Genomic DNA, 230,686 nt, shown 5'->3' with positions numbered 1-230,686 from the left:
CAACAAAGCATTTAAAAAAATTGCGATACCCGATTGGAAAAGGCATCAAGCTTACCCTGCTGTTCCGATCGCTTTTTCCTTGGTCTGCGTGGGAATCTATTCTGAAGAAAAAACTATTCAGCTGATCTAAATTACAATTATTATAATTTAGTATTGATTTTTATTTAGTATATGATATAATTAAGTTAACAGATCACAAGGAGGACGTTATCTTATGAAAACTGAAAACGCAAAAACAAATCAAACATTAGTTGAGAATTCAATGAACACACAATTATCAAACTGGTTTCTTTTATACTCTAAGCTCCACCGTTTCCATTGGTATGTGAAAGGACCTCATTTCTTTACATTGCATGAGAAATTTGAAGAACTTTATGACCATGCGGCTGAAACAGTCGATACCATCGCTGAGCGCCTGCTGGCGATCGGCGGGCAGCCTGTTGCCACAGTGAAAGAATACGCTGAGCATGCATCTATCACAGACGGCGGAAACGAAACATCAGCCTCAGAAATGGTACAAGCATTGGTTAACGACTACAAACAAATCAGCAGCGAATCTAAATTCGTGATCGGCCTGGCTGAAGAAAATCAAGACAATGCGACAGCGGACTTATTTGTCGGATTAATTGAAGAAGTTGAAAAACAAGTGTGGATGCTTTCCTCTTATTTAGGATAGCAAAAAAGCTGAACCTTAATTGGGTTCAGCTTTTTGTTTTCTTCTTAGCTTGAGCTGCTTTCTGTCTGCTTCGTCAGTGTCACGTTCAACGTTTTCGTTTTTCCATTTCGCAGCACTTGGATTGTTGTTTGATCTCCGACTTTTAAGTCTTTGTAAAGGATCTGGCGGATATCCGCGCTGCTTTCCACGTCTTTGCCGTTTAGTTTGACAATAACATCCTCAGATTTTATGCCTGCTTTTGCCGCAGGTGAATTCGCTTGAACTTCTTTTACATAAACACCTTTGCCTAATTGATCCCCAAACAAGCCGAGCGTATTTTCCTGATAGGTTTCAGGAACTTGCGCCATGTCAATCATTTGCACGCCCAAAAACGGACGATCCACTTTTCCATTTTTCAGTAGCTGGTCAACAATCGGCTCGACATCATTGCTTGGGATCGCAAATCCGAGTGATTCCACACCGCTTTCGCTCACCTTCAAGCTGTTGATGCCGATGACCTGGCCGCTTGCATTAATTAACGGACCACCGCTGTTCCCCGGATTGATCGCTGCATCAGTTTGCAGCACGTTCATTTCCACCGTGCCCTGTGTTGTATCCACATCAATTGTCCGGTTCAGCCCGCTAATGATGCCTTGTGTCACCGTACCGGAAAACTGCTGTCCGAGCGGGTTGCCTATAGCGATTACCTTTTCGCCCGTGCGCAGCTGTGAAGAATCACCAAAGCTCGCCACTTTTTTGACGTTCTTTCCGCTGATTTCCAAAACCGCCAAATCAGTAATGGCATCGCTGCCGACAAGCTTGGCAGTTTCCGTTTCTCCGTTGTATAGCGTAACAGTCAGCTTGTTCGCGCCTTCAACGACATGGTTGTTTGTAATGATATACGCTTTATTGCTGTCTTTTTTGAAAATAACACCTGACCCGGTTCCGCTTTCACTTTCTGAGCTGGAGCCGCCGCCCGTGCCGAATGTGTTATTTTGAGAGGTTTGGATATTTGAAATTCCGACAATCGTCGGCTCTAAATCCTCTACCATATCAGCGACGTTTGAAGCGTTCGTTATCGGTGTCGAAGTAAAATTATCAGACTGCACCTGTTTATTTGCAGAAGCGGTCTCGGTCGCCTGATTTTGGTCTGACGGCAGATAAGGCGCGATGCCAAGCATAAGGCCCCCGCCGATAATACCGCCTAAAATCGGGCTTAGCCATGCGGCTCTCCGCTTCTTTTCTTTTTTCACAGCCGTTTCTTGCTTTTCCATTTCTAACGCAGAAGCTGTTTCCTGCCGTCCCGCATCATACGACACAGGCGCGTCAAGCAATTCTTGTTCAGAATGTCCTATCAGCTTCTGGTTTTCTGTATTAGACTGTTCTGTATGTGAAGGTTCTGTTTGATGTTGATCGTTTTGGTCATCACGTCGATAATCCATGTTCTTGCACTCCTTTAACGGTTATTCATTTATCGTTACATATTCATCGCATGTACAAGTTCAATTGTCCCAATAATGAGGAGAAAAGCAAAGCACCAAAATAGAATATGTTTGATCATCCTACATCTTCCTCGCTCTTTTTCTCTTCCTTTCTTCCCTTAACCATATCATAAACAAACATTGTGGGATAAAAATGAAAAGAATATGTGAAATTATGAAAATTGCCAGCCGTATGTTAAAACTAGTTTATAATGACGTTGAAAGGATGTGAAGAGCCTTGTCATACACCATTTATCTAGTTGAAGATGAGGATAACCTGAATGAACTGCTGACGAAGTATTTAGAGAATGAGGGCTGGAACATTACATCTTTTACGAAAGGTGAAGACGCCAGAAAGAAAATGACACCGTCTCCCCACCTGTGGATTCTCGATATCATGCTGCCGGATACCGACGGCTATACATTAATTAAAGAAATCAAGGCGAAAGATCCTGACGTGCCGGTCATTTTTATTTCTGCCCGTGATGCAGATATTGACAGAGTGCTTGGCTTAGAGCTTGGCAGCAATGACTACATTTCAAAACCGTTTCTGCCGCGGGAGCTGATTATCCGTGTGCAAAAATTGCTGCAGCTCGTATATAAGGAAGCTCCTCCTGTACAAAAAAATGAAATTGCCGTCTCCTCGTATCGGGTCTCTGAAGACGCCCGCGAGGTCTATGATGAAAACGGAAATATCATCAATTTGACGTCGAAGGAATTTGATCTCCTGCTATTATTTATCCATCATAAAGGGCATCCATACTCTCGTGAGGATATCCTCTTAAAAGTATGGGGACATGACTACTTCGGAACAGACCGGGTCGTTGATGACCTCGTTCGGAGACTGCGCAGAAAGATGCCAGAATTGAAGGTGGAGACGATTTACGGTTTCGGCTACAGGATGATGTCATCATGAAAAACAAACCGCTCGCGTTTCAGATATGGGTTGTTATCTCCGGCATCCTGTTAGCGATATCGATTTTACTGCTTGTGTTATTTTCAAACACGCTGCGCGATTTTTTCACCAATGAAACGTATACGACGATTGAAAATGAGCAGCATGTTCTGACGGAGTACCGCCTGCCGGGTTCAATTGAAAGGCGCTATTACAGTGAGGAAGCGACGGCGCCGACAACCGTCCGCTCCGTACAGCACGTGCTCCTGCCTGAAAATGAAGATGCTTCTTCAGACAAGGATTTAAGCATTCTGTCGTCTTCGTTTATCCACAAGGTATACAAGCTGGCTGATAAGCAGGAGGAAAAAAAGAAACGGTACAGCGCCGACGTCAATGGAGAGAAAGTGTTTTTTGTCATTAAAAAGGGACTTTCCGTTAATGGCCAATCAGCGATGATGCTCTCTTACGCGCTTGATTCTTATCGGGACGATTTGGCCTACACCTTGTTCAAACAGCTTCTGTTTATTATAGCTGTCGTCATTTTATTAAGCTGGATTCCAGCCATTTGGCTTGCAAAGTATTTATCAAGGCCACTCGTATCATTTGAAAAACACGTCAAACGGATTTCAGAACAGGATTGGGATGACCCAGTAAAAGTAGATCGGAAAGATGAAATCGGCAAATTGGGCCATACCATCGAAGAGATGCGCCAAAAGCTTGTGCAAAAGGATGAAACAGAAAGAACTCTATTGCAAAATATCTCTCATGATTTAAAAACACCGGTCATGGTCATCAGAGGCTATACACAATCAATTAAAGACGGGATTTTCCCTAAAGGAGATCTTGAAAACACTGTAGATGTCATAGAATGCGAAGCGCTTAAGCTGGAGAAAAAAATAAAGGATTTATTATATTTAACGAAGCTGGATTATTTAGCGAAGCAAAAAGTGCAGCACGACATGTTCAGTATCGTGGAAGTGACAGAAGAAGTCATCGAACGATTGAAGTGGGCGCGGAAAGAACTATCGTGGGAAATTGATGTAGAAGAGGATATTTTGATGCCGGGTGATCCGGAGCAATGGAACAAACTCCTCGAAAACATTCTGGAAAATCAAATCCGCTATGCTGAGACAAAAATAGAAATCAGCATGAAACAAGATGATCGAAATATCGTGATCACCATTAAAAATGACGGTCCGCATATTGAAAATGAGATGCTCTCCAGCCTCTATGAGCCTTTTAATAAAGGGAAGAAAGGCGAATTCGGCATTGGTCTAAGCATCGTAAAACGAATTTTAACTCTTCATAAGGCGTCTATCTCAATTGAAAATGACAAAACGGGTGTAACATACCGCATAGCAGTGCCAAAATAGACTGTAGATGTTTTTGCAGTCTATTTTTTTATGTGAAAGAATAGCCGTTAAAATCTCTGTAATTTGTTTTGAGCGGCTGTTTGCATTGATGAACCCATTTTTTCTCTGACAAGGTCTGCTTCGGATATTTGACTTTCTCCACTTTGATACCTCTGTTTCGCAAGCGGCTGATCATTTCGTCCAATTCTCTCATTCTAGATTCACCCTTTCGCTTGAGCTTTGACCATTCGGTCATCTCAATTTATAATATAAATAATACATGATAAAAAAACAAGTTACAATAAGGTTAATTTTATAACAGAAGGTGTGACTATATGGTCATATCCTAGCAGGCCTCAGGGCTCCGAAAGGGTGGAACCATTGAAGGAAAAAGAAAAGCTGATTATTGAAACAGCCTTAAAACTGTTTGCACAAAAAGGATACAACTCAACATCAGTCCAAGAAATCGCAAAAGAATGCAAAATATCTAAAGGCGCTTTTTATATTTATTTTCCTTCGAAAGAAGCGCTTCTTCTGTCTATGCTGAACTACTATTATGATAAAACGTTTACCCGAATTTTAAATATTAAAACGAAGGACGAAAGCCCCAGAACGGCTTACCGCAAACAGCTGACCGTACTCTATGAAAACATCCTTGAACACAAGGATTTTATCAGCATGCAAATGAAGGAAGGTTCTCTGCCTTACACAGAGGAAGTGGAGCAGTGCGCAAAAAAAATCCGCCAGTCCTCACTTCAATTTCATATCGACAGTCTGCTGAACATCTACGGAAAAAAAGCGGAACCGTACACTGCAGAGCTTTGTTTTTTAATAGAGGGCATCAGCCAGATTTACCTGGAATGCATGATTTTGCTCGGGTATGCTGTAAAGCCGTCTCAATTAGCTGACATCATTATGAATCGAATTGATGATATGGTAAAAGGCATGTCTGAACGGCACGAAAAGCCTTTCATCACATTGGAAGAGGCGAGCTCTTTATTTGGGCCTCTTACGCACGGCCGGCCTGACCCGCTGACTGAATCGATTGTGAAAAGCCTACGTGACAAAATTAACAGCTTACACACAAACTCCTCTCTTGAATTATCGGAGAGCTTGGACATACTTGAAGCAGAAATGAAGAAAAAAACACCGAAGCTGGCAATTATAAAAGGGATGATTCATAATCTGACGGAGTCTGAAGCGCTCGCTAAAGATGCGGAGCAGCTTAAATATTTATTAAAACAGCAACATATTTAGAAGAACGGCTGCTTTTTAAGCAGCCGTTTTTTCTTTCTATTACGCCTTTGGTTTTACCATGTCTTCCGGCTTAACCATTTCGTTAAATTGCTCCTCTGTCAGCAATTCAAGCTTCAAAGCCGCTTCTTTAAGTGTCAATCCCTCTTTATGGGCAAGCTTGGCGATTTTCGCCGCGTTTTCATAACCGATATGCGGGTTCAGCGCCGTAACAAGCATTAATGAATTTGACAGGTTTTCCTGAATGGTTTCTTTATTAGGCTCAATACCGACAGCACATTTATCATGGAATGAATTCATGCCGTCACTGAGCAGCTGCACAGATTGCAGGTAGTTGTAAATAATAACAGGCTTAAACACGTTCAGTTCAAAGTTCCCCTGACTCGCCGCAAAGCCGATTGTCGCATCGTTCCCCATGATTTGCGCTGCGATCATTGTTAACGCTTCGCTTTGTGTCGGGTTGACTTTACCAGGCATAATGGAGCTGCCCGGCTCATTTTCAGGGATGACGATCTCCCCGATGCCGCAGCGAGGCCCGCTTGCCAGCCATCTGACATCGTTCGCGATTTTCATTAAGTCAGCCGCAAGCGCTTTTAATGCGCCATGCGCATAAGTGATTTCGTCATGGCTTGTCAGCGCGTGGAATTTATTCGGCGAGCTGCTGAACGTTTGGCCAGTCAGTTTGGTGATCTCTTCTGAGACAAGCTCTCCAAACTCTGGGTGGGCGTTGATACCCGTTCCGACAGCCGTTCCACCGATTGCAAGCGCACGCATTTTATCAGTCGCTTCCAAAATCATTTCCTTCGAACGGTCCAGCATGTAAACCCATCCGCTGATTTCCTGTCCGAGGGTCAGTGGCGTAGCATCCTGAAGATGCGTGCGTCCGATTTTGACAATATCATTGTATGCTTTCGCTTTCTCATCCAATGTATTGCGAAGCTGATCAAGCGCCGGCACAAGCTGCTCGTAAACAGCCAAAACAGCGGCAACATGCATCGCAGTCGGGAATGTGTCGTTTGAGCTTTGGCTGCGGTTCACATCATCATTTGGATGAATCGTTAGATCAGAGTTCTTCTCTTTTAATAAAGCAGTCGCACGGTTGGCTACCACTTCGTTCATGTTCATATTGCTTTGTGTGCCGCTTCCGGTCTGCCATACAACAAGCGGGAAGTTGTCATCGTACTTGCCTTTGAGCACATCATCACAAACTGCTGCAATCGCTTCTGCTTTTTCAGCATCCAGATTGCCAAGGCGTTTATTAGCAAGAGCTGTGCTTCGTTTTAATATTGCAAACGCCTTCACAACACGCATCGGCATTTTTTCAGAACCGATCTTAAAGTTCTCCTTGCTTCGCTGTGTTTGGGCGCCCCAAAATTTATCAGCAGGAACTTTTACTTCTCCCATGGTGTCTCGTTCAATTCTGTATTCCATTTATGTATCCCTCCATAACGGTTGCTTCAATAGATCATAATTCGCCAATGACACAAAAAATCCTTTTTATTTTTCGATCTTGGCAGATTTTAATTTTAATTCAAGATATACGCGGGAATCCTTTGAATATTTGTATTTTGGATTCGTCCTGCCGTACTCCTTTGATGTATAAGAGACATCATAATGCTGTTCAAATGATCTGATGAGCTGTTCGATTTCTTCTTGTTTACCAGCAAGCCTTACCTGTGCCACTTCGTCTCCTCCGCTTTCATAAAAAAACTTACTCCATGAAATACTCTAACACAGTATATCATTTTTTTAACAGGAAAAGATAACCTCTACTAAGGTTTTGGATAAGAGGTGACCTCATTGGAACAAACAGAGTTTAAAGAATATATACACGATAATTTAGCATTGTTGCTTCCAAAATTAAAAGAAAACGATGATCTTGTGAAAAATAAAAAAATGCTTGCGAACGGATTGGTTTTTTACTATCTCTATTTCAGTGAACTGACAGATGAGAATAAGGTGTCAGAAGCCATTAAAACTTTGATCAAAGATGAAGAGACCTTAACGCTTGACCAGGTCAAAAAACGCCTTGACCAGCTTGACGCAAGACCTATTGAAACCGCAAAAAAAACAATTGAATCGATTCTCAACGGCAATTGTGCCGTGTTTATCAACGGATTAGACAAAGCCTATATTCTGAGCACAGGAAAGAAAAAAACAAGAAGCCTGACAGAGCCGACAACTGAAAAAGTAGTTCGCGGCCCAAAAGTTGCGTTTGTAGAGGATATCGATACAAATCTCGCTCTGATCAGACAAAGAACCTCTCATCCGAAATTAATCACCAAAAAAATCATGATCGGCGAAAACAAGCTGAAGCCTGCAGCCATTATGTATATTGAAGGCAAAGCAAAAAAGTCCGTCATAAAAGAAGTAAAAGCGCGGCTTAAAAATATCCAGCTGGAAGATATCCAGGACAGCGGAACGCTCGAGGAGCTCATTGAAGATAATAAATATTCACCTTTTCCGCAGATTCAAAATACGGAAAGGCCTGACAAGGTATCTTCAGCCCTGTTTAACGGCCGTGTGGCAATTTTGGTCGACAGTTCACCATTTGTGCTGCTGGTGCCGGTTTCTCTCGGCATCCTGATGCAGTCCCCGGATGACTACTATGAACGCTGGATTTCAGCATCTCTTATCCGGTCGCTGCGTTTTGCTTCTATCTTTATCACCTTGTTTTTGTCATCAATTTATATTGCACTTGTTTCCTTCCATCAGGGGCTGCTGCCAACCGCACTCGCCGTTACAATTTCGGCAAACAGGGAAAACGTGCCGTTCCCTCCGATATTTGAAGCCTTGCTGATGGAAGTAACCATCGAGCTGCTAAGGGAAGCCGGACTGCGACTCCCCAATCCGCTCGGACAGACGATCGGCCTCGTCGGGGGCGTAGTTATCGGACAGGCGGCTGTAGAAGCGAATCTCGTCAGTTCGATTATGGTCATTGTCGTCAGTGTCATTGCCCTAGCATCCTTTACCGTTCCTCAGTACGGAATGGGGCTGTCTTTCCGGGTGCTGCGTTTTATTTCGATGTTTTCCGCCGCTATTTTAGGGCTGTACGGCATTATTTTATTTATGCTTGTCGTTTATACGCACTTAACGAGACAAACGAGCTTTGGGTCTCCGTATTTTTCGCCAAACGGATTCTTCAGCCTGAAAAATACGGATGACTCCATTATCCGTCTCCCAATTAAAAACAAACCAAAAGAGGCGAATAATCCAAATGAGCCAAAAACAGACTCCACTGAAACTTAATACCTTTCAAGGTATTTCGATTATTGCTAATACAATGCTTGGGGCCGGACTTTTAACCTTGCCTAGAGCGCTGACCACTAAGGCTAATACGCCTGATGGCTGGGTCACGCTGATATTAGAAGGTTTCATTTTTATTTTCTTCATTTATTTAAACACGCTTATTCAGAAAAAACATCAATACCCTTCACTCTTCGAGTATTTGCAGGAAGGGCTTGGGAAATGGATCGGCAACATCATCGGCCTTTTGATCTGCGGCTATTTCCTAGGCGTGGCCAGCTTCGAGACCCGGGCCATGGCTGAAATGGTGAAGTTTTTCCTGTTGGAGAGAACACCCATTCAAGTCATTATTTTGACGTTTATTTGCTGCGGCATTTATTTAATTGTTGGGGGCTTAAGTGATGTGTCGCGGCTGTTTCCCTTTTATTTAACGGTAACCATTATTATTTTGCTGGTTGTGTTTGGGATCAGTTTTAAAATTTTTGATATCAATAATTTGCGTCCTGTTTTAGGCGAAGGCCTTGGACCCATTGCAAACTCCCTTACCGTCGTTTCCATCTCTTTTTTAGGAATGGAAGTGATGCTGTTTCTTCCTGAACATATGAAGAAAAAGAAATACACGTTCAGATATGCTTCTATAGGATTTTTGATTCCGATTATCTTATATATCGTTACGTATGTTATCGTTGTCGGAGCTTTGACCGCTCCCGAGGTGAAAACGCTGATTTGGCCGACTATTTCTCTCTTTCAGTCCTTTGAGCTTAAAGGCATATTTATTGAACGGTTTGAATCGTTTTTACTGGTGGTCTGGATCATCCAGTTTTTCACAACTTTTGTCATTTACGGATACTTTGCCGCTAATGGGTTAAAGAAGACATTCGGATTATCGACGAAAACAAGCATGGTGATTATCGGCATAACGGTCTTTTATTTTTCTCTCTGGCCGGATGACGCCAATCAAGTCATGATGTACAGCGATTATCTTGGATATATTTTCATCTTCCTGTTTCTGCTTCCCTTCATTCTCTTTTTCATTGTAGCTCTCAAAAGGAGGATTACAGCAAAATGAAAACCCGGATTTTATGTATGTTTATATGCACCCTATTGCTGTCCGGATGCTGGGATAGCGAGAATATTGAGGAATTAAGCTTGGTGATCGGAGTAGGCCTAGACAAGCCCAACGATAAAAATTTAGAGCTGACACAGCAGATTCTCGTGCCGAAAAAAATCAGCGCCAAGGAGGGCTCTTCATCTGACCCGACACAGCTGTCTATCACAAAGGGTGAAACTGTCCATCAAATGATGAGAACCTCTGCATTAAAGCATAATCCTACGTTTTCACAGCATTTGCGACTTATTCTGCTTTCCAAGAGCGTGATTGCGGATGAGATTGGAATGGACGCGATCATTAACCAGTTTGTCAGAGACAACGGAACACGGAGGAGTTCCTACGTCTTTATCACCAACGGCCGAACTAAGGATATATTTAAAATGAATGATGAAGGCGAGCCCGCATCCAACGTGATATATGATCTGACAGAGAATAATAAGGTGACGATCAGAATGATGGAGCCAGTTACATTGGGGGAGATCTCAGAACACTTAACCTCTGACGATTCATTCCTCATCCCTCATGTCGGTAAGGAAAATGGCAAGCTCGCGATAAACGGAGCCTCTATCATCAAAAACAAATTATGGCACCGGGATCTCACCCCGATTGAGGTTCAAAATGTCAACTTATTTTCAGGCACTGTCGAAGGAGGCGTCATTGACTTGAAGCGCGATGGCCATCTCTTTTCTTATGAAGTATATTCGAGCAAGCGGAAAATCAAGACGGACTACAAGGATGGAAAGTTCAAATTCACTGTCACCCGAACTATTGAAGGTCGTCTATCTGAGGACTGGAATCCAAATGAAGATTCGTTTAAGGATTCATATATTAAAAGCATTGAAAAGACAGTCGAAAAACAAGTACACAAATCAGTAACGACATTTATTACAGAGAAGCTGCAGAAAGAGATCAAAGCGGATGTGACCGGATTGGGAAACCAAGTCAGAATTCATTATCCTCAAAAGTGGAAAAAGATCGCAAGAAAATGGGATGATGATTATTTCAGCAATGCGGAAATAGACTACCGGGTCAATGTGATTGTCAGAGACTTCGGAACGAAAGGCGCAAACAAATAGGAGCCGCCTATTTGACGAGATGATTTCGATGCGCGTACACCGCCGCCTGCGTCCGGTCACTGACATCCAGCTTTGATAAAATATTCGTAATATGCGTTTTGACGGTTTTAATTGTAATAAACAGCTCCTCGCCTATTTCTTTGTTTGTTTTTCCTTCTGCAATCAGGCAGAGTATTTCGAGTTCCCGTCTCGTAAGGGATTCATGCGGGAGCGCGTTTTCACCTGAGTGGCGCAGCCTGGACAATACTTTTCCCGCCACTTTTGATTCCAGCTTTGGCTCTCCCTTGCTTGCGGCGCGGATGGCATCGGCGATTTCTGCCGCTTTTGAGGTTTTCAACAGATAGCTGAGCGCGCCAGCTTCAATAACCGGGTACACTTTGTCATCATCAATGAAGCTAGTGAGCACAATAATTTTCGGGTCGGAAAGCTCCCGGCAAATTTGCTTTGTAGCTTCGATGCCATCCATGCCTTCCATGACTAGATCCATTAAAATGACATCAGGCAATAGTTCCGCAGCAAGCCGAACACCTTCACCGCCGTCCGATGCTTCGCCGATGACTTCAATATCTGGCTGCGCCTCCAAAAAAGCCGCGAGCCCCATTCTGACCATTTCATGATCATCAATCAATAATACTCGAATCACGTTCGTTCTCTCCTTTTTCTTCCGGGAAAATCGGGACCTTCACTTCGATTTGTGTGCCTTTTCCTTCTACTGAAATCACTTCGGCGACCCCGCCGATTTCACTCGCACGTTCTTTCATAGAATTCAAGCCGTATGAGGATGCTTTCACCTGGTCCATTTTAAAGCCTTTTCCATTATCAATCACCTTCAGACGGAGCTGACTGTTCTTTATACCGAGAATCACGGTTACTTTTGACGCTTTTGAATGTCTAAATACGTTTGAAAGGGCCTCCTGCACGATTCTGAACAAGTGGTCTTCAACACCCTTGGATATTTTTGTGTCCTGTATATCCCACTCAATATCAAGCGGCTGCTTTTTTCGGAACTCGTCCAAAAGCTCCGTAAGGCCCTCCTTCAGCCCTTTTCCTTCAAGGGTGACAGGCCGTAAATGGAGCAGCAGCGCCCTCATCTCATTTTGGGCTTCGCCTGCCATATGCTCGACCATCTTGATCCGCTTGACTGTTTTATCATCAGCATCCTTGACTTGTTCCAGCACTGCTGATGTCATCATCGATATGGCAAAGAGCTGCTGGCTGACAGCGTCATGAAGGTCTCTGGCCAATCGCTGGCGTTCTTCCGATATGACCGACTTCTTCATTTGCGCCTGCCATTCCGCACGTTCATTGGAAAGCTTCTGCAAGGATGCGACTTGAAGCTCCACGCGCTTCGCCATTTCGTTCAGCTGATCGGCAGCCAGGCCGATTTCATCATCTCCGAGCGGCGGTATCCGATAAGCGAAATTGCCGTTTTCAAAGGTTAAAATCGATTCAATTAATGTATCAACCCTTGTCTTCAATCGGTTGCCGTACATATACCCTGAGGCGAAACCGACCGTCACGCTGATCAGCAGCAAAATTAGGATAAACGGAATTCCGAACCAGCTTGATGACAGCAAAACACGCGGATCGAGCCGGTAGTAAAACATCATAAAGGTAATCAAGCAGGCAAAAAGCAGGAGGCTGATTCCCGTTGTCATGCGGATGGCGCGCCATTGAAGACTGGCAAGCAGTTTTTTTCTCATACGTACTTCACATCCACATCACCGATAAATAGGGAAACGGACACTTTGACCCGGCGCTTTGACTCGCTGAAATCAGTTGACGCGGCATATACCTTCGTGCTTAATCCGCTTTTCTTCGAGCCGATCAGATTGATGTCACCTATGAAAACAGCCGAGCTGACAGCCACTTCAAGGTCCGATGGTACATAAATATCAACGTTTCCAATGACTCCGCTAATGACGATCGTGCTTTCTCCTTCGGGAATCATCGCTTTAGATAAATCGATTTTGATATCACCGATAAAACCAGAGACATTTAAATCATTCAGGTCAAACGGCTGCTTCATCATTTGCAGCTCTCCGATAAAAAAGCTGCGCATGTCAGGCTGTTTCACATCTTTCGGCGGTTCATGATGTTCTTTTTTATTGAGGTTGACCCGTTTCTCATTCGGTTCGAATATCGGCTTCCCTTTGACAAGCCTGTAGCCGGCGTAAATCAGAAATGCGGCAAACGCATAGCCGAATAAATTAAAGGTGATGCTGAAGAGGTTTCTCAATAAAAGAAACGCGGCAAAGATATACATGACCGAGCCAAGCCAATCACGGGAATATTTTTTAAGGAAATAGCCGGCAATCAGAAAAAAGAGCGGCCAAAACAGCAGATCGCCTATTCCGATAATTTGCAAAAACATACTGATGCCGAATAAAGCAATGATAAATCCAAGAAGCTGTTTTTTTGTCATTCCTGGTGTCCGCCTCCTTTCTTCTGCCTGGTGCTACCGAATCGTTACATCCCCGCTGTCCGTTTTGATATCGATTGGATGCCGGCCGCTTCCTTGCGAGCCTGTGATGTGATGCTGTTCTTTATGTGCTGTATCAGCAAATGAATACGGCGAACTGACGTCACCGCTCGCTGATTTCGCTTTGACTGTAAAGCTGCCGTTTTTGGGAAGGCTTAGATTGGCATCACCGCTTGTCAGCTTGACAGATACGGGCCCGGTTACCTTTTTCAATACAGCATTAAAATCTCCCGAAGTCATTTTTACATCGAGAGAGCCTGATACATCAGCCAGATTTGCGTCTCCTGAAGCTAAGTCAATGCCGGCTGTTTTGTAATCGGTATTTGAAATGGTGACATCTCCGGATGACCCCTTTACTTTCAGTTCTTGAAGACGGACGTCTGTCACTCTCGCATTTCCGCTCGCAGATACTGCGTTCAGCCTGGAAAGCGCAAGATGGCCATTCCCGGCCACAGACACGTCCCCGCTTGAGGTTCGCACTGTCAGATCACCTTTGTAATCATACGGAAGCCGGACGATAAGAGTCGAACGGTTAAACCCATTCAAAAATTGAAATTCTTTTTCCTTTACGGTCAGCACCAGTTTTCTTTTGTTTTCAGTCACAAATAACTTTCCCGAGTCTCCTTCAATGCCTGCTGATATGTCATTTCGTTCTTCCGCTATGACCCGGACATCCTTGCTATCGGACTCTATGACCATGCTGTCAATGTCCCGCGGCAACGCGCTGGCTGAATCGGCTTCTGTGCCATTTATGAAACCCAAGCCTGCGGCAAACACGTCTTTTACGACGACGGCGAAAAAGACAAGAATACCGGCAGTGATCAACAGTTTGCCAAGCATTTTTTTCATTCGGTTTCATCCTTCTCATTCATTCTATTATAAAGGAAAAGCTTTCGAATTGATACGTGCGGAAGGGAAGGACTTGACCGCAAATCCTTCCCCGTTCCGCTTATTCATTTGCCGCTTGTGTCTTGTCTGATTTTTGCAGTGAGAGCGCCCGCATTTTTTCAATCTCCGCTTCCACGTCATCTGCGAATTCTTTGCGTGTGAGTTCGGTGCCGGCTTCCGCTGACTTTGAATAATTCGCGCGGATTTCCATTTCTTCAATACGATTTTCAATACGTAAAAATTCACGATACGCACTTTCACTGTCAATTTTGTCAAATGTCGTATTCATATGCTCTTTAGCTTTCGCCGCATTTGCCCGCGCAATCAGCGCCTGTTTTTTATCCTTTACGTCTTGAAGCTTTGTTTCAAGAGCCGCCAGCTGTTCTTTCAGGTCAGCCAGCTGACTGTTAGCCTGTTCAAAGGAAACTTTATGCTCTGCCGCCTTCCCTTCTAAATACTTCATTTCAGTCAGCGCTTTTTTCGCCAGTTCTTCTTCACCTGCGTCAAATGCGAGCTGTGCCTGTTTTTTCCGTTTGCCAGCCACTTCAGCGGCTTCTTCATATTTTTTCTTAAATTGATAGGCAATCGTGTGCTGTTTCACAATTGTTTGCTTTGCTTTTGCAATGTCACTTTCCATATCGCGTACATATTGATTCAGCATTACCTTTGGATTCTCCATTTTATCAAGTCCTTCATGAACTGACGCAACAAACATGTCTCTGATTCTTTTTAATACCATACCTAATTCCTCCTAATATATTGATATTATTTTTTCTTCAAAAATTCTTCCCATTCGTCATCAAAGTGAGATTGGTAGGAAGCTGAAGCCGGTTCAGGATCAAAAGATGATACACCGTTATCAGCTGATCCGTTTTTCATCAGCTTCCAGCCGTAATACACCATAGCGGCTGCCAATGCGATTCCGACGACAAACGGAAGTGAGCAGATGAGCATAATGGCTCCGATACCTCCCACGATGATTCCCGTGATGGTTTTTCCTGCGGCAAACCTTTTGACTCCTGCGAATGTCATTAAGCTCCCGATGGCGAGCGGGATGATAAAGCCGAAGCTTCCTCCTCCAAAAAAGACGGAGATCCCAAATACAATTAATAAGAATCCGCCTACTGTTTTTTTGTTTATCTTCATGCAGATCCTCCTTTCGTTTTCCTTGTCTTCATCTTATACAAGTTGGCATTTATGCAAAACGAATCAGAGATTGATTTTTATATAAGACCCGAGTCGTATCTCGCACCGGACCCATCGGCACAAAAAAACGCCATGCACGAGGCATGGCGTTTCAAAACCCTTTACAGATGAACACTTGCTTCTCTTTCCTTAATCAGGTCGGACCTTTCTGCTTTGGCCAGTTTTGTAAACAGCAAAATTCCGATACCCGCAATAATTTCGACAATCCCTCCGGCAGCGATCACTTTTCCTGAGCCGAAAGCATTTGCGGCATATCCGCAAATGACAGCTCCGGCAGGGATCGAAATATTTGAGATCATATGTATAACGGCGTAAACCTGCGGCTGATCCTCACTATCCACAGAGGTCTGGATAATCGTGTACTCAGGAACATTAACAGCACTGACTGCGGCGCCAAAGGTAAACGCGGCGAAAAACACGAGCGGCAAAAAGGTGTTCATCCCGGTAATAAAGAAAGCAAATCCTTCAATAATGCCGGCAGTGACGAAAAGCAGCCCATACCTGTTTACTTTGACTTTCGCCAGCACAAATCCTAATAAAAATGCGCCTGCGGCGGTGGTGGCCTTTAAAAGCGAGTAAACGATCGGCTGGCCGTTTAAATCTTCCGCAACGTATACGGCTGAGAGCGCTTCCCAAGGGGCAGCCGCGAAATTCATAAAAATACAGTAAATAGCGAGCGGATATAAAATCTGATGCTTTCTGACGAGCCTAAAACCGCGTTTCAGTCTTCCGATATACGTGCCTCTCTGTGTCACAACAGCAGCCTCTGATTGAGACTCAACCGCAGTGTACTTAATAAAAAGGACGAGAAAACCTGACACCAAATAGAGCACAAGTGCGATAAGCATCGTATAAGAAGGGCTGATAAATGTAAGAAAAGCGCCGCATAATGTGACAGCCCCGAGTCGGACAATTTGAGCGGAGGATTGCAGCACAGCGTTTGCTTTTTGAATGCCCTGTTCATTTACGATTTGAGGAATCAAAGCGATTGAGGCGGGATTGTAGGCAGCTCCAGTAGCAGAATGCACAATCATAAGCGTCATGACAAACCACAGCGGAGAGAAGCCCGCAAAATGGCATAGAGGGATAATCAAAACAATTGCTGCCCTTGTCAGATCTGAAAAGTACATCCAAAATTTCAGCGTGCTCTGTTTCATAAATGGCCCTGTCACAGGCGCCAGCACGGCTTCCGGCAAAAAAGTGACAGCAATCAATAAAGCAGTGCCGATCGCACCTTTGCCATCATAAATTAAAAACCATAATATTGAATTAAATGCGAACATATCGCCGGATATCTTGACTATTCTTGAGAAAAACAGATAATTGAAATTTCTCTTCCAGATGCTATCACTTTCAATTAAATTCACCATCCATCAGAGCCCCCCACTGCCTATTTTTTACATCTATTTATTACAATATCTCATTTTTCCATTTTTCAGTCAATAATTCATAAGGTTCATTTTTTGTCGCAAAATGGGAAATTGACAAGGTGAAAAACAAAAAAGCCGGCATGTATATGAACACGCCGGCTCTCACTTCTACTTTTCCGATTCACTGCTGTTTCGGTCCCGAAACACAATAGCACTCCTTTCATATTCTACATCGCCAATACCGCTTCTTGCATTCACAACCCGTGCAGCGGCAAATAAATAGTCGGACAGTCGATTGAGATAACGCAGCACTGTTTCATGAATCTCCTCCGATTTCATCAGTGTCACCACTCTTCGTTCTGCCCGCCTTGTAATGGTACGCGCTACATGAAGAAGCGAAGCACCCTTCGATCCGCCTGGAAGAATAAATTTCTTCAGTTCCGGCGCTTCTGCAGTATAGGCATCAATGCGCGTTTCTAAAAAGGAAACAGATTCTTCCGTTAGCTTATAGTCTTTTCTTTCTGTGACAATTGCCAGATCGCCTCCGCAGTCAAACAGCTCATGCTGGATGGTCAGCAGCTCTGCTGTCAGATCTTCAAAACCGGGCTGCCCGGAAAGCTCTGCCAAAGCAAGCCCGAGAAAGCTGTTAAGCTCGTCAATCGTGCCGTAGCTTTCGACGCGGGGACTGTCCTTGTCCGTTCTGCCCCCGATTAAGCCCGTTTGTCCCTTATCGCCTGTTTTTGTATATAGTTTCATACCTGAATCTCCTTTACAGACTTATTCAAACAGCTCAGCAGCCTCTTTTACACATTCAGCTGTTCCGTTCTTTATCAATTGATTCAGCCGCTGTTCTGTGTTTTCGGATTGCTGAGTTTGGGTCGCGGCCACGAGAATATCACCTGTATCTCGTCTGTCTCCCAGCACTTTCGTCCGTTCTGCTTCGGCAGCCATAAGAGCTTTGATGAAAAATTGATCTGACGCATAGCCATTAATCAAAATCCAAATGGAAAAGCCGGTCAGAACGCATATGAAAACAGATAACTCTTCATCTTCAAATGTTCGATAAACGAAACGGTCAAGCCTTTCTGAAGATGCGGTCGCACACGTTTCCTCCAGTTGAAAACCGTTCTCTGAAAGATAGGCTGCAAGTCCTTTTATCCGATCTGACTGATCTGGCAGCCGTTTATGGATCAGCGTTCTGCTCCACGAAAACCCTGCACCGATAGGCGTCGAGGACAATGTTCGAAGCGGGATTTCCGTTTGCAGAAGAATATCATCACGCCCCGCTTGGAGCAATGCTTCAAATGGGATAAACTGCCGCTTTTCGCTGTCTTTTTCAGGCTGAATCACAATCATCGGTTTAGGTGAGCTTTGATGAACCAAGGCGGTGACATCTGTATCGTACACCGCCTTTATGCGATGTTCTGTGACAGCATATTCCGGTTTTTGCTTAGGCCCTGCGGTGCCGTTTTTCATAAACATGAGCCCATCACAGTACAGGCTTGCGGTGTTCAAATCATGAAAAACGCTGACAGCTGCCAATCCGCTTTCACTCGTCAGGCGTTTAATCAGATCAAGCAGGTCTTTTTGATAAGCCAGATCGAGAAAATTGGTCGGCTCGTCCAAAAATAAAATACGCGGCTGCTGCGCCAAAGCTTGGGCCAAATACACCCGCTGCTGTTCCCCTCCGCTTAGTTCGCGGACCGGCTTTTGCGCAAAAGCGGCCACTCCTGTTTGCTCCATTGCTTTCTGTACAATGGCTTTATCCTTTTCAGTCTGCTGTCTGAACAGCCCCGTTTGGAACGGATATCTGCCAAAGGCCACAGTTTCTTCGACCGTAAAGGTGAAGGCTTGATCCGTTTTTTGCGGCAGGACAGCCATGATTTGCGCCAGTTCCTTCGGTTTATAGTCCGCCAGCGGTTTTCCGGCCAGATAAACGCTGCCTTCTTTGGCCGGCAGCGTGCCTGTCAGCAAGTGCAAAAGCGTGGTTTTCCCGCTTCCATTAGGGCCGAGAATTCCGAGGAATTCCCCCTTCTCCACTGTTAAGCTGACATTGTTGACCAGACAGCTGTCGCCGTATCCTCCCGACAATCCTTCTGCCTTCATCATAAGCTTTTCCTCCCGCGGTGCTGCCGAATTAAAATTAGAGCGAACACAGGCGCTCCAGCCAAGGACGTAATGATCCCGATCGGCAGTTCAATTGGCTCAATGATCGTTCTGGAAAGCAGATCGGCTAAAACGAGAAACCCTGCCCCGAGCAAGGCAGAAAGCGGCAGTAAATGCCGATGGTCTGTTCCCCACAAAAGCCTTGTGATATGCGGAATGACAAGGCCGACAAAGCCGATCGTGCCCGACACTGCCACAGCGCTTCCGGTCAAAAGAGAGCCGGCTATTAAAATCATCATCTTCCTTTTCTGAACGCTGACTCCGAGAAGCTTTGCTTTGTCTTCTCCATATGTCATCACGTTCAGCTCCCTTCCGTTTATAATCAATAAAATGGTTCCCAAAAGAAAAAACGGAAGAAACAAAATAACATAACTCCAGCCTCTCATTGAAACGCTGCCAAGCAGCCAATGCACAATCGGAAGCAGGTTGTCTCCTGTCAAGGCAATGATAAGAGAAATAAATGCGCCCAAAAAAGAGTTGATGATAACACCAGTCAAAATGAGGGTGGAAACAGACATCGAAGTGTGAACGAGGCGGCTGAAGGAAAGGACCGCCGCGATCGTGGCAAGCGCCGCGGCTACACTCATAACCGGGAGTGTAAACCCTCCGATGCCAGGAAGCTGCAGGCTAAAGAATAGGGTCACAACCGCGCCAACTGAAGCACCGGATGAAACACCGAGCGTATAAGGATCAGCAAGCGGATTTTGCAGCAGCCCCTGAAAAGCGGCCCCTGCGATAGAAAGAGCCGCCCCCACAAGGGCGGCCAGCACAACTCTCGGCAGTCTGATATTCATCATAATATTAGAGTACATTGGATCATCAGAACCGATAGAGCCGCCGAAACCTTGATGCCAAAAGACACGAAAGACAGCGGGAATAGGAATATGCAGGCTGCCGCAAGAAATTCCTAAGATGATGCTCACGGCTAAAAATGAGAAACCGATGATATATGCGGTAAAACGATTATTCCTTAAACGTATTTGGGTAAATGCTTTCCGCAAGTTCTTCGACCCCTTCGATCAGACGGGGACCCGAACGTGTCACAAGATCAGGGTCCACATCATATACACGATGATGTTTCACAGCATTGATTTCGCTCCAGCCATCGCGTTTTTCCACAGCTTTCGCTTTCACACCGTCCGTTGTAACAATTGCATCAGGATTGAGTTTTACGATCGCCTCGTCTGTCATTTGCACCCAGCCAGTCTGATCCGCCGCTGCGTTTTTAGCATGGATGACATTCAGCATTTCATTCATAAACGTATCTTTTCCGGTTGTATAAATGTCAGGATCGGGAGAAACCTCGATAAATACACTTTTTTCCTCGTCCTTTGAAATGGTTTTCGCTTTTTCTTGAATATCCTTTAGATCTGATTTCATGTTTTTCACGAGCTGATCGGCTTGTTTCTCCGCCCCGGCTGCTTCTCCGATCATTTCGATTGATTTGTACACCTCGGAGAATGATTGTGCATCATTGACAGTCAGCACGGTAATGCCCGCGTCCTTCAGCTGTTTGATGGCATCCGCTGATGCTGACATGGAAGACTCGTGAGCCAGAACGAGATCTGGCTTTAGAGAAATGACTTTTTCAACGTTTATATTCATATCTCCGACTTTTTCAACCTTTTTGACTTCCTTTGGATAGGTATCGTTTGTGGTGACACCGACCACTTTGTCACCGAGGCCGAGAGCATATGTAATTTCTGTGTTGCTCGGCATTAATGAAACAATCTTTTTCGGCTCTTTTTTGATGGTTACATCCTGGTTTGACGCATCATCAATGGTGACAGGGAACGCTTCTGTCTTTTGTTTTGCCTTGGAATCCTTCTGATCCGCAGAATTGCCGCAGCCTGCCAGCATAACAGCGGCCAGCAGGAGCGCAGTCCATATCCCGGCTCGTTTTTTCATACACTTTTCCTCCTAAAAGAACTAAAAAAAGCATCTCTACGACGGTAAAGATGCTGTAAACAACACAAAAAAGCCTATTGTTTACACATCATCTGTCCTCGCAGAATTCGTGCTGATCAAACAGGCAGGTATCCTGGCTCTTGGCGCTTTGGCCAATTACAGTGGCGGGACCGCACCGGCTTTTACCGGTTTCCCTATTAAGCCGGCTGTTGTCCACGGACCGGCACCTATTTGACATTCGTATCCTTTTTTCGGAGTAATTATACTATATGACTGACAGGCTTGTATATGTGTCCTGAATGACTTTTCCCGTATTGTGTATGGGAGCAAAATCCTCGTAAACACTAAATTTGATCTTGTATACTTAATACCATCATCAATCAAAAGGAATGATTCTTATGAATTTACAGCTAAAAGACAAACTCGTCTTAATCACCGGCTCAACGTCCGGCATCGGGAAAGCCGCCGCAAAAAGCTTTCTGCAAGAGGGTGCGGCAGTCATTGTCAACGGACGCAAACAGGAGACTGTCGATCGCACGGTTGAAGAGCTTTCTGGCTATGGAACAGTGCACGGTGTTGCTGCCGATTTGTCAAAGACAGATGAAGCAGCGGCTTTTATTGAAAAAGTAAATGAAATCGGTGATATCGATATCCTTGTCAACAACCTTGGTTTCTTCGAGGTAAAAGACTTTGCCGATGTGACAGATGAAGAGTGGAATCAATATTTCGAAGTGAACGTGATGAGCGCCGTTCGGACAAGCCGTCACTTCCTTCCAAAGATGCTTGCTAAAAACAGCGGCCGCATTTTAAATATTGCAAGTGAAGCAGGTATCAAACCGCTGCCAACGATGATTCCATACTCAATGACAAAAACGGCGCTGATCAGCCTGTCAAGGGGAATGGCTGAAATGACAAAAGGCACGAATGTGACGGTCAACTCAGTGCTTCCGGGGCCTACTTGGACAGAGGGCGTGGCATCCTATATGGAAGGCGCCGCACAAGCAGCCGGCCAGGATACAGATACATTTATCAAAGATTATTTCAAGGTCAATGAGCCAACTTCGCTTATTCAGCGATACGCGACAGCAGAAGAAGTCGCCAACACAATCGTATTCCTCGCGTCTGACGCCGCCTCCGCCATTAACGGCACGGCACAGCGTGTGGAAGGCGGCATTATCCGTTCTCTGTGACATGCAAAAACGCATCCGTCTATCGGATGCGTTTTTTTATACGTCTCCAGCAAATGGTACCGGCTGATATCCGCCTGTTTCCAGTTGTGCTGAAAACAACCCTCCAGCGTGAGGCTGCTCGTATCTTTCTTTTTCTGTCATTTGTTCCGTTGCCGTTGTAATGTAAAGGGTTTTTAAGTCTCTGCCGCCAAACGCGCAGCACGTGACATACTTAGCCGGCACGCTGATTGAATTGATTTCTTTTTTCTCAAACGGGTCAATGTGAACAACGCGGCTGCCGCCAAACAGCGCCACCCACAGCATGCCATTTTGGTCGATTGTCATGCCGTCCGGCAATCCGTCTGATTGATCAAAACGATAGACAGGTTCTGGATTTGAAACATCTCCGCTTTGAGGGTCATAGCTGTAGCGCACAATCTCCTGCGTCGGCGTGTCGATGTAATACATCAAATTCCGCTCGCGGTCCCAATCCAAACCGTTTGAGGTAGAGACTCGATCTTTGATTTTGACAAGACTGCCGTCTAGATTCAAACGGTACAGCGATGCCTGTTTTTGCTCGCCTTCCATGCTCGTCGTCCCCGCCCACAGCCTTCCGTACGGGTCACATTTAGCATCATTAAATCTCAGGCTCTCATGCATGTCCTTTGGCTGTTTAATTTTCTCCAGGCTGTCATCCCGAAGATGATACAGGTAAAACCCGTCCTTCATCGTCATAATCAGTTCATCCTTGGAATATTTCGCAAGCGCCGTCACAAAGGATTTGAATTTGATCGATCGGTTGATTTTTTCTTCAGGGTCAAAAATGTGGAGCTCGCTCCCCAGGATATCAACCCAATATAAGCGGCCGTTTTCTTCATCCCATAACGGGCCTTCTCCAATCACTGCCCTAGTGTCTGCTTCCAATACTGCATCCATGTGTTACACCTCTTTAGCTTCAGTCTATATATTGTTATTCCCGGCAAAGAGGTGTCCAAACCACATGATGTTTATTGTTTTTTAAAAAGGATGGTAATGACCGTCCCAATGTCCATTCTGCTGTTTACATGGATCGTTCCGTTATGCAGATGGACAAGCTCCTTGGCAATCGCGAGCCCGAGACCCGTTCCGGCAGTTGAATCTTTTGTGTTCGTCCCTCTGTAGTAACGGTTAAACAAATGGGTAATCGTTTCTTCATCCATTCCTTTCCCATTGTCCTTCACCTTTAAAGAAATATGATTTTTTGTTTGTTCCAGAATGACTTGAATCTCTGTTCCTTTGCCGTTGTGCTTCACGGCATTCCCAAGGAGATTTTCTAATATGCGCCTGAACCACGCTTCATCAAGTGCAAATTCAATATGCTCTTCTTTGGATACAAACGAGATATCATACCCCTCAGAAAACGGATTTTTCTTAAAATCCTCAATGACATTTTTAAAAAACGGGATAAGGCTGGTAAGCCTTCTCTCAATAGGAAGAGCATCATTTTTCAGCCGATATGTTAAATTTAAGTCTTCAATCAGCTTGGACATGTATTCAGATTTTTCTCTGACAACCTGCCCCATTTCTTTCACTTCTTCCGGCGACCAGTCATACTGCTTCGACTCGAGCATCATGCTGTAGCCGTAAATGCTGCTGAGCGGTGTTTTTAAGTCATGTGACAAACCGGCGATCCATTCTTCCCTTGTCGCCTGGATTTTTTCTCTGTTTCTTTTATCCCTTCTCAGCGTTTCGGTCAGCTGATCCATTGATTCAAATATCTCACCGAAGAAGCGGTACGGCTGTTTGATTTTCCCCTTTTTATTTTTGCTGACAGGATGGCCTTCCCGGTTTCTGGGTTCCTCAAGCTTCCCTTTTGACAGATTGACCAGCCATCGAATCGTGTGAAAAATCGGCAGCCCAAACCGGAACATATACCAAACGGTCATCCAAATGATATACATGAACAAAACGCCCATAACAAGAAACATCGCTTTTAATACAACCTTCAGGAATGATTTGTTAAACTCCTGATCGGTTACATAGACAGGGTTCGGCACCGTAGCGACCATCCATCTGTCTTTATTGAGAATCTTAACGGAAATTTCCCGCTTATAGTTCCAAGGTTTAGAGCTGTATTTCAGCAGCTCCAGCTGGTTCATCGTTTTTCTTTCGCTTTTTGTGCTGTTGATGCTGTCGAGAATGTTTCCATTGCTGTCTAACAGGTAAATAGCGCCTTTTTTCTGCTTAATATAGTCGATGGTGCCAGACTTATAGTGCGCTAGATCGTCTATCTTTTGTTCGCGTTTTTCTACGGAAGTCAGGAGCTGTTCACTCTTTGATTTCCAGCCGAACAATAGAAGATACGACTTATCTTCAATATTGATAGCCCAATAATTCAGTTTATAGTTATGAAGCTTTTTGATTTTATAAATAGACAATAGCTCTTTCTTGGTATAGGTGCCCGGCACGTCTTTTGGCACGCCGTAGGAATAATCAGTGTTTCCTTCCGAATCAATGATTTGCATCCAGCCATGCTGTTTATCGACAGATTTCTTCAGGAAATTATCCACTTCCCATGTCCCGTCTTCGTTTACATCGAGATATGCCTCAAGTGTGTCGGTCGTCGCCTTCGTCAGCCCTGAATTGGATTCCGCATCGCTAAAACGAGCGTCTAAATAGAAAAACGACGCAACAAGCATCACCGTAAGCAGCAGGATCACAATCAGCATCTGCCCGAAAAAGTGAAACAAAAACTTCCATCTTAACCTCATGACCGCTTGCCTTCAGGATTTGGGATAAAACGATAGCCGAGACCTCGAACGGTTACAATATACTCCGGATTGCTCGGATCGCGCTCAATCTTCTCCCTAAGCTTGCGAATATGAACCATGACGGTGTTGTTGTCACCATAGGAAGGGTAGCCCCATACTTTTTCATATATTTGATCCTTGGAGAGCACCACGTTGGGGTGTTCACAAAAATACTGCAAAAGCTGCAGAAGCTGGGCTGAACAAGCAACAGCTTCCCCGCCTACAATCAGCTCGGCATTTTGCGGAGAAAAAGTAAAATAATCATATGTGTATGTTTGATTTGAACTCGTTTCTTTCGATTGATATGTACGCTTGAGATGCGCTCTGATCCGCGCCGCTAATTCCAGCGGATTAAATGGTTTTGTGATATAGTCATCAGCTCCAACCGCAAAGCCCGATAATTTGTCCGCGTCGGATGATCTTGCCGTCAGGAAAAAAATCGGAGCTTCTGAATACTCTCTGATCAGCGTGCAGGCTTCAAAACCGGACATTCCGCCCATCATGACATCCAGCACAATTAAGTCAACCTTATTGGCCTTCACAACAGGAATCGCTTCTTCTGCGCTTGCCGCATCCAGTATATTTCGATAACCTTCTTTTTCGAGAACGCGTTTGATCATGTCCACAATCGCTTTCTCATCGTCTACGATTAAAATTGACGCATTTTCCACTTTTATGTTCCTTTCTGTCACTGTTTTTTTCATCTTATCATTATATCGTTTATTTATGGTACATTTTTGAATACATTGGAGCTTGGCAAATCAAAACAGCAAAAAAGGAGCAAACAAGCGCTCCCTTTTGATGTTTTTTTATATGAAAATATTATGAGTTCTCATCTACCATGTACAAAATAAACTCCCAAAATCCCGGGACATCCTGACACAAAAGCATATCAGCCTTTTCAAACATTTTGATCTTCAGCTCTTGTTCTAAATCTTCTCTTTCTTGATAGGACGTATTGCTGAGTTTTTTTCTGATCATTGGTGAAAAGCATGCAATCAGGTGCTCAATGTCAAAAGTCTCGTCATTTTGTTTCTTTTTTTGTTCAAACTGGCCGTTCACAGCTTACTTTTCCCCCTTTTTTTGCGCCGCTAGCTGCTTTCTGATATTCTCCAGTCCCTTTTTATGAATGTTGGAAATGTTTTGCCGGGACTCCCCTAATGAATCTGCAATCTCCTGCATCGTGGCACCGTGAAGATACACTTTCGTCAGCACGCTTTTTTGTTTGTCAGTCAGATTCTGAATCGCTTGGTAGAGCTGATAATCCTGAACATGCTGACTCAAATCATCCTGCCGGTCTAAAAACTCTTCAAATGCATCGCTTCCTGTTTCGGAAGGAAGTCGAACTCCTGCCTCCGGATGATCAACCGTCAGCGGATACCGTTTTTGATTTTTGCGAACCCGCTTATCAAAATCAATAGAAAAGATGCGAATCATTGAATTCATATACTTGACGATGCGGATTTCTTTATAAAACTGCTTAAATAGCTCGTCCAATGATTTTGCATCTTTTTCGTTAGGGCTTTCCATTACGTTTTTGAACAAACGGTAATGCTGAGGATTGCTCAAAAAATGCTTCACGATGGGATGCTTCATTATCTCCTTACATTTTGACCGTAAAAGACTTTGATAGTCCATCAAACCGCCTCCCTACTAAATTAAATGAAGGAAAGCAAAAAAAAGTAAACTACTACTTTCCGACTAGTGTCTTCCAAAATACTTTGCAGCAGTTTACGTTTTATCGGATTTCCTTCACTTACATACATGACTGCAGAAAAAGAAGGGAGGTATTTTCCTATGGATCAGGTTTTTATAGAGGAAGTCGTAAAACAAATCGGCAATTTGGGGTTTCCCGCGCTGATTGCAATGTACCTGCTGACTCGATTCGAAAAGAAGTTTGATCAACTCATAGAACTAATGACAGAACTGAAAGATCATGCAAAAAAATAATTTTTCAATCAAAGTTGACTTTTCACTGATTTTTTTCACTTAACAAAACAGAAGGGAAAACGAAAGGCCTTTCACCTTCTCTTTCTGCTATCACAATTAAATCTAAGGAGGAAACATTTCATGAAAAAACAAAATGACATTCCGCAGCCAATTAGAGGAGACAAAGGAGCAACGGTAAAAATCCCACGCAATATTGAAAGAGACCGGCAAAACCCTGATATGCTTGTTCCGCCTGAAACCGATCATGGCACCGTCAGCAATATGAAGTTTTCGTTCTCTGACACTCATAACCGATTAGAAAAAGGCGGATATGCCCGTGAAGTGACAGTACGTGAACTGCCGATTTCAGAAAACCTTGCATCTGTAAATATGCGGCTGAAGCCAGGCGCCATTCGCGAGCTGCACTGGCATAAAGAAGCAGAATGGGCTTATATGATTTACGGAAGCGCAAGAGTCACAATTGTTGATGAAAAAGGGCGCAGCTTTATTGATGATGTAGGTGAAGGTGACCTTTGGTACTTCCCGTCAGGCCTGCCGCACTCTATCCAAGCGCTGGATGAGGGGGCTGAGTTCCTGCTTGTGTTTGACGATGGATCATTCTCAGAAAACAGCACGTTCCAGCTGACAGATTGGCTTGCCCACACTCCAAAAGAAGTGATTGCTGCGAACTTCGGCGTGACAAAAGAAGAGATTGCTAATTTGCCAGGCAAAGAAAAATATATATTTGAAAACCAACTCCCTGGCAGCTTAAAAGATGACATTGTGGAAGGGCCGAACGGCGAAGTGCCTTATCCATTTACTTACCGCCTTCTTGAACAAGAGCCGATTGAATCTGAGGGAGGGAAAGTATACATTGCAGATTCGACAAACTTCAAAGTGTCTAAAACCATCGCATCAGCGCTCGTAACAGTAGAACCCGGCGCCATGAGAGAGCTGCACTGGCATCCGAATACACACGAATGGCAATACTACATCTCCGGTAAAGCAAGAATGACCGTCTTTGCATCTGACGGCCATGCCAGAACGTTTAACTACCAAGCCGGTGATGTCGGATATGTACCATTTGCAATGGGTCATTACGTTGAAAACATTGGTGATGAACCGCTTGTCTTTTTAGAAATCTTCAAAGACGACCATTATGCCGATATATCTTTAAACCAATGGCTTGCCATGCTTCCTGAAACATTTGTTCAAGCGCACCTTGACTTAGGCAAAGATTTTACTGATGTGCTTTCAAAAGAAAAGCACCCAGTTGTGAAAAAGAAATGCAATAAATAATAGACTTACAGCTTGCAGAGAGCACTCGTTCTCTGCAAGCCTTCATAAGGAGCTGAACCTGTGAAACATCAAACGTCTTCAAAACTTTTATTGCGGCTCTCCATCAAATACTTGCTGGCCGCAGCAGCAGTGGTGTTGACCTATTTTGCTGTCATCTATATATTATTTTCTTTAGCGGGAACGAGCTATCGCTCAGCAGCTCATGTCCTGCTTTTTGCTGTGTTATTTCTTATCCTTGGGCTATTTCTAGAACCATTTGAACGCCTGATGATACATAGTTTTACATTTTTCAAGACAGACAAACGCTTATTCATTCTCCTGGCAGGCATCGTCCAGCTTCTGTTTTTATGGATGACTGCTCATACAACAGACGAAATGATCAGCGACATCTGGCTGTCTACCACTGAAGAAATGATCATCGCAGCCGTATTTCTGATTTTAGACAAATGCAACTCAGCACTTCCCAGCTAAAAAAAGAACGCATTCCAATTGGATGCGTTCTTTTTATTCATAGCGCAGCGCGTCTACAGGCTGAAGCTTAGATGCCTTGATGGACGGAAGCAAACCGAAGATAATGCCGACTGCCATTGAAAAGATGAGTGCTCCGACAACAGCTGGAATGGAGACGATAAAAGGCATCGGAAAAATGACCGTCAGCAGCTTGGCGATGCCGAAGCCCGCCAGCACACCGAGTATTCCGCCAATGCTTGTCAGCACGACAGCCTCGGTTAAAAATTGAAATAAAATCACACGCCGCTTAGCACCGAGCGCTTTCTTAATTCCGATTTCTCTCGTGCGCTCCGTTACGGAAACGAGCATAATGTTCATGACGCCGATACCGCCCACCAAAAGTGAAATACTGGCGATTCCGCCAAGCAGCAATGCAAATGACTGATTAAAGGACTCTACTTCCTGCGCGATCTCCTGGAGATCCATTACACTGTACTCTGCTTTCTCCAACTCAGCTTCTGACAATCCCTGATTTAAAAGATCCGCAGCCATTACACCCGCTTCTTGGATATGCTCAGAAGAGTCAGCCTGCACAGCAATCTGCGTTGGCGCGTCAAACCCTTCAATAAGCGGCCACACTTTTTTCGGCACGTACAAAACCGGGTTCGCATAGTCGCCTTCAAACATGCTTTCCTGTTGATTTTTTTCTTTAAAAACACCGACGACCTTAAACGGCACACCATTCATTTCAATGCTTTTATGCAGAGCGTCTCCTTCTGGAAACAGTTCATCTCTGACAGCTTCATTGATCATCACCACTTGGTGAGTGGTGTTTAATTCGTTTTCCGCCAGCTTTCTCCCTTCGGTTATTCGGATTGGGAACATATCGAAGTAATCATCGTCCACTCCGTACACTTGGGGATACGAAACGTTTGTTAAATGAAAAACGCTTGCGCCTTCTGACATGTAATATAAGGATAATCCTTTAACAATAGGATCAGATTTGATCTCCTTTACTGTTTCTTCCGCTACAGGCGGCGCGGATGTATACGAAACCTGAGGGCCGCCGCCCTCCTCTTCACCGCCAGACGGCTGGTAGACAACGTTGATCGCGTTGTTTCCCATGCCGATCATACTTTGCTTTAATTGCTCACTTTGGCCCTTCAGCATTGAAACAATCGCGATGATTGCCGCTATGCCGATAATCACGCCGAGCATTGTCAGAATGGATCTTAATTTATGAGAGAAAATAGATTGAAAGGAGATTCGAATATGTTCAAGCATGGCTGATATCCCCTCTCTCATCTAATACCAACTCTCCGTCTCTGATAAAAACGGTTCTGTCAGCTTTTTTGGCGACGTCCGGGTCGTGGGTTATCATAATAATGGTCTTGCCTTCCCGATGAAGTTCGGAAAACAGTGACAAAATTTGTTCACTTGATTTGGTATCAAGCGCCCCGGTCGGTTCATCAGCTAAAATAAACCTCGGCTGATTGACGAGGGCCCTCGCTATCGCCACCCGCTGCTTTTGGCCGCCGGACAGCTTAGGTGGTTTGTAGGAGACCCTGTCTTTTAATCCGACCTTTTCCAGCGCTTCATATGCCCGTTGCCTTCTCTCTTTTTTCTTCACTTTATTGTAAATCATCGGCAGCTCGACATTTTGCAGCGCGGTGAGACGCGGCAGCAAATGAAAAGTTTGAAACACAAACCCGATTGATTCGTTGCGAATTTCGGCTAAAGCTCCGTCTTTCCCTTTCAATATATCGATCTGATCAAGCGTATAGGTTCCCGAGGTCGGCCTGTCCAAACAGCCGATAATATTCATTAACGTTGACTTTCCAGAACCCGAAGGCCCCATAATAGCCAAAAACTCCCCTGCCTGGACAGTCAGATTGATATGTTTCAAGATTGGAACTTCTTCTTTTCCCAGCTTGTACGATTTCGAAATATTATTCAGTGTCAGCATTGACTGTAACCTGCTTTCCTTCCTTGACCGCGGGATCAGGGTAGATCACATAATCTTCCGGCGTCAGGCCGCTCTTAATTTCCACCATGTCATTTTCATCTGTCTCTCCGATTTCAACAGGCTGCTTAACCGCTTTCTGCTTCTCATCAGCTTTCCACACATACGGTTCGCCGTCATCCTGAATGACCATGTCGGACGGCAGCTTGATCGTATCCGCATCAGCATCATCACTCACCACTTCGATGTTGACATGATAGCCGACTTCAAGACCTTTATGGCTGTCTAATAAAATGGTGAAAGGATAGTTAGAGGACTGTGGATTCATTTCTTCATCAGAAAAGCTTTCTGATTCTTCACCCTCGCCTGCTCCCGCTGGAAGCTTGCCAATCGAGGTGACCTTTCCTTTCCACTCGCCCTCACCGCCTGTTTTCAGCGTAACCCTGACTTTGCTGCCTTTTTTGATCGTGTCCATTAACAGCTCATTGATTTGGCTTTTGACTAGATATTTGCCTGTCGAAACAATCTGGATATACGGGCCTGTTGCCTGGTCGCCTGTTGCCCCGTCAGCGATATCCTGATTGACACTTTGGACGATTCCATCATGCTTGCTTGTAATGACATTGGAACCTTTGTTTTTCGTCAGGCCAGCCAGTTCTTTTTGATGCTGTTTCAGTTCGAGCTGGCTTGTTTTCAAATCGAAATTGGCTTGGTCAATTTCATCTTGAAGCTGGGCTTTCTCTTCTTTCCCTGCCGCTTTCAGCTTCTTTTCCGTTTCTGTTATTGATTTTTGCAAACGGTTGATTTGCAAAGTTGTCATTTCGATTTGCAAATTGGCCTGCTCAATTTCATCAGAGTGATCCTCACCCTCATACTCAAAAAGCTTATCGCCCTTTTTAACCTGATCGCCTTCTTTGACGTATGTTTTTTTAATACTGCCTTTTTCTGAATCTATGTATACTTTCTGCTGTTTTTCAGGTTCAACCTTTCCAGAAAACGTTTGGCCTGATTCTGAATCTCCTCCCATGTATACCGCTACCGATTCAGCATAGGGCTCCGATGATACGGCAATTTGGTTCATGTGAGTAAAAAAGTAAAAACCGCCGGCGCCGATCCCAGCCAGTACAAGCACACCAGCACATATCGCGCCGCCAATAAGCCATTTTTTCTTCTTGGACACAACGATCTCCTCTTTCTGTAAACATTGTAATATTTTCGAAACATTCTAACCAATATTATCTATTAATTCAAAAAGACTTGCAATCTTTTTATTGAAATGACGGAATCAAATAGAAAAATTGTATTTTCGCGGCGAATAAAAAAAATCCCGGCTTCGAACCGGGATTTTTTTTACACAGAAATAAGCTCTTTTTCATTTTTAATCAGATCATAGGTCAAGCATACAGGTTTATTTGTACGGGGATCAGTCACGATTTCAGCATCAATCTGAAATACTTGCTGCAAAATATCCGGTGTCATGACCTCAAGTGCAGTACCTTCCTTGATGACAGTGCCTTTTTTGAGCGCGATCATATAATGGGAAAAACGAGCTGCGTGGTTAAGGTCATGAATGACCATTAAAATTGTCCGCCCCTGCTCTTTGTTGAGTCTGTCAAGCAGCTGCAGAATTTCGAGCTGGTGCGCAAGATCAAGATACGTCGTAGGTTCATCCAGCAGCAGCAGCTCCGTCCCTTGCGCAAGCGCCATGGCAATCCACACGCGTTGACGCTGTCCGCCTGACAATGCCTCAATCGGCCGTTCAGCAAATTCAGCCATGCCTGTTTCTTCAAGCGCCCATTTGATAATTCGGCGGTCTTCGTCATTTAATCTGCCGAATCCTGATTGATGCGGAAACCTGCCGTACGACACCAATTCGTGCACCGTTAGGCCGCTCGGCGCTTCAGGTGTCTGTGGCAGAATCGCCATATCTTTCGCAATGTCTTTTGTAGACATTTTATGAATCGCTTTGCCGTTTAAATAGACGGCCCCTGCATGCGAACGCATAATTCTGGACATTGTTTTTAAAATCGTTGATTTCCCGCAGCCGTTCGGGCCAATTAAGGTGGTAATTTTCCCTTTAGGAATCGATATATTTAAATCCTTTACAATCACCCTGTCGCCATAACCGATTCCAAGCTGTTCCGTTGATAATGAATTCATATTCGGCCCCCTCCTCTAATTCGCTTTCATCAATAAATAAATAAAGTAAGGCGCACCTAGCACGGAAATGACAAGTCCGACCGGAATTTCTGATGGTGCCAATACATTTCTCGCCATCGTATCAGCGAGCAAAAACAGGAATGCGCCGATGAGGGCGGAGACCGGTATCAGCGTCTGGTGACGCGGACCGGTCAGCCTTCTAGCCACATGAGGCGCGATCAATCCGAGAAACGCGATGCCTCCCGCAGCTGCCACACATGAAGCGGCAAGAGTGACGGCTGCCAGAAGAAGAATCCGTCTCTCCCTTTCAACAGGAGTGCCCAGTCCGGTCGCTAGTTGGTCTCCTAGCTGCAATATGTTCAAATAGCGTGCCTTATATAAAGTAAATGGTAGCAAGATCACAATCCAAGGAAGGATCGCCCAAATCATATTCCAGTTCGCCCCCCATATTGAACCGGATATCCAAACCGCGGCTTGCATAAAATCATGAGGGTCCATCTTGAGCTGAAAAATCAGCAACAGGGCGTTGAATCCAGCATTTACCCCGATGCCGACTAAAATCAGCCGAATCGGTGTGACGCCCTTTTTCCATGCCAGAAGATAAATGAGAAACGCAGCGAGGATTGCTCCTGCCAAAGCACTGAACGGCAGCATAAATGTTCCGAAAAAGCTTAGATCTGAAGCTGATCCTTGAAAAAAGTATATAAAAAGCACAACGGCAAGTGAGCCGCCAGCGTTAATTCCGAGAATACCAGGCTCAGCAAGATCATTTTGAGACGCGCTTTGCAAAATGGCGCCAGCAACGGCGATCCCTGCTCCAACAAGCAAAGAAAGGATGATCCGGGGCAGCCTGAACTCAAATAAGACAAGTTCATCACGCGCTGTTCCTTGGCCGAAAAAGACCTGAAGCGTTTTAAGCGGTGCAATTTTGATAACACCCAAATTGAGACTGATAAAAAAGACCAGCACGATGAGCATAAGAGTCACAGCCATTACGGCGAGCGGTTTTCTTGTTGTTGTTTTCATTACAGCCCTCTCCTTTCACGACGTGCCAAATAAAAGAAAAAGGGAACGCCGATAAGAGAAGTCAGTGCGCCGACAGGCGTTTCAAAGGGCGCATTTACGAGTCTGGCCGCTATGTCAGCAAAAACAAGCAAAACAGCACCGAGCACCGCCGAGCAGGGAATGATCCACCGATAATCCACACCGACCAAAAAACGGGTAATATGCGGAATGATCAGCCCGATAAATGCAATGGTGCCGGCTATGGAAACCGCAGCTCCGGTCAAAATCACTACGATAAGCATGCCAACCAGTTTCACCGCTGATGTATATTGTCCTAGCCCTTTTGCCAGATCGTCACCGAGACTTAACACTGTCACAGACCGGGCGATGAAAAACGCGAGCGTTAAACCGACAGCCCCTGCAATAAGCAAAAGCTGGACCCCCGACCATTTCACACCCGCTACCCCGCCTGCGTACCAAAAGCTGATATCCTGAGCCACATCGAAGCGGATCGCAATGGCGGTTGAAATTCCGGTAAAGAAATAAGTAACTGCCGTACCCGCCAGAGCAAGCTTTACAGGCGTAAGCCCGCCCCTTGAAAACATGCCGATGCCCATTACCGTCGATGCCCCCAGTCCCGCTCCCGCAAAGGACCATAGGACAAGCCCCATAGCAGAAAGTCCGGGAAAAAAGGCAAACGCAATCGAAACCGCAAACGCAGAGCCTGATGTCACACCCATAATCGAAGGCTCTGCCAAAGGGTTTCTCGTCATCCCCTGCATGATCGCTCCCGACACTGCCAACAATGCGCCTACAAGTGCGGCAGCCGCCGTTCTCGGCAGCCGAAGATCATGTATAATTTGGTGAGTTGTCTTTGTCGGCTGATAATGAAAAATGGCGTCCCATACAGTGCGCAAATGAATATCCGCTGCACCGAGGGATATGGATAAAAGTGCGCCAAGACAAAGCAGGCATAGACCTGCAATAAGGACGATAACCGCGCCATATGTCCTTGACGTCCATTGGATTTCTTCTGATGCAGTCTGTATATTTTTATGTTGACTCAACTGCCGTACTTCCTTTCTGATACTGATAATGATTATCAATTGTTGTTTCAGTATATCACTTTTTTCAACAGATTTAATAGCGTGTTTTGAACAAAAATGAAAATGCATTTGCAAAAATATCGTGTCAACCGGCACTTGCAGTGGTATAATCACAGTTGATAATGATTCTCTTTTTCATCTATTTTTTTAGAAAGAAGGTATGAGATATGACCCATATATACAAGAAACTCGGAGCCGCGTTTTTTGCCCTGTTATTGATTGCAGCGCTGGCAGCCTGCGGGAGTAACTCAGAAAGCAAAGGCTCTGCCTCTGATTCAAAAGACGCAGAAACCTTTACATACAAGGCTGAAAACGGGAATGTAAAAATCCCCAAGCATCCTAAACGGGTGGTTGTCATGGCTGACGGCTACTACGGCTACTTCAAAACACTTGGCATCAACGTTGTCGGTGCACCTGAGAACGTATTTAAAAACCCTTACTACAAAGGAAAAACTGCCGGCGTCGAAAACATCGGAGACGGCACTTCGGTTGAAAAGGTCATTGATTTAAACCCTGACCTGATTATCGTCTGGACAACACAGGGTGCTGATATTAAAAAGCTTGAAAAAATCGCGCCGACTGTCGCAGTAAAATACGATAAGCTCGACAACATCGAACAGCTGAAAGAATTTGCAAAAATGACAGGAACTGAAGATAAAGCTGAAAAATGGCTGTCCGAGTGGGATAAAAAAGTTGCGGCAGCTAAAACAAAAATCAAAAAAGCGGTCGGTGACAAAACCATTTCCATTATGCAAACGAACGGAAAAGACATTTACGTATTCGGTAAAGACTTTGGAAGAGGCGGAAGCATTATTTACAAAGACCTCGGCCTGAAGGCGACAAAGCTGACAAAAGAAAAAGCCATTGACCAGGGACCTGGTTATACAAGTATTTCATTAGAAAAGCTCCCTGACTTCGCCGGAGATTATATTTTCGCGGGCCCATGGCAATCAGGCGGTGATGATGGCGGCGTATTTGACAGCTCCATTTGGAAGAACCTGAACGCCGTTAAAAATGGCCATGTCTATAAGATTGATCCGATTGGCTTCTATTTCACCGATCCGATTTCATTAGAAGGCCAACTGAAGTTTATTACGGAAAGCTTAACAAAATAAACAGAAGAGCCGGACAGGCGGCTCTTTTTTCATGCAATAAAGGGAGCGGCTCATGTTGAAACACATCGGATATTTTTTTACTCAATTCATATTAAGCTGTATCATCATCGCGATCAGTTTTTTTAACGGGCTTTATATCGGAAAACCTTTTTCAGATGTGTTTTTTGTTTTTATCTTAGTCCTTATTCTGTTTGGTTTGCTGGAGAGGCTGAAAAACCGTTTTTTGCAAATACGATTATCCGTAAAGGTTTTTCTTTCTATTTCAGCTTTCCTGTCAGCTGTTTTAACAATCGGATTGCTAACAGGAGAAATTGTATTTCAATAAAAAAAGACACCTGACAAAACAAATCAGGTGTCTTTTCATTATGCTTGTTTTTCTTTTTGAAACTTTTTACTCACAAATGGATAAACAATCAAGCCGACAAAGAATAAACCGATGCCGAGAATAAATGTCGTTAAATCTGCTGTGCCTGTTACAATAACAAACACGGAGTATGCACACGCCAGTATCGCGATCAATCCGTCTCTTACACGGGAGCCTTTCAGCTGGTCATACGTTTCACCTTTGATGACTAGCTTCAAGCTGTAAATTGCAGATACCAGATACGGTATTAAATATGCGAGTGTCGCCGCTGTCGTTAAAAATGTAAATGCGTCACTTATTGTCCGGGAAATAACGGAGAAAATGAAGACCTGTGACATGACGTTTGTAATAATGAGTGCAATGACCGGACTTCCCTTTTTATTCGTTTTTGCAAAAACTGCCGGGAAATCTCCTGCTTTAGCGGCTTGGTATGGCACCTCAGAGCCAAGCAAAATCCAGCCGAGCATCGTTCCGAATAAACAAAGAATAGCCAAAAGCGCCATAATCACGCTTCCCGCGTTTCCAACAATCGCATAGAGTACATCAACAAATGGTTTTTCAGAGCCGACAAGCTTATCATGCGGCAGAACACCCATCGTAATTAAAGTCACTATAATATAAATGCTCAAAGCAATCAGCAAGCCGGTAATCGTCGCACGTTTCACATCACGCTGAGAACGCGCACGGCCGGACAGGATCACCGCGGATTCAATTCCGACAAACGCCCACAGTGTAGAAATCGCGGCGTTATGAACCTGGCCGCCAATTCCAATGCTTGTGCCGTTTTCTCCTTGAACCGGGAAATAAAAATGACCGAATAATGTCGTTTGAAACACAAATAAACCGGCAACGATAAAGAAGACAAAACCTAATACTTTAGAAAGCGTTGTGACAAAGTTCAATTTACTTGCACCGTTAATGCTGGCAACAAGAATCGTGTGCGTTCCCCATAACAAGATCGTACATACGGCAAACGTCAGCAATTGGCCGAGCGTCACCTCTTGCCCGCCGATCGAAAACATCTCACGTTTGTCAACCAAGATCGGGAAGAACGAAGTCAAGTAACCAGCGAGACTTGTGATGATCGCCACGTTGCTGATCCAGCTCGCCACCCAGTAGCCCCACACCATTGTGAAACCGGCAGCGTTGCCTTTCTTCGGATCGGAAAACAGTGCTCTGGCATAACTTTGAGGACCCGCTGTCAGTTCAGGCTTGCGAATAGACAAGTGCCCGAACACAAGCGCAATCATCAGCACGCCGGCACCTGTCAAAAGCCAGGCGGACGTAGCGCCAAACGGACTTGCGATTGAAGCAAGCGAGCTCGGCAAGGAGAAAATTCCTGATCCAACCATATTTCCAACGACAAATGCCGTTAATAACCAAAAACCCCATTTTTTTGTCTGTTCCATTCCAGTACCTCCATGATTCTTTGTACGGACCAGACCCCGAGATCATATAAACGCAAAAAAAGCCTGAACAAAAGTCCATGCTTAAAGAAACACACACCCTTGATCTCCGGATAGCCCTCCGCGAAAAAGCACGCGGCAGTCCTGCACTTATTCAGATACAGTCCCAGCATAGAGAAGGATCGGCTTTCTCCACACTTCGGCGCTGATGCCTTTTACACATGTTTAACAGCTCCTGTCAGCCTAGCATGTGTGACTTATCATCCGCGCAACCTCTACCTCACTGAGAAAGAGTGAGGATTTAATTATTCAGTTACTCCCAGAAGGTTATCAAAGAAAGGATGATCTGTCAAAGGGAACAGATGGAAAATACGGATAGAGCCAAGCCCTATCCGCATGTGATTATCGATTATTTTTCTTTTTTTGCACAGCTTCTTGAAGCGGATCATCTTTTAGAGCTGAACCTGCATCTTCAAGAGCTCCTTGGATTACGCTTTTTTCTTTTTCGGAACGTTTTCCTTTATCTTTATTAAAGAAACCCATTCGTATCACCTCTTTTTAAAAATAGGTACATGTTTAAGATGCCTTTTTCCTGAAAAATTATGCGGGAAATTTTTTATCGTCCAAAGTCCTGTTGATCAAACATACATTCTCTTGATATATTTGTAATTCAGAGATTTTTTGCAAAAGATAAAGGAGAAGCGGCAAATGACAGGAAAAACACACATCATGGGAGGCATCGCTTCTTGTACGGCAGCAGCTTATTATTATGGATTTGATCCAGTGCTTATGGCTGCGTCAGGCGCGGTTGGGGCATTGATTCCCGATATCTGCCACACGCAAAGCAAAATCGGGAGAAAATTTCCTATTTTATCGAAAGTGGTCAGCTCCGTTTTTGGCCATCGTACCTTTACACACAGCCTGCTGTTTATGCTCATCATGTTTTTTATCACTTCTACATATATTCCAGATAAAAACATCTCAGCCGGCTTAATGATCGGAATGGCGAGCCACTTGATTCTTGACGCTTGGACAGTGAACGGAATCAAATTACTATTCCCTTCAACGATCCGCGTGCGGCTTCCATTATATATGAAGACAGGCAGTTTTTCTGAGCAGCTCGTGCTAGCCGGCCTGACCCTTGCTTCATGTTACTACTTTTATATGCTGTTTCATGGGCGCATGTTGTAAATGCGAGTGCCGAAACTTGTCTGAACCGGCGGTTTTTAGTAGGTTTTACTTAAGAAGCATTTCATGCAGATGATCAAGAAAACGTGAGGAGTCATATTGATGAAAGGAACCTTTTTTCACAATCAGCGGTTTTTATGTTTTTCGATCTTGTTTATGTGGATCAAAACGTATGTGATATATAAACTCGGCTTTGATTTGCAGATCGATACTCTGTTGGAAGAGCTGATTTTGCTGATCAATCCGCTCAGCTTTATCCTTCCTTTATTCGGGATCGGCCTGCTTCTGAAAGGAAACAAGCAGCGGGTCTTTTTGCTGATTGCCAATCTGGTTCTGACTGTCATCTTGATCTCCAATACGATTTTTTACGGCTTTTATATCGATTTTATTACCATTCCGGTTTTATTTCAGGCCAGCAACATGAGCGATATGGGCAGCAGTGTAAAAGAACTGTTCCATCCTCTGTTTATTGCCCTGTTTGCGGATTTGGTTTGTCTGCTGCTGCTCGCCAGAAAAACGAAACAGCCGCAGACAAAAGCCGCTCCCCGCACGATCAAACGGTACTATGCAGCTTCCTGCGGCATGATTTTATGCACGCTGGCACTTGCAGAAGTACAGCAGCCGAAGCTTTTGGCACATTCCTTTGACCGGGAAATGCTCGTCAAAAGCATCGGTCTGTTTCAGTTCCATATATACGATACGATTTCTCAGACTGTTAATATAAGCGCGAAGGCATTTGCCGATGAAGACAGCATATCTGCCATTAAAAATTACACAGAGGCTGATTATAGCAAGCCTGATCAAAGCAAATTCGGACTGGCAAAGGGCCGCAATGTCATCTTTGTAACACTTGAGTCGACCCAAAGCTTTGTTTTGAATGAAAAAGTCAATGGAAAAGAAATTACCCCATTTATGAATGATCTCGTTAAAAAAAGCTATTCCTTTGATCATTTCTATCAGCAAACAGAACAAGGGAAAACATCTGATTCAGAATTCATCGTTGCTAACTCAATGTATCCTTCCCTTAGCGGCGCCGTCTTTTTCACGAAAAGCGACCATCAATTTCATACGATGTACAAATCGCTGAAGCAGCATGATTATTATTCAGCCGCCTTTCATGCCAACCATAAAACATTTTGGAACAGAGATGTCATGTACGATACATTTGGGATTGACCGCTTTTTTGATGTTGATGACTTCCATGTCACTCCCGGAACATCGACAAGCTGGGGCTTAAAGGATAAGGAATTTTTAGAGCAGTCCGCCGAAAAGCTGAAAAGTCTGCCGCAGCCATTCTTCAGCAGTTTCATCACGTTAACGAATCATTTTCCGTTTGAGATTGATAAAAAGGATCAGCTGATTGATGAATACAATTCGAGCAGCGCCCTGCTAAACCGTTATGTGACAACGGTGCGCTATGAGGATGAGGCATTAAAGCATTTTATCAAAAAGCTGAAGGACGAAGGCTTATACGAAAATTCGATGATTGTATTTATGGGGGATCATTACGGCATTTCAGAAGCCCATAACGAGGCGTTGGCAGAGTTTTTAGGAAAAGACGAAATCACGCCGTATGACAATGTTCAGCTCCAGCGGGTGCCGTTTATCATACATATCCCGGGAATTACCGATCAACAGCCGGAAACCATCTCTGATGTTGGCGGACAAGTCGACGTCAGACCGACACTGATGCATTTACTCGGCGTTGACACAAAAGGCGATATTCAATTCGGCAATGATTTGCTGTCGGGCGATCGCACACCATTCGCTGTTCTGCGAAACGGAAGCTTTATTACGAACGATTTTATTTACACGAAAAACACGTGCTACAGCCAAAAAACAGGTGAAATACTGGAAGATCAGGATGCGTGCCTCCCTTATAAGGAGAAAGCAAACGAAGAGCTGTCTCTCTCTGATAAAATTTTAAATGGTGACCTGCTCAGGTTTTCCGAATGAAAAAATCCCTCTATATAAAGAGGGATTTTTTACGTTTCCAACATCACCTTGCCAGTCAGCTTCGTTTCATAGCCGTTTAAATGAGACAGATTCGCCTTGTAGTCCTCAGAATTCAAAATCTCCTTCACGGCCTTGAGCAGCTGCTCATTTTTTTTCAAAACGACGATATCATATTGTTCGTCGATGAGCGGGATAAAATCAACACTGCCCATATGTGCCGCGTGCTGCGCCCCGATTCCCGCGTCAGCCTGTCCGCTTGAAACTTGTGAAGCGGCAGCGTAATGATCGGTCACGATATCGCCGTATCCCTTTACATCAGCCGGCTTCACACCAAGCAAGCCAAGCTGTTCATCAAGGAGCACCCTTGCGCCAGAACCCTTTTCCCTGTTGATGATCCGGATATCAGTTCTTTTCAAGTCTTTCCAGCCTTGAATGTTTTTCGGATTCCCTTTTTGCACATACAGACCTGCTTTGCGGAGAACGACATTGATGAGACAAAACGGTTCACCTGACAAAATCCGTTTTACATAAGGGGCGTTATACTGGCCCGTTTCTGCATCGTACAAATGGAGGCTGACAATGTCACACTTGCCTTGATACATATCAATCAGGCTGTTTAAGCTTCCTTTGTATTTACGGAGCGGCGTCTCCTGAATGGCATTCTCCAAATGCTTGCTGAGAAGATCCATCGAAATGTCCTGTCCGCTGATCATGACATTCGGTCTGCCGTCCGGCTCAGCCTCCTGCACCTGTTTCGGCGCTTCTGTTGCAGCGATGGGCTGAGACATTCTCATATTCGTTTTATATTGCTTTAAATCTTCTTCATCCACACGCATCTGCCTTCCAACACGGTATGCAGGCAGCACGCCTTTTTTAATCAAATCATAAACGGTCAGCTTTGATACCTTCAGCAGACCTGCAACTTCTTCTATCGTATAGGAAGAGGTTTCATTCATCATCATCACTCTCCTATTTTATTATACCTTTTCGCCGAATGTAAAAAAACCCACATAAACCAAACATAATCAGTTATAATTAGATATAACTAATCATAAGGGGTGCAATCATGTTTAAGAAGTATTCTATTTTAATCGCAGCCTTAACCGCTTTTCTGCTTGCAGCAGGCTGTTCTTCAAATCAGTCTACAACAGGCAGCGGGAAAAAAGTAACATTAACCATCTCAGCTGCCGCAAGCGCGCAGGATGCACTTGAGGAAATTCAAAAAAATTATGAAAAAGAACATCAAAACATTACCATCCAAGATAACTATGGCTCATCCGGCGCCTTGCAAAAACAGATTTCACAAGGAGCAGGAGCAGATCTGTTCTTCTCAGCTGCTGAGGATAAATTTCAAAAGCTGGTGGATGATGGGGATATCGCCAAAAAAGACAGCACTGATTTAGTCGGCAATGAAATTGTGCTGGTCGTGCCGAAAAACGGTGATTCGCCTGTGACTCGCTTCAGCAATCTGGCTGATTCAGAAAAAATCGCCCTCGGAACGCCGGAATCCGTGCCGGCAGGAGCTTACGGGAAAGAATCACTGACAAAGCTGTCTCTATGGAGCAAAGTGAAGGATAAGATCGTTTACGGAAAAGACGTTCGCCAAGTTCTTTCTTATGTTGAAACAGGCAATGTAGACGCAGGCGTTGTTTATAAAACAGATGCCCTGGTCTCGAAAAAGGCCACCATTATTGACGAGGCAAAAGCAGATACACACAGCCCGATTGTCTATCCGTTAGGAATCGTAAAAGATACAAAACACCGTAAGGAAGCGAAGGAATTTTACGAATACCTGCAATCTGATGAAGCAATGAAAGTATTTGAGAAATATGGTTTTACTGCTGAGTAGCATAAACGCTTCAGAATTCTTAACACCTGTTATGCTTTCTTTTCAGGTGGCGGCAGTTGCCGGCATTGTTGTCATTATTCTTGGAACACTTGCTGGGGCTTGGATGTCACGGGCATCATTTTTTGGAAAAACGGCGCTCGAAACATGTTTTATGCTTCCGCTCGTTCTTCCGCCTACTGTTGTCGGTTTTATTTTGATCGTCATTTTCGGAAAGCATAGCTTCATCGGGCAAGCCATCGAGTGGATCTTCCGGCAGCCTGTCATTTTCACCTGGTGGGCTGCTGTGATCGCCTCGGCTGTTGTAGCCTTTCCGCTCATGTATCAATCAGCCAAAACCGGATTTGCTGACATTGACCCCGATATACAGGGTGCGGCAATGGTAGACGGCGCAAGCAGATGGAAGGTCTTTATCCATATCTCCGTCCCGCTTGCCTATCCTTCTTTGCTGACCGGGAGCATCCTGAGCCTAGCGCGGGCGCTCGGAGAATTTGGCGCAACACTCATGTTTGCCGGGAACATCCCCGGTGTTACGCAAACACTGCCGACGGCCATATATGTTGCATTGGATTCCGGAAACAATACCCTTGCCTGGGCGTGGGTCGTCTGTATTGTTGTCATTTCCTTTTTGATGCTGTTTTTCATTCAACAGAAAAAAACGCACTAAAAAACTCCCCGTAAAGGGGAGTTTTTTGATTAGAACAGAAGCTCATCAGGATTTGGGCCGACACGCTCATCTTTGTTTAATGCATCAATTTTATCCATGTCTTCTTGAGACAATTCGAAATCAAAAATATCAGCGTTTTCGATGATACGGTGTTCTTTAATGGATTTTGGAATGGTTACAACTTCATGCTGCAGATCCCAGCGCAAAATCACTTGAGCTACAGATTTATTATGTTTTTCTGCAATCTGTGTCAGTACTTCGTTATCCAAAAGCTGTCCCTGCATGAGCGGAGACCATGCTTCCAGCTGAATGCCGTGTTTTTTACAATAGTCTCTTAATTCTTTTTGCGTCAAACGAGGGTGAAATTCAACTTGGTTCACCATCGGTTTGATTTCAGCATCTTTTAACAGCTCTTCTAAATGATGAACTTGGAAGTTGCTGACGCCGATCGCGCGGATTTTGCCGTCTTTGTACAGCTTTTCAAGCGCGCGCCATGTATCTTTAAATTTATCTTTTCCAGGCCAATGGATCAAATATAAATCTAAGTAATCAAGCTGCAGTCTTTCCAGGCTTTTTTCAAAGGCAGCAAGCGTTGTTTCATAGCCTTGATCTTCATTCCACACTTTTGATGTGATGAAGAGCTCTTCTCTTGCCACACCGGATTCTTTAATCCCGATGCCAACACCTTCTTCATTTTTGTAGATCGCTGCTGTATCAATGCTGCGATAGCCGTTTTTAATTGCCGCTTTCACTGATTCAGTCGCTTCACTGCCATTTTCCACTTTAAAAACACCCAGACCGAACCAAGGCATTTCAACTCCGTTATGTAACTTTACCGTATCTTTTAAACTTGTTGGCACTTGAACATCCACCCTTTCACTGAAATGTAAGCGTCTATATTATCTCACATTCCTCTCAGCCGATACCAATAATACGCTTAAGGCCCTGTTTTTGCTTCTTTTTTCACAGCCAAGGTAAAACAGGGTACTATTTTTTTCCTATTTTAACAATATTGAGATTACAAATACATGGAGCCGGGTATGCGTTTAGTGTAACCAAATGAAAACAAAGGAGGAAACAACTTGAAACGTATTCGTATCCCAATGACACTTGCTCTTGGTGCCGCTTTGACAATTGCCCCTTTGTCCTTTGCTTCCGCTGAAGAAAATCCTGCTCCGAAGATCTCGCAGACAACAACCGCCGGAACAACTGCCGCTGATGTAGGTTTAAACGTCAACCTGGATGTACTTGGAATTGCCAACCAGATCGCTGATGCCATCAAATCCGCACAGAATCGGGATGGATTTGTGAAGAATCTCATGGAGTCTTCCTTCTACGCGTCCGGCCAAAAATATAACGTCATGGTATTTAATTTAAGCCAGGAATATGAAGATCATTTGAACGGTGTGCAATTTTATGGCTCAGCCGTTTATGACGGCATTACGTATGGCATTTGGGTATTTGAAGACGGAACGTTTACAAACAAAGGGGATGGCGGCTGGATTAACTGGGCCTTCAGAGGCTGGTTCGACCGGGATGGCAGCACTGTCGAATTTCATCGCCCTTAATATAGAAAAAAGCTGGCGCTCTCACGCACCAGCTTTTTTGCTGCATTTATTCGCCGCCTTCAAGCATGGCGGCTTCGACATCATTAATGTATTGGCGAAGCTCATGGGAGATGTCCCGGGAAATTTCTCTTTCCTCGAACAGCGTTTGAATTTCATTTCTGATCGCCTGCACAGCCTTCAGCTTCACTTCCAGTTTTTGATTTTCAAAATGTGCGCTTGATTTTAACTCATGATGGCTGTTCTCCAGCCTGAAAATTAACTGTTTATAGAATGTAATGACAGATAAAAACACTTCCTTATGTTCTTCTGTCTTATGTTTTTCCAAATATTCTATCGCTGCTTTTGCCGTTTTTATTCTTGTTGCCCGTATCAATCCCGCTTCATTTAATATCGACATCTCCGGCTTTTTATGTTCACCGAAGAAAATCCAATACATCAGCCGCTTGAGCCTTGTTTTTGATAAGCCGACCTTAAACGGGTTGGCATACAAAATTTCCAACTCGTTAAATCGTTCTTGCAGCACATTTGCTGTTTCTTCCGGGATGTCTCCCCGCTCCAGCATTTTCATCAGTGCCTCTTGCTCAGCTTTAACCCCTTGCGCACGGACTTTTCGCTCATGCTTTTTGATACGATTAGATGAGGTATACTGCTGAAAACGAAGGTTTTTCATTTTCTCATTGTATTCAGCTATCACCGCAAGAGAGGCCGTTTTGTTTGTATCGTTCATATCCTCTTTTATCGTTTGAAGAGCTGTTTTGATCAATTTGCGTCTCGCCGTCAGCAGCTTCTTATTTCGTTCCTCGTCCTCTTCTTCTTTTTCAGTCAGAACCGGCAGCACTACGGTGGCAATGACAAGCGTGCATAAAATGACGCCGGCTGCTAAAAAGAGAATCAGATTTCTTTCCGGAAACGGCGTGCCGTCCTCCAGGAAATACGGAATGGAGAAAGATCCCGCAAGCGTTACTGCTCCACGCACACCGGAAATCGAAATTAACAGTGTCGAACGAAGACCCGGTTTATAGATGTTTTGATCTTTATTAAAGAACCATTTGCCGTTCCAAAAGAACAGCACCCACAGGAATCTGAGGAGCATTAACGTAAATGTGATGACTAGGATATAGCCGATCACCTTCATGTTGCTGATGGCGGTATCGTTAAAGATAACAGAAATCACATCAGGGATTTGCGTGCCGAGAATAACAAAGACCAGGCCGTTCAAAATAAATAAAATAATGTTCCACGTACTTGAGGAGACGATTTGCAGCTTGATCATCGTTGATTCCAGACGATCCTGTTCAACCGCATGAGTGATCCCTCCCGCCACAACAGCTAAAATGCCGGAAACGCCGATTTCTTCAGCGGCCAAATAAATCACAAACGGTGTCAAAATTTGAATCAGCATATGCATCGTGACATCCTGCATGCCAAGGCGGCGGAGAAATAGGCGAAAACGAATAATCAAAAATGAAATGACTACCCCGCACAGCAAGCCCCCAAGAGAAATAAAGACAAAGCTGACAGCCGCTTGCGCTAGTGAAAATGCACCAGTCACTGCCGCTGCAATCGCAAACTTAAAGGCTACAAGACCCGATGCGTCATTCATCAGACCCTCACCTTCAAGCAGGCGAAGAATCCCTTTTGGCATTTTCACTCTTCCTGATAATGCGCTGACAGCGACGACATCAGTCGGTGAAAGAATGGCCGCAAGTCCAAAGGCCGCTGCCAGCGGAATATCAGGAATCATCCAGTGAATCGTATAGCCGCCTACAATCACAGTTGCGAACACAAGGCCGAGGGCAAGCAATAAAATGGGCGCTCTTAAATTCCAAAGCTCCGCCCGCGGCGTCCTCTTTCCATCATTAAATAGCAGAGGCGCGATAAACAGAACAAAAAACAATTCGGTGCTTAATTCAAAATGAAGTCCCTGTGGAAATGAGGCGGCAAGAATCCCAAGGGCCACTTGAATCAGCGGCACCGGAATAAACGGAATAAATCGGTTCACGATATTAGAAATCGCAATAATCGTTAATAAAACAAGCACAACTAAAAATATGTCCAAATGCATGACCTCCTTCGTTGTTGTCTTTCGTGCATGGTGAGTCTTGTCTAAAAGTCGCTGAGCCAGGCTGGCCTTGCATCCGATATGTGGTTTCGCAGGAGTTTCCTCCACACTTGTCTTCTTTTATAGTACCCTTTTTAGGGTATTTTTTCTCATGATATGCTCACAGTGAACTTTTTTGCATCAGAGCAAATCGCAAAAAAAGAGACAGGAAGCTATTCCCGTCTCTCGTCTTTCTTTCTCAATCATGAAAATTCGTACCATCAGTTGTTGCTTTAATAATGCCGGCGCGAATAACAAAGTCACCGAAATGCTCGCCTTCCTCACGCTCTTTCGCATAGCGGGCAAGAAGGACGCGAAGCTCGCTTAAAATGTCTGCTTCACCGATGTTTTCACGGTACATTTTGCTTAAACGGCTTCCGTCAAAGGCAGCGCCAAGATACATATTATATTTGCCCGGCGCCTTTCCGATAAATCCAATCTCACCGAGTGCGTGGCGTGCACAGCCGTTCGGGCATCCTGTCATGCGAATGGTGATTTCCTGATCACGAAGGCCGTTTTCGTCAATAATCTCTTCAACCTTATCTAAGAGGGTTGGCAAATATCGTTCTGCTTCCGCCATTGCCAATCCGCAGGTTGGAAGAGCGACGCAAGCCATCGAGCTGCGGCGGAGTGCTGAATGATGCTTGCCGTCAGTTAGCCCGTATTGCTCGATTAACGCACTGATTTCATCTTTTTTCTCACTTGAAACGTTTGCGATAATCAGGTTTTGATTAGCTGTCAGACGGAACTCGCCTGTATGAACTTTGGCGATTTCCCGTAAGCCTGTCATCAGCTTATAATCATCGTAATCCGTTATACGGCCGCCTTCGACAAACAGCGTGAAATGCCATTTATCCTCGATGCCTTCCACCCAGCCGTAGCGGTCGCCGTTATGATCGAAATGATATGGCTTCGCTGCTTCCAGGCTCCAGCCGAGACGGTTTTCCAATTCTTCTTTTACGGTATCTAAACCGAGGCGGTCAACCGTGTATTTGAACCGCGCATTTTTGCGGACAGAACGGTTTCCGTAATCGCGCTGAATCGTAATCGTTTTTTCAGCAACGTCATACATTTGATCGGGCCGGCAGAATCCGATGACCTTGGCTAATTGCGGATATGTGGCTGTGTCGCCATGCGTCATTCCCATACCGCCGCCAATCGCCACGTTAAAACCGATCAGCTTGCCATCTTCGACAATCGCAATGAATCCAAGATCTTGTGAAAAGACGTCAATATCATTAGACGGCGGAACGGCAATACCGATTTTAAACTTCCGCGGCAGATAGAGCGGTCCGTACATTGGCTCGACTTCTTCCTCCGGCGTGCCGGCCACTCTTTCCTCATCAAGCCAAATTTCATGATAGGCTCTCGTCCGCGGCAGCAGATCATCACTTAATTTCTTAGACCACTCGTATACCTCTGAATGGATTTCAGACTGATAAGGGTTTGATGCGCACATGACGTTACGGTTTACGTCTCCACAGGCTGCGATCGTATCCAAAAGCGCTGAGTGGATCGTCTGGATGGTTTTCTTCATGTTCCATTTCAAAATCCCGTGCATTTGGAACGTTTCACGTGTCGTCAGCTTTAATGTGCCGTTCCCGTATTTCTGAGAAAGGTCATCCATGACAAGCCATTGCTCAGGCGTTGAAACGCCCCCTGGCATACGCACACGCAGCATGAACTGATAGGCCGGTTCAAGCTTTTGCTTTTGGCGTTCATTGCGGAGATCGCGGTCATCCTGCAAATAACTGCCGTGGTGCTTCATCAGGCGGTTGTCATCATCCGGAATTCCTGCACTGATCCGATCAAGCATCACTTCTTTCAGTGTGCCGCGCAAATAGTCACTTTCTTTTTTTATGCGTTCAACATCACTTGGAGAGCCGTCCGGTGCTTTTAAGATTTTGGTCACCATGTTGAAAAACTCCTTTCAAGTCAAATCAGTATACATCACGCTGATAGCGTTTTTGCTGTTGCATATCGGCAAGATAAGCTTCCGCTTCTTCGCGGCTCATATTGCCTTCTTTTTCGATAATCTCAAGTAATGTGTTATGGACGTCATGCGCCATGTGCTTTTCATCTCCGCAAATGTAAACAGCCGCTCCTTCTTGAAGCCATTCGAACAACTCTGCGCTCTGTTCAAGCATGCGGTGCTGCACATATACTTTTTCTTCCGTATCACGCGAGAATGCCACATCCATTTTTGTCAGCACACCGTCTTTGAGCCAATTCTGCCACTCTGTCTGGTAAAGGAAATCCGTGACAAAGTGCTGATCGCCAAAGAACATCCATGCTTTTCCTTCCGCTCCCGTCTCCTCACGCTCCTGCATAAAGGAACGGAAAGGTGCGACGCCTGTCCCGGGGCCGACCATGATAATTGGTGTTTCAGGATCTTTCGGAAGCTTAAAGTTTTGGTTGTGCTGTACATAAACAGGCAGTGTGTCCCCCGGTTGCAGACGTTCCGCACATAAAATTGAGCAGACGCCTTTTCGTTCACGGCCGTGCGCATCGTAGCGGACTGCGCCGATTGTTAAATGCACTTCATCCGGATTTGCGGATAAACTGCTTGCAATCGAATAAAGGCGGGCAGGCATTTTTCTCAAAATCGAGACGAATTGCTGCGCAGATACACTGAATGGGCCATAATCACGGACGAGATCAAGCAAATCGCGTCCTTCAATATAAGCTTTTGCATTCTCCTCATTTCCCGGGGCTAAAAGCTCTCTAAGCTCCTCACTTCCCGTCAGCTGGGCTGCTTGTTCAAGAAGCGGTTTTGTGAGAACGGTAATCTCATAGTGAGAAATCAGCGCTTCCTTCAGCGGACGGACATCACCTTGCTTATTAAGCGTCACAATTTCTTCCGGGTCCCAATTCATTTCCTTAAGGAGCAGTTCGACAAGCTCTGGATCGTTTTCCGGATAGACGCCGAGGCTGTCACCAGGCTCGTAAGTCAGGCCAGATCCTTCAAGAGACAGCTCCACATGGCGTGTTTCTTTATTTGATCCTCTGCCGTTTAAATTTAAATTTTCTAACACTTCAGCCCGAAACGGGTTTGTTCTGGAATACGAAGACTGACCGGTTTGAGCCGCAGCCGCCGGCGCCGGTGCTGCGCTTCCGCCCCCAGCTTCATTTAATCCCTTCAATACACCCTCAAGCCATTCGGCTGCCGGTTCATCATAGTCAAGGTCGCAATCAACGCGCGGAGAAATCCGTTCTCCTCCGAGTTCTTCTAAGCGCTGATCAAATTCTTTCCCTGTCTGGCAGAAAAATTCGTACGAACTATCACCAAGCGCCAAAACGGAAAAACGCAGATCTTCAAGCTTAGGCGCCCGTCTTCCGTGCAGAAATTCGTGAAACGACAGCGCGTTATCAGGCGGATCGCCTTCACCGTGTGTACTGACGACGATTAAAAGATTGGTTACCTTCTTCAGCTGATTCGGCTTAAAATCGCTCATGGATGAGACGGTCACTTGAAAACCGCTCTGTTCAAGCTGCTTGCCGGCATTTTCTGCAAGCCCCTGTGCGTTCCCTGTTTGTGAACCATAAAGAACGGTCACTTCTTTTGAAACGGCCGGTGCCGGTGCTTCCGCAGACACAGCTGCCGCCGGCGCACCCGCAGTTTCTTGGGCGGAAACAGATTGCGCGGATAAATATCCGCTCAGCCAGATTTTCTGGGATTCGGTCAAGGTCGGCAGAAGGCGGTTAAGGAGCTCTGCCTGCTCCTGATTAAACGGACTGTTCATTACCTGAAGTTGCAACGTATCCACCTCACAAAGTTATAAACTGATCGAAAATTGCATCTAATTGAACTTTACCGGAATACTAGGCTTAAGTAAAATATATTTACATGATGATAACTATTAAGAATCCTAATGATAAAACGGCAATGCTTCATGTAAATGGAAAAAAGAGAAGGACTCCCTTCTCTTCATTCCGCAATCTGATATAAGCGGGGCGGCACAGCGGTTACAAACGGACTGGCTTCACCTGTATAAAATATCGTCAGCATGTGCATTGCACGGGTGCACGCAGTATATAAAAGCCTGCGGTCGTGCTCTGTATGATAGTGTTCTTCAGATGCATCATAGACAAGTACTGCGTCAAATTCAATTCCCTTCGCTAAATACACCGGAATCACGCAAACTCCCTTTTGGAATGGTTGATTTTCTTTATGAATCAGGCGAACATCTGCATATTCACTCATGTGGGCGTGCGCTTGTATGCATTGCTGCGCAGTCTTGCAAATGACGGCTATTGTTTCGTGCCCTTTTTTCTTTAGCAGTCCAATTTCTTGCGCGAGCTTTTGGCAAAGGCTCTCATGTCCTTCAGTTTTGACCACGAGTGGTATTTCCCCGTTTCTGTTAAACGGCTCAATATCCGCTCCATCTTGAAGCATCGCTTTTGTAAACTCGACAATCTGCCTTGTCGATCTGTACGTTCTCTTTAAACGAACATACTCAGCAGGCTCAGCTTCAAAGCACGCATCCATACGCTGATCCCTGTGTATGGCATGCGCGTAGATGGACTGATTGATATCACCAAGCACTGTCATGCTGGCAGCCGGAAAAATGCTTCTCATGTAAGCCATCTGCAGCGGTGAATAGTCTTGGGCTTCGTCAATAAATAGGTGTTTGATCTTCGTATTTTTCTTTCTGCCCTCAATCAGATCCTGCATATAAAGAAACGGTGCCGCGTCCTCATAGAGCAATTTATTTTCCGTAAATGCCGAACGGGTCTGCTCCCCTATCGCTGCCGTCTTCTCATGCTGGGATTTCCCTCCCCACCCGGAAAACAATTGCAGATACAGCTGATTCACATCAAGAAATGCGAGGAGTCTGACAGCTTGTTTGAGCGGTTTGAAAGCTTTTTTCACAATGATGGCGGCAAGCAGCTGCTGCTCTCTTTGATAATCGTTAAACGTACTCTCGCTGAACCGTTTCCTTTCCTGCAGTTTCTTGTACACATCCAAGTAGTCCTCTTTGTCGAGCAGCTCAGCTTCATGAACGACCCAATCCTTTCGCCGTTCCTTTTTCTCAAGCTTGTTAAGCTCACTCAGCAGCCACTTCGCGGTTTGTTCCATCCGGTTCGGAATCGAGTGATTTTGATCCAATGAGTAAAAATAGGATTGAATCTGTTCCTTTGTAATCAGCTTTTGGCCGCGGAAAACAATATTTTTAAAAATCATCCCTTCAGAGGACAGCCTTGTGACGTATTCATCAATGAATTGCTGAAAAGATAAACCCGCCTTCCATGTGATACCCGCAAGCCTTGTTGGAAAATCGCCTTCCTTTGTTTCAGTCAGGCAATATTCAAGCTGGTCAAAGGGGCTTTCACATTGAAACCTGCGGCCAAGCCGATGCTCGATATATTCCTGAAACGTCGCCTGCTCCATATTCTCTTCTCCTAACTCAGGCAAAACAGAGGAGACATAGCTATTAAATAAGAAGTTAGGAGAAAATAAAACGATTTGTCCGGCATCAATGACGCCGCGGTGCCTGTATAACAAAAAAGCGACACGCTGAAGCGCTGCCGAGGTTTTTCCGCTCCCAGCCGCTCCCTGCACGATCAGGAATTTGCTTTTTGCATTACGGATAATCTGATTTTGTTCTTTCTGAATCGTAGACACGATGTTTTTCATTTGGGTATCGGAATGATGGCTTAATACCTCTTGCAGCATTTCATCGCCAATCGTCATATCGGTATTAAACATCGCCTTGAGATCGCCGTTTTTGATCATAAACTGTCGTTTCAGCACCATTTCCCCTTCTATCGTTTCACCGTACACCTCGTACTCCGCTTTTCCTGGGGAATAATTATAGTACATACTTGATATCGGCGCCCTCCAGTCATAGATCAGAAAGTGTTCCTCCTTCTCATCCAAACAGGAAGCTAAACCGATATAAATTCGCTCTGCCTGCTCCTCGCCGTTTTCAATAAAATCAATCCGGCCGAAATAAGGCGATTTTTTTAATTGTTGAATTCGTTTGAACTGCTGGGCCATGCGCCGATGATTCCGTTCCCGATCAGACAGCAGCTCTGCCTGCTGCTTAATGCTTGCCATCGTTTCAACCGCTTCATGGGCATCATCAAAATTAACCTTCACATCCTCCCAAAAGCTTTTTCTTAATCCGATGATATCATGCTTCAACCCGCCCGCAGACGTTTCCAGAAACCGCTCTTTTTTTCCGAGTTCCTGCAGCACCTCATCTATTCTTGACTGCTCTTCCTTCCATTCCTTATCCTTCTGATTCATGAACGGCACCTCCAGAAAATAGTTGACAAACATAGATGAAATACTGTAAAATATAATTGGATACATATATCGAATGTATGACGAAACTAGTAAATACAATTTATCTTAGCACATTCACCCAATACCAATCAAGGTTTGGGTTATTTATATGCAGAAAAAACCGATTTCAACTCGAAATCGGTTTTTTCTCTTATGATTTCACATTGATCACTGTTGGAGGTGCTTTTCTTAGGTTGCGAATCTTCTCTTTCATCAGTATCGATTCCTTATTCCATTCAATCTTCGATATAATATTTCTTTTTCATTTTAAAAACACCGCAGAGCTTTACCGTGTTTGTCTGTTCATCTAACGTGAAGAATGACTAAACTGGCTGTTATTGTCATCTTCCATAAAGCAACTACATCCTTGCTATCGTATCTATAGTCGCAGTAAAATAGTCATTTTTCATCCAATTTCGACATATTTCAACAAATTGAAGTTTTTCATTTGGGAGAATAGGACGATGTTACATTATTTCTCTCGGTTTATGATATAAACATGAAGAAAGAACCAGAATTAGTTAGGAGGAAATACTCAGTGAAGAAAAAGCTATCTATGATGTTGCTGGCATTCGTCGTAGGCGTAACAAGTTTTACGGCAATTGACCTAGTAAACAACAAAGCAGAAGCTAAAGATTGGGTTAAAAAAGGTCAAATATGGAGTACTCATTACCATTCGGGCTCATTTAAAAACTATACTTACTCGCCAACATTTCAGATTTATTATCCAGGACGAGGAACTTGGGCCAACATGACAGCAAACGGATCAGGCAGCGGGAAAATTACAGCAACTCTGCAACAAAAGACAAATAAAGGCTGGAAAAATGTTAAAACTTTTTATGCAACGAAAAAAGGCTCTACAAATTTAAATTACAAACAAGCTTCTAAAAGCTACAAAACAAAATACAGATTCAAATTCACTAACACAGGAACTAAAAAAACCATCAGCTATACCTTTTGGGCTACCTATTAATTTTCAATAGCTCTGCGCGTCAGCATTCGAAAAGGACTTTTTATTTGATCCCGGCAGGCTACCATAAAAGAAACCTCTCCATGACGGAGAGGTTTCTTTTATTTTACTGACTATCTAAGCGAAAAGAACGGTTTGGCAGCTTCCAATTAAACATATAGGAACAAACCCGGCAAACAACGAGCACGAAAAACAGAACGTACAAGCCGAACGAGTTTCCCAGCCAGCCCAAGCCGACGATTAAACCGCCGAGAGCCGCCCAGACTGCATAAATTTCTGCCTTCAGCACAAGCGGTTTGCGCCCGGCAAGAAGGTCGCGGATGATTCCACCCCCGCTTCCCGTCAGCACCGCAGCCACAATCACGGCACTAAGCGGATGGCCCATTTTGACGGCATACAGTGCGCCTTGGATAGCAAAGGCTGCGAGGCCGATCGCATCTGACAAATTGCCCCACTTATTCCAATGCTTCAGCAGCAGCTTCGGAAACAGAAACACAATTGTAATAGATAAAAGCGCGATTTGAAAGTACGCTCCCTGCTCCCATAGCGCTGACACCGGAACACCAATCAGCAAATTGCGGATCGCTCCTCCTCCAAAAGCTGTAACGATCCCTAATATATAAACTCCTAAAATATCGTATTCCTCTTCCATCGCAACAATTGCGCCGCTGACTGCAAACGCAATGATGCCAATCACACTGAGCAGCTCCCAAGCCATTCTGATGACTCCCTTTATGTTTGTTAAATTTTCTGACGACCTCTAGATTTTATAATCGCTCAAGCGTAAAAGCAATAACATTTTTATGAGAAAAAAAGATAAATTTAGAGGGAATACGGCTATTGCTGATGGACATGAGTTTTGCGAAATTAAAAAGCGCCCCGGCATACGAGGCGCTTTTGGGTTATTCAGATTTTTCGCCCTTCAGCAGGCACATAAAAACGATAATCAGGATAAAAGCAATCAAGGCCAGGAATGGAATTGTAATAAAACCAAACCAGTTAATATATTGGCCCGAGCACGGCACGCCGCTTACACACGGCTTAATGCCGCTAAAGCCGGGCACTTTTTGCTCTAAGTAATGCATGATCGAAATAAATGCCCCGATCATCGCCATCGGAAGCACATATTTTTTCACGCGTGTGTCCCCTTGAAAGGTGGCAATGCCTAAAATCAGGACGAGCGGATACATGAGGATACGCTGGTACCAGCACAGTTCACATGGAATGAACTTTCTGATTTCACTAAAATACAGGCTGCCCAGCATAGCGACAAGAGCCACAACCCAGGAAGCATATAAAAATACGATTCTATTTTTCATATCGTTACTTCCCTTTCAGCTCTTTTTCTATCGTTTCTTTGATTTCATCATAATTCGCAAAATTTTTGATCACTTTATCATTGACGTAAATCGTCGGTGTTGCATTTATGTTCATTTTTTGATTAAGGTCAGAATCCTTTTCCACTTGAGAAGCGAATGTTTCCTTATCAAGATTTTTCTTGAGCGTCTCAGGTTTTATCTTTGTGGTGCTTTTTGCAAGATCACCGAGAACGCCTGGGGTTACCCATTCCTGTTCTGTATCCGGCTGTTTTTCGAACAGCTTTTCATGGAAATCCCAGAAAGAGTCAGGGTCTTCCTTCCATACTTCTTCTGATGCAAGAGCCGCTAATCTTGAACCTTTTCCATGGAACATGACGTTCACGAAAGAAAATTTCACATCGCCCTTATCAATAAAGTCTTTTTGTATTTTTGGAAAGATGTCACTGTTAAACACCTTGCAAGACGGACATTTGTAATCTCCGAATTCTACTACAGTTACCGGTGCATCGTCCTTGCCAAGCACAGGCTGGTCTTTAATAGACGGCTGTCCGGAAACCGCTTCATCGCCTTGTTCCGTTTTGTTATTAATGATGACAATGGCTGCTAGCAATACAACGACCACAACCGTAAGGATGACCGCGAATTTCGCAGAAGACTGCTGTTTCTTTTTCACTCCGACACCTCATCGTTTTAAAATTAAAAAAGAAGCGGATCGCAATTGACCCACTTCTTTATTTTAACAAGACAAGCGCTGATAAGAAAACCCCGAAAAAATGAATTCTCTCCGACAATTTATTTGTTTTTGAGACGCATGACGCGCATGGCGTTCGCCACAGCAAGCAGTGTAACGCCGACATCTGAGAAAACCGCTTCCCACATGGTCGCAATTCCAAATGCACCAAGAATGAGAAAGATCGCTTTCACACCTAAAGCAAAGCCGATGTTTTGCCACACGATTCGCCGTGTCCGTTTCGCAATCCGAATCGCTTCCGCTATTTTTGACGGCTGATCTGTCATCAGCACGATGTCTGCTGCTTCTACTGCGGCGTCTGAGCCAAGGCCTCCCATCGCGATCCCTATATCTGCGCGGGCAAGCACCGGCGTATCATTGATGCCGTCACCGACAAAAATGAGTTTTTCATTAGGTGAAAGCTTAGCTTCCAATGCTTCGACCTGCGCGACTTTATCTTGCGGCAGCAGCTCTGCATATACCTCACCAATCCCAAGCTGTTTTCCGACGGCTTCTCCCGTTTGTTTCGAATCACCCGTCAGCATAGCTGTCTGTTTGATCCCAAGCGACTTCAGATCAGCAACCGCTTGTGCTGCATCTTCCTTTACTTCATCCGCTATGATGATTGCTCCGGCATATCGTTGACCAACGGCAACATGTACGATTGTTCCGGCTTTTTCATCCGGGACATCCTCAATTTGTTCTCTTTCCATGAGCTTTTTATTCCCGGCAAGGATCTCAGTTCCATTTACCTTTGCAAAAATGCCGTGGCCGGATATTTCCTCATATGATTCTATGGCGTCAGGGGAAAGCATTTTTCCATAAGCTTTACGCACAGATTCGGCAATCGGATGCTGTGAATGAAGCTCAGCGTATGCCGCCGCTTCAAGTAAGCTGTCCTTTGTAAATCCTTCCGAAGGCTTAATTTCTGTCACTTCAAAGCTGCCTTTAGTTAATGTTCCCGTTTTATCAAACACCGCGTATTTGACTTGATTCAAGGCTTCTAAATAATTGCTTCCCTTTACAAGCACTCCAGCCTTCGAGGCCGCTCCGATTCCTCCGAAGAAACCGAGCGGAATAGAGACAACTAGCGCACAAGGACAAGAAATCACTAAAAAGATAAGCGCGCGGTATACCCAATCGGAAAGAGCGGCGCCAGAAACAACAAGCGGCGGAACAAAAGCCAGCAATACCGCGATAATGACAACAGCAGGTGTATAATACTTAGCAAACTTCGTGATAAAGTTTTCTGTCCGGGCTTTGCGGCTGCTCGCATTCTGAACCAGGTCTAATATTTTTGATACTGCTGAGTCCTGATAGCCCTTTGTGACTTCAATATGCAGAACGCCGTTTTGATTGATAAAGCCTGACATGACCTCTTGTCCTTCCGCAGCTTTTCTCGGAACGGACTCACCTGTCAACGCAGATGTATCAACCATCGCTGACCCTTGCACGACCTTACCGTCCAGGGGTATGCTTTCTCCCGGATTAACCACAATGATATCTCCTGTCTGAACATCCTCCGGAGAAACCTGTTCGATGCCGCTTATTGTTTTCACATTGGCGTAATCAGGCCGTATATCCATTAAGGCACTAATTGATTTTCTGGACCGGCTGACTGCGGCTCCTTGAAAAAGCTCACCGATTTGATAAAACAGCATAACGGCGACTCCCTCAGGGTATTGCTGAATCAGAAAAGCACCAATTGTGGCAAGGGCCATCAAGAAATGTTCGTCAAACACTTGGCCGCGGATGATGTTTTTGACTGCGCGGATGACAATGTCACCGCCAATGATCAAATAAGCAGCGAGAAATAGGCAAAATTCAATGGTGCCTGAATGAACCAAATATGCCGCTGCGCCGAGAATGACAGCCGCCGCCATTCTGATCAGCATATTGACCATTCGATTACGATAGCCGTCATCCGCTGATTTCTTTTTATGCTTTTGGCGAACCGTTACATGCGGATCGATTGATTTCACTTTTTTCTCTATTTTATTTGTGACCCATTGCTCTTCTTTCCCATCGGCCGAGACAGTTAAGGTGCTTGCCGCAAAATTTACCGCGCATCCGTCAATTCCTTTTATGCCTTTGACTCCATTTTCGATTTTTTGGGCACAATTGCTGCAATCCAAACCGTCCAGAACGTATTCCTGTTTCACTAGTCTCACCTTACCTTCCGATTTAGGGTTCCCTCTTCAAAGCGTATCAATGAGCATTGATTTGTTATACATATATGAGCATATACTCATATAATAGTTACACCTATTATATGTTGTTTTCCAAGAAAGTGTCAATGAAAAACAAAAACCGGCATATCGCCGGTTTTTCATTTTACTTTCTGCAGACGAAGAGCGTTCAGAACTACGGAAACGGAGCTGAATGCCATTGCTGCTCCCGCTATCCATGGTGCTAAAAATCCTAGCGCTGCGATTGGGATGCCGAGGCTGTTATAGCCGAGCGCCCAGAATAAGTTTTGTTTAATGTTTTTCATTGTCAATCTGCTCATGCGAATGGCGTCGGCAATGCTGTTTAGATCGCCGCGAATCAGCGTAATGTCAGCTGTTTCCATGGCAATATCCGTGCCTGTTCCAATCGCCATGCCTATATCGGCTGTGGCAAGCGCCGGCGCATCGTTAATTCCGTCGCCTACCATGGCTGTTTGGCGGCCTTCTTTTTGCAGGCGGGCAATTTCTGCCGCCTTTTGTTCAGGAAGGACTTCCGCAATGACACTCGTAATTCCCGCTTCCTTCGCGATGGCTTCTGCGGTTCTGCGATTGTCTCCTGTCATCATGATGACATCAAGCCCCAACTCTTTCAGACGAGCAACAGCCTTCTGCGACGTGTCTTTTATCGTATCTGCAACCGCTACTAGCCCCGCTGCCTCCCCATCAATGGATACAAGCATAGCTGTTTTCCCTTCGGCCTCAAGCTCTTCCATTTGGGCGAGAAGAGCACCATGCTCAACCTGTTCGCTCTCCATTAGCTTTCTTGTGCCGACGAGAATGCTTTTTCCTCCGGCTTCAGCCAAAATGCCTGCGCCGACTTTCGCTTCAAAACGGGTTAGCTTCGGTATCTCTAGCCCTTTTTCTTTCACGCCAGCCACAATTGCTTCGCCGAGCGGATGCTCCGATCCCGTTTCCGCTGCCGCTGCAAATTGAAGCAAATCCGTTTCTTCAAAACGTCCGAATGGAATGGCATCCGTCAGACGCGGCTTCCCGTTTGTCACGGTTCCGGTTTTATCAAGAACAATGGTATCGAGACGATGTGTTTTTTCTAAATGCTCGCCGCCTTTAAATAAAATGCCGAATTCAGCAGCGCGTCCAGATCCAGCCATTATGCTCGTCGGAGTGGCAAGACCGAGGGCGCAAGGACAAGCAATGACAAGAACCGCAATGAACTTGCTGATCGCTTCAGCAAAATCGCCAGGAGCCGCCCAAAGATACCAAATGAGAAAAGTGAGAACGGCAATCCCCAATACAATCGGCACAAAAATGCCTGAAATCTGGTCAGCGAGACGCTGGATCGGCGCTTTTGACCCTTGTGCTTCCTCAACAATTTTGATGATATGGGAAAGGGCAGTGTCCTTTCCGACGTTGACAGCTTTAATTTTCAGGAAGCCGTTTGCGTTAACGGTTGAACCTGTCACACTGTCGCCAGGATTTTTATCAACAGGAAGACTTTCTCCTGTAATCATCGATTCGTCAACCGCCGAGCGGCCTTCAATCACTTCTCCGTCGACAGGAATTCGTTCACCAGGTTTGACGTAAACAATGTCATTAACAAGCACTTCGTCGATCGGGACGATTTGCTCCTTTCCGTCTCTTACGACAGTCGCTGTTTTCGCTTGAAGCTTCATCAGCTTTTTAATCGCATCCGAGGAACGGCCCTTTGCTTTTGTTTCAAACAACTTTCCTAATAAAATCAGCGTCAGCAAAATCGCGCTTGTTTCATAGTAAAGGCCGTCTGTATGTCCGTGGGAACCAAGGCTTTGAAAAGTAAGATATAGACTATAGGCGTAAGCAGCAGTCGTTCCGAGCGCGACCAATACATCCATATTGGCGCTTTTATTTCTGAGCGCCTTATACGCACCCGCATAAAACGGCCAGCCGATCAGAAACTGGACTGGTGTCGCCAGCGCAAACTGCATCCACGGATTGAGGAATATATCCGGCACCCAAATGAATGATGTAAATGTAAAATGGCTCACCATCGCCCAAAGCAATGGGAACGACAGAACCGCTGAAAAGATCAGTCTCGCCATTTGCTTCCGTTCTTCTTTCTTTTTAGCAGCAGCTGCTTCACCATCCTGATCATCCTTCAGCTTTAGCTTATATCCAAGCTTATCTACCGCTGCTTTCAGATCGCTGACAGACGCTTCTTTTGGATTGTATTCGACTGTAACTGTTTCTAAAGCGAAGTTTACAGGGGCGTTTGCGACGCCTTCTATTTTGTTAAGCCGCTTTTCAATCCGATTGGCGCAGGCCGCACAGGTCATGCCTTCAATATCGAATTCAGCTTTTTCTGTAACGACATGATAGCCCAGCTTCTCTATTTTTTCCTGAATTGCTGCAGCCCCTGTTTCAGCAGGATCGTAGATTACATTTGAAGTTTCCGTTGCCAGATTGACATTGGCATCTGCGACACCGGGCATCCGCTTCAGGCCTTTTTCAATTCTGGAAGCACATGCCGCACAGGTCATACCAGAGACCTGCATTGCGACTTCCTTTTGTTCACTCAATATACTCACTCCTTTATATACACCCGGGGGGTATATAAAAATGAAAGAAATATCGCACCTCCATAAAGGCGCGATATCTTGAATCAATCGGCTACATCATAGCCCTGATCTTCTATCGCATCCGCAATGTCTTTGACGGATACTTTGTCAGCATCAAACGAAACATCGACTTTACCCGCTTCCAGATTGACATGAACAGCACTGACGCCGTCCAGTTCTCCTACGCTCGTTTCTACTGCTTTCACACAGTGCTGACAAGACATTCCTTCGACTTGCAATGTTTTTTGTTCCATATGAATTCCTCCTGTTTATTCTTTCTGTTTTCATCCTACCATACCCCCGTAGGGTATTTCAATAAAAAAACGCTTTATGATTTTGTGAACTTTTTAAATACATCCAACAGCTCAGAAATGGCTTGTTCCCCGTCTCCGCTTTTGATGGCATCCGCTACACAATGATGGGCATGATCCTCAAGCAAATGAAGCGCCACATTTTTCATTGCCGCTTGAACAGCTGAAATCTGCACAAGAATATCTACACAATATCTATCGTTTTCCACCATGTTTTGAATGCCTCTGACCTGACCCTCAATCCGCTTAAGCCGGTTTGTAATCTGATCTTTTTCTTTCGAGCTTTTATGGTTTAATGTTTTATGTTCGTTATGCTTTTCCATGCGTACACCTCTGTTTAATGATATTAATTCCCATTATACTGATTGTCCAAACGGTTGTCTAAGCATGCCGACGCAAAAATTGAATCAGTTAGGTTTTACCATTTCATCAGGAGGGTATATACTTCTGTTGATAACGCTTTTAAAGGGGAGAAGAAAAGTGGATACGATCAAGGTTGGAATATTAGGATACGGATTGTCCGGTTCTGTTTTTCACGGGCCGCTGCTGGCTGTTCTAAATGAGTATCACATCAGCAAAATCATGACATCACGGACGGAAGAAGTGAAACGGGATTTTCCTGATGCTGAAGTTGTGCATGAGCTTGAGGAAATCACAAATGACCCCTCCATTGAGCTCGTCATTGTCACCACACCGAGCGGCCTTCATTACGAGCATGCTATGGCGTGCATACAAGCGGGAAAACACGTCGTGTTGGAAAAACCGATGACAGCGACGGCCGAAGAAGGGGAGAAATTAAAGAAAGCCGCTGATGAAAAAGGCGTATTGTTAAGCGTATATCATAATCGGCGCTGGGATAACGACTTTTTAACGATTAAAAAGCTGATCTCTAAGGGATCTCTTGAAGATATCAATACATATCAAGTCTCCTATGACCGGTACAGACCTGAGATTCAGGCGCGGTGGCGGGAAAAAGAAGGCGTTGCCACTGGTACGCTGTATGATCTCGGCTCCCACATTATAGACCAAACCCTGCATTTGTTTGGGATGCCAAAAGCCGTGACTGCAAACGTAATGGCTCAGCGGGAAAATGCCGAAACGGTTGACTATTTTCATTTAATCCTGGATTACGGCAAGCTTCAAGCCATTCTATACGGAGGATCAATTGTTCCTGCAAACGGTCCCCGTTATCAAATCCATGGTAAGGATTCCAGCTTTATCAAATACGGAATTGACGGGCAGGAAGACGCACTCAGAGCGGGAAGAAAACCAGAGGGTGACAGCTGGGGTGCGGACGATCCGGAGTTTTACGGACAGCTTACAACCGTTCATGGCTCCGACAAAAAAACAGAAACCGTTCCATCAGTAAATGGCTCCTATCTCACTTATTACCGAAAAATAGCGGAAAGCATACGAGAAGGTGCTGCGCTGCCAGTCACTGCTGAGGAAGGTATTGATGTCATCCGCATCATTGAAGCCGCGATGAAAAGCAGTAAAGAGAAACGAACCATTATGCTGGAGCAATAAACAAAAGCCTCCCCAAAAAATAAGGGGAGGCTATTTCATTAGAATGTTTTTCCTGCTTCTTTCGCACGCGCGATCGCGTCTTCTTTGATTTGCTGTGCTTTATTTGGCTCCGCATTATGTCCCTCTACAAAAATGCCATCGAAGGATGGTACGCCGAAGAAGTTCATCATGATGCCGATGTAGCGGTGTCCCATTTCCATCTCAGCCGCAGGGCCTTCTGAGTAATAGCCGCCGCGCGCTTGGATATGGATTGCTTTTTTATCAGTCAACAAGCCGACAGGACCTTGTTCTGTGTATTTGAATGACTTTCCTGCAACGGCAACAGAATCAAGATACGCTTTCATCACTGGCGGGAATGAGAAGTTCCATAAAGGTGTCACAAATACGTACTTATCAGCTGATGCAAATTGATCGCTAAGCTCTCCCAAACGGCCTACTTTCGCTTTTTCGTTTTCAGAAAGCTCTTCAAAGCCTGTACCTGACTGAAGCTTTCCCCATCCGCTGAATACATCTGCGTCAATGTGCGGGATGTTTTCTTTGTACAAATCGATATGTACAACTTCATCATTTGGATTCGCTTCTTTGTAAGATTCGATAAATGCTTTACCTGTTGCCATACTGTACGAAGTTGCTTCGTCATGCGGATGAGCAGTGATATATAATACTTTTGCCATTTTTACCAGTCCTTTCGTTTTTAAAAATCACACATCAATTATTATCATACAGATGCATAATGATTATTCTGTCTCTCTTAGACTTTATTATAGAGACAAAGAAATTTACTTTCAAGTAAAATATCTCGAATTAAGGATTTATTTTCCTTTCCCAAACAGCTTACTTTTCAAAAGCTGTTCTCAAGCCGGAATACAGCGCGGATAATTCTTTACTGATCCGAGGATAATGAGGGACATGCGGCACTTGAATATCCGCCGGCATTCTTTTCACCTTAAAGGATTGCTCAGCCTGTTCAAAAAACGTCCGCAGCTGGTTGATTTCTTCATCAGAAAACGGAGAAGGCGGACGGCGGTGAGCTTGGGCTGAGAGCAAATAATAGCCTAAGTGCTGAGCACCAGAAATAGCAGGCCAGAGTGCATCCGCATTCGCATGAGGAAACTCCCCAAGCGCCTTGTCATACGCATCCCGAAGCCTGACGAGGCTCACCCTTAATTTATGTTCGTCAGCTTTCTGCCCGGTTAACAGTTTCTCCATAAACTGCCCTTCCAGCCGGATGACGTTCCTCACCAGTTCAGGCAGACGCTTCGTTGAAAACCGCCGCCACAAAAGCATTGTTCCCAATAGCCCGATCACGCTGCCGACAGCTACGTCCGTCAGCCTCGCTATCATAAAATAACCGGTGTCCGCGCCGCCATGCATACTTTCTGTGATAACAAGCGCATTTGCGGTTAAAAAGGGAACAGCCAGCGCATAATTGCGGACAATCAGCATCTCAAGAAGACATTGCAGCGCTGCAATACAAAACGCAATATAAACACCGCCCGGCTTAAAAAACAAGATTGCGCCTGCCAGCATAACACCGATCACCGTTCCGGCCGAACGCTGAATAGCCCTGTGAAGCGTAAAAACAACAGTAGTGCCAAGCATGACCGCTGCTGCCGAAAGCGGAATCCAATAGGAGCGTGCAAAGCTGAATACGAGGGCAAACATATCGGCGGCAAACAGAACAATTCCGTACTTTAACGCTCTAATCAAAACCGGAGACTTCCAGTCAAAGGCATTTCTCAAAAAGTAAAAAGAGGATGGCAGGCGGCTCGGTTCCCCATCAAGCTGCTTTTCAAAACGTCCTGAAGCGATATGCAAAACCTCGTTGATTTCTTCAAACAGCTTTCGCTTTGGCTCAGATTCATTTTCATTAATCTGAAACGTATTGAAAACCCGTGCATGTGCAAGCATATCTCCAGTTTGACGAAGTGCCTTTTCAATCTGCGCGGTCTCTCCATCCGGCGTTTCAGCTGAAAAATGAATAATGGCAAGGAATATGTCGTCAGCTTTTTCAAGCAGGCGGAAAAACCGTTCATCATGCTGTGATTTTTTCCGTCCGTTCCCTTTCCCCAGAACGGTTTGGCGGGCTGTTCTGAGCATGAGCACCGTCTGATGCTGCGCATGATGAAAACCTGGCGTTCCGACGGCTGAAAGACATGCAGCCAGCTGATCATATGTTTTTTGCAGCACCGCTCCCTCCGGTCCATGCTTGTTCCATAACCAGCCAATTAGCGCGATGCCCATGGCGAAAATGCCGCCGAGAAACGTCAGTCCCGCTCTGAACAACGCTTGTGAAGGATCGGCCGGAAGACCGGAACTGACTAAAAAGGCAAGGACAAAAAACATCGGCGCAGGGCCTTGAATGCCGAGCGCGCTAAAAATAAACATCGCCGCTGCACCGACCAGCCCCAAAACAGCCGCCATCATCCAAAGCGTCCCGGACAAAAGCGTCCCTAAACAAAATGAGAGGGCGATCCCAATAGAAACCAAGAGCAGCTTCAAGGCGCGCTTTTTGTACGATTCACCGCCCGCATATAAATAAACAAAGCCTCCGATACTTGCAGTTAGTCCGTAATCCGTGTGACCCGCTAATGCGCCGACCAGCACAGGAAACCCTGAAGCGAAACCTGATCCGATAGCCTTTTTCCAAGGAAATGGATTCGCATGAATGCGAAAGGCATCCTTCACGATAGGCATGATTCTTTGATTGTTCTCAGCAGTTTTGTTCATTTGACAAAATCCTTTTCAATGAATGTGTAGAACTTTTCCCGTTTCTTCGCTTTAGTATGCCCAAAAACGCGGTTAGCTTCTCAATTGGTGCGCCCGATAAAAAAACAGAGACTTATACCGTCTCTGCTTCATTACATCAGTTTATTATCATAAAAGCGGCACCTGTCAGGACTGTTTTGTCCTTCTGCCTTCCTTCAAGAGCAGGTGAATAAAAAATAAAGGATAAATCAATAGATACCCATTAAACAGCCACCACACAAGATCAAAGTCACTGCTGAATGTCCAGAATGATAGCGCCTGCAGACCTGAACAACAGGTCAGCACAAGAGAAATCAGCGCCATCAGCTTCCAGTCAGCACGATTCACCCGCTGTAGGTACAAGCTGTACAACCCTGTGACAGAAATCAGGATATCCAGCGGAAAAAAAGACCAGTTCCAAGCGATCATAAACGGATGGTCATGATGTTTAAAGGCCCAGTTTTCCGGTATGAGCGAAAATCCGGCTGACAACCAGTACAAGATAAAACCGATATCAGTCACGAGAAAAAACAGGTTCATATATCTCATTTGTACTGCCCGCTTTTATGTACCGGCTCAGACACCCCAGCCTGCTCGATCAGGTTTAAAGACACAACACCGGCAATAATCAATCCAATTGAAATGACTTTCATGACACTAACATGTTCTTGAAAAAACAAAAAACCAACGACTGTAATCAGGACGATTCCCATCCCTGACCATACAGCATAAGCAACAGATACGTCTATTGATTTTAGCGTAAGCGTCAGAAAGAAAAGACTCCCTCCATAAAAGAAAATCAACAGCACACTGGGAATAAGTTTTGTAAAACCGGACGATAGCTTCATGCTGACCGTTCCCGCAACCTCAAACAAAATCGCCAAGCATAGAAACACCCAATTCACGTTGCATCAGCCTCCTCATCAGCTGTTATACCGTTAAACAAAACATCTACAATTGATTCAAGAACCTCTCCTGTCGTGAACTGATGTTTCAGCGGATATTCAGGGGCATACACTTGGTTGATGCTCCCTATATACATGTGAACAAACAGGTCCGGATTGATGTTTCTGATTCTCTTTTGCTGTTTGCACTCGTTTAATAATTCTAGGACAATTGCCCATTCTTCCTTAATAAAGGTATCTAATGTAAGCCACGCATCGTAATGGTATTTCTTGAGTTCATTTAATAATCCCATGTTCAGCAGTTCCATCCCCTGCGGAAGGCTGATCAGCATTTTTTTCACCTTTTCAAGCACATTTAAACGTTCATTTTCATAGATGTCTCTTTCCATTTGCTTCATTTCAGCTATAAATTGTTCGACAACCGCCTCAACAAGCTGATCTTTAGATGAATAATATGCATAGAGCGTCCGCTTGCTTGTTCCCAGCGCTGCCGCCAAATCATTCATCGTAAATGAAAATCCTTTCTGTTTAATTAGCCGGATGGTTTCCGCCAGAATTCTTTTATCCATATCAATCCCCCGCTTTCGGTACTACAAAAACTGTTTCAGTACCAAAATTATACGACAGCAATTTATGGAAATCAACAATATATAAAAAAACCTCTCCAATTGGGAGAGGTTTAAAAGACACTGCGGACCAAACCGCCGTCCGCCCGAAGTGCCGCGCCATTGATCGCAGAGGAAAGCGGGCTGCTTAAAAATGTAACGAAGTGGGCGATTTCTTCCGGACGGATCAGTCTTTGAATAATAGATGTCGGCCGGTTTTCTTTCATAAAACGTGCCTCAGCTTCTTGAACAGTCAGGTTTTCACCAGGATACAGCGAGTTCAGCATGGTTTCCACACCCTCTGTTAAGGTAGAGCCCGGCATGACGGTGTTGACTGTGACATTCGTGCCGGTTGCCAGCTCCGCCAAACTGCGGGAAATGGACAGCTGCATTGTTTTCGTCGCACTGTAATGGGCCATCTCCTGTGACGGCATAATCGCCGCTTCACTGGCAATGAAAATCACACGTCCTTCTTTTTTCTCGATCATGTTATGCAAATACTTACGTGTCAGCCTTACACCGCTCATAATATTCACTTCAAAAAAACGAAACCATTCATCATCCGGAATATCAAAATACTCCGCCGGTTCGAAAATCCCTAAATTGTTGATCAAAATATCAACGTGCGGATATGCCTGAAACAGCTCATTGCAGCCTTCTTCTGTTCCCAAATCAAATGCAGCCGGATACAGGACCGCTTCAGCATGTTGTGTTTTCAATTCATCTATCGCCTGATTCACTTTCTCTTCCCGGCGTCCGTTAATAATCACTGCCGCCCCTTCTTCAGCTAACGAAGAGGCAATAGCTTTTCCGATCCCCGATGTCGAGCCGGTAACCAGTGCGGTTTTTCCTTGTAAATTCAGCTTCATTCTTCATCCCTCCGTTTTTGATTCCTCTTATTTATTAACAGGAATCTGATTGGTGAAACATCTGCTCTGCAAACAGTATGAAACAGCTGGGATTGAAATGGAAGTACGCACTTTTTGGTGCCTGTGATTTGGAGAAAAAATAAAGCAGAACCTCTTGAGAGGTTCTGCTTTATTGTCAGTATGTATGGAGACGGTGGGAGTCGAACCCACGTCCAGAAACATCGATTACTTAAGCGTCTACGAGCGTAGCCTGCATATTTATGATTTCACTCATCTTCTTGCCTGCGGGCGGGCCTTCCGAGAGCTAGTCTGTTCATCTCTTCTTACGTTCTCAGACGGGAACGCAAGCGTAGCCTACTTGGATGTGCTCTTCACAGACACATAGGCAATGTCAGGAAGAGCTCGCTGCGCTTATTAGGCAGCTAATGCTACGTTTTGGTTAAAACTGTTAGTTTTGCCAGTTATATTTAAGTGCGTGTTTACGAGATCGCCTCTCGGCTCGCAGCTCAAGCTCGATCCATCCCTGTCGAATCCGTAACGTCCCCTTGGTATAAGGGAAATACGGGAGAAAATATCAAGCTCTCACTCAAACTGGCTATAGTCTTATTATAACATGATCACGGCTCTTTTCAATTGTCAAATCCTTCAAATGAATATCGTTGTGATCTGATCGTGAACACAGTATAGCACAGGCCTGATTTTCGAATCAAGCACTATGCCTTTAGAAGCCTTTTTGACTGTCTCTGAATGCTCTTTCGATTTCCCGCTTCGCGTCCTTGCGCTTCAGGTCTTCCCGTTTGTCATAGTTCTTCTTTCCTTTTCCAAGGCCGAGAAGCACTTTGGCAAAGCCATTTTTCAAATACAGCTTTAGCGGAACGAGAGAATAGCCTTTTTCCTTTGTTAACCCGATCAGCTTGTTAATCTCCTTACGGTGCATTAACAGCTTTCTCGTACGGAGCGGATCGTGGTTATAGCGGTTTCCCTGCTCATATGGGCTGACGTGCATATTGTGGAGAAACACTTCTCCCCGTTCGATTTTGGCGAAGGAATCCTTAAGGTTTACGCGGCCGGCGCGAATCGATTTGATTTCGGTTCCTTGCAGAACGATGCCTGTTTCATAGGTTTCTTCTATAAAATAATCATGGTTGGCTTTCTTATTTTGAGATAATACTTTTCCTGACCCTTTTGGCATGCCAGAACCTCCTCTCTCTAAGGAAAAACTGTCCACCTTTTGCGATACGCTCTATTTTACCAAATGTCACGTACCGCTACAATGAAAAGCTGTTTCCGAAAGAAAGCAAATAGAGCGCTGCGGCCCTATTTGCTGGTTGAGCTGTTATTTCTTCTTTTTCCGTTTCTGTTTCGGCGCATTTTGGAAGCCGCGTTTTTTCTTTTTCTTCTTCGGCTTAGTGAACCATTCTCCTTTTTCCTCAGACGGCGCTGGAGAAACAGGTGTATTGGTGCTTTGAACGCGTTTTCTGGCAGGTTTTCCGCGTTTTCTGCTCCGGCTGCTGTCCAATTCTCTCGGACGGCGTGGAGAGCCCTTCATGCCGACGATTTCAAAGTCGATATTGCGCTCATCTTTATTGACATCGACAACCTTGACTGTGATTTCATCCCCGATGCGGAAGACGTTTCCTGTCCGCTCGCCGATCATTGCAAAATGCTGTTCGTCAAAACGGTAGTAGTCATCTGTCATAAAGCTAACGTGTACGAGTCCTTCGATTGTATTCGGCAGCTCGACGAACATGCCGAAGTTTGTCACAGAGCTGATCATGCCGTCAAACTCTTCACCGATTTTATCAAGCATGTATTCCGCTTTTTTCAGATCATCCGTCTCACGCTCGGCGTCAACTGCACGGCGCTCCATTGATGATGTATGTTCAGCGATATCCGGCAGGCGTTCAGCCCACTTTTCCTGTGTCGCTTCATCGACTTTGCCGTTGATCAAATACGTACGGATTAGACGGTGAACGATTAAGTCAGGGTAACGGCGGATCGGCGATGTGAAATGCGTATAGAATTCCGTTGACAGACCGAAGTGCCCCAAGCTTTGCGGGTCGTATTTCGCCTGTTTCATCGAACGGAGCATAACAGTAGATATAACCGTTTCCTCAGGCCTGTCACGCACAGCGTCCAGAATGCTTTGCAGGGCACGCGGGTGAATATTTCCCGCCGTTCCTTTCACCACATAGCCAAATGTCGTCACAAACTCTAAAAACTTTTGCAGCTTTTCAGCATTCGGCTCTTCGTGAATCCGGTATATAAACGGGACGTTCATCCAATGGAAATGCTCCGCTACTGTTTCATTTGCCACAAGCATAAATTCTTCAATGAGCTTCTCGGCGACAGAGCGTTCTCTGATCACAACGTCTTTAACCGCTCCTTCGTCATCGACAAGCACCTTTGCTTCTTTGAAATCAAAGTCAACGGCGCCGCGGTCCATCCGCTTATCGCGAAGAATTTGAGCTAGGCGCTCCATATCTTTGAACATCGGAACAAGAGGCTCGTATTTTTGTTTCAGCTCTTCATCATCGTCAACAAGAATTTTATTCACATCTGAATATGTCATTCTTTCCGTTGTTTTGATGACACTTTGGAAGATCTCGTGCTCTGTCACCTGTCCCTGACTGTTAATGGTCATTTCACAAGAAAGCGTCAGGCGGTCAACCTTTGGATTTAAGGAGCAGATGCCGTTTGACAATCTGTGCGGAATCATTGGGATGACACGGTCAACCAGATACACACTTGTCCCTCTTTCAAGCGCTTCTTTGTCAATCGGTGAGTTTTCGGTTACATAATGGCTGACATCAGCAATATGAACGCCAAGCTTGTAGCTTCCATCGTCCAGCTTCGTCACGGTAACTGCATCATCCAAATCCTTCGCGTCCGCCCCATCAATGGTGACAATCACCTGGTCACGGAGATCACGGCGGTCTTTCAGATCTTTTTCATCAATTGTGTCAGGCGTACTTGATGCCTGCTCCATCGCGTCGGCTGGAAATTCTCCCGGCAGGCCGTGCTTATGAATGACCGATAAAATATCAATGCCCGGATCATTTTTGTGGCCGAGAATGGTTTCAATCTCACCCTCAGCGTTCATGCGGCCTTCAGGATAGCTCGTCAGCTTGACAACAACCTTATGCCCTTCCGCAGCTCCATTTTTCCCGTTTTTCGGAATGAAGATGTCACTCGTGATTTTTTTGTCGTCCGGAATGACAAAGCCGAAGTTTCTCGTTTCTGTATACGTGCCGACAACCCGCTGAATCGCTCTTTCTAAAATCCGTATAACGGTTCCTTCCTGCCTAGAGCCGCTTGACTGTGAATTCAGGCGAACCATGACGATATCGCCGTTCATTGCCGTATTCAGCTCATTAGGCGGAATAAACACATCGCTTAACGACGTATCCTCAGGCAGCAAAAAGGCGAATCCTTTCGCATGCGCTGAAATCTTTCCTTTTATTAAATTCATCTTCTCCGGAATGCCGTAGCGGTCGCTTCTCGTCCGTACGATAAGCCCTTTTTCTTCCAAGGCGACTAACGCTTTGACGAGCTCTTTAAACTCCTCGGCTTCCGTAATTTTTAACATCTCCTCTAGTTCCTGAACAGTCAAAGGCTTATATGCCTCTTCCTTCATAAACGAGAGAAGCTTTTCCATAAATGCTTCTTTTTCCATTATCCGACCTCCTGTTGATTACCAATCGAGCTTCTCTAAAAATTCATACACATCCTGATGGACGAGGTCACGTTCTTTGTCGAGTGTAATGACATGGCCTGATTCCTCGTACCATTTCAGCTGTTTATCATCAGTTTCCACTTCGTTGTAAATAATATTGGCGCTTTCGGTATTAATCATGTGGTCATGACGGGCCTGCACCACAAATGTCGGTGAATAAATCATATCGACATTGTTCCGCACATCAGCAATTAAGTCTTGCAGCGCCTTGAGGGTATTCATCGGCGTTTTTTCAAATTCTTTCATTTCCTCTTCAATTTGCTCAGGGCTTTTCCCCTCAAACTTTTTATAATTGCGAGCGTATGAAAGAACGCCTTGATACATGACCTCTTCACTCTTAATATGCATCGGTGCGCACATTGGGACAATTCCCTTTATGGGTACAGTGTAACCCAATTTCAGCGAAAAAACCCCGCCAAGCGACAGTCCGCAGGCAGCAATGCTCTCATAGCCTTCAGATTTTAAGTATTCATAGCCATCCATTACGTTTTTCCACCAGTCTTCAGGCCCCGTATGTACAAGTTCTTCAGGCGGGACGCCATGTCCTTCATATTGAGGCGCGTGGCACGTATAACCCCGTTCATTCAAATATCGTCCCAGCATCCTTACATCCGCTGTATTTCCTGTAAAGCCGTGCAGCAAAAGCACCGCTTTGTCTCCGCCTTTAAATGTAAATGGTTTTGGTGTCACAACTTTCATGCTCATGTCTCCCTTTCTATCTGCACGATCATTATAGTTTTCCACAGTTTAATCAGAAAAAAACGTTATGAATATCAGCCAGAAACGTGAAAAAGGCCTGACTTCACATCAGACCTTATACAAACATTGCCCTATAGGATATAAGCAAGCGCAATCGTTAACACGAAAAACAAGACTGCCAGCACTACCGTAATGCGGTGCAAAATTAAATCAAGACCTCTTGCTTTTTGTTTCCCGAAGAGCTGCTCCGCTCCGCCTGAAATCGCACCAGATAATCCGGCGCTTTTACTGGATTGAAGCAAAACGACAATAATAAGTGCAATGCTGACGATAACCAATAAAGTAATCAAAACTGCGTGCATCCCTTACACCTCCAGACTCACTGGCTACATTACTTCTATTTTACATGAAAAGGGTTGGCATGTCACGCTGTATCAGACGCCAAAAGGCCGGATAAGACGTTTTGTCTTGGTTACCCTATTCATATGAAAAGGTCAAAGGAGAAAAGCGATGCCGCTTATCAGCATAGACAGCAGGAAACATCTTTTTTATGAAGAATATGGACAGGGAATTCCTATCATTTTTATCCACCCGCCGGGCATGGGACGCAAGGTTTTTTATTATCAACGCCTTCTTTCAGAGCATTTCAAGGTGATTTTTCCTGATTTAAGCGGGCACGGTGACAGTGAACACCCGGGTGAACCCGCTTCTATTTCCTATTATGCGAACGAGATCGTACAATTCATGGACGCTTTATACATTGATAAAGCTGTGTTATTCGGGTATTCCGCCGGGGGCTTAATCGCACAGCACATCGGCTTCATCCGCCCGGACAAAGTGTCACACCTGATTCTGTCAGGCGCCTACCCCGCTGTTCATAATGTAATCGGCCAGAAGCTGCACAAACTGGGAATGTATCTGCTTGAAAAAAACCCCGGTTTGCTCATGAGAATCCTCGCTGGGAGCCACACAGAAGACAGACAGCTTCGCAGCATATTAACAGGCCATATGAAAAAAGCAGACCAGGCTCATTGGCATCAGTATTATCAGGATTCGCTAGGCTACAACTGCATTGAACAGCTGCCTCGGCTAAACATGCCAATGCTTTTTATGTATGGCGGCCTGCGGGACTGGACCTTTACAAACGCAGGCTATTACCGAAGGGCTTGCAGCCATGCCGAATTTTTCAGATTGGAATATCAGGGACATCAGTTGCCGACAAAACAATGGAAAACATGCAATGAACTGGTGACAGGGTTTGTGCTGACACATCATTCAAGATAGAAAACGCTTGGATCTTCTTGCGTTTTTTCTCTTTCATTGACTTTTGTCAACAAAATCATAGTAAAAAAGATCCTCAAATTTCAAATTAAAGTAGTGAAGCATTTTACCGATCACAAGCTGCCCCGGCCTCCTTTCACCATTCAGCACACGGCTCAGTGTGGCGGGTGAGACTCCGATTTCCAGCGCAAGCTGATTAAGGGAATAATCGTTATTAACCATATACTGCAAGACATAATCACGTCTAATCTGTATCTTTTCTACTGGCACTTTCCTCACCTTCCATTCCTGAAAAAACTTTTTTCTATAGTTTTACATTACGGCTTATGTTAACTTTTGTCAATACATTTCCAGTCTACCTATTCCCTTTAGTCAATAAACATACTAAAATATGAGTAACAGTGAGGGACGGGGTGAGACATATGGAAAGCTTTGGCGAACAATTGCGGGCATTGCGCGAGGAGAGAAAGTTAACGGTCAACCAGCTGGCGACTTATTCAGGCGTAAGCGCGGCCGGCATCTCCAGAATCGAAAACGGAAAACGGGGCGTTCCCAAACCCGCCACCATCAAAAAACTGGCGGAGGCCTTAAAAATTCCTTATGAGGGGCTTATGTACAAGGCTGGTTACATCGAAGAAGTTCATGAAGCCAAGGCTCCTTATGAAACGAAGTGCAAGCTGCTCGAAAAAGCGGAGGCCTATGACCTGAAAAACCTTGCGCTTCTTGAGAACGAAAAATGGCAATATCTCAATAAAGAAGATTTGCTCATGCTCGATCATTATTTTTCGTTTATTTCAGACGAAGCCAAAAAACGGTCTGCTGATGACTGACTATTGATAGAAATGAGAGGCGATAGACCATGTCACCGTTCGGACAGCAATTACGGGAGCTGCGCCGCGCCCGCAAACTGACAGTGAATCAGCTTGCGGTGTACTCAGGCATCAGCTCGGCCACCATTTCAAAAATTGAAAACGGCAAACGCGGGACGCCAAAACCCGCCACGATCAAAAAACTGGCGTCCGTCCTGAAGGTGCCGTACGAAGACCTAATGGCCGCCGCAGGCCATATTCAGGCTTTTCCTAAAGAAATCCGCGAAGCATCTGAAAGCTATCAGTCCGTTTATGACATTTACCAGACGGCTGTCACGCGCGGAGCGGAGCACCTCCCGATTTTCAATAGCCGAAAATGGGAACATCTTTCAAAGCAGGATATTGAAAATCTCAGCAAATACTTCGATTTTTTATCTTCGGAAGCAAAAAAACGCGCTTCTTCTTCATAATCCCCTGTTCCTCTTTCTGCATTTCATCAATCACGCTTGCATACCTTCCCTCGTTATTTGCGTTATAATAGTGACAGACGAGGTGAAAAGTATGAACCAATCAGAAATGTGTCCTAGATTTGAAAAAGCAGTCGACATCTTAAGTAAACGCTGGGTCGCTTTAATCGTATTTCAGCTCTTAAACGGGTCGCAGCGATTTAGCGAAATTGAAGCAGCACTTCCAAATCTAAGCGGCAGAGTTCTGTCAGAACGGCTGAAAGAACTTGAGCTTGAAGGAGTAGTAAAGCGGGATGTCATCCCTGAAACTCCGGTTCGCATCGAATATTCATTGACCGATAAAGGAAAGGCGCTAGCCCCCATTTTAGGTGAGATTTCTAAATGGGCGACTGAATGGATTGACCCTTCCTTTCTTGACTAATTGCTAAAACGGTTCTGATCTCTAAGACGAGAAAAAGAACCGTTTTTTATTTTTTTATTTTCCAGGTGAAAAAAAGATATCTCAGCCGATATATAGTACATCCACACATTACGTTTTTAAAGGAGACCACTATATGCGACTGACGATTTCCCGCAAATTCAGCCTGGTATTTTTGACACTGATCTTGATCAATTTACTTGTAGGCGGAATAGGCGTTCTTAATATGCAGCATATCATTCAAAAAACAGATGAAATCAACACGAAATGGATTGACGGCATCAAAGACATTACCTCGATTAATTATGTAACTGAGCACCTGTCTTCTAAAGAAAAGGACTTTCTGATTTATACAGACAAAAGTAAAATGGATACACTTGATCAAGAAATGAATCAAATCATGGAAGACATTAACCAAAAGCTTGATAGCTATAAAAAAACGATCTCCACTGATAAAGAGCAGAAACTGTTCGAGCAGCTTCAAACTGAAGTGAACACCTATATCGATATTCATGCGCAAATAATCGAGAGCGGCCGCACAAATGACATGGACAAAGCAAGAGGTTTATTGGTCCAAACTGAGGCCAGCTTTGAGGATATGAAAAAAACAATCACTCAGCTTGTTGACTACAATAAAGAAGGCAGCAACACAGCAGTAAAAGAAACGAAGGCCGTCTATCAAAAAGGGCTCATTTATACTGCTCTGCTTGTGGCGGCTTCGATCATCATCAGCATTTTCATCTGGCTTTATATCGCGCGAAACATTGTAAAGCCTATCATTCGCATGAAGGAGTCTGCCAATCATATTGCCGAGGGAGATTTGTCGAAAGACATGGAGGCGCTGAACTCAAAAGACGAGCTGGGCGACCTGAATGAAGCGCTGCAAAAAATGGTAGGGAATCTGAGAGATATTGTCGGATATTCTAAAGACATATCAAGCCGGGTTCTTTCTTCTTCACAGGTGCTTGCTACCGCAACGAATGAAACAAGATCCGGCAGCAAACATATTACTGAAACGATGAACGAAATGGCTGAGGGCTCTGAACAGCAGGCCCAAGACGCTGTAACAATTGCCGAATCGATGAATGAGTTTACCGAAAGCATTGATAAAGCCTATAATCACGGCATTACAATCAGCGATACGTCTCAAAACGTTCTCGAACTCGCGGTAAACGGAAACGAAAATATGGATACGTCATTACAGCAAATGAAAACCATCCACCATATCGTTCAAGAAGCCGTGCATAAAGTGAGATCACTTGAACAGCATTCTCAGGATATCAACAAGCTCGTTCAGGTCATCAACGGGATTGCCGAGCAAACGAATTTGCTGTCCCTTAACGCCGCGATTGAAGCTGCCCGCGCAGGAGAAAGCGGCAAAGGCTTCGCCGTTGTGGCTGATGAAGTCAGAAAGCTGGCTGATGGCGTTTCTGATTCCGTGCAGGACATTACCCGGATTGTAAATGGGACACAGCAGGAAATTCACTCCGTTATTAAGTACTTGGAAAGCAGCTTTACAGAAGTCGAAAAAGGAACGGAAAACCTGACAGACACCGGACAGGCTATGCAGCATATCAAACAATCTGTCACTCATGTTGCAGACAGCATTAAGGAAGTTACGGATGGCCTGAAGCAGTTAACAAACCAATCGATTACCATCAATCAATCGATTGAAAATATCGCTTCTGTATCCGAAGAGTCGGCCGCCGGCATTGAAGAAACATTTTCAATTACCGAGCAATCCGCCCATTCGATGGATCAAGTGCTTCAAAATGCTGAGGAGTTGGAGCGGCTGTCGAAGGAGCTTAATGCAAAGATGGATCAGTTTACAATTTAAATAGAAAAAAGAGGCTGGACTCAGCCTCTTTTTCTATTCTATGCAGCTGATTGAACGTGTTTGGCTCTTGTTCTTTTTTTCTTCACCGGACTTAATGCCCTCTCCAGCCAGGCCATGAGCAAATCGGCTGCCACCGCCATCACCGCAGTCGGTATCGCCCCGGCTAGAATAATCGCAGTTCCGTTTGTCGCGTTTGATCCGCGGACAATCATGTCTCCAAGGCCTCCTGCGCCGACAAATGTGCCGATTGCTGTAATCCCAATGGCAATGACGAGAGCCGTGCGAAGGCCCGCCATGATGACAGAAAGCGCGAGCGGGAGCTCAACCATTCTGAGCACTTGGAATTTCGTCATGCCCATTGCTTTTCCCGATTCTAGGTAGGCATGCTCAATGCTGACAATCCCTGTGTACGTGTTTCGGATAATCGGAAGCAGGGAATACAGAAATAATGATACAATTACGGTATTTGCGCCGAGCCCCATAACAAGCATCAAGACGGCCAGCATAGCGAGCGCGGGGATTGTTTGAATAACGTTTGTTACGGCGAACACCCAGGCTGACAAACGGCGAAAATGCGCGATGAGGATTCCCGCCGGAACCCCGACGGCAGCGGCAAACAAAACACCGTAAGCCGACATAAGAAAGTGGCGGCCGAATTCATCCATGACATAACTGCCATTCTGCGCGTAATACGTCATTAACTGTTCAAGCACGTTCATTGACCTCATCCCCCTTTCACGATTCAAAGTAGTGATGCTTTTCTAAATATTCCTTGGCAACGACAGACGGTTCCTTTAGATTGCCGTCGACTTCATAGTTAAGCGCCTGCATCGTGGCTGTGTCGATTTTTCCGATCATTTTCTTGATGATGCCTTCAAGCTCAGGATGTTCTTTGAGAACCTTTTCCGGAACAACCGGAGAGCAGTCGTATGGCGGGAAAAATTGTTTATCGTCCTTCAGCATTTTGAGACCATAGGACTTGATTCTTCCATCGGTTGAATACGCAAGCACAATGTCCATTTTTCCGCTTTTCACCGCGTCGTACACAAGGCCGATCTGCATCGGATACGTGCCGCCGAATGTCATGCCGTAGGTTTTCGTAAAATCCTGATAGCCGTTTCCTTTGAGCTTCATCCAATAGTTATCGACGCCAAGCTTTAATTGCGGCGCCTGTTTTTTTACGTCTGATACGGTTTCTAAATGATATTGATCTGCCAGCTTTTTGCTGACCGTAAAGACGTACGTATTATCAAACCCGTAGGAGTCATACCATTTTAAATCGTATCTTTTTTTAAACTCCCGCTGAGTAAGCGCCAGCGCTTTGTCCGGGTCTTTTTCCGGTTGCATTCTCAACGTTCCTGTCAGCGCGTCTCCCGTATATCTTGTGGCTGCAATGTCGATTTCCCCGTTCATTAAAGCCTGCTGCTGCACCGCGTTGGAGCCAAGATTTTTAATTGTTGTTGTTTTGAGATCAGTATGGTGTTCGATCAACTGGCCAAGCATGCTGGCGATGATTTCTGATTCGCTCATGCTTTGCGCGCCGATTTTAATAGTCTGGTCTGGAGCGGCGCTGAGACCAGGAAGCGAACAGCCGCTCAACGTCAATGTTGCCGCAAGTGCTAAACCGATCATTAATGTAAGATATTTTCTTTTCATAAGCCGCCTCCTTATGACACTTCCTTCAACCTTTGCATGCCGGCAGGTGTCAGTTTTCGTTCAGCCACTGCCAGCACATAATCAATCACAATCGCCAATATTGTGACGGGAACCGCGCCCCCGATGATATATTCCGGCTGATATAAATTTAGTCCGATAAAAATGTAATCACCCAATCCGCCGCCTCCGATAAAAGAAGCAAGCGTGGCCCAGCCGATTAAGTAAATCGTCGATGTTCTAATTCCCGCCATGATCACTGGCGCGGCAAGCGGCAGCTCCACCAAGCGGACTTGTTCAGCCGGTGTCATTCCGATGCCTTTGCCAGACTCGAGCAAATTTTTGTTGACGCCGCGAATGCCGGTATACGTGTTGCGCAGTATCGGCAATACGGAATAGAAAAACAAAGCCACAATGGCTGGAACCTTCCCTACACCAAGGAGCGGGATAAAAAAGGCAAGGATAGCCAGACTCGGCAGCGTCTGAATGATATTCACAATGCCGATAATGGTGCCGGCTCCTTTTTTCATTCTGGTCAGCACAATGCCTAGGGGGACGGCAACCAGCACGCCTAAGATAACAGCAATGAGCGATATCGTAATATGCTCGTATGTTTTATAAAGAAGCTCGCCCCCGTTGGTTTGCAAAAATTGAACAATATGATGCATGACTTATCCCCTCCCTATGACAATACCGCGAGCTGCTTTTCTTCTCCCCAGAGGGAGTCATACACGATATCGACCAGACTTGCTCTCGTCACTATTCCGATTAAACGTCGGTTTTCATCCACAACAGGGACATATTTGACACCCCGTTTTAAAATTTTGCGGACCGTGTCGCGCAGCAATGTGCCTCCCAATACTGTGTATAGATCTTCATGTAAAACCTCTCCTACGAGATTGGCCTTTTTCCGGCATTGATCAATGATTTCAACATCGACATAACCTTGCAGAACGTGGTCGTCATCGACGACAAGCAATGAATCTACCCGTTCCTGCCTCATCAGCTGAATTGCATCAGAAAGCGTTTTGTCCGCGGTGATCGTTACAGGCTGAGTATTCATAATCTGGTCAACCCGTTCAACATCCGGGCTGGATGACTGAATCAGCCGCTCCTTGCCGATAAATTCCTCAACAAATTCGTCTGCCGGATTTCTCAAAATGTCATCGGGCGTTCCAATTTGAACGATTTCTCCCGCTTTTAAAATCACAATCCGGTCTGCCAGCTTAATCGCTTCATCCATATCGTGGGTAACAAATACGATGGTTTTATGTAAGGTTTTTTGCAGTTTTTTAAATTCTTCCTGAAGGGAATCCCTCGTAATCGGGTCGAGTGCCCCGAACGGTTCATCCATTAAGATAAGCGGCGGCTCCGCGGCAAGTGCCCGTAATACACCAATTCGCTGCTGCTGCCCCCCGCTTAATTCATGAGGGTAACGGTCTAAATATTCTGGCCCCATATCGACCAATTTTAAAAGCTCACGCGCCCGCTCTTTCCGTTGCTGTTCCGGCCATTTCAGCAGTTTTGGGACGAGTGAGATATTCTGCTGAATGGTCATATGGGGAAACAAGCCGATTTGCTGAATCACATAGCCAATTTTGCGCCTGAGCTCTACAGGATCCTGTTCCATAATGTTTTCGCCGTCAATGAAAATCTTCCCGGCGGAAGGCTCAATTAATCGGTTAATCATTTTCATCGTTGTCGTTTTTCCGCAGCCGCTCGGCCCGATAAAACAGATAAATTCGCCTTTTGCAATCTTAAGATTCACGTTGTTCACGGCTTTTTTGCCGCCCTTATATGTTTTCGAGACATTTTCTAATGTCAGCAAACATCGCACCTCCAAAATTAAGTTTATTCAATTTGTTCAGTTTAAATTTAATTTTTCAGACAATTGAATGCTTCCCATTATAGATTAAAGTTTATAAAATAAAAAGTTTACAATTTGTTCATATTATTTATAAAGTATGTGTAAACGCTGATTTACCCGCATTGACGTGTGTTGATCTCCTTATTGCTCCAATTTCCTGCCAAATTCTCTTTTGACAGCATTTTCGCCGTATCAAAAATGTGGTATATTGACATCGGAATTGTTAGCTGAAAGGATGAAACCGTTGGAGAAAGATCCGTTAACGATCATTGAACAAGCCGAGGACCATTTTATAGAAAGAATTGCGGAAAACATGCATGCATTTGGAATGCCCTCTACCGTCGGACGTGTGCTGGGCATTATTTATATGAATCGAAAACCGATGACGCTTACCGAATTATCTGAGGCCACCGGTATGAGCAAAACACGCATGAGCCAGGTAGTGCGGGAAATGCTTGATGCCAATATTGCCGAGAAGGTGTTCGAAAAGGGCGTCCGAAAAGATTTATATGAGGTTGAACAGGATTACTATCAAACGTTTATCACGCTGTTTTCAGCCACTTGGAGCAAAGTCGTCAGCAAAAACAAAATGATGCATAAAAAACTCAATCGGGAGCTGCTTAGCGTGTTGGATGAAGAGCTTACTCCTGAAGCGGAAGAAAAAGTGAATGAGCTGCTGAAGGAATTAAAGGAATGGCTCGATTATTATAATTGGCTCAGCCGTTTGATTGAGTTTTTTGAGAGCGAAGACATTTTTAAATATGTGCCGAAGCCGTAAAAAACGCCCTGTTATTACAAGGCGTTTTTTCTTATGCAGCACTGGCCAGGTTTTTCTTCTTTTTCTTTTTAATCGGGCTTAACGCTCGTTCAAGCCAGCCCATGACCAAATCGGCAATCACCGCCATCAAAGCTGTGGGGATTGCTCCAGCTAATATAATCGCGGTTCCGTTTGTGGCGTTTGATCCCCTGACGATGATGTCTCCGAGACCTCCTGCTCCGACAAATGTACCGATGGCCGTAATGCCGATGGCAATGACAAGCGCAGTGCGCAGACCGGCCATTATGACCGAAAGCGCAAGCGGAAGCTCGACCATCCGCAGCACTTGAAATTTTGTCATCCCCATTGCTTTTCCGGATTCAAGATAAGCATGTTCAATGCTGATAATCCCTGTATACGTATTTCTGATAATCGGCAGGAGAGAATACAGAAATAATGACAATATCACCGTATTAGCGCCAAGCCCCATGACAAGCATCAGCACGGCGAGCATGGCGAGAGCCGGGATCGTCTGAATGACGTTCGTGACCGCAAAAACCCATCCGCTTAATCTTCTGTATCTGGCTATCAGGATGCCGAGCGGAATTCCAACAATGGCAGCAAATAAAACGCCGTACACCGACATCAGAAAATGGCGGTAAAACTCCTGCAGCACGTAACCGCCGTTTTGCGAATAGTAAGTGCCAAGCTGCTGTAGTACTTCCATATGATCCGCCTCTTTTCTTAGTCAAAATAATGATGTTTCTCTAAAAATTCCTTTGCTACGACAGACGGCTCCTTCAGCTTGCCATCCACCTCATAGTTCAGCTCCTGCATCGTTTCCGTATCGATTTGCCCAATCAGCTTATTGATCACACCCTCAAGCTCGGGATGCGTCTTAAGCACCTTTTCCGGAATCACCGGTGAACAGTCATACGGCGGGAAGAAACGCTTATCATCTTTTAAAATTTTCAAGTCATAGGCTTTAATCCGTCCATCCGTTGAATAAGCCAGAACGGCGTCCATTTTCCCGTTTTTGACTGCGTCATAGACTAGCCCGATCTGCATTGGATACGTTGTGCCGAACTCAAAACCATATGTGCTGACAAAGCCTTTATACCCGTCGCCTTTTCGTTTCAGCCAAGCATTGTCGACGCCTAATTTATATTGGGAGGCATTTTTCTTCAGGTCAGACACGGTGTTAATATGCTCCTTCTCCGCAAACTTTTTTGTTACGGTGAAGGCATATGTGTTATCAAAGCCGTAGGAATCAAACCATTTATAAGAAAAGCGCTTTTGAAACTCGTTCTGCACAATGTTCAGCGCTTTTTTCGGATCTTTCTCCGCTTCCTTGCCGAGGGTGCTTGTTAAATCAGTTCCGGAATAGCGCGTGGCAGAAATATCAATGTCACCGCCCAGCATCGCTTGGTGCTGCACATAGTTTGACCCGAGGTTTTTCACTAAAGCGGTATTCAAATCTGTATCATGTTCAATAAGCTGCGCGATCATATTCGCTACAATTTCTGATTCAGTCATGCTTTGCGCCCCGATTTTGATCGTGTCGTCTGAAGCGCCGCCGAGTCCCGGCAGAGAACAGCCGCTTAGCAGTATGACAAAGCCGAGAGCGCACACGCCAAGCCATTTGATTTTTTTCGTTTTCAACAGAGCCAACTCCTTACGAAACTTCCTTCATCCCTTGCAAGCCTTTCGGCGTCACCTTTCGTTCTGTCACAGCCAGCACATAATCAATGATAATGGCCAGAATTGTGACAGGCACGGCACCGCCAATGATATATTCAGGCTGATACAGGTTCAGGCCGATAAAAATATAGTCCCCGAGGCCGCCTCCCCCGATAAACGACGCAAGTGTCGCCCAGCCGATTAGGTAGATCGTTGATGTGCGGATCCCTGCCATGATGATGGGAATCGCCAGCGGGATTTCGACGAGCCGAATCTGCTCCCAGCCGGTCATGCCAATCCCTTTTCCCGATTCCAGCAGGTTTTTATTTACACCTTTAATGCCGGTATACGTATTGCGCAGGATCGGCAGCACCGAATAGAAAAATAAAGCGACAATCGCCGGTACCTTTCCTACGCCGAGAAGCGGAATAAAAAAGGCTAAAATCGCAAGACTCGGCAGGGTTTGCACAATGTTTACGAAACCGATAACCGCACCTGCGCCTTTTTTCATTCTGGTAAGAGCAACACCGAGCGGCACTGCAACGATAATGCCCAATACAACGGCTATGAGTGAAATATATAAATGCTCTCCTGTTTTATACAGCAGCTCTCCGCCGTTCGTTTGCAAAAAAGTCATCATTTGATTCATCTTAAAAGAGCTCCTCCCCTGGTCAGATCGTCATGAGCTGGTTTTCCTCGTCGCCCCAAATGGAATCGTACACGATATCAACAAGGCTCGCTCTTGTCACAATCCCTGCTAAATGGTTTTGTTCATCGACGACCGGAACATACTTGATCCCCTGCTTCAAAATTTTTCGGACTGTATCGCGAAGTAGCGCCCCTTTTTGAACGGTATATATATCTGAGCGGTATACATCGCCAACGATGCTCGCTTTTTTGCGGTTTTGATCAATCATTTCCACATCAACATAGCCCTTCAGCACGTTTTGCCGGTCCACAACTAGCAGCGAGTCAACACGTTTTTCTCTCATCAGCTGAATCGCCTGAGAAAGCGTTTTGTCCGCAGATACCGTCACCGGCGTTCTGTTCATCATTTGCTCTACCCGCTCAATATCCGGTCTTGACTGAATCAGGCGTTCTTTCCCGATAAATTCTTCAACAAATTCATTTGCCGGGTTCCGGAGAATCTCATCAGGTGTGCCGACTTGAACGATTTCTCCCGCTTTTAAAATCACGATTCTGTCAGCAAGCTTAATCGCTTCGTCCATATCGTGGGTGACAAACACAATCGTTTTGTTTAGTGTTCTCTGCAGTTTTTTAAATTCTTCCTGAAGGGAATCACGCGTAATCGGATCAAGCGCTCCGAACGGTTCATCCATTAAAATGAGAGGGGGTTCCGCGGCAAGCGCGCGCAGCACGCCGATTCTTTGCTGCTGTCCGCCGCTGAGCTCATGGGGATAGCGGTCTAAATATTCCGGACCCATATCCACAAGCTTTAACAGCTCTCGCGCCCGTTCCTTCCGTTTTTCCTCAGGCCATTTCAGCAGCTTTGGTACGAGTGAGATGTTCTGCTGGATGGTCATATGGGGGAACAAACCAATCTGCTGAATCACATAGCCGATTTTTCTCCTCAGCTCAACAGGGTCCTGTTCCATAATATTTTCTCCGTCGATAAAGATCCTTCCAGACGATGGTTCTATCAGCCTGTTGATCATCTTCATCGTTGTCGTTTTTCCGCAGCCGCTCGGGCCGATAAAACAGATAAACTCACCTTTGGCAATATCTAAATCAATGCTGTTCACAGCTTTTTTGCCGCCTTTATATACTTTTGACACTTGTTCCAATTTCAGCAATCCGTGCACCTCCGCAGGTTTCCATTAAATTTTCTGAAAAGTATAATCCTTATTATAATTTGAACTTTGTAAAATAAAAAGTTTACAATGTGTTGAAATTATATGTTATTTATAGATTATTTATTGTTATGACCGAGACGGAAAGGGTGTTCTTACAATTACGCCGGATACCTCCCACTTCCTCTGCATTCAGCTATTTTCAACATCAGGAAGAAATATGATATATTGACACCATCAATTGCCATTTGAAGGGATGATCAGCTGTGAAAAAAACCGCTCTCGACATCATTGAACATGCTGAAGAGCATCTCATTGAGAAGATTGCCGAAAATATGCATACGTTTGGAATGCCTTCAACTGTCGGACGTGTGCTCGGAATTATTTATATGAATCGAAAACCGATGACCTTAAGCGAGCTCTCTGAGGCAACGGGCATGAGCAAAACACGGATGAGCCAGGTTGTTCGTGAAATGATCGATGCCAATATCGCCGAAAAGGTGTTTGAAAAAGGCGTACGAAAAGACCTTTATGACGTCGAGCAGGATTATTATCAAACCTTCATTTCTTTATTCGCGGCGAATTGGACAAAGGTCGTGAGCAAAAACAAAGTGCTTTATAAAAAATTAAACCGGGAGCTGACTGATCTTTTACAAAGGGACGGGCTTACCCCGGAAGCGGAAGAGAAGGTCAATCAGCTGCTGAATGAATTAAAAGAATGGCTTCATTACTATGACTGGCTGAGCAGGTTGATTGAATTTTTTGAGAGTGAGGAAATCTTTCAGTATGTGCCGAAAACAAAAGAAAGCAGCTCTCTAAAATAAGGGAGCTGCTTTTTTGCATCATGAAGTTAAGACCGGAAACATGCCTTTCAGCCCGGCACCAATCATCCCGACCGCAACCACGGCTAAGATTAATCCCATCAGTCTGGTAATCACATTCATCTCGGTTTTTCCGAGTTTGCTGCTAATGAAAGCAGAATAGTGGAAAAAGAGAAAGGTCAGGGCAATCACTGCGGCTATGCCAATCATGACAGCGACATAATGACCAATGCCACTATGACCGGCGGAAAGGCTCATCACTGTTGCAATCGTTCCGGGCCCCGCAATGATCGGAATGGATAAAGGCGTGACTGATATATCGGCTTTTTCCTTGCTTTCCTTATGTTCATCATGATGAAGAGACTGCACGTGTGATTCTTTCGCATTCAATAGATTATAGGCAATGCCGAAAATGAATATGCCGCCCGCCACTCGGAGCGCATGAATGTTGATATCAAACAGTTTAAAGATAAGATGGCCGAAAACTAAAAAAGCCGCCAAAATAAAAAAGGATAAAAGAGCCGCCTTCCGGGCAATCGCTTTTCTTTCCGCTGATGTATAGCCTTCTGTCAGCGTCAGAAATATCGGTACGTTTCCGATCGGATTTGATACTGCGAATAAAGAAATGAAGACGTGAACGATGAATGAGAACATCATATACCTCCTTGTTGGTATTGTCTGCACAGAAAATAGAATTATTCTTCCCCCTTTTACCCGGAGGTGATTTCCCGGTAAACCTTTATAGCCTGTCAGAAACGCTACCCTTATTCGCAATATAAAATCTCTGACGTTTTTCTTGAAACTGCTGAAAAGTCGATTTGGATGTAGAAATTAAGTTTAAGCTGGGCGGTGAACAATTCGATATTGATGTCCACAAAGACCAGATTAAAAAATGAAAAGACCTTTATAAAGCTCTTCTCCGCATCGCTGAAACAACCTATGAAAATGACATTTTAATCAATCAAGCGGAGCAAAGCTTAGATAAAGCAGTGACGATTCTTCACCATACCCGCCCTGAGCACGTCAATTGAAACGCAATATAAAGACTGACCGAATTCGGGTTCACTTGGCTGACATCCGTTCGCTCGCAGTATCATATCAAGAATTTTGGAGATGTATTTGAGAAATATATGAATAACTAGCATAAAAAAAGACACAGCTGCTATAAGGCTCATGTCTTTTTTTGTATGAATATTGATTACTTTACAACTTTTTTCTTTTATAATAAAACTATTAGTCTATTTTCCCTATATTACAGGTAAAGGAGTTATTTTATGTATTGTCCTCAATGCGGCCATCAAACTGATGGCGGAAAGTTTTGTGAGAAATGCGGTTCGCCGCTCCCTGGTCAATCAGGCCAACAGCAGACAGCTCAGACTGGAGCCGCTGCAAAACAAGCAGCAAAACAGTTCGGTTCATTTGTCCTGGCCGTCCTGAAACGCCCTTATCAGGAATGTAAAGCAACAGGCGGAGAGCAGTTGATCAGCGCAATCATTACGATGGTTCTTTTCAGTTTGCTGACCCCTTTGATGTTTTATATTCTTTTTTCAGACGGTCCCGGAAGCGTAAGCTTTACAGCAATCTTCTTAGAGCCAACCATTTATTTTATTTTATTTCTATTTGGCCTGCATGCATGCATCTTTTTCGCCCTGAAAATCGCGGGGAACCAAGTGTCTTTTAAAGATTCATTCTCAAGATTCGGAGCGTTTCTCATTCCGTTTACGGCTATTTTGATTCTTGCCCTTTTCTTCTTTTTATTACATACAGACATTTGCTTTACTATATTAGCCGTTGGTTTAATCGGTGCATTCTTCGCCATTCCTCCTGCGATGCTGAGCAGTTACCAGCATTCATATAAAGGGAAGGTTGATGTCATTTACTCAACGATTGTGATTTATCTGATCATCTGCGTCACATTTCAGCTTATTATCGAACACTATGTCAAAGAGATTTTCCGTTATATGCTCTTTTAAAAAGAACCCCATCACCTGCTGGCGATGGGGTTCTTTTATTGAATAGACGTTAAGTAAATTCTCTTATTCTTCACTACGCCGGTATAGGTCCAATTATATGTTCTGAGCTTCGGACTGCCGCCTGATTTTGTGATATAGAATTCCTCATACGTCTTAATCGTGATAGCTGAACCATTTTGGCTCCAGCTTTTCACCTCATAGTTATTAAAGTCTTCTGTTGTCCCCTCTTTATTTAATTTCGCCACAAGATGCTGCTGGTCGGAATAAAGGGAGCTGCCTTTCTCAAGGCTGTCTTCCATTAGTGAGAAATTATTTTGATTGACGGCATCTGCCTGACTTTGCAGATAACTGCCCATAAATAATGTCACTTGTTCATCTGTAACATCGCCGCTTGCAGAGTTTCCACTGTCTTTGTTTTTCGAACCAGCCCAAGCCGATGTGTATGTCTCTGGTTTATCATTTTTGATTTTCTTTATATTTGTGCCTGCAGATTCGAATGTTGATTCTGCATCTTCAAAAATCCACTTTTTCTGTTTTTTATCATATGAAAGAAGATATTCATAACTCGGACTGTCATCAGTCATTTCAGATTTTGAATAGTCGCTATACGAAGAAGACTGGTGGAGTTCTTTTCCTGTTACCGATACCTGCCACGTCCCGTCGTTTTTCTGAGAGAGGGCAAATGTATCCAAGTCAAAATCAGTTTCCAAGTATCTATCTTTTAAGTATGAGTCCGTACTTTTCATAGAATCGACGGTATCCTTCGTCTCAGCCTTCCATTTGGCACTTGCCTCTGTCATCTGGGCTGTATTTCCATCGGATAGCGCTTTGGAGTATTGTTTTGTTGTTTTGACAATTGTGTTCATAATCTGTTCCTGTGTATCTTGATCAGGAATTAACGTTAACTCCATTTCTTTATGTTCGATAGGAACGCCGGCTGTTTTTGTTTTTCCCCACGGAAATTCCGCCTCGACTGAAGCTGTCATTGATCCATCTGTCAGCAGCGGACCGTATGTTACGGATTTGAATGGATCTTTATGAATCGACTTGCCGTTAATCAGCAAATCTCCCTTCCCGCTCTTGATGTCATCCGCTAAGCTGAATGTCACATCGTCTGCTTCCAATGAGAGGTCTACACGAAAGCTGTTATCGCCAACCGCCTGAATGTCTTCTTTTTTCACAAGATCGACGACATCGTTTTTCAGTTTGGCTGAGACTGTATATTCACCGGGAATGTACGGACCAAGGGTTTGTGCTTGATCGGCTTTCTTTACAGATCCAGCTTCCTCTTTATTGATATATAAATCGGTATTTTTATAATTGCTGGCCACTTCAAAATAAACAGGTGCTATCTTTAAGTCATAATGATCAAATACCAGCAGGCTTTTCCCGTCTTTTTCCGCATATACAATGTCCTTCTGGGCTGCTTCATCACGCAGCGATGCAAAAAGTTCATCCTTTTTGTCTGGATGGTCCTTCAAATATGTAAGAAACGGTTTTACATTGTTTTTAGTGAGCTTCAGCTTGTCATTTACCGGTGTGAGAAGAGACGCGATTTGGTCCTTGTCCTCATCATTTACGGCCTGCTCAAACTTGTCAATTAACCTATCCTTTGAAGTAAAGTACGCTCCGGTTTTATATGCGGCGAATAATATAACGCACGCTGCGGCAATGCTGCTCCATAAAATGATGGTTTTCTTAGGGATCGGTTTTCGCGGAGCCTGCCTCGTTTCGGCAGTGCTTGCTGTTTCTGGATCGGCCTGTTTACTGCTCCCTCCGATCGGGGTGCCGCATTCTTTACAAAACTTGGCCCCTTCATTATTCTTAGTACCGCAATTCTTGCAAAAAAACATGACTTCCCTCCTATTCTACTGAATTGATAACATTTACTACTTTTCATATTTTATAATAAAACAGAATGAAATTGGGAACGAATGAAAAAATTAAATGTCTATCAGACTAAAAAAGGTGGTAAGAATATGCAAAAGCTCAGGATCGAATTAAGAGAAGATACAAATGACGAATTATATGATCTATTGCTGCTCGCCGATCCGTCCAAAGGCATTGTAGATGAATACCTTGAGAGGGGAGAATGTTACACGGCTTGGGCCGATGATGAGCTTGCAGGTGTTTATGTGTTGCTAAAAACAAGGCCGCAAACGGTTGAAATTGTAAATATTGCCGTAAAAGAATCTCTTCAGAAGAAGGGCTTTGGCAAACAGCTTGTACTTGACGCCATCGAAAAGGCGAAGGATCTGGGGGCGGACACAATTGAAATCGGCACGGGGAATTCAAGCATTCATCAGCTTTCTCTCTATCAAAAATGCGGATTCCGCCTTCAGGCAATCGACCATGATTTCTTTATCAGACACTATGATGAAGAGATTTTTGAAAACGGGATTCAATGCCGCGATATGGTGAGGCTTTATTTGGATCTTTCATAAAAGAGCTGATGGCTTTTTTCCCGGTATCCCGCTGCATTCCATGTCTCACTGATATGATAAAAAAGCCAGCATGAGAGTCAGACCGACAGACAGATATAATCAGCATCCATAAACACTAGAAGGCCTGTGTAAACAGCTGCTGAAAGAGGTTCTACAATCAGAAAAAATAAGTGAGAAAATTCTTCCGAAGTATTCAGTCGGGACAGTCTTTAAAAAATACAATCTGTTTGTACATCAATATAGGAAATAGACAGGAGGAGAATAAAAGCTGGAGCTAGGAAAGTTTGCATAAAAAAACCGCCGAGACTTAACTCGGCGGTCTTTTTATTACTTGTTTAAGTTGTAGAAAGAGTTGATACCGTGGTATTGAGCAGTTTCAGCCAACTGATCTTCGATGCGAAGAAGCTGGTTGTATTTCGCAACACGGTCCGTACGAGACGGAGCACCTGTTTTGATTTGTCCTGCGTTTGTTGCCACAGCGATGTCAGCGATTGTGCTGTCTTCAGTTTCACCAGAACGGTGAGAGATAACAGCAGTGTAGCCTGCGCGTTTCGCCATTTCGATCGCATCGAATGTTTCAGTCAATGTACCGATTTGGTTTACTTTGATCAGGATAGAGTTGCCTACGCCGTTTTTAATACCTTCAGCAAGTTTTTTCGTGTTTGTAACGAAGAGGTCGTCACCGACAAGCTGAACTTTTTTGCCAAGACGCTCAGTAAGAAGCTTGTGGCCTTCCCAGTCGTTTTCGTCAAGTCCGTCTTCGATAGAGATGATTGGGTATTTAGAAACCATTTCTTCGTACCAGTCAACCATTTCAGCAGATGTTTTCACAACGCCTTCGCCAGACAGATGGTATTTGCCGTCTTCTTTGTTGTAGAACTCAGAAGATGCAGCATCCATAGCAAGTTTCACTTCTTCGCCAGGTTTGAAGCCGGCTTTTTCGATTGCTTCAACGATTGTTTGAAGCGCTTCTTCGTTAGAACCAAGGTTTGGAGCGAATCCGCCTTCATCACCTACAGCTGTGTTCATTCCTTTAGCAGAAAGAACTGATTTCAGGCTGTGGAAGATTTGAGCGCCCATGCGAAGTGCTTCACGGAAGTTAGGAGCACCTACAGGCATGATCATGAATTCTTGAATATCCACGTTGTTATCAGCATGCTCTCCGCCGTTTACGATGTTCATCATCGGTACAGGAAGAGTTTTTGAGTTGAATCCTCCAAGGTATTGGTAAAGAGGAATTTGTAAGAAATCAGCAGCAGCACGCGCACAAGCCATAGATACGCCAAGGATTGCGTTCGCACCAAGTTTGCCTTTGTTTTCAGTGCCGTCAAGCTCGATTAAAAGCTGATCGATTGCGTTTTGTTCAGTTACATCAAAGCCAAGAAGCTCTGGAGCAATGATTTCGTTTACGTTGTTAACAGCTGTTAACACGCCTTTTCCAAGGTAACGGTCTTTGTCGCCGTCACGAAGCTCAACCGCTTCGTATTCACCTGTAGAAGCTCCGCTTGGCACTAATGCGCGGCCGAAAGCTCCTGTTTCTGTATATACTTCAACTTCAACTGTTGGGTTGCCGCGGGAGTCTAATACTTCGCGTGCATAAACATCAACAATGTATGGCATGAGTTTTGTCTCTCCTTTTGATTTTCAAATTATTTTTGAATTAAAGATGTACCTGTCATTTCTTTCGGTTTTTCAACACCGAGAAGGTCTAATAACGTTGGTGCAAGGTCTCCTAGGATTCCGCCTTCACGCAGCGTAACGCCTTCTTTCGTTACAATCACAGGGACTGGATTTGTTGTATGCGCAGTGTGCGGTTCGCCTGATTCTGTAATCAGAATGTCAGCATTACCGTGATCAGCGGTAATGATGGCGTGTCCGCCTTTAGCGAGAATCGCGTCAACGACTTCGCCTAAGCATTCGTCCACTGCTTCAATTGCTTTAATTGTTGGTTCAACCATTCCGGAGTGGCCGACCATATCAGGGTTTGCGAAGTTCAGAATGATCGCGTCATGCTTGTCAGCTTCAATTTCTTTGACAAGCGCGTCTTTCACTTCATACGCACTCATTTCAGGCTTCAAGTCATACGTTGCAACTTTAGGCGAGTTAATGAGAATACGCTCTTCACCCGGGAATTCAGCTTCACGGCCGCCGCTCATAAAGAACGTGACGTGCGGATACTTTTCAGTCTCTGCAATTCGAAGCTGTTTTAATCCGTGCTGAGATAATACTTCTCCGACTGTGTTATCAAGATTTATCGGTTTAAACGCTACATAGCCGTCAACTGTTTCACTAAAGTGAGTCAGGCAGACGAAATACAGGTTCTTTGGATAATTCTCGCCGCGGTCGAATTCACGGAAGTCTTTGTTTGTGAACGTGTTGGAAATCTGGATGGCGCGGTCCGGTCTGAAATTATAGAAAATCACAGAATCGCCGTCTTCGATTTTCGCAACAGGCTCACCGTTTTCTTTTGTGATGACAGATGGAATAACGAATTCATCGTGGATTCCATTCGCATATGAATCATCAACAACATCCAGTGCGCTGCGGTATGTCGGGCCTTCGCCGTATGCCATTGCACGATACGCTTTTTCTACACGGTCCCAGCGTTTGTCGCGGTCCATTGAGTAGTAGCGTCCGGAAATGCTGGCGATTTCTCCGACACCGATTTCCTCGATTTGTTCGTTCAGCTGGTTGATGTACGTTTTCGCTGTCTGCGGACCTACATCACGGCCGTCAAGGAAGCCATGGATATAAACCTTTGTCAGCCCTTCTTTTTTCGCAAGCTTTAACAGTGCGAATAAATGGTTGATATGGCTGTGCACGCCTCCGTCAGATAAAAGACCGAACAGGTGCAGGGCTTTGTTGTTTTCTTTCGCGTTGCTGATCGCGTCAAGGAATGTTTGATTGCGTTCGAACTCTCCTTCACGAATGGCAACATTTACGCGTGTTAAGCTTTGGTACACAATACGTCCCGCACCGATATTTAAGTGACCTACTTCGGAGTTCCCCATTTGCCCTTCAGGAAGACCTACAGCCTCGCCTGAAGCAGTCAATGTTTGATGAGGATACTGGTTCCAATAGCGGTCAAAATTCGGTTTTTTCGCTAAAGCGACAGCGTTCCCTACTGTTTCGTTACGTAATCCGAACCCATCAAGAATGATGAGTGCAGCTGGTTTTTTACTCATATTGACCTTCCTCCAATAATTGAACGAATGACTGTGGCTCAAGGCTCGCGCCGCCGACCAAAGCACCGTCAATATCGGACTCTGCCATATATTCTTTAATGTTTGCAGGCTTTACGCTTCCGCCATATTGGATGCGAAGCTTGTCTGCAGCTTCTTGGCTGAAGCTTTCAGCGACGGTTTTACGGATATGCGCACACACGTCATTCGCATCTTTCGCTGTAGAAGATTTGCCTGTTCCGATTGCCCAGATTGGCTCATACGCAATAACAGAAGCAGCAACTTGTTCTTCAGAAAGACCAGCAAGGCCTTTTTTCACTTGGTCAGCAACAAGATCATTTGTTTTGCCGGCTTCACGCTCTTCAAGCGTTTCACCTACACAGATGATCGGCACAATACCGTGTTTGAAAGCTGCGTGTGCTTTTTTGTTAACTGTTTCATCAGTTTCAGCGAACATTTCACGGCGCTCAGAGTGGCCGATGACGCAGTAGTCAACGCCAAGGTCTTTCAGAGCAACCGGGCTGATTTCGCCTGTGAACGCGCCGCTTTCTTCGAAGTGCATGTTTTGAGCGCCGACTTTTAGGTCAGTGCCTTTAACAGCAGAAGCAAGCTTTTCTAAGAAAAGTGCTGGCGCGCAAACAACAGCTTCAGCTTTGTCTGCTGCTGGAATGGAAGATTTCACTTCTTCAACGAAGCTGACAGCTTCGCCGAGTGTTTTGTTCATTTTCCAGTTACCGGCGATAATTGGTTTTCTCATCTGTTCCACTTCCTTATAGCAGTTTTGAGATTATTTATCGTTCAGTGCAGCTACCCCTGGAAGCTCTTTGCCTTCCATAAACTCAAGGGATGCGCCGCCGCCTGTTGAGATGTGGCTCATTTTGTCAGCAAGGCCGAATTTTTCAACCGCTGCCGCAGAGTCTCCTCCGCCGATGACAGAGTATGTATCTTTCGCCTCTGCCAATGCTTCCGCAACCGCTTTTGTTCCTTGAGCGAACAAGTCGATTTCGAATACGCCCATCGGTCCGTTCCACACGACAAGTTTGCTGTTTTTGATGACGTCAGCATACGTTTCGCGTGTTTTCGTACCAATGTCGATTGCTTCTAAATCACTAGGGATTTCAGAGATCGGCACAATTTTCACGTTTGCATCGTTAGAGAAATCATCTGCAACGAGTACATCTTCAGGCATGTAGAAGTTAACGCCTTTTTCTTTAGCGCGGTCCATAAATGATTTCGCAAGCTCGATTTTATCTTCTTCAAGAAGAGATTTACCGACTTCATAGCCAAGCGCTTTTACGAAAGTATAAGCAAGACCTCCGCCGATGATCAGGTTGTCTACTTTATCAAGAAGACTTTCGATAACACCGATTTTGTCTTTTACTTTCGCTCCGCCGATGATCGCCGTGAACGGGCGGTCAGGGTTAGAAACCGCTTTTCCGAGTACATCAAGCTCTTTTTCCATTAAGAAACCTGCAACTGCTGGCAGATGCTCGGCAATTCCAGCTGTAGATGCGTGAGCACGGTGAGCAGCACCGAATGCGTCATTTACATATACATCTGCAAGCTCAGCAAATGCTTTTGCAAGCTCAGGATCATTTTTCTCTTCACCAGGGTAGAAACGTACGTTTTCCAATACAAGAACGTCTCCGTCCTTCATCTCGGAAATTTGTGCTTTTACAGCATCGCCGTAAGCTTCATCCGCTTTTTTCACTTCTTTGCCAAGCAGTTCGCCGAGACGTGCAGCGACAGGAGTCAAACGAAGCTCCTCAACCACTTCGCCTTTCGGGCGGCCTAAGTGGCTCGCAAGAAGGACTTTTGCGCCTTGTTCTGCAAGGTGTTTGATTGTTGGAAGCGCAGCACGGATACGTGTATCGTCTGTTACTTCCCCGTCTTTCATTGGAACGTTAAAGTCAACGCGGCAGAATACAACTTTGCCTTTTACGTCGATGTCTTTGAGAGTTTTCTTATTCATGCCTAGGAGATCCTCCTTCAAAATGGTTTGCATACAGCACGAAAAACGTGAAACCGTCTGGTCAAGCGATAACGCCGCTAGGGCAGATCGCAGTCTTTTTTCGGCACAGGGCAGTTCGTCTAAAAGCCAGGGCAGCGGCCTTAGGCGAAAGCGCCGGCAAAGCTGCTAAAAACGCGGTCGTTTCTCTTTCACAGAGCGTTTTCTGAAAGCCGGTCTTCATGGAAAAAGGGAAAGGGAGTCCGTCCCCTTCCCTTGTCCGCTTTCATTATAGCGCTTCTATTCAAAAGAACCAAGTCAGGTCCTTTTTCAGCTATAAATTAAAGACCTTTTTTTGCGATGTAAGCTGCAAGGTCAACAACGCGGTTAGAGTAGCCGCTTTCGTTATCGTACCAAGAGATTACTTTTACCATGCTGCCTTCCATAACCATTGTAGAAAGAGCATCGATTGTAGAAGAGTTTTTGTTTCCGTTGTAGTCGCCAGAAACTAATGGCTCTTCGCTGTAGCCAAGGATTCCTTTAAGGTCGCCTTCAGCTGCTTCTTTAAGAGCTGCATTTACTTCTTCAGCTGTTACTTCTTGGTTCAGTTCAGCAACCAAGTCAACTAGAGAAACGTTTGGAGTTGGAACACGCATTGCTCCACCGTTCAGTTTGCCTTTTAGTTCAGGAAGAACTAGAGAAACTGCTTTAGCAGCACCAGTTGATGTTGGGATGATGTTTTCAGCTGCTGCACGCGCACGACGGTAGTCTTTGTGCGGAAGATCAAGGATTTGCTGATCGTTTGTGTAAGAGTGAACAGTTGTCATCATACCGCGTTTGATGCCGAATTTATCGTTAAGTACTTTTGCAAACGGCGCAAGGCAGTTTGTTGTGCAAGATGCGTTAGAGATAACATCGTGGTTAGCCGCATCGTATTTATCTTCGTTAACACCCATAACGATTGTGATATCTTCTTCGTTAGCAGGAGCAGAGATGATTACTTTTTTCGCGCCAGCTTCTAAGTGTTTCGCAGCGTCTGCGCGTTTTGTGAAGAAACCAGTAGATTCAACTACGATTTCAACGCCTTGTTTGCCCCAGCTAAGTTTAGCAGGATCGCGTTCTGCAGAAACTTCAATTGTTTTGCCGTTAACAACAAGGTTGTTACCGTCAACTGAAACTTCAGCGTCTAATTTTCCGTGTACAGAATCATATTGTAAAAGGTGAGCCAGCATGTTAGCATCTGTTAAATCGTTAACCGCTACTACCTCAACTTCAGGATTGTTTAATGCTGCGCGGAATACGTTACGTCCAATACGACCAAAACCGTTAATACCGACTTTTACTGCCATGATTGTTTCCTCCTTTAAATAAGTGAGAGATATTTATATTGAGGGATTATTCATCCCTTAATAACTTCTTTGCGGCTCCTTCGTCTGTGACGAGAACCGTGTTGCGCGGCTTTTTAAAGTAAGCCTCGATCGCCTCGGCTTTTGATGATCCGCCCGCTACTGCAATAATATCGGGAATGGCGTCTATGTCATCCAGCTGCATTCCGACAGAATGCACTTTGTGGACCACTTCGCCGTCCGCGTTAAAATAGTAGCCAAACGCTTCTGTCACCGCGTCGTTATCATCTATTTTCTTCAAGTCTTCTAAAGGTGTGTTTCTGCGCTGAGCCATAGTTTTAGCTTCGCCGATTCCGTGAACCAGCATACTCGCTGATTTAATGGTGTTCAGCACCTCTTTGACAGAAGGCTCTTCAATAATAGATGAATAGGCGCCTTGTGACAGCTGTCCCGGAACAAACAAAAGCCGGTAAGTGCCTGAAGCCTTCTCCGCCATATGCGCGCATATGGTGTTCGCCTGGTTTTTCACGTCTTCGCCTAAACCGCCTCTTGCAGGCACAAACAAAAGCTCGCGGTTTTTAGAATCCGGCGTCATCATTTCGGCGACAGCTTCAATTGTCGTACCGCCAGTTACAGCGACGATATTTTTGCCTGAAAATCTTTTTTTCATACATGCGACAGCCGCTCTCCCCATTTCTTTTTTGACCCATGGAGAGTGATCGCTGTCTCCGGATACGATAATGACATCCTTTAGATTTAAACGTTCTTTTAATGTCTTTTCCAAAAGCGTCAAACCTAAAACATCTTTCATTGTATCTTCCAGAACAGAAAGCAGTTCATAGCCCTCTTCTGTCAATGTCATGCCGTTTGTCTTAATATCGACCAGGTTCTGTTCCTTTAAAAACTGAACCTCGCCCCTCAGCACACGCTCGCTGATTTCGAGACTGGCAGACAGGCTTCTTCGCCCGATGGGTTCTGTCAGCCTGATATACTGCAAGATTTCAAACCTCTTTTGCATAACGAGCAGAAGATCAGGCAATAATTTTTTTTGAGCTTGTATTAACTGGTTCATGACTCAAACGTTCCTTCCTTTTTTGCTGGACATTATATGTCCCGCTATGACAAAAAACGTCCCATCATAGCCAAAAAAAATCATTTCTGCTTTCTTTAATTATTTTAACAGGGTGGAATTGTTTATTCAACTGTTAAGAGCCAATTCATCGACAATATTCGCAGAGTTTTCATGCCGCGGCGTTTTAACTAGCACTATTTTTTCCTATATATCTTTATCTTATACAGAAATCGCCAAATGGTGCATCCTAATATAAACAGCCCTTCCCATAGAAAGGGCTGTTCTTTTAAAGCGTTTTCATTTTATCCAGAGCTTTTCAATTTCTTCAAGCGATTTGTTCTTCGTTTCCGGGCAGATTGTTACGACAAACAGGAAGCAAAGGATGTTAATCACCGCGAATATCCAGAATGTATAGGCGAGCCCGAACGAATCAATCATCATTGGCACAAACTGTCCGATCGCCCAGTTTGCTCCCCATAAAAAGATGGTCGCAATGCCCGCAGCCCGCGCACGCAGATGGTTCGGGAAGATTTCAGAAATCATAATCCATGTGATCGGTCCGACCGAGACACAGAAAGCAGCGACAAAACCTAATATAAGGATGATCATCATGATCCCGCTTGTTAACTCAAAATAAAACGACGTCCCGATTAAAATCATAAAAATAGCCATAAAAGCAGAACCGATGGACATCAGTTTTTTCCGTCCGACTTTATCAATCAGCAACACTGCAATAACGGTAAAGATGACTTCTACAACCCCGACGATACAAGTCGTCACAAATCCGGCGTTTTGCCCGAATCCCATCATTTTAAAGATTTCCGGCCCGTAGTAAGTAATGGCGTTCATGCCGATGACTTGGTTAAACAGCGCCAGCAGGATTCCAATGATAAGCGCCTTTCTGAGGCCCGGCTTAAACAGCTGGGAGAGCGACCCCATTTGTTCTATTTTTAAAGAGTTCTCAATGTTCTTTAATTCTTCTTTTGCAACAGTTTCTCCATTAATACGTGTCAGAATCTTTAAAGCTTCGTTTGTTTTGCCCGCTTTCGCCAGCCATCTCGGGCTTTCCGGGACGACGAGCAGGACAAGGAAGAAGATGACGGACGGCACCATTCCATAAGCAAGCATCCATCTCCAGCCGGTGTGCACGCCCCATTCGTATGTTCCGGACCGCTGCACAGCCAAATTAATAAAGTATGTTGCGGAAATACCCAGGATCGTAAAGAGCTGATATAAGGATGATAAACTTCCGCGTATGGCGGGCGGCGCCGCTTCTGTAATGTACGTAACAGAGAGCGATGAGCCCATCCCGATTCCCAGGCCCCCGATAATCCTTGCAATGATCAAAGTGGACACGTCTTGAGAAAGCGCTGAAACGATTGCTGATATCGCAAATAACAAAGCGGCTGTCATTAAAATTTTTCTCCGGCCGAATCTGTCACTTAAAAATCCGGATATCCCGACGCCCACAACTCCTCCAATCATAATGCTTGAAATGACAAGTCCCTCCATAAACGGACTCAGGCTGTATAAATCTTTCAGAAAACCGATGGCGCCAGAAATCACTGCCGTGTCATAGCCATACAATAAGCCGCCAAGCCCCGCCGCGCATGAGATTAAAATAACAAATCCCATTGAATGGCTTCTTGTTACAGGAACATTTGGTTCTAATTGAGTTGGAGTATTCTTCATTTCCCTGCCCTCCCGAAATGTTGAGTAAAGCGTTTTCATTTCAACCTTCAATTGTACGTACTTATATTAAAATTTAACGAAAATTACATTTAATTAGTACGTACAAATATAGAATAATCTTGTTTGCATTTTCTGTCAATGTTTTCTTACAAAGAACGCTGTGATATACTGAAATTTGTCCGTATACATTTTGGAGGAATGGATATGTTACCAAAATACGCGCAAGTAAAAGAAGAAATTAGTTCATGGATTAATCAAGGCAAAATACTGCCCGATCAAAAAATCCCTACCGAAAACGAATTAATGCAGCAATTCGGCGTCAGCCGGCATACCATTCGCAAAGCGATCGGAGACCTCGTATCACAAGGTCTGCTGTACAGCGTGCAAGGCGGAGGCACCTTCGTCGCTTCACGCTCTGCGAAGTCAGCGCTGCATTCCAATAAAACGATCGGTGTTTTGACAACCTACATATCAGACTATATTTTCCCGAGCATTATTAGAGGAATCGAGTCCTATTTAAGCGAGCAGGGATATTCTATGCTTTTGACAAGCACAAACAACAACCCGGACAATGAAAGAAGAGGCTTAGAAAACCTGCTGTCCCAGCATATTGACGGACTCATCGTAGAACCGACAAAAAGCGCTCTGCAAACCCCAAACATCGGCTACTATCTGAACTTGGAGAAAAACGGCATTCCCTTTGCGATGATTAACGCGTCATATGCCGAGCTTGCCGCACCGAGTTTTACCTTGGATGATGTGAAAGGCGGCATGATGGCGGCGGAGCATTTGCTTTCTCTCGGCCACACGCACATGATGGGTATTTTCAAAGCTGATGACACACAAGGCGTGAAACGGATGAACGGATTTATACAGGCGCACCGGGAGCGTGATTTGTTTCCCTCTCCAGATATGATTGTGACATTTACAACGGAAGAAAAAGAATCAAAACTTCTGGAGAAAGTGAAGGCCACACTGGAGAAAAACAGCAAGCACATGCCGACAGCCATTCTTTGTTATAACGATGAAATTGCGCTGAAGGTGATCGATATGCTGCGGGAGATGGATCTAAAAGTGCCGGAGGATATGTCTATCGTCGGGTATGATGATTCGCATTTTGCCCAAATCTCCGAAGTGAAACTAACCTCTGTCAAGCACCCGAAATCCGTGCTCGGTAAAGCGGCGGCGAAATATGTGATTGACTCCCTTGAGCATAAAAAGCCAAAGCAAGAGGATGTTATATTTGAGCCTGAGCTGATCATTCGCCAGTCCGCACGAAAACTGAATGAATAAAAAAGCAATGTATGGGTCTCCCCGCTACATTGCTTTTTTTATAGCTGTTATCTGTTTTTCCAAACGTCAGCAATGATTTCAAACGAACGCATTCTGTCTGCGTGTTCATAGGTTTCTGAGTTAACCATAATTTCGTCAGCCTGTGTCGTTTTGACGAAGTCTTCAAGCTTCGCCTTCACTTCTTCCGGCCCTCCGACAATCGTGGAGCTTAGCTGCTCATTGACCATCGCTTTTTCATACGGGCTCCAGATTTGGTCCATATCCTCAACAGGCGGCTTCAGCTGGTTCGGCGTACCGCGGACAAGATCAAGAAATCTTTGATAATGTGAAGTCGCAAGGTGCTGCGCTTTCTCGTTTGTATCTGCCGCGATAATGGTGACACCGACCATTGCATACGGTTCGTCGAGCACGTCTGACGGCGTGAAGGAATTGCGGTACAGCTCCAAGGCAGGAACCGTATTCGCCGGCGAGAAATGAGCGGCGAAGGCAAACGGAAGACCTAGTTCACCTGCAAGGCGGGCGCTGAAGCCGCTTGAGCCCAGCAGCCAAATCGGCACATCTATGCCCTCTCCGGGAATGGCGCGGACTTGATTGCGTACATTTCCTGACGGTTTAAAGTAATTGCGAAGTTCCTCTAGTTGTTCTGGGAAATCCTCTCCGCTGTTGATGTTTCTGCGGAGCGCTCTTGCTGTCAATTGGTCCGTTCCCGGCGCACGTCCGAGCCCCAGGTCAATCCGCCCGGGATACAATGTTTCGAGTGTGCCGAATTGTTCAGCAATGATTAATGAAGAGTGGTTCGGGAGCATAATGCCGCCGGAACCGACGCGGATTTTCTTAGTGCCTCCGGCAATATGGCCAATCAAAACTGCGGTGGCAGAGCTTGCCACACCTTCTATATTATGATGCTCAGCAAGCCAGTAACGGTGATAGCCCCATTCCTCCGCACGGCGCGCCAAGTCCATGCTGTTTCGGAATGATTCCGCGATCGTTCCTCCCTGAACAACCGGAGATAAATTCAAGACAGAAAGCAAGGTATCTTTGCGTTGGTTGTTAGACATATTGTTCTCCTTTGCAAATGTGTTATCAGGAAACAGCCCAAAGCTGTCAGGTCATGATCGAATGTACTTCTATCACACCATAACACAACTGCATTCAGGAATAAAAGAATTTAATTCGATGAAATTCGAACAATATAAAACGAACGGTTTGGTACGTTATTCTGCTCTAAACAGCTCCTTAGCCATCTCAATAAAGAGCTTAGCTGCCAGAGAAGCCTCCTTCAGCGACGGAACAGCAAGCTGCACATCACGGTATACCTGCGGGTCCAACTCTCTGGTCACCACATGCTCCGGCAGCGGCATGTGCGACATGGACATTTCTGATAAAATCGCGAGACCCAGTCCTTCTTTGACCATACTGATCGAGGTGTTCATGTTATAGACTGTGAAAGCGGCGTTCAGCGTAGCGCCCGCTTGCCTGAACATATCGTGAAAAGGTGATTCATAGCCGCCGTCGCAGACGATCATCGGTTCATGATCGAGGTCTTTCAGCGTAATGGCGGAACGGCTGCAAAGCGGGTGATCATCCCTGAGCACGACAGCCATTTTGTCTTTTTTCAAATGAATATACTCCATCTCCTCTGTTGGATACAGAAGAATGCCGACATCTATCATCCGCGTGTGAAGCCACTCCTTGACTTCATTTACAGTTCCCTCGTGCAGCACAAGCTCCAGTTTCGGATATTTTTGTTTAAATTCACTGATCAGCTTTGGCATAAAATAAGCCGAGGCAGTTGAGAATGTGCCAATATGGATCGTACCCAGTTCAAGCCCTTTTTCCGCGGCTGCGACCTGCTCAACTTTTTCAATGCCTTTTAAGACTTCCCTGATGTGTACTAAGATCTGTTTTCCCGTATCAGTCAGCATCAGGCCATTGCGGCGGTCACGAATAATCAGCTTTACATCAAGCTCAGCCTCGATTGCAGAAATCGCATGGCTGACAGCCGGCTGTGTCATGTTCAGCGCCTGACCCGCTTTTGTAAAGCTTCCCGTTTCAGCTATTTTGACGAAAACCTTTAATTGTGTAATAGTCATAACAATTTACTTATGCTCCTCATAAAAAAGATTCATTTTATTTATCTTATGTTCTACCGTATCATATGATGGAAAAGTTCTACAAGGAGTGAATGAACAATGAAGCAGCTCTCAAAAACGCGGACAGCTCTCCTGCTCGCATTTCTCGTCATCATGTGGGGCGTCAATTGGCCGCTGTCCAAAGCCGCGCTCGCCTATTCGCCGCCCTTATTATTCGCGGGCATCCGAACGCTGATCGGCGGGCTTTTATTAGTCATTGTCGCACTGCCGCGTTTTCATAAATTACGTTTAAAAGAAACGTGGCCGATTTATCTTGTTTCTGCACTTTTAAATATTACGTTATTCTACGGCCTGCAAACGATCGGGCTGAATTATCTTCCGGCCGGCCTGTTTTCTGCAATCGTCTTCTTTCAGCCTGTTCTGATGGGCGTATTTTCTTGGCTGTGGCTCGGCGAATCCATGTTTGTATTGAAAGTGATCGGGCTCATCCTCGGTTTTGCGGGAGTAGCCGTCATTAGTGCCGCGGGCTTTGGCGGGCATATTTCTGTCATTGGGGTTCTGCTGGCGCTTGGCTCCGCAATCAGCTGGGCGCTCGGAACAGTATATATGAAAAAAACAGGCAGCCGCGTCGATTCCATCTGGATGGTCGCCTTGCAGCTGACGATCGGCAGCGTGTTTCTGCTTATATCCGGTCTTTGGACAGAAAGCTTTTCCGCGATCCAATGGACAGCTCCGTTTATCACGAGCCTGCTGTTCATCTCTGTATTCGTTATCGCACTCGGTTGGCTTATCTTTTTTACGCTTGTCGGTTCAGGAGAAGCAAGCAAGGTCGCATCTTATACGTTTTTGATTCCGCTCATATCGATCGTGGCCAGCTCCATTTTCCTGCATGAACCGCTCACCCTTAGCCTCTTGGCAGGGCTGCTGCTGATTGTCACAAGCATCTGTCTCGTGAATACAAAATCAAAAGCGCAGAAAGCAGCGGCGATTGGCATAAATGAGAAAGCTGCACAATAATAAGAAACCCTCTTGCCGGATGCGGCGAGAGGGTTTCTTATTTACTGATGCTTGCGTCCTTTGACCAAATATGCAACGGTAATCAAAAGGTAGATCGCCGCAGTAATGCCGGTAATGACCATTGACGTTGTCATGACGACCCCGATCAGAATGGCGAGTAATGCCACAATCGCAAACCATGTCGTGTACGGGAACCATTTTACATAATAAGCCGGTTTTTCCGTTTGCTGTTTTCTCGATTTCAAATGAGCGAATCCGATGATCAGCCAAATGAATAAAACGGTATATCCTAATGATCCCATTAAATAATTAAATGTTTGGCTTCCCGCGAACAGAGAAATCAACACGCCAATATAGAGAGAAGAAGTGCACATCAGAATTGCAAACATCGGTACGTTTTTTGATGAAAGCTTGGAGAAGACCTTCGGAAGCCTTCCGTCACTTGCCTGTGTATACAAAATGCGTGATGATCCGTATAAACCTGAATTCATAGAAGAAATGATCGCCAGCAGGATAACTGCGTTCATGATATGATCAGCGCCCGGAATGCCTACCATTTTAAAGACCATCACGAAAGGACTTTCCGGAACGGAATTGACTTGGTTCCACGGAATCAGGCTGACGATGATGAAAAACGGCAGCAGGTAAAACGCGACAATCCGTGTCAGTGTGCTGTGGACAGCTTTCGGGACAACCTTTTCTGGATTTTTTGTTTCAGCAAGTGTCACTCCGATAATTTCTGTACCGCCGTAAGAGTAGATGACGACAAGCATCGCCGTAATCAGCCCTGTGCCGCCGTGCGGGAAAAATCCGCCGTGGTCTGTCAGGTTTGAAAATCCGGCAGCTGTATGATCACCGAATGATACGAATAAAAGCAATAACCCTAAAATAATAAAGATGATAATAACGGTAATCTTGATCATGGCCAGCCAATATTCAGTTTCGGCGAAAATTTTAACAGAAAGCAAGTTTACGATCGTGACGATAAGAGAAATCCCCAATGCCAGCACCCAAATCGGGCAGCCCGGGAGCCAGTATTGAATGAATATCGCAGCTACAACAGCTTCAGCCGCAATGTTGAGCACCCACATTTTCCAGTAGATCCAGTCCAAGAAATAAGCGGCGTAATTCCCCAATACCTGCTGGACAAGATCACGGAAGGTTCTGGCGTTGCGGTTTCGAACAGCCATTTCCGCGAGCCCCTGCATAATAAACAGCAAAATAATTCCGCCGAGCAGGTATGCGATAATGACAGATGGCCCTGCCACATCGATCGCTGAGCTGCTCCCTTTAAATAAACCCGCGCCGATTGCTCCGCCCAGCGCCATCATCATAATATGGCGGGACGTCATCGTGCGTTTTAACGTTTGATTGTCGTTTTTCATCCTCTTCTACCTCTCCTTCTCGTTTTCAAAAACAAAAAAGCCCGCCGCCCCCTATCTAATCTAATAGATAAAGAGACGACGAGCCTTCGGCTGACCGCGGTACCACTCTTGTTGATTCTTCATGAAGAATCCTGCTTTTGACCTGTAACGAAGGTTAGCCGTTAAAACATAGGGAATATTCGATCTATTCCGTTCCGTCTTACCACTCCCGGGCGAGTTCAAAGAAGAATCAGGCTGCGTTGCACCACCCCGCAGCTCTCTGTTCTGATTACTTTCTTTTACTGCTCCCAATCTATGCGTTTTAGTTTTCTGAAAAACTCAAATTTTATGATCTGAATATATTAACATAATATACGTGCTTCTCTTTTCCCTGTCAATAACTTCAGAGAAAAAAGAAACTGTTATTTTGTCCCTTTTTGAATGGCTTTCCAAAAGGATTCTGACTCGTTTCCTAATGCGTAGACTGAAACACCTGCTATTTTAAATTGCTTTGCCAAATGGCTTTTCGTTTGAACGGTTTTTTCGTTTTCATACCACACGACATGTTTATGCTTCTTTTTATCAACATAAGAAAACGTCATCGAACCTGTTTTTTTGTTGAATGCCGGCTTTGCTTTTTGCTTTTGGATGAGGGATTTGAGTTCATTCCATTCCCTCACAGAGCTTCCGCTTCCGTCTTTTACATCCCAGTCATAGCCGTACGCGGGGATGCCCATGATGACTTTATTGGCTTTGATCTTTTTGACTGAAAACTGCAGAGAGCTTTTGATCCAGTTTGTGCTTGCCACTGATCCTGGCTCCCCCCAAATGCCGTGTTCGTCGTAGGTCATGACTTGTACGAAGTCGGCATATTTGCCGATTTTCGCATAATCATACGGCCAGCTCCAGTCATCATTTTTATCATCAGCGCTTTTGGCCGGAACGGATACCATTGTTTGAATATGTTTCTTTTTCAAAGCCTGTGAGACATCTTGAATAAAACGCGAGTATTTAGATCGGTCTTCTGGATTCACTGCTTCAAAATCGATATTGATACCGTAGTATGAGTGCTTTTTCGCCAAAGATATGAGCTGATCAGTGAACCGTTTTTTCGCTGTTTTATTACTCATGACCCGACTTGCCAAATCTCCGTCAAAGTCATAAATGGCATCATTATAGTTTGAAATGACAGCCCATGTCTTGATTTTTTTCTTTTTCGCATATGTCAGCTGCTTGCTTGGGGCATCGCCAATGATTTGTCCGTTTTTTTCAAACGCAAATGTATCGGTTGCGATGGCATTCATGTATGTATGATGTTTCGCAAGAGAATTGTATGAAGCCGTATCCCCAGTCGTGTAGCCTAATGTCATGCCGGCTGCCTTCGCTTCTCCTTTTGTATACATAAACAGAACAATCGCAATCGCCAGTGAAACCGCTATAATCAGCCATTTTTTCATCGCATTTCCTCCTGTATCAAGTCATACTCTTCTCATCGGCCAAAAAATTGGAAGTTGAAGTTTTTTTTCAAGCAAAAAGCCCGGCATATGCCTGCCGGGCTTCCTGAGTTTAGCGGTCAGAGACGAGAATATAGGCTGCCTTTACTGGTCCGTGCACTCCCACAACTAAATCCATTTCAATGTCGGCTGAGTTGCTCGGTCCGGTAATATAGTTGATACATGAAGGAACAGTGACACCGTCCGCAATGTTTTGGCGGATAATATCACTGGCTTGTGTCATTCTTGGCACAATGCTTGATTTCGGCACGATCGCAATATAAGTCGTTGGCAGAAGGCTGACAGATCGGCCGATGTCTTTTGAAGAGAAGAGGACAACCGTCCCCGACTCAGCCAATGTAATTTCGCTGAATGTAATCCCTACATTGGCTTGCTCCGCTTTTTTGATATTTTCCTCGCCTTTGTCAGCATCCCACTCCCAGACTGGCGTTCCCTCGCTCGGCCAATCCTTGGTGAGCAGGCTTTTCAGTCCGTATGCTTCAAAGCGGGGGTCCTTCGGAATGATGACAGGGCCTCCGGAGAAGCGGCTGACTTGCTCGCGCAGGGCATCGTAAAGGCCGGTTGAATCCGTTTCAATCAGCTCTGTATGGATTTTGACACAATGGTTTTTGAGCACTGTGACTAAGTCATCCGCTGAATATCCTTCAAGTGTTTTATATTGCGGCTGATGCGCCCACTCAGGAACTGCCACGCCCCCTGTTCTTCTTTCACGGCCAAGGCTGGATGCGATTCGGTTTAAAAAGCTCTCTTGATTCTGAATGGTTCCCTTCGTCATCACTGCTCCTCCTTCGTGCGTTCACTTGTTTCTCTGTCTGCAAACCAGTCTCTGAATCTCGATTTATGCGGTGCCGGGAAGTCGCGGATCTGTGTCCAGCTTTTGAGCGGGCCGGGTCCCTTGGAAATTTTTTCGTCCTCTGTAAAAGGTGTCATGGCGGCCGGCGCCCATTTTGAGCCCATTTTGTATAGTGACAAGGAGGATGCGCCAAGTCCGAACGCTTTCATCGCAAGCTTTTCACTGATCGGCGCTCTGCCTTCTTTTTCGACGATGTTTTGGCGATGCTTGAGAAGAAGCTCGTGCAGCGGAATTTTGACCGGGCAGGCTTCTGTACAAGCAGCGCACAGTGAAGAAGCGTACGGCAGCTCCTTATAATCGTCATAACCGCCGAGCAATGGCGATAAAACCGCTCCGATCGGCCCCGAGTAGATTGAGCCGTATGAGTGTCCGCCGACATGGCGGTACACAGGGCAGACATTGATACAGGCGGCACAGCGGATACATTGCAGCACAGACTGGAATTCTGTTCCTAGGATGTTGGATCGTCCATTGTCAACGATGACAAGATGGAATTCTTCCGGACCATCCACTTCACCTTCTAGCTTCGGACCCGTCAAAGCTGTAATATAACTTGTCAGCCGCTGTCCGACAGCACTTCTTGTCAGCATGCTGACAAGCACTTCAAATTCAGAAAATGACGGGACAATCCGTTCCATTCCCATGACGGTAATTTGTGTTTTCGGCAAGGTGCTCACAAGCCGTCCATTTCCTTCATTGGTCACAAGGCTGACGGAACCCGTGTCCGCAATGGCGAAGTTACAGCCGGTAATGCCGATATCCGCTTCCAGAAACTTTTTCCGGAGAATGGCACGCGCATGCATGACAAGCTCTTCCGGTTTTTCTGTATGTTGATAGTCCAGCCTTTCTTTAAACACATCGCGTATCTGCTCTTTATTTTTATGAAGGGCGGGCGCGACGATATGTGACGGCGGATCGTGATCATCAATCTGCAAAATATACTCGCCGAGGTCGGTTTCGACGACTTCACAGCCTTCCTTCTCCAGCACCTCATTCAGATTGATTTCCTCTGTAACCATTGATTTTGATTTTACGATTTTCTTCCCGTTCTTCTTTTGAATGACGTCGCGAATATAAGAAGACGCCTCTTCCGCTGTTTCCGCGAAATAGACATGTCCGCCTCTTTTCGCCACATTTTCGGCAAGCTGTCCGAGATAGAAATCAAGGTTTTCAAGGACATGCTGCCTGATTTCCTCTGATAAAGAGCGCCATTCCTCCCAGTTTCCCAGTTCTTCTGCCGCCTCTAGGCGCCGCGTCCGCAGACGCTCCTGTGCACCTGAAACAGCGCCTCTCATAAATTCATTATCAATCCCCTGTGATACCCGCTCTTTAAAAGCGTCAGTACCGATTTTCATCGCCATGATCCTTTCCCCCTCTGAATCCAGTTTTATCTGCTGTTGAGCACTTCGGCGATGTGCATCACTTTGACATTCTTATCTTTTCGGTCAAGCCGTCCCCCGATATTCATCAAACAGCCGCAGTCAGCGCCGATCAGCACCTCTGCTCCCGTTTCCTCCACACATTCGACTTTTTCATCGACCATCTGCTCTGAAATCTGCGCCATTTTGACGGAGAACGTTCCACCGAATCCGCAGCAGTTATGTTTGCCCGGAAGCTCTGTAAACTGCAGTCCCTTTACATGGCTCAACAGCTTCATCGGCTCCTCCCGAACCCCGAGCAGCCTTGTCATATGGCACGACGTATGTAAAGTCGCTTTTGTATGAAGGGTCGCGCCGACATCCTCTACCCCAAGGACGTTCACGATAAAATCTGTCAATTCATACGTTTTATCCGCCAGCTTTTGCGCTTTATCGGCCCATTTCGGATCATCTGCAAACAAGTGCGGGTATTCCCGAAACATCGTTGTGCAGGAACCGGAAGGACTGACAACATATTCGGAATCCTGAAACGTTTCGATCATCCGTTTCATTGCTTTTTTGGCGTCATGTACATAGCCGCTGTTGTAAGCAGGCTGCCCGCAGCAAATCTGCCCCTCCGGAAAATCAACCTCGCACCCAAGCCGCTCCAGCAGCTCAACCGTTGCTTTTCCGACATTTGTTTGAAACATATCAACAAGACAAGTGACAAAAAGTGAGACTTTCATGATGAACCCCTCTCTCATCCCCAATATATGATCAGGTCATCTGATGACCTGAGTTAAAATAACTATATGAATATCGTACACTATTCTGATAATGGAAGGGAAGGGTTTTCTAAACATCTAGGCAATAAAAAACGCCTGTTCCACTGGACAGACGTTCATAGCACTACACACTTTTTAATGGCCATACAGGCACTTTCTGTATTTTTTAAATGTTTTTACAAATGAATAAAAGAAGCTAAGAGCGCTAAGGAGAACAATCCAGCCCGCTCCCCCTCTCATCAGTGCAATAGGTGTTTCAAATAAAAAGGCTCTGATAAAAGCTGCTCCCGTCTTATCCCACAGGCCCGGCGTATAATACAAACTCTGGGGACTGATAAATAAATCAGCAGTCAAACCATTGGTAGTAAAGAGGATCAGGATGAAGGATAAGAATATAAAAGAAAGTGCAAAGTACAATTGCAATAGGCGTTTATATCTTCCCGCTCTAGATTCTGTATCAGAAAAAATATCGTCTGATGCACTGGCTTTCTCTTTTCTAAAATAATGCAGCCCTTGTGAACTGAAAAGATGCTTCCATCCGCTGTCTTCAAAGAGAGTTCGATAATCAGTAAAATCTCCCGGATGTTTAAAGGTGCGATAGTCTATTTTGACGGTAGAATTGTCAGACGATGTTTCATCTGAAAAACAATAGGATAAAAAAACTTTCCCTTTTAATTCGCACCCCTTATCTGCCATCTTATTCAGCCATTGTTCCTCACGGTCTATGTCCATAAAATATCTGTATTTCTTCATATGGTCTCCCCCTTTTTATTTACTTCCTGCCTCGTTATGTCAACCAGCCGCTCCATCCTCTCCATATCCTTCCACAACACATTTCTTCCGAGTTCAGTGATGATATATGTTTTTCTGCGGCGATCTTCACTTGGATAAGGCTCTATCAATTGATGCTTCAATAAGTTTTCGATTGCGCCATAAAGAGTTCCAGGCGCCATTTTAACTCTTCCGCCGCTAAGATCTTCAATATTTTTCATAATGATGTAGCCGTGAGCAGGATGTAACAAAGACAAAAGAACATAGTAAACAGTCTCAGTCAGCGGCAAATGCTTATTTTCATTCATATAACAGCCTCCAATATTCAGTATAACTGTATAATCCCATCATATACAGTTATACTGAATATTACAACCATAAATGACCAGATAAACACAAAAAAACCTGGCTATAAATAACCAGGTTTCCATTAAATCCAGCCCTTTTCCTCAGCAATGCTGGCGGCTTCTGTCCGATTTTTCGCATGAAGCTTTTGGATGATTTCTGAGATATAGTTTCGGACTGTGCCTTGAGATAAATAGAGCTCCAGCGTAATGTCTTTTGTTGTCTTGCCTAAAGCCGCAAGCCTCAGAATTTCTTGCTCTCTAACGGTTAGGGGATTTTCGTCTCGCATCATATTAAACGTCAGCTCGGGGCTGAAGACACGTTTTCCCTCTACACATTTTCGAATGGCATCGGCCAGATCGTCAATTTCTCCGTCTTTCAGCAGATAGCCATGTGCACCGGCTTTTACCGCACGTTCAAAATATCCGGGGCGGGCAAAGGTAGTTAAAATAATGACCTTGCTGACGCAGCCTTTTTTCATTAATTCCTCTGCCACATCCAGTCCGCTTCGAACCGGCATTTCAATGTCCATGATGCATACATCCGGCTCCAACTTCAAAATAGCATGTAGCGCCTCTTCCCCGTTTAATGCTTGTCCGATGACTGTCATATCCTCTTCTAAATCAAGCAAAGATCCCAAAGCGCCTAAAAGCATTCGCTGGTCCTCAGCAATAAACAGACGAATCATTCTTTTCGTCCTCCAATCATTCTGCTTTTTTAATCAGCGGAATCGTCAGAGTCACAACCGTTCCGTTATGATCTGAAACTGTTAATCCCCCTTCAATGAGCATGAGCCGTTCTTCCATTCCCCGCAGGCCATTCCCAAAGGTTTTCTCCTTCGCTGCTCCCTTTCCGTCATCCCGTATCACGATCCTCATTTTGCCAGCAAACTGAGAAATGGTGATGGCGCAGTGAGTTGCTTTGCTGTGCTTGATGATGTTAGTCACGGCTTCCCGCATACACATACTGATAATATTTTGAGTGACGGGAGATATCTCTGAAAAGTCGTCGGCTCCTTCGTATTGAAAGGTAATGTTCCCCGCCCTTAAAATGTGCTGAATGTTTACGAGCTCCTCTGTTATCGTGACCGTCCTCATATCAGAAACCAGCTCTCGGACTTGCTTGAGTGCGGCTCGCGAGCTGGTTTCCATTTCTTTTGCCTCATGCTTGGTCCGTTCTGGATCAGATGCAGCCAACCGCTGAATGAGCTGGCTTTTTAATGTAAGCAGCGACAAGGTATGGCCAAGAGTATCGTGAAGATCACGGGCGATTCGAACACGCTCCTCTCTTTTAGAGAGTTCTTTTATCTGTTCGTTGGCTTGTGCCAGCTTAGCTTCAAGCTCAATTCTCCGAAACATAGAACGAATGCCGAATGGAGAAATGAGCATGATGACGAGAAACGGGAGAACAGAAAAAAGCTCCCGGAGCGTGACTGAATTCACGATAAATTGGTATAGGCATGGAAAAAGCAGGATAAAGATTAAAGCGCAGAACGCACGGTTAAAATTCGTTTTCTCTTTGTAATAACCAACAAAGTTTGCCGGGAAAAAACCTAAGTATATATAGGTGATATTGTAAAACACACTATATATCAAAATAACCGCCATTTGCATGATAAGCCAATACGTAAACGAAACTCTGCCCACGCAGCAGAATAACTGGCGATATGCCGCGATAAATAGAAGCAGGATGCCATATCCAATGACCTGTTTGACCCCTGATTCTTTTAATAAAGAGAGGAACGGCATAATGGTGTACACCAGAAAGATATAAGGGAAAAATCCGAATTGCTTCGGGAAAATTGATATTGCCTTTTTCATGTATTACACCGCTTCTTGTTTTCTTCTAATATATTTAGATAGTAGCATGAAGAACATCATATAAGCGATTAATATCAGGATATTTTTCCAATCCGGACTCCCGCCCCGCACTAGTTCCCACGCGCCGCTCCCGAAATGATAAGACGGAAGCCACTGGCCAATGTTCTGCATCATGTCAGGCATGACCTCAAACGGCATCCACATCCCCCCGCCTAAAGCCAGCAGCATATAAAGCACATTACTGATTCCGGCCGCTGTTTCTACTTTTCTCATGAGGCCGATTAGTGTGCCTAATGCTAAAAAAGGCAATGCGCCAAACAAAATCCACAGTCCGCTCATCATCCATTCAAACGGTGACAAGGCAATGTCATTGATCATTGCGCCGAACAGAAAAATGACGGTAATCGATAAAACGTGAATGACACTTTGTCCGATCATCTGAGCTAATAAATAGATATGATCTGGAAGAGGTGTAAGGCGGATAAAGGCAGTCCAGCCTTGTGACCGTTCTTGAACCATACGGATGCCCAGTGTCATGATAGAGGAACCCATCACGCTGAAGACTGTCATTGACATTAAGTAATGGGCGTCCCATGCACGTTGGTCGGGAACGTTGGTATTCACTACATTGGTAAAGAGATAATAAAAGACAATTGGCATGATCAGCGACCAAAGCACAAAATACTTGTTCCTAAGCACCCTTTTCATTTCAGCTATGCTTTGCTTCTGCAGCATGTTCACTCATATCGCCTCCCTGTTTCCGTCAGCCAGCCGGCGAAATGCCTCATCGAGCGTTCCGTGTTCAATTCGAATATCCCGTGCTGGGATGTTTTCTTGAAAGATCAACGCCAACACTTTGTCTGTATTTGATGTTTGGATGATGATTCTTTGATGCCTGCGGAACACTCGCTCTACTTCCGGGTGCCGAGACAGCTTTTCCAACGATTCATCTGAATGGAGCGCAAAGGAAACAGACTGTTTTTGAATTCTTGAGCGGATTTGCATCGGCGAGTCATCTGCCACAAGCCGTCCATCAGCAAAAAATAAGATTCGCTGTGCGGCATCGTCTGCTTCCTGTAAATAATGCGTTGAAAAAATAATCGTTTTTCCTTGGTCCGACAGTCCGTGAATGGTCTGCCAGAATCGATGTCTTGATGCAGTGTCCATGCCGACTGTCGGTTCATCAAATATAAGCAGCTCCGGATTCCCGGCAAGAGCCAAAGCAAAGCTTAAACGGCGTTTTTGTCCGCCGGATAATTTTTCTGCTTTTGTTTTCAAGTCTTCTTTTGTGAGTGCTGTTAACGAAACGAGTTCGTTCAAGGACAATGGATTCGGATAATAGCTTCGAAAGAGTTCGAGAATTTCATTCACCTTGAGGCCCGGCATGACACTTACTTCCTGAAGCATCACGCCTATTTGTTCGCGAACCTGTTGATCATCGGGAACCCGGTTAAATAGTTTGATTTCTCCCTTAGTCGGTTTCAGCAATCCTAATATCATAGAGATGACAGTCGTCTTCCCTGCTCCATTCGGTCCGAGAATGGCTGCGATTTCTCCTTTTTTCATGCTGAAGCTGATGTTGTTTACAGCTGTTTTTTGCTGGAACTGTTTTGTCACGTTGCTTACTGATACTGCCTCATTCATCACATGAGCACCTCCTGATGGCTTACATTGATTGTAAAATGCCGGAGCAGCTGTTGTTAGTATGGGGTGTCATGATGATGGAGTGACAAATGTCATTTTCTTTCTCACCGTTAGTATCTAGGCAATCCTCCTGCATCTTCCAATTCATCCACCTTTTCTATCACCCATGTCCTCTTTCTTTTAAACTGCTATGACTTTCATAGAAAGATACACTTTTCAAAGCATGCGAGTGTTATGATAGACACATTGAACTTTATATTACTTTCCGGCTGAAAGGAGCCAATCATGAACGAAGCGATTTTGTCTAGAAATCATGTGAAGGTGAAAGGCAGCGGCAAAGCATCTATCATGTTCGCACCCGGTTTTGGATGCGATCAAAGCGTGTGGAATGCCGTGGCACCGGCCTTTGAAGAAGAGCACCGGGTCATTTTATTTGATTACGTCGGTTCGGGACATTCAGATTTGCGCGCATATGGCCTGAATCGCTACCAGACACTTGACGGCTATGCCCAAGATGTCCTTGATGTTTGTGACGCTTTAGATCTGGAGGAAACCGTGTTTGTGGGGCACTCCGTCGGAGCCGTGATTGGGATGCTTGCATCCATCCGCCGCCCGGAGCTTTTTTCCCAACTGGTGATGATAGGGCCTTCTCCTTGCTATTTGAATGATCCGCCTGAGTATTATGGAGGATTTGAAGAGGAGCAGCTCCTTGGTTTGCTGGAGATGATGGAGAAAAATTATATCGGCTGGGCAACTGTATTTGCGGCAACCGTTCTGAATCAGCCAGATCGGCCTGAAATTAAGGAAGAGCTTGAAAGCCGTTTTTGTTCTACTGACCCTGTCATTGCCCGCCAATTCGCAAAAGCGGCGTTTTTTTCTGATCACCGGGAAGATCTTTCGAAGGTAACGGTTCCCTCTCTTATTCTCCAATGTGCAGATGATATCATCGCACCTGCAACAGTAGGTGATTATATGCATCAGCATCTGCCTTATAGCAGTCTGAAACAAATGGTGGCCCGCGGACATTGCCCTCATATGAGCCATCCAGATGAGACGATACAGCTGATCGGCGATTATTTAAAGGCACACGTGTGATAGCGGAACGAAAGGGATAGGGGTGACCCTCTTAATGGACAAACAATTGAATGATGCACCATGCGGTTTCCTCACTTTGTCAGAAGAGGGGTCGATCTTAGCTGCCAACCGGACCCTTATCAATATTCTGGATTATGAACCGGAGCAGGTTATCGGCCAGCATATGAATACGATGTTGACCGTTCCCGCACAGCTTTTCTGCCAGCTTTATTTTTTTCCGCTTTTGAAATTGGAGCATCACATCGAAGAAATATACATTTCCCTGAAAGCAAGAGATGGAGAAGAAATTCCCGTCCTTATCAATGCTATTGCGAGACACAGTAGCGGGGCTTCTGTCTTTGATTGTGTTCTTATTCCAATGCGAAAGCGAAATGAATATGAAAATGAGCTGCTGATAGCCAGAAATGAAGCTCAAGAAGCATTGCTTGCCAAACAGAAAGCCAATGCGGAGTTAGAGATTGCCTTGGAAACGCTGAAAGCAAAACAAGAAGAACTTCTTGAGATCAATAAACAAAATCAACAATTTAAATTAAACACCAAAAGAGAGCTTGAACTCGCCAGAAAGATCCAGAAAAACTCGTTGACTGAACCGATTTTAAACGATCAGGTTCAGATTGGATCTTATTACAATGCATCGAGTGATTTGTCAGGGGATCTTTACGGATTCTATCAAATCGATGAACACCGTTACGGCATTATTATCCTTGATGTGATGGGGCACGGGATTTCATCGGCATTGATTACGATGTCACTTCATCCTTTGTTTCAGCGCCAGATCACGCAAGGTCTCAGTCCCGTTAACGTCATGAAAGAATTAGACCGGCACCTTCACAGCTTGTTTCAAAATGATGAGGAAGCAAGACATTATTGCACTGCTATTTATCTTGAGATTGATATAGCACGGCAAAGCATTGATTATGTCAACGCAGGGCATCCGCCGGCACTATGGCAGGACGACAGCGGAACTCAACATCTGCTTCACGCGACCTCGCCTCCGATCGGGATGTTTGAAGACTTAGTGTTTCAGTCAAGCAGCCTTTCATATACGGATGGCGGAAGACTGCTTCTATATACGGATGGCGTGATGGATCCTACGGCTTCATGCTATTTATTTGATTTACTAAAAGAACATCCTGATTCGCCGATCACTGACCTGAAGGAGAAAATCCTTACGTCACTCCAGCATCAAAAGGAAGCTCATCATAAGAGTGATGATGAATGTTTTATATTAGTTGATGTAAAATAAAATGATCCATGAGACATAACAATGATTTGTTACATCTCATGGATTTTTCTTTTTCAGCGTTTCTTTGGAATATGGCCTGATTCCGCATATTGAAACACCTGCAAGGAAGGCAGCGGATGACCATTAAAATCAAACAAAGCTTGATTATCTACAGCACTTCCCCCATACCACTTCCCGGCATCTTCAGGGTCATATTCAGCAGCATAGCTGGAGGCCCACCCTGACCCGTATGTTTCCCATAACACTTTGTTTTTCTCTATCTGCGTCTTCGGCCCGACTGGAATCCACGCCGGCTCCCAATAGAAAACGCCAAGTCCTGCTTTGCCCGTATTCGCTACTGCCGCCATTACATCTCTTACTGCAGTTGTCTGCCCTTGAACAGAAATGGGATATGGCAGCGTCTGTCCGCTTTTTGGCGCTGTATTTCCATGCCCATCGCCATCCTCAGCGGTATAGGTGTACGACGTCTCCGCCACCATGACTTTTTTGCCGTACGTATCGGCAACAGCCTTCAGCACGGAGGTCAAATTTTGTAATGTGCCATGCCAGAAAGGATAATAGGAGCTCGCGAACACATCATAATCTACTTTGTTTTTGCTGAGTGTTTCTGCAATAAATGAATACCTTCCAGCCGTTTCAGGATTGGTAAAATGCAGGGCGACCAAAATGCCTGAATTTGTCTCCCTGACCGCTCGGCTTCCTTCTTTAAATAATTGGCACATCTTCGTCCAATCGGTTTCGCCGGCAAATCCTCCTGTTGTTTCATTTCCGACCTGAACCATGCCGATGTCAACGCCTTCCTTGATCATCTTTTGCAGACTTTGTTTCGTATACTCATAGAGCTTGGCTTTTTTTGCTTCAAAGCTGAGATTCGCCCAAGCTTTAGGCACCTTTTGTTTCGCGGGATCTGCCCAAAAATCAGAATAATGAAAGTCGGCAAGCACCTTCATTCCGTTCGCTGTCGCTCTTTTTCCGATTTCGATGGCTTTTTGAATATCATTGTTTCCTCCGCCATACCCGTTGCCATTTGAATCATACGGGTTATTCCAAATGCGGACGCGAACATAGTTGACCCCAGCCTGTTTTAAAGTTGTAAAGATGTCCTGTCGTTTTCCGCTTGTATTGTAAAAGTTGACACCGCTGTTTTCCAAAGCAATAACGCTGGACACATCTGCCCCTTTAATAAAGTCTTTGTTCATTCCCTCTACTTTTTTAACAAAAAGATCCTCTGCCCGAAGCTCTGGCACATGCTTCTCCTTCTCAACGGCAGCGGCAGATCCCGGTGAACTGAATGCACTCCACACGATGGCAGCCGCTAAGCACATTTTCACTCCATTCCTCATGATTCCACCCCTCACGATTTAGTAAGCGATTTCTTAATACAGAAAAAAGAATCCGCCCATATCGAGCGGAGCATCAGGCTAATGAGTGTTTACTACGATTCTTACTTCATACTTTTCCATCGTCAGGTCGCCTGACAATATCTCTCCTGTCATCATGTCCTTCACACTCTGATCAAACGTGACCAGCTGTTTTTCTTCCGTAAAATTCATGACAAAAATATAATCATTGTCCTGATCCTGCCTCGCTTGTACGGAGACGCCTTTTCCGTGCCGAACCGGAAAAACAGGTGAAAGAGAAAGGTCTGTGATCAGACCCTCATAGAAATCACGGTGAAATTGATCCTCCAAACGCGCGCCGATAAAATACGCCTTGCCCTGCTGATATTGATGGCTTGTGACAGCTGGCGTACGGGCGTAAAAATCCTCTTGATACACCGCTTCTGTTGAAGCAGTTTTTACATCAATCACGGTTGCATAATCCTTCATTTCGTATGTTTTGCCGCGGTAGCTGACAGCATTTCGATCCTTCGGATACAGCGTGTCCGTTTCAAGAGGCTCAATTCCGAAAATTGCTTGAAGATCCGGATGCCATCCGCCTGTGTATGTTAAGTCATGCTCATTCACAATTCCGCTGATATACGTCATGACTAAGATGCCGCCATCAGCTGTAAACGCTTTTAAACGGGAAATGGTGTCCTCGCTGATTAAATAAAGCATCGGGACGATGAGCAGTTTATATGGTGAAAAGTCTTGTTCTTTCGTGATGACATCGACAGGGATATCGTGTTCCCAGAATGTGCGGTAATGCTGCTGAAGCGTTTGCGGATAACGTTTTGTCGCCTTCGCAAACCCCTGAGCATCCTCGAGCGCCCAATGATTTTCCCAGTCATATAAAATAGCGGTTTGTGCCGGCCTCTTCGTTCCGACAACCTCGGACAGCCGTTCCAATGTCTCACCGACCTTGGCCACTTCTTGAAAGACGCGGTTCTTCGGGCTGTTGTCATGATCCACAACCGCCCCATGCAATTTTTCTGATGACCCGCGTGATTTGCGGTATTGGAAATAGAGAACGCTGTCCGAGCCGTGGGCTATCATTTGCATAGATGACAGCAGATTCATGCCCGGGCGCTTCGCCTTATTGACGTTATGCCAATTGACCGCGCTTGGCGTACACTCCATTAATAAGAAAGGCTGCTGCTTCAAGCTTCGGTACAGGTCATTGATAAAGCCGACCTTCATCGCCAAATCAGCTGTGCTTTCCCAGTCATTGTGCCAGACAGGATAAGCGTCCCAGCTGATGGCATCGACATGTTTCGCAAATTTGCTGTAGTCGAGGCCCTGATATGGAATTAAATCCGGTGTGTCAGCCATAAAGTTCGTTGTGATAGGGACAGCAGGTGTCAGTTCTTTCAGCGGAACGATTTCATTTTCATAAAACGAAATCGTTTGATCGGTGACGAACCGGCGCCAGTCTAAGTTCAAGCCGTGCAAGCCGTTTTCACCGATCGGCGAAGGGCTTTCAATTTGTGACCAGTCATTGAATGTATGGCTCCAAAAAGGAGTCCACCACGCACGATTCAATGTTTTGAGGCTGTTGTCGTATTTTGATTTCAGCCACTCCCTGAAAGCATGCTGGCATAGATCACAGTGGCAATCTCCCCCGTATTCGTTTGAAATATGCCACATTAACAGCGCCGGGTGATTGCCGTATCGTTCTGCTAATAAGCGGTTGATGTGCCGAGTTTTTTCTCGATAGACTTTAGATGTGAGACAGTGGTTGTGCCTTCCGCCGTGCAGCTGTTTGACGCGGGAGGCATTGACGCGCAAAACTTCCGGATAGGCTTGCGACAGCCAAGCCGGACGGGCTCCGCTCGGCGTTGCTAATATGACCCGGCCGCCTATACTGTGAATCCGCTCAAAAATATCATCCAGCCAGTCAAATTGATATACGCCCTCCTCCGGCTCAAGTGCGCTCCATGCAAAAATGCCGACAGAAAACGTATTCGTATGAGAAAGCTTCATCAGTTTGATATCGTCAGCTAAAATATCGGGCCGATCCAGCCACTGATCGGGGTTGTAGTCTCCCCCATGAAGCATAAAATTCGCTTCGGTTACGAACGTTTTTTCAAGCTTTGACATCACATTCTCCTCCTTATTCTCTTAGCCCTTCGTTCCGCCTGCGGTTAATCCGGACACAAAATTCTTTTGCAGTATGATAAAGATGACGGCAACCGGAATGCTGATAAGCAAGGCCCCGGCCGCAAATGTCGTATAGCTGGCCCCCATAACATCATTCACTAAATTGAATAGGCCGACGGGCAATGTATATGATTCAGGCGTTCTCAATATCGTTGATGACAGCACAAAATCTCCGAGCGGTCCTGTAAAGCTGTTCATGGCCACCACTGCCGCCATCGGTTTTGATAATGGCAGAATGATTTGGAAGAAGATTCGGGTGCTGCTGGCCCCGTCAATCTTGGCGCTTTCGTCTAAGTCCATCGGAATGGAATCCATGTACCCTTTCATCAAATACGTATTCATCGGGATCAGGCCGCCGATATAAAGCAAGATTAACAGCCAGTGGCTATTGATCATGCCCAAGATTTGCGCCAATACAAACAAAGCGATTAAAGCCGAAAACTGAGGAATCATTTGCAGCAATAAAAAGAGGGTTAGAGCGTATTTCCTCCCTTTGAACCGAAAGCGCGAAAACGCATAGGCCGTAAACGTCACACAGAGCAAAGACCCTGCCATTGTAAACAGGCTGATCTTCATTGAGTTGACATACCACTGCACATATTGAAGGCTTTCCTTGCCCGCAAATAATTCCTTGTAATGATCGAATGTCGGATGCTTCGGAATGATGGATGTACTGATTAAGCTGTTGCCGGGGTTAAAGCTTGCGCCTGCCGTCCAAAGGAGAGGATAAACAATGATGACCGCCATAAAGGCTAACAACAAGTAAGAGAAAAGGAGACGGAAATATTTTCTGACCTTCATATCTGCCAGCATGCCTCATGCCTCCTCTTTAAAAGACTTTGTCTGTCTGAACTGCCACAATGCGATGGAGATGACAAACACAGATAATAAAATCGTTAAAGCCGCAGCAAGTGAATATTGGCTTGACTGCATTGTCAACTTATAAATCCATGAAACGAGGATGTCTGTCCCGCCGGCTGTCGATCCGGTTACAGCCGGACCTCCGCCATTAAATAGATAGATAATATTAAAGTTATTAAAATTAAACGTAAACTGAGTAATGATAATCGGCGCCATGGCGATGAACACCATTGGAAGCGTAATGTATCTCAGCTTTGAAAAGACAGAAGCGCCATCAATCGTAGCTGCTTCATACAGATCGTCCGGGATGGATTGCAATACGCCTGTTGAGACGAGAAAGATGTACGGAAATCCGAGCCAGCCCTGCATGAGAATCAACGCAAGCCTCGACCAATTAGCATCTGTCATCCACGGAAGCGGATCTATCCCGAAGAAAGCCAAGATGTCGTGATTCATCGCACCAAAGCTATCATTAAACAGCCCCGCAAAAATTAAAATCGTCACAAAACCGGGAACGGCCCATGGCAAAATCAGTATCGTCCGGAAAAAGCGTTTAAAACGAAGGTCTTTCTGGTTGACAATGATCGCGAGAAAAATCCCCAAGCTGACTTGCAGTGTGGATGCAGCAAGTGTCCAAACCACCGTCCAAGCCAGTACATCAAAAAAGGTCGACCTCCAAATATCAACTGTGAAAATATTTGCGAATGTTTGAAAACCGACCCAATCAATTAATTTTGCAGGAGGAGAATGATACAAATCATAGTTTGTGAACGCTAATGCAAAGCTGAATAAAATGGGGAAGATCACGGCGAAAATTAGAATAAACAAAGATGGGCCGCTGACGACATAAGGATAGCCCTCAGAAATGATATGCCGGTATTGTTCTTTTAAGGAACTTAATGGCTTGTTTTCATCACGCTGTTTTCCGCTTTGAAACGCATCGCGAAGATTCACATAATACACCGCAAGGCCAAAGCAGGTCACGATGACAGCGATAATTCCTTCCGCCAGCAAGAAAACGGAATTATCCCGCGGCACTTCTGTTCCCAGTGTAAAGATTCCCCAAAATCCCATATTGAGCAGATCTCCAAAGACCGCAAAAAACGATGCGCCTAAGAAAAGAAAGACAAAGCCTTTTATCCATTGCTTGTTATAAAATTGCCCGAGCCCCGGGATGATAGACAGCAACAAAGCGATTTGACGATGCTGCACCGTTTTCACCTCTCTTACAATACAAATCTAGCTTTCTCTTTATGTTCCGCTGTGCTTTGCCTTAATTTGTCCTTTGGCCGTTTCAGCTGCTTGATCCAATGCTTGTTTCGGACCCGCCTTCCCTGTTGCAACTGTCTGTAATGCAGAATCAGCCGGCGTCCATATTTCATTCATTTCCGGAATATTTGGTGTTGGCTCTGAGAAACGGGATTGTTCAGTAACAGCCCGTGCCGCCTCACTTTTCATAATAGCCGGGTCATTGGCTAGAGATTTTACAGCAGGAACTTCTTTCGTCTCTTCATATCGTGTTTTAGAATTTTTTTCATTTGCCAGGAATACGGCTAATTCTTGCGCCAGCTCCGCATTCTTTGAAAATGCGCTGACGTTGTAGCTTTTGACGCCGATAAAGGAACTCATGTTTTTCCCATTTTCCAGCTTCGGCAGTTTCGTAATGCCATAATTGATCCCTGCTTTCGAAAAGGCTTCTACATTCCATGGACCAGAAATAATTGCGGCGGCTTTTCCTTCTGTGAACAGTGATTCCAACACGTTAATCCCTTGTTCTCCAATAATGCCTGCCGGGAATAAGCCCTCTTTGTAAAACTTCTGCATCAGCGCCGCACCTTTGACAGCGCCTTCATTATTGATTCCAATGTCTGACGGGTTATAGCTGCCGTCTTTGTCCTTTCCAAAAATGTATCCGCCGTATCCGCTCATTACACTTTCCGCATAATAAATTTGATCGAATAAGGCTAAAAAGCCAAATTTGCTGCCATCAGCAGTCTTTTTGGAATAGTCGTACCACTCTTCCAGCGTTTTGGGCAATTCCTTTTCTGAGATGAGATCTTTGTTGTAAAACAGCACAGTCGTTTCAACTGCTTTTGGCAGTCCATAAAGCTTTTGATCGACCATTTGAGACTGAATGGAAGCGTCAGTATAAAGTGATTGAACGTCTTTTTTGACATGTAATTCCTTGAGTAATCCTTCCGTGACAGCCGTTCCGATTTGGTCACCTGGCATTGTTAACACGTCAGGGCCTGTGCCGGCCGGTCCGTCCATTCGCAAATCTTCAATCTGCTTGGCATACGGTTTTTCAACGACTTTGACCTTCACATCATGCTCTTTTTCAAATGCAGCGACGGCGTCTTTAATGCCGTTGCTCTTTTCTTTATCCTCCCATACAACAAGCTCTGACCCTTTTGAACTCGATTTGGCGCTGCTGCTTTCCTTTGGGCCGCAAGCCGCCAAGGATAAACTGACAGCTGCGCAGAGCATGAGTACGGAACACCTTTTTGCCTTTTTCATTGATTGTCACCCTTTCGGTAGAAATGAAAGCGCTTTTAAAATAATATAGCACGCTTGAGAAAATGTGTAAACAAACTATTTACTACTTTAGGTAAATTATTTTACCTAATTAAAAAAACGGCTTAGTGTCCTAAGCCGTTTTTAATTCATACTCTTTCTGACGATTAATTCCGCGCCCACATATAAAGTTTTTACCGTCTTTCTCTTGTCCTGCACTTGTTCAAGCAGCAATTGAACAGCGTTTTTACATAATTCATGTATATCAATATGAAACGTCGTCAGAGGAGGTGAGACATACTTCGCGAAGCTGATGTTGTTGATACTCACAATACTTACCCTGTTCGGTATGGCAATTCCTTTTTCGTTCAGGGCTTGCAGACAGCCCACTGCAATCGGGTCCGCTGCGATCATAAAAGCAGTCGGAAGCTGGTCGCCTAATGTCTCGATCGCCGCTGACATCAGGCGGTAGCCGTTTTCTACAGAGAATCCGCGATGACAGAAAATATACCGCTCGTCCAGCATGCCTTTTTCCCTCATATAGGATCTGAAGGTTTCTTCACGGATGTCCATTTCATCCTGGTTGGTGTTCGGATTTTTGTATGTGCCGCCGATAAAGCCGATGCTTTTATGTCCCTTCTCAGCCAGGATGTTTACCGTCTTCCTTGTCATTTGTGCTAAGTCAGGCCTTACCGAGTCAAAATAATCGGGATCAGGAGTTGAATCGATAAAGACGCCGTTTTCAGTGAGATTTCTAAGGAAAGCCAGCTCTTCATCTGAAAATGTGCCGACGGCAATAAACCCTTCCGTATGTTCAGGAATGCACTCAATTCCATCTGATATTTTATAAGTGGTCATATCGATATTGAATGCTTTCGCCAGTTTCTCTATTTCCAATCTCATCGTTTTAAAGTAGACATCTTCCAATTCTTCTTTATCTGTCAGCCAATATAAAAACGCAATATGTTTCACCAGCGGCCTTACTGTTTTTTTGCGGTAATTGAGTTTCTCCGCCGCTTCATAGATTTTCTCCCGTGTCTCATCAGGAACAGAAAGGCTTTCATCGTTATTTAAAACGCGGGAAACGGTTGAGATTGAAAATCCCGCTTCCTGCGCGATATCTTTAATTGTCGCCATTGCATCTGCCTCCATTATGCAGCTCGCATTCATTTTAGTAAAATATTTTACTTTCTTTTTCAAAAATGTCAAGCGTACAAAGCCCCTGGCTGCCTCATGTAAAAAGACTGAACCATTTGCGGCTCAGTCTCAGTTGTTCGTTTCATCCGGAACCAGCAGAATTGCCCGGGAAATGAGTTGGTTATTGCACATTTTCCTCGAAATATCCCGAAAGCACATCTTCCACATTCGTCAAGTGCGCCAGCATGGCGGCTTCCGCCTGTGCACCGTCCCCGGCAGCCACGGCATTGTAAATCCGTTCGTGCTCCTCATACAGCCGCTGAACTGAGGTCTTCTTGGAAAACAGCCAGATTTTCCGCGTTTCTCTCATTGTTTCCAGCAGCAATGATGATACGTGATTCATCAAGTGTTTAAGAAGTTCATTTTGAGAAGCGTCCGCAAGCGCCAGATGAAATGCAAAATCTGCTTTCTCTCCCAGCTCCCCGTCCGCTTCAATGCTGCCCATTTCCTTTAGTGCATCCTGAATTCTTTCGAGATCTGCTTCTGTCCTTTTTTCAGCCGCTAGTGAAGCCACGCCGATTTCAAGCAGTTTTCTGACCTCAAGCAGCTGCTTGACGTCCTCTTTTTTCATAAGAAGGGCGGCTGAGAGCGGCTGAGAAATTTGATTGAGCTCAAATTCCTTCAGGTACGTGCCTTCCCCCTGTTTCATTTCGACAAGCCCCATCGCTTTTAGCGCAGAAAGTGCTTCTCGAACCGCTGAACGGCTGACTTGAAAGTTCTCAGCAAGCGCCTGAACAGAGTCCAGTTTATCTCCAGGCTTCAATTCGCCGTTTTTGATCATATCTAATAGTGCATCCGCTACTTCTTCATATATTTTTTTTGTTTTAATTTGTTTGTATTTCATGCAATTCACCCCGTAACTTGTAGGTCTGGCTGTTTACGATCTATTATACTCTGTTTTATGGGCCGCCAAAAGATTTTGACTATTTTGTCAAAAAGTCTTGTACTTTGATTTTTTTCAAAATATAATGCTAGGTAACTGGTCTTATTACCCAGTCATCAGATGATCATATCATCTATAGAAACCGCTTACATACAACGCCAGTTTATGTTTCAAGGAGGGGTTTGGGATGCAATGGACACAGGCATATACGCCTATAGGGGGAAATTTGCTTTTATCAGCGCTTGCCGCACTTGTACCGATTATTTTCTTTTTTTGGGCACTCGCGATTAAACGGATGAAGGGGTATACAGCGGGCTTGGCCACATTGGGGATCGCCCTTGTCATTGCTGTATTGGTTTATCGGATGCCTGCGGAAAAAGCGCTGATGTCGGCGACACAAGGAGCCGTTTACGGAATATTGCCGATTGGCTGGATCATTGTGACGTCTGTTTTTTTGTATAAAATTACTGTGAAAACGGGGCAGTTTGATATCATCCGCAGTTCGGTTCTCTCGATTACTGATGACCGGCGGCTTCAAGCCCTCTTGATCGCTTTTTCATTCGGGGCTTTTTTAGAAGGGGCAGCAGGCTTCGGAGCGCCTGTCGCCATTTCTGCCGCGCTTTTGGTCGGTCTCGGCTTTAATCCTCTTTATGCGGCGGGGATCTGTTTGATCGCCAATACGGCGCCTGTCGCCTTTGGCGCAATTGGAATTCCAATTACAGCCGTAGAAGGGCCGACAGGGATTCCGGCGATGGAGATTTCACAAATGGTCGGGCGGCAGCTGCCGTTTTTATCCGTATTTATTCCACTTTATTTAATCATCATTATGAGCGGGTTCAGGAAAGCCTTGGAGGTCTGGCCGGCGATTCTCGTATCCGGTGTTTCCTTTGCTGTTGTTCAATATCTCAGTTCCAATTTTTTAGGGCCTGAGCTGCCTGATGTTTTGTCAGCGCTTGTTTCAATGGCTGCGCTTGCTGTGTTTTTGAAATGGTGGAAGCCGAAAACAACATTCCGGTTTGCCGGTGAACAGGAATCGGCCGCCGCGATTGAAACGGCGCGAACGAATCCGACAGCGCCTGCGTACAGCGGCGGACAGATTTTCAAGGCTTGGTCGCCATTTCTGCTGCTGACGGTGATGATTTCCGTATGGGGCATTCCATCTGTCAAATCCGCGCTGACAGGGCATTATGAAGGCTCTGCTGTGTTCTTGACATGGCTGAATGCTGTTGGGGAAAAACTGACTTTTGCCCCTGGTGTGCCTTTTTTGAACAATCAGATTGCCAATGCTGGCGGTACGCCGATTGAAGCGGTTTACAAGCTTGACGTGCTCGGTTCAGCCGGCACCGCCATCTTGATTGCCGCTGTGCTGTCAAAATTCATCACGGCGATTTCGTGGAAAGACTGGGGAGCCGTTTTTAAAGAAACGATCCAAGAGTTGAAGCTTCCGATTTTGACCATCGCATCTGTGGTTGGTTTTGCCTATGTCACAAACTCCTCAGGAATGAGCACGACACTCGGGATGACACTCGCGCTGACGGGTTCGATGTTTACCTTCTTTTCGCCTGTTCTCGGCTGGCTCGGCGTCTTTATTACCGGCTCGGATACTTCTGCCAACCTGCTGTTCGGCAACCTGCAGAAAGTCACCGCGTTATCGGTCGGTATGGACCCTGTTCTGTCTGTCGCCGCCAACTCTTCAGGCGGTGTCACAGGAAAAATGATTTCGCCGCAGTCGATTGCGGTGGCATGCGCCGCGGTAGGACTCGCCGGAAAGGAGTCAGATCTTTTCCGTTTTACCATTAAACACAGTCTGTTTTTGCTGCTGCTCGTTTGTATCATCACCTTTTTACAGCATCATGTGTTCAGCTGGATGATTCCTTAAAAAAAACCTCCCAACACGGGAGGTTTTTATTTATACCGTTTTCTCGCTGCCGAAGACGGAATGTTCATCTGATCGCGGTATTTAGCCACGGTGCGTCTCGAGATTTGGATGCCGTGCTGTTCATATAGCAATTCGGCAAGCTTTTGATCTGAGAGCGGTTTTGTTTTGTCCTCTTGATTGATCAGGTCTTCAAGATGCATTTTGACTGCATAATTCGACGCATCTCCATCTCCTGAAGCCTCGGCTTTTGCTGAGAAAAAGAGTTTCATCTCAAACAGCCCGTAAGGCGTTTGGATCGTTTTTCCTTTAATGGCCCGGCTCACAGTTGATTCATGAAGGCTTAAGCAGTCTGCTATCTCCCTGAGAGTCAGCGGTTTCATTGCGCTCCGCCCTTTCAGAAAGAAATCCTTTTGGCGTGTGATCAGCTCATTGATTATCCTCGTGATGGTCTGTTTTCGCTGTCGTAGCGCGCGGCTCAGCCAGCGCCATTCCTGATATTTCGCGGATAAATAAGAGACAGTATCCTGACAGGAGCCGGATGATAAAAGCGTACTGTACTGCGGATGCAGATCGATTTCGGGAAACGAGCGGGTATTCAGCTCCGCTGCGATGTGCCCGTTTTTTACGGTGATAAAAATGTCAGGCTCGATATACACATCTTGCTCTGGACGGGCAAACAGAAGACCCGGTCTTGGATGAAGAGCCGCTATATCATCTGAAATATCCTGAATGGTATCAAGCGGAATTCCAGTTTTCGCTGAAAGCGCTTTCCATTTTTTTTGAGCAAAAGCATCAAAATGAGCAGAAACAAGCATTTCCGCTTGTTCATTTCTGTTCGGCAGCCGCTGTAATTGAAGAAGGATGCATTCCTGCAAAGATCTCGCGCCGATTCCAGCCGGCTCTAGTGACTGGAGTTTCGCCAAAACAGCCTCTGTTTCCTTGACCGATACAGATAAGCGCTGTGCCGCCTCCTCCACATCTTCTTCCAAATATCCGTTTGAATCAAGCGAATAAATCAGATAATTAAAAATCTTTTTTTCAGTGTTTGACAGATTCATATCGAGTGACTGCTGTTTTAACGCATCCTGCAATGTTTTTTGCGGATCACTTAATTGAAGGCCCGCTTCCTGTGCATTCATCCTGTTTTTATTTGTTTTATGGTAAGATAGTGGCGGTGTGTCTGTTTCCTTTCGTTCAATAAGAGGGTTTTCCAGTGAGAGCTCATCAATGTACTCGGCGAGTTCTGCCGAATGATAGCCAAGCAGCGTGATGGCCTGCCTGAGCTCCTGTGTCAGTTGAGGCTTTAATACTTGTACTTGCTGAAGTTTCATATCCATCTTGCTCACTCCCCTTTCTTCATTGTACATGATTGAGATCATACCGTATACATTTATGAAAAAGGAGCTGCCAAAGAAATGTCTGAACTTTTTTCCGTCCCTTATTTTATTGAGAATTTAAAACAGCATATTGAAATGAATCAGTCTGAGGATAAAATCCACGCGATGAACAGCTACTACCGTTCCGTCGTCTCAACGCTCGTGCAAGACCAGCTGACGAAAAACGCAGTCGTCCTGAAACGGATTCAGCATTTAGATGAAGCATACAACAAAGTCAAACGTGGAGAATCAAAATAAACCTTCCGCTCACACGTGAGCAGGAAGGTTTTCCTTCTTTGAGGCGTCCTGGATGAGCCGGGTGCTTGGCACTCCTTCCATCCAGGTATGGAAGTAATTGGCGTTTTTCCCATAGGAATTATCAATGACCGTGTTTTCTTTTTGAAGAAGAGAAGACAAGATGTGGCCGTGCAGCCTTGATGTTTCCACCGATTCGTAACGGCTGAAAAACCGAATGGCTTTTTTGACGATATAATCCGAGTATTTTCCCCATATATACGCAATAGGCAAAGGGTTGCCCGCTTTTTTGTTCAGGACGTTGAGCGTTTGCAGAAAAGCGATCGTCCGGCGGTCTGAAGCTGACAGGACCGTGCGCCAGTCGTAGCTCTCCGCTTTAGCGTGTTCCTGAAGCTCCTGGTTTGCTTCATGATCTGTTCGGATAAATCTCAGCTTTTGATTAGACGGCTGCTGCGTGGGAATGACGGGAAACAGCTGATGAGCCATATCAGGCAGAAGCTGAATGTGATTTCTTGAAAAATAAGCCTGTGCCGTAGCATAGGAGGCTTTTTCCCTTGTCATGATGTGGAGATTCGCATGCTTAGAAAATATCTCCGCCGTCCGCTTGAGGTTGTCTTTGTTTTGAAAATAAATCGATTGCGGCAGGATCACAATTTTGTGGTTCGGATAGGTTTGGACGATTTTTTCTCTAAAGCCTTGATAATACGGATACAAATCCCCGAAGTTGCCGCCTCCCTGGCAGACGATGATGAGATTTGGATCCAGCTTTCGGCCGACGGGAAAATTGTCGGGATTCCAGCGTTTTCTGACCCGGATTCCGTGTTCTTTAAAGAAAGCTTCTGTTCCCTTCATAATAAATAAATCCCCTACATTTCCGTATAGAGGATAGTCGGCGTATATGATTTCGGATTGTTTCGGAATGACGTCGAGCAGCCCAGACAGTTTCTGTTTCAGGCTGATCATCGAATGCTTGCTGTCCATTTCTTCACCTCGGCATTTTGGAATAAGTGCAGTAGCACGTCAATGACCCGATCTTGCTCATCTTCTGTCATATTTGACCCGGATGGGAGACAGATCCCTTGCTTGAAAAGCTCTTCGCATACGCTTCCTGTATCTTCATGGGAATGAAATAAAGCCGGATCGAACAGCGGCTGGGTATGAAGCGGCTTCCACAGCGGACGGGCTTCAATGTTTTCTTCAGCAAGACGTTGAACTACGTCATAGGGGCTGAGCCCGTTATCAAGTGTGAGCGTGGTGAGCCAGCGATTGGATACGCCTGCTGCGCACTCCGGCATAAAGCGGACGCCGTCTATGTGACCGAGCGCATTTTTGTATCTAGTGAAAATGGTCCTTCTTTTCTCTACGCGCTCATCCAGCACCTCAAGCTGAGCAATGCCGACACCGGCTAAAATATTGCTCAGCCTGTAATTATGCCCCATTTCACTGTGCTGATAATGAACAGCCGAATCTCGAGCCTGCGAAGCGAGAAATCTTGCTTTTTCCATTGCGGCTTCATCATTTGAAACGAGCATCCCTCCGCCTGATGTGGTGATGATTTTGTTCCCGTTAAATGAATAAATGCCGAAGCGCCCGAATGTCCCGCTATGCTTCCCTTTGTAGACTGTTCCGAGAGATTCGGCTGCGTCCTCAATGACAGGAACTCCGTATGCATCACACAGGCTTACGATGTCATCCATTTTCGCGCTCTGTCCATAAAGATTGACGGAAATCACCGCTTTTGGCAGAGTTCCGTTTCTTTTCGCTTCCTGCAATGCTCTTTCAAGGGCTTTCGGCGACATATTCCATGTGTCAGGCTCAGAATCAATAAAGACGGGCACCGCTTTTTCATATAAAATCGGATTGGCGGTTGCTACAAATGTGAAGGACTGGCAAAACACGCTGTCTCCTTCTTTTACCTCAAGCAAACGCAACGCCAGATGAATCGCAGCCGTTCCAGAGCTGACCGCAGCTGCTGCTTTTACACCGACGCGTTCTGCCAGCTGTTCTTCAAATAAATTCACGAGCGGCCCAAGCGGCGCGATCCAGTTTGAGCGAAAGGCTTCCGAAATATAGTGCTGCTCCCTGCCGCTCATGTGAGGGGGAGATAAGTAGATTTTTTTATGCATAGAATCATCCTTTGTTTGATGTTTGAATGGAAGAAATGATGCGTGCCGGTGCACCGGCCGCCGTTACCCTGTCCGGTATGGAACGGATTACCGCAGAGCCGGCGCCGACAATGCTCCAAGCCCCGATTGTAAGCTGCGGTATGACGGACGCACCGGTTCCAACGTGAGCGCCTTCCTGAACGGAAACCGCTCCTGACAGTGTGACACGCGGGGACAGATGAACGTAATCGCTGATTTGATTGTCGTGCTCTGCCACTGCGCCCGTATTGATGATGCAGTGGGCGCCGATTCGCGCATCCGCCTGAATGATTGCGCCCGCCATGATCACTGTCCCTTCCCCGATAGCAGCCGATTTGCTAACGATGGCTGACGGGTGAATCAATGTAATAAAATCATCTTTCTTCAGTCCCAGTCGCTCAGTCAGCTGTTTTCTGACACTGTTATTTCCAACAGCAATCAAAAACAGCACATCGGGAATGAGCCTGCGCAATTCACTAATGGCTTCCGGCGGGCCTGTGTACCATTCTTTTCCGCCTTCGAACATTTTGAATTTATCATCCAGCACCGCGGCTAAACGCGTATCTGTGCGGGCGTTAATCAGCTCTCTGATCACCTTTCCGTGTCCGCCGTCACCCACAATGGCCACGTTTTTCATGAGGACACATCTCCGCTTCCGGTAAACCGTTCCGCGGTCACATGGTTGGTTTGCTGAATCCCTTCTGAAACAAGAACCTTTCGCACCGTCAAACATAGAATTTTCAAATCGAGAAAAAATGATCGGTTGTCAACGTACCAAACATCTAATTCAAATTTCTTTTCCCAGGAAATCGCGTTTCTGCCATTGATTTGCGCCCAGCCTGTGATACCCGGCTTCACCTCGTGGCGCCGGGCCTGTTTTTCTGTATAAAGGGGCAGATAGTCCATCAAAAGCGGCCGCGGCCCGACAAGGCTGAGATCGCCCTTCAGAACATTCAGAAGCTGCGGAAGCTCATCAATGCTTAGCTTTCTGATCAGCCTGCCTGTTTTCGTCAGCCTAACTTCATCGGGCAACAGATTTCCTTCACTGTCCCGTTCATCCGTCATTGTCCGGAACTTATACAGGGTGAACGGTTTGCCGTGCAGGCCCGGTCTTACTTGCTTAAAGAAGACAGGTGATCCTATTTTCAGCCTGACAACGGCGATGGTGAACAAAATGATCACACTCGTACAGCACAACAAAAAAATGGCGGCCGTCAGATCAAAAAGTCGTTTCAGGATCAAAGATTCACAGCTCCTTTCGTTTTTCGAAACCGTTTTAGTACCAGCTGTCTTTCCTCTTTTGTACAAACGAGCATAAAAGCGAACACAGCGTAGCAAAAGCTGACTGTCACTCCCGTCGCTATCAGTGACGTCCAGCCGTCAATCTTCACAACAAACTGCATGGCCTTACAGACCGTCCAGGCAAACACAGCGGCTGAAAGAGGCCCGATGATGCCTTTAAAGAACACGTGCTTTTTGCAGCCTGTAATGCGGGATACAAAAAGCGGCGTAAAGATGGCATTTTTTAAAATAAGAGAAATGGCCCCTGCCAACGTTATGCCGTACAGACCGAGATGAGCCGGCCCGCTCAGCGTGACCGCCAGCACCACATTCACCGCACCTAACAGCAGGGTAACAATCGCCGGTGTTTTTTGTTGATTAAAAGCGGTCCATATATAAAACAGCGGCATAAAGGCGAGGCTGACAACCAAGTATCCGGCATGAATAAATAAAAGCGGTGCTATCGTTGAAAAGGACGGTCCGAGCCAGATTGTCAAAAAAGGTCCCGCCAATCCGCCCAATAAGGCAGCAGGAAGTGCAAGCAAAAGACCATTGAGCCTTACTGCCTTATTGGCGTAATTCATCAACCCTTCCATATCGCCTTTTGAATAATATGAAGTCATGATAGGCGCAAACAGGGATGCGACCGTTCCGGCCAAGCTGCGCAAAAGCAGCGGAAACTGGATAATCGCCGCGTATTTCCCGGATGCGGACGCTCCAAGCATCAAATTGGCGGTTAACAGATCAATCTGCAAAAAAAGCAGGACGCCGATTTGATTGACGGAGCTCCATGCGCCCGCTTGAAACAGCTCCTTGCTTGTGCGGAATGAAAGATCTTTCATACGGAACGAAAACCATGGAATCAGCTTTTTGAAGAAATAGAAAGACAGCACAGACGCGATGACAGCACCAGCTAAAGCGGCAAGCTGGATCTGCCAGATTTTTGGCGCAAAGCATGCAAACAGGAGCAGCACAGACAGCACGCGTACAAGCATTTGCACCGCCTGAATGGAACTTGTGATGTAAAGGCGGTTGGCATAAAATGGTGCAGCCCCGAAACCAGCCGTCAGAAACGTTAAGATAAACAGCAGACTGCCGATCAAAATCGACACACGCACATCAGCCAAAAGCGCTTGCGGCACATTCATGACGCGGTCAACAAAAAAAGCCGAGCCCGCAAGCGGCAGCAAGAGAAGCAATGAAATCAAAACAGAGGCCGCTAAATAATTGCTGATATACGCATTTGCTTTCTCCCGCTCTCCCCTGTGGGCAGCAACAGAAAAGAAGCGAACGACAACCGAGCTGAGAGCCACGGTGATAATCGAAAAGTAATTAATCACATTTTGTGTCAAGTGAACAAAGCCGAACGCTTCCACACCGAGCGTTTTGACAATAAAAGGCGTCATCCAAACCGACAGGAAAACAGACAAGAGAAAAGCCGTAAGATTCGCGCTGAAGTTTATCGTGAATTTCATGCCTGCTTCGCACTGCCTTTCATCGTCCTCCGCTGCTCGAAAAACAGCTTGATGAGAAAAGTGAGCCGCCATTTACACAGTGCCAATATCAAACGCTCTCCTCTTAATAAGTTCTCATGCTGAAACGGTGTATGTCTGACAGCCTGCTGCACCATGTCATAAGATAAAATCTGTCTGATCTTCTTTTTGATGTCTTTCGGCGAATTCGGAGAAGCACAGGCATTTGCAAAAAGCATCGGAAGCTGGTGCCTGCAAATGTACACATTCAGATCTTCTTGGCATGCGCCTGCTAAGCCATAGTGATTGTAGAATGCGATTTTAGCTTGATATTGTTTTTGAAGATGTTCATCCATCGCCGGCTTATAAGGAATTTCTGTCAGGCTGTTCGGGTTTTCACGATAAATGTACAATCCTTCATCAATCATTTTCACCCGCTCCGCTTCGCGAAAAGCGAACAAATTGAAGGGAGAGTCTTCAGCAAAACGGATGTCTTCCTCAAACATCAGATTCGCCCTATCAAAAAGCTCACGGCGGTAAAGATAACGCCATACATACCAGATAAATCTCGTTTCGTGAGCATATTTAAGCCATTCAGTCATTTCCGATTTTGTCAGCACGCGGTTTGCCTCAAGCTGCGGCGCCACATATGTCCGCCTGTCCGGTGACTGCTTGTAAAAACCGCATCCGGCGATGTCGAGCTGATTTTGCTCCGCTTCTTCAGCCAGTCTCTGGAACATGGCGGAAGATACATAATCGTCTCCGTCTACAAAACCGATGTAAGTGCCCCGCGCGGCCTTTATTCCCGTATTTCGCGCTGAACTAAGCCCGCCGTTAGATTGATGAATGACCCGGATTCTCGCATCCCGTTTTGCATAGTCCTCTGCAATTTCGCCTGACCGATCCGGTGTTCCGTCATTCACAAGGATGATTTCAATATCAGAAAGCGTTTGGCAACGCAAAGAATCCATGCACTCCCCTATAAATGGTTCAACATTATACATCGGGACAATAATGCTGACGAGCGGGGTCATTGTGCTTCACCGCTGATTTTGTCACGCAGACCTTTAAAATACACATCTCTCGGAAAGCCGCCATGGGGTGTTTCTTTTGTTAAAAGCTCATTGACTGCGGCTGTTACACGCTCCGGCTCCGGAAGTTCAATCAGCTTCATGAATGGGATGTCTTTGAGCCATTGATAGCCTTCCATCACCTTATGGTCGAAGGAGCGAATAACAACACACGGCGTTCCTGTCAGCGCGCAAAAAATCATGCCATGAAGCCTGTCTGTGACGACGGCTTCTGCGCTTTGCAGCTTAGACCACAGTGCTTCAAGCTCTTGTTCCCGTGTATCGCGGCTGACCCGGCGCCCGATCGTTGTCGTAAAGGATTTGATCTCGCCGAATTCCTCATATAGCGCAGCTTTGAGCCGGTTTCTCTGCTCCTTCTGAAGCACGCTTTCCTGGTCCTCGCGCAAACACATATAAACCCCTTCGCGCTCTGCGGGGGTCTTGCTTCTGTCTAAATACAGCACCATGTCAGGCTGCTTCAAAATTGTTTTTTCTTGAAAATGCTGTTTCATAAATTGATACGTTGTTTCATCCCGTGCCATCAGCAACAGGCCCGGGTGCGAATTATAAATTTTCTGTGCCCGCTTCAGCTCTTTGCGCCCTTTTTTCGTGTCGGAAAAATGAGCCGTTGCCGGAAGCTGGACAACCCGATAGTCATGAAATGTTTTAATGATGAAGCGGCGCGTCCACTCCTCATAACGGTATAAATCCCCCATGTTTCCGCCGCCGATGATAAAGACCATATCCTCCGGATGGCGCGAGCGGATCAGGTTTTTTGCTGATTTGTAAATGTCCTTCATATCGACCTCGATGATGTCAAAGTCCTGGTATTCTTGCTCAAGAAATGTCTTGCTGGCATAAGCAATTGCGTGATCTCCCAAATTGTCATGTGACGGCAGCAGGGTCAGTATGATTTTTTTCTGATGTGCTGCGGCCTTTACCGGCTGTGCTGCGGCCTTTACCGGCTGGTCTGCCGCTCCCAGCCAATATTGGGACGGGTATTTGACCTTAAGCAGCAGCCATTCTGCAAAATTAATTTTCAACGATTGTAACGACATGTCCTCACCCTCTGTTTCTCATTTTGTACTCGATCACCCGCTGATACACAGCCGATGCCATCGCGACGAACGGAATCATTCTGTATTTCGCCATCAGAAGCAGGCATGACCGTTTTGCGTCAAAAGGCGCTGTCCCCGTTTTTGAAAGACTTTCTTGAAACACCGGGTCCGCGCATATCACGCCAACATTTCTAAGCTTTTCAAACAGCCTGCGGCTGCCGCTCGTTTTCCATTCATTCAGCATACAGATGCTGCTGTGAAGAACGATAAAGGTATCAAGCTCCTTGCGGTACTCCTCCAGTTTGTTGTTCTCCTGTAAAAACGCCGCATTCGCCTCATACAGCGCAAGCCCTGATTCAAACAGTTTTTTCTGATAGCTCTGCACAATGGAGGAAAGGTGAATTCGGTAATGATAGAGCGGCGCTTTTACGTAGGATACCGAGCGGGCGAAAAAATGAGCCCTGAAGCTGAAAAACTGATCCTCGACATGCTCCAGCTCGCCTCGGAGCGGAAACGACAGCCGATGGGCTTCAATCATGCTTCTTCTGTACAGTTTGTTCCATGAAAACCCTCTGACCTTCCCTTCGAATAACGCCTTGATATAATGCTCCTTCGGCTGATCCTGATAGGTTTGGGCAATGTCTGAGTCCATGGTTTTGCCAGTATCCTCAAACTCCGCGGCGTAATTGCAAATGACCAGATCAGTTTCATCGCCTGCTGCGCGGAGCATCTGCTCGCAATAATCAGGCTCGATCCAATCGTCTGAATCGATAAACGCGATAAATTCGCCGCGTGCAGCTTCAATGCCTTTATTCCGAACCGCACCGAGCCCCTGGTTTTCCTGATGAATCACCTTAAACCTGTTGTCCATTTTGGCGTATTCTTCCGCGATATCCGGGCTGGCGTCAGCTGAACCATCATTGACGATGATGATTTCAATATTGTCCACTGTCTGGTTCCGCAGTGATTCGAGACACGTTCTGATATATGTTTCTGTGTTATAAACAGCGACTAACAGACTAACCGCAGGTGTTTCCATAATGACCGGCTCCTCGTGCATAAATTACCGGGAAAAAATCGTTCTGTAAGGCAGAACCGATGAATCGACCGGCATAAGCAAATAACTGTAAAGAAAATAACAAACAACGATAGCAATATAGATAAGAGCGTTCGATTTTTCATCAAATATCCTGACGAAATAAGGGACTAGGATCATTTGATACAGGCCGAAATAAATATTGAATCTGGCAAAAATCACGTCCTTTGTGGCCAAAAGGCCGAACAAAAAACCTAGCAGGCACAAATTGACGACAATATCAATTTGCGGCCACAGACTCCGCAGTCGTTCTTTATAGCAAAATGCAAGGAACAGCGGCAGAACCAAAACAGCGATTTTGATCACATTCATTCCATTTGTGTTTGTCATAAGCCATTTTTCATAATGGCTGTATGAGCTGTTTTCAAGTACAACGACAAACACAGAAATAAATTTTTGATATAAAAAGGTCATGCCGAGAAATAAAGCGGATAGGCCGAATATCGCCGGAGACCAGGCTTTTCTTCTGACAATAAAGTACACTGGAATCATAATCAGCGCGGACGAATGAAAGAGCGAGCTGACCAGCACAATCAGGAAATATCGCTTCCAGTTCCCGCTGATGATATAACGGAGCGCCCAAAACAAAACAGCTGCCACCATGTATTGCCTGATGCCGTTAAAAGACGCGTAATAATGAAAGGTTCCCAAAAATAAAAAGACACTCAGCTCAAACGGCCTGCCATAGTCGGCGAGTGTCTTCATAATAAAGCTATAGGTCACGACCGCAACCGTAAAATACATGATTTGCGGATCTTCTGTGATAAAATTCATCAGCCAAAGGAGTGCGGTAAACCCCGGATCTGTCGCTGTTTTCGCTGTGCCGAAACCGAATATCTGCCACACATTTTGATAATCGCCCGCCAATTCGTACAGCAGCGTGTACGTCTGAAAATCCGTGCCAACTCGATAGCGGAGGCCTGACACGAGCACAAGTGAAGCGAGCGGAATCCAGATCACAAGCTTATTCGGCCGATACCCCGTGGCAAGCGAATCGTCACGGCCGCCGCACATTTTAGCGAACCAAGACCAAACAAATACAATCCCCATATTGACGGCATATACAATCATCGGTTATTGTCCTTTTCCGTGCGGATGTTGTATACATTCAGCAGCGCTCCTACATTTTGCTGTGCATCGTAGCCAAGTTGGGCGAGTGTTTCCTTGATGAGCTCGCGCTTCGGCCTGCCTGCGGCGGCCGCTCTTGCAATGGTTTCAGCCCAAACGCTGATCGGCTCAGAGAGACTTAATCTTGTGACAAGCCCGAGCCCGGCGTCGACTTTTTCTGTAATGCTGTCTGAAATGATGCATGGAAGCCCCGACGCCTGTGCTTCCACAAGCACAACCGGCAAGCCTTCGTACAGAGAAGGCATAACAAATACATCGAATGTACGCATCAATTCATGAATGCGGTCTTCAGTGCCTAAAAAGAGAACCTCTGACAACAGATCCTGCCGCCGCGCCTCCTGCTCTATCTCCCCTCGCAACGGCCCGTCTCCTGCGAGAACAAGCTGAAAGCGAACGCCTCTTTCTTTGAGATGTGCGGCAAGCTTCAGGAGAAACGCATGGTTTTTCACTTCATGAAACCGGGCCACATGGCCAATGATGAGCCGGTCAGCTGCAATACCGCGGGCTGTTTTTTCTTCATCAGCCGCCTGCCCATTTGGGGCGAACAGCTCAAGATCAATCCCGTTCGGAAGGAGGTGAACACGCTCCCGCTCCATGTTGGACTGTCCAAATAAAAACCTGCCCGCATCCTCTCCGCAGGCACACAGCGCTGTCGCATTCGCCAAGATGAGCCGCCTGAACACCATCAGCTGCAAGCGATCCTTCCAATTGAAGCCGGTCTTCCAAGACGTATTGTGGGAATGGCAGACCCTAATCGGCACTCCGGCGAGCCTTGCCGCAAGAGCGATAAAACCCGTTTGGAAATCTGTATGCGCATGAACGGCGCTGAACGGCCCGTTTTCTTTTATCGCGTTACTCACATTCCTCACAAATGTAAGGGGATTGCTTTGCCCAATGCTCGGGACATAAAAAAGCCGCCCGCCTAAGGATAAAATCTCTTCATCGTAAGCGCACGGATCATTTCGATACGTTAAAAAATCAAATTGTACTTTGCTTCTGTCCATTTTCCGATATAAATTCATCACCATGGTTTCCGCGCCGCCCCTGTTCATGCCGCTGAGAACATGGAGCACGCGTTTTTGGCCGCTATTCATGCTTGACAAGCCCTTCCTTTTGGTTCATTACCCTTTTTTTGTGGTAGCGATTCATCACGGCTGGAGGCATAAACGCGCGGATTAACGGTTTTGCGATATATATGTAATTAGATACAGGAAGCTTCAAGCGTCTGCACGCCTCATAGACAAGAATGGCATTGTCAATCGAATACGTAAATGACCGCCGTTTGAATGCATCGCTGTCTTCCCTCACTTTATACAAGGCTTCCTGAAGATTATAGCCCCTGAAGCCCTCTTCAAAAAAACGAAGCCACAAATCGATATCCTCCATTCGTCTCGTCCTGCGCACCGATCGGTAGCCTTTCAGCGTGCGGTAGGCACTCGCTCTCATCATAATCGTGCCGTGGCAAAATGGGGTCCCTTTTGCCATGACGCCCGGCTCCGGAACAGAAGGCAGGATGCGGGTGCCTCTTACGCCAAATTCATCAAACACAAGCATGCCGGTGCCAACCACCTGATAGTGGCGGTGTTTTTCTAAAAACGCGACCTGCTTTTCAAGACGGCGCGGAAACGAAAGGTCATCTCCGTCCTGACGTGCGATATAATCGCCTGTCGCATGCGAAAGACAATGATTTAATGATGCGGCAAGCCGCTTGTTTGTTTTGTTTCGAATCAGTTTGATGCGGTCGCTGTAATGCGCGGCATACTGCTTCGCGATGCGGAGCGTGCCGTCTGTTGACGCATCATCGCACAAAATCAGCTCCCAATTTTTATAGGATTGGCTGAGTATGGATTCTATGCTTTCTGCCAACGTGCGCTCGCAATTATAAATGCCCATAATGACAGAAACTTTCGGTCCTGAGTTCATATGCTTTTCTCCTTTGTATCCATATCCATGTACGCGGAATAAATATCTGCCATTTCTTCCACCGTTCGCGCCTCCGAAAAGCGCAAGGCTGTTTTTCGGCCTTCCTGTCCCAGCTTTCGGCAGAGTTCCGGCTTATGGTAAAGCTGTTCAATCCGGCGGGCAAAAGCAGCACTGTCACCGATTTTGACCAGAAAACCGTTTTCTCCGTCGCGGATGATTTCCCGATGCCCGCGGTTATCTGTGGCGATCGCCGGTTTTTCCGCCGCCATTCCCTCAAGCACATTCATGCCGAGGCCCTCTCTCATGCTGGATGCGACAGATACATCTGCAAGCTGAATCAGCTCATGTATGTCGCGGCAAAAGCCGTAAAAACGGACATTGGCGGAAGCGCCAAGCTTTTCAGCTAACGTTCGATACGTTTGTTCCATTGCCCCTTCCCCGGCAAACACAAGGCGGAGCGAAGGAATGTTTTCTTTCAGCAAGGCTGCGGCTTCAATTAACAGCTTCTGATTTTTGTTCACATTAAGCTCAGCCGGATAAACCAATATAAAATCATCTTCACGGAATCCGTGTTTTTCTCTGAGTCTTTGCTGCTCTTTCGGGCTAACAGGCCGGAAACGCTCGGTATTGACGCCAATGCCGTGTATTTTCTGCGTCCTTCCGCCCGGCCTTTGAAGTCCTTTCGCCCGTGTGTAATCCTCTTCATTGATCGTGATCAGGCAGTCCGTATATGCTGAAAGCCACTTTTCGACCGGATAGTATAGAAGCCAATTTTTCATCGGTGCCCCTTTGCAGAAGTGAAAGCCGTGTGCTGTGTACAGCACCTTCGTTCCGCACCGCCGCGCCTGCCGCGCCGCCAGCCTGGCGAGAACGCCGCCTACCGGTGTATGGCAATGAACCATGTCGTATTCATGGGTGTCGATCACTTTCTTCAGCTGCCTATAAACGGACAGATTCTGAGGGTGAAATGGTGACCTGCGAATCGGGATGGAGAATTTCTCATCCACATACGGCAGCTTGGTTTGTCCGCTCGCGGCGACATGAACCTCCCAGCCCATTCGCTTGAACCATTTAAAATAAGGGAGGTGAAAGGCCTTAAAATGATAATCAACAGTCGCGCAAAACAATATCTTTTTCGTCATTTTCACTCCCCCTAATGAACACTGGCAGCCGTCATGTTGTCTGATGTATTGATTGCCGCAAACAGCCTCGCTCTCAGGTCGGCTTCCGACAGTTCAGTGAAATCCTCGATAAAGCGCATCAGCACCGGCCAATCGCCGTCTACCGCTTTGCCGATATGAATTTTTGGAAAGACTTGTTCAGCGTGGACTTCATTTTTGTTCAGTAATTCTTCATACATTTTTTCGCCGGGACGAATGCCTGTGAATTCGATTGGAATCTGCTCGGTCGTGTAGCCTGACAAATGAATGAGGTTTTTGGCCAGATCCACAATCTTTACGGGCTCTCCCATATCGAGAACGAAAATCTGGCGCCCTTTCGCCAATGCCCCAGCCTGAATCACAAGCCTTGATGCCTCGGGAATCGTCATGAAATAGCGGGTCATTGCCGGATGTGTTACTGTCACAGGGCCGCCTTTTTCAATTTGTTTTTTGAAAATCGGAATGACGCTGCCGCGGCTCCCGAGTACATTGCCGAAGCGGACAGCGACAAATTTGGTACTGCTGACTTTTCCAAGATTCATAATAATCATTTCCGCGAACCGTTTTGTCGCCCCCATTACATTGGCTGGGTTCACCGCTTTGTCTGATGAAATCAGCACAAATGTCTCAGTTCCCGACATATCGGCTGCTTCCGCGACATTTTTTGTTCCGATGATATTGTTTTTGACCGCCTCTTCAGGATTGTGTTCCATTAAAGGGACATGCTTATGGGCAGCTGCATGGTAGACAACATGCGGCTCGTACTTTTTCATTAAGGTAAACATTTTATCGCGGTCCTGCACATCAGCGATTTCCGTATGGAGCACAATGTGTTTGCCGAATCGTCCATTCAGCTCTGTATAAATCGAATGAATGCTGTTTTCCCCATGGCCGAGCAGAATGATTTCCTTAGGCAAAAACGCGCTGATCTGCCGGCAGATTTCCGAGCCGATTGATCCGCCCGCTCCCGTGACGAGAACTGTTTTTCCTTTGATGCGGTTTGAAATTTCGCTAGTGTCGAGAGTCACCGGCTTTCTGCCAAGCAAATCCTCAGCTTTTACATCTCTGATTTGTCCGGCAGTTCGTGTGCCGAGCAGCATTTCATCAAAATGAGGCATAATTTTAATGCTAACTCCGGTTCGCACACATTCTTTATATAACACCTGAAGCTCATGGGTGCGGAGTGAAGGAATGGCAATAATAATATAGTTAATTTTGAGCTTTTGCACCGCAGGCATGATACTTTCTTTTCCGCCGATTACGGGCAGCCCCATGATTTCTAATTTATGTTTCGTTTGGTCGTCATCAATAAAAGCGACAGGTATGATATCAGGTTCATCTTTGGAAAGCAGCTGCCTGACCATCAGAGTCCCGCCTGAGCCCGCCCCGATAATCAGCGCGCGGGATGAGGCGCAGCGTTTTTTTCTAATGCTTTCGTTTAATACTCTGGATAAAATACGCGTCCCTCCAATGGACAAAAGCTGAAGCACCCAGCACGCGGTTAACAGACGGAAGAACATCGTATGATACACAGCATACTGAATGACGCCGGTCACAGCGGCGGAAAGCGTAATGCCCTTAAGCAGGACAAGCAGCTCGCCGATCCCGGTGTATGTCCACACCTGTTTATACTGATTGAACAGGAAAGCACACACATGATAGCTGAGGAGCAAGCTGACAGCGGTAAGCAGTAATGCTCCGGAGTCATAAAATTGATAGGAATCTTTTAAAAATTGATATCCTGCAATAACTGAATTTAAAACGAGGTAAGTATCCAGCGCAATAATCATTGACAGTCTTCTCCGGTAACTCAACCTATTCCCCCCTAATTCTTTTATCGGTTTAGCTGCGGCGGTTTTCGTCTCTCCAAAACATCGGCAGCAGCTAAACCGATAACACGTCCTATGTATATATCAGATAAGTGGGCATTTAACCCATCCTCACGCCCCGCCAGCGACGACCAGCATCTAAGGCAGCAACTTCAGCTGCCCACAGCAGAGCCGAGTGCCTCCATTGATACAGGTCAGGAGACATCACCTTTCCAAAAACTAGTAGGAATAGTGTTCCGATTTTTTCATTTTCTTTTTGTTTAAAAGAGCGCCTAACAGCTTCGCATTGGATTGTTCCAGTGCATCTTTTGCTTTCAAGACGGTATCGGTTTTTGTTTTTCCGCTTAAAACGACGAGCACGCTGCCGTCTGTCTGATTTGCTAGAATCTGAGCATCGGCAACAGCCAAAAGCGGAGGGGAATCAAAGATGACGAGGCTGAATTGTTCATAGATGTCAGATATTAAATCTCCCATTGCTTTTGAAGACAGCAGTTCAGCCGGATTTGGCGGGGTCGGGCCGCTTGTCAGGATGTATAAGTTATCGATCGGCGTCTTTTGCACCGTCTCACTGAGTGAAGCATTACCGACCAGCACATTTGTCAGCCCGGTTACATTCTCAACCTGAAACGTCTGATTGATGGTCGGCTTTCTTAAATCGGCATCCACCAGCAGTACTTTCTTTTCCTGCTGCTGCGCAAAGACAGCCGCAAGATTCGCTGCACTGAACGATTTACCTTCACCAGGCACAGAGGAGGTGACGAGGATGGATCGCAAGTTGGTCTGGACAGATGAGAACTCAATGTTTGTCCGGATGGTGCGATATTGTTCCGCAACAACTGATTTATTGTGTAAAACAGATATTTGAGCCAAACCTCGCCTTGCTTTCTTTTTTCTAAAGATCACTCGCTTCACTCCCCGAAATGTTTTATCCCGCGATTCCGCCCTTTTTGAACATCAGGAACGGAGCCTAAGCATGGCAATCCGGTTCTCTCGCTGAGCTGCCGTGCGCTTTTGCACGTATCATCGAGAAAATGCAGAAAAAATGCCAGTGTAATGCCGCCCATGACAGCAGCGCCAAGAGCCATGACCATATTTCGCAGCCGGGCCGGCTTGATCATCGGGCTTTCCGAAGCCTTCGCCTCTGATAATATATGTACGCCTTGTACATTCATTCTTTCATCTACTGCTCTTTCAAACTTGTTCACTAATGTGTTCGCAATCTCAGCCGCTTTCGCCGGATCGTGATCCTGGACGGCAACGGTGATAATTTCTGATTCATTTTCACTGCTGGTGATTACTTTTCCTTTCAGCGAGGAAGCCGATTCAGATAGGTGCAATTCCGCCTTGACCTCTTCCATCAAGGCAGTGCTTTTCATAATCGATTGGAACGTGCTGCTATACTGAAGATTTCGCTGGATGTCACTGAGATTCGAGTTTTCTTCACCGTCTGATTCATGAATCAGCACCTGTGTCGACGCCTGATAGGTCGGTGAAATAACCTTAAATTGCACAAAACCCGTAATCAGGGTAACGCCGATTGTGATGAGCAGAATCAGCACGAATCTGTGTCTGACAATCGCATATAATTCTTTAAAACTCATATTCTCATTCATGTATTCATAGCCTTCAGCCTTCCCGCGGCTGGCTTCCCGCGCCCCTTTCTGTTAATGATTGGATTATAAAAGAAAATAGTATTATTTAAAAATTGCAAAATAAGCCAATAAGTTCTCTTTAGAGAACAAAATCATGATTTTCCTCTAATTTACTGCACTTCCCTTATTATTTTAAATTTTATAAAGAACGAATAATTCCTTATAATGAACGAAATAACGACAGGAATAGAGGAGAATTTCACATTATGATTGGAAGAATTATCCGTTTATACCGTAAAAGAAAAGGCTATTCTATTAATCAGCTGGCGGTTGAGTCAGGCGTATCCAAATCCTATTTAAGCAAGATTGAAAGAGGCGTTCACACGAATCCATCCGTTCAATTTTTAAAAAAAGTTTCGGCGACACTTGATGTGGAATTAACAGAATTATTTGACGCAGAAACAATGATGTATGAAAAAATCAGCGGCGGTGAAGAGGAGTGGCGCGTACATTTAGTGCAAGCCGTACAAGCCGGAATGGAAAAGGAAGAATTGTTCACTTTTACGAACAGACTCAAGAAAGAACAGCCTGAAACGGCTTCTTACCGCAACCGTAAACTGACGGAATCCAATATAGAAGAATGGAAAGCGCTGATGGCGGAAGCAAGAGAAATCGGCTTGACTGTCCATGAAGTCAAATCCTTTTTAAAAACGATGGGAAGATGATGATCGGCTAGAGGGCTAACGTTCGCACCTTCAGGGTAAATCTGTTTATAATGGGTGAAAAAGGGAGATGACACAATGACTCATCAAACAGTAACGACTCAATACGGCAAAGTAAAAGGCACAACGGAAAACGGCGTACATATATGGAAAGGCATCCCCTTTGCCAAACCGCCTATCGGACAATTGCGTTTTCAAGCACCTGAGCCGCCTGAAGTGTGGGAAGATGTGCTTGATGCTACAGCCTATGGCCCTGTTTGCCCGCAGCCGACTGATTTGCTTTCACTATCGTATGCTGAACTGCCGCGCCAGTCCGAGGATTGCTTGTATCTCAATGTATTTGCGCCTGACACCCCAAGTCAAAACCTGCCTGTCATGGTGTGGATTCACGGCGGCGCTTTTTATCTGGGAGCGGGCAGTGATCCGTTGTATGACGGATCAAAACTTGTGGCGCAGGGAGAAGTCATTGTCGTTACACTGAACTATCGGCTGGGGCCGTTTGGCTTTTTGCACTTGTCTTCATTTGATGAGGCGTATTCCGATAACCTTGGGCTTTTAGACCAAGCCGCCGCTCTGAAATGGGTGCGGGAGAATATCTCAGCGTTTGGCGGTGATCCCGATAACGTAACAGTATTTGGAGAATCCGCCGGCGGCATGAGCATTGCCGCGCTGCTCGCAATGCCTGCGGCAAAAGGCCTGTTCCAGAAAGCCATCATGGAAAGCGGCGCTTCTCGAACGATGACGAAAGAACAAGCGGCGAGCACCGCGGCAGCCTTGTTACAGATCCTGGGGATTAACGAGAGCCAACTGGATCAATTGCATACGGTTTCTGCAGAAGATTTGCTAAAAGCGGCGGATCAGCTTCGGATCGCAGAAAAAGAGAATATCTTTCATCTGTTTTTCCAGCCCGCCCTTGATCCGAAAACGCTGCCTGCTGAACCAGAAAAAGCAATAGCAGAAGGGGCTGCTGCCGGCATTCCACTATTAATCGGAACAACCCGTGATGAAGGATATTTATTTTTCACCCCTGATTCAGACGTTCATTCTCAGGAAACGCTTGATGCTGCACTCGAGTATTTATTAGGGCAGCCGCTGGCCAAGAAAGCCGCCGATCTGTATCCGCGTTCTCTGGAAAGCCAGATTCACATGATGACTGATTTGTTATTTTGGCGCCCGGCCGTTGCCTATGCATCCGCACAGTCCCACTACGCCCCGGTTTGGATGTACAGGTTCGATTGGCACTCGGAGCAGCCGCCGTACAATAAAGCGTTTCACGCATTAGAGCTTCCTTTTGTCTTTGGAAATCTGGATGGGTTGAAGCGGATGGCAAACGCGGAGGTTACGGATGAGGTGAAACAGCTTTCTCACACGATACAATCAGCATGGATCACGTTCGCTAAAACAGGAAACCCAAGCACCGAAGCTGTGAATTGGCCGGCGTATCACGAGGAAACGAGAGAGACGCTGATTTTTGATTCGGAGATTGTGATCGAAAACGATCCGGATTCTGAAAAAAGGCAGAAATTATTCCCTTCAAAAGGAGAATAAACATGAGGAAAACAGGATATATTGGTGCTGCCATTGTTGTGGCAGCTTGTATCATTATTTTGTCGGCCGTGTTATGTTTACGGGACACAGCCTATTACCAGCCTATGCGCTGGACTGGCATCACACTGTTTTTCACGGGAATTATGATGGTTCCCACATACTCAGCAAAAAGAAAACCCGGAAAAGAGAAGTAAATCTCTTTTCCGGGTTTTGATGTTTCTTATAATTTTCCCGCGCGAATATCGTCTGTCATTCCTTCATAAGGAGCCTTCGAAATCACTTCTTCATTGTCGACTCCCTCATTTTTCAGAAATGTAATTTCCGCAAATTCAGGTACAACGTATTTTGGATACGTTTCATATTTTTCGCGTGATTCTTTCATCAAGTCAATGTGGTCATTTTGGTAGCACACTGTAATTTCAGGATGTTCATGCACCCATTTCGGGAAGAAAATAATGCCGTGCATGCGTTTTTCATTTGGCATAAAGTTTAATGAAACATCCGTGCCAGTCGGCTCTGTCCAAGACACTTTATATACGCCTTCTGTCAGTTTGACAATATTCACTTCCTGATCCCGAACCCAGCGTCCGGCAACCATTCCGCTATGAATTCTATAATCAATTGTATGGTCGTTTTTAATATAAATCTCGTATTCCCAACCGTTTTCATACGTATAAATCATGTGGCTTCCGATAAAGTTGTCCATCTTTCACACTCTCCTTAGTCTTTTACTGTACTTCATAAATGTCTAGTCGAACGTAATCAGGGGTTCTTTCTGCGGAACCGATAAACAAGCGGTCATGCAGCCATTGATAGGCTTCACTGCCTGTTTCAAACGTCGGTACCGTACGAAAATAAACATGCTCCGGATCAATGATTTCCCCGGCTGCCGCTTGTTTTCGAAACGGCTCGCTGACTTGCCGTATTCCATTGTTTTCAATGTAAATCAGTTCATGATCTGCTGTTTCGATTACATACCTGGCAGATAAATCGGTTCTGCCGTCAGCACGAATCATTTGCGAATCGGCGCCGCCCGGCAAAATACGTCCCTTTACTTCCCCGGTTATTGTTCCCGAACGAATCGAAATAAATCGTCTCAGCCCCAGGCCTGTCTCACCAATTGTGATAGGCGGATCAACCTTGATTTCTAAAGAGGCGAATGGTTTTAAAACCGGCTTCTTCAAGAGCACCACCTCACCTTCAGAAAAAAATCATGTAACTATTTACATGTTTAATTTAACACCATTGCAGTTAACTGTCAAACAATAGGAACAAAAAAAACAAGGACTGTTTGAAGACAGTCCTTGTCTGAAGCTAGCTTTGATACGCAAGATATGTGCTGACAGTGCTTTTTGCAAGACAGGCAGAGGAATCTATCATCGGAATCTCACTTTGAAAATGATCTAACACCGCATTTAAATCCGTGCAGGCTGAAATGATGATGTCTGCATGCTGACTGATTTCTTCATATAGCGTCTGCCACAATGCTTGTGTATGCTGCATATGATTTGGCTGTTTGATTGCGGCAATAAGCCGGTTCACAGCGTGCTGCCAATGGTCCTTGTGAACAACTTCTTGTCCATTTGCCTTCAGCCCATTTTGGTAGATGGCGGATTGGATGGTTGGCTCTGTTCCTAACACCACCGCTTTTTTTGCAGGATGCGGAATCTCTTTTAACGTTTCCTCAACGATATGCAACAAAGGAACCGACAATGCCTGCTGAATCTCTTCATAGTAGACATGCGCCGTATTACAAGGAAGCGCAATGAAATCAACGCCTGTTTTCTCGAGCTTTACCGCTCCGTCGATAATCGCTTTTTTCATCTCATCATGGTCAATCGGACGATCTGCATAGAAGGGCGTCGGGCATGAATAGATCATCATGTGCGGATAGTCAATGTCGTTTGAAGCCCCATACAGCTTCTGACAGTAATCAATCACCTTATCGATAAACGGCGAGGTCGATTTCGGCCCCATTCCGGCTAATATTCCGATCATCAAATTCATTCCTTTCTAATTCGTACGGACCGCTTCTTCCTCTGAGCCATCCTCATAGAGGATAAAGCTTTTCGCAGCATCCTCGCCTAACATAAACTCGACTTCAACAGACAATGCTCGCAGAAAGAAACGGGTTTCCGAGGAAGGAAATAACTCCAGTCTCAGCTGTCCGGTGATCTCCAAATAAAGCCGTTCATTCTCGGCTGTCACCCGTGCAGCCGTCCCATCCTGAAGCAAGTAGCTGCCAACATAGCGGCTGTATATCGCCGTATCAATTGCTTTTTTCTTTTTATCAGCAGGACGTTCCGGGACCTCATATGGCTGGCCAAATAGAATATGTTCCGCCGCCTTCAGAATCGCTTGTTCATATTCAGTATCCTCTTCCTTATTACTCAAATAGATCAGCGTTTTACGATGATCGATATATCGGATCATCATCGTCGAATAGCCGGGCCATCCTCCGCTGTGGCTGACAATCCGCCCTTTTTCAGGGCTGTTTTGCAGTACCCAGCCAAACCCATAATCAATTGTTTTTCCACTGTTGAGGCGCACTGGAGAAAACGCGGATTCCTTAGAAGCCTTGCTGATGAATTCGTCCTGGTATAAAGCCTGATCAAAACGAAATAAATCGCTTGTGACAGAGTTCACCGTCCCATCCCCTTGTATGCCATCAAGGTACACAACATAGTTCGTTTCCTCCAGGTCGTCTGGAAGGACGTATGTTTCGGAGTGTACATCATACACATATCCATATGCATAATGATCAATTCGCTCAGGCAAAAGCCTCCTGTTATACACTCTTGTTTCATTCATGCCGATCGGTGAAAAAATACTTGTTTTCATAAAATCCGCATAACTCATGCCAGATGCTTTTTCAATGATAACCGCCAGCAGAACATACCCTGTATTGCTGTACAGCCAGCCTTCATTTGGCTCAAAATAACCGGGCAGCCCCTCATTCATCAGCATATCGACAATATCCTGGTTCACCGCAATCTTGTTTTGATCCCAATTGGCAAAAAACCAACCTATATAATCAGGAAGCCCTGACGTATGGTTCAATAAATGCCGAATCGTTACGCCCTGATACGGAAAGCCAGGCAGCCAGCGCCCCACTTGGTCTTCATAGCTGAGAATCCCCTTCTCCTCCAGCAAGATGATTCCCAAAGCTGTAAAAGGCTTCGACAGAGACGCTAACTCAAACAAAGAGTTGGTTTGCAACGGGCGTTTTTCAGTCATTTCTGCATAACCAAAAGAGTGATGATATAAAATATCACCCTCTTCCGCAGCCAGAACCGTCCCGTTAAACTGTTGTTTTTCGCCTAATGTCTCAAATAACGTCTGAAGATCTGAAGATGCTTTCTTTTATTCTGCTTCATTCCTCCACCTCCCATAGCTTTGTACGTTACCAGGCTATGAACGTTTCAAATATTTTGAAATATCCCTCAGTTAGAGATCCTTTTTAACCGATCACATATACACGCTGTATACTTTTATTGAGTGGAATGAAATCTTGTGCAATTTTCTGAAAGATTATGAAAAGAGCAACTTTATGCCTATGCGACAGAGGCAATAAAAAATGCAGAGAACGAAAAGAAATTGATAGATATTTTAGTTCCTTAGACCTGTAATCTTATAATCCGTTTATGTTTTTCTATCAAACAAAAGAGGAAAATAGACCAGTTGCAATCCAAACGAGAGTCTAATAGAATGAGGTCGAAAAGTAAATCACGCAGGTTTGTTACTGATAAAGCAGGCAAGACCTAAAATGTGTAAAGGGCAAAGTGTATACTTTGGCGTCACCCCTTACATATTTTAGGTCTTTTTTATTGTGCGTAACTGACTTGCCAACTTCAAACAGGAGGGCTGGAAGAAGCAGACCGCTAACACAGTACATACAAAAAGGAGACATGAACGATGAACATCAAAAAGTTTGCAAAACAAGCAACAGTACTAACCTTTACTACTGCACTGCTGGCAGGAGGCGCGACTCAAGCGTTTGCGAAAGAAACAACTCAAAAACCATATAAAGAAACTTACGGCATTTCCCATATTACACGCCATGATATGCTGCAAATCCCTGAACAGCAAAAAAATGAAAAATATCAAGTGCCTGAATTCGATTCGTCCACAATTAAAAACATCTCTTCTGCAAAAGGCCTTGACGTTTGGGACAGCTGGCCATTGCAAAACGCTGACGGCACAGTCGCAAACTATCACGGCTACCACATCGTCTTTGCATTAGCCGGAGATCCTAAAAATGCGGATGACACATCTATCTACATGTTCTATCAAAAAGTCGGCGAAACTTCTATTGACAGCTGGAAAAACGCTGGCCGCGTCTTCAAAGACAGCGACAAATTCGATGCAAATGATTCAATCCTGAAAGAACAAACACAAGAATGGTCTGGCTCAGCGACATTCACATCTGACGGTCACATCCGTTTGTTCTACACTGACTTTTCCGGTACACATTACGGCAAACAAACACTGACAACTGCACAAGTTAACGTATCAACATCAGACAACTCTTTGAACATCAACGGTGTAGAGGATCATAAATCAATCTTTGACGGCGATGGCAAAACGTATCAAAATGTACAGCAGTTCATCGATGAAGGCAACTACAGCTCAGGCGATAACCATACGCTGAGAGATCCTCACTACGTAGAAGATAAAGGCCACAAATACTTAGTATTTGAAGCAAACACTGGAACTGAAGATGGCTACCAAGGCGAAGAATCTTTATTTAACAAAGCATACTATGGCAAAAGCACATCGTTCTTCCGTCAAGAAAGTCAAAAACTTCTGCAAAGTGATAAAAAGCGCACTGCTGAATTAGCTAACGGCGCACTCGGCATGATTGAGCTAAACGATGACTACACACTGAAAAAAGTGATGAAACCGCTGATTGCATCTAACACAGTAACAGATGAAATTGAACGTGCAAACGTCTTTAAAATGAACGGCAAATGGTATCTGTTCACTGACTCCCGCGGATCAAAAATGACAATTGACGGCATCACGTCTAACGATATTTACATGCTTGGCTATGTTTCTAATTCTTTAACTGGCCCATACAAGCCGCTGAACAAAACTGGCCTTGTGTTAAAAATGGATCTTGATCCTAACGATGTAACCTTTACTTACTCACACTTCGCTGTACCTCAAGCGAAAGGAAACAATGTCGTGATTACAAGCTACATGACAAACAGAGGATTCTACGCAGACAAACAATCAACGTTTGCGCCAAGCTTCCTGCTGAACATCAAAGGCAAGAAAACATCTGTTGTGAAAAACAGCATCCTTGAACAAGGACAATTAACAGTTAACTAATAAAAACGCAAAAGAAAATGCCGATATCCTATTGGCATTTTCTTTTATTTCTTATCAACATCATAAAGGTGAATCCCATATGAACTATAAAAAAGCAGGCAAATGGCTAACCGTATTCCTGAGCTTTTTAGGAATATTGCTGTTTATCGACTTATTTCCAAAAGAAGGACATGACCAAAAAACAAAATCAACACAGAAGCCGGACTACCGGGCGGCATATCATTTTACGACGCCGGATAAATGGAAAAATGACCCTCAAAAACCGATCTATTATGATGGCAAGTATCATTATTTCTATCTATATAACCGGGATTACCCAAAAGGCAACGGCACAGAATGGCGCCATGCCGTCTCAGAGGATTTGGTGCACTGGACAGATGAAGGCGTGGCGATTCCGAAATATACAAACCCGGACGGTGATATTTGGACCGGTTCCGTCGTGGTGGATAAAGAGAACACAGCCGGCTTCGGGAAAAATGCGCTTGTCGCGATTGTGACACAGCCCTCAGCCAAAGATAAAAAACAAGAGCAATATTTGTGGTACAGCACAGACAAAGGAAAATCATTCAAATTCTACAGTGGCAACCCCGTTATGCCTAATCCGGGCACAGACGATTTTAGAGATCCGAAAGTGATATGGGATGACCAGGATAACAAATGGGTCATGGTCATGGCTGAAGGATCAAAAATCGGCTTTTATGAATCCGATAATCTTAAGGACTGGCATTACACAAGCGGATTCTTCCCAGAGCAGGCGGGAATGGTCGAATGTCCTGACCTCTACATGATGCGGGCAAGCGACGGAACGAATAAATGGGTTCTCGGTGCGAGCGCGAACGGTAAACCGTGGGGCAAACCAAATACGTACGCCTACTGGACCGGAAGCTTCGACGGAAAAGAATTCACAGCGGATCAGACTGAAGCCCAATGGCTTGACTATGGTTTTGACTGGTACGGCGGTGTGACGTTCGAAGACAGCAAAAGCACAGATCCGTTAGAAAAGCGGTATGCGCTTGCCTGGATGAACAATTGGGATTATGCCAACAACACCCCGACAATGAAGAATGGCTTTAACGGCACAGATTCTGTCATACGCGAACTCCGGCTGCAGGAGCAGGACGGAACATACAGCCTCGTCTCACAGCCGATTGAAGCTTTGGAGCAGCTGACTGTTTCAACTGACAAAATAGAGGATCAGGATGTGAACGGATCAAAAACACTGTCGATAACAGGTGATACGTACCAGCTTGATACGGATCTTTCTTGGTCAGAGCTAAAGAATGCAGGCGTCAGGCTCAGAGAATCAGAAGACCAAAAACGCCATATTGATGTCGGCATTTTCGCTGAAGGCGGCTATGCATATGTCAATAGAGCAGCCACAAATCAGCCTGACAAAAGCAATACCTATGTCGAAAGCAAAGCTCCTTATGATGGAAGCAAACGTAAGGTGCACTTGAAAATACTTGTTGATAAAACAACGATAGAAGTATTTGTTGGCGACGGGAAAACCGTTTTTTCAAATGAAGTCTTCCCAAAGCCTGAAGATAAAGGCATTACCCTTTTTTCTGATGGCGGCACAGCCTCCTTCAAAAATATAACAGTGAAACACTTTGATTCGATTCATAAATAAAAACAGGTGCAGCGCAGGCTGCGCCTGTTTTTTTATTAAGGGCGGTATTCTCTGTAACATATTGGGCATTGTAAGGAATATAAGGCTGGTTTCGAAGGAGGAAGCGAATGTCTAAACAAGGAAATTTTCAGAAATCAATGTCTCTGTTTGATCTGATTTTAATTGGGATGGGAGCCATCTTTGGATCAGCGTGGCTGTTCGCTGTCAGTAATGTCGCTTCAAAAGCTGGGCCCTCCGGCGCTTTTTCCTGGATCCTCGGAGGAGCCATTATTTTGTTAATCGGGCTCGTATATGCAGAGCTCGGAGCCGCTCTGCCCCGTACCGGAGGCATCATTCGATACCCCGTTTATTCACATGGCCACCTTGTCGGCTATTTAATTTCGTTTGTCACGATTGTCGCTTACACAAGCTTGATTTCCATTGAAGTGACCGCTGTGCGCCAGTATGTGGCTTATTGGTTTCCCGGCCTGACCATTAAAGGATCTGATTCACCGACTATTTCCGGCTGGATCTTGCAGTTTGCCTTATTATGCTTGTTTTTCCTGCTGAACTATTGGAGCGTCAAAACCTTCGCTAAGGCGAATTTCATCATATCGATTTTTAAATATATTGTGCCGATTACCATCATTATCGTGCTGATCTTTCATTTTCAGCCGGAGAACTTATCCGTTGAAGGATTTGCACCGTTTGGATTTACAGGTATTCAGGCCGCCATCTCGACAGGCGGTGTGATGTTTGCGTATCTCGGCCTGCATCCGATTGTATCTGTCGCAGGTGAAGTGCAAAATCCAAAGCGTAATATCCCGATCGCTTTAATCATTTGCATCATCGTTTCAACCATCATTTACACTGTCTTGCAGGTCACCTTTATTGGTGCAATTCCGACAGAAACGCTGAAGCATGGCTGGCCGGCAATAGGCCGGGAGTTCTCATTGCCGTTTAAGGATATTGCGGTCATGCTCGGGTTAGGCTGGCTTGCAACGCTTGTCATTTTAGACGCCATTCTGTCTCCCGGGGGAAACGGGAATATTTTTATGAATACGACATCTCGGCTCGTTTACGCCTGGGCGCGCAACGGGACATTATTTGGCATATTCTCAAAAGTCAATAAAGAAACGGGGACACCGCGCGCTTCACTTTGGCTTTCGTTTGCCCTGTCCATTTTCTGGACACTTCCCTTTCCTTCGTGGAACGCGCTCGTCAATGTCTGTTCAGTCGCGCTCATTCTTTCATATGCGATTGCACCTATTTCTTCTGCTGCGCTGAGGGTTAACGCGAAGGACCTAGACAGGCCGTTTTATTTAAAAGGAATGAGCATTATCGGTCCGCTTTCCTTTATATTTACAGCGTTTATCGTGTACTGGTCAGGATGGAGAACAGTCTCCTGGCTGCTCGGTTCACAGCTCGTGATGTTTTTGATCTATCTCTGTTTCAGCAAATATACGCCTAAAGAAGATGTCAGCCTCGCTCAGCAGCTGAAATCAGCCTGGTGGCTTATCGGGTTTTATATTATGATGCTGATCTTTTCCTACATCGGTTCTTTCGGACATGGCTTAGGGATCATCAGCAATCCCATCGACCTCATTTTAGTCGCGATCGGCTCACTGGCGATTTATTACTGGGCCAAGTATACGGGGCTCCCAAAAGCCGCCATTGATTATGATAAATAAAGAAGCAAGAGGTTTTCTTGCTTCTTTATTCTTTACAAACATACATACACGCGATAAAATGAATGAGAGTCAGTCATTTCTAGGAGGTGTTCCTCTTGCCAAAACAAACATCGGGCAAATATGAAAAAATTCTGCAAGCAGCCATAGAAGTCATTTCTGAAAAAGGCCTGGATAAGGCTTCTATTTCTGATATTGTCAAAAAGGCCGGCACTGCACAAGGAACATTCTATTTATATTTCTCATCTAAAAATGCCCTCATACCGGCTATCGCAGAAAATCTTCTCACCCATACACTTGATCAAATCAAAGGCAGGCTGCATGGGGACGAGGATTTTTGGACCGTTTTAGATATATTAATTGATGAGACATTTCTCATTACGGAACGCCATAAGGATATTATTGTCCTCTGTTATTCCGGGCTTGCGATCGACCACTCCATGGAAAAATGGGAAACGATCTATCAGCCTTATTATTCCTGGCTTGAAAAAATCATCAATAAGGCCATTGCAAACCATGAGATAACGGAAGGAATCAATTCAAAATGGACGGCCAGAACGATTATCAACTTGGTCGAGAACACTGCGGAACGATTCTATATCGGATTTGAACAAGATGAAAATGTTGAAGTGTATAAAAAAGAAATCTTTACTTTCTTAAAACGAAGTTTAGGTACTGCTTAAAAAATGACTGGGTAACACCGCTCATTTTTTAACGCCCTAAAAATGACTGACGTTCATTCATAAATTAGAGAGGTGTTTCATTTGAATTGGGTTCTTGTTTTGATTGCAGGACTTTTAGAAGTTGTTTGGGCCTCTTCCCTCAAACATGCCGATTCGCTTTTGGATTGGGTCATCATTTTTATCTTGATCGCGATCAGCTTTCTCCTGTTGATCCGCTCTTATCGAAAAATCCCCATGGCCGCCGCGTACACTGTGTTTGTCGGAATCGGAACCGTCGGAACATATATGACCGGAATTGTTCTGGGCGAATCCTTCTCAGCAGCCCAGATGTTCTTTTTAGCTTTGTTGCTGGCTGGCATTTTAGGAATGAAATTATTTACGAAAGAAAACAAATCTCAGCCGGGAGGTGAACAATAATGGCATGGTTTTTATTAGTGATTGCCGGCATAGAAGAAATTATAGCTGCCGTTGCCATGAAATATATTGATGGGACAAGAAAAAAATGGCCGATCATTGTGATGACGCTTGGATTCGGCTTATCCTTTTACTGCCTGTCCCAAGCGATGATCGTCCTGCCTGCCGGAGTCGCTTATGCCGTCTGGACCGGCATTGGCAGCATTGGCGTTTCGGCGGTCGGGCTCATTTGGTTTAAGGAGCGGTTTCAGCTCTCACAGGTGATTTCTCTTTGCCTTATCCTAGCCGGCGTTATCGGCTTGCGTCTTACGTCTTCTTCATAAAATAAAGGCATATACAGCTGTATATGCCTTTGCCATTAAGCGTCGTGATGTTTTTGAAGATGAAGCGGCGGCGGGATGAGCCAGCCTTTGTTTTTTAGCAGCCTTAAATATTTTGCGCCGGTTGCCGCTTTTGATATATGAAATTGCCCGAACATCATGGCAATATCCTCACGAATCGATTGCCCCATCATTTTGCTGCATGTCACAAGACCTGCAGCATTTTCCGCTGCCGCGGAGGCCGCCACATCCGGATCGAGAAACCGTGCACCAGGCGGAATATCGTTAAGATCTGCTGTCGGCGGTTCAGGAGAAGCCGGCGGCAGCGCCACCCCGTTTTCTTTCAGGATCGTGCTGACCTGTTTGATTTCATCTTGGCATTTCTCAATAGACTCACGAAGCAGCTTCTTCAGGTCGTCATCACCGACATGATTCAATAGCATCTGGTAATTGCCGACCATTTTATTGCCCGCCATCACATAACTCCACAAGCCGAATACCTCACCATAATGCATCGGTTCATCCTGCGGGTTTCCGCTTAAAATACCCATGTTCATCCTCCTCGCAAATTCAATATCGCACATCTCATAAACTGCCCGGGAGGAGGAAAATTTATGTTGCAGCAAGAAAGATTTATGAAACAAAAAAGACAAGAGCGGCAAAATGCCAAACCCTTGTCTTTCCTGTTGTTCTATTGGACGCGCTCGGAGGGATTCGAACCCCCGACAGACGTGGTACCGGAAACCACCGCTCTATCCAACTGAGCTACGAGCGCATATGGACTGCGTTATGGAACGTCAGCACAACTAATTATACGATAATTTCATTCAAATAACAACCCTCTATTTCGAGAGGCCGCTTTTTAATAGACACAGCATCTTAATTTGCAATTTGACATAAGATGGTTTGAACCCCTGTATTTTTGGGGAAAATGGGAAAAAGAGACGACTTTGCATATCAGGCCAGCTTTTTGTTTGACCTTTATTGACCAAAAATGTATCATGTAACTACATACTTACCTAAAAGGTGAAGGAGGAGCATTATGAATTTAATACCTACAGTCATTGAACAAACGAACCGCGGGGAAAGAGCGTATGACATTTATTCTCGTCTATTAAAGGATCGTATCATCATGCTTGGCTCTGCGATTGATGACAACGTTGCGAACTCCATCGTGTCACAGCTTTTATTCTTAGCAGCAGAAGACCCTGAAAAAGAAATTTCTCTTTACATCAACAGCCCGGGCGGCTCTATTACAGCCGGTATGGCGATCTATGATACCATGCAGTTTATTAAACCGAAAGTATCTACAATTTGTATCGGTATGGCTGCGTCAATGGGCGCGTTCCTGCTTGCAGCCGGTGAAAAAGGCAAACGCTATGCGCTTCCAAACAGTGAAGTCATGATTCACCAGCCTCTTGGCGGTGCGCAAGGTCAAGCGACAGAAATTGAAATTGCCGCGAAACGCATTCTCTTGCTTCGCGACAAATTAAACAAAGTCCTTGCTGAACGTACTGGCCAGCCGCTTGAAGTAATCGAACGCGACACAGACCGTGATAACTTCAAGTCTGCTGAAGAAGCGCTTGAATACGGCCTGATTGACAAAATTTTGACTCACACAGAAGACAAATAGTCACAACAAAACCTGCAGGAGCTGCGTCTCTTGCAGGTTTTTTATTTAAACACTTTTGATTCTATACTGCTCCCATTCCCCGTGTAACAGCTCAAGTGTCAGATCACTCGTCTGCCTCACAACCAGGTCAGCACCAATCATCGACTGTTCTTGACCGACTCCAACCGCAAACATCCCTGCGGATTTGATTGCGGAAATGCCTGCTTCTGCGTCTTCTATTGCCGCGCAATCAGCCGGGGAAACATCGAGCAGCGCTGCAGCTGTTAAAAAGATTTCAGGATCGGGCTTCCCCTTCGCAAGAGCTGCCGGGTCAACAATGGCATGAAAATCATCACTAATCGCCAAACGTTTTAAGATCGCGCGGGCATTGCGGCTAGAGGATGCTAACCCGATTTTTAAATTTTCGTTTTTTAATTCACAAAGAAAACTGCCGATTCCCGGCAAAAGATCTTCCGGCGTCAATTTGCTGATCAATGTTTGATAATATTGATTCTTTTGATGCATGAGTTCTTGTTTCTCAGCATTTGTATACTTTTTTTCCGCTCCGCCAAAAATAAGTATCCTTTCTAGTGACGCTTCTCGGCTGATTCCTTTTAGCCTTTCATTCATGTCTCTGTCAAAGGGGATATTGATTTGTTCTGCAATGTGCTTCCACGCAAGAAAATGATATTCAGCTGTATCGGTTATCACTCCGTCTAAGTCAAAAATGACCGCTTTCATATGCTAATGCCCATCACAGCTTCATAAGGTTTGAGGCTAATACTCTTCAAGTCAGCCGGCTCCTGCGGATAGTTCGAAATCAGCACTTTCCAACGCTCATGAATCAGTTCCGGAGGCGCTTCGAACAGCGCCTTTTCTTCCGACAAATTCACAACGACGAGAAGCTTTTCCCCTTGATATTCTCGGAGGTACGAAAAAACTTGCGGATCATTTTCCTGCAGCAGCTGATAATCGCCATATATGATGATCTTATATTGCTTTCGTAATTGAATGAGCTTCTGATAGTAATAGAAAATGGAATCTTGATCTTCCAAGGACTCTTTCACATTGATAGCTTGATAGCGGGAATTTACCGGTATCCACGGGTCTCCGGCTGTGAATCCCGCATGTTTTCCAGCATCCCACTGCATCGGTGTTCTCGCATGATCCCGTCCTTTTGTCATCACGGCTTTGAGAAACTCTTTTTCTGACATCGTTTTGTTTTCAACGACTAGCTCACGATATGCATTTTTTATTTCAAGATCGTCATACATCTCCAGCGGCATATCGCTGTTAACCATACCGATTTCTTCTCCTTGGTAAATAAACGGTGTTCCTTTCATACCGTGGAGTACCGTTGCAAATGCCTTCGCACATTCCTTACGCAGCTTCCCGTCATTGCCCCAGCGGGAAATAACCCTCGGCTGGTCATGGTTTTCAAAATACAGGGTATTCCAGCCGACATTCATTAACCCGGTCTGCCACCTTGTCATCGTCTTTTTTAAAGCAACCAAATCGAACGGTTTGATCTGCCATTTCCCATTTGGCGAGTTTTGTTCTGTATCAATATCCATATGTTCAAATGTAAAAATCATATTCAGCTCTTGCCTGCTTGCGTCTGTGTACTTTTTCGCCTCTTCAATATCAGAGCCGTTTGCCTCTCCGACCGTCATGCAGTCGTAATGAGAAAGCACTTCCCTGTTCATTTCTTGAATAAACTCATGAAGACGGGGGCCGTTAGAATGATAACGGCCGACGATATAGCTGCGGGTGTGATCCGTTTCGTAGTCCGGAAAATCGGTGTGTTTGGAAATGGAGCCGATCACATCCATTCGCCAGCCGTCAACGCCTTTATCCATCCAGAATCTCATTACATCATAAACTTCCCGGCGAACGGCATCATTTTCCCAATTTAAATCAGGCTGTTTTTTCGAAAAGTAGTGCAAATAATACTGTCCTGTCCCTTCATCGTATGTCCACGCCGAGCCTGAAAAGATCGATCCCCAATTATTCGGCTCTGAGCCGTCCGGTTTAGGGTCTTTCCAAAAATAATAATCCCGGTAAGGATTGTCCTTCGATTTACGGCTTTCAGCAAACCAGGCATGTTCATCCGACGTGTGGTTCACAACCAAATCCATGACGATTTTCATTCCGCGTTTATGCACTTCATCTATCAGCTGAAACATATCTTCATTTGTCCCAAACTTTTCGTACATGTTTTTGTAGTCACTGATATCGTAGCCGTTGTCATCCTGCGGGGAATCAAACACCGGAGAGAGCCAGATGACATCCGCCCCGAGATTTTTGATGTAATCCAGCTTTTGAATCACACCTTGCAAATCTCCGAATCCATCTCCATTGGCATCATAAAAACTGCGCGGGTAAATTTGATAAACGACAGCTTCTTTCCACCATTCACTCATTAGGGATTCTCCTTTCACATCGTCCCTTTAGGACAACCGGTTCCTCATAAACTTTCATATGCAGCGGCTCGCCTTTTACAAGCTCAAACACGGCGCTCCTTTCGTCAACCGTCACATTGAGTAATCGGTTTCGATAATTGATGTTGAATGAATAGCCGTCCCATTCCTTCGGCAAAAACGGATGAAATGACAGCGTCTCATTCGCGGTGCGCATGCCCGCAAAACCGTGAACAATTGCCAGCCAGCTTCCCGTCATTGAAGTAATATGCAAGCCTTCTTCCGTATCATGATTGTAATTATCAAGATCAAGCCTTGCTGTGCGCTTATATAATTCAAGCGCTTTTTGTTCCAGCCTGAGTTCGGCTGCGAGAATCGCATGGACAGATGGCGATAGGCTTGATTCATGAACAGTCATCGGTTCATAAAATTCAAAGTGTCGCCGTTTTTCTTCCATTGTAAAACGGTCATTAAAAAAATACATGCCTTGGAGAACATCTGCCTGCTTAATAAAATTGGAGCGGAGAATTTTGTCCCATGACCAATTCTGATAAAGAGGCCGATCAGCTGGATCTAATTCATCAACTGTTTGCAGGTCTTTGTCCAAGAATGTGTCATGCTGAACGAAAATCTGCAGTTCTTCACTATACGGATAGTACATGTGCTGGATGATTTCTCTCCAGACGCTTAATTCTTCTTCCTGTACATCAAGAAGGCGGCGTTTCTCCGCTGAGATACTTTCAAGGTTTTCTAATGTATACTCCAACGTCCAAGCCGCAATGACATTTGTATACCAATTGTTGTTGACGTTGTTTTCATATTCATTCGGCCCTGTGACGCCATGGATCATATACTTGTTTTTTCGTTTCGAGAAGTGAACGCGGTCGGCCCAAAATCTGCTGACTGCCACAAGAACGTCTATCCCATATTCCTCCATATAGCCGCGGTCGCCTGTATAATTGATATAATTGTAGATTGCATAGCAGATCGCGCCATTGCGGTGAATTTCTTCAAAGGTGATCTCCCATTCGTTGTGGCATTCATCCCCTGTGAACGTCACCATCGGATAAAGGGCCCCCTTCATCCCCAATTTTTCGGCGTTTCGTTTAGCAGGCTCCAACTGATGATAGCGGTACAAAAGCAGGTTTTTCGTCACCTCTGGCTCGGCTGTCGCCAAATACATCGGAACAGCGTAAGCCTCTGTATCCCAATATGCGGCACCTCCATATTTCTCGCCAGTAAATCCTTTTGGCCCGATATTCAAACGGGCATCGCCCCCGTAGTATGTCGAGAATAACTGAAAGATATTGTAGCGGATTCCTTGCTGAAGCTCCTCATCCCCTTTAATCTCAATGTCCGCTTTTGACCATCTTTCCTTCCATTGATCAGTGTGCCTCCGTTTTGCTTCTTCGTAACCGTTCTCAACAGCATTCGCCAAAAGCTCCTTAGCTTTCGTTAACAATTCTTCTTCCCGAAAATCACGGGAAGTCGTGACGATAATAAACTTTTTCAAAGATGCCTTCGTTTGGTAGCTGTAGCGATTCTCAACATACATCCCGGCTGTTTGAGAGCTTTCACTGACAAAGCGATCTGTCACGTTTGCCATTGCGGCTAAAACAGTAAAACGCGGTGTTCTAAATGGATTTTCGATCGTTTTTGCCGCTAAATAGCCGCTGTGGGAATCAGCCCCTTTCACTTCTTCCTGCCAAAACTGTTCTTGGTAGTTAGAATCTTCATTTGCCACATTTCCATCCAGGTATGGAACAAGCGTAATGACAGCATCTCCCGTCAGGCACTCCGCTTCATAATGAATTGCGCAAAGTTCTTTTACAGCAAGGCTAAGAAATCGCTCCGAGCTGATTCTGACGGTTTTATCCTGAATGCGGACAACAGCGCTTCGCCGCAGAATCCCCTCTTTCATATTGAGTTCCACCTCAAATGATTCGATTGGATTTTGATAGAGATCAATTTTTTCACCGTCAACATATAAGCCTATGCCCATAAAGTTCATCGCATTGATTACTTTACCGAAATATTCCGGATACCCGTTTTTCCACCAGCCTACTCGCGTTTTGTCAGGGAACCACACGCCTGCAATATATGTGCCTTGGTGACTGTCGCCTGAATAGCCTTCTTCAAAATTCCCTCTGACCCCCATATAGCCGTTGGCAAGAGACGTCAGGCTTTCCAGCAGCCGCATGTGCTCCTTTTGAAATGTATTTGTTTTGATTTTCCATTCATCAATCTCAAATAACCGCTGATTTATCATCATTTCCTCCCGAATGTAAGTTTCCATTATCACGGCGGGTTTTTGTCAAATATCTAAATGCCAAAGTGATCATCAAAGTGACGCCGCACGAATGGATCATCAATACAGTAATTAAGTCAAAATGAACCAGACCGATAGCAGCTGCCGCAAATGCCGGCAGTGCTGAAGCGCAAATCGCTATAGATGCCGCTTCCTTGAATGACGCAATAGAGACCATGTTTGATCTTTTTGTGATCCAAAGGCCTCCGGCAAGAACAACCGTTACAAACAGCTGGATCATCAAAATCACCGCATATGCCAGGAGCATAATCATCGGCTTATACTGCGCCAACCACAATGTATCGATCAAAACCTCTACATCATGGGCGTTTGGATTCTCGAGCTTAACGTCCATTTTTGCATAGCCAACAGAAAACCCTGCTCCGTTTTGATCGGTCATTACCAGTCGATCAGGCTGAAATACGATGGCATTGTCAAATCCCTTCACTTTCAATCGCCCATTTTCACCGTTTGTCTCATATTCATGCTTCATATCGACCGCCATCACATTCTGCCCATCTTCAATCCTCTCAGAGCTCTTCCCGCCTGTTAGTTTTCCATTTCTGATTTGAACACCTTGTAATTGATCAGCAAATGTATCATTCACCTTTTGAATCGCTGACGGCACGAAAGATGCAACGCTGAAACGATCCATTTTCAGAAACGAAACTGTCAACGGTGCCATCAAGGAGACCGTTACAAACATAAAGAGAAAAGAGAGCTGCAGCCAGCTGAAGGTATTCCCCCAGCGGCAAACACCTGATGGAGATGCAACCGCCTTCAGGCAGCGAATGATAAAGCTTTTATTCTCCAGATTCTTCATTGAATTACCCCTTTGTTCCGCCGGCTGTCAAACCGGACACAAAGTTCTTTTGGAGAAAAAAGAATAGAACGCATATCGGCAGTGCGGCAAGGATGGCACCAGCCGCAAATAGAGCGACTTTTTGCTGCTGCGGATTTGAAATAAAGGACTGCAGCCCTACAGCAATGGTCAGCCTTTCCGGTGAGCGAAGCAAAAACTTTGCCAGCAAATAATCGCCAAACGGTGCCATAAACGCCCAAAGCGCTTGCACCGCGAGCATTGGCTTAACAAGCGGCAGAACGATTGAAGCGAAAATCCTCAGATGGCCCGCTCCGTCAATTCGCGCGGCTTCATCAATTTCTCTTGGCACAGTATCAAAATAACCTTTCATCAGCCACGTGTTCATCGGTATTCCGCCGCCGATATAGATGGCTGTCAAAAACCAGTATTGATCGAGTGCGCCTATCAGCATCGCCAAGACATAAAAAGCAGTCAGCGCTGCCATCGTTGGCACCATTTGAATGATTAAAAAGAATATCAGGCTCTTTTTTCTGCCTGCAAACCGATAGCGGCTGTACGAGTACCCGGCAAGCGTCACGATTGTAACCTGCAAAACCATAACCGATAGCGCGATGACAAGTGTATTGCTGTACCAATTTAGATAAAGCGTTTCGTCAAATAGCCGCTTAAAATGATCCAATGTCCAAGCCCCCGAAAAATCGAGCTGAAAAGCCGCCGAATTCCCCACACGGAAGGCTGATGATGCCGTAATCAGCAACGGATATATAATGACAATACTTAAAAGCGTTAAAAACAAATACGTACAGATTCTACTAAGGAATCTGGCAGTTCTCGCGTTCACCTACATAACCTCCTCATTGCCAAAAGCATTCGATTTTTTGAAAGCAATCAGTGAAATTCCAATGACAATGAAAGAAATTAACAGTGTCACAGCCGCCGCAACAGAATATTGGGGTGATGTGCCTGTTGTCAGTTTATAAATCCACGAAATTAAGATATCGGTCGACCCGGCCCCGGCTCCCGCACTGCCTGGTCCTCCCTCATTAAATAAGTAGATGATCGAGAAATTATTGAAATTAAACGTATACTGAGTAATCATCACGGGTGCTGTCGCAAATAAAATCATCGGAAATGTAATATGCCGAAAACGCTGAATAAAAGTGGCCCCGTCAATCTTTGCCGCTTCATATAATTCACCTGGAATCGCCTGAAGCACTCCCGTTACCATGACATAAATATATGGAAAGCCGAGCCACGTCTGAATCATAATGAGGGCTGTCTTTGTCCAGAAAGGATCGGTCTTCCACGCGATCGCAGGCAGCTCAACAAACGGCAGATGATTGAATAGTGGAATCACCTGTGCATTCACCGCTCCTATGCTGTCGTTAAACATGTTGGAAAAACTCATGATTGTAATAAACGCCGGAACAGCCCATGGAAATAAGAAAATCATTCGAAATATCCGCTTGCCTTTGATAAAATCCTGATTGACGAAAAGGGCGGTCACAATACCTAAAATGATTTGCAGCGTTGTTGCGCAAATGGTCCAGATGACCGTCCAGCCAAGTACATTTACAAATGTTTCACGATAGGAGCCGAGGAAAAAAATATTCAAGAAATTCTTGAAACCGACCCAGTCAATCAGATGATTAGGCGGTATATGATAAAAATCATAGTTTGTACATGCAACAAACAGAGTCACCAAAACCGGAAAGATAATCACAAATACCATCATGATATATGCCGGCAGTGTAAAGAGATATGGAAACCCTTTATCACCCGCATAACTGAGCATATCCTTGGCCGATGTATTGATCTCCAAACCCGCCGCTTTCATTGCGGCGGTCTTACGCGAATCATGAATATTAAAGATATAGAACATGAGGAAAATCACCGTCACGATCAATTGCAGCGTGCCTTCAATCAGCATAAACAGCGAGTGGTCTTCACCGGCAACACTTCCCAATGTCATCAATCCGGTTAGCGCCTGAATACCGAAAACGCATAATTCAAAAGCAAACAAGCCTGTGATGGCAAGAAATAAGAGCCCCTTTGACAACTGCTGATTCGCAATCTGCCCAAGTCCTGGAATGATCGATAAAAGCCCTGCCTTTCGTTTTTGCTTTGCAAGTGTATGATGTTTATTCATTTTTCCGCCCTCTATTCTTCCGGACGCTATCCCGCCGTTTTATTTCACATACTTTTCTTTAATATTTTCCTTTATGGTGTTTACAGCATCATCCGCTGCTGTTTGTGTGGATTTTTTTCCTGAAGCTGCATCAAAAATCAAACTTTCCGCTCCTGTCCATACCTCAGCCATTTCCGGAATATTTGGAGTCGGCGTTGCTGTTTCATATTGTTTAATCACAGCTGACGTCAGTTCATTCTTTTGCTCATCGGCTTTCTTCCTTGCAGCAGTGTTGGCTGGAACTTCGTTTGTATCCTCATAAAAAGCGTAAGCATTGGCATCATTTGCAGCATACTCAATCCATTTTTCAGCCAGCTCGGGTTCTTTTGTATATTTCGAGGCAACCCAGCCCTTCCCGCCGGCAAAAGGGGCGTATTCTTCTCCATTTGGCAATGTCGGAATGGGAGCTGCTCCGTAGTTCAATTTAGCTTCTTTATAGTTGGCAGCTGACCACGGTCCGCCAATGATCGCAGCCGCTTTGCCTTCTAAAAACATCTGCTGAATAAAGTCGTCTGCGCTTGAATTGTCTTGCATTCCTTTCGGCCAATAGGTTTTAAACCATTTCTCTGCATATTTCGCCGCTTCCACAGCCCCTTTGTTGTTCAGGCCGATGTCCCCGGAATCTGTGCCGTTTTTTCCAAATACATATCCGCCGTATCCAGCCAATAAGCCGTACGACATATAAAAGTCAGTCCATTTTGCTAAAAATCCGGTTGATTTTCCTTTTTCCGAAGCAAACGCGAATCGAGGATCCTCCATTAACTTTTCAAGGTCTTTAAATGTTTTGGGTACTGTTTTTAAAAGATCTTTGTTGTAATACAAAATAAGTGTCTCAATGACTAGCGGCATTCCGTACACTTTGCCGTCAACTGTCACCTGCTGCATTTCTTTCTTTCCAAAGCTCTTTGTATGAGAGGGCTTAATGTCGAGCAAATGCCCCTGCTGTCCCAAACCGCCGATCCGGTCATATGCAGCAAGCATAACATCAGGCGCGTTACCGGCCGGGCCATCAAGAGGAAGCGCTTCCAACTGTTCGAACATTTGCTTTTCAACAATTTTTACTGTGACATCATTCTCTTTTTCAAACTTTGCTTTGATGCTTTCAATGTATTCTTTATACGTTTCCTCGACAGACACAGTCAGCACCTTTTTGCCATCAGCGCTCGCTGGATTTTTTGAACTTGAGCAGGCGGCAAGGCTGATTGCCAGAAATGATGCCGCCAATATGGCCAACCCCTTTTTAAAAAGAACCATCTCTTTTCCCCCTTCTATTTACGAAACTATAACAATTGTATTGTCCTGCAGAAAGCGGTTACAACAACTTTCGATTTGTTACCGATAACAGAATGTTATACTGGGGCGACAGCACTCAAAATCAAAAATTCCCCCGGCTGAACGGCAATGACATCGTGATGATGAAGCGGCTGCTCTGTCCATGCATCGCAGATTTTCTTATTCCTTTCAATATTCAATTCTCGTAAACTGACGTGTTGAACCGCATTCCCCTGATTAAAGAAATAAATCAGTATTTTTTCATCGAGAGTCCGCGAAAAGCTGATAAAATCATTTTTGTCATCCAGCAGATTCCACTCAAGATGTCCTTCAGTCAACAAAGTGTTTTCCTGCTTGCGTAAAGCAATTAACCGTTTCATAAATCGCAGCATGTCCTGGTTTTGCTTTTCCGTTTCCCAAACCATACATTTCCGGCATAATGGATCATTTTCGCCGTCCAGCCCGATTTCCGTTCCGTAATAGATGCATGGTGAGCCTGTCTGGGCAAACATAAAGGCCAGCAACGCGCGTGCTTTCTTCTCATCATTGCGGCATCTGGTCAAAAGACGCTTTGTATCATGGCTATCCAGTAAATTAAACATCACCTCATTGGCCTGCTTCATCCCATTCATCAAATGTGCATTGACACGGTGGGCCATACGTGAGGCTGGGATCGTCTGGTCAGCAAAGTATTCAATCATAGGCTCTGTAAAAGGGTAGTTCATCACCGCATGAAATTCATCCCCTCTAAGCCAGGGTTCAGCAGAATGCCAGATCTCACCTAAAATATAAACATCAGGCTTTTCTGCTGATACAGCCTTCCTGAATGTCTTCCAAAAAACATGATCCACTTCATTTGCGACATCCAAACGCCAGCCGTCAATGTCAAATTCCCGAATCCAGTACAAAGCAATATCAAGTAAATATTTCTGCACCTCGGGATTGGCCGTGTTTAGCTTCGGCATATCAGCTGTAAAAGCAAACCTGTCATAATTGTCTTCTCTGACAGGAAAAGAGTGAATATGGAACCAGTCTTTATAGCGGGATTGAGCTCCGTTTTTGACGACATCCTGCCATTGCGGAGACGCGCTTCCTATATGGTTAAAAACCGCATCTAGCATAATTCTCATCCCCCGCTGATGAAGCTGGCTGACCAATGTACGAAAAAGCTCGGGATCCCCAAAATGAGTATCAATAGAAAAGTAATCCAGCGTGTCGTATTTATGATTAGAAGGCGCGGAAAAGATCGGCGTCAGATAAATGCCGTTCACCCCTAAATCCTCTAAATAATCAAGCTTGTCAACAATCCCTTGCAAATCCCCTCCAAAAAAATCATTGACGTCCGGGTCCTTGCTCCCCCACGGCAATGCATTCTTCGGTGACAAGTCCTCTCTTCCATTTGCAAAACGCTCCGGAAAAATTTGATACCAAACCGTTGACTTGACCCATTCAGGCGCTTGAAATGTATCAGCCTCATGAACAAATGGAAATTTAAAATAATAATGGATCGTCTCCAATGTTTTTTCGTTATAAGGGCATACACCCGAGCTTCCGAAAAAGATATCTTCATGATCATCTGTTACAACAAACGCATATTGTAAACGCCTAAATGGCGGCACCACTTCAGCAAACCAATAGTCATGCACGTCTGTTGCGGCAATTTTCTTCATCGGCTGCTCGTTTGCCGACCAGCTGCCGTCGTTGTACTCATAGGGATCACCCCAAATGACTCGAATGTGATCTGCGTCATCTTTTTTCGTCCGAATCTTGATATGCACTGTCCGCCCATCATAAGAATAAGCATCAGTACTGAATGGCTGATGGTGAATCGCTGCATATTCCATCATGTTTCCCCCTTTGATTTCCGTGTTATTGAAGCCGGCTCATAGTTTGAAAGTATCATGACGGAATAGCAGGAACAATCCTTTTCCCCCTGTTACCGATAACAGAATAAGGCGCTTACAGCGTTGATTCTCGTACAATTAACTCTGGTTCAAAAAATAGGCTTCCTTGAGCAGCACCGTCTTCATTCATTTTTTTCAGCAACATTTTCGCACAGGCTTCTCCCATTTCAACAACAGGCTGTCTGACCGTAGTCAACCGCGGTGAGGAGATGCGATCAAGAAACACACCGTCATTCCCGGTAACCGCCACATCTTCTGGAATTCGCTTTCCAAGCGATTGTGCCGCACGAATGACGCCGAGCGCGATTCGATCAGATGCGCAGACAAATGCCGCCTGATTGTCCATGGATGTCAGCAGTTCTCTTGCAAGGCCTTCACTTTTCGTAGAACTGTTGTCGACCCGAAACATATTCGTCTTTTTAAAGCTTTTATTCATCGCCCGTATATACCCCTGTTCTCTTGCACGTTCGAAAGGCTCATCTAAATCAATGCCAAAAAAGACCACCTCCCGCTCACCCAGCCCCATCACATGTCGGGTTGCCATAAAAGTGCCTTTCTCGTTATTCACATCGATAAAGTCATAGCCCATTTCATTTTGCCCGAATATGACGAGCGGCTTCTCAAACGCTTTTATTACACCTTCAAAATCAGTCCTTCTCAAGCCGGTGGCAATAATGCCGTCACATTGGCCAATATTGAGAGAATTTCTTGTCACAAGCTGGAGAGCATAGTGATTGCGATCCAGCTCCCTGCTGATTCCGGTCAGCAGGTTCATGTAATATGGTTCTGTCGTATCCATTTCCTCAAGAATCAATAGTTTTACAACCTGTGTTCTGTTTTGCACGAGCGCTCTTGCCGCATAATTAGGGATGTAATTCAGCTCTTTCATCGCAGAATGAACAAGCTTTTTCAATTCATCTGTCACCGTCTCAGGGTGATTGATCACTCGTGATACCGTCATTTTCGAAACATTAGCTTTTTTTGCCACATCTGACAACGTTGCCATTTTCATCCCCTCCTTAACTGTGCTTATTATCCAAACTAGTGAAAAAGTCCTCTATTACTGCTAAATATACAATACAGGCAAAAGAGAAATAAAAAAGAGATTTCCTTCTGGAAACCTCACATTGTTAAAAAACTCGATTTTTAATACATTCTCTGCCCGGCAATTAGACCAAATACGCTATTCACAAGAAAGGATCTTTTTAAATTTCCGTCCACTTTTTCTCTAAAATCGGATAAGAATAATTCTGCATTTGCTCAATTAACTCATCCGGCCGTGATGAGCTGTGAATCAGTTTTAGGTGCGATTCGTTAGAAAACCCTTCTTGTATACTGTATTTCACCATTTTCATCATCGGTTCAAAATATCCGTTTACATTGTACAGTCCGATTGGTTTTTGGTGGATGCCGATCTGTGCCCAGCAAAGCACTTCAAATAATTCTTCATATGTACCGAACCCTCCCGGCATCGAGATAAAGCCGTCCGCCAGCTCGCTCATTTTAGCCTTTCGTTCATGCATCCCGTTTACTTCAATCAGCTCAGTCAGGTTTTGATGAACAACTTCTCCGCTGAACAAACCGCTCGGCATGACCCCGATTGCAGTTCCGCCGTTTTCCATAATCGCGTCAGCAATCGTGCCCATCAAGCCTACGCGGGAGCCCCCATAGACAAGCCCGATTCCCTGCTCAGCCATGTACGTGCCAAGCTCTGCCGCTTTTCTTTTATACGCTTCATTTCCCCCTGGGTTTGACCCTGCAAATACACAAATGGTTTTCATCTTGTCATCTCCGCATCTATATATCGTGTTAAATATCCCGAAAGACACTATATATTGTCCCATCTTCATGTGATAATATCAATATGAAATACATAAAGAATGCAGGAGTGATGATGTTGCAGCTGGCTGATGCAGAAAAATGGATGAAAGAGTTTTACGAAAAAAGAGGCTGGACAGAATACGGGCCGTTTATTCGGGTCGGCTTTTTAATGGAGGAAGCCGGAGAACTGGCCCAGGCTGTGAGGGCGTATGAAATTGGCAGAGACCGGCCGGATGAGAAAGAATCGTCACGCGCTGAGAAAAAACAAGAATTGATCGAAGAAATGGGAGATGTCATCGGAAATATCGCCATTCTTGCTGATATGTATGGTGTCTCTTTAGAAGACGTCATGAAGGCCCACCAAGAAAAACTGACAAAACGATTTGAGCATGCATAAAAAAAGCGGCCGCAATGGCCGCTTTTTTTAACCTGTGATTTCATCATGGTGATCAAAGAAATGCTGTTTTCCTATTTTGTGAAAAAGGCCTGTTTTATGCAGCAGCTCCTTCGGCTGCGATTGTAATCCTACAATCATCAGCTTTCCATTGTGGCGCTTAATTCGATTCATAATGTTCCCTAGCACCGCTTCAGCTGACGTATCCATATAGTGCACCTTATTCATGAGCAGGATGAGGGTTTTCGGTTTTTTCTGTACATGCTCCAGCAATGACGATTCAAGGGAATCAATTGATCCGAAAAACAGCGGCCCTTCTATTGCATACATACTGACAGATGGATCTTCTCTCTTCGCCAGAACAGGATGCGATTCCTGATTGTGGATGCGGGTCGCTTCGCTCATTCTTCTGATAAAGAACACGAATGCAAGCAGCAATCCGGTTGCCACACCGATGATTAAGTCAAACAGAACCGTGAGGGCGAAGGTCGCCGCCAAAATAAAGGAATCAGCGTTTTTCAGTCTCAGCATATTTGCGACTTCCTTGCGCTCACTCATATTCCACGCGACCACCATGAGAATCGGTGCCATACTGGCAAGCGGCACATGGGAGGCATAAGGCGCGAATACAAGCAGGACAAGGAGAACGACTACACCGTGAACGACGCCGGAAACAGGGGAAACCGCTCCGTTTTTTATATTGGTCGCCGTTCTTGCAATCGCTCCTGTAGCCGGGATTCCGCCAAACAAGGGCGCTGCCATATTCGCAATCCCCTGGCCGACAAGCTCTTTGTTGCTGTCATGCTTTGAGCCCTTCATGTTATCAGCGACCATTGCCGACAAAATCGACTCAAGTCCTCCAAGAAGCGCGATGACAAGCGCTGCCGGAAACAGCATGACCATTTTATCCAGAGTAAGCTCAGGAAACTGAAATTCAGGCAAATGGCGGGGGATTTCTCCATAAGTTGACCCAATCGTTGCCATGCGGTCAGGGAAAAAGACAACCGCGACCACTGTGGAAATAAGAAGCGCCAACAAAGCGCCCGGCACTTTAGGCATCACCTTGGCGGATACAAGCAAAATGACGAGCCCGATCACAGCTGTCAAAATGGCATACACGTTAAAGGTGCCGAGCTGCTGCACAATTTCAAACATGTTGTGATGAAAGTTCTCATGTTTTTCAACATTTCTCAATCCGAGAAAATTAGCGATTTGTTCCGTAAAGATCAGCACGGCAATTCCGGCTGTAAAACCGACGATAACGGGTTTCGGCACGAATTTCATTATTTTTCCGAGCTTAAACAGCCCGAACAGCACCAGCATCACTCCTGCCATAAACCCGGCAATCAGCAGATTTTCCAAGCCATACTGCATGATAATGCCGAATAAAATCGGGACAAAGGCGCCCGTCGGACCGCCAATTTGATATTTAGATCCTCCAAACAAAGAAATACAAATCCCAGCTATAACAACAGTGTACAGCCCATATTCAGGCTCGACTCCCGAGGCAATGGCAAACGCCATCCCTAATGGAATTGCCACGACACCTACTACAATACCTGCAATTAAATCTTTCTGAAATTTCTGCAAATTGTATCCCTTGAATCTCCCTGAGAATCGCATATTTTGCTATAACCTCCCTTATAAATGTGTGTTTATGAGCTCAGTTTCATAACCGTTAATGACCACATCTAGTTTTCCTGTTTCAGGATGAATGACAAGCCCGTGTACCGGCACCTTTTTCGGCAGCAACGGATGGTTCTTGATCAGATTCACACTGTGGGAAACGCTTTCTTCCACGCTGTGAAAACCGGTCAGCCACGTTTTCAAATCAAGTCCGGCGCTCGTCAGCAAATTCAGGCAGCTATCCTCTACTCCGCGTTCCTTTGCTTTCTCAAGAATTGAGGAAGCATTCAGTCCTGACATTCCGCATTCATGATGGCCGATAATGCATACCTCTTCAGCCTGCAATTCATAAATCGCGACCAGTATGCTTCTCATCACGCTTCCAAATGGGTGAGAAACGATGGCTCCCGCGTTTTTTACAATTTTAGCATCACCGTTTTTAAGCCCCATTGCTTGCGGAAGAAGTTCTGTAAGCCTTGTATCCATACAGGTGACAATGACGAGCTTTTTTGAAGGAAACTTTGTCGTTTTGTACGGTTCATACTTCTTCTCTCTGACAAACCGCTGATTGTGTTCCAAAATTGATGTTAAAGAAACCATTTGATTCATCTCCCATCCATATGATTTTGCAAGCCTTCTTCCCCAGCTTACAGTAAGGAATTATAGCATAGGAATTCACTGCGAAAAGGCTTTCAAAAAAAGACACTATAATTGGACTGTAGAATCAAAACATAAACATTTATATCTTTCAAAGATAATAAAATTTATATTTATTGAATCCTATAATCTGGCTCCAACTCGATATTGATGATTTGTCTGACAAAAAATATAGGTGAATTCTGATAATTAAAAAACTTTTTTAAGCGGATTTAGCTGTCCGATCTCCATTTTAAGTTCAAAAGAACCAGAAATTAAAATGGACGCAGCCATATTTTTAACATCTATTTATTTCCGATATAATAAAATGGACGACAGCCATAAAGGGGGAGCCTTGTTGAAACCATTTGTATTTATCACAAAACCGATTCCTGAAGAGATTGAAGCATTCATCGGTGAACATTGCCGTTATGAGGTATGGCAGGAGGATACGCTTCCGAGTGATGTGCTATTTGAGAAATTAAAAGATGCGGAAGGGCTTTTAACGTCAGGAACGTCCGGACCGTCAATCAATCGTGAATTGCTGGAACACGCGCCAAAGCTCAAGGTGGTCAGCAACCAATCAGTAGGCTACGATAACTTCGATATAGAAGCAATGAAAGAAAGAGGAGTCGTCGGCACTCATACACCTTATACACTGGATGACACAGTAGCAGATCTGGCCTTTTCTTTGATTCTGTCTTCTGCCAGACGTGTTGCCGAACTGGACCGTTTTGTCAGAGCGGGAAAATGGGGAACCGTTGAAGAGGAAGCGCTTTTCGGCATTGACGTTCACCATCAAACGTTAGGCATTATCGGCATGGGCAGAATTGGCGAACAAGCAGCGAGACGCGCCAAATTTGGTTTTGATATGGAAGTGCTTTATCATAACCGCCATCGCAAACAAGAAACGGAAGACAGCATCGGCGTTAAGTACGCTGAGCTTGATACATTGCTGGAGCAATCTGATTTTATTCTGCTCATTACGCCGCTAACAGATGAAACGTACCATATGATAGGCGAACGTGAATTTAAGATGATGAAGGATTCAGCAATTTTCGTCAATATTTCCCGGGGAAAGACAGTTGATGAAAAAGCGCTGATTCGCGCCCTTCAGGAAGGCTGGATCAGAGGAGCCGGCTTAGACGTATACGAAAAAGAGCCTGTTACCCAAGATAACCCGCTCTTACAGTTGGATAATGTCACGTTGCTTCCTCACATTGGTTCAGCAACAGCTAAAGTGCGCTTCAACATGTGCAAACAGGCTGCCGAAAATATGATCGCAGCCATTCAAGGACAAACACCGAAAAATCTCACAAGAGAATTTCAATAAATCAAAAATCCGGTCTGATACAGACCGGATTTCATATTACATTCGCTGAAGAACAGCACGCTTATAAATATGGCGGGTAACGATATAATAAACAGCCTGGAACACAAAATAAATGAAGATGACAATTACAGCCTCAAAAAATAAGTTGGAATTCAGCATATTGCTTAACGCTGCATACGCAAAGCCGGCGTGAATTGTGCCCGCAATAAATGGGATGAAGAACAAAAATCCAATTTGTTTTCCAAGGATCGAGTGAATCTCTCTGTCTGTAATTCCCATTCTCTTTAATGCTAAAACTTGCACTCTTGTATCTTCTATTTCTGTAAACATCCGCAAATACAGCATGCTTCCTTGCACGATAAAAAACAGCACGCTGACAAACAGACCAATAAACAGCATTAATGCAACTCCCTGCTTCACGATTTGATAGCTTGGAGCACGCGTTTGAAAATCAGATATATGTTCTTTCGGCACCATGTTTTCAAGCTTTTCAGAGACATCCACCGTCTCCTGCCAATGCTCAAGCTCATAACCTACCACTCTCATCTGTTCCTTCAGCGGCACATTCTGTGACAGACTGTCAAAGCTCTTTTCGCTGACGACCAATAAACGGCTGACTCCATCGACTGACATCAATATCCCTTTGTTTTGCTGCTTTTTCATTGTGTAGGAAAGTGTTTTTCCTGACTTCATATGAAATGCCGCTGTTTCCCCTTCTCCAAATGTGTCTTTCACCATCATTTGAAAAGGAACATTAATAAATGCTTCATTTTCTTGTAAATGAATAACTGGAAGCCCTTTTTCCTTTGCGACTAGATTATAGATATTTGCTGGAATCAGCAAGGCTTCCGTTTCTGTTTTCTTGTTTCCATACGGCAAATCGGATTGGAAAGTGACCGGAATCCCTGTTGTATCCACCTTATACTTGATAACAGCATGAGCTTTTTTCAATGTATGCTCAGCCGTCTCAGGCTTCATGACCTGAAATCGAGACGCGTCTTTTTCTACCCAGGAAACAGACTGAGGAATGCTTTGCTCCTCCTGCGTTTGTAAATCGGAATAAAACATATAGATGACACCTGTAGCTGTGAGTATGACCGCCGTAATGACAGAGGTTAAAAACAGCATGCGTGCATGATCCTTCAGCCTGAATATCATGTTGGAACGCACAATAATATTCGTGCCTTTATAGAAGCTGTTTTTCTTTCTGTACAGCATGCGGAAGAACGCCACACTGCTTTGGGTAAAAAAGAAATACGTCCCGATTAATACTAAGATCAAAATTGGAAAGACACGAAACATCATGTCGATCGCATTGGCTGTTGCAGATAAGTAATAACCGCTGCCAAGACAAAGCAAAGACAGCACAGTGAGCCATTTCGAATAGACCGGCAGGCTTTTCGGCTTTTGGGCCGATTTAATCAGTTCAATGATTTCCAGCTTCCGAATCCGCCCCAGTGACAAAATGAGCAGCGTCTGAAACAGGATGAGAAAGCCGACAGCTGTCATCACAAACGCTTTCGGTACAATGGCAAACGAAATCGGCACCTTCACGCTGAGCATCCATGTCATGATCATAAAAAACAGTTTTGAAAATAAAAGACCTGCTCCAATGCCGGCCGCAATCGCTGCAAGAGAAATGAGTGATTGCTCATAATAAATCATCTTGCGAAGCTGCTGCTTTGATGTGCCAAACAGCGTCAGCAGGCCAAACTCTTTCTTTCTTGCCTGCAAAAAAGCCGAATTGGAATATGTGATGAAAAATATACAAAACACAATGATGACGACAAGAGCTGCACTCAAGCATGTTTTGACAAGGCTTCCGCCATATATATTGTCTTCATTGACATCAGGATGAAAAATAAAAGATGTGAAGACAAAAAACACTGAAACGGCAAACACACAGCTTAAAAAGTAGGCGACATATCGTTGCAGATTCCCAAGAATGTTTTTACGGGCGATGGTTCTCAAATTCATGAAAATCGCCTCCCAACACACTCAAGGTATCCAATATACTTTGATAAAACACCTGCCTGTTTGTTCCTCTGTGAATCTCTGAAAAGAAACGTCCGTCTTTAATAAACACAATCCGTTTACAGAAGCTTGCCGCTGTGGCATCATGCGTAACCAATAAAATCGTCGCTTCCTTTTCTTCATTCAGCTGAGCCAGCGTGTTCATCACTTGCTTTGCCGATTTTGAGTCGAGGTTTCCTGTCGGTTCATCTGCAAGAATGAGGGCCGGATTGTGAATAATCGCTCTGGCACAGGCTGCCCGCTGCTGCTGCCCGCCCGACACTTCGTATGTCCGGTGGTCAAGAATATGCTTAATTTGCAGCGTATCCGCCAGTTCATCCAAACGGGCTTCCATTTCTTTCAGCTTTACCTTATCCAATGCGAGCGGCAAGAGAATATTTTCACGTATCGTCAGTGTATCAAGCAGATTAAAGTCCTGAAAGACAAAGCCGAGTTCTCTTCTGCGAAACATAGCCAGGTCCTGGTCCTTTAACGTTTTCGGCTGAATGCCGTTGATCATCATCTCGCCCTGCGTCGGCTTATCAATGGTAGCCAGCAAATTTAAAAGCGTGGTTTTTCCGCTTCCCGACGGCCCCATAATCCCGACAAATTCTCCTTTTGCCACACTGAGATCAAAGCCGCTGAGCGCTTGATATGAGATTGTCCCTTTATTTGAATAGTACGTTTTCGATAGGTTCGTTGTTTGCAACACGTTCATGTTCTGCTCCTCCTTTTTCTTTATTATAAAAAGGAAGTCAGCATCCTCCCATCGAACTTTCTTGCAATTCCGCTCCCCAACCTTACAATGCTGTCACATTCACGAGGGTGTCACTTGAAAACACGATGGTCATCACAGTGCCAGCCCCTTCTTTTGATTCCGCATACAGCTTATGGCCGAGACGGCTGCACACCTGTTTTGCTAAATAAAGGCCCATTCCAGTTGCCTCTTTCATGGTTCGTCCGTTTTCTCCGGTAAAAAACGCGTCAAAAATCCGCGGCAGATCCTGCGGCGGTATGCCGATTCCTTCGTCGGCAACCGACAATCGTGTCTCATGTCCCTGTGTTTCAATCCGGATTGTAATAGGGTCTCCAACACCTTGCTTTGAATATTTTAAAGCGTTGAAAAGGATTTGCTCGACAACAAAGGAAAGCCACTTTTGATCACTGGAAATCTGAACGGCATTTGGCGGCACATGTAATGTTGGAAAAAGGCGCCGTTTAATAAACTGACGTTTTTCCTGATTGATCAGTGAACGAACCATTTCTGCCAAATCAAAGGTTTGCGGTTTTACATCAAAGGAAAATTCCTCCAGCCGAGCCGTTTGCAGCATCATATCAAGACCGTGGCGAAATCTCTCATTCTCATCCTCCAGCTCCTCTAAAAACGTCGGAAAAGAGGGTGCGGTTCCGCTTTTTCCTTCCTGAATCATTAAGGAAATGACGGATACCGGTGTTTTCATATGGTGGACCCATTGATTGGTGAAGGTATAATGCTGCTTTTGCTGATTGATATATTGTGAGAGCCTGCTTTCGTATTGCTGCCCGAGTGCGTTGATCATTTTCGTCCAAAGCGCTTGCTCTCCTGTTCTTGGCTTTCGGGCTTTCAAAGACTGTCCGATGTCATTTGCAGCAGACGCTTGCTCTGCAAGCTTTTTGACATAAGTGAGAAAGGAATATTGCCGAACGTAATCAGCTGCAAAACCGGCAGCTAGAAGAACACCAGGCAAAATCCATATATACACCATATTTTCTTTAGATGGTTCTGCGCCGCTCTCTATGATGCTTAAATACGCAATCAGCATGCTGGCCCCTATCCCTAATAATGAAAATAGTATAATGGCGAAACGGTCGATGAGATACGTCTTTAACACTCCGCTTCATCCTTCCGATTGACTTGAAATTGATAGCCTTGTCCTCTGATTGTTGAAATACAATCTTTCAGTCCGGCATTCTCCAGTTTTCTCCGCAGCCGGTTGACATTGACCGTTAACGTGTTGTCATCGACAAAATCAACGTCATCCCATAACGCCTCCAATAGCACATCACGGGAGACAATTTTTTTATGCTCCCTCACAAAAATCGAGAGAAGCTGGAATTCTTTTTGGGAAAACAAAATCCGGACACTGTTCCACTCCGCTTCATTCTGATCAGGATAAATCGTCAGCCCGCCAAGTTCCACTATTCTTGATTCCTGCGGCAAAGAGGGCGAATATTCACCATATGTGCGGCGCAGGACGCTTTTGATTTTGGCCATCACTACCTCTAAATGGAACGGCTTTGTGATATAATCATCGCCGCCATTTTCAATCGCCATTACCTGATTCAGCTCATCGGTCCGTGCTGATATAAAGATAATCGGCGCATTAGAAATCGTACGTATTTGCCTGCACCAATAAAACCCGTCAAAAAAAGGCAGGTTGATGTCAAGCAGGACAAGATCAGGCTTCATTTCTGCAAATTCCAATTTTATATCATTCAGCTGTTCAGCAATTTTTACTTCATATCCGTATTTTTGAAGATGACCGCCCAGCAAAGAAGCAATCCGCTCATCATCTTCCACAAGCAAAATCCGATACACGTTGATCCCCCTTATATGTACATCACAATGATTTTTCTAGAAGATTCCAAAATTATTATAGCATGTGCAGAATAGTAAATCGGTCTTTTTCTTTTCGATATGATAGAATGGTATAGGTAAAATTTTCATAATAGGCAGGTGTCGTGATGAAGAAAATCATGCTGTTTCTGGCCATTACGTCAATTCTTTCAGCATGTCAGCCCAACTATACCGGGAAATACATAGAAATTGGGGATACACTAACTGACTATACCAAAGAGTGCTTTAAAGAGAATGAAATTCCTTATAAATACGAAAAGGGAAAACTGTATATCCCTGAAGACGCATTTGATACAGCAATCTACACTTGCTCATAAGAAAAAGCTTGCAGATAACCTGCAAGCTTTTTACGTTACAAAAAATGAGTATTTAATTTCTCTTCAAATTCTGTAGGGCCGATATCCCTTTTTTGAATGTCACCGCCGTTTTCATGAATCGTGAAATGGCGGTCTGACATGACCATCCTTCCGCTCGGTGTCAGCTTTGAGGCAAGCGGTGATTTGTTAAAAGGAGATTTTTCATGAGAGTGAATCATGTCCTTCATGTTATCTAAATCACAGAGATCGCTCTCTTCAAGGGTAAAGGCGTACCCAATTTGCCAGCCTTCTCCTTTGTCCATCAGCAGCACATGGCTGCCCATTTCTGTCTCTTCTTTTTTGATTCGGAATGACCCGACTGGTGACTGTACCGTTTCTCCGGAAATCGGTATCGGCTGAAGCGCCAGGTTGATGCCGAAACCAATATCAACGAGGTAATCGCCGTTTTCCGCAGACAGCAATACAGCAGCATGCGTCCCTTCTAGCGCCCATCCCTCTTGATTGCCTGCATAAACCGTTCCTCGAATGAGCTTCACATGAAAACCGGCCTCACGCAAGACAAAATAAAGGAAGCCATTTAAATCGTAGCATAGGCCGCCGTGCTGTTCTTTGACCAGACGCCGCCATAGATCTTCTTTTGTTACCCTATAATTCTCTTTTGCAAGTACGGCACGGTTTTCAAATGGAAAACGGTATGCCATTGCTTTGAGAAAAAGGGGAAGATCGCCGAAGCTGACATGGTCTTTCTCCCAGCCGATTTTCTGAAAGCAGTCTTTTAGAAAGTCACTCATTTTTATCACCTAAACTTCTTCTTGAACGTAAGCAGCCAGCTTCTCCAGCGCCTCTTGTTCATCTTCTCCCTGGGCAATCAAGGTAACCTCAGTGCCTGTGCTTACCGCCAGGCTCATCAGCCCCATGATGCTTTTGGCGTTTACCTTTTTCCCATCCTTCTCAAGAAACACATCTGACGTAAACCGGTTTGCTTCTTGTACAAACAAAGCAGCAGGACGTGCTTGCAGTCCTGTCTTTAATCGAACTTCCACTTTCTGTTGAACCATAAGATCTCCCCTTTTCTTTACGGTTATTTTAAAGTGACGGTTTGCCCTGTCCGCAGCTGTTCTGCGATTTCGTCAAGTTTTCTCAGCCTGTGATTGATCCCTGACTTGCTGATTTTCCCGCTTGCTACCATTTCCCCCAGCTCTTTCAGCGTCACTTCCTGATAGTCAATCCGCAGCTGCGCGATTTCCCGAAGTTTTTCAGGAAGCGCCTCCAGGCCGATTCTTTCATCGATGTATTTAATATTTTCCACCTGTCTCAGCGAAGCGCCGATCGTTTTGTTTAAGTTGGCTGTTTCACAATTGACGAGGCGGTTGACCGAATTTCTCATGTCCCGAACGATTCTGACATCCTCAAATCGCAGAAGCGAGTTGTGAGCGCCGATTACGTTCAGAAACTCTGTAATCTTTTCAGCCTCTTTTAAATAGGTGATGTAGCCTTTTTTCCGTTCAAGCGTTTTGCTGTTTAACTGAAACTCATTTAACAGGTCACATAATGAATCGTTATGCTCCTTATAAAGAGAGAAGATTTCTAAATGATACGAGGAGGTTTCCGGATTATTGACCGAACCTCCTGCCAAAAATGCTCCTCTCATATAAGAACGCTTGCAGCATCTCTTTTTGACCAGCTCTTTCGAAATACTTCGTTCAAACACAAAATTCTCCCCGAGTATTTTTAAATCCTCTAAGATCGCTTTTGCATTTTCTGAAAAACGCACAATATAGACGTTGTTCTTTTTCAGCCGCATTTTCTTTCTGACCAGCAGCTCGACCGACACGTCATATTGTTTTTTCAGCAATGTATAGATGCGGCGGGCAATCGCCGCGTTTTCGGTTTGAACATCGAGTACGAGATGGCGGTTTGTAAATGATAAAGCTCCATTCATCCGGATGAGTGCAGACAGCTCGGCGTTAATGCAGCAGTCTTTCACTTCCAGATTGGTTAATTCTTTTTTTGTTTCTGATGCAAATGACATATAGCCACCTCATTTCAAGGCTTCATTCTTTCAGTAAATCAACAAGAAGAGAGGCCACTTTATGTGTATCGTGACGAATTACGTCATTTTTATACGTTACGATTTGGTCTCTGATGACTTCAAGCCCCATCGCTTTCAGCTCATCGATATCAAAATCAACAGGACGTGCGGATTCCATTTCGTACTTACGCTTTATTTCGTCGGGAATGTCTTCACTGTTCACTAATATCGTATCAATAAAACCGCAGCCCATATGCTGATTGAGCGCTTTCACATGATCAGCAGCGGTGTAATGGAGCGTTTCACCGGGCTGAGTCATCACGTTGCAAATGTATACTTTTTTCGCCGGCGCCTTTATCACTTCTTCCCCGATTTTTGGGACGAGCAAATTGGGAAGAATGCTTGTATAGAGGCTTCCCGGGCCGATAATAATCAAATCCGCTTCCCTGATCACGTCTATCGTTTCCGGCAGCGGGTCAATCTGTTCAGGCGTGAGAAAAACACGCTTAATGCGCTGTCCGTATGCCGGAATCGTTGACTCGCCTGAGACCACGCGGCCGTCTTCCATCTCAGCATGCAAAACAACACTGGTATTTGCAGCCGGCAAAACCTTCCCTCTTACATTCAGCACCTTGCTCATTTCTGTGACAGCGTGAAAAAAATCACCGGTTATATTTGTCATCGCTGCCAAAATCAAATTCCCGAGAGAATGGCCTGTTAAGTCATTCCCTTTATTGAAGCGGTGCTGAAAAAGATCTTCAACAAGCGGCTCCACATCGGATAAAGCGGCAAGCACATTTCTGATGTCTCCGGGAGGCGGAATTTTCAGTTCATTCCGCAGACGGCCAGAGCTTCCCCCATCATCGGCAACTGTTACAATGGCCGTGATGTCAACGGGTTTATGTTTTAGGCCCCGAAGCAATACAGAAAGTCCCGTACCGCCGCCAAAGATTGCGATTTTCGGTTTTTGTCCCATCTTATTTCCGGCTTCTCTTTTCAATGTCCCGGTGAGTAACATGAGTATAGTAATCCTTTTTGAAATAATCAGCTAGATTCTCGGCAAGTGTCACAGAGCGGTGCTGGCCCCCTGTGCAGCCGATCGCAATGACGACCTGGCTTTTTCCTTCTCTTTTGTAAGATGGAAGCATAAAGCTCAGCAGATCAATTAATTTCTCATTGAACTTTTGCGTTTCATTCCACTTCATGACGTAAGAGGAAACCTCTTCATCCTTGCCAGTCAGCGGCCGCATGCTTTCGATATAGTACGGATTCGGCAAAAATCTGACATCAAAGACGAGATCTGCGTCAATCGGGATACCGTATTTAAAACCAAATGACATCACATTTACGGTAAATGTCTCTCCTTGGTTTGAGGCAAAGTGCTTTACAATTTTTTCGCGTAAATCACGCGGCTTCATGTCAGATGTATCGTAAATGATTTGAGAACGGCCTTTTAATTCCTCAAGCAGCTCTCGTTCCAGCGCAATGCCTTCAAGCGGCAGGCCAGTCGCTGCCAGCGGATGCGAGCGTCTCGTTTCTTTATATCTCGTGACGAGAATGGAATCCTTCGCGTCCAGGAATAAAATTCGCGGTGTGATCCACGGATTCTCGGCCATTTCATCCAGCGCTTCAATCAGCCTGTCAAAAAATTCGCGGCCGCGCAGATCCATCACGAGCGCAACTTTGCTCATTTTCGAATTTGATTCCTTCATCAGCTCTAAAAACTTCGGAAGCAATGAAGGCGGAAGATTATCGACGCAGAAATAGCCGAGATCTTCAAAGCTTTGAATGGCGACAGTTTTCCCCGCTCCCGACATTCCGGTTATAATGACAAGCTGAATATCATGTGATTCACTAACACTCATCTTTCTCCCCCCTGACTTGTCTTTCTATTTGATATGCTGCGGGTCTAAACGATAACTGAGCAGCTCAAAGTCCGGTGTATACGTAAATGTGCCGTGCAGCAGCCCTTGTCCCTTCATCATAAAATCAAGGATATGGCCGTCTCCAGGGGCCATAGGCAGGCTCTGAATGTCATTGACATCATGCCACTGCAGCTTGCCTTCCTCGGATTCTGATACATTTTGTCCTGTATAAGAATCAGCGACAAACGTAAACATCATCCACTCGGAGACAATGTGGTCACCGTCTTTAATAATAAAGGTAAAAACGCCTTTTAATTGAGGATTTATGATATAGATACCAGTCTCTTCTCTGTACTCTCTGATGACGGAGTCTCTGACTGATTCTCCGCTCTCCATCTTGCCGCCCGGCGCGACCCACCAGCCGCGTCTCGGCTTTTGCAGCAGAAGAACTTTGTCATCCGTCTGAAGCACACAATTTGTCACTCTTTGCAAGTACGTCACCTAACCTTCGTCCTGTCATCGTCTCTTTATTATACCGCTTCAAGATGCCTCCCACAATGAAGAGACATTGACAATCTTTTCTTCTATTTTACAGCATATTCTTTCGTTAATTCAGATGATTTTGCTGTAATCGGCATTCATCTTTTATTTTTGGACAAAAAAAGGACACGGATAACTGGAGAATCCGTGCCAAAAAAGTGTATTCATTATAAAAAGGGGGTCAATTACTTTATTAATCATAACCGAAAAGCATTACACATGTGTTACAGCGGAATTAAAACCCAGTAACGTAATGTGAAACTCGTGTGACAGCCCTTTTTATTTTAAGGTTTTCAGCGTTTCTTGAAGCTCTTCGACATAATGCTGAACGCTTTGTGCCGCAATGCTTCCGTCTCCTGTAGCTGTTACAATTTGGCGCAGTGATTTTTCGCGAATGTCTCCGGCAGCGAAAATCCCTTCAACCTTAGTTTCCATGCGGTCGTTTGTTTCGATGTAGCCTTCTTCATTCGTAATGCCCAGGTTTTCAAACGGTTTAGATAGAGGAAGCATGCCGATGTAGATGAATACGCCATCTGTTTTGAATTCACTTTCTTCACCGGTTACCGTATCGACAAGCGTTACGTTACCGACTTTGCCGTTTTCCTCATGAATTTCTTTCACGGTTTTGTTCCATAGGAAGTCAACTTTTTCATTATCAAATGCTCTCGCTTGAAGAATGCTTTGCGCACGGAGTTTATCACGTCTATGAACGATCGTTACTTTGGAAGCGAAACGTGTCAGGTACACACCTTCTTCAACCGCAGAATCTCCGCCGCCGACAACAACAAGCTCTTTGCCTTTAAAGAAAGCCCCGTCACATACCGCACAATAAGATACACCGCGTCCGCCTAATTCCTTCTCGCCAGGCACACCGATTTTTTTATACTCCGCACCTGCAGCAATAATGACAGCACGCGCTTTATATTCTTTTGAACCAGCTTTAATTACTTTGTACTCTTTGCCGTCAACGACTTCTTTAATATCGCCATAAGCGTATTCGGCGCCGAATTTTTTCGCGTGTTCAAACATTTTGTTAGAAAGCTCAGGCCCAAGGATACTTTCGAATCCAGGATAGTTTTCTACATCTTCCGTATTGGCCATTTGTCCGCCGGGAATTCCTCTTTCAATCATTAATGTCGATAAATTTGCTCTCGATGTGTATACAGCGGCCGTCATCCCAGCAGGGCCCGCGCCGATTATAATCACGTCATAAATTTTTTCTTCTGACACACTATTCACTCCTTAAACCATCTTTTCAAGTTTGGGCTCTTTCTTATAAGATAAGAATCCCCATCAAACGTATTCCTTACCCATATCCTATAAAATCTCATGGTGATACGCTATTTTTTTGCTCAACACGATTAAATGTATTCAAAAAGGGTATATGTTAATAAAGAAAGAGCCTTCTGTTTGTAGAAGGCCCTTGTCATATTTATTATTGAACAACACGTCTTACAACGCCTTTAAATGCTGCTTTCCAGTAAGGATTGCTCATAGAGTCAACAGATACGCCATGAGATGTATTGTCGTTTAGGAAAGTACCGTTTCCTAAGTAGATTCCTACGTGTCCGTTTGTTTTGTAAGTGTCAAAGAACACAAGGTCTCCGCGTTTCATTTCAGACGCGCTGACAGCTTGTCCTCTGCCAACTAACGTATCAGTTGTTGTTCCGCCTACAGGCCCAAGGTTAACACCTGCAGAAGCGTATGCCCAGCGTACGAATGATGAGCAGTCAAAAATACGGTTGTTGATATCAGATTGGCTGCGTCCGCCGCCAAACTTGTAAGGAGATTGTCCTACAATGCTTGAACCAACGCTGATCGCGCCTTCAATTCCGCCGGAGTTGCTGATAACAGTGCCGCCTGAATTGCTGTTTGAACCGCTGCTCTTCTTAGAAGATGAGCCGTTAGACGAACTGTTTGATGAACCGTTAGAAGAATTGTCTGAAGAATCATCAGATGAGCTTGCTTTCGCTGATTCAGTTGTAGCCGTTTGGCTGTCATCTGTTTGTGTTTCATCAGATGCTTTTTGTGCTTCTTCCTGCTTTTTGATCAAAGCAGCAGCTGCTTCTTGTTCTTTTTTGATGCGAGCTTGTTCAGCTTCAGTATTTGCTTTTTGATTTGCAAGTTCAGACGCTTCTGATTTTAATTCAGAAATCGCTTTAGCCGTTTTCTTTTGGCTTGCTTTTGCTTCGTCGAAAAGCTTGTCTTTTTCATTAAGCTGTTTATCAAGGTCTTTTTGCATTGTTTCTAATTTAGCCAATGCAGCTTGAACTTCTTTCAGCTTGTTATTCAAATCCGCTTCAGAATCTTCGAGCTTCGCTTTATCCTGCTCTTGCTGTTTGATTAAATCTTTGTCTGCGTCCACAATAGATGAGACCGCAGTCGCACGAGAGATAAAGTCACCAAAGCTTGTTGATCCTAAAAGAACATCTATGTATCCTTGAGATCCGCCGCTTTCCTGTAAAGAACGAACGCGTTTTTTCAGGATTTCATTGCGTTTTTCGATGCGTGCTTCTGTTTCTTTAATCTCTTTTTTCAGTTTTTTGATTTCTTCTTTTGTTTTATCGTTTTCTTCTTTTTTATCTTCGATCTTGTTGCTTGTATCAAGCGCCTTAGCGTTAATGCCTTGCAGTTCTTTTTCAATCTTTGATTGATTTTCCTGAAGCTCAGTTAATTCTTTTTCCTTCGCTTCAATGCTGGAAGCAACCTCAGATTGCTTGCTTTCGATTTTTTGTTTCTTTTCATCTAATGTTTCCGCCGATGCAGTTTTACTTGTAAATGGGATCAAAAAACTGCTTGTCCCGATGACGGAAGCCAAACCAAGTGTAATTAAACTCTTTCTCACTTTTTATATCCTCCCTTTTACTGTGAACCTGTCCTCATTTGGAATCGTATTTTGAACATCAAGTTTCGTTCCTCATACTCTACGAGGAATGATGGTTGTTTATGGTTAATTATTCTGTGCATCTCTTATTCTGGTTGTATAGCGTTTATTTCACATCATATGTAAAAAACACTAATTCCTTATGTACGAGAATCATTATACCATCAAGTTTCGACAAATTAGCGATAAATTTTATTACATTTATGTTTCAAACAGATGTCAAACCACACATCATTTGTCATTTTTCTTAAGCGTGTAAAAAAACTGTCGATATTATTTTCTTAATATAATCTACCAAACAAAAAAAGAGTCGATTAAACAAATCGACTCTTCAAAATATACTATTCTAGAATATCATCAATATATTTCATATATTTCGTCAACGTTGCCGGAGAGATGCCAAATCGGGCTGCTGTGTCTTTTTTCGTGTCTTGCTTGCCGTGGGCTTCTTTCCAAATATAACAGATCGCTGCCGCCCAGCCTTTCTCATTCTTCAACGGAGCGGCTGCGCGGATTTGCTGGATGACATGAAAAACCCAGCAACTCATGACTTCTGTTGTCATCTCTTCTTTTTCAGCTTGCTCTAATAATTTGACCGTTTGATAGGCGAACAGCGCATCCTCTGAAACGTCAGCTGCCACAGAGTCTCCATTCAAAAGCAGCTTTACAAAGTGATTTTCAAAAGGAGCGGTAATTCTCTTTGAGCGTATTACCGCTTCAAGATGCTCCGTTTCTCCCTTTGTACTGCTGATATAATAGGCTGCGAGACGCTGCTCTACAGATGAAGGAAGTGCTTCCCTTCGCTCAACCCAAGGCGCAGGGCGGTCTTCTCCGGGATATTGCGACTCGACTTTTCTCCAGATCGTCTCGGCAAAGTCGGTATGCCCCGTAAAATAAGCAGAGCACGAGAGCCAGTAAAAGAATGTGTCGTCACCTTCAAAGCCGGTTTTATATAATGATTTGAGCCATTTATACCCAAGCTCGTAACGGCCGACAAGCGCCAAGGTAGCACCCAGTTTATAACGCTGTTCCAACAGCATTGGATAGACATTAGAAAGCTGCTCACTCAATTCCGCCACTTTTTCATCTTCTCTTTCATAATAGTAGAAAACGAGAAGATTGCATAAGGCATGAAGATTTCCTTCATTATGAGAAAGCACTTCATACGCGGTTTGCTTCGCTTTTACAACGTTTCCGGAATAGAAATAGGCAAGCGCCAGATTGTTGTATGCTGACCAAAGCTCCGGATATTCAGCTGTGATTTCCTCAAGCGCTGCAACCGCTTCAGCAAGCTGGCCGCTTTCCAGCAATGATTTTGCCCGATCCTGTTTCATCAGCAGTTCATCCTGATCATACAACGAATCCTCAATACCATCGTCCCCTAGATCGAGTAAATCAAGCAGACTATCATTTTCTTCCGCGAATTCACCGTCCGGGTCCGCATCAGAATAAGCGGCCGCTTCTTTATAAGCTTCTTGAAAGAGCCCCAGGTGGGCAAAGTTGTTCGCTTTAAAGTAATGGCATTCCGGCATTTCGGCCTCCAGATTAGCCATGATATAGTCAAGAAGATCGTTCGACTCTTGATACTGGCCCATTTCCGAGTAAATGACCGCAAGCTGTGAAAGCATCTCTGAATCCTCCGGCTCCAAATGAACCGCGCGCTGAATCAGTTTGCTTGCCCGTTTCAGATTGCGCTCTTTATACGCTTTCAAACCTTTATGAAAAAAATATTGTCCATCTTGAAGCAGCTGGACAATTTGTGCGTGATTTTTATGTTCAGAAGTGTGTTTTCCCACAACTACCCTCCGTTTTATACAATATTACCGTCAGTAGTATACCATAAATCGTAAGCCCCTCAATAGTTCAAAAGGAAGGATTGGGAAATTCCCTCCTCTTTTTTATTGGCTGATTCGACCAAAATTTACCCGGCTTTGTTTTCTAAATCCGCGTTCATTTTCAGCTGCTGTTCAGCAAAATCCCGATAAAGATCATGGGAAGCCATTAATTCATGGTGTGTTCCACGACCGGTAATTTCCCCTTTTTCAACAAACAAAAGCTGGTCCGCGTCTACAACGGTAGATAGGCGGTGAGCGATCACAATCGTTGTGCGGCCCTCCATCAGCACCTCAAGCGCCTGCTGAACTGACTTTTCAGATTGGCTGTCAAGGCTTGAAGTGGCTTCATCGAGCATAAGAATGCTTGGGTTACGGAGAAGCGCTCTCGCAATTGCGATTCTTTGCCTTTGTCCGCCTGACAGCATGATGCCGCGTTCGCCCACTTCTGTATCAAGCTGATTCGGCAGCTCCTTTATAAAATTGAGGGCATAGGCCATTTCCGCGGCTTTTTCGATCTCATCATCTGTTACATCTCGTTCTAATCCGTAACAAATATTTTCTCTGATTGTCCCCGACATTAACGGGCTTTCCTGTGATACATATCCGATGTGCTCCCGCCACGATTCAAGCGAATAAGTGTCAATCGGCTCGTCCCCCAGCCGAATAGCCCCTGCAGTCGGAGAGTAAAAGCGTTCAAGCAGCTTAAACAGCGTCGTTTTTCCCCCGCCGCTCGGACCGACGATCGCTGTCACTTTCCCTGCTTCAATGACGGCACTGATCTCTTTTAAGATCAGCTGATCGGGCTTATATCCAAAAGACACGCGATCAAGCTGGATAGGCAGATGCGCATTTTCGATTTGTTTTCCCGTCACTGTATCTTCCTCTTCCTCTGCCAAGATCTCAATCATTCGTTCTGTTGCACCGATTGATTTTTGCAGCTGTGTAAAGAATGTTGTAATTTGGCCCATCGGCATAATAATTTGGAACAAATATAAAATAAAAGCCACGAGCGCTCCGGCCGTGAGCTCGCCTGAAGATACCTGCATGCCGCCATATCCGATCACTGCGACAAGCGCTGCCATTAACACGAGTGAGATAAGCGGGCCGACAAGTGATTGAACCTTAGCTTCACGAACGCCAAGCTTAAATAATGAGGAAATCCCCATTTTCCCGCGCCCATATTCGACATCCTCCGCATTTGAAGCTTTAACAAGTCTAATTTCCGGGAGAATTTGATTCAGCAGGCCTGTAAAACGAGCCGTTTCATCTTGTGTTTCCCGTGAAATGGAGAACATTTTCCGTCCAATCGGCACCAAGATAAGAGCGGCCAGCGGAACGACCACTAACACAAGCAGTGTCAGCTTCCAGTTCATAATAAACAAGATTGTCAATGATCCAATGACAGAAATGATGCCTGTAATAAATCCGCTGATATGGGTTGTAATCAATTCTTTGACAACCATCGTATCGTTCGTTACACGGCTGACTGTTTCTCCGGAAGCATTTGTATCGAAATAAGAGACAGGCAGCTTAATTAATTTCTTCCATAATAAATCCCGCAGCCCGGAGATGATTTTTTGTCCATTATAGTTAAGCGCATAGGTGGCATAAGCGCTTAAACCCGCCTGAACGAAAAACACCAGCGCGATCAAACCGATTTGCGTGCCTGACAGATTTGACATAGAAAAACCATCGACAAGCTGCTTCGTTAATAATGGAATGAGCAGGCTGACCAGCGTGGTTACTACACTGAGGGCAAGCGCAAAGGCGAGCTTTCCATAAGAAGGATTGGTCCGTCTTACTAAGGCAAAAAAGGGTTTCAATTTACTTTTAGATTTTTGTTTCTGGGTTGGCATATATTTTCCTCCTGTTTCAGCGTTCAGAAAGGTGAAAAGTCATAGCAAAAGGATGATTTTTACTCTTTCTCAATCATATCAATGGCGAGAGACTTTTTCAGTATATTTTTGCCGTGGTGAAAATAAAAGATCTCCCACTCATTGTTTGAATAGGAGATTTTTTATGTTAGTCATCTTTCACTGGCTTCTTTTTTCTGTAAGTCAATGTTACATCCTGCTGCCGCAGGTCTTCAATTATCATTTTGTACCGATCCACTTTTGCGGTATGTTCTTCTTTTATCATCTGAAGGGCAGCTTTTCGTTTTTCGCTTTTCGACTCAAGTTCTTCTTTTATTTTTTTTACAATCAACCCTTTTTGCCCTTTGATTTCCTCTTTTAATGAAGACTCAAATTTCTTTGTCAGGCTGAGAAAGTCGTTGATCGGTTGATTGAGGGCGCCCGCTTTCCCCTTCATTTCATCTTTGGTCAGAAACATATAGGTGGTTGATACAATTTCTGTTTCACTTTCTGAAAATAAGGAAGTCACTCTTCAAATTCCTCCTAAGGCTGAAAATCAAATAACTGAGAAATCATTTCTTCTTTTTCAAACAGCTTTTCAATACTCTCGCGGATATTTTTGATAAAATCTCTTTTTTCTGTTGTCTGTTTTTTTAATTCAGCAACAATTCCATCATTAGCAGGAAGCGCACCTGTGTGGAATGATTCATGAACTGAGATTTTTTCCAATTTATCGAATGTGTGGCTGAAACCAGCTGCAAGCCGGAATTGAAGATCGAAGGCATAATGCGAAGGGTTTTCTTCCATATGATGAATCGCCGTGGTGATCGCCTGTTTTTTGTCTATGAAGTCTTCATCTATTTCCTGACTGTAAACTTTCTGGTACTGAGAAATCGCATCTTCCATATCTTCAACGATTTTCATACCGTTTTGATAGATTCTGACAGCGGATGAGAGATTGACTTGAATCGTTTCTCCCGAGCCGCTCTTGCCTGTAAAATAAATATCGGAGCCTTTATAGCTGAAGCCTTTTTCCTTCGACAAGGCGTTGAGCATTTGAACGATGCTGTGGCCGTCGACGATGAGTTTTAGTGCGTCTTTTGTTTCTGTGTCGAGTGTTTCAAATGCATCTTTTAATTCATTAACACTACCTATTAACTCACAGACATAATAAACAATTGCAACTACATTATTAGTAGAAAGCGCGTATTTTAACTGTTTATATTGAATTTCTATATCGCCTATCTTATTATTAACTATTTTCAACTGTTTTTTGATACTCTTCTTTTGCGCCTCATCAATGTACCCATTCTCTTCAAGCTGATCCACAACTGTTCCGCTATTAATCAAGATAGTATGAAAGAATTTGATAAAAGCCGGCATTTTTTCCCCGATATTTTTAACCATTACCTGTATGTCACCAAACCGGTCTTTCACTATTTTCCCTTTCGCCATATTTCCATCAGCACTAATAATACTGCCGACAAGCTCTGCATCTATCCCAGTCGAAGCCATGACAAATCCGTTTAACCCACCTTTTTTATATTCTTCCGAATACTTCCGTAAAAAAGTTTGGATAGAGCGGACTTCCTCATCAGGAATCTTATCTATAATGCTTCTGATTCCTTTGACATCTGTATTTGTATCTTTCATCTTTACATTGCCAAATGTAATAAAATCAGCCTTTCCGCTGACGCCATAAAGCGGGTCATCTTTGGAAATACGCTGGGTGATGTTTGCTGTGACGCCTTTGTCATTGTAGTATTGGGTGATTGCTTTTTTTAGGTCTTCTTTGCGGACATTTTCAAGTTCATCAGTATTCAGAACATTAAATTTATTGATCATAGCATCAAGTAAATCTTTATCAGCTTGTAACAAATGATTTACACTAACCTGAGCACCGTTTACCCCATATACTTCATCAAACTCTCCATCTATTAACTGAACCATTACCTGGTTGTTATTTGCAAGTGAATGCCCAAGAGCGTAAGTATGTAGCTCATCAGAATTTCCAGCTCTTTTCTTTGCTTCCTTAGTAAATTCTCTCGTTGCTCTGTATTGGCTACTGTCGATCCCTAAGAAAAGGCCAAAAAAATTATAAGACCAATCCTCGTTATCAGCACTACCCTCCGAAATAATATGAAGTTGGTCTATTTGATTTTTACTATCTTTTATATATATTGCCGTACCATCATAACCCGATTCTTTTATTGACTTATCTTTTTGGTTATTTTTCTTAATCAGTTCTTTAGATGTATAAATCTCAATATCCTTAGGAAGATTTTGATTAGTTTCTTCTTTATAGATCCTGCGGACTTCCGCTTCAAATTCTACTTTTGCTTCCTTTATTTCTTTAGGATTATTTGATGCAAACTTTTTTTTATAATCATACTCTAAATTTATTAACCGCAGTTTTACATTTTCATTTGAAAATATATTATTGTTAGCCATCTTTCCCCTCCTTATTTAAAAAGGTGATAGATTTTACGAGCTTTTTAACCTGATCTCCTAAGTTATCTTTGTCTAACGTACAAGGCTTATCATTATTTGGGCATCTAAACATAAACGAAAACACAATACCTCGTTGGTCTTTCTCAGTAGATTTAATATAACCGAAGTATCTGTACGAAAAATTATATTTATTTTTATCGTTTTCAAAATTATTTTTCTTGTAGGCGATATAAATATCTTTACCTTCGCTCTCTAGTTTTTCAAAATTACCATTATAACCATTTTCACTACTAATTTGGTCTAACATTGTCTCAGGATTGTTAATAAAAGTTACTCCTTGATAATACTCTATTTGTGCATTTAGCATTTTATTTTTTGTTTTTTCATAGCTATCAAATGCGATGATTTCTTCATTTTCATCACGGCTAGACAAATAGCTTGAATACTTCCCATTCTCCGGAAACAACATCCTAAACCCTTTCAGCTTAGATTCAAGCAAATAATACCCCGGCTCTTCTTCTTTCGTTGACACCATGTACTCTCTCGTTTTCTCGTCCTGAAACGCCGGAACTTGCGGCAGGTCTTTTGGATCCATGTCTTTTGGTTTTACGGCTTCTGTTTTATTGTCATTTGTGGTGTTTTTATCGTTGTCATGCATACTGCATCCTCCTGTCAGGGCAAGTAATAAGCTGAAGCAAATACATATGATCTTTTTCATTACGAACCTCCACGGGTTTTGTGAGAATAGAATTCTATTTTCGTCCCGAAAATAATTCTATTGACCTGGTTAAGAAATGATTATTTTATCCTCTTTCATGTTATATCATGGCTTAATTTGGATAAATAGGAAATCTGACTCTGTTTCGTTCTCTTTTCATTAACAAATCAAGCAAAACATCACAAACACATCAAAATACCTATTTCTTTTTTCATAAAATCGTTTATCATACGGCTCTTACTTAACCTCTTCATCTTTATAGTAGGTAAATCGAAACGAATACTCTATTTCCCGATAATTCTCTATAAGAAAAACTATTCTTTCCCTCTACATCATCAAAAGCCTTTTTCTTTTGAGCAGATATCTCTCTTTCTTCGTATTTTCCTTTACATATCGCCAAAGGTAGTAGAGTTTATTATTTTTTTAACTTTTTCTTCATTGTCTTTCGGGTTTTGTTTACATGTATTTGCATTGGCGGAGCAGCTAAACATAAAAGAATATTCCATCCCTAAATAATCTTGTTTTTTCGATTTTATATAACCAAGGAAGATATAAGATGGTGTCTCTTCTTTGTCAAAGTTTTCTTGTCTTGAGGCAAAGTAAATATCTTTATCCTTCGTTTCTAATTTCTCAAAATCACCTTTGTATTCATTTTTACCGCTAATAATATCCAACATATTCTCCGGTTCGTTTATAAACGATTCATTTTGATAAAACTTAACTGAAGCATTCATTACTATATTCGTTTTTTTATTAAAACTATCAAAAAATAGTGACTCGTTTGTCTTTGAAGTTTCAGAGTTGGAATACTCCGCATCTTCCGGAAACAACATCCTAAACCCTTTCAGCCTAGACTCCAGCAAATAATACCCCGGCTCCTCTTCCTTCGTTGACACCATATACTCTCTCGTCTTCTCATCTTGAAACGCCGGAACCTGTGGAAGGTCTTTTGGATTCATGTCTTTTGGTTTTACAGTTTCTGCGTTATTGTCGTTCATACTGCATCCACCTGTCAGGACAAGTAATAAACTGAAGCAAATCAAGATGATCTTTTTCATTATAAACCTCCACGGGTTTTTTGTTGTTTCTTCAAATAATACTAATTGCCTAAGGGTTTGTATAACTTCACTTGCATGAATTGAGGCAGACAATTATTAATAGTTATACTCTAAATCTATTAGCCCAACTTTACGCCTTCATCCTCATTCTCCATCTTATTTCTCCTTTTTATCTATTAAAAGGTGATAGAATTAATTAATTTCTCAACTTTGTTTTTAGCCTTTTCTTCATCTAAAGAGCATGGTTGATTTTCATTTTTGCATCCGAAAGTAAAGGCGAATTCAACTCCTAGGTTATCTTCTTCTGTAGATTTCACATATCCAAAGTAACTGTATGAATAATTATATTTTCTTTCAATATCCTCAAAGATGTCTTTTTTCTTAGCAAAGTAGATGTCCGTGTTCTTTTTACTGCTTTTTTTATATTCACCTTTATAATCATTTTTCCCACTTACAATATCTAGCATTGTTTCAGGTTCGTTCACAAAGCTTTCTTCTTTGTAGAATGTTACATGCCCATCAAACATTACATTGGTGTCTTTATCGTAACTATTAAATCCGATACTTTCTTTATTTTTCCCAGTTAACGATGATCTTCTTGCTAGATATTTAGCATCTGCTGGAAACAACATCCTAAACCCTTGCAGCTTAGATTCAAGCAAATAATAGCCCGGCTCCTCTTCCTTCGTTGACACCATATACTCTCTCGTCTTCTCATCTTGGAACGCCGGAACCTGTGGAAGGTCTTTTGGATCCATGCCCTTTGGTTTTACGGCTTCTGTGTTATTGTCTTTTGTGTTGTTTTTTTCATTGTTGTTCATACTGCATCCGACTGTCAGGGCAAGTAATAAGCTAAAGCTGATCAAGATGGTTTTTTTCACGACGAACCTCCAATAGGTTTAACTAATCAATATTACTGATCCAATTGAAAAGTGATTCTGTGTAAACTTTTCTTTATAGTCATACTCTAAGTTAATTATAAAGAGCTTTATATTTTCGTTCATGAAAACATTCTTATTGTCCATCTCTACTCCCCTTCTTATAAAAGATAATAGAATGAATGAGAGTATCAGTTCTTTCTCTTGCTTGATCTCCATTCAAAGCACAGGGTTGATCAACCTTTTTACAACGAACTATAAAAGAATATACTATTCCCAAGTACTCTTCATCACTAGATTTTATATATCCAAAATAACGAAAGGAATAATTGTATTTACGATCACTGTTTTTAAAAGTGCTTTTTTTTGATGCAGTATATACTATTTTCCCGTCAGTTTTTTCTTTCTTAAATTCACCTTTGTAACCATTCTCATTACTAATTTGGCGCAACATTGTCTCTGGATTATTAATAAAAGAAGATTTGTTATAGTAGCTAATTTGTGCATCTAAGAGTATATTTGATTTTTCATTATAACTTTGAAATCCTATCGATTCGCTATTCTTTCCATTTGATGTGGAATAATTAGGAAGATACTCGCCATCCTCCGGAAACAACATCCTAAACCCTTTCAGCTTAGATTCAAGCACATAATACCCTGGCTCCTCTTCTTTCGTTGACACCATGTACTCTCTCGTCTTCTCGTCCTGAAACGCCGGAACCTGCGGCAGGTCTTTTGGATCCATGTCTTTTGGTTTTACGGCTTCTGTGTTATTGTCTTTTGTGTTGTTTTTTTCTTTGTTGTTCATACTGCATCCGCCTGTCAGAGTAAGTAATAAGCAGAAGCAAAGCAAGATGATTCTTTTCATGACGAACCTCCACGGGTTTAACTGATAGATTGTTACAACATGATTATTTAGTTCTAGCCGTATTACAATATAGAATCATACTGAAAAAGACCGCCGCGTTCTATCGGCAGTCTTGACCAGACATGATTGTTACTCTTTTTTCGAATAAAATACTCTGGATATAAACAGGCCAATGACCCCTAACAAGATGAATAAGACCGCTCTCCAAACAATATCAATCGAAGCAGAATCTATTAAAAATATTTTGGCAAGTGTAATGAATAAAAAGATCAGCCCAATTCGGTTCCATGTCTTGTCTTTGGTTGCGTAATAAACAGCATACATCACAATGACAAATATAAACCAAGACAGGGATACTCCGACGTTTACTGATACGCCGTCAATCCTATCCGACATCCATATGGATAATTTGCTGAAGAATACTAGCAGCAGCAATGAAACAGCGGACGAAACAACGATTGTGATTTGTTTATAATGTATTTTCTTCGAATACAGATAGCCGCCAAATAGTGAGCAGATCAGCAGCAGCCAAGAGACAATGCTGAGAACGTGTAATGAACGTGCCGGGTATTGTATGAGGCCGCAGGCTGCCTGTAATAATACAATCACTCCGGCAATGCCGATCAACCAGCTTTTTTTGCGGTATGACACGTAACACATGATGATTCCTTGTAAGGTGAATATGATGTATAGCAAGCTCACATTTTCAGCTAATGCATCCGCTGCCAATACATTAAAATAAATCATAGAAATGAGAAAAAACGTATGTTTGATTTCGGCAAATTCTTTACTTTTCCATAAGCTTAACAACAGGTAAAACACAAATGCAGCAATATAAAAAGCGTATAAGCCTGTATCGTTTTTCATGTACAGGACAACCCCTGTAATGAAAACGACAAAAGCTCCGATTGTAACAGCTGTGAGATAGACAGCTTTTTTAAATTGGCTGTTCGATCGTAAGGCTGATAGGATCGTAATCGCCTGCTGTAGGATAAATACAGCAAGTGTCCAACCCGTCACCTGCGCATCTGTAAATGATAAGAAAGCAAAAATCGCTAATATGAAAGCATAGTTTGCTATATTCCATGCTACACTGTACTTTTGTTTAACTGTCTCATATATTAAGCCTGCGAAAACCAATGACTCATATACATAAAAGATGTATTCATTTCCTTGTTTCCCGCCAAATAAAAAAGGATACAAGTAAACACCTGCGACGATAATCGCAATCAGTGTTTGTGATCGGTATTTTCTTGATATGTACACACCGCCCGCAACGCCTGCAGCAAGAAGGATCATTGTAAGCGGCGTCGGTATAATCTGGTACAGCATGTTACCCGCAAACAAAGAAACAATGTAGACAATATTACTGCCCGCCAATAATGAACTGCCCAATACACTGGCATTTTTCTTATGTGACCTGCTACCGAGAACATATAGCACAATAGAGACAATAAGTCCTGCCCCTACCCTCATATATGCGTTGATCCAGCCTTTTTCTGCAGCTGCCACAAATGCCCAAATCATACCAAGAAGAAAAACAAAAATAAAGATCTTCGGAAGCCAATTTCCCGCCATGTTTTCTAAAGTGCGGTTCTCTTTTCGCGGAGCCGGCGTCTTTTGTGGAACTTCGGTTTCCTTGTTGATTTTTGGGTGCTCTTCCGTTTTGACTACTGTTTGTTCTTTCTTGCCAGCAGCGAGATATGCGATCTCCCTTTTGACACTTTCCAGTTCTTGTTCTAAACGTCCAACTCTTTTGTTCAGTTCATCAATTTTTTCGTTCACCATTCTCTCCTCATTTTTCGAATAATTAGCAGCCGCTTTTTCATACTATGTCTTTTCCTCACTATCCTGACCGGTTTGTATAAAATAATCCTAAAGACCCGATATCCATTTGGGATTTTCATTCTTAGTCATGTTACATCATGGGAAATTTTTGTTAAATAGGAAATTCGATTGGTTTTTTCATTTCTTCTATTAGGACAAGACAAATGGTTCAGCTGAAACAAATACATAAAAAAGGAGCTGACATATGAGCAGCTCCAATCCTTTTATTTTTCAGAATGGCGTTTTTTCAATACATCAAGCACATCATCCAGCGGCAAGGCTTGTTCTCTGAGCAGGACAAGCAGGTGATACAGCAGGTCTGCCGCTTCCCATTTGAGTTCCTCATGATCCCGGTTTTTCGCGGCGATGATGACTTCGGATGCTTCTTCTCCAACTTTTTTCAAAATCTTATCGACGCCTTCACGGAAGAGGTACGTGGTGTAAGCTCCTTCAGGCATTTCCGCTTGGCGTTCCGCGATTACGCGCTCCAGTTCGTTCATGATGCCGAATCGGCCCGCGGCCTGTTCTTCTGTTTGTTCCTTTGTAAAACAGCTGTAGCTGCCAATGTGGCATGCCGGGCCTGACGGTTCTACGAGTACGAGCAACGCGTCTTGATCGCAGTCATACCGGATACCTTTGACGGCTTGCGTGTTCCCTGAGGTTTCTCCTTTATGCCATAGCGCTTGGCGTGAGCGGCTGTAAAACCATGTTTCCTTCGTTTCCAGCGTTTTTTCGTACGATTCCTTGTTCATATAGGCAAGTGTCAGCACTTCTTTGCTTGCCGCATCCTGCACGATGGCAGGAATTAATCCGTCCTCATTAAAACACAGTTCGTCTGCCTGTTTCATCTCACATTCACCCCGTACTCTTTCAAGTATGATTTCACTTCTTTAATTGATGTTTCTTTATAATGAAAAATTGAGGCGGCCAGCGCAGCGTCGGCTTCCCCTTTTGTAAAAGCCTCAAGCATATGCTGTGCGCTTCCCGCGCCTCCCGAGGCGATAACAGGGACTGGGACAGCTTCAGAAACAAGCTTTGTCAGCCTGTGGTCAAACCCTTTTTTCTCACCGTCAGAGTCCATGCTTGTCAGCAATATTTCTCCTGCCCCGCGTTTGACGCCTTCTTTTGCCCACTCGGTGACTTCCCAATCTGTTTTCTTTCTGCCGCCGTGCGTGTAGACCTTATATGTGTCAGATTCTTTGTCATACTTGGCATCGATGGCAAGTACGATGCATTGAGAACCGAAAAACTCGGCTCCTTCTGTAATCAGCTCAGAGCGGAGAACAGCTGCCGTGTTCACCGACACTTTGTCTGCTCCGGCGCGCAGAATCGTTTTCATATCACTGAGCTGATTGATGCCGCCGCCGACTGTAAACGGAATCGCAAGCTTCGCGGCAACCTGCTCCACGACGTCAACCATCGTTTTTCGTCCTTCATACGAGGCGGAGATATCAAGAAAGACCAGTTCATCCGCACCTTCTCGGTCGTACACTTCGGCAAGTTCAACCGGATCACCGGCATCCTTCAATTCGAGAAATTGAATTCCTTTGACAACGCGCCCTTCTTTGACATCAAGACATGGAATAATTCGTTTTGTGATCATTTGCGCTTCACCCTTTCAAGCGCCTCACTCAGCGTAAACTGATTGGTGTACAGCGCTTTTCCGATGATCGCTCCAGACACGCCATCCGCCTGATAGCGGGCGAGGGCTTCGAGATCCGCGACAGAGCTGACTCCGCCGGAAGCAATCACCGATTTACCCGTTTCCTTAGCAAGCTCGACCGTGCTTTGAACATTTGGGCCTGACAGCATTCCGTCTGTTGCGATGTCAGTAAAAATAAAGACTTCCGCACCTTCATTGGCCAGCTCTTTGCCCAGTTCAGCGGCCTTAAGGGTTGATGTTTCTAGCCATCCCTCTGTTGAAACAAAACCGTTTCTCGCATCCAGTCCGATGGCAATCTTCTCGCCATATTGTTTCAGCATTTTTTTGACAAACGGAGGATTAGAAACTGCTGAACTTCCCAGGATCACCCGATCGACTCCTGCTGATAAATATTCATAGACGTCCTTTTCAGAACGGATCCCGCCGCCGATTTCAACTTTCAGATTCAGCTTTTGCGCAATCTCAATCACATGGCGGTCATTCACTCTTTTCCCTTCTTTGGCCCCGTCGAGATCAACGAGATGGATCCATTCGGCTCCCTCTCTCGCAAATAACGCAGCCATGTCGTACGGTGAATCGCCATATATCGTTTCCTTATTATAATCCCCTTGAACAAGGCGGACACATTTGCCGTTTCTCATATCAATTGCCGGATATAATGTAAAAACACTCATTTTTTCACCTTCTGTTCTGCTGCCATTTTCGTGAATTGGGTTAAGATGGACATTCCGACCGTGCTGCTTTTTTCCGGGTGAAATTGGGCGCCGAAAACATTCCCTTTTCCGACTACTGCAGGCACTCGCACACCATAATCAGCGCTTGCCAGAAGCGCATCCCCCTCCATCCCGTCAATGTAATAAGAATGAACGAAGTAAGCGTAGCCTTGTTCTGTTTCAGACAGCAGCGGAGATTCGTTATGAAAGGAAAGGCGATTCCAACCCATATGCGGAACCTTCAGCTTGTTTCCTTTTCCATCTTCTGCTTTCAGCCTGACTGCTTTTCCTTTTAGCAGCCCGAGACCTGAAGCGGTGCCGTTTTCTTCGCTTTCTTCAAATAAAAGCTGCATGCCAAGGCAGATCCCGAGAAGCAGCCTTCCCTCTGAGACCATATCGTGAATCAATTGATCGAGCTTCGTGTGGCGCAAATTGTCCATCGCGTCTCCAAATGAACCGACTCCCGGCAAAATGAAGGCATCGGCTTCTTTCAGCGCCTCGGGCTTTTCAGAAACAAAATACGGTACGCCGACACGCTCAAGCGCCTTTGAGACACTGTATAAATTGCCCATTCCGTAATCTATTACGCCGATCATTTACAGCATCCCTTTCGTTGACGGTATTCCTTTAACACGCGGATCGATCGTTGTCGCTTCATCAAGCGCGCGCCCCAGCGCTTTAAAAACAGCTTCAATCATGTGGTGTGTGTTTGTGCCGTAATGAACGATGACGTGCAGGTTCATCCGGGCTTCAAGCGCCAGCTTCCACAAAAATTCATGTACAAGCTCCGTATCGAAAGTTCCGACTTTCGCCGCCGGGAAGTCAGCGCGCATTTCCAAGTGCGGCCGGTTGCTTAAATCAATCACAACTTGAGCAAGTGCCTCATCCATCGGCACAAACGCCGATCCATAGCGTTTGATTCCTTTTTTATCACCCAACGCTTCAAGCAGCGCCTGTCCTAAGCAGATGCCGATATCTTCAGTCGTGTGGTGATCATCTATATCAACATCGCCTTTTGCGTTAATGGAAAGATCGAATTGGCCGTGTTTCGTGAATAAATCAAGCATATGTGTCATAAACGGCACGTCTGTTTTGATATCCGCTTGTCCCTCGCCGTCTATTGCGAATGCCAGCTCAATATCTGTTTCGTTTGTTTTTCTGGCGCGTTCCGCTTTTCTCATTTAGAATTCCTCCGTTCTCTCGCTTCAATTGATCTGGCATGGGCTTCTAACCCTTCCAGTCTGGCAAAAGCCGCGATGCTTTCGGCATGTTCTTCAAAGGCTGATTGGCTGTAAGAAATAATGCTCGATTTCTTTTGAAAATCCGTTACGTTTAAAGGACTTGAAAATCTGGCTGTTCCGTTTGTCGGGAGCACATGGTTTGGCCCGGCGAAATAATCACCGACAGGCTCAGGGCTGTATCTGCCTAAGAAAATTGCACCCGCATGTTTGATGCTGCCAAGCAAAGCTTCCGGAGACTGTGTGAGGATTTCTAAATGCTCCGGCGCGAGCGTATTGACAGTATCAATCGCTTCATCCATTGTTTCTGCCACATAGATACAACCGTAATCACTCACTGAAGCTTCCGCTATTTCTCGTCGCGGCAAGGTTTTCAGCTGCTCATTCACCTCGGCTGAAACCGCCTCGGCCAGTGCCATGGAATCTGTGACAAACACACATGAGCTGAGCTTATCGTGTTCCGCCTGTGAAAGCAGGTCGGCCGCAATTTCATGCGGTATCGCTGTTTCATCAGCCAGCACGACGATTTCACTAGGTCCGGCAATCATATCGATATCGACTTCGCCGAACACCTCCCGTTTGGCAAGCGCGACATAAATGTTGCCCGGACCCGTGATTTTATCCACCGGCTCAATGCTTTCTGTTCCGTATGCTAACGCCGCGATCGCCTGAGCACCGCCCATTTTGTAAATGTCTTTTATGCCAAGTTCAGCAGCAGCAACCAAAACTCCCGGAGACAGCCGACCGTCTTTTCCCGGAGGCGTGACGAGAACGATTCTTTCAACGCCCGCTACGAGCGCCGGAATCACATTCATCAAAACAGATGAAGGATATGCGGCCGTTCCCCCTGGCACATATACACCGGCGGAATCAAGCGCCGTCACCTTCTGTCCCAGCATTGTGCCGTCTTTTCTGTGATAAAACCAGGAGGATTGCAGCTGTCTTTCGTGATATTCCCTAATATTTTCGATTGTCTGCCTAATCACTTGAAGAAGATGTGAATCCAGCGAGGTGTATGCCTCCTCAATTTCCTCTTTTGTGACGAGCGGGCTGTTTATGTCGATCCCGTCAAATTTCGCTGTATAGCTGCGGACCGCCTGATCACCATTTGCCTTTACATCTTCAATAATGGACCGGACCGTCTTTCTTTGCTCTTCCGTTCCGGCATCGATGGAACGCTTGAGAGAAAGCCGCTCTGCTCCGCTGATGGTTTTGATCTTCATTTTGCCGTTTCTCCTTCCACAACAAGAGATAGGCGGGATGCCATTTCGTCAATCACATCGTCTTTCATTCGATAGCTTACCGGGTTGACAATAAAGCGGGAGGTAATGTCACAAATGTGCTCCATTTCTACAAGCCCATTTTCCTTCAGCGTCTGTCCTGTGGAAACAATGTCCACTATCCGATCTGCAAGTCCAATGAGGGGGGCCAGCTCAATTGAACCGTTGAGCTTAATGATCTCGACCTGTTCTCCCTGCTCTCTGAAATAACTGGAAGCCACATTCGGATACTTTGTCGCGATTCGTGGCGCTACGCCGCTCGAGTCTGTATTCGGAAGTCCGGCGACTGCCAAGTGGCATTTGCTGATGTTCAAATCCAGTACCTCATACACATCGCGCTCTTCCTCCAGCATGACATCCTTGCCCGCTATTCCGACGTCTGCCACGCCATGCTCCACATACGTGGTTACGTCCATCGGCTTCGCTAATATGAAACGAAGATTTTCCTCCGGCACATCGATGATCAGTTTCCTCGAATCTTCAAACTCCTCAGGGAGCTTATAGCCCGCCTGCCTCAGCAGCCCTGCCGCTTCTTCAAATATCCGGCCCTTTGGCATTGCCATTGTGAGTAACTTACCCATTTTGCTCTTCCTTTCTGGCACCGATAAAATAAGTGACGTTTGCAAAAGATTTTGTCATCTGGTCGATATTTTCTATTCCCGATAAATCTTGAAGAACCACTTTTTTCCCTTTCATCCGTTCTTCATTCGCATAAGCGATGGCTTGCGCCCGCTGCTCTTTGCTGAAAATAACAGCATCTATATCACAAGGTTCGTCTTTCATATGAAGGGCTTCAATCAGCCGGTCGATCCGAAGCCCAAAGCCTGTTGCCGGAGCAGGTGAATCAAAATGGCCCAGCAGCTTGTTATAACGGCCGCCGCTTCCAATGACAAAACCGACATTCTCAGCGTACACTTCAAATAAAATCCCTGTGTAATAGCTCATGTGGCTGACCATATTCAGATCCAGGCGGACATTTTCCGTACATCCGTAATCCTCAAGAATGTCCCACAGCGCCTTCAGCTCATCAACCACGCTTTTTCCTTGCGCAGAATCGACGATTCCCTCGGCACGTCCGCATACTTCTATGCCGCCCCGCAATTCAAGGAGCTCAAGCAACCTGCTTTTATCAATGGAGGAAAGCGGGAGAGATTTGACATGCTCTCTGTAGCCGACGTAGTTCTTTTCATATAAGAACCTCCGCAGCACATCAGCCCGTTCAACGTTTCCGAGCACCTCAACAAACAAAGCATCCGCAATACCGGCATGGCCGATGGCAATTTTAAAGGATGCCAGCCCAGTGTTTTTTAATGCACCGACGACTAAAGCAATAACCTCCGCATCCGCGCTCGTCGTGCCGTCACCGATTAACTCCACTCCGATCTGTTCGAACTCTGCAGGACGTCCGCCTTCACGCTCCTGAGCTCTGAATACATTTGCCGCATAGCCGACTCTGAGCGGATGATCGTGTTTCAAAAGCTTTGATGCTGCCACCCTTGCAATCGGCCCCGTCATATCCGGTCGAAGCACCAATGTCTTGCCGTCCTGATCAAGAAGCTTAAACAGCTGCTGCTCTTCTATTGCTGATTGGACGCCAACGGTATCGTAAAACTCCAGTGTCGGCGTTTCCATAAATTGATATCCCCATTTATCAATCAAATCGGTTAACGATCGTCTCACCTTTTTTTTCGTTTCGTATAAACCGGGCAGTGTATCTCTCATGCCGTGCGGTTTTTCAAACATAAACATCAACCCGCGCACCTCCGTTGTCATCTTATGAAGGAAAATTCCGAATCCTTTAGTTCGCTAATATGATAATATGTTAGCAGATGAAAGAATGAAAATCAATGCTTAACTTCAGCCAGAATTTTTTTAGTCCAAATATCCTTCTCCTCTTTATGAAAAAATCATGAACAATGTATTAAAGGTACGTAATATCTCAAATTCTTTATGTTTGGCATGCTATAATACAAATCAAATAGAGAACAAGGAGATAAAGATGAAAACACTGCGAACTCTATGTGTCCTGATGATTCTTTCAGGCGTTATTTTTTTCGGACTTAAAATAGATGCAAAAGATATAGATATTCCTTTTTTGAACAGTCTTAAAAAAGCGGTTTCTGACAGCGATACAGATACAGGTGCGAATAGCAAAAAGGAGCTGAAGGGAAGCGCAAAGCCGCTTGATGTCATCCTTTACAATCAAATGGACGCGCCCCGGCTCTATAACGGCTGTGAAGTAACAAGCCTTGCGATGGTGCTGAATTACGCGGGATACGACGTGACAAAAAACACCCTGGCAAACCAGATTGCCACAGTGCCTTTGACATACAGCAGCGGATTAAAAGGTAATCCGAATGACGGATTTGTCGGGGATATGGCAAATGGCCCTGGTCTCGGTGTCTACCATCGACCGATCTATCAGCTGGCGAAAACCTATGCCGGAGACAAAGTATCAGATCTGACTGGAAAAAGTATTTCCGCTGTTTATCAGCAGCTTGAAAAAGGCAATCCAGTTTGGGTCATTACGACCGCCAGCTTTGCGCCAGTTGACAACATGCAGACATGGAAAACGCCAAGCGGAACGATAGAGATTACGTACAGCGAACACAGCGTCGCCGTTACGGGATATGATGAGAAATATGTGTATCTCAATGACCCGTATGGCTATAAAAACAGAAAAACCGATAGGACGAGCTTTGAAAAAGCGTGGAAACAAATGGGCAGCCAAGCTGTCGTTATTCAAAAGTAAACATTTGAAATCCCCACTCTGCTCTATCCTGAGCAAACACGACGATATTCATGCTTTTTGTTTCAATCGGTAAGATTGATTCATTTTCCATTTACTTTCCAAAATTATCTTTACTTTCAGGCTGTCTGTTTTTATGATTAAAGCAGATTCAGCCTTGCCCCGATCTATGCGAGAGAAGCCGGTGCAAGTCGCTGACGCTTCTCTTGCAAAAAACGAAGATATCCGGGGAGGATTTTATCATTGAAAAAAATCGTGTCTATCCTATTTATGTTCGGTTTGGTTATGGGTTTCAGCCAGTTTCAGTCATCAACTGCTTTCGCAGCTGACAAAGTGGTTCACGAAACAATTATCGTACTAAAAAATACAACATATGACGGGAAAGGACAGCGGTTTGTGGCAGGGAAAGAACTAGGTGACGGAAGCCAGTCCGAAAAACAAAAACCTGTTTTTCGTGTGGAGGATGGAGCAACCCTGAAAAATGTAGTGCTCGGTGCACCTGCTGCTGATGGCGTGCACACTTATGGAAACGTTAACATTCAGAATGTGAAGTGGGAAGATGTTGGTGAGGATGCATTAACGGTAAAGAAGGAAGGAAAAGTGACCATTGACGGCGGCTCTGCTCAAAAAGCGTCAGATAAGATTTTCCAAATCAATAAAGCCAGTACATTCACAGTGAAAAATTTCACGGCAGACAATGGCGGAAAGTTCATTAGACAGCTTGGCGGTTCAACCTTCCACGTTGATGTGATCATTGATAAGTGCACCATCACAAATATGAAGGAAGCGATATTCCGGACAGACAGCAAAACAAGCACGGTCAGAATGACAAACACACGCTACTCTCATGTCGGTCAAAAATGGATTGGCGTTCAGCATATTTACGAAAACAACAATATTCAATTTTAACAAAAAAGTCCGCTGATGTTTATTCAGCGGACTTTTTCAATCTTTCTTGCATTTCTTCCTTCGTATAGATGATCCTCATCGGATTTCCGCCGACAAATGCCCCGTCAGGCACATCCTTATGGACAAGCGTTCCGGCGGACACAACTGCGCCATCCCCTATTTCCACTCCGGGCAGAATGGTCGTGTTGGCACCAATCATTACTTCGTCTCCGATCAGAACTTTGCCGATCCGGTATTCCTGAATCAAATACTCATGGGCCAAAATGGTCGTATTGTACCCGATGATTGTATTCGTTCCGACTGAGATCTTTTCCGGAAACATGATATCTGGCATCACCATGAGGGCAAAGGATGTATGTTTTCCAACCTTCATCCGCAAAAATGTACGGTACAGCCAGTTTTTCATCCCTATAAACGGTGTATATCTCGCAATTTGTATGACAATGAAGTTTTTAACGACCTTTAAAAAAGGGACCGTTTGATAGACATGCCAAAGTGAGTTAGCTCCTGAGACCGGATGACGATCTGTTTTTCTCACAGATTACTTCACTCCAACAATTTGTAATAGATCACTCATTTTCTCAAGCATAAAATCAGGCTCATGCTTCGCCAGCGTTTCCAGCCCTTTAATCGTCCATGCGACTCCTGCGGTTTTTGTTCCGGCGTTTTTCCCTGCCAGCACATCATGGTAATTATCACCGACCATAATGGCTTCCTCGGGCTTGCTTCCTAGCTGTTTCAGCGCTAACAGCACAGGCTCGGGATCAGGCTTCGCATTTGTCACATCATCAAGGGTAACAACCGTTTCAAAGAATTCGCCGATTCCCGTGAGCTTGAGGCCCATATTGACAGTATCTCTTAATTTTGTTGTCACAATCCCTAGTTTAAAGCCGGATTTTTTTAATGCATCCAGGGTCTCATATACCGTTTCATATTCAGTGACGAGTGAATCATGCATGTCATGATTGTATGCTCTGTACATAGCGATCATATCATCGCATTTATCAGGGTCCATCGAGGAGAACGTTTCAAAAAGAGACGGTCCGATAAACGCAAGGACATCTTCTCGTTTATACTTGCTCGGATAATAATGCTCCAGTGTATGCAAAAAGGACGCGATAATTAATTCATTCGTATTAATAAGCGTTCCGTCTAAATCAAACAGAATCGTCGTTACTTGTTTGTCACTCATATTGCTTCCTTTCCAACCGCTGAGGGTTTCCACTTTTTCCATGTATGCGCAATAGCCATTGTCAGCAGAACTGCTGTGGTGACACGAATCAAAAGAAGAGGCCAGACCGGTATGCCGAGCGGAATAAAGACAAGTGTATCTTCCACGACCGCGTGGCAGGCAACGAGAAATATAAATGCCAATGTCATGTCCCGCTTGCTCACACCGTCATCCTCGACAGCTTTGATCATGACACCCGCTCCGTAGGCCAGACCAATCGTCAGTCCCGCCACCATCGTCATAGACGTATTTTTATTCATGCCAAGCAGCTGCGTAAACGGCGAGAGCCACCTGGAGAACCGATGCAGCCAGCCTAAATCTCTTAAAAACTGGATGATGATCATCAGCGGGATTACTATTGCCGCCAGCTGCAAAACACCAAGTCCGGCTTTCGTTAAAGCCTCGGCCAACATTCCTAGCCAGCTGTCTGGCGCAGTGCTCTTCGCAGCGATAAAACCGTACTGTGCCGTTTCCTGTCCGCCATGCCAAATGAAATTGATGACGATGGCTGATACAGCGGCCAAACCGATACGCACCGCCAATATAACGCCAATTCTGATGCCAACCTTTGCGGCAACTGTCGATTCGATAATCAAGTTATGGCAGAATGAAAGCATAACAGCTAAAATAAAGACTTCTTTTACAGACAAATCCAACGTCAAAATCCCGGCAATTCCCGCATACAGATTCAGCATATTTCCCAGCACAAGCGGAATGGCCGCTTCACCGGAAAGCCCGAAGAGACCCATTACCGGTGTGATCAGCCGTACAAGCCAATCCATGACAGGCGTATGCTGAAGCAAAGTGACCAATAGTGTTACCGGGAAAATGACTTTACCGAGTGTCCATGTTGTTTGAAGACCTGCCGCAAGACCGGCCAGAAAGATCTTCTTCATCCCCCATCCCCCTTTGTTGACGTCTACTCCGCGTACCGCTCCTTCGAGTATCCCTTGACGCGTCTGAAGATGATGGCTGCCACAGCCAAAACAATCAATACGATTGAAATCACCTGAGCAATGCGAAGTGATTCTGTCAGCATTAAGCTGTCAGTCCGCATTCCTTCAATAAAGTATCTTCCGATTGAATACCAAATGATATAGATCAAGAACATCTCGCCTCTTCGCAAATTCGCTCTGCGCAGAAGCAGTAAAACAATAACGCCGACAAAGCTCCATAGTGATTCATATAAAAAGGTAGGGTGATAATATTGCCCATTGATGTACATTTGATTGATGATAAATTCAGGCAGGTGCAGGCTTTCTAAAAATGCTCTGCTGACAGCCTCGCCATGCGCTTCCTGATTCATGAAGTTCCCCCAGCGGCCGATCGCTTGGCCGAGCAAAATGCTTGGCGCGGCAATATCCGCAAGCTTCCAGAACGAAAGGTTTTTCACTCTTGAAAACACATAACCAGTTAAAATGGCGCCAATTAGCCCGCCGTGAATGGCAATGCCGCCCTTCCAGATCTTAATGATTTCTCCCGGATGTGCCGCATAATAATCCCATTCAAAGGCAACGTAATAAATTCGTGCACAAATAATTGCAATCGGAATGGCAAACAAGACAAGATCAATAAACGTATCTTTCTGCAGCCCCCGTTTCTCACTTTCCCTCATCGCAATCCACAGTCCCAGCAAAGCGCCGAGACCGATAATGATTCCGTACCAATGGACGGCTAACGGCCCCAGCTGAAAAGCTATCGGATTGAGTGGTTCTATCGCTTCATTCATTTAACGCCAACTCCTATTCCTCTTGTTCACCGTCTTCAATGACGTCCGCCAGCTTGTTCGTAAATTGCTCAGCGGCATTCAGCCCCATCCGCTTCAATCTAAAGTTCATTGCTGCCACTTCGATGATGACTGCCAGATTTCGGCCAGGACGGACGGGAATCGTCAGTTTTGTGATTTCTGTATCAATGATTTTCATGGTTTCTTCCTCAAGCCCGAGACGGTCGTATTGCTTGCCCTGCTCCCAAAGTTCAAGATTCATGACAATCGTGATTCGTTTATTGCTTCTGACCGCGCCGGCGCCAAACAGCGTCATCACGTTGATAATGCCAAGCCCCCTGATTTCAAGGAGATGCTCAATTAATTCCGGAGCGTTTCCGACAAGGGTATCCTGATCCTCCTGCCGAATTTCAACGCAATCATCGGCGACAAGACGGTGCCCCCGTTTCACAAGCTCTAGCGCTGTTTCACTTTTCCCGACGCCGCTTTTTCCTGTAATCAGCACGCCGACACCATATATATCGACAAGAACGCCATGAATCGCCGTGGTAGGCGCCAGCCGGCTCTCAAGGAAGTTGGTTAATCGGCTTGACAGTCTTGTCGTTTTTAGCGGCGATCTGAGGACAGGCACCCCATTTTTCTCAGAAGCGTCAATCAGCTCCTGCGGGATTGGCATATCTCTAGAAAGAATAATAGCTGGTGTTACATCAGTGCACAGAGACTCCATTCGCTGCTTTTTATCCTCTTCCGGAAGCTGTTCAAAGAAAGAAAGCTCTGTTTTTCCGAGAAGCTGCACGCGCTCTCTCGGGTAATATGTAAAATATCCGGCAATTTCAATGCCTGGTCTTGATAGGTCACTCATTGTAATCGGGCGGTTAATTCCTTCTTCTCCGCTGATTAATTCCAAATTGAACTGTTCCATTACGTCTTTTGTGCGAACCTTTGCCACGATATGTTCCTCCTGTTCCGGGCTGCCCCGAGCTTGCTCACAATACTTTCATTTTATCACTTTCAGGCATGAACCTAAAACAGATTTTATAAAAGGCGGGAAAACACCTCAGCTGGTCTAGATCACTAGTCTGAAAAAGAGTAAAATAAAGGTATTCAAATTCCAGAAAGGCGGATCATCTATGGCAGAGAGTCTTCTTATCAAAGGCATATCGATCGTGACAGAAAATGAAGTAATCAAAAACGGCTATGTCGGAATCAATGACGGAAAAATCAGCACAGTTTCAGCAAAACGGCCCAAGGAGCCATATTCAAAAGAGATTCAAGCACCTGCGGATTCCGTTTTGCTTCCCGGCATGATAGACATTCATATCCACGGGGGCTATGGAGCGGATACGATGGACGCAAGCTTTTCCGCCCTTGACATCATGTCGTCAAGACTGCCCGAAGAAGGCACGACGAGCTTTTTAGCCACAACGATTACCCAAGAGCATGGGAACATTTCTCAAGCGTTGGTGAATGCAAGAGAGTGGAAAGCGGCTGAAGAGTCCTCTTTATTAGGTGCGGAACTGCTCGGCATTCATTTAGAGGGTCCCTTTGTTTCGCCTAAAAGAGCCGGAGCCCAGCCAAAAGAGTGGATCAGGCCTTCTGATGTTACGCTTTTCAAAAAGTGGCAGCAGGAGGCGGGCGGACTGATCAAAATTGTTACACTTGCGCCGGAGGAGGATCAGCATTTTGAACTGATCCGCCATTTGAAAGACGAATCGATTATTGCGTCCATGGGGCACACAGATGCCGATTCCGCATTGCTGTCGGAGGCCGCCAAAGCAGGCGCGACCCATATGACCCATCTTTACAACGCGATGAGCCCGTTTCACCACCGAGAGCCCGGAGTGATTGGAACGGCGCTGGCTCATGATGGATTTGTGACAGAGCTTATCGCCGATGGCATCCACTCCCATCCTTTATCGGCAAAGCTTGCTTTTCTGGCAAAAGGCAGCAGCAAGCTCATTTTAATCACTGATTCCATGAGGGCAAAAGGACTGAAGGACGGCGTATATGAATTCGGCGGCCAAAGTGTGACGGTAAGAGGACGAACAGCTCTTCTTTCAGACGGAACCCTTGCCGGTTCAATCCTCAAAATGAACGATGGCGCACGGCATATGCGTGAGTTTACAAATTGCTCTTGGACGGATATAGCTAATATAACTTCTGCAAACGCGGCCAAACAGCTGGGCATCTTTGACCGAAAAGGCAGTGTGGCAGTGGGAAAAGATGCAGATCTGGTGATTGTCAGTAGTGATTGTGAGGTGATTCTCACCATTTGCCGCGGAAACATTGCATTTATATCCAAGGAGGCTGACCAGATATGAAAGTAATGGAATGTCAAACGTATGAAGAGCTAAGCCAAAAAGCAGCCAGAATAACAGCAGCTACAATCAAAGATAAGCCTGATGCCGTTCTCGGTTTAGCGACAGGCGGCACGCCGGAAGGCACATATCGCGAGCTGATCCGCCTGCACCAAACTGAGAATCTCTCATTTCAAAACGTCACTACAGTTAATTTGGATGAGTACGCCGGACTTTCAAACAACGATCCGAACAGCTATCACTTCTATATGAACGACCGTTTTTTTCAGCATATCAACAGCAAGCCTAACCGGCATTTTATTCCGAATGGAAATGCAGACGATTTGGAGGCCGAATGCAGACGGTATGAACAGCTAGTCGAGACCCTGGGCGGCACTGACATACAGCTTCTTGGCATCGGGCGAAACGGACACATCGGCTTTAACGAACCGGGAACGTCCTTCAAGTCGCGAACTCATGTTGTGACATTAAATGAGCAAACCCGCCAAGCGAATGCCAGATATTTTCCTTCCATAGACAGCGTGCCGAAAAAAGCACTGACAATGGGAATTCAAACAATACTCTCAAGCAAGCGCATTCTGCTGATCATTTCTGGAAAAAGCAAAGCGGAAGCTGTAAGTAAGCTGTTAGAAGGAAACATAAGCGAAGAGTTTCCCGCATCTGCTTTGCACCTGCATTCCGATGTTACGGTTTTGATTGATCGTGAAGCCGCGTCATTAAGACCTTGAAAGGAACATGCTGACTTATGAATATCAATAAACAATCGCCTATTCCGATTTATTATCAGATTATGGAGCAACTAAAAAACCAAATTAAGAGCGGAGAGCTGCAGCCGGACATGCCTCTTCCTTCTGAGCGCGAATATGCCGAACAATTCGGGATCAGCCGGATGACGGTTCGCCAGGCGCTTTCTAATTTAGTTAATGAAGGCTTGCTCTATCGCCTGAAAGGGCGGGGCACCTTTGTCAGCAAGCCAAAAATGGAACAAGCCCTCCAAGGACTGACAAGCTTTACCGAGGATATGAAAAGCCGCGGAATGACACCGGGCAGTAAGCTCATTGATTATCAGCTTATTGATTCAACTGAGGAGCTCGCGGCTATATTAGGCTGCGGGCACCCCTCCTCTATCCATAAAATCACTCGGGTGCGGCTGGCAAATGATATTCCGATGGCGATTGAGTCCTCACATATTCCGTTTGAGCTTGCGGGTGAATTAAATAAATCGCATTTTCAGTCGTCGATTTACGAGCATATTGAAAGGTACAACAACATACCGATTGCCCGTGCCAAACAGGAGCTTGAACCAAGCGCTGCCACCTCGGAAGAAGCACACATTCTTGGTATCCAAAAGGGAGCGCCTGTCCTATTAATCAAACGAACAACATATCTGCAGAACGGAACTGCTTTTGAGCATGCAAAATCCGTATACAGAGGCGACCGTTATACATTTGTCCACTATATGGATCGTCTTTCATAAAAAAAGCCTCCAACCCTTTTAAGGATTGGAGACATGGCGAAAATCAAACTGGTCTGGTGCCGGACGATATGTTTCTTTTTTCGTCTTGAACTTCCAGATCGGTGATTTCGTTTTGCCGTTAAAACTGTCTTCCACGATAATGTACCAATAATAAACAGACTGCGGTTCAAGATGATCCCAGTGGAATTCAGCTGTATCCCCGCTCTTCACTTGCTCTCGTTTTCCGAGCTCTTCATTGGTATATACGTTACATTCAAAATAATCGGTTTCCACCTTTTTGATTCTTGGCTTCAAATCAAGCGAAAGGGAAAATTCATCCTTGTTGCCATAGGTATCCGTATCATAGTAATTCTTATCCTTTACATACGGAGAGTACGTCGATACGTGCACCATGTCATTGGCTTGGTCAAATTGAAGCAAACGCAAATACCCTTGCCCGCCTTCTGGCCCGCCCTGATAATCGGCCAGCATTTGATGCACGAGACGATCCGGTTTCCCATCACCATCATCATCCAACTCATCTGTTTTTCTCATCGCACTATGATAATGCCCGCTCAACACCATCACAACATTCGGGTTCGGCTTTACGATTTCTTTGAATATTTTCTCTCCGATTGGGCTTCTGTTTCCGCTGACCAGCAAATACTCATGAAAAGCTAAAATAGCCATCCGGTCAGGGTGCTTCTTCAGTATCTGATTCATCCACGCGATGTCTTCATCCGTAATGCCCCATCCCATGTAAAGCATGATATAATCGTTGCCGTTGCTCGAAATCAGGTCATAATGCCCGCGGTTGTTTTTATAAGAACCGCCGTAATGCAATTTTTTATCAAAACGATGGCTGCCAAAATATTTGCCAAACGCTCTGTAGGAACCATCCTTATGCCCGACATCGTGATTACCGGCCAGCACGCCGTATGGAATTCCGCTCCTATCCAGAACGGACATTGACCGATCAGCGTTTTTCCACTGTCTGATATCGGCAGAATCATCTACAATATCACCCGTGTGGAACACATATTTGATATTGAGCTGCTTTTGATTATCTTTTATCCATTCGGTCTGTTTATCAAAAATATGCGGATAGCTTTCGGCATAATACTGTGTATCAGACATCCAGACAAATGTGTACATATCCTTCGCAGGAGGAATTTCATCCTGTACAATCACGTTCATTTTCGACTCCCGTACAAAATCGGAGGCGATCACAGACGCTTTCAGCGTAAATGGTTTGTCATCCTTCGCGACAAAGCTGTCAACTGGCTGCCATTCATTTGTCCGATAATTCCAAGCATACATCGTCACCTTTCTCCCCGGCAAAGAACTGCCCTTCCAAACTGCTTCCGCCAAATCATTCTCATCCACGGATTGATCAACAGTCACTTCAAAGCGATGATAAGGGAAAAGCTCTTTCTTTTCTGTCGATACTGTTTTTCCATCAGCAGCTGATACCAGCTCCAATTCTTTATTCGTAAACGGAGTCTCACTTTCCGGCACAAAGCTTTTCGGCGGTTCAGTCAGTGACGCGTGCTTAAATATTTTCACATGATTCCGCGCTGTATATTGAAATCCCCTATAAAAACCAACATCCATGGCATCATTCGTCGGATCCTTCACCCGCACAGAAAGCTTGGCCTTATGCGTGTCAGCTTCGGTGTCTATCACCTCCGGCTGGTCCGGATGCTCTCGTTCAATTTTAAACGTCCTCTCAATAACTGTTTTATTGCCCGCAAGATCCGTTGCCGTCACTTTTAGAGAATGTTTTCCCGGCAAAAGTTCAGAGGATGACGTATGATATGGAAGTGTAATGCTTTCCCCATCTAAAAACGCTTCCGCTTCCTCAATTTTGCTCCATTTATCATACATATCCGCCTGCAGGATAAGGTTTCCTTTATATGTTTGCCCCTCGGTAATATTCGGCTCAATGTGAGGCCCTGAATTATCTACCCTTACAACCAGGCTGACATTTTCCTTGCCGTTGCTTGCTTGAATATGGTGAGCGCCTTCAGAAAGCTTTGATGTGTCCCACTCCAGCAGCTGTGATGTAAACAGTCCGTCAGGCAGATTGAATTGGAATTGCCAGCTTTTACTCGAGCGCTGATTATCGCCAATCAAGAGTTCCCTCTCAGGGGAAACTCTCTCATCCCTGATCACCGTTCCATCCGATAACACCAATCGGGCGTTTTTGACTAAGAAGTCATCACGGTTTTCAGCCGTATCAAACGGTGACACCTTTGAACCCGATCGTATTGTAATACGCTGCAGCTGCTTCCCTTTGCGCAGCAGCGTCTCCGGCAATGGAACAGAATAGGTGCGGTATTTATTTGTCGTATCATCGAACACTTTTAATACTTTGCCTTCCATCGTTACCGCGTTTTTAAAATAAAGATTCGTTTTCCTCGTATCAAACGCAAAATACACTTCTTTCTCCATTGCTGGCTCTGTCACTTGTTTTTTTCCGTCAATCCATAGCTTAATGCTGTCAGCTCGCCCGTCTGTCGTGGCTTTGAGAAATAGAGTTCCCGACAACGTGTCTCTGTTTTCAATATTCAGCCGCAAACCATGCGACTTGCTTGTTTGTTTAATATCAATCATTTTAACAGGCGTTCTTGCTTCATTCATCCCGTCCCCGGCCGCCACGTAATACTCAAGCTGATCTTTCCCAATTAGTTCAGGTGAATACACAATATAATGGTAGAGATTATCGTTGCGGTCTTTTTCAGCAAGAATTCGCTTAAACGGTTTGTTTTCATCCGTCCGGTAGTAAAAAGCTGCTGTTTTCACCAGACTGCGATCCCTTATGTCAGCCCGCAGCTCAATGCTTTCAGCAGGGCGGACAGGCTTGCGGTTAGTCAAATCCTCAATAACCGGCTTTTCTTTATCCAGCTTGATTTTCCGTTTCTGCTCGGGTACCTGTGCCTGTAATACGGTTCCGGGAGACGGATTTTTTTCCCCGATTGAAATGTTCAAAAGTTCTGCAGTTCCGTTTAGCGGATACTTGTAAAGCACAGATGACAGCCGGCGCAGCGCATGTTTCCGATAATGCGCTGCCGAAATATCCTTTCCTGTATTCGTTGATATTACAACCGCCCGCGGCCTCGTATTGGCCATACCCTCTGTCTCGTCTATCACCGCAAGATTTTTTCCTTCTATTAATTGTGTCTGATAATACCGATTGAAATCCTCCGGCGTCAATTCTGGATGCCCGGCAGGCTTCAGCCAGATGACAAACGTTTCGCCGGATGGTATCAAGATCTTTTCATCAGGTCTCCAAATCAAATCGGAGTCTGGTCCTTCTTTTGGGTAGCGGTAACGGATATGGTAGTCTTTAAAATCAATCGTTCTGTCAGTCGTATTATAAATCTCAATAAATTCATAACCGTCTGCGCGTCCTATGTTCTTCGTATCAACCGCCAGCTCTGTGATCAAAAGCTCTGGAATATGCGCAAGGTCAGCCTGGTATCCTTCAAGCTTCAGTTTCTGCGTCTCCGACTCCACCCGCTGCTTCCCATTCGACATCACAATGTAATACTCAAGCTCGCTGTTCCAAATCAAACGTTTCGGAATTTGCGCCAAAAACTTGCGGACCGCCCCGGGTGTCGGATCCATCGGCACCATTTTGTAGCCCAGCTCATTACTTTGTTTGTAAAAAAGAAAGGCGGAAAATGCTTGATACGAATTGTCGCGAACTTGAGCCTCAATCATTAGGTTGCTTCTCATTTCAGCTTTCACATCAATTTGAGGAGGATTTTCAAGCAAAGGTATGTAATGAGGCGTTTGAAATAGTTCCTGCTGTATAGCAGGAACGGCTTTCGATTCATGATGGCCGCCAGATAAAACGGATAGAAAAGACAATAGTACTGAAGCGATAACTGTGTATTTCCTCACCAAAACACCTCCCTTTTCATGTATTTTGCGTCTGAACAGGGAAGCTTATGAGTTCATTTTTGTGCATAAAGAACAAAAAAACGTCTACCTCTTGAAAATCCCACTATTACCCAGTAAACTAAGGATAGTTAACCAGTTAACAATTAAATCAGAGAGGCAAATTGATGGACAACAGCATTCATGATGAATTATTTCAAGCTATACAACAATTCGCATTAAAAAGGGATAAACGCGTCTGGCAAAAGGTGCAGATACCATCCATTGGCATATCCTCACAACATCACGATCACCTCAAAAAAGACTGGACTTTGACCCAGCTTCACATTGTTTCCTGCATACATACCAGCCAAAATGTGAACAACAGCTTCTTAGCATCCCGTTTACACATCTCAAAAGCCGCTGTTTCAAAAGCGGTTCAAGCTTTGTTGAAACACAATATCATTACAGTAACCAAAAAGCCTGGCAACAAAAAAGAAATTTTTTATACGCTAACTGATAGCGGCAGAAAATTGGCGGCATTACATGAACAGCTTCATGAGAAAGCAAAGGAGCAATATAAACAGCTTTTCAATGAATTTTCAATTGATGATTTAAAAACAGTGACTGCGTTTTTCAACTTGTGGATCAAATATATGTAAAAAAAGTCTCACCCGCATGGGAGAGACCTTTCAATCTTATTGAGCCCTGTCAAACGTAATATGAAGTGAAACAGGTCCGCGTGTATACAGACCGGACTCAGCATAACGAAAACCTTCCTCTAACCTGATATTCCGCATTTTATCCAGCACAATATTGGCTACAATCTCGATTTCGGTTTTGGCAAAAGCTGCTCCTACACAGTTATGGATGCCAGATCCGAAAGCGAGATGCCGAGCGGCGCCGCTAAAAGCGCTCTTGATGCCGAGATCTTCCCGATGAATATTAAACACGTCAGGATGTTCAAACGCTTCTGGGTCCCGATTAGCCGCTCCAATCATACAAAAAACAATCGTATCTTTTTTGATTTCCATACCGCCGACCACCGTATCCTGGGACAGCTGCCGCGGAATCAGCTGAACCGGCGGTTTATAACGCAACGTCTCCGCAATGGCTCTTGGCACTAGCGAACGGTCAGCCAAAACATCATACATCTGCTCGGGATTGTTGAGCAAATGATATATCATCAGTGCCAGCGTCTTATCTGCCGGTTCCGTTGCGGCTAACAGCACATTCAAAATCAGTGCCAGTATATCCTTGTCCGACATCGCCATGCCTTCATATTCAGAAGTGCATAGGATGGAAATTAAATCTGATCCCGGATTGACGCGGCGTTCCTCAATGACCGGCATCAAGTAATCGGAAAGCTGTTCGCTGCACCATAAAGAATGCGCCCGCGCTTCAGGAGTCTGAAAGATACTCGTAATAAAATCGGCAACTCCGCTGTGCCACTCAGCGATTTTTTCATGATCTCTTTTATCCAGCCCGAGCATGTCCATCGTGACACACACCGCAAACGTCTTTCCAAAATCATTGACGAGATCGATTCTCCCTTTTTCTAGATAAGGATCTAATAAGTTTTCTGCATTTTGCTTAATCAATGGAGACAGATGGTCCAATGCGTCCCCTACAAAGCTTCTCACTACAATTCTTCTTTTTGCGGAGTGTTCTTTCCCATGCATTTGGGCCAGTACAGGACCGCGCATGACGGGTTCAGCGCGCTCAACAAGTGATTTTGTCGTGAAAATATCTGGATGCTGAAGAATATAGCGGACGTCTTCATAGCGGCTGATAAAATAGCTGTCTATCGACTCTTCATAATGAACTGGATCTTCCTCCCGCAGCTGTGAAAAATAAGCATATGGATTTTCTTGAAATTGGTCAGAAAGCACACTAAACAACTTAATTGATTGATTCATGTTTACTCCCCCTATCATCCTTCAGATGTGATCCGTGTTTCAGAAAGCATCTGCGCCGTTTCCTGCACAATGAGATACCCTTGATTAGGCCGCATACGAATAGAAAATTCATGGTTACTGATCTTCTCACCGAGCTTCCACGGACGATGATAAACTAGGAGTGTCTCTTCCACCTCAAGAATATCCGGAGCTCCGAGAAAAAACGGCAGCTCTGCAATGACATATTCCACAGCCAAATTCAGCATATCCTCACTGACCTCTTCCATTATCAAACTGATTCCGCGCGCACGACCGATCATCGCTTCACGAGACATGTCCAAACAAGCATGCCGAAAATGAGGATCCTCAAAAAATGCATGTTCAACTTCTTGTCTCATCAGCTGATAAGCTTTGTTTTCCGTGAAATCAGAAAATGTATGGATCGCCTTCGAATCCCCGCCATGAGCCGCAAGAGCCCTTTCTGCAAATCTTCTGTTTCGCGATACCTCTTTTCTTACCTTTCGTTCAGCCTTGCCTCTGGGAGTGCCGAGCGCTTCGAGAAGATTAGCCGCCTCATGCCCCGCAAGCAAAACGGAAACGCTATTAAATTCAGCTGTTGCCCATCCAATCAACCTGTAAATATAATCCTCAGAAAACCTGCTGTTAAATGGGCTGATCCCCACCAAAACATGCCGGCGCCGTTCAAATATTTCTCTGCAGTTTTGTGTCAGTGACTCAGCAGTAAAAACTACAGGCTTTCTTTCCGTCACCATTTCGGTCATCTCATTCACCTCTAAAAACTTATCCCGCTTTAAGTCATCACCCTCAAAAATGAGATAGAATAACTGGCACAACTGAACAAGACGAATGGCAGGCAGCACTTAAAGTTTCTAAGTGAATTATTTTAAGTTTCAAAACTTCTTTTTTCATATTCATGTCATAATAAATGTTTACTAGTAAACATTAGTCATTTTATCCCTTATTGTTCCACCCGTCAATAAGAATAGTACATATTTTTTCAAATAAATGTAAATATCACATTTTTCACACACTTTTTACACTCCTATTCAGCATGACATAACACCGGATAAAGTTTAAACACCAGCAATTGACAACGAAGGCAAGAAAAGATAAAATAAAATCGTTCACCAGTAAACAATTTTATTTATTGTTTTATCGTAAACTATTATTCCTAAGAAAGAAGGTAGCCTATGCCTGATTTGACAAAGCAGATGATATACGACATATACGTGAGAATGCTGCACCTTAATGAACAAAAAGCGAACACTTCACTTCAGCAATTTTTTAAGGAGGCTGCAGAAGAGGATGTGATTGATGTGATTGATATCCCTAAAAATATCACAAGCATTCATGTCATTGACTGTATCGGCCAGCATGAACCCATTAACAACGCGGGGATCGCCAGGAAAATGAATTTATCGAAAGCGAATGTAACGAAAATCAGCACAAAACTGATCAAGGAAGAATTCATTAACAGCTATCAGCTGACAGATAACAAAAAAGAAGTTTATTTTAAATTAACCCGTAAAGGCAGACGGATTTTCGACTTACATGAGAAACTGCATAAAAAAAAGGAGCAGGCTTTTTACCAATTCCTCGATTCATTTTCGCATGAAGAACAAAAGGCTGTATTGAAGTTTCTAGAGCACTTGACGTCAACACTTGAAGCAGAACAAACCGATAGGACTTCGAACAAACCTGTAAAGTAAACTAAAAGGCGGTGTACACTTTGGCTCATACAAAATCAAAGGCATTGATCTTATACACTGTTTGCTTCAGTGCATTTTTTGCATCTTTAAGCCAGAACATTTATTCACCTATTCTCCCGATCATTAAAGAATCATTCCATGTTTCCGCAGCTATGGTGAACCTGTCAGTCTCAGTTTTTATGATTGTGACAGCAATAATGCAAATTATATTAGGAGCCATCATTGATTTTAAAGGCGCTCGGATCGTCTTGATTACCGGTATTCTGGCAACGGCAGCAGGCAGCATCGGCTGTGCGGTGACTACTGACTTTACTTTGTTTCTGATATTCAGAATGATACAGGCAGCCGGTTCCGCAGCACTGCCTCTTATTGCTGCCACAACGATCGGCCAGCTGTTTACGGGCAGTGAACGCGGGAGTGCAATGGGAACGTATCAAATGCTCCTGTCCGCCGCACCGGCTATCGCCCCAGTTCTAGGGGGATTCATAGGAGGAGCAGCCGGGTACGAAGGGATTTTTTGGATCCTTACGGCCATCTCTATCGTTATGCTGGTGACAAACAGCATCGCCTTTCCTAAAGATTCTCCTACTGGATCTAAACAGCAAGCCAAAGGCAATTTGTTCGCTCATTATAAATCAATATTTACAAATCGAACAGGAAACGTCATTTTGACTTTAAGTTTTGTTCTCTTTTTCATTTATTTTGCGGTGATCGTCTACCTCCCAATATTGCTGACAGAGCACTATCATATTGATGTAAGCATAGCAGGACTGCTATATTTGCCGCTGGCGCTGAGCACGATTGCAGGGACGTTTCTGTTTAAAAGAATACAGGCAAAGATCGGGCTGCACCCCTTGTTTATTAGCAGCAATGTGATCGCGGCCATCAGTATCATCTTGTTTGCTGTTACACATTCCGTTTCTCTCATTCTCATGGCTCTCACACTGGCTCTGTTTGGCATCTCAATGGGGGCCATTCCTCCATTGTACTCCACAATGATCACCAATGAATTTGAGAAAAACAGAGGGAGTGCAATCGGAATGTTTAACTTTATCAGGTATACAGGGATGGCGGCAGGTCCAATGGTATCAGCTTATCTGCTTACACTAATGCCGTCAGCCATGTCATTTGGACTTTTAGGAGTTGTATTTGCTGTATTGAGTTTCTGCCTTGTGCCCCACATGCAACGCTCGCAGAATAACATCAAACACCACATGTAAAAAAGCTGCCTTTGCGGCAGCTTTTTTTTATTTTTTTCTAAGCGGCTCTAAAATGCCTTTTTGAATCAATAAATGAAATACCGACAGGATAACGGATGCCCATATCGCTGTGCCGAAGCCGTCGATTTGAAAACTGTCACCCATGATGGACGCAGTCATCATCAGCGTGATGGCGTTAATCACAAACAAGAAGAGCCCAAGCGTCACCATGGTGACCGGCAGTGTAAAAATAATTAAAAGCGGTTTAATCAGCACGTTTAAGATCGATAAAATGAGGCTGGCGATAATCGCTGCCCCAATGCTGCTGATATGGATGGAGTCAATATATCCATCAATGACGATTAATAACAATGCATTGACTAAAATGCTGACTGCCCATTTTACCATGTCATTTCATATCCCTTTCTGACGGGACGATAAAAATCCAAATGATATAAATGAGCAAAACCGGTAAGACACTTGTCATAATTGCTAAGATGACAGTTATGACTCTGAGGAGTGATGCATCCCAATTGAAATATTCCGCGAGACCTCCAATGACACCAGCGATTTTCTTGTCTTTTTCTGAGCGATAAAGCTTATTCATTCGATCACCTCTGTGAGTACTTTAGTTTGATGGCGCCTGTTAATGATTCTGAGAAGACGGTGATGTTTTGATCATGTGCCTGATTTGAAGTGAACATCATTTCTTTTTGAATGGTTTCATTTTTTTCCTTCAGCATCTCAACATCCATTAATTCATGGGACAGCGAACCAAGATTGCTTTTCAGCTCTGCCTTCACTGCGAGATCGTCTGGAATCGCAAGCTCCACACTCCCAGTCGTTGTTTTTGCATAAATGGAGCGGCAGTCTGATTCTGTGACGTTAATCGCAATATTTCCGTTAAAGCTTTGAACGTCAATGGATTCGCTTTTCCCTCGGAGATCGATCAATCCGTTAATGGTTTCCGCTTCTATCGTTCCGCAGCTGTGGCTGGCGAGCTTAATTTGCCCGTTGGCCGTTTCAGCAATGGCTTTTTCAGCTGTTAAATGCGAGAACGACAGCACGCCGTTTGTCGTTTTCGCTGAGAACTCTTTTACATGTAAATGTTCCCCTCTGATCGGTCCAATAAACAGCTTCACCCGAATCTTATCATACTCCTTTTGAGGAATATACAAAGTGACATTCGTTTTCATCGTCTTTTTCTCAGTACGGATAAAAAACTTATTTCCTTTGATTTCGCATTCAATATGCTGAAGAAATGCATGTCTCGCCGCATCCTGGCTGTCAGCGCGATATACCTTTGCCTGGCATTCCGCTCTGATATCCTCATCTTCCCAAGGGACGATATTCACGCTGCCATTGGCAATTTGCAGCTCGACACTGGAAAAGTCAGTATCTTTAAATTGAAAAATGTGCTGAACATCATATGCATGGCCGAAGTTTAAATCAAGGTCAACTTCCTTGACCTTTTTCACAGCAGAATCAATCCAGTCAAATAGCTTGGCTCCTAAAGACGGCTTACCGCTCTCTTTTTTTGCCGTTGTAAATGGCTCTTCCTCGTCATGAACGTGAACTGAGAGCGCTGTGATTTTCTCTTCTTTTTCCTTATAGTCGCTGTCAAGTTTTTCAATCAGTGTCAAAGCCTCTTGTGCGGTAAGCTTCCCGTCCTCAACAAGCTTAAGGATTCGTTCCTTTTCTTGCTTCATTACGATCTCCTCCCCATTGTCTACTTATGCTGCACGCAGGACCTTAATGCCCTGAATCACATTCCAAATGATAATGCCAATGACAACCAAGAAATAAATAACCGCTCCCCCAATGATTACAAATACGGGAAGAAGGCTGTCTCCATCAATCGCAATAGCTCCGCCAAGTAAAGCAATAAAAAGGAACAGCCAGCCGACAAACGGAACAATGTGAGAAATAAGAGAACGTATCGCATGACGTTTTGTTTCTTTCTCATTTACTACAAAATAAGCGACAATCGGCACAATGATTGGCGCAATGAACACACTGAAGTAACAAAGTGATGCAATAATAGCTTGATTACGGTTCAATTCATTCCACACTCCTATTGTGAATTGTCCATGACAAAAGATCAGGGACGTTTTACTTATTTATACGTTTAAAATCTCTTCAGGTTTCAAATTCATTCTTTAGACATGCTCCGATTTACGGAAATTGGATTTTAAAAAGTTTTAGAAGTAGAATCTTCCGGCTATACCGATTACAATATGTAAAAAGCTTACGGCAACCAAGGAGGCTGGACAAGCAATGGAGAAAGATCCCAGTGACTATACAGTAACACAAGAATCCGTGTTAAAGCTGATTCATGAACAAAAAAGAATGAATCGTGAAATGATCGCCGAGCTTGAACAGATTCACGGACCCTTCCCGATCTCTCACGATATCCAATATATAAAAGTGCTCCTCGATAGCAGCAGCACGCATATTGTTCAAGATTTAATGAGTGTAAGTAAGCAGCTGTATAAGAAGACTTTATAATTGCAGAAAACATTTCATCATTATAACTGAAACAAAGCTAAAGGTTAGATGATAATATCTTGCCTTTTTTGTTTTGAAAAAACAAGTGATTCCCTAGCTGTCACACCATGATTGTAACAAAAAAAGCCTGCCGGCACATCCAGTTAATGGACTCTGTCGGCAAGCTGTGACTATCAGAAAGAGATAGCCGTTCAGAATTAACGTAACAATTGAAGCACGTTTTGCGGCTGTTGGTTTGCTTGAGCAAGCATCGCCTGAGAAGCTTGAGAAAGAATGTTGTTCTTTGTGAACTCGCTCATTTCTTTCGCCATGTCAACGTCACGGATACGAGACTCAGCAGCTGTCAGGTTTTCACCAGAAGCCCCTAAATTGTTGATAGTGTGCTCTAGACGATTTTGTACCGCACCAAGTTTAGCGCGTTGGTTTGACACATTGTTGATAGCAGTATCAATACTTTCAAGTTGAGTATCAAAAGGAGTATTAGCAAAATCTGTTACATTAAGTGCGTTTACTCCTAAAGCAGTTGATGACATGCTGTCAATATTAACTGTAAGCTGCTGGCCAGCATTTGCTCCAATTTGGAAAGGAGTGAAACCATCAGTTTCAGTACCATCTAATAACTTTTTGCCGTTGAATTCAGTACGATTTTAAATGCCATCAACTTCCTCAATAAGCGCATCCATTTCATCTTTAATTGTACCAAGATCTTCTGCTTGTTGTGTACCTGTGTTTCCTGCTTGAACAGTAAGTTCACTTCTAAACCTATTATGCCGTAAAGAAAAAGCTTGCCTGCTAAGCCCCTGGATGGACTTGCTGACAAGCTGTTCTCTCTTAATAAAGTTTTTTAAGAGTAGCCGTTTCTTTCGCTTCCAAGAGCGATTTCATGCGTTTTTTGTCTCGCTTCATAACAGGCTTCAAATAACGGCCTGTATACGATTCTTCCACTTCGGTGATTTCCTCAGGCGTTCCTGACGCGACAATGGTTCCGCCCCCGGCTCCGCCTTCCGGGCCCAAATCCACAATGTAATCGGCCGTTTTAATGATATCAAGGTTGTGCTCAATAACCAGTACAGTGTCCCCGTTGTCTACCAACCGTTGCAGCACGACAAGAAGTCTGGCGATATCGTCGACATGCAAACCTGTCGTCGGCTCATCTAAAATGTAGAGCGTGCGTCCGGTCGAGCGTTTGTGCAGCTCTGATGCGAGCTTCACGCGCTGCGCTTCTCCGCCCGACAAGGTCGTCGCCGGCTGGCCAAGCGTAATATAACCTAAACCAACATCATAAAGGGTTTGAAGCTTGCGTTTGATTTTCGGGATATTTTCAAAGAAAGAAAGAGCATCTTCAACCGTCATATCAAGCACATCAGAGATGCTTTTTCCTTTGTACGTCACTTCAAGCGTTTCCCGGTTATAGCGTTTGCCGTGGCATACCTCGCATGGAACGTATACGTCAGGAAGGAAGTGCATTTCAATTTTAATAATCCCGTCTCCGCGGCAGGCTTCACATCGCCCGCCCTTCACGTTAAAGCTGAAGCGGCCTTTTTTATAGCCGCGGACCTTCGCTTCATTTGTCTGCGCGAATACATCGCGAATGTCATCAAATACACCGGTGTATGTCGCAGGGTTGGATCTCGGCGTTCTACCGATTGGCGCCTGGTCAATGTCGATGACTTTGTCTAAATGATCCAAACCTTTTATTTCTTTATGGCTGCCGGGCTTCGCTTTCGCTTTATGAAGCTTTTGCGCCAGCGCCTTATGCAAAATTTCATTAACGAGTGTACTCTTTCCTGAACCGGAAACACCTGTAACTGCTGTAAACGTCCCAAGCGGGAACTTGGCATTCACTTTTTTCAGATTGTTTTCTGAAGCGCCTTTCATTTCAATGTAACGTCCGTCCGGCTTTCTTCTTTCAGGAGGCAATGGGATAAACTTTTTCCCTGATAAATAGCTGCCAGTTAATGAGTTTGGATCTTCCATCACTTCTTCCGGCGTACCTGCAGATGTCACCTGTCCGCCGTGAATGCCGGCACCCGGTCCAATATCTATTAAATAATCCGCTGCCATCATCGTGTCTTCATCATGTTCGACAACAATCAGTGTGTTCCCGAGGTCTCTCATATTTTTCAGTGCGCTGATCAAGCGGTCGTTATCACGCTGATGCAGACCGATAGACGGTTCATCTAAAATATAAAGCACACCGGATAAGCGTGAGCCAATTTGAGTCGCTAACCTGATGCGCTGTGCCTCTCCACCGGACAGCGTTCCCGCTGCCCTGCTCAATGTCAGGTAATCGAGGCCGACTTTGTCCAGAAAGCTTAAGCGCTCCACAATTTCGCGCAAAATCAAATTAGCGATCTGCATATCCTTCTCAGAAAGGGTAAGGCCTTTGAAAAAGGCGAGTGCATCGGCTACAGACTGCTCAGTAATTTTTCCGATGTGGCGTCCGTCAACCAATACGGCAAGCGCCTCTTTCTTTAACCGATAGCCTTTGCACGTCGGACAAGACTTCTGAGACATATACTGCTCCATTTGTTCACGGATAAAATCAGAGCTTGTCTCTTTATAGCGTCTTTCAATGTTGCGCAATACGCCTTCAAATTGAATTTCACCTTCACGTATTTGACCAAAATCATTTTCATATCGGAAATAAATCAGGTCGTCTCCGCTGCCGTACAGCACTTTATCCAATTGATGCTTCGGCAGATCTTTGACCGGCACATCCATATCAATCCCGTAGTGGGTGCAGACTGCCTCAAGCAGCTGAGGATAATATTGTGAACTGATCGGTGTCCAAGGGACGACCGCATTCTCCTTCAATGACAAATCTTGATTGGGGATGACAAGGTCGGCATCCACTTCAAGCTTCATTCCGAGACCGTCACACGTCGGACACGCCCCAAACGGACTGTTAAACGAAAACAGCCGCGGCTCAAGCTCACCAATTGAAAATCCGCAGTGCGGACAGGCATGATGCTCGCTGAACATCAGCTCTTCCTCACCGATGACATCAATCATAACCCGTCCTTCACCTAAACGGAGCGCCGTTTCCAATGAATCTGACAGCCGGGCTGCCACGCCTTCTTTCACCACAATCCGGTCAATGACAACCTCAATGGAATGCTTCTTATTCTTTTCTAATTCGATATCGTCGGAAAGCTCAGCCATCTCGCCGTCAATTCTGACTCTGACATAGCCTTGTTTTCTAATCTGTTCAAGCACCTTGACATGAGCACCTTTTCGGCCCGAGACAATCGGCGCCAGCACCTGAAGCTTCGTCCGTTCCGGATATTCCAGAATTCTGTCCACCATCTGCTCGATGGTCTGGGATGTAATCTCAATTCCGTGCTCCGGGCAATGAGGCTTCCCTACTCTCGCATATAAAAGACGCAGATAATCATAAATCTCCGTTACCGTACCGACAGTAGACCTCGGATTGCGGCTCGTTGTTTTCTGATCGATGCTGATGGCGGGAGACAGTCCCTCAATTGCATCAACATCAGGCTTATCCATTTGCCCTAAAAACTGGCGGGCATAAGCAGACAGCGATTCGACATACCGTCTCTGTCCTTCAGCATATATCGTGTCAAAGGCAAGGGAGGATTTACCTGATCCGGACAAACCCGTGACAACGACAAGCTGATCTCTCGGAATCGTTACATCTATATTTTTCAGGTTATGCGCCCTGGCTCCCTTCACCTCTATCCGATCCATAGCCATTTGTTCATCATCCTTCCGCTTTTAGCTCTAAAAGTAAATCGCGAAGCTCCGCGGCTCTTTCAAAGTCAAGCGCCTTGGCGGCTTCCTTCATTTCATGCTCCATCTGTTCAACGACTTTCTGGCGTTCTTTCTTCGTCATTTTCGACAGCTTCGACGCGGCTTTTGCTTTGTATTCCGCTTTATCCTCAGCTGCTACTGTGGCACGAATGACATCGCGAATTTCTTTATTTATCGTTTTCGGCGTAATGCCGTGCTCTTCGTTAAACCGCTCCTGCTGCTCGCGGCGTCGTTTTGTTTCGTTAATCGCAATTTCCATAGACTTCGTTATTTTATCGGCGTACATAATGACGCGGCCTTCCGCATTTCTCGCTGCTCGCCCGATGGTCTGGATCAGCGAACGCTCCGAACGAAGGAAGCCTTCCTTATCCGCATCCAAAATCGCAACTAAGGATACTTCGGGAATGTCCAGGCCTTCCCTCAGCAGGTTGATGCCGACAAGCACATCGTACTTGCCAAGGCGCAGGTCACGTATAATTTCAATCCGTTCAAGCGTCTTGATCTCAGAATGCAGATAGTTTACTTTAATGCCGATTTCCTTTAAATAATCGGTCAGATCCTCTGACATCTTCTTTGTCAAGGTTGTCACAAGCACCCGTTCATTCCGCTCGATTCTAGCTTGAATTTCGCCGATCAAGTCGTCAATCTGGCCTTCGATTGGACGCACATCGATAAGCGGGTCAAGAAGCCCCGTCGGACGAATGATCTGTTCGACCATTTCATCTGTATGTTCAATCTCGTACGGCCCTGGTGTTGCTGATACATACACGATATTGTGCATATGCTTTTCAAATTCCTCAAAACGAAGCGGACGGTTATC

221 protein-coding genes, 1 tRNA gene, 1 other RNA gene, 5 pseudogenes, 2 riboswitches and 1 other annotated feature (2 of these 231 only partly in view) are annotated in these 230,686 nt (G+C 44.8%); of the genes and pseudogenes, 59 read left to right on the top strand and 169 right to left on the bottom strand.

The features are described 5' to 3' along the window. Positions 1-125 carry the 3' portion of an oxidoreductase gene (locus ACQXR1_RS03165; RefSeq protein ID WP_430771712.1) on the top strand. 718 nt of this gene lie to the left of the window's left edge, so 125 of the gene's 843 nt are visible here — the last part of the coding sequence; the start codon falls outside the window, past its left edge; the stop codon is at positions 123-125. Positions 126-214: 89 nt separating this feature from the next. Further along, positions 215-676 carry a metalloregulation DNA-binding stress protein MgrA gene (mrgA, locus tag ACQXR1_RS03160; protein ID WP_014665328.1) on the top strand — a complete coding sequence of 154 codons (462 nt, stop codon included), beginning with the start codon at positions 215-217 and terminating at the stop codon, positions 674-676. Between the two features lie 44 nt (positions 677-720). Here mrgA and htrB read toward each other — a convergent pair whose 3' ends face one another. After that, a complete protein-coding gene (gene htrB, locus ACQXR1_RS03155) occupies positions 721-2,097 on the bottom strand; it encodes a serine protease Do-like protein HtrB (protein WP_040081867.1) in 1,377 nt (458 codons plus the stop codon). Positions 2,098-2,374: 277 nt separating this feature from the next. On the opposite strand from htrB, the gene cssR reads away from it, so the two are divergent. Together cssR and cssS are read left to right on the top strand one after the other, a co-directional pair. Further along, complete coding sequence (cssR, locus tag ACQXR1_RS03150; protein ID WP_040081865.1) at positions 2,375-3,052, top strand: secretion stress-responsive two-component system response regulator CssR; 678 nt, start codon at positions 2,375-2,377, stop codon at positions 3,050-3,052. Continuing rightward, positions 3,049-4,404 (top strand): secretion stress-responsive two-component system sensor histidine kinase CssS, encoded by a 1,356-nt coding sequence (gene cssS / locus ACQXR1_RS03145; RefSeq protein WP_069838758.1) that lies wholly within the window; start codon positions 3,049-3,051, stop codon positions 4,402-4,404. Before cssR ends, cssS begins: the two co-directional genes overlap by 4 nt. Before the next feature lie 28 nt (positions 4,405-4,432). On the opposite strand, the gene spxO is transcribed toward cssS, so the two are convergent. Continuing rightward, positions 4,433-4,597, bottom strand: coding sequence for an anti-adapter protein SpxO (spxO, locus tag ACQXR1_RS03140; protein ID WP_003221681.1), 165 nt, complete (start codon positions 4,595-4,597; stop codon positions 4,433-4,435). Between the two features lie 167 nt (positions 4,598-4,764). Here spxO and ACQXR1_RS03135 point away from each other — a divergent pair, with 167 nt between their 5' ends. Further along, a complete protein-coding gene (locus ACQXR1_RS03135; protein WP_014665332.1) occupies positions 4,765-5,640 on the top strand; it encodes a TetR/AcrR family transcriptional regulator in 876 nt (291 codons plus the stop codon). A gap of 39 nt (positions 5,641-5,679) precedes the next feature. Here the strand turns inward: ACQXR1_RS03135 and fumC are convergent, their stop codons facing one another. Beyond that, complete coding sequence (gene fumC, locus ACQXR1_RS03130; protein ID WP_430771711.1) at positions 5,680-7,068, bottom strand: class II fumarate hydratase; 1,389 nt, start codon at positions 7,066-7,068, stop codon at positions 5,680-5,682. 66 nt (positions 7,069-7,134) lie between these two features. Further along, positions 7,135-7,320: a YvzF family protein gene (locus ACQXR1_RS03125; protein ID WP_003244599.1), complete on the bottom strand. Its 186-nt coding sequence runs from the start codon at positions 7,318-7,320 to the stop codon at positions 7,135-7,137. A 117-nt stretch (positions 7,321-7,437) separates the two neighbouring features. Here ACQXR1_RS03125 and gerAA point away from each other — a divergent pair, with 117 nt between their 5' ends. Genes gerAA through gerAC form a run of 3 tightly spaced genes read left to right on the top strand, consistent with a single transcriptional unit; the run spans position 7,438 to position 11,070 of the window. Next, entirely contained in the window at positions 7,438-8,886 is a 1,449-nt protein-coding gene (gerAA, locus tag ACQXR1_RS03120) for a spore germination receptor protein GerAA (RefSeq protein WP_014665334.1), read from the top strand. Further along, complete coding sequence (gene gerAB, locus ACQXR1_RS03115) at positions 8,855-9,952, top strand: spore germination receptor protein GerAB (RefSeq protein ID WP_430771710.1); 1,098 nt, start codon at positions 8,855-8,857, stop codon at positions 9,950-9,952. The genes gerAA and gerAB overlap by 32 nt, the downstream gene beginning before the upstream one ends. Next, positions 9,949-11,070, top strand: a complete 1,122-nt coding sequence (gene gerAC / locus ACQXR1_RS03110) for a spore germination receptor protein GerAC (protein ID WP_430771709.1) — start codon at positions 9,949-9,951, stop codon at positions 11,068-11,070. Before gerAB ends, gerAC begins: the two co-directional genes overlap by 4 nt. A 7-nt stretch (positions 11,071-11,077) precedes the next feature. Here gerAC and liaR read toward each other — a convergent pair whose 3' ends face one another. The 11 genes from liaR to ACQXR1_RS03055 all read right to left on the bottom strand — a co-directional run bounded on the left by liaR (position 11,078) and on the right by ACQXR1_RS03055 (position 21,090). Further along, entirely contained in the window at positions 11,078-11,713 is a 636-nt protein-coding gene (gene liaR / locus ACQXR1_RS03105) for a two-component system response regulator LiaR (RefSeq protein ID WP_134975131.1), read from the bottom strand. Continuing rightward, the gene (gene liaS, locus ACQXR1_RS03100; RefSeq protein ID WP_095431866.1) at positions 11,691-12,773 is read right to left on the bottom strand and encodes a two-component system sensor histidine kinase LiaS; all 1,083 of its coding nucleotides are present in this window, start codon (positions 12,771-12,773) and stop codon (positions 11,691-11,693) included. Before liaS ends, liaR begins: the two co-directional genes overlap by 23 nt. Next, on the bottom strand, positions 12,770-13,495 hold the full coding sequence (gene liaF / locus ACQXR1_RS03095; protein ID WP_069838753.1) for a LiaRS two-component regulatory system accessory protein LiaF: 726 nt from the start codon (positions 13,493-13,495) through the stop codon (positions 12,770-12,772). Before liaF ends, liaS begins: the two co-directional genes overlap by 4 nt. Before the next feature lie 33 nt (positions 13,496-13,528). Further along, positions 13,529-14,401 (bottom strand): LiaG family protein, encoded by an 873-nt coding sequence (gene liaG, locus ACQXR1_RS03090; RefSeq protein WP_430771708.1) that lies wholly within the window; start codon positions 14,399-14,401, stop codon positions 13,529-13,531. A gap of 100 nt (positions 14,402-14,501) precedes the next feature. Then, positions 14,502-15,179 carry a stress responsive protein LiaH gene (gene liaH, locus ACQXR1_RS03085; protein ID WP_430771707.1) on the bottom strand — a complete coding sequence of 226 codons (678 nt, stop codon included), beginning with the start codon at positions 15,177-15,179 and terminating at the stop codon, positions 14,502-14,504. 26 nt (positions 15,180-15,205) lie between these two features. Then, on the bottom strand, positions 15,206-15,586 hold the full coding sequence (gene liaI, locus ACQXR1_RS03080; RefSeq protein WP_430771706.1) for a cell envelope stress-induced membrane anchor protein LiaI: 381 nt from the start codon (positions 15,584-15,586) through the stop codon (positions 15,206-15,208). Between the two features lie 161 nt (positions 15,587-15,747). Then, on the bottom strand, positions 15,748-17,016 hold the full coding sequence (locus ACQXR1_RS03075) for an MFS transporter (RefSeq protein ID WP_014665343.1): 1,269 nt from the start codon (positions 17,014-17,016) through the stop codon (positions 15,748-15,750). Positions 17,017-17,184: 168 nt separating this feature from the next. Then, positions 17,185-17,772 carry a cob(I)yrinic acid a,c-diamide adenosyltransferase gene (locus ACQXR1_RS03070; RefSeq protein ID WP_430771705.1) on the bottom strand — a complete coding sequence of 196 codons (588 nt, stop codon included), beginning with the start codon at positions 17,770-17,772 and terminating at the stop codon, positions 17,185-17,187. A gap of 21 nt (positions 17,773-17,793) precedes the next feature. Beyond that, a complete protein-coding gene (locus ACQXR1_RS03065) occupies positions 17,794-19,122 on the bottom strand; it encodes an ATP-binding cassette domain-containing protein (RefSeq protein WP_430771780.1) in 1,329 nt (442 codons plus the stop codon). Next, positions 19,122-20,183 carry a FecCD family ABC transporter permease gene (locus ACQXR1_RS03060; RefSeq protein WP_430771704.1) on the bottom strand — a complete coding sequence of 354 codons (1,062 nt, stop codon included), beginning with the start codon at positions 20,181-20,183 and terminating at the stop codon, positions 19,122-19,124. The genes ACQXR1_RS03065 and ACQXR1_RS03060 overlap by 1 nt, the downstream gene beginning before the upstream one ends. Further along, positions 20,146-21,090 (bottom strand): ABC transporter substrate-binding protein, encoded by a 945-nt coding sequence (locus ACQXR1_RS03055; RefSeq protein WP_430771703.1) that lies wholly within the window; start codon positions 21,088-21,090, stop codon positions 20,146-20,148. The genes ACQXR1_RS03060 and ACQXR1_RS03055 overlap by 38 nt, the downstream gene beginning before the upstream one ends. A gap of 106 nt (positions 21,091-21,196) precedes the next feature. Further along, positions 21,197-21,336, bottom strand: a riboswitch (cobalamin riboswitch). Between the two features lie 152 nt (positions 21,337-21,488). Between ACQXR1_RS03055 and ACQXR1_RS03050 the strand changes: the two genes are divergently transcribed. Next, on the top strand, positions 21,489-22,280 hold the full coding sequence (locus ACQXR1_RS03050) for an SDR family NAD(P)-dependent oxidoreductase (RefSeq protein ID WP_304592157.1): 792 nt from the start codon (positions 21,489-21,491) through the stop codon (positions 22,278-22,280). 36 nt (positions 22,281-22,316) lie between these two features. Here ACQXR1_RS03050 and ACQXR1_RS03045 read toward each other — a convergent pair whose 3' ends face one another. The 5 genes from ACQXR1_RS03045 to sigO all read right to left on the bottom strand — a co-directional run bounded on the left by ACQXR1_RS03045 (position 22,317) and on the right by sigO (position 26,644). Next, entirely contained in the window at positions 22,317-23,195 is an 879-nt protein-coding gene (locus ACQXR1_RS03045) for an SMP-30/gluconolactonase/LRE family protein (RefSeq protein WP_095431876.1), read from the bottom strand. Between the two features lie 71 nt (positions 23,196-23,266). After that, positions 23,267-25,009 (bottom strand): two-component system sensor histidine kinase YvrG, encoded by a 1,743-nt coding sequence (gene yvrG, locus ACQXR1_RS03040; protein WP_014665352.1) that lies wholly within the window; start codon positions 25,007-25,009, stop codon positions 23,267-23,269. Next, positions 25,006-25,719, bottom strand: a complete 714-nt coding sequence (yvrH, locus tag ACQXR1_RS03035) for a two-component system response regulator YvrH (protein ID WP_041521425.1) — start codon at positions 25,717-25,719, stop codon at positions 25,006-25,008. Before yvrH ends, yvrG begins: the two co-directional genes overlap by 4 nt. Positions 25,720-25,870: 151 nt before the next feature. Then, positions 25,871-26,110, bottom strand: a complete 240-nt coding sequence (gene rsoA / locus ACQXR1_RS03030; protein WP_014665355.1) for a sigma-O factor regulator RsoA — start codon at positions 26,108-26,110, stop codon at positions 25,871-25,873. Positions 26,111-26,113: 3 nt separating this feature from the next. Further along, on the bottom strand, positions 26,114-26,644 hold the full coding sequence (gene sigO / locus ACQXR1_RS03025) for an RNA polymerase sigma factor SigO (protein ID WP_080488023.1): 531 nt from the start codon (positions 26,642-26,644) through the stop codon (positions 26,114-26,116). A 201-nt stretch (positions 26,645-26,845) separates the two neighbouring features. Between sigO and ACQXR1_RS03020 the strand changes: the two genes are divergently transcribed. The 3 genes from ACQXR1_RS03020 to ACQXR1_RS03010 all read left to right on the top strand — a co-directional run bounded on the left by ACQXR1_RS03020 (position 26,846) and on the right by ACQXR1_RS03010 (position 28,747). Next, on the top strand, positions 26,846-26,998 hold the full coding sequence (locus ACQXR1_RS03020) for a YvrJ family protein (protein ID WP_003244090.1): 153 nt from the start codon (positions 26,846-26,848) through the stop codon (positions 26,996-26,998). Positions 26,999-27,118: 120 nt separating this feature from the next. Continuing rightward, positions 27,119-28,276: an oxalate decarboxylase gene (gene oxdC, locus ACQXR1_RS03015; protein ID WP_071580870.1), complete on the top strand. Its 1,158-nt coding sequence runs from the start codon at positions 27,119-27,121 to the stop codon at positions 28,274-28,276. 60 nt (positions 28,277-28,336) lie between these two features. Next, complete coding sequence (locus ACQXR1_RS03010) at positions 28,337-28,747, top strand: regulatory YrvL family protein (protein ID WP_014665358.1); 411 nt, start codon at positions 28,337-28,339, stop codon at positions 28,745-28,747. Between the two features lie 33 nt (positions 28,748-28,780). Here the strand turns inward: ACQXR1_RS03010 and ACQXR1_RS03005 are convergent, their stop codons facing one another. From ACQXR1_RS03005 to ACQXR1_RS02980, 6 genes are all read right to left on the bottom strand, one after another. Further along, the gene (locus tag ACQXR1_RS03005) at positions 28,781-30,010 is read right to left on the bottom strand and encodes an ABC transporter permease (protein ID WP_103030995.1); all 1,230 of its coding nucleotides are present in this window, start codon (positions 30,008-30,010) and stop codon (positions 28,781-28,783) included. Next, positions 30,003-30,692 carry an ABC transporter ATP-binding protein gene (locus ACQXR1_RS03000; RefSeq protein WP_014480848.1) on the bottom strand — a complete coding sequence of 230 codons (690 nt, stop codon included), beginning with the start codon at positions 30,690-30,692 and terminating at the stop codon, positions 30,003-30,005. The genes ACQXR1_RS03005 and ACQXR1_RS03000 overlap by 8 nt, the downstream gene beginning before the upstream one ends. Continuing rightward, the gene (locus tag ACQXR1_RS02995) at positions 30,676-31,869 is read right to left on the bottom strand and encodes an efflux RND transporter periplasmic adaptor subunit (protein ID WP_430771702.1); all 1,194 of its coding nucleotides are present in this window, start codon (positions 31,867-31,869) and stop codon (positions 30,676-30,678) included. The genes ACQXR1_RS03000 and ACQXR1_RS02995 overlap by 17 nt, the downstream gene beginning before the upstream one ends. Positions 31,870-32,039: 170 nt before the next feature. Then, positions 32,040-32,849, bottom strand: coding sequence for an ABC transporter ATP-binding protein (locus tag ACQXR1_RS02990; protein WP_430771701.1), 810 nt, complete (start codon positions 32,847-32,849; stop codon positions 32,040-32,042). 15 nt (positions 32,850-32,864) lie between these two features. Further along, complete coding sequence (locus tag ACQXR1_RS02985; RefSeq protein WP_430771700.1) at positions 32,865-33,875, bottom strand: FecCD family ABC transporter permease; 1,011 nt, start codon at positions 33,873-33,875, stop codon at positions 32,865-32,867. After that, a complete protein-coding gene (locus ACQXR1_RS02980) occupies positions 33,875-34,921 on the bottom strand; it encodes a FecCD family ABC transporter permease (protein WP_227099362.1) in 1,047 nt (348 codons plus the stop codon). Before ACQXR1_RS02980 ends, ACQXR1_RS02985 begins: the two co-directional genes overlap by 1 nt. A gap of 206 nt (positions 34,922-35,127) precedes the next feature. On the opposite strand from ACQXR1_RS02980, the gene ACQXR1_RS02975 reads away from it, so the two are divergent. Further along, positions 35,128-36,075: an iron-hydroxamate ABC transporter substrate-binding protein gene (locus tag ACQXR1_RS02975; RefSeq protein WP_430771699.1), complete on the top strand. Its 948-nt coding sequence runs from the start codon at positions 35,128-35,130 to the stop codon at positions 36,073-36,075. 52 nt (positions 36,076-36,127) lie between these two features. Next, positions 36,128-36,400, top strand: a complete 273-nt coding sequence (locus tag ACQXR1_RS02970; protein ID WP_014665366.1) for a hypothetical protein — start codon at positions 36,128-36,130, stop codon at positions 36,398-36,400. 38 nt (positions 36,401-36,438) lie between these two features. Here the strand turns inward: ACQXR1_RS02970 and ACQXR1_RS02965 are convergent, their stop codons facing one another. Next, on the bottom strand, positions 36,439-37,848 hold the full coding sequence (locus tag ACQXR1_RS02965; protein WP_430771698.1) for an amino acid permease: 1,410 nt from the start codon (positions 37,846-37,848) through the stop codon (positions 36,439-36,441). 103 nt (positions 37,849-37,951) lie between these two features. Continuing rightward, a riboswitch (Lysine riboswitch) is annotated at positions 37,952-38,131 on the bottom strand. Positions 38,132-38,247: 116 nt separating this feature from the next. Then, entirely contained in the window at positions 38,248-38,388 is a 141-nt protein-coding gene (sspJ, locus tag ACQXR1_RS02960; protein ID WP_014665368.1) for a small acid-soluble spore protein SspJ, read from the bottom strand. Between the two features lie 165 nt (positions 38,389-38,553). Between sspJ and ACQXR1_RS02955 the strand changes: the two genes are divergently transcribed. Together ACQXR1_RS02955 and ACQXR1_RS02950 are read left to right on the top strand one after the other, a co-directional pair. Beyond that, a complete protein-coding gene (locus tag ACQXR1_RS02955) occupies positions 38,554-39,036 on the top strand; it encodes a metal-dependent hydrolase (RefSeq protein WP_014665369.1) in 483 nt (160 codons plus the stop codon). A gap of 99 nt (positions 39,037-39,135) precedes the next feature. Next, the gene (locus ACQXR1_RS02950; protein ID WP_326274774.1) at positions 39,136-40,989 is read left to right on the top strand and encodes an LTA synthase family protein; all 1,854 of its coding nucleotides are present in this window, start codon (positions 39,136-39,138) and stop codon (positions 40,987-40,989) included. A 29-nt stretch (positions 40,990-41,018) separates the two neighbouring features. Here the strand turns inward: ACQXR1_RS02950 and ACQXR1_RS02945 are convergent, their stop codons facing one another. Beyond that, positions 41,019-41,945: a substrate-binding domain-containing protein gene (locus ACQXR1_RS02945; RefSeq protein ID WP_069838781.1), complete on the bottom strand. Its 927-nt coding sequence runs from the start codon at positions 41,943-41,945 to the stop codon at positions 41,019-41,021. A 110-nt stretch (positions 41,946-42,055) separates the two neighbouring features. Here ACQXR1_RS02945 and modA point away from each other — a divergent pair, with 110 nt between their 5' ends. Together modA and modB are read left to right on the top strand one after the other, a co-directional pair. After that, positions 42,056-42,838, top strand: coding sequence for a molybdate ABC transporter substrate-binding protein (modA, locus tag ACQXR1_RS02940; RefSeq protein ID WP_430771697.1), 783 nt, complete (start codon positions 42,056-42,058; stop codon positions 42,836-42,838). Then, on the top strand, positions 42,810-43,502 hold the full coding sequence (modB, locus tag ACQXR1_RS02935) for a molybdate ABC transporter permease subunit (protein WP_134975116.1): 693 nt from the start codon (positions 42,810-42,812) through the stop codon (positions 43,500-43,502). Before modA ends, modB begins: the two co-directional genes overlap by 29 nt. A 29-nt stretch (positions 43,503-43,531) precedes the next feature. On the opposite strand, the gene pgoN is transcribed toward modB, so the two are convergent. Next, positions 43,532-44,362 (bottom strand): glyoxal/methylglyoxal reductase, encoded by an 831-nt coding sequence (pgoN, locus tag ACQXR1_RS02930; protein WP_040081825.1) that lies wholly within the window; start codon positions 44,360-44,362, stop codon positions 43,532-43,534. A 222-nt stretch (positions 44,363-44,584) separates the two neighbouring features. Here pgoN and yvgO point away from each other — a divergent pair, with 222 nt between their 5' ends. Then, entirely contained in the window at positions 44,585-45,070 is a 486-nt protein-coding gene (gene yvgO / locus ACQXR1_RS02925; RefSeq protein ID WP_014665375.1) for a stress response protein YvgO, read from the top strand. A 46-nt stretch (positions 45,071-45,116) separates the two neighbouring features. On the opposite strand, the gene ACQXR1_RS02920 is transcribed toward yvgO, so the two are convergent. From ACQXR1_RS02920 to helD, 4 genes are all read right to left on the bottom strand, one after another. After that, positions 45,117-47,129: a Na+/H+ antiporter gene (locus ACQXR1_RS02920; protein WP_069838736.1), complete on the bottom strand. Its 2,013-nt coding sequence runs from the start codon at positions 47,127-47,129 to the stop codon at positions 45,117-45,119. Positions 47,130-47,370: 241 nt separating this feature from the next. Beyond that, a complete protein-coding gene (gene cysI, locus ACQXR1_RS02915) occupies positions 47,371-49,086 on the bottom strand; it encodes an assimilatory sulfite reductase (NADPH) hemoprotein subunit (protein WP_326274772.1) in 1,716 nt (571 codons plus the stop codon). Between the two features lie 25 nt (positions 49,087-49,111). Further along, on the bottom strand, positions 49,112-50,929 hold the full coding sequence (locus ACQXR1_RS02910) for an assimilatory sulfite reductase (NADPH) flavoprotein subunit (RefSeq protein ID WP_430771696.1): 1,818 nt from the start codon (positions 50,927-50,929) through the stop codon (positions 49,112-49,114). Positions 50,930-51,099: 170 nt separating this feature from the next. After that, the gene (helD, locus tag ACQXR1_RS02905) at positions 51,100-53,424 is read right to left on the bottom strand and encodes a DNA helicase IV (RefSeq protein ID WP_430771695.1); all 2,325 of its coding nucleotides are present in this window, start codon (positions 53,422-53,424) and stop codon (positions 51,100-51,102) included. Between the two features lie 577 nt (positions 53,425-54,001). Between helD and ACQXR1_RS02900 the strand changes: the two genes are divergently transcribed. Continuing rightward, positions 54,002-54,436, top strand: coding sequence for a hypothetical protein (locus tag ACQXR1_RS02900; RefSeq protein WP_243571491.1), 435 nt, complete (start codon positions 54,002-54,004; stop codon positions 54,434-54,436). Between the two features lie 103 nt (positions 54,437-54,539). Here ACQXR1_RS02900 and ACQXR1_RS02895 read toward each other — a convergent pair whose 3' ends face one another. The 7 genes from ACQXR1_RS02895 to csoR all read right to left on the bottom strand — a co-directional run bounded on the left by ACQXR1_RS02895 (position 54,540) and on the right by csoR (position 61,896). After that, positions 54,540-55,151: a trimeric intracellular cation channel family protein gene (locus ACQXR1_RS02895; protein ID WP_003228419.1), complete on the bottom strand. Its 612-nt coding sequence runs from the start codon at positions 55,149-55,151 to the stop codon at positions 54,540-54,542. Between the two features lie 184 nt (positions 55,152-55,335). Beyond that, positions 55,336-55,752 (bottom strand): disulfide oxidoreductase, encoded by a 417-nt coding sequence (locus tag ACQXR1_RS02890; protein ID WP_014665382.1) that lies wholly within the window; start codon positions 55,750-55,752, stop codon positions 55,336-55,338. Positions 55,753-55,756: 4 nt separating this feature from the next. After that, entirely contained in the window at positions 55,757-56,425 is a 669-nt protein-coding gene (gene bdbD / locus ACQXR1_RS02885) for a disulfide bond formation protein BdbD (RefSeq protein WP_243571492.1), read from the bottom strand. A 119-nt stretch (positions 56,426-56,544) separates the two neighbouring features. Next, the gene (locus ACQXR1_RS02880; RefSeq protein WP_243571493.1) at positions 56,545-58,653 is read right to left on the bottom strand and encodes a heavy metal translocating P-type ATPase; all 2,109 of its coding nucleotides are present in this window, start codon (positions 58,651-58,653) and stop codon (positions 56,545-56,547) included. 158 nt (positions 58,654-58,811) lie between these two features. Then, entirely contained in the window at positions 58,812-61,223 is a 2,412-nt protein-coding gene (copA, locus tag ACQXR1_RS02875; protein ID WP_430771694.1) for a copper-exporting P-type ATPase CopA, read from the bottom strand. Between the two features lie 83 nt (positions 61,224-61,306). After that, positions 61,307-61,516, bottom strand: a complete 210-nt coding sequence (copZ, locus tag ACQXR1_RS02870; protein WP_040081817.1) for a copper chaperone CopZ — start codon at positions 61,514-61,516, stop codon at positions 61,307-61,309. Between the two features lie 74 nt (positions 61,517-61,590). After that, positions 61,591-61,896: a copper-sensing transcriptional repressor CsoR gene (csoR, locus tag ACQXR1_RS02865; RefSeq protein ID WP_003228404.1), complete on the bottom strand. Its 306-nt coding sequence runs from the start codon at positions 61,894-61,896 to the stop codon at positions 61,591-61,593. A 127-nt stretch (positions 61,897-62,023) separates the two neighbouring features. Between csoR and iolW the strand changes: the two genes are divergently transcribed. Then, positions 62,024-63,100, top strand: coding sequence for a scyllo-inositol 2-dehydrogenase (iolW, locus tag ACQXR1_RS02860; RefSeq protein WP_306289487.1), 1,077 nt, complete (start codon positions 62,024-62,026; stop codon positions 63,098-63,100). Positions 63,101-63,138: 38 nt separating this feature from the next. Here iolW and azoRB read toward each other — a convergent pair whose 3' ends face one another. From azoRB to secG, 11 genes are all read right to left on the bottom strand, one after another. Further along, complete coding sequence (gene azoRB, locus ACQXR1_RS02855) at positions 63,139-63,774, bottom strand: FMN-dependent NADH-azoreductase AzoRB (protein WP_069838727.1); 636 nt, start codon at positions 63,772-63,774, stop codon at positions 63,139-63,141. Positions 63,775-63,934: 160 nt separating this feature from the next. Further along, entirely contained in the window at positions 63,935-65,830 is a 1,896-nt protein-coding gene (locus ACQXR1_RS02850; RefSeq protein ID WP_430771693.1) for an FUSC family protein, read from the bottom strand. 165 nt (positions 65,831-65,995) lie between these two features. Next, complete coding sequence (locus ACQXR1_RS02845) at positions 65,996-66,397, bottom strand: YvaD family protein (protein ID WP_227099348.1); 402 nt, start codon at positions 66,395-66,397, stop codon at positions 65,996-65,998. After that, positions 66,394-66,753, bottom strand: coding sequence for a DMT family transporter (locus ACQXR1_RS02840; RefSeq protein WP_014665391.1), 360 nt, complete (start codon positions 66,751-66,753; stop codon positions 66,394-66,396). Before ACQXR1_RS02840 ends, ACQXR1_RS02845 begins: the two co-directional genes overlap by 4 nt. Further along, complete coding sequence (locus ACQXR1_RS02835; protein ID WP_430771692.1) at positions 66,750-67,322, bottom strand: TetR/AcrR family transcriptional regulator; 573 nt, start codon at positions 67,320-67,322, stop codon at positions 66,750-66,752. The genes ACQXR1_RS02840 and ACQXR1_RS02835 overlap by 4 nt, the downstream gene beginning before the upstream one ends. 110 nt (positions 67,323-67,432) lie before the next feature. Then, positions 67,433-68,227, bottom strand: coding sequence for an SDR family NAD(P)-dependent oxidoreductase (locus tag ACQXR1_RS02830; RefSeq protein WP_430771691.1), 795 nt, complete (start codon positions 68,225-68,227; stop codon positions 67,433-67,435). A 182-nt stretch (positions 68,228-68,409) separates the two neighbouring features. Further along, positions 68,410-68,772: a transfer-messenger RNA gene (ssrA, locus tag ACQXR1_RS02825) on the bottom strand. Positions 68,773-68,948: 176 nt separating this feature from the next. Then, the gene (gene smpB, locus ACQXR1_RS02820; protein WP_003220025.1) at positions 68,949-69,419 is read right to left on the bottom strand and encodes an SsrA-binding protein; all 471 of its coding nucleotides are present in this window, start codon (positions 69,417-69,419) and stop codon (positions 68,949-68,951) included. Between the two features lie 144 nt (positions 69,420-69,563). Beyond that, complete coding sequence (gene rnr / locus ACQXR1_RS02815; RefSeq protein WP_014665394.1) at positions 69,564-71,903, bottom strand: ribonuclease R; 2,340 nt, start codon at positions 71,901-71,903, stop codon at positions 69,564-69,566. An 18-nt stretch (positions 71,904-71,921) separates the two neighbouring features. Beyond that, positions 71,922-72,662: an alpha/beta hydrolase gene (locus ACQXR1_RS02810; RefSeq protein ID WP_003242610.1), complete on the bottom strand. Its 741-nt coding sequence runs from the start codon at positions 72,660-72,662 to the stop codon at positions 71,922-71,924. 131 nt (positions 72,663-72,793) lie between these two features. Further along, positions 72,794-73,024 carry a preprotein translocase subunit SecG gene (secG, locus tag ACQXR1_RS02805; protein WP_003220028.1) on the bottom strand — a complete coding sequence of 77 codons (231 nt, stop codon included), beginning with the start codon at positions 73,022-73,024 and terminating at the stop codon, positions 72,794-72,796. 148 nt (positions 73,025-73,172) lie between these two features. On the opposite strand from secG, the gene ACQXR1_RS02800 reads away from it, so the two are divergent. After that, complete coding sequence (locus ACQXR1_RS02800; protein ID WP_069838724.1) at positions 73,173-73,946, top strand: alpha/beta fold hydrolase; 774 nt, start codon at positions 73,173-73,175, stop codon at positions 73,944-73,946. A 33-nt stretch (positions 73,947-73,979) separates the two neighbouring features. Here the strand turns inward: ACQXR1_RS02800 and ACQXR1_RS02795 are convergent, their stop codons facing one another. After that, on the bottom strand, positions 73,980-74,213 hold the full coding sequence (locus ACQXR1_RS02795) for a helix-turn-helix domain-containing protein (protein WP_009968172.1): 234 nt from the start codon (positions 74,211-74,213) through the stop codon (positions 73,980-73,982). A gap of 152 nt (positions 74,214-74,365) precedes the next feature. Here ACQXR1_RS02795 and rghR point away from each other — a divergent pair, with 152 nt between their 5' ends. From rghR to ACQXR1_RS02775, 4 genes are all read left to right on the top strand, one after another. Next, positions 74,366-74,773 carry a transcriptional repressor RghR gene (rghR, locus tag ACQXR1_RS02790; RefSeq protein ID WP_014665397.1) on the top strand — a complete coding sequence of 136 codons (408 nt, stop codon included), beginning with the start codon at positions 74,366-74,368 and terminating at the stop codon, positions 74,771-74,773. A gap of 29 nt (positions 74,774-74,802) precedes the next feature. Further along, entirely contained in the window at positions 74,803-75,222 is a 420-nt protein-coding gene (locus ACQXR1_RS02785; RefSeq protein ID WP_014665398.1) for a helix-turn-helix domain-containing protein, read from the top strand. A 91-nt stretch (positions 75,223-75,313) separates the two neighbouring features. Further along, the gene (gene catR, locus ACQXR1_RS02780; RefSeq protein ID WP_003242888.1) at positions 75,314-75,640 is read left to right on the top strand and encodes a catDE operon transcriptional regulator CatR; all 327 of its coding nucleotides are present in this window, start codon (positions 75,314-75,316) and stop codon (positions 75,638-75,640) included. 133 nt (positions 75,641-75,773) lie between these two features. Then, a complete protein-coding gene (locus tag ACQXR1_RS02775) occupies positions 75,774-77,474 on the top strand; it encodes a methyl-accepting chemotaxis protein (protein WP_243571498.1) in 1,701 nt (566 codons plus the stop codon). Between the two features lie 38 nt (positions 77,475-77,512). Here the strand turns inward: ACQXR1_RS02775 and opuBD are convergent, their stop codons facing one another. Genes opuBD through opuBA form a run of 4 tightly spaced genes read right to left on the bottom strand, consistent with a single transcriptional unit; the run spans position 77,513 to position 80,955 of the window. Beyond that, complete coding sequence (gene opuBD / locus ACQXR1_RS02770; RefSeq protein WP_071580896.1) at positions 77,513-78,193, bottom strand: choline ABC transporter permease OpuBD; 681 nt, start codon at positions 78,191-78,193, stop codon at positions 77,513-77,515. 16 nt (positions 78,194-78,209) lie between these two features. Further along, positions 78,210-79,130, bottom strand: coding sequence for a choline ABC transporter substrate-binding lipoprotein OpuBC (gene opuBC / locus ACQXR1_RS02765; RefSeq protein WP_136653759.1), 921 nt, complete (start codon positions 79,128-79,130; stop codon positions 78,210-78,212). 11 nt (positions 79,131-79,141) lie between these two features. Continuing rightward, the gene (opuBB, locus tag ACQXR1_RS02760; protein WP_069838720.1) at positions 79,142-79,795 is read right to left on the bottom strand and encodes a choline ABC transporter permease OpuBB; all 654 of its coding nucleotides are present in this window, start codon (positions 79,793-79,795) and stop codon (positions 79,142-79,144) included. Positions 79,796-79,809: 14 nt separating this feature from the next. Beyond that, positions 79,810-80,955 carry a choline ABC transporter ATP-binding protein OpuBA gene (gene opuBA, locus ACQXR1_RS02755; protein WP_243571500.1) on the bottom strand — a complete coding sequence of 382 codons (1,146 nt, stop codon included), beginning with the start codon at positions 80,953-80,955 and terminating at the stop codon, positions 79,810-79,812. Between the two features lie 283 nt (positions 80,956-81,238). Between opuBA and ACQXR1_RS02750 the strand changes: the two genes are divergently transcribed. Next, positions 81,239-81,772, top strand: coding sequence for a GbsR/MarR family transcriptional regulator (locus tag ACQXR1_RS02750; RefSeq protein ID WP_003243347.1), 534 nt, complete (start codon positions 81,239-81,241; stop codon positions 81,770-81,772). A 31-nt stretch (positions 81,773-81,803) separates the two neighbouring features. Here ACQXR1_RS02750 and opuCD read toward each other — a convergent pair whose 3' ends face one another. Genes opuCD through opuCA form a run of 4 tightly spaced genes read right to left on the bottom strand, consistent with a single transcriptional unit; the run spans position 81,804 to position 85,245 of the window. Further along, positions 81,804-82,478, bottom strand: coding sequence for a glycine betaine/carnitine/choline/choline sulfate ABC transporter permease OpuCD (gene opuCD, locus ACQXR1_RS02745; protein WP_040081795.1), 675 nt, complete (start codon positions 82,476-82,478; stop codon positions 81,804-81,806). Positions 82,479-82,495: 17 nt separating this feature from the next. Next, positions 82,496-83,413: an osmoprotectant ABC transporter substrate-binding lipoprotein OpuCC gene (gene opuCC / locus ACQXR1_RS02740; RefSeq protein ID WP_430771690.1), complete on the bottom strand. Its 918-nt coding sequence runs from the start codon at positions 83,411-83,413 to the stop codon at positions 82,496-82,498. 13 nt (positions 83,414-83,426) lie between these two features. Beyond that, positions 83,427-84,080 (bottom strand): glycine betaine/carnitine/choline/choline sulfate ABC transporter permease OpuCB, encoded by a 654-nt coding sequence (gene opuCB / locus ACQXR1_RS02735; RefSeq protein WP_003228349.1) that lies wholly within the window; start codon positions 84,078-84,080, stop codon positions 83,427-83,429. Positions 84,081-84,102: 22 nt separating this feature from the next. Beyond that, on the bottom strand, positions 84,103-85,245 hold the full coding sequence (opuCA, locus tag ACQXR1_RS02730) for an osmoprotectant ABC transporter ATP-binding protein OpuCA (protein ID WP_003243370.1): 1,143 nt from the start codon (positions 85,243-85,245) through the stop codon (positions 84,103-84,105). 263 nt (positions 85,246-85,508) lie between these two features. On the opposite strand from opuCA, the gene opcR reads away from it, so the two are divergent. Then, positions 85,509-86,066, top strand: coding sequence for an opuC operon transcriptional regulator OpcR (gene opcR, locus ACQXR1_RS02725; protein WP_014665408.1), 558 nt, complete (start codon positions 85,509-85,511; stop codon positions 86,064-86,066). A gap of 18 nt (positions 86,067-86,084) precedes the next feature. Here opcR and ACQXR1_RS02720 read toward each other — a convergent pair whose 3' ends face one another. Continuing rightward, on the bottom strand, positions 86,085-86,720 hold the full coding sequence (locus tag ACQXR1_RS02720; protein ID WP_103031017.1) for an NAAT family transporter: 636 nt from the start codon (positions 86,718-86,720) through the stop codon (positions 86,085-86,087). 96 nt (positions 86,721-86,816) lie between these two features. Here ACQXR1_RS02720 and ACQXR1_RS02715 point away from each other — a divergent pair. Continuing rightward, positions 86,817-87,205 (top strand): annotated as a pseudogene (locus ACQXR1_RS02715) (YvbH-like oligomerization domain-containing protein); the annotation flags it as partial. A gap of 132 nt (positions 87,206-87,337) precedes the next feature. Continuing rightward, complete coding sequence (locus ACQXR1_RS02710) at positions 87,338-88,036, top strand: zinc ribbon domain-containing protein (protein ID WP_069150330.1); 699 nt, start codon at positions 87,338-87,340, stop codon at positions 88,034-88,036. A 35-nt stretch (positions 88,037-88,071) separates the two neighbouring features. On the opposite strand, the gene ACQXR1_RS02705 is transcribed toward ACQXR1_RS02710, so the two are convergent. After that, on the bottom strand, positions 88,072-89,889 hold the full coding sequence (locus tag ACQXR1_RS02705; RefSeq protein ID WP_430771689.1) for a zinc ribbon domain-containing protein: 1,818 nt from the start codon (positions 89,887-89,889) through the stop codon (positions 88,072-88,074). Between the two features lie 126 nt (positions 89,890-90,015). Between ACQXR1_RS02705 and ACQXR1_RS02700 the strand changes: the two genes are divergently transcribed. After that, positions 90,016-90,480, top strand: a complete 465-nt coding sequence (locus ACQXR1_RS02700; RefSeq protein WP_134975097.1) for a GNAT family N-acetyltransferase — start codon at positions 90,016-90,018, stop codon at positions 90,478-90,480. A 327-nt stretch (positions 90,481-90,807) separates the two neighbouring features. Here ACQXR1_RS02700 and eno read toward each other — a convergent pair whose 3' ends face one another. The 7 genes from eno to araE form a co-directional block, all read right to left on the bottom strand. Then, entirely contained in the window at positions 90,808-92,100 is a 1,293-nt protein-coding gene (gene eno, locus ACQXR1_RS02695; RefSeq protein ID WP_003151625.1) for a phosphopyruvate hydratase, read from the bottom strand. Positions 92,101-92,129: 29 nt separating this feature from the next. Beyond that, positions 92,130-93,665, bottom strand: coding sequence for a 2,3-bisphosphoglycerate-independent phosphoglycerate mutase (gpmI, locus tag ACQXR1_RS02690; protein ID WP_014665414.1), 1,536 nt, complete (start codon positions 93,663-93,665; stop codon positions 92,130-92,132). Beyond that, positions 93,658-94,419: a triose-phosphate isomerase gene (tpiA, locus tag ACQXR1_RS02685; RefSeq protein WP_003243394.1), complete on the bottom strand. Its 762-nt coding sequence runs from the start codon at positions 94,417-94,419 to the stop codon at positions 93,658-93,660. Before tpiA ends, gpmI begins: the two co-directional genes overlap by 8 nt. A 30-nt stretch (positions 94,420-94,449) precedes the next feature. Further along, positions 94,450-95,634, bottom strand: a complete 1,185-nt coding sequence (locus ACQXR1_RS02680) for a phosphoglycerate kinase (protein WP_040081789.1) — start codon at positions 95,632-95,634, stop codon at positions 94,450-94,452. 317 nt (positions 95,635-95,951) lie between these two features. Further along, positions 95,952-96,959, bottom strand: a complete 1,008-nt coding sequence (gap, locus tag ACQXR1_RS02675; protein WP_003219957.1) for a type I glyceraldehyde-3-phosphate dehydrogenase — start codon at positions 96,957-96,959, stop codon at positions 95,952-95,954. A 46-nt stretch (positions 96,960-97,005) separates the two neighbouring features. Beyond that, complete coding sequence (gene cggR, locus ACQXR1_RS02670; RefSeq protein ID WP_014665418.1) at positions 97,006-98,028, bottom strand: gapA transcriptional regulator CggR; 1,023 nt, start codon at positions 98,026-98,028, stop codon at positions 97,006-97,008. Between the two features lie 297 nt (positions 98,029-98,325). Next, entirely contained in the window at positions 98,326-99,720 is a 1,395-nt protein-coding gene (gene araE, locus ACQXR1_RS02665; RefSeq protein WP_040081788.1) for an arabinose-proton symporter AraE, read from the bottom strand. 204 nt (positions 99,721-99,924) lie between these two features. On the opposite strand from araE, the gene araR reads away from it, so the two are divergent. Beyond that, a complete protein-coding gene (araR, locus tag ACQXR1_RS02660) occupies positions 99,925-101,013 on the top strand; it encodes an arabinose utilization transcriptional regulator AraR (RefSeq protein ID WP_069838708.1) in 1,089 nt (362 codons plus the stop codon). A gap of 47 nt (positions 101,014-101,060) precedes the next feature. On the opposite strand, the gene ACQXR1_RS02655 is transcribed toward araR, so the two are convergent. Further along, entirely contained in the window at positions 101,061-102,071 is a 1,011-nt protein-coding gene (locus ACQXR1_RS02655) for an LLM class flavin-dependent oxidoreductase (protein WP_069838707.1), read from the bottom strand. 156 nt (positions 102,072-102,227) lie between these two features. Next, the gene (locus tag ACQXR1_RS02650; protein ID WP_014665422.1) at positions 102,228-103,106 is read right to left on the bottom strand and encodes a LysR family transcriptional regulator; all 879 of its coding nucleotides are present in this window, start codon (positions 103,104-103,106) and stop codon (positions 102,228-102,230) included. A 99-nt stretch (positions 103,107-103,205) separates the two neighbouring features. Between ACQXR1_RS02650 and ACQXR1_RS02645 the strand changes: the two genes are divergently transcribed. Beyond that, positions 103,206-104,123, top strand: a complete 918-nt coding sequence (locus ACQXR1_RS02645; RefSeq protein WP_014665423.1) for a DMT family transporter — start codon at positions 103,206-103,208, stop codon at positions 104,121-104,123. 41 nt (positions 104,124-104,164) lie between these two features. On the opposite strand, the gene ACQXR1_RS02640 is transcribed toward ACQXR1_RS02645, so the two are convergent. From ACQXR1_RS02640 to ACQXR1_RS02590, 11 genes are all read right to left on the bottom strand, one after another. After that, complete coding sequence (locus tag ACQXR1_RS02640) at positions 104,165-105,508, bottom strand: amino acid permease (protein ID WP_227099333.1); 1,344 nt, start codon at positions 105,506-105,508, stop codon at positions 104,165-104,167. A gap of 68 nt (positions 105,509-105,576) precedes the next feature. Then, positions 105,577-105,812 (bottom strand) — a binding site (T-box leader). Positions 105,813-105,909: 97 nt separating this feature from the next. Next, positions 105,910-106,944: a glycosyl hydrolase family 18 protein gene (locus ACQXR1_RS02635; protein ID WP_227099332.1), complete on the bottom strand. Its 1,035-nt coding sequence runs from the start codon at positions 106,942-106,944 to the stop codon at positions 105,910-105,912. A 109-nt stretch (positions 106,945-107,053) separates the two neighbouring features. Next, entirely contained in the window at positions 107,054-107,776 is a 723-nt protein-coding gene (gene lutC, locus ACQXR1_RS02630) for a lactate utilization protein LutC (protein WP_040081779.1), read from the bottom strand. After that, entirely contained in the window at positions 107,776-109,215 is a 1,440-nt protein-coding gene (lutB, locus tag ACQXR1_RS02625) for a lactate utilization iron-sulfur protein LutB (protein WP_014665427.1), read from the bottom strand. The genes lutC and lutB overlap by 1 nt, the downstream gene beginning before the upstream one ends. A 26-nt stretch (positions 109,216-109,241) precedes the next feature. Further along, complete coding sequence (gene lutA / locus ACQXR1_RS02620; RefSeq protein ID WP_014665428.1) at positions 109,242-109,958, bottom strand: lactate utilization iron-sulfur protein LutA; 717 nt, start codon at positions 109,956-109,958, stop codon at positions 109,242-109,244. Positions 109,959-110,132: 174 nt separating this feature from the next. Further along, positions 110,133-110,750 (bottom strand): DUF2812 domain-containing protein, encoded by a 618-nt coding sequence (locus tag ACQXR1_RS02615; protein WP_103031024.1) that lies wholly within the window; start codon positions 110,748-110,750, stop codon positions 110,133-110,135. After that, the gene (locus ACQXR1_RS02610) at positions 110,747-111,076 is read right to left on the bottom strand and encodes a PadR family transcriptional regulator (RefSeq protein ID WP_041333190.1); all 330 of its coding nucleotides are present in this window, start codon (positions 111,074-111,076) and stop codon (positions 110,747-110,749) included. Before ACQXR1_RS02610 ends, ACQXR1_RS02615 begins: the two co-directional genes overlap by 4 nt. A gap of 122 nt (positions 111,077-111,198) precedes the next feature. Continuing rightward, entirely contained in the window at positions 111,199-111,801 is a 603-nt protein-coding gene (gene yvfU, locus ACQXR1_RS02605; protein ID WP_040081775.1) for a two-component system response regulator YvfU, read from the bottom strand. Positions 111,802-111,817: 16 nt separating this feature from the next. Then, complete coding sequence (yvfT, locus tag ACQXR1_RS02600) at positions 111,818-112,933, bottom strand: two-component system sensor histidine kinase YvfT (RefSeq protein ID WP_430771688.1); 1,116 nt, start codon at positions 112,931-112,933, stop codon at positions 111,818-111,820. A 3-nt stretch (positions 112,934-112,936) separates the two neighbouring features. Continuing rightward, positions 112,937-113,674: an ABC transporter permease gene (locus tag ACQXR1_RS02595; RefSeq protein WP_014665431.1), complete on the bottom strand. Its 738-nt coding sequence runs from the start codon at positions 113,672-113,674 to the stop codon at positions 112,937-112,939. Continuing rightward, entirely contained in the window at positions 113,675-114,580 is a 906-nt protein-coding gene (locus tag ACQXR1_RS02590; protein WP_430771687.1) for an ABC transporter ATP-binding protein, read from the bottom strand. It lies immediately after the preceding gene. Positions 114,581-114,862: 282 nt separating this feature from the next. Here ACQXR1_RS02590 and rsbQ point away from each other — a divergent pair, with 282 nt between their 5' ends. After that, complete coding sequence (gene rsbQ / locus ACQXR1_RS02585; RefSeq protein ID WP_227099328.1) at positions 114,863-115,672, top strand: sigma factor SigB/phosphatase RsbP regulator RsbQ; 810 nt, start codon at positions 114,863-114,865, stop codon at positions 115,670-115,672. Positions 115,673-115,706: 34 nt separating this feature from the next. Further along, on the top strand, positions 115,707-116,918 hold the full coding sequence (gene rsbP, locus ACQXR1_RS02580) for a phosphoserine phosphatase RsbP (protein WP_227099327.1): 1,212 nt from the start codon (positions 115,707-115,709) through the stop codon (positions 116,916-116,918). A gap of 53 nt (positions 116,919-116,971) precedes the next feature. Here rsbP and ganB read toward each other — a convergent pair whose 3' ends face one another. From ganB to lutR, 7 genes are all read right to left on the bottom strand, one after another. After that, a complete protein-coding gene (gene ganB / locus ACQXR1_RS02575) occupies positions 116,972-118,261 on the bottom strand; it encodes an arabinogalactan endo-beta-1,4-galactanase (RefSeq protein WP_430771686.1) in 1,290 nt (429 codons plus the stop codon). 78 nt (positions 118,262-118,339) lie between these two features. Beyond that, a complete protein-coding gene (ganA, locus tag ACQXR1_RS02570; protein ID WP_430771685.1) occupies positions 118,340-120,403 on the bottom strand; it encodes a beta-galactosidase GanA in 2,064 nt (687 codons plus the stop codon). Positions 120,404-120,421: 18 nt separating this feature from the next. Continuing rightward, complete coding sequence (gene ganQ, locus ACQXR1_RS02565) at positions 120,422-121,273, bottom strand: arabinogalactan oligomer ABC transporter permease GanQ (protein WP_014665437.1); 852 nt, start codon at positions 121,271-121,273, stop codon at positions 120,422-120,424. 3 nt (positions 121,274-121,276) lie between these two features. Next, on the bottom strand, positions 121,277-122,533 hold the full coding sequence (gene ganP / locus ACQXR1_RS02560; RefSeq protein WP_040081765.1) for an arabinogalactan oligomer ABC transporter permease GanP: 1,257 nt from the start codon (positions 122,531-122,533) through the stop codon (positions 121,277-121,279). A gap of 39 nt (positions 122,534-122,572) precedes the next feature. Further along, positions 122,573-123,838 carry an arabinogalactan oligomer ABC transporter substrate-binding protein GanS gene (ganS, locus tag ACQXR1_RS02555; protein ID WP_430771684.1) on the bottom strand — a complete coding sequence of 422 codons (1,266 nt, stop codon included), beginning with the start codon at positions 123,836-123,838 and terminating at the stop codon, positions 122,573-122,575. Positions 123,839-123,979: 141 nt separating this feature from the next. Then, positions 123,980-124,972 carry a galactan degradation operon transcriptional regulator GanR gene (ganR, locus tag ACQXR1_RS02550; protein ID WP_069838693.1) on the bottom strand — a complete coding sequence of 331 codons (993 nt, stop codon included), beginning with the start codon at positions 124,970-124,972 and terminating at the stop codon, positions 123,980-123,982. Positions 124,973-125,153: 181 nt separating this feature from the next. After that, on the bottom strand, positions 125,154-125,876 hold the full coding sequence (lutR, locus tag ACQXR1_RS02545) for an L-lactate utilization/bacilysin biosynthesis transcriptional regulator LutR (protein ID WP_430771683.1): 723 nt from the start codon (positions 125,874-125,876) through the stop codon (positions 125,154-125,156). A 226-nt stretch (positions 125,877-126,102) separates the two neighbouring features. Here lutR and lutP point away from each other — a divergent pair, with 226 nt between their 5' ends. Then, complete coding sequence (gene lutP, locus ACQXR1_RS02540) at positions 126,103-127,794, top strand: L-lactate permease LutP (RefSeq protein ID WP_286314105.1); 1,692 nt, start codon at positions 126,103-126,105, stop codon at positions 127,792-127,794. Between the two features lie 26 nt (positions 127,795-127,820). On the opposite strand, the gene rpoN is transcribed toward lutP, so the two are convergent. Next, positions 127,821-129,131 carry an RNA polymerase factor sigma-54 gene (gene rpoN / locus ACQXR1_RS02535; RefSeq protein WP_430771682.1) on the bottom strand — a complete coding sequence of 437 codons (1,311 nt, stop codon included), beginning with the start codon at positions 129,129-129,131 and terminating at the stop codon, positions 127,821-127,823. Positions 129,132-129,209: 78 nt separating this feature from the next. Here rpoN and yvfG point away from each other — a divergent pair, with 78 nt between their 5' ends. After that, a complete protein-coding gene (gene yvfG, locus ACQXR1_RS02530; RefSeq protein WP_003219905.1) occupies positions 129,210-129,428 on the top strand; it encodes a protein YvfG in 219 nt (72 codons plus the stop codon). Between the two features lie 9 nt (positions 129,429-129,437). On the opposite strand, the gene ACQXR1_RS02525 is transcribed toward yvfG, so the two are convergent. From ACQXR1_RS02525 to ACQXR1_RS02455, 15 genes are all read right to left on the bottom strand, one after another. Beyond that, a complete protein-coding gene (locus ACQXR1_RS02525; protein ID WP_069838689.1) occupies positions 129,438-130,406 on the bottom strand; it encodes a polysaccharide pyruvyl transferase family protein in 969 nt (322 codons plus the stop codon). Continuing rightward, positions 130,385-131,551 (bottom strand): DegT/DnrJ/EryC1/StrS family aminotransferase, encoded by a 1,167-nt coding sequence (locus ACQXR1_RS02520; RefSeq protein WP_430771681.1) that lies wholly within the window; start codon positions 131,549-131,551, stop codon positions 130,385-130,387. The genes ACQXR1_RS02525 and ACQXR1_RS02520 overlap by 22 nt, the downstream gene beginning before the upstream one ends. Before the next feature lie 4 nt (positions 131,552-131,555). Then, entirely contained in the window at positions 131,556-132,206 is a 651-nt protein-coding gene (locus ACQXR1_RS02515; protein ID WP_416722637.1) for an acetyltransferase, read from the bottom strand. Beyond that, the gene (locus ACQXR1_RS02510; RefSeq protein ID WP_014480945.1) at positions 132,203-132,811 is read right to left on the bottom strand and encodes a sugar transferase; all 609 of its coding nucleotides are present in this window, start codon (positions 132,809-132,811) and stop codon (positions 132,203-132,205) included. The genes ACQXR1_RS02515 and ACQXR1_RS02510 overlap by 4 nt, the downstream gene beginning before the upstream one ends. After that, positions 132,808-134,325, bottom strand: coding sequence for an MATE family efflux transporter (locus tag ACQXR1_RS02505; RefSeq protein WP_430771680.1), 1,518 nt, complete (start codon positions 134,323-134,325; stop codon positions 132,808-132,810). The genes ACQXR1_RS02510 and ACQXR1_RS02505 overlap by 4 nt, the downstream gene beginning before the upstream one ends. After that, positions 134,322-135,356, bottom strand: a complete 1,035-nt coding sequence (locus ACQXR1_RS02500) for a glycosyltransferase (RefSeq protein ID WP_430771679.1) — start codon at positions 135,354-135,356, stop codon at positions 134,322-134,324. Before ACQXR1_RS02500 ends, ACQXR1_RS02505 begins: the two co-directional genes overlap by 4 nt. Continuing rightward, the gene (locus ACQXR1_RS02495; RefSeq protein WP_430771678.1) at positions 135,353-136,450 is read right to left on the bottom strand and encodes a polysaccharide pyruvyl transferase family protein; all 1,098 of its coding nucleotides are present in this window, start codon (positions 136,448-136,450) and stop codon (positions 135,353-135,355) included. The genes ACQXR1_RS02500 and ACQXR1_RS02495 overlap by 4 nt, the downstream gene beginning before the upstream one ends. A 4-nt stretch (positions 136,451-136,454) precedes the next feature. Beyond that, on the bottom strand, positions 136,455-137,489 hold the full coding sequence (locus tag ACQXR1_RS02490; RefSeq protein WP_430771677.1) for a glycosyltransferase family 2 protein: 1,035 nt from the start codon (positions 137,487-137,489) through the stop codon (positions 136,455-136,457). A gap of 24 nt (positions 137,490-137,513) precedes the next feature. Beyond that, positions 137,514-138,617, bottom strand: coding sequence for a biofilm exopolysaccharide biosynthesis protein EpsG (gene epsG / locus ACQXR1_RS02485; protein ID WP_430771676.1), 1,104 nt, complete (start codon positions 138,615-138,617; stop codon positions 137,514-137,516). Beyond that, a complete protein-coding gene (locus ACQXR1_RS02480; RefSeq protein ID WP_430771675.1) occupies positions 138,614-139,768 on the bottom strand; it encodes a glycosyltransferase family 1 protein in 1,155 nt (384 codons plus the stop codon). The genes epsG and ACQXR1_RS02480 overlap by 4 nt, the downstream gene beginning before the upstream one ends. Continuing rightward, complete coding sequence (gene epsE / locus ACQXR1_RS02475) at positions 139,761-140,597, bottom strand: glycosyltransferase EpsE (protein WP_430771674.1); 837 nt, start codon at positions 140,595-140,597, stop codon at positions 139,761-139,763. Before epsE ends, ACQXR1_RS02480 begins: the two co-directional genes overlap by 8 nt. Then, positions 140,594-141,739: a glycosyltransferase family 4 protein gene (locus ACQXR1_RS02470; protein ID WP_430771673.1), complete on the bottom strand. Its 1,146-nt coding sequence runs from the start codon at positions 141,737-141,739 to the stop codon at positions 140,594-140,596. Before ACQXR1_RS02470 ends, epsE begins: the two co-directional genes overlap by 4 nt. Positions 141,740-141,750: 11 nt before the next feature. Continuing rightward, positions 141,751-143,571 carry a polysaccharide biosynthesis protein gene (locus tag ACQXR1_RS02465; RefSeq protein ID WP_430771672.1) on the bottom strand — a complete coding sequence of 607 codons (1,821 nt, stop codon included), beginning with the start codon at positions 143,569-143,571 and terminating at the stop codon, positions 141,751-141,753. Between the two features lie 234 nt (positions 143,572-143,805). Then, a complete protein-coding gene (epsB, locus tag ACQXR1_RS02460) occupies positions 143,806-144,489 on the bottom strand; it encodes a protein tyrosine kinase EpsB (RefSeq protein WP_040081747.1) in 684 nt (227 codons plus the stop codon). Positions 144,490-144,494: 5 nt separating this feature from the next. Next, complete coding sequence (locus ACQXR1_RS02455) at positions 144,495-145,199, bottom strand: YveK family protein (protein ID WP_014665456.1); 705 nt, start codon at positions 145,197-145,199, stop codon at positions 144,495-144,497. A 245-nt stretch (positions 145,200-145,444) separates the two neighbouring features. Here ACQXR1_RS02455 and slrR point away from each other — a divergent pair, with 245 nt between their 5' ends. From slrR to ACQXR1_RS02440, 3 genes are all read left to right on the top strand, one after another. Further along, positions 145,445-145,903 carry an HTH-type transcriptional regulator SlrR gene (gene slrR / locus ACQXR1_RS02450; protein ID WP_014665457.1) on the top strand — a complete coding sequence of 153 codons (459 nt, stop codon included), beginning with the start codon at positions 145,445-145,447 and terminating at the stop codon, positions 145,901-145,903. Positions 145,904-145,978: 75 nt separating this feature from the next. After that, positions 145,979-147,448: a carboxylesterase/lipase family protein gene (locus ACQXR1_RS02445; RefSeq protein WP_430771671.1), complete on the top strand. Its 1,470-nt coding sequence runs from the start codon at positions 145,979-145,981 to the stop codon at positions 147,446-147,448. 2 nt (positions 147,449-147,450) lie between these two features. After that, positions 147,451-147,642, top strand: a complete 192-nt coding sequence (locus ACQXR1_RS02440) for a hypothetical protein (RefSeq protein WP_069150361.1) — start codon at positions 147,451-147,453, stop codon at positions 147,640-147,642. Positions 147,643-147,668: 26 nt separating this feature from the next. Here ACQXR1_RS02440 and padC read toward each other — a convergent pair whose 3' ends face one another. From padC to ACQXR1_RS02420, 4 genes and pseudogenes are all read right to left on the bottom strand, one after another. Then, complete coding sequence (gene padC / locus ACQXR1_RS02435; protein WP_147772559.1) at positions 147,669-148,154, bottom strand: phenolic acid decarboxylase; 486 nt, start codon at positions 148,152-148,154, stop codon at positions 147,669-147,671. A gap of 22 nt (positions 148,155-148,176) precedes the next feature. Next, the gene (locus tag ACQXR1_RS02430; protein ID WP_418656877.1) at positions 148,177-148,632 is read right to left on the bottom strand and encodes a DUF3237 domain-containing protein; all 456 of its coding nucleotides are present in this window, start codon (positions 148,630-148,632) and stop codon (positions 148,177-148,179) included. A 130-nt stretch (positions 148,633-148,762) separates the two neighbouring features. Next, positions 148,763-149,446, bottom strand: coding sequence for a broad specificity amino-acid racemase RacX (gene racX, locus ACQXR1_RS02425; protein WP_430771670.1), 684 nt, complete (start codon positions 149,444-149,446; stop codon positions 148,763-148,765). Between the two features lie 15 nt (positions 149,447-149,461). Then, a pseudogene (locus tag ACQXR1_RS02420) lies at positions 149,462-150,825 on the bottom strand (serine hydrolase). A gap of 538 nt (positions 150,826-151,363) precedes the next feature. Between ACQXR1_RS02420 and sacB the strand changes: the two are divergent. The 6 genes from sacB to ACQXR1_RS02390 all read left to right on the top strand — a co-directional run bounded on the left by sacB (position 151,364) and on the right by ACQXR1_RS02390 (position 157,499). Further along, complete coding sequence (gene sacB, locus ACQXR1_RS02415) at positions 151,364-152,782, top strand: levansucrase (protein ID WP_040081740.1); 1,419 nt, start codon at positions 151,364-151,366, stop codon at positions 152,780-152,782. Between the two features lie 79 nt (positions 152,783-152,861). After that, entirely contained in the window at positions 152,862-154,412 is a 1,551-nt protein-coding gene (levB, locus tag ACQXR1_RS02410) for a 2,6-beta-fructan 6-levanbiohydrolase (protein WP_430771669.1), read from the top strand. 107 nt (positions 154,413-154,519) lie between these two features. Further along, a complete protein-coding gene (aspP, locus tag ACQXR1_RS02405; RefSeq protein ID WP_103031046.1) occupies positions 154,520-156,082 on the top strand; it encodes an aspartate/proton symporter AspP in 1,563 nt (520 codons plus the stop codon). Positions 156,083-156,177: 95 nt separating this feature from the next. Then, complete coding sequence (locus ACQXR1_RS02400; protein WP_014665467.1) at positions 156,178-156,762, top strand: TetR family transcriptional regulator; 585 nt, start codon at positions 156,178-156,180, stop codon at positions 156,760-156,762. Between the two features lie 81 nt (positions 156,763-156,843). Then, the gene (locus ACQXR1_RS02395; protein ID WP_069150366.1) at positions 156,844-157,179 is read left to right on the top strand and encodes a DMT family transporter; all 336 of its coding nucleotides are present in this window, start codon (positions 156,844-156,846) and stop codon (positions 157,177-157,179) included. Further along, positions 157,179-157,499, top strand: coding sequence for a DMT family transporter (locus tag ACQXR1_RS02390; RefSeq protein ID WP_069150367.1), 321 nt, complete (start codon positions 157,179-157,181; stop codon positions 157,497-157,499). The genes ACQXR1_RS02395 and ACQXR1_RS02390 overlap by 1 nt, the downstream gene beginning before the upstream one ends. 35 nt (positions 157,500-157,534) lie before the next feature. Here ACQXR1_RS02390 and ACQXR1_RS02385 read toward each other — a convergent pair whose 3' ends face one another. Further along, a complete protein-coding gene (locus ACQXR1_RS02385; protein ID WP_071577365.1) occupies positions 157,535-158,047 on the bottom strand; it encodes a DUF3231 family protein in 513 nt (170 codons plus the stop codon). A gap of 148 nt (positions 158,048-158,195) precedes the next feature. Beyond that, positions 158,196-158,271 (bottom strand) — tRNA-Arg (locus tag ACQXR1_RS02380). 267 nt (positions 158,272-158,538) lie between these two features. On the opposite strand from ACQXR1_RS02380, the gene clpP reads away from it, so the two are divergent. Beyond that, a complete protein-coding gene (gene clpP / locus ACQXR1_RS02375; protein ID WP_014665471.1) occupies positions 158,539-159,129 on the top strand; it encodes an ATP-dependent Clp endopeptidase proteolytic subunit ClpP in 591 nt (196 codons plus the stop codon). Positions 159,130-159,174: 45 nt separating this feature from the next. On the opposite strand, the gene pgmB is transcribed toward clpP, so the two are convergent. From pgmB to ACQXR1_RS02325, 10 genes are all read right to left on the bottom strand, one after another. Next, a complete protein-coding gene (gene pgmB, locus ACQXR1_RS02370) occupies positions 159,175-159,849 on the bottom strand; it encodes a beta-phosphoglucomutase (protein ID WP_243571534.1) in 675 nt (224 codons plus the stop codon). Further along, a complete protein-coding gene (gene malL, locus ACQXR1_RS02365) occupies positions 159,846-161,531 on the bottom strand; it encodes an oligo-1,6-glucosidase (RefSeq protein ID WP_243571535.1) in 1,686 nt (561 codons plus the stop codon). The genes pgmB and malL overlap by 4 nt, the downstream gene beginning before the upstream one ends. Then, complete coding sequence (locus tag ACQXR1_RS02360) at positions 161,524-163,797, bottom strand: glycoside hydrolase family 65 protein (RefSeq protein WP_430771668.1); 2,274 nt, start codon at positions 163,795-163,797, stop codon at positions 161,524-161,526. Before ACQXR1_RS02360 ends, malL begins: the two co-directional genes overlap by 8 nt. After that, entirely contained in the window at positions 163,775-164,659 is an 885-nt protein-coding gene (locus ACQXR1_RS02355; RefSeq protein WP_430771667.1) for a DUF1189 domain-containing protein, read from the bottom strand. Before ACQXR1_RS02355 ends, ACQXR1_RS02360 begins: the two co-directional genes overlap by 23 nt. Positions 164,660-164,663: 4 nt before the next feature. Then, complete coding sequence (gene mdxG / locus ACQXR1_RS02350) at positions 164,664-165,500, bottom strand: maltodextrin ABC transporter permease MdxG (RefSeq protein WP_069838662.1); 837 nt, start codon at positions 165,498-165,500, stop codon at positions 164,664-164,666. After that, entirely contained in the window at positions 165,501-166,808 is a 1,308-nt protein-coding gene (gene mdxF, locus ACQXR1_RS02345) for a maltodextrin ABC transporter permease MdxF (RefSeq protein WP_040081736.1), read from the bottom strand. 39 nt (positions 166,809-166,847) lie between these two features. Continuing rightward, positions 166,848-168,101 carry a maltodextrin ABC transporter substrate-binding protein MdxE gene (mdxE, locus tag ACQXR1_RS02340; RefSeq protein WP_430771666.1) on the bottom strand — a complete coding sequence of 418 codons (1,254 nt, stop codon included), beginning with the start codon at positions 168,099-168,101 and terminating at the stop codon, positions 166,848-166,850. Positions 168,102-168,196: 95 nt separating this feature from the next. Further along, positions 168,197-169,966, bottom strand: a complete 1,770-nt coding sequence (gene mdxD, locus ACQXR1_RS02335; RefSeq protein ID WP_430771665.1) for a maltogenic alpha-amylase — start codon at positions 169,964-169,966, stop codon at positions 168,197-168,199. A gap of 112 nt (positions 169,967-170,078) precedes the next feature. Continuing rightward, positions 170,079-171,029, bottom strand: a complete 951-nt coding sequence (locus tag ACQXR1_RS02330; protein WP_430771664.1) for a LacI family DNA-binding transcriptional regulator — start codon at positions 171,027-171,029, stop codon at positions 170,079-170,081. A gap of 199 nt (positions 171,030-171,228) precedes the next feature. Next, entirely contained in the window at positions 171,229-171,804 is a 576-nt protein-coding gene (locus ACQXR1_RS02325) for a TIGR00730 family Rossman fold protein (RefSeq protein WP_014665480.1), read from the bottom strand. 116 nt (positions 171,805-171,920) lie between these two features. Here ACQXR1_RS02325 and ACQXR1_RS02320 point away from each other — a divergent pair, with 116 nt between their 5' ends. Then, positions 171,921-172,241: a MazG nucleotide pyrophosphohydrolase domain-containing protein gene (locus ACQXR1_RS02320; protein ID WP_430771663.1), complete on the top strand. Its 321-nt coding sequence runs from the start codon at positions 171,921-171,923 to the stop codon at positions 172,239-172,241. Positions 172,242-172,268: 27 nt separating this feature from the next. Here ACQXR1_RS02320 and ACQXR1_RS02315 read toward each other — a convergent pair whose 3' ends face one another. Further along, positions 172,269-173,861, bottom strand: a complete 1,593-nt coding sequence (locus ACQXR1_RS02315) for a SulP family inorganic anion transporter (protein WP_003228175.1) — start codon at positions 173,859-173,861, stop codon at positions 172,269-172,271. Positions 173,862-173,879: 18 nt separating this feature from the next. Further along, positions 173,880-174,473, bottom strand: coding sequence for a beta-class carbonic anhydrase (locus tag ACQXR1_RS02310; protein ID WP_080487971.1), 594 nt, complete (start codon positions 174,471-174,473; stop codon positions 173,880-173,882). A gap of 382 nt (positions 174,474-174,855) precedes the next feature. Here ACQXR1_RS02310 and ACQXR1_RS02305 point away from each other — a divergent pair, with 382 nt between their 5' ends. Further along, a complete protein-coding gene (locus ACQXR1_RS02305; protein ID WP_081483646.1) occupies positions 174,856-175,833 on the top strand; it encodes a 2-hydroxyacid dehydrogenase in 978 nt (325 codons plus the stop codon). Positions 175,834-175,869: 36 nt separating this feature from the next. Here ACQXR1_RS02305 and psdB read toward each other — a convergent pair whose 3' ends face one another. The 4 genes from psdB to psdR all read right to left on the bottom strand — a co-directional run bounded on the left by psdB (position 175,870) and on the right by psdR (position 180,424). Beyond that, positions 175,870-177,810, bottom strand: a complete 1,941-nt coding sequence (psdB, locus tag ACQXR1_RS02300) for a lantibiotic ABC transporter permease PsdB (protein WP_430771662.1) — start codon at positions 177,808-177,810, stop codon at positions 175,870-175,872. Further along, complete coding sequence (psdA, locus tag ACQXR1_RS02295) at positions 177,785-178,564, bottom strand: lantibiotic ABC transporter ATP-binding protein PsdA (RefSeq protein ID WP_014665486.1); 780 nt, start codon at positions 178,562-178,564, stop codon at positions 177,785-177,787. The genes psdB and psdA overlap by 26 nt, the downstream gene beginning before the upstream one ends. An 82-nt stretch (positions 178,565-178,646) precedes the next feature. Then, a complete protein-coding gene (gene psdS, locus ACQXR1_RS02290) occupies positions 178,647-179,717 on the bottom strand; it encodes a two-component sensor histidine kinase PsdS (RefSeq protein ID WP_136653792.1) in 1,071 nt (356 codons plus the stop codon). Then, positions 179,711-180,424, bottom strand: coding sequence for a two-component system response regulator PsdR (gene psdR / locus ACQXR1_RS02285; protein WP_014478072.1), 714 nt, complete (start codon positions 180,422-180,424; stop codon positions 179,711-179,713). The genes psdS and psdR overlap by 7 nt, the downstream gene beginning before the upstream one ends. 146 nt (positions 180,425-180,570) lie before the next feature. Between psdR and ACQXR1_RS02280 the strand changes: the two genes are divergently transcribed. Beyond that, the gene (locus ACQXR1_RS02280) at positions 180,571-180,780 is read left to right on the top strand and encodes a hypothetical protein (RefSeq protein ID WP_014665489.1); all 210 of its coding nucleotides are present in this window, start codon (positions 180,571-180,573) and stop codon (positions 180,778-180,780) included. A 35-nt stretch (positions 180,781-180,815) separates the two neighbouring features. Here ACQXR1_RS02280 and ACQXR1_RS02275 read toward each other — a convergent pair whose 3' ends face one another. The 26 genes and pseudogenes from ACQXR1_RS02275 to ACQXR1_RS02150 all read right to left on the bottom strand — a co-directional run bounded on the left by ACQXR1_RS02275 (position 180,816) and on the right by ACQXR1_RS02150 (position 206,232). Then, the gene (locus ACQXR1_RS02275) at positions 180,816-181,580 is read right to left on the bottom strand and encodes an arylamine N-acetyltransferase family protein (protein WP_206869027.1); all 765 of its coding nucleotides are present in this window, start codon (positions 181,578-181,580) and stop codon (positions 180,816-180,818) included. Then, on the bottom strand, positions 181,581-181,838 hold the full coding sequence (locus ACQXR1_RS02270) for an HPr family phosphocarrier protein (RefSeq protein WP_003219835.1): 258 nt from the start codon (positions 181,836-181,838) through the stop codon (positions 181,581-181,583). It lies immediately after the preceding gene. A gap of 23 nt (positions 181,839-181,861) precedes the next feature. Beyond that, complete coding sequence (gene whiA / locus ACQXR1_RS02265; protein ID WP_003243775.1) at positions 181,862-182,812, bottom strand: DNA-binding protein WhiA; 951 nt, start codon at positions 182,810-182,812, stop codon at positions 181,862-181,864. A gap of 22 nt (positions 182,813-182,834) precedes the next feature. Then, entirely contained in the window at positions 182,835-183,788 is a 954-nt protein-coding gene (gene mgfK, locus ACQXR1_RS02260; RefSeq protein WP_040082505.1) for a gluconeogenesis morphogenetic factor, read from the bottom strand. Position 183,789: 1 nt separating this feature from the next. After that, positions 183,790-184,677: an RNase adapter RapZ gene (rapZ, locus tag ACQXR1_RS02255; protein ID WP_003235371.1), complete on the bottom strand. Its 888-nt coding sequence runs from the start codon at positions 184,675-184,677 to the stop codon at positions 183,790-183,792. Between the two features lie 24 nt (positions 184,678-184,701). Further along, on the bottom strand, positions 184,702-185,178 hold the full coding sequence (locus tag ACQXR1_RS02250) for an 8-oxo-dGTP diphosphatase (RefSeq protein ID WP_080478281.1): 477 nt from the start codon (positions 185,176-185,178) through the stop codon (positions 184,702-184,704). 318 nt (positions 185,179-185,496) lie between these two features. Beyond that, the gene (trxB, locus tag ACQXR1_RS02245) at positions 185,497-186,447 is read right to left on the bottom strand and encodes a thioredoxin-disulfide reductase (RefSeq protein WP_069150380.1); all 951 of its coding nucleotides are present in this window, start codon (positions 186,445-186,447) and stop codon (positions 185,497-185,499) included. Between the two features lie 205 nt (positions 186,448-186,652). Further along, the gene (gene cwlO / locus ACQXR1_RS02240; protein ID WP_430771661.1) at positions 186,653-188,062 is read right to left on the bottom strand and encodes a peptidoglycan DL-endopeptidase CwlO; all 1,410 of its coding nucleotides are present in this window, start codon (positions 188,060-188,062) and stop codon (positions 186,653-186,655) included. A 380-nt stretch (positions 188,063-188,442) separates the two neighbouring features. Then, positions 188,443-189,897, bottom strand: coding sequence for a tetratricopeptide repeat protein (locus ACQXR1_RS02235; protein ID WP_040081721.1), 1,455 nt, complete (start codon positions 189,895-189,897; stop codon positions 188,443-188,445). A gap of 125 nt (positions 189,898-190,022) precedes the next feature. Continuing rightward, positions 190,023-191,792 carry a multidrug resistance ABC transporter ATP-binding protein/permease BmrA gene (gene bmrA, locus ACQXR1_RS02230; protein WP_430771660.1) on the bottom strand — a complete coding sequence of 590 codons (1,770 nt, stop codon included), beginning with the start codon at positions 191,790-191,792 and terminating at the stop codon, positions 190,023-190,025. 166 nt (positions 191,793-191,958) lie between these two features. After that, on the bottom strand, positions 191,959-192,318 hold the full coding sequence (locus ACQXR1_RS02225) for a hypothetical protein (protein WP_289860948.1): 360 nt from the start codon (positions 192,316-192,318) through the stop codon (positions 191,959-191,961). 14 nt (positions 192,319-192,332) lie between these two features. Beyond that, positions 192,333-194,240 carry a DUF6792 domain-containing protein gene (locus ACQXR1_RS02220; protein WP_430771659.1) on the bottom strand — a complete coding sequence of 636 codons (1,908 nt, stop codon included), beginning with the start codon at positions 194,238-194,240 and terminating at the stop codon, positions 192,333-192,335. Then, positions 194,233-194,958 (bottom strand): lipoprotein YvcA, encoded by a 726-nt coding sequence (locus tag ACQXR1_RS02215; protein ID WP_187248797.1) that lies wholly within the window; start codon positions 194,956-194,958, stop codon positions 194,233-194,235. Before ACQXR1_RS02215 ends, ACQXR1_RS02220 begins: the two co-directional genes overlap by 8 nt. A gap of 386 nt (positions 194,959-195,344) precedes the next feature. Beyond that, positions 195,345-196,016: a lipoprotein YvcA gene (locus ACQXR1_RS02210; RefSeq protein WP_243571547.1), complete on the bottom strand. Its 672-nt coding sequence runs from the start codon at positions 196,014-196,016 to the stop codon at positions 195,345-195,347. 156 nt (positions 196,017-196,172) lie between these two features. Then, a pseudogene (locus ACQXR1_RS02205) lies at positions 196,173-196,897 on the bottom strand (lipoprotein YvcA). A 63-nt stretch (positions 196,898-196,960) separates the two neighbouring features. Beyond that, positions 196,961-197,041: pseudogene (locus ACQXR1_RS02200) on the bottom strand (hypothetical protein); the annotation flags it as partial. Then, positions 197,031-197,762 (bottom strand): lipoprotein YvcA, encoded by a 732-nt coding sequence (locus ACQXR1_RS02195; protein ID WP_430771658.1) that lies wholly within the window; start codon positions 197,760-197,762, stop codon positions 197,031-197,033. The gene ACQXR1_RS02195 and the pseudogene ACQXR1_RS02200, both read right to left, overlap by 11 nt. 129 nt (positions 197,763-197,891) lie before the next feature. Next, positions 197,892-199,550 carry a DUF2339 domain-containing protein gene (locus ACQXR1_RS02190; protein WP_430771657.1) on the bottom strand — a complete coding sequence of 553 codons (1,659 nt, stop codon included), beginning with the start codon at positions 199,548-199,550 and terminating at the stop codon, positions 197,892-197,894. Between the two features lie 263 nt (positions 199,551-199,813). Continuing rightward, positions 199,814-200,437: a bifunctional phosphoribosyl-AMP cyclohydrolase/phosphoribosyl-ATP diphosphatase HisIE gene (hisIE, locus tag ACQXR1_RS02185; RefSeq protein ID WP_430771656.1), complete on the bottom strand. Its 624-nt coding sequence runs from the start codon at positions 200,435-200,437 to the stop codon at positions 199,814-199,816. Continuing rightward, on the bottom strand, positions 200,434-201,192 hold the full coding sequence (gene hisF / locus ACQXR1_RS02180) for an imidazole glycerol phosphate synthase subunit HisF (protein ID WP_430771655.1): 759 nt from the start codon (positions 201,190-201,192) through the stop codon (positions 200,434-200,436). Before hisF ends, hisIE begins: the two co-directional genes overlap by 4 nt. Beyond that, a complete protein-coding gene (hisA, locus tag ACQXR1_RS02175; RefSeq protein ID WP_430771654.1) occupies positions 201,189-201,926 on the bottom strand; it encodes a 1-(5-phosphoribosyl)-5-[(5-phosphoribosylamino)methylideneamino]imidazole-4-carboxamide isomerase in 738 nt (245 codons plus the stop codon). Before hisA ends, hisF begins: the two co-directional genes overlap by 4 nt. Then, positions 201,923-202,561 (bottom strand): imidazole glycerol phosphate synthase subunit HisH, encoded by a 639-nt coding sequence (hisH, locus tag ACQXR1_RS02170; RefSeq protein ID WP_071582361.1) that lies wholly within the window; start codon positions 202,559-202,561, stop codon positions 201,923-201,925. Before hisH ends, hisA begins: the two co-directional genes overlap by 4 nt. Continuing rightward, positions 202,562-203,146, bottom strand: coding sequence for an imidazoleglycerol-phosphate dehydratase HisB (gene hisB / locus ACQXR1_RS02165; protein ID WP_106019624.1), 585 nt, complete (start codon positions 203,144-203,146; stop codon positions 202,562-202,564). Then, a complete protein-coding gene (gene hisD, locus ACQXR1_RS02160; RefSeq protein WP_430771653.1) occupies positions 203,143-204,426 on the bottom strand; it encodes a histidinol dehydrogenase in 1,284 nt (427 codons plus the stop codon). The genes hisB and hisD overlap by 4 nt, the downstream gene beginning before the upstream one ends. Further along, entirely contained in the window at positions 204,423-205,064 is a 642-nt protein-coding gene (hisG, locus tag ACQXR1_RS02155) for an ATP phosphoribosyltransferase (RefSeq protein WP_040081700.1), read from the bottom strand. The genes hisD and hisG overlap by 4 nt, the downstream gene beginning before the upstream one ends. Next, positions 205,057-206,232, bottom strand: coding sequence for an ATP phosphoribosyltransferase regulatory subunit (locus ACQXR1_RS02150; protein ID WP_430771652.1), 1,176 nt, complete (start codon positions 206,230-206,232; stop codon positions 205,057-205,059). Before ACQXR1_RS02150 ends, hisG begins: the two co-directional genes overlap by 8 nt. 250 nt (positions 206,233-206,482) lie before the next feature. Here ACQXR1_RS02150 and ACQXR1_RS02145 point away from each other — a divergent pair, with 250 nt between their 5' ends. Then, on the top strand, positions 206,483-207,235 hold the full coding sequence (locus ACQXR1_RS02145; protein ID WP_069838639.1) for a C39 family peptidase: 753 nt from the start codon (positions 206,483-206,485) through the stop codon (positions 207,233-207,235). 240 nt (positions 207,236-207,475) lie between these two features. Next, on the top strand, positions 207,476-208,141 hold the full coding sequence (pelC, locus tag ACQXR1_RS02140) for a pectate/pectin lyase PelC (protein ID WP_430771651.1): 666 nt from the start codon (positions 207,476-207,478) through the stop codon (positions 208,139-208,141). A gap of 19 nt (positions 208,142-208,160) precedes the next feature. Here the strand turns inward: pelC and hprF are convergent, their stop codons facing one another. The 5 genes from hprF to hprK are packed head-to-tail and all read right to left on the bottom strand — an operon-like array spanning position 208,161 to position 212,047. Beyond that, entirely contained in the window at positions 208,161-208,679 is a 519-nt protein-coding gene (gene hprF / locus ACQXR1_RS02135; RefSeq protein ID WP_306289441.1) for a heptaprenylglyceryl phosphate O-acetyltransferase, read from the bottom strand. Positions 208,680-208,682: 3 nt separating this feature from the next. Then, complete coding sequence (ppaX, locus tag ACQXR1_RS02130; RefSeq protein ID WP_430771650.1) at positions 208,683-209,333, bottom strand: pyrophosphatase PpaX; 651 nt, start codon at positions 209,331-209,333, stop codon at positions 208,683-208,685. Beyond that, positions 209,330-210,268 (bottom strand): nucleoside recognition domain-containing protein, encoded by a 939-nt coding sequence (locus tag ACQXR1_RS02125; RefSeq protein ID WP_430771649.1) that lies wholly within the window; start codon positions 210,266-210,268, stop codon positions 209,330-209,332. Before ACQXR1_RS02125 ends, ppaX begins: the two co-directional genes overlap by 4 nt. A 23-nt stretch (positions 210,269-210,291) precedes the next feature. Next, positions 210,292-211,101 carry a prolipoprotein diacylglyceryl transferase gene (gene lgt / locus ACQXR1_RS02120; protein ID WP_014665518.1) on the bottom strand — a complete coding sequence of 270 codons (810 nt, stop codon included), beginning with the start codon at positions 211,099-211,101 and terminating at the stop codon, positions 210,292-210,294. A gap of 13 nt (positions 211,102-211,114) precedes the next feature. Continuing rightward, complete coding sequence (hprK, locus tag ACQXR1_RS02115; protein ID WP_014665519.1) at positions 211,115-212,047, bottom strand: HPr(Ser) kinase/phosphatase; 933 nt, start codon at positions 212,045-212,047, stop codon at positions 211,115-211,117. A 181-nt stretch (positions 212,048-212,228) separates the two neighbouring features. Between hprK and nagA the strand changes: the two genes are divergently transcribed. From nagA to nagR, 3 genes are read left to right on the top strand one after another with little or no spacing between them, the layout of a single operon-like run. Continuing rightward, positions 212,229-213,419, top strand: a complete 1,191-nt coding sequence (gene nagA / locus ACQXR1_RS02110) for an N-acetylglucosamine-6-phosphate deacetylase (RefSeq protein ID WP_430771648.1) — start codon at positions 212,229-212,231, stop codon at positions 213,417-213,419. Continuing rightward, the gene (gene nagB, locus ACQXR1_RS02105) at positions 213,416-214,144 is read left to right on the top strand and encodes a glucosamine-6-phosphate deaminase (protein ID WP_430771647.1); all 729 of its coding nucleotides are present in this window, start codon (positions 213,416-213,418) and stop codon (positions 214,142-214,144) included. Before nagA ends, nagB begins: the two co-directional genes overlap by 4 nt. Positions 214,145-214,161: 17 nt before the next feature. After that, on the top strand, positions 214,162-214,893 hold the full coding sequence (gene nagR / locus ACQXR1_RS02100; RefSeq protein ID WP_243571555.1) for an N-acetylglucosamine utilization transcriptional regulator NagR: 732 nt from the start codon (positions 214,162-214,164) through the stop codon (positions 214,891-214,893). An 18-nt stretch (positions 214,894-214,911) separates the two neighbouring features. Here nagR and ACQXR1_RS02095 read toward each other — a convergent pair whose 3' ends face one another. After that, positions 214,912-218,781 (bottom strand): metallophosphoesterase, encoded by a 3,870-nt coding sequence (locus tag ACQXR1_RS02095; protein ID WP_430771646.1) that lies wholly within the window; start codon positions 218,779-218,781, stop codon positions 214,912-214,914. Positions 218,782-218,945: 164 nt separating this feature from the next. Here ACQXR1_RS02095 and ACQXR1_RS02090 point away from each other — a divergent pair, with 164 nt between their 5' ends. After that, complete coding sequence (locus ACQXR1_RS02090; protein WP_168781654.1) at positions 218,946-219,419, top strand: MarR family transcriptional regulator; 474 nt, start codon at positions 218,946-218,948, stop codon at positions 219,417-219,419. Positions 219,420-219,455: 36 nt separating this feature from the next. Here the strand turns inward: ACQXR1_RS02090 and cypX are convergent, their stop codons facing one another. Then, a complete protein-coding gene (gene cypX, locus ACQXR1_RS02085) occupies positions 219,456-220,676 on the bottom strand; it encodes a pulcherriminic acid synthase (RefSeq protein ID WP_069838630.1) in 1,221 nt (406 codons plus the stop codon). Positions 220,677-220,690: 14 nt separating this feature from the next. After that, positions 220,691-221,437 carry a cyclo(L-leucyl-L-leucyl) synthase gene (pchC, locus tag ACQXR1_RS02080; protein ID WP_069838629.1) on the bottom strand — a complete coding sequence of 249 codons (747 nt, stop codon included), beginning with the start codon at positions 221,435-221,437 and terminating at the stop codon, positions 220,691-220,693. A 429-nt stretch (positions 221,438-221,866) separates the two neighbouring features. Here pchC and ACQXR1_RS02075 point away from each other — a divergent pair, with 429 nt between their 5' ends. Beyond that, positions 221,867-222,385 (top strand): MarR family transcriptional regulator, encoded by a 519-nt coding sequence (locus ACQXR1_RS02075; protein WP_243571557.1) that lies wholly within the window; start codon positions 221,867-221,869, stop codon positions 222,383-222,385. Positions 222,386-222,405: 20 nt separating this feature from the next. Beyond that, complete coding sequence (locus ACQXR1_RS02070; protein ID WP_243571558.1) at positions 222,406-223,605, top strand: MFS transporter; 1,200 nt, start codon at positions 222,406-222,408, stop codon at positions 223,603-223,605. Between the two features lie 27 nt (positions 223,606-223,632). Here ACQXR1_RS02070 and ACQXR1_RS02065 read toward each other — a convergent pair whose 3' ends face one another. The 4 genes from ACQXR1_RS02065 to yvlA are packed head-to-tail and all read right to left on the bottom strand — an operon-like array spanning position 223,633 to position 225,644. After that, the gene (locus ACQXR1_RS02065; protein ID WP_003228066.1) at positions 223,633-223,992 is read right to left on the bottom strand and encodes a phage holin family protein; all 360 of its coding nucleotides are present in this window, start codon (positions 223,990-223,992) and stop codon (positions 223,633-223,635) included. A 1-nt stretch (position 223,993) separates the two neighbouring features. Continuing rightward, positions 223,994-224,191, bottom strand: a complete 198-nt coding sequence (locus ACQXR1_RS02060; protein ID WP_014665524.1) for a PspC domain-containing protein — start codon at positions 224,189-224,191, stop codon at positions 223,994-223,996. A 4-nt stretch (positions 224,192-224,195) separates the two neighbouring features. Further along, on the bottom strand, positions 224,196-225,293 hold the full coding sequence (locus ACQXR1_RS02055) for a DUF4097 family beta strand repeat-containing protein (protein WP_430771645.1): 1,098 nt from the start codon (positions 225,291-225,293) through the stop codon (positions 224,196-224,198). A 24-nt stretch (positions 225,294-225,317) separates the two neighbouring features. Next, positions 225,318-225,644 carry a protein YvlA gene (gene yvlA, locus ACQXR1_RS02050; protein ID WP_014665526.1) on the bottom strand — a complete coding sequence of 109 codons (327 nt, stop codon included), beginning with the start codon at positions 225,642-225,644 and terminating at the stop codon, positions 225,318-225,320. Between the two features lie 217 nt (positions 225,645-225,861). On the opposite strand from yvlA, the gene ACQXR1_RS02045 reads away from it, so the two are divergent. Continuing rightward, a complete protein-coding gene (locus ACQXR1_RS02045; protein WP_095431971.1) occupies positions 225,862-226,092 on the top strand; it encodes a hypothetical protein in 231 nt (76 codons plus the stop codon). A gap of 197 nt (positions 226,093-226,289) precedes the next feature. Here ACQXR1_RS02045 and ACQXR1_RS02040 read toward each other — a convergent pair. The 3 genes and pseudogenes from ACQXR1_RS02040 to uvrB all read right to left on the bottom strand — a co-directional run. Beyond that, positions 226,290-226,844, bottom strand: a pseudogene (locus tag ACQXR1_RS02040) (flagellin); the annotation flags it as partial. 79 nt (positions 226,845-226,923) lie between these two features. Next, positions 226,924-229,809 carry an excinuclease ABC subunit UvrA gene (gene uvrA, locus ACQXR1_RS02035; RefSeq protein WP_430771644.1) on the bottom strand — a complete coding sequence of 962 codons (2,886 nt, stop codon included), beginning with the start codon at positions 229,807-229,809 and terminating at the stop codon, positions 226,924-226,926. Positions 229,810-229,816: 7 nt separating this feature from the next. Next, positions 229,817-230,686, bottom strand: partial view of an excinuclease ABC subunit UvrB gene (gene uvrB / locus ACQXR1_RS02030; protein WP_430771643.1) — the end only. 1,116 nt of this gene lie beyond the right edge of the window; 870 of the gene's 1,986 nt are visible here — the last part of the coding sequence; its start codon lies off the right edge, out of view; its stop codon occupies positions 229,817-229,819.

Source organism: Bacillus sp. ATD, from assembly GCF_050585765.1.
Classification (GTDB): domain Bacteria; phylum Bacillota; class Bacilli; order Bacillales; family Bacillaceae; genus Bacillus; species Bacillus stercoris.
Note: the sequence above shows the minus strand (reverse complement) of the source record. Positions and strands in the feature narration are given on the sequence as shown.

What these genes read in the sequence shown, in the direction of transcription:
- mrgA (WP_014665328.1), top strand. Translation starts at nt 215, where the DNA reads ATGAAAACTGAAAACGCAAAAACAAATCAAACATTAGTTGAGAATTCA.
- htrB (WP_040081867.1), bottom strand. Translation starts at nt 2,097, where the DNA reads ATGGATTATCGACGTGATGACCAAAACGATCAACATCAAACAGAACCT.
- cssS (WP_069838758.1), top strand. Translation starts at nt 3,049, where the DNA reads ATGAAAAACAAACCGCTCGCGTTTCAGATATGGGTTGTTATCTCCGGC.
- spxO (WP_003221681.1), bottom strand. Translation starts at nt 4,597, where the DNA reads ATGAGAGAATTGGACGAAATGATCAGCCGCTTGCGAAACAGAGGTATC.
- fumC (WP_430771711.1), bottom strand. Translation starts at nt 7,068, where the DNA reads ATGGAATACAGAATTGAACGAGACACCATGGGAGAAGTAAAAGTTCCT.
- gerAB (WP_430771710.1), top strand. Translation starts at nt 8,855, where the DNA reads ATGAGCCAAAAACAGACTCCACTGAAACTTAATACCTTTCAAGGTATT.
- gerAC (WP_430771709.1), top strand. Translation starts at nt 9,949, where the DNA reads ATGAAAACCCGGATTTTATGTATGTTTATATGCACCCTATTGCTGTCC.
- liaS (WP_095431866.1), bottom strand. Translation starts at nt 12,773, where the DNA reads ATGAGAAAAAAACTGCTTGCCAGTCTTCAATGGCGCGCCATCCGCATG.
- liaF (WP_069838753.1), bottom strand. Translation starts at nt 13,495, where the DNA reads ATGACAAAAAAACAGCTTCTTGGATTTATCATTGCTTTATTCGGCATC.
- liaG (WP_430771708.1), bottom strand. Translation starts at nt 14,401, where the DNA reads ATGAAAAAAATGCTTGGCAAACTGTTGATCACTGCCGGTATTCTTGTC.
- liaH (WP_430771707.1), bottom strand. Translation starts at nt 15,179, where the DNA reads ATGGTATTAAAAAGAATCAGAGACATGTTTGTTGCGTCAGTTCATGAA.
- liaI (WP_430771706.1), bottom strand. Translation starts at nt 15,586, where the DNA reads ATGAAGATAAACAAAAAAACAGTAGGCGGATTCTTATTAATTGTATTT.
- ACQXR1_RS03075 (WP_014665343.1), bottom strand. Translation starts at nt 17,016, where the DNA reads ATGGTGAATTTAATTGAAAGTGATAGCATCTGGAAGAGAAATTTCAAT.
- ACQXR1_RS03070 (WP_430771705.1), bottom strand. Translation starts at nt 17,772, where the DNA reads ATGAAACTATATACAAAAACAGGCGATAAGGGACAAACGGGCTTAATC.
- ACQXR1_RS03065 (WP_430771780.1), bottom strand. Translation starts at nt 19,122, where the DNA reads ATGAAGGCAGAAGGATTGTCGGGAGGATACGGCGACAGCTGTCTGGTC.
- ACQXR1_RS03055 (WP_430771703.1), bottom strand. Translation starts at nt 21,090, where the DNA reads ATGAAAAAACGAGCCGGGATATGGACTGCGCTCCTGCTGGCCGCTGTT.
- ACQXR1_RS03050 (WP_304592157.1), top strand. Translation starts at nt 21,489, where the DNA reads ATGAATTTACAGCTAAAAGACAAACTCGTCTTAATCACCGGCTCAACG.
- ACQXR1_RS03045 (WP_095431876.1), bottom strand. Translation starts at nt 23,195, where the DNA reads ATGGATGCAGTATTGGAAGCAGACACTAGGGCAGTGATTGGAGAAGGC.
- yvrG (WP_014665352.1), bottom strand. Translation starts at nt 25,009, where the DNA reads ATGAGGTTAAGATGGAAGTTTTTGTTTCACTTTTTCGGGCAGATGCTG.
- sigO (WP_080488023.1), bottom strand. Translation starts at nt 26,644, where the DNA reads ATGAAGCATCCCATCGTGAAGCATTTTTTGAGCAATCCTCAGCATTAC.
- ACQXR1_RS03020 (WP_003244090.1), top strand. Translation starts at nt 26,846, where the DNA reads ATGGATCAGGTTTTTATAGAGGAAGTCGTAAAACAAATCGGCAATTTG.
- oxdC (WP_071580870.1), top strand. Translation starts at nt 27,119, where the DNA reads ATGAAAAAACAAAATGACATTCCGCAGCCAATTAGAGGAGACAAAGGA.
- ACQXR1_RS03005 (WP_103030995.1), bottom strand. Translation starts at nt 30,010, where the DNA reads ATGCTTGAACATATTCGAATCTCCTTTCAATCTATTTTCTCTCATAAA.
- ACQXR1_RS03000 (WP_014480848.1), bottom strand. Translation starts at nt 30,692, where the DNA reads ATGCTGACACTGAATAATATTTCGAAATCGTACAAGCTGGGAAAAGAA.
- ACQXR1_RS02990 (WP_430771701.1), bottom strand. Translation starts at nt 32,849, where the DNA reads ATGAATTCATTATCAACGGAACAGCTTGGAATCGGTTATGGCGACAGG.
- ACQXR1_RS02985 (WP_430771700.1), bottom strand. Translation starts at nt 33,875, where the DNA reads ATGAAAACAACAACAAGAAAACCGCTCGCCGTAATGGCTGTGACTCTT.
- ACQXR1_RS02975 (WP_430771699.1), top strand. Translation starts at nt 35,128, where the DNA reads ATGACCCATATATACAAGAAACTCGGAGCCGCGTTTTTTGCCCTGTTA.
- ACQXR1_RS02970 (WP_014665366.1), top strand. Translation starts at nt 36,128, where the DNA reads ATGTTGAAACACATCGGATATTTTTTTACTCAATTCATATTAAGCTGT.
- ACQXR1_RS02965 (WP_430771698.1), bottom strand. Translation starts at nt 37,848, where the DNA reads ATGGAACAGACAAAAAAATGGGGTTTTTGGTTATTAACGGCATTTGTC.
- sspJ (WP_014665368.1), bottom strand. Translation starts at nt 38,388, where the DNA reads ATGGGTTTCTTTAATAAAGATAAAGGAAAACGTTCCGAAAAAGAAAAA.
- ACQXR1_RS02955 (WP_014665369.1), top strand. Translation starts at nt 38,554, where the DNA reads ATGACAGGAAAAACACACATCATGGGAGGCATCGCTTCTTGTACGGCA.
- ACQXR1_RS02950 (WP_326274774.1), top strand. Translation starts at nt 39,136, where the DNA reads ATGAAAGGAACCTTTTTTCACAATCAGCGGTTTTTATGTTTTTCGATC.
- ACQXR1_RS02945 (WP_069838781.1), bottom strand. Translation starts at nt 41,945, where the DNA reads ATGAATGAAACCTCTTCCTATACGATAGAAGAAGTTGCAGGTCTGCTG.
- modA (WP_430771697.1), top strand. Translation starts at nt 42,056, where the DNA reads ATGTTTAAGAAGTATTCTATTTTAATCGCAGCCTTAACCGCTTTTCTG.
- cysI (WP_326274772.1), bottom strand. Translation starts at nt 49,086, where the DNA reads ATGGTGACCAAAATCTTAAAAGCACCGGACGGCTCTCCAAGTGATGTT.
- helD (WP_430771695.1), bottom strand. Translation starts at nt 53,424, where the DNA reads ATGAATCAGAAGGATAAGGAATGGAAGGAAGAGCAGTCAAGAATAGAT.
- ACQXR1_RS02895 (WP_003228419.1), bottom strand. Translation starts at nt 55,151, where the DNA reads ATGGCTTGGGAGCTGCTCAGTGTGATTGGCATCATTGCGTTTGCAGTC.
- ACQXR1_RS02890 (WP_014665382.1), bottom strand. Translation starts at nt 55,752, where the DNA reads ATGAAAAATAGAATCGTATTTTTATATGCTTCCTGGGTTGTGGCTCTT.
- copZ (WP_040081817.1), bottom strand. Translation starts at nt 61,516, where the DNA reads ATGGAACAAAAAACATTGCAAGTCGAAGGAATGTCTTGTCAGCACTGT.
- csoR (WP_003228404.1), bottom strand. Translation starts at nt 61,896, where the DNA reads ATGGAAAAGCATAACGAACATAAAACATTAAACCATAAAAGCTCGAAA.
- azoRB (WP_069838727.1), bottom strand. Translation starts at nt 63,774, where the DNA reads ATGGCAAAAGTATTATATATCACTGCTCATCCGCATGACGAAGCAACT.
- ACQXR1_RS02850 (WP_430771693.1), bottom strand. Translation starts at nt 65,830, where the DNA reads ATGAACAAAACTGCTGAGAACAATCAAAGAATCATGCCTATCGTGAAG.
- ACQXR1_RS02845 (WP_227099348.1), bottom strand. Translation starts at nt 66,397, where the DNA reads ATGAGATATATGAACCTGTTTTTTCTCGTGACTGATATCGGTTTTATC.
- ACQXR1_RS02835 (WP_430771692.1), bottom strand. Translation starts at nt 67,322, where the DNA reads ATGGATAAAAGAATTCTGGCGGAAACCATCCGGCTAATTAAACAGAAA.
- ACQXR1_RS02830 (WP_430771691.1), bottom strand. Translation starts at nt 68,227, where the DNA reads ATGAAGCTGAATTTACAAGGAAAAACCGCACTGGTTACCGGCTCGACA.
- smpB (WP_003220025.1), bottom strand. Translation starts at nt 69,419, where the DNA reads ATGCCAAAAGGGTCAGGAAAAGTATTATCTCAAAATAAGAAAGCCAAC.
- rnr (WP_014665394.1), bottom strand. Translation starts at nt 71,903, where the DNA reads ATGGAAAAAGAAGCATTTATGGAAAAGCTTCTCTCGTTTATGAAGGAA.
- ACQXR1_RS02810 (WP_003242610.1), bottom strand. Translation starts at nt 72,662, where the DNA reads ATGAAAGTTGTGACACCAAAACCATTTACATTTAAAGGCGGAGACAAA.
- secG (WP_003220028.1), bottom strand. Translation starts at nt 73,024, where the DNA reads ATGCACGCAGTTTTGATTACTTTATTGGTTATCGTCAGCATTGCACTT.
- ACQXR1_RS02800 (WP_069838724.1), top strand. Translation starts at nt 73,173, where the DNA reads ATGCCGCTTATCAGCATAGACAGCAGGAAACATCTTTTTTATGAAGAA.
- rghR (WP_014665397.1), top strand. Translation starts at nt 74,366, where the DNA reads ATGGAAAGCTTTGGCGAACAATTGCGGGCATTGCGCGAGGAGAGAAAG.
- ACQXR1_RS02785 (WP_014665398.1), top strand. Translation starts at nt 74,803, where the DNA reads ATGTCACCGTTCGGACAGCAATTACGGGAGCTGCGCCGCGCCCGCAAA.
- catR (WP_003242888.1), top strand. Translation starts at nt 75,314, where the DNA reads ATGAACCAATCAGAAATGTGTCCTAGATTTGAAAAAGCAGTCGACATC.
- ACQXR1_RS02775 (WP_243571498.1), top strand. Translation starts at nt 75,774, where the DNA reads ATGCGACTGACGATTTCCCGCAAATTCAGCCTGGTATTTTTGACACTG.
- opuBD (WP_071580896.1), bottom strand. Translation starts at nt 78,193, where the DNA reads ATGAACGTGCTTGAACAGTTAATGACGTATTACGCGCAGAATGGCAGT.
- opuBC (WP_136653759.1), bottom strand. Translation starts at nt 79,130, where the DNA reads ATGAAAAGAAAATATCTTACATTAATGATCGGTTTAGCACTTGCGGCA.
- opuBB (WP_069838720.1), bottom strand. Translation starts at nt 79,795, where the DNA reads ATGCATCATATTGTTCAATTTTTGCAAACCAACGGGGGCGAGCTTCTT.
- opuCD (WP_040081795.1), bottom strand. Translation starts at nt 82,478, where the DNA reads ATGGAAGTACTACAGCAGCTTGGCACTTACTATTCGCAAAACGGCGGT.
- opuCB (WP_003228349.1), bottom strand. Translation starts at nt 84,080, where the DNA reads ATGAATCAAATGATGACTTTTTTGCAAACGAACGGCGGAGAGCTGCTG.
- ACQXR1_RS02720 (WP_103031017.1), bottom strand. Translation starts at nt 86,720, where the DNA reads ATGATGTTCTCATTCATCGTTCACGTCTTCATTTCTTTATTCGCAGTA.
- ACQXR1_RS02710 (WP_069150330.1), top strand. Translation starts at nt 87,338, where the DNA reads ATGTATTGTCCTCAATGCGGCCATCAAACTGATGGCGGAAAGTTTTGT.
- ACQXR1_RS02705 (WP_430771689.1), bottom strand. Translation starts at nt 89,889, where the DNA reads ATGTTTTTTTGCAAGAATTGCGGTACTAAGAATAATGAAGGGGCCAAG.
- ACQXR1_RS02700 (WP_134975097.1), top strand. Translation starts at nt 90,016, where the DNA reads ATGCAAAAGCTCAGGATCGAATTAAGAGAAGATACAAATGACGAATTA.
- eno (WP_003151625.1), bottom strand. Translation starts at nt 92,100, where the DNA reads ATGCCATACATTGTTGATGTTTATGCACGCGAAGTATTAGACTCCCGC.
- gpmI (WP_014665414.1), bottom strand. Translation starts at nt 93,665, where the DNA reads ATGAGTAAAAAACCAGCTGCACTCATCATTCTTGATGGGTTCGGATTA.
- tpiA (WP_003243394.1), bottom strand. Translation starts at nt 94,419, where the DNA reads ATGAGAAAACCAATTATCGCCGGTAACTGGAAAATGAACAAAACACTC.
- ACQXR1_RS02680 (WP_040081789.1), bottom strand. Translation starts at nt 95,634, where the DNA reads ATGAATAAGAAAACTCTCAAAGACATCGACGTAAAAGGCAAAGTTGTA.
- gap (WP_003219957.1), bottom strand. Translation starts at nt 96,959, where the DNA reads ATGGCAGTAAAAGTCGGTATTAACGGTTTTGGTCGTATTGGACGTAAC.
- cggR (WP_014665418.1), bottom strand. Translation starts at nt 98,028, where the DNA reads ATGAACCAGTTAATACAAGCTCAAAAAAAATTATTGCCTGATCTTCTG.
- araE (WP_040081788.1), bottom strand. Translation starts at nt 99,720, where the DNA reads ATGAAGAATACTCCAACTCAATTAGAACCAAATGTTCCTGTAACAAGA.
- araR (WP_069838708.1), top strand. Translation starts at nt 99,925, where the DNA reads ATGTTACCAAAATACGCGCAAGTAAAAGAAGAAATTAGTTCATGGATT.
- ACQXR1_RS02655 (WP_069838707.1), bottom strand. Translation starts at nt 102,071, where the DNA reads ATGTCTAACAACCAACGCAAAGATACCTTGCTTTCTGTCTTGAATTTA.
- ACQXR1_RS02650 (WP_014665422.1), bottom strand. Translation starts at nt 103,106, where the DNA reads ATGACTATTACACAATTAAAGGTTTTCGTCAAAATAGCTGAAACGGGA.
- ACQXR1_RS02645 (WP_014665423.1), top strand. Translation starts at nt 103,206, where the DNA reads ATGAAGCAGCTCTCAAAAACGCGGACAGCTCTCCTGCTCGCATTTCTC.
- ACQXR1_RS02640 (WP_227099333.1), bottom strand. Translation starts at nt 105,508, where the DNA reads ATGAAAAACGACAATCAAACGTTAAAACGCACGATGACGTCCCGCCAT.
- ACQXR1_RS02635 (WP_227099332.1), bottom strand. Translation starts at nt 106,944, where the DNA reads ATGAAAAAATGGCTGATTATAGCGGTTTCACTGGCGATTGCGATTGTT.
- lutC (WP_040081779.1), bottom strand. Translation starts at nt 107,776, where the DNA reads ATGACGAAGGGAACCATTCAGAATCAAGAGAGCTTTTTAAACCGAATC.
- lutB (WP_014665427.1), bottom strand. Translation starts at nt 109,215, where the DNA reads ATGGCGATGAAAATCGGTACTGACGCTTTTAAAGAGCGGGTATCACAG.
- lutA (WP_014665428.1), bottom strand. Translation starts at nt 109,958, where the DNA reads ATGAAAGTCTCACTTTTTGTCACTTGTCTTGTTGATATGTTTCAAACA.
- ACQXR1_RS02615 (WP_103031024.1), bottom strand. Translation starts at nt 110,750, where the DNA reads ATGAAGAAATACAGATATTTTATGGACATAGACCGTGAGGAACAATGG.
- ACQXR1_RS02610 (WP_041333190.1), bottom strand. Translation starts at nt 111,076, where the DNA reads ATGAATGAAAATAAGCATTTGCCGCTGACTGAGACTGTTTACTATGTT.
- yvfU (WP_040081775.1), bottom strand. Translation starts at nt 111,801, where the DNA reads ATGATTCGTCTGTTTATTGCTGAGGACCAGCGAATGCTTTTAGGCGCT.
- yvfT (WP_430771688.1), bottom strand. Translation starts at nt 112,933, where the DNA reads ATGAAAAAGGCAATATCAATTTTCCCGAAGCAATTCGGATTTTTCCCT.
- rsbQ (WP_227099328.1), top strand. Translation starts at nt 114,863, where the DNA reads ATGAACGAAGCGATTTTGTCTAGAAATCATGTGAAGGTGAAAGGCAGC.
- rsbP (WP_227099327.1), top strand. Translation starts at nt 115,707, where the DNA reads ATGGACAAACAATTGAATGATGCACCATGCGGTTTCCTCACTTTGTCA.
- ganB (WP_430771686.1), bottom strand. Translation starts at nt 118,261, where the DNA reads ATGAGGAATGGAGTGAAAATGTGCTTAGCGGCTGCCATCGTGTGGAGT.
- ganQ (WP_014665437.1), bottom strand. Translation starts at nt 121,273, where the DNA reads ATGCTGGCAGATATGAAGGTCAGAAAATATTTCCGTCTCCTTTTCTCT.
- ganS (WP_430771684.1), bottom strand. Translation starts at nt 123,838, where the DNA reads ATGAAAAAGGCAAAAAGGTGTTCCGTACTCATGCTCTGCGCAGCTGTC.
- ganR (WP_069838693.1), bottom strand. Translation starts at nt 124,972, where the DNA reads ATGGCGACAATTAAAGATATCGCGCAGGAAGCGGGATTTTCAATCTCA.
- lutR (WP_430771683.1), bottom strand. Translation starts at nt 125,876, where the DNA reads ATGAAATACAAACAAATTAAAACAAAAAAAATATATGAAGAAGTAGCG.
- lutP (WP_286314105.1), top strand. Translation starts at nt 126,103, where the DNA reads ATGCAATGGACACAGGCATATACGCCTATAGGGGGAAATTTGCTTTTA.
- rpoN (WP_430771682.1), bottom strand. Translation starts at nt 129,131, where the DNA reads ATGGATATGAAACTTCAGCAAGTACAAGTATTAAAGCCTCAACTGACA.
- yvfG (WP_003219905.1), top strand. Translation starts at nt 129,210, where the DNA reads ATGTCTGAACTTTTTTCCGTCCCTTATTTTATTGAGAATTTAAAACAG.
- ACQXR1_RS02525 (WP_069838689.1), bottom strand. Translation starts at nt 130,406, where the DNA reads ATGGACAGCAAGCATTCGATGATCAGCCTGAAACAGAAACTGTCTGGG.
- ACQXR1_RS02520 (WP_430771681.1), bottom strand. Translation starts at nt 131,551, where the DNA reads ATGCATAAAAAAATCTACTTATCTCCCCCTCACATGAGCGGCAGGGAG.
- ACQXR1_RS02515 (WP_416722637.1), bottom strand. Translation starts at nt 132,206, where the DNA reads ATGAAAAACGTGGCCATTGTGGGTGACGGCGGACACGGAAAGGTGATC.
- ACQXR1_RS02505 (WP_430771680.1), bottom strand. Translation starts at nt 134,325, where the DNA reads ATGAAATTCACGATAAACTTCAGCGCGAATCTTACGGCTTTTCTCTTG.
- ACQXR1_RS02500 (WP_430771679.1), bottom strand. Translation starts at nt 135,356, where the DNA reads ATGACCCCGCTCGTCAGCATTATTGTCCCGATGTATAATGTTGAACCA.
- ACQXR1_RS02495 (WP_430771678.1), bottom strand. Translation starts at nt 136,450, where the DNA reads ATGTCGTTACAATCGTTGAAAATTAATTTTGCAGAATGGCTGCTGCTT.
- ACQXR1_RS02490 (WP_430771677.1), bottom strand. Translation starts at nt 137,489, where the DNA reads ATGGAAACACCTGCGGTTAGTCTGTTAGTCGCTGTTTATAACACAGAA.
- epsG (WP_430771676.1), bottom strand. Translation starts at nt 138,617, where the DNA reads ATGATTGTATATGCCGTCAATATGGGGATTGTATTTGTTTGGTCTTGG.
- ACQXR1_RS02480 (WP_430771675.1), bottom strand. Translation starts at nt 139,768, where the DNA reads ATGAATAGCGGCCAAAAACGCGTGCTCCATGTTCTCAGCGGCATGAAC.
- epsE (WP_430771674.1), bottom strand. Translation starts at nt 140,597, where the DNA reads ATGAACTCAGGACCGAAAGTTTCTGTCATTATGGGCATTTATAATTGC.
- ACQXR1_RS02470 (WP_430771673.1), bottom strand. Translation starts at nt 141,739, where the DNA reads ATGACGAAAAAGATATTGTTTTGCGCGACTGTTGATTATCATTTTAAG.
- ACQXR1_RS02455 (WP_014665456.1), bottom strand. Translation starts at nt 145,199, where the DNA reads ATGAATGAGAATATGAGTTTTAAAGAATTATATGCGATTGTCAGACAC.
- slrR (WP_014665457.1), top strand. Translation starts at nt 145,445, where the DNA reads ATGATTGGAAGAATTATCCGTTTATACCGTAAAAGAAAAGGCTATTCT.
- ACQXR1_RS02445 (WP_430771671.1), top strand. Translation starts at nt 145,979, where the DNA reads ATGACTCATCAAACAGTAACGACTCAATACGGCAAAGTAAAAGGCACA.
- ACQXR1_RS02440 (WP_069150361.1), top strand. Translation starts at nt 147,451, where the DNA reads ATGAGGAAAACAGGATATATTGGTGCTGCCATTGTTGTGGCAGCTTGT.
- padC (WP_147772559.1), bottom strand. Translation starts at nt 148,154, where the DNA reads ATGGACAACTTTATCGGAAGCCACATGATTTATACGTATGAAAACGGT.
- racX (WP_430771670.1), bottom strand. Translation starts at nt 149,446, where the DNA reads ATGATCGGAATATTAGCCGGAATGGGGCCGAAATCGACCTCGCCGTTT.
- sacB (WP_040081740.1), top strand. Translation starts at nt 151,364, where the DNA reads ATGAACATCAAAAAGTTTGCAAAACAAGCAACAGTACTAACCTTTACT.
- levB (WP_430771669.1), top strand. Translation starts at nt 152,862, where the DNA reads ATGAACTATAAAAAAGCAGGCAAATGGCTAACCGTATTCCTGAGCTTT.
- aspP (WP_103031046.1), top strand. Translation starts at nt 154,520, where the DNA reads ATGTCTAAACAAGGAAATTTTCAGAAATCAATGTCTCTGTTTGATCTG.
- ACQXR1_RS02390 (WP_069150367.1), top strand. Translation starts at nt 157,179, where the DNA reads ATGGCATGGTTTTTATTAGTGATTGCCGGCATAGAAGAAATTATAGCT.
- ACQXR1_RS02385 (WP_071577365.1), bottom strand. Translation starts at nt 158,047, where the DNA reads ATGGGTATTTTAAGCGGAAACCCGCAGGATGAACCGATGCATTATGGT.
- clpP (WP_014665471.1), top strand. Translation starts at nt 158,539, where the DNA reads ATGAATTTAATACCTACAGTCATTGAACAAACGAACCGCGGGGAAAGA.
- pgmB (WP_243571534.1), bottom strand. Translation starts at nt 159,849, where the DNA reads ATGAAAGCGGTCATTTTTGACTTAGACGGAGTGATAACCGATACAGCT.
- malL (WP_243571535.1), bottom strand. Translation starts at nt 161,531, where the DNA reads ATGAGTGAATGGTGGAAAGAAGCTGTCGTTTATCAAATTTACCCGCGC.
- ACQXR1_RS02360 (WP_430771668.1), bottom strand. Translation starts at nt 163,797, where the DNA reads ATGATAAATCAGCGGTTATTTGAGATTGATGAATGGAAAATCAAAACA.
- ACQXR1_RS02355 (WP_430771667.1), bottom strand. Translation starts at nt 164,659, where the DNA reads ATGAAGAATCTGGAGAATAAAAGCTTTATCATTCGCTGCCTGAAGGCG.
- mdxF (WP_040081736.1), bottom strand. Translation starts at nt 166,808, where the DNA reads ATGAATAAACATCATACACTTGCAAAGCAAAAACGAAAGGCAGGGCTT.
- mdxE (WP_430771666.1), bottom strand. Translation starts at nt 168,101, where the DNA reads ATGGTTCTTTTTAAAAAGGGGTTGGCCATATTGGCGGCATCATTTCTG.
- mdxD (WP_430771665.1), bottom strand. Translation starts at nt 169,966, where the DNA reads ATGATGGAATATGCAGCGATTCACCATCAGCCATTCAGTACTGATGCT.
- ACQXR1_RS02330 (WP_430771664.1), bottom strand. Translation starts at nt 171,029, where the DNA reads ATGGCAACGTTGTCAGATGTGGCAAAAAAAGCTAATGTTTCGAAAATG.
- ACQXR1_RS02325 (WP_014665480.1), bottom strand. Translation starts at nt 171,804, where the DNA reads ATGAAAACCATTTGTGTATTTGCAGGGTCAAACCCAGGGGGAAATGAA.
- ACQXR1_RS02315 (WP_003228175.1), bottom strand. Translation starts at nt 173,861, where the DNA reads ATGCGATTCTCAGGGAGATTCAAGGGATACAATTTGCAGAAATTTCAG.
- ACQXR1_RS02310 (WP_080487971.1), bottom strand. Translation starts at nt 174,473, where the DNA reads ATGAATCAAATGGTTTCTTTAACATCAATTTTGGAACACAATCAGCGG.
- psdB (WP_430771662.1), bottom strand. Translation starts at nt 177,810, where the DNA reads ATGAATTTGAGAACCATCGCCCGTAAAAACATTCTTGGGAATCTGCAA.
- psdA (WP_014665486.1), bottom strand. Translation starts at nt 178,564, where the DNA reads ATGAACGTGTTGCAAACAACGAACCTATCGAAAACGTACTATTCAAAT.
- ACQXR1_RS02280 (WP_014665489.1), top strand. Translation starts at nt 180,571, where the DNA reads ATGAAGAAAATCATGCTGTTTCTGGCCATTACGTCAATTCTTTCAGCA.
- ACQXR1_RS02270 (WP_003219835.1), bottom strand. Translation starts at nt 181,838, where the DNA reads ATGGTTCAACAGAAAGTGGAAGTTCGATTAAAGACAGGACTGCAAGCA.
- whiA (WP_003243775.1), bottom strand. Translation starts at nt 182,812, where the DNA reads ATGTCATTTGCATCAGAAACAAAAAAAGAATTAACCAATCTGGAAGTG.
- mgfK (WP_040082505.1), bottom strand. Translation starts at nt 183,788, where the DNA reads ATGGGACAAAAACCGAAAATCGCAATCTTTGGCGGCGGTACGGGACTT.
- rapZ (WP_003235371.1), bottom strand. Translation starts at nt 184,677, where the DNA reads ATGAGTGTTAGTGAATCACATGATATTCAGCTTGTCATTATAACCGGA.
- bmrA (WP_430771660.1), bottom strand. Translation starts at nt 191,792, where the DNA reads ATGCCAACCCAGAAACAAAAATCTAAAAGTAAATTGAAACCCTTTTTT.
- ACQXR1_RS02220 (WP_430771659.1), bottom strand. Translation starts at nt 194,240, where the DNA reads ATGGCTAACAATAATATATTTTCAAATGAAAATGTAAAACTGCGGTTA.
- ACQXR1_RS02215 (WP_187248797.1), bottom strand. Translation starts at nt 194,958, where the DNA reads ATGAAAAAGATCATATGTATTTGCTTCAGCTTATTACTTGCCCTGACA.
- ACQXR1_RS02210 (WP_243571547.1), bottom strand. Translation starts at nt 196,016, where the DNA reads ATGAAAAAGATCATCTTGATTTGCTTCAGTTTATTACTTGTCCTGACA.
- ACQXR1_RS02195 (WP_430771658.1), bottom strand. Translation starts at nt 197,762, where the DNA reads ATGAAAAGAATCATCTTGCTTTGCTTCTGCTTATTACTTACTCTGACA.
- ACQXR1_RS02190 (WP_430771657.1), bottom strand. Translation starts at nt 199,550, where the DNA reads ATGGTGAACGAAAAAATTGATGAACTGAACAAAAGAGTTGGACGTTTA.
- hisIE (WP_430771656.1), bottom strand. Translation starts at nt 200,437, where the DNA reads ATGAAACAGGCAGACGAACTGTGTTTTAATGAGGACGGATTAATTCCT.
- hisF (WP_430771655.1), bottom strand. Translation starts at nt 201,192, where the DNA reads ATGATCACAAAACGAATTATTCCATGTCTTGATGTCAAAGAAGGGCGC.
- hisA (WP_430771654.1), bottom strand. Translation starts at nt 201,926, where the DNA reads ATGAGTGTTTTTACATTATATCCGGCAATTGATATGAGAAACGGCAAA.
- hisH (WP_071582361.1), bottom strand. Translation starts at nt 202,561, where the DNA reads ATGATCGGCGTAATAGATTACGGAATGGGCAATTTATACAGTGTCTCA.
- hisB (WP_106019624.1), bottom strand. Translation starts at nt 203,146, where the DNA reads ATGAGAAAAGCGGAACGCGCCAGAAAAACAAACGAAACAGATATTGAG.
- hisD (WP_430771653.1), bottom strand. Translation starts at nt 204,426, where the DNA reads ATGAAGATCAAAACCATCAGCGGAGCAGAGCGGCTTTCTCTCAAGCGT.
- hisG (WP_040081700.1), bottom strand. Translation starts at nt 205,064, where the DNA reads ATGGGTAAGTTACTCACAATGGCAATGCCAAAGGGCCGGATATTTGAA.
- ACQXR1_RS02150 (WP_430771652.1), bottom strand. Translation starts at nt 206,232, where the DNA reads ATGTTTATGTTTGAAAAACCGCACGGCATGAGAGATACACTGCCCGGT.
- ACQXR1_RS02145 (WP_069838639.1), top strand. Translation starts at nt 206,483, where the DNA reads ATGAAAACACTGCGAACTCTATGTGTCCTGATGATTCTTTCAGGCGTT.
- ppaX (WP_430771650.1), bottom strand. Translation starts at nt 209,333, where the DNA reads ATGAGTGACAAACAAGTAACGACGATTCTGTTTGATTTAGACGGAACG.
- ACQXR1_RS02125 (WP_430771649.1), bottom strand. Translation starts at nt 210,268, where the DNA reads ATGAAGAAGATCTTTCTGGCCGGTCTTGCGGCAGGTCTTCAAACAACA.
- lgt (WP_014665518.1), bottom strand. Translation starts at nt 211,101, where the DNA reads ATGAATGAAGCGATAGAACCACTCAATCCGATAGCTTTTCAGCTGGGG.
- nagA (WP_430771648.1), top strand. Translation starts at nt 212,229, where the DNA reads ATGGCAGAGAGTCTTCTTATCAAAGGCATATCGATCGTGACAGAAAAT.
- nagB (WP_430771647.1), top strand. Translation starts at nt 213,416, where the DNA reads ATGAAAGTAATGGAATGTCAAACGTATGAAGAGCTAAGCCAAAAAGCA.
- nagR (WP_243571555.1), top strand. Translation starts at nt 214,162, where the DNA reads ATGAATATCAATAAACAATCGCCTATTCCGATTTATTATCAGATTATG.
- ACQXR1_RS02090 (WP_168781654.1), top strand. Translation starts at nt 218,946, where the DNA reads ATGGACAACAGCATTCATGATGAATTATTTCAAGCTATACAACAATTC.
- cypX (WP_069838630.1), bottom strand. Translation starts at nt 220,676, where the DNA reads ATGAATCAATCAATTAAGTTGTTTAGTGTGCTTTCTGACCAATTTCAA.
- pchC (WP_069838629.1), bottom strand. Translation starts at nt 221,437, where the DNA reads ATGACCGAAATGGTGACGGAAAGAAAGCCTGTAGTTTTTACTGCTGAG.
- ACQXR1_RS02075 (WP_243571557.1), top strand. Translation starts at nt 221,867, where the DNA reads ATGCCTGATTTGACAAAGCAGATGATATACGACATATACGTGAGAATG.
- ACQXR1_RS02065 (WP_003228066.1), bottom strand. Translation starts at nt 223,992, where the DNA reads ATGGTAAAATGGGCAGTCAGCATTTTAGTCAATGCATTGTTATTAATC.
- ACQXR1_RS02060 (WP_014665524.1), bottom strand. Translation starts at nt 224,191, where the DNA reads ATGAATAAGCTTTATCGCTCAGAAAAAGACAAGAAAATCGCTGGTGTC.
- ACQXR1_RS02055 (WP_430771645.1), bottom strand. Translation starts at nt 225,293, where the DNA reads ATGAAGCAAGAAAAGGAACGAATCCTTAAGCTTGTTGAGGACGGGAAG.
- ACQXR1_RS02045 (WP_095431971.1), top strand. Translation starts at nt 225,862, where the DNA reads ATGGAGAAAGATCCCAGTGACTATACAGTAACACAAGAATCCGTGTTA.
- uvrA (WP_430771644.1), bottom strand. Translation starts at nt 229,809, where the DNA reads ATGGCTATGGATCGGATAGAGGTGAAGGGAGCCAGGGCGCATAACCTG.